217 protein-coding genes, 1 tRNA gene, 2 pseudogenes and 1 riboswitch (2 of these 221 running past the window's edge) are annotated in these 225535 nt (G+C 68.8%); of the genes and pseudogenes, 122 read left to right on the forward strand and 98 right to left on the reverse strand.

Annotated elements, in window-relative coordinates; all coding sequences use genetic code 11:
* Positions 1 to 147 carry the final stretch of a sialidase family protein gene (locus tag ACSMFO_RS07845; RefSeq protein ID WP_038520713.1) on the forward strand. Its footprint begins 906 nt before the window's first position, so only the last 147 of its 1053 coding nucleotides appear in the window; its start codon lies off the left edge, out of view; its stop codon occupies positions 145 to 147.
* On the forward strand, positions 148 to 420 hold the full coding sequence (locus ACSMFO_RS07850) for a MoaD/ThiS family protein (protein WP_038520710.1): 273 nt from the start codon (positions 148 to 150) through the stop codon (positions 418 to 420).
* Positions 421 to 883: 463 nt separating this feature from the next.
* Here the strand turns inward: ACSMFO_RS07850 and otsB are convergent, their stop codons facing one another.
* The 3 genes from otsB to ACSMFO_RS07865 all read right to left on the reverse strand — a co-directional run bounded on the left by otsB (position 884) and on the right by ACSMFO_RS07865 (position 6555).
* The gene (gene otsB, locus ACSMFO_RS07855) at positions 884 to 3412 is read right to left on the reverse strand and encodes a trehalose-phosphatase (protein WP_436457717.1); all 2529 of its coding nucleotides are present in this window, start codon (positions 3410 to 3412) and stop codon (positions 884 to 886) included.
* Positions 3413 to 3447: 35 nt separating this feature from the next.
* A complete protein-coding gene (locus ACSMFO_RS07860) occupies positions 3448 to 4899 on the reverse strand; it encodes an alpha,alpha-trehalose-phosphate synthase (UDP-forming) (protein WP_038520705.1) in 1452 nt (483 codons plus the stop codon).
* Between the two features lie 81 nt (positions 4900 to 4980).
* Positions 4981 to 6555 (reverse strand): threonine/serine ThrE exporter family protein, encoded by a 1575-nt coding sequence (locus ACSMFO_RS07865; protein WP_436457720.1) that lies wholly within the window; start codon positions 6553 to 6555, stop codon positions 4981 to 4983.
* A gap of 149 nt (positions 6556 to 6704) precedes the next feature.
* Between ACSMFO_RS07865 and ACSMFO_RS07870 the strand changes: the two genes are divergently transcribed.
* Both ACSMFO_RS07870 and ACSMFO_RS07875 read left to right on the forward strand, forming a co-directional pair.
* Positions 6705 to 8273: an alkaline phosphatase D family protein gene (locus ACSMFO_RS07870; protein WP_436457721.1), complete on the forward strand. Its 1569-nt coding sequence runs from the start codon at positions 6705 to 6707 to the stop codon at positions 8271 to 8273.
* A 44-nt stretch (positions 8274 to 8317) separates the two neighbouring features.
* Positions 8318 to 8390: transfer RNA gene (locus ACSMFO_RS07875), tRNA-Thr, on the forward strand.
* Between the two features lie 167 nt (positions 8391 to 8557).
* Here the strand turns inward: ACSMFO_RS07875 and ACSMFO_RS07880 are convergent.
* The gene (locus tag ACSMFO_RS07880; protein WP_436457723.1) at positions 8558 to 8935 is read right to left on the reverse strand and encodes a hypothetical protein; all 378 of its coding nucleotides are present in this window, start codon (positions 8933 to 8935) and stop codon (positions 8558 to 8560) included.
* Between the two features lie 165 nt (positions 8936 to 9100).
* Complete coding sequence (locus ACSMFO_RS07885; protein WP_436457724.1) at positions 9101 to 10198, reverse strand: hypothetical protein; 1098 nt, start codon at positions 10196 to 10198, stop codon at positions 9101 to 9103.
* 1007 nt (positions 10199 to 11205) lie between these two features.
* Between ACSMFO_RS07885 and ACSMFO_RS07890 the strand changes: the two genes are divergently transcribed.
* The 5 genes from ACSMFO_RS07890 to ACSMFO_RS07910 all read left to right on the forward strand — a co-directional run bounded on the left by ACSMFO_RS07890 (position 11206) and on the right by ACSMFO_RS07910 (position 16135).
* Positions 11206 to 11355, forward strand: coding sequence for a hypothetical protein (locus tag ACSMFO_RS07890; protein WP_436457726.1), 150 nt, complete (start codon positions 11206 to 11208; stop codon positions 11353 to 11355).
* Positions 11352 to 12176 (forward strand): hypothetical protein, encoded by an 825-nt coding sequence (locus tag ACSMFO_RS07895; protein WP_436457728.1) that lies wholly within the window; start codon positions 11352 to 11354, stop codon positions 12174 to 12176. The genes ACSMFO_RS07890 and ACSMFO_RS07895 overlap by 4 nt, the downstream gene beginning before the upstream one ends.
* 102 nt (positions 12177 to 12278) lie before the next feature.
* On the forward strand, positions 12279 to 13070 hold the full coding sequence (locus ACSMFO_RS07900) for an ArsR/SmtB family transcription factor (protein WP_436457730.1): 792 nt from the start codon (positions 12279 to 12281) through the stop codon (positions 13068 to 13070).
* A gap of 32 nt (positions 13071 to 13102) precedes the next feature.
* Complete coding sequence (locus ACSMFO_RS07905) at positions 13103 to 13882, forward strand: DUF3800 domain-containing protein (protein ID WP_436457732.1); 780 nt, start codon at positions 13103 to 13105, stop codon at positions 13880 to 13882.
* Positions 13883 to 13987: 105 nt separating this feature from the next.
* Positions 13988 to 16135 (forward strand): terpene synthase family protein, encoded by a 2148-nt coding sequence (locus ACSMFO_RS07910; protein WP_436457734.1) that lies wholly within the window; start codon positions 13988 to 13990, stop codon positions 16133 to 16135.
* Between the two features lie 122 nt (positions 16136 to 16257).
* Here the strand turns inward: ACSMFO_RS07910 and ACSMFO_RS07915 are convergent, their stop codons facing one another.
* Positions 16258 to 17445, reverse strand: a complete 1188-nt coding sequence (locus ACSMFO_RS07915; RefSeq protein WP_436457736.1) for a beta-1,3-glucanase family protein — start codon at positions 17443 to 17445, stop codon at positions 16258 to 16260.
* A gap of 304 nt (positions 17446 to 17749) precedes the next feature.
* Here ACSMFO_RS07915 and ACSMFO_RS07920 point away from each other — a divergent pair, with 304 nt between their 5' ends.
* The 5 genes from ACSMFO_RS07920 to ACSMFO_RS07940 all read left to right on the forward strand — a co-directional run bounded on the left by ACSMFO_RS07920 (position 17750) and on the right by ACSMFO_RS07940 (position 21027).
* A complete protein-coding gene (locus ACSMFO_RS07920) occupies positions 17750 to 18370 on the forward strand; it encodes a sigma-70 family RNA polymerase sigma factor (RefSeq protein WP_038520681.1) in 621 nt (206 codons plus the stop codon).
* Between the two features lie 382 nt (positions 18371 to 18752).
* Positions 18753 to 19163 carry a hypothetical protein gene (locus ACSMFO_RS07925; RefSeq protein ID WP_436457738.1) on the forward strand — a complete coding sequence of 137 codons (411 nt, stop codon included), beginning with the start codon at positions 18753 to 18755 and terminating at the stop codon, positions 19161 to 19163.
* A 16-nt stretch (positions 19164 to 19179) separates the two neighbouring features.
* Positions 19180 to 19374 carry an ANTAR domain-containing protein gene (locus ACSMFO_RS07930; protein WP_436457739.1) on the forward strand — a complete coding sequence of 65 codons (195 nt, stop codon included), beginning with the start codon at positions 19180 to 19182 and terminating at the stop codon, positions 19372 to 19374.
* Positions 19375 to 19403: 29 nt separating this feature from the next.
* Positions 19404 to 20063 carry a GAF and ANTAR domain-containing protein gene (locus ACSMFO_RS07935; protein ID WP_436457741.1) on the forward strand — a complete coding sequence of 220 codons (660 nt, stop codon included), beginning with the start codon at positions 19404 to 19406 and terminating at the stop codon, positions 20061 to 20063.
* 52 nt (positions 20064 to 20115) lie between these two features.
* Positions 20116 to 21027, forward strand: a complete 912-nt coding sequence (locus ACSMFO_RS07940; RefSeq protein WP_436457743.1) for a LysR substrate-binding domain-containing protein — start codon at positions 20116 to 20118, stop codon at positions 21025 to 21027.
* Here ACSMFO_RS07940 and ACSMFO_RS07945 read toward each other — a convergent pair.
* A complete protein-coding gene (locus ACSMFO_RS07945) occupies positions 21009 to 21998 on the reverse strand; it encodes a small ribosomal subunit Rsm22 family protein (RefSeq protein ID WP_436457745.1) in 990 nt (329 codons plus the stop codon). The genes ACSMFO_RS07940 and ACSMFO_RS07945 overlap by 19 nt on opposite strands.
* A gap of 204 nt (positions 21999 to 22202) precedes the next feature.
* On the opposite strand from ACSMFO_RS07945, the gene ACSMFO_RS07950 reads away from it, so the two are divergent.
* Positions 22203 to 22619: a YciI family protein gene (locus tag ACSMFO_RS07950; protein ID WP_038520666.1), complete on the forward strand. Its 417-nt coding sequence runs from the start codon at positions 22203 to 22205 to the stop codon at positions 22617 to 22619.
* Between the two features lie 193 nt (positions 22620 to 22812).
* Complete coding sequence (locus ACSMFO_RS07955) at positions 22813 to 24087, forward strand: RNA polymerase sigma factor (protein WP_436457748.1); 1275 nt, start codon at positions 22813 to 22815, stop codon at positions 24085 to 24087.
* 45 nt (positions 24088 to 24132) lie between these two features.
* Here the strand turns inward: ACSMFO_RS07955 and ACSMFO_RS07960 are convergent, their stop codons facing one another.
* From ACSMFO_RS07960 to ACSMFO_RS07985, 6 genes are all read right to left on the reverse strand, one after another.
* Positions 24133 to 24573, reverse strand: coding sequence for a sigma factor-like helix-turn-helix DNA-binding protein (locus ACSMFO_RS07960; protein ID WP_436457750.1), 441 nt, complete (start codon positions 24571 to 24573; stop codon positions 24133 to 24135).
* 76 nt (positions 24574 to 24649) lie between these two features.
* A complete protein-coding gene (locus tag ACSMFO_RS07965) occupies positions 24650 to 25522 on the reverse strand; it encodes a nuclease (RefSeq protein ID WP_436457751.1) in 873 nt (290 codons plus the stop codon).
* Positions 25523 to 25629: 107 nt separating this feature from the next.
* On the reverse strand, positions 25630 to 27318 hold the full coding sequence (locus ACSMFO_RS07970) for an L-lactate permease (protein ID WP_436457753.1): 1689 nt from the start codon (positions 27316 to 27318) through the stop codon (positions 25630 to 25632).
* 1 nt (position 27319) lies between these two features.
* Entirely contained in the window at positions 27320 to 28102 is a 783-nt protein-coding gene (locus ACSMFO_RS07975; protein ID WP_037335451.1) for an IclR family transcriptional regulator, read from the reverse strand.
* Between the two features lie 280 nt (positions 28103 to 28382).
* Positions 28383 to 28790, reverse strand: a complete 408-nt coding sequence (locus ACSMFO_RS07980) for a CoA-binding protein (RefSeq protein ID WP_037335452.1) — start codon at positions 28788 to 28790, stop codon at positions 28383 to 28385.
* A gap of 34 nt (positions 28791 to 28824) precedes the next feature.
* The gene (locus ACSMFO_RS07985) at positions 28825 to 29397 is read right to left on the reverse strand and encodes a hypothetical protein (RefSeq protein ID WP_073845429.1); all 573 of its coding nucleotides are present in this window, start codon (positions 29395 to 29397) and stop codon (positions 28825 to 28827) included.
* Positions 29398 to 29597: 200 nt separating this feature from the next.
* On the opposite strand from ACSMFO_RS07985, the gene ACSMFO_RS07990 reads away from it, so the two are divergent.
* A complete protein-coding gene (locus ACSMFO_RS07990) occupies positions 29598 to 30395 on the forward strand; it encodes a 2-keto-4-pentenoate hydratase (protein ID WP_037335454.1) in 798 nt (265 codons plus the stop codon).
* The gene (locus tag ACSMFO_RS07995; RefSeq protein WP_436457755.1) at positions 30392 to 31153 is read left to right on the forward strand and encodes a 2-keto-4-pentenoate hydratase; all 762 of its coding nucleotides are present in this window, start codon (positions 30392 to 30394) and stop codon (positions 31151 to 31153) included. Before ACSMFO_RS07990 ends, ACSMFO_RS07995 begins: the two co-directional genes overlap by 4 nt.
* On the opposite strand, the gene ACSMFO_RS08000 is transcribed toward ACSMFO_RS07995, so the two are convergent.
* Positions 31134 to 32018, reverse strand: coding sequence for an alpha/beta fold hydrolase (locus ACSMFO_RS08000; RefSeq protein ID WP_073845425.1), 885 nt, complete (start codon positions 32016 to 32018; stop codon positions 31134 to 31136). The two genes, ACSMFO_RS07995 and ACSMFO_RS08000, sit on opposite strands and share 20 nt — an antisense overlap.
* 13 nt (positions 32019 to 32031) lie before the next feature.
* The gene (locus ACSMFO_RS08005) at positions 32032 to 33933 is read right to left on the reverse strand and encodes an ABC transporter ATP-binding protein (protein WP_436457758.1); all 1902 of its coding nucleotides are present in this window, start codon (positions 33931 to 33933) and stop codon (positions 32032 to 32034) included.
* Positions 33934 to 34685: 752 nt separating this feature from the next.
* On the opposite strand from ACSMFO_RS08005, the gene ACSMFO_RS08010 reads away from it, so the two are divergent.
* Positions 34686 to 35117: a hypothetical protein gene (locus ACSMFO_RS08010; RefSeq protein ID WP_436457760.1), complete on the forward strand. Its 432-nt coding sequence runs from the start codon at positions 34686 to 34688 to the stop codon at positions 35115 to 35117.
* On the opposite strand, the gene ACSMFO_RS08015 is transcribed toward ACSMFO_RS08010, so the two are convergent.
* Entirely contained in the window at positions 35080 to 35556 is a 477-nt protein-coding gene (locus tag ACSMFO_RS08015) for a cupin domain-containing protein (RefSeq protein ID WP_073845423.1), read from the reverse strand. The genes ACSMFO_RS08010 and ACSMFO_RS08015 overlap by 38 nt on opposite strands.
* Positions 35557 to 35616: 60 nt before the next feature.
* Here ACSMFO_RS08015 and ACSMFO_RS08020 point away from each other — a divergent pair, with 60 nt between their 5' ends.
* From ACSMFO_RS08020 to ACSMFO_RS08035, 4 genes are read left to right on the forward strand one after another with little or no spacing between them, the layout of a single operon-like run.
* Positions 35617 to 36159: a TetR/AcrR family transcriptional regulator gene (locus tag ACSMFO_RS08020; RefSeq protein ID WP_436457762.1), complete on the forward strand. Its 543-nt coding sequence runs from the start codon at positions 35617 to 35619 to the stop codon at positions 36157 to 36159.
* A 38-nt stretch (positions 36160 to 36197) separates the two neighbouring features.
* The gene (gene boxC, locus ACSMFO_RS08025) at positions 36198 to 37790 is read left to right on the forward strand and encodes a 2,3-epoxybenzoyl-CoA dihydrolase (RefSeq protein ID WP_436457764.1); all 1593 of its coding nucleotides are present in this window, start codon (positions 36198 to 36200) and stop codon (positions 37788 to 37790) included.
* Positions 37791 to 37797: 7 nt separating this feature from the next.
* Positions 37798 to 39219 (forward strand): benzoyl-CoA 2,3-epoxidase subunit BoxB, encoded by a 1422-nt coding sequence (boxB, locus tag ACSMFO_RS08030; protein WP_073845418.1) that lies wholly within the window; start codon positions 37798 to 37800, stop codon positions 39217 to 39219.
* A 17-nt stretch (positions 39220 to 39236) separates the two neighbouring features.
* Positions 39237 to 40844, forward strand: coding sequence for a benzoate-CoA ligase family protein (locus tag ACSMFO_RS08035; RefSeq protein WP_436457767.1), 1608 nt, complete (start codon positions 39237 to 39239; stop codon positions 40842 to 40844).
* A 170-nt stretch (positions 40845 to 41014) separates the two neighbouring features.
* On the opposite strand, the gene ACSMFO_RS08040 is transcribed toward ACSMFO_RS08035, so the two are convergent.
* Positions 41015 to 41467, reverse strand: coding sequence for a MarR family winged helix-turn-helix transcriptional regulator (locus ACSMFO_RS08040; RefSeq protein WP_073845412.1), 453 nt, complete (start codon positions 41465 to 41467; stop codon positions 41015 to 41017).
* Positions 41468 to 41564: 97 nt separating this feature from the next.
* On the opposite strand from ACSMFO_RS08040, the gene ACSMFO_RS08045 reads away from it, so the two are divergent.
* From ACSMFO_RS08045 to ACSMFO_RS08060, 4 genes are read left to right on the forward strand one after another with little or no spacing between them, the layout of a single operon-like run.
* On the forward strand, positions 41565 to 42524 hold the full coding sequence (locus ACSMFO_RS08045; RefSeq protein WP_038507761.1) for a ring-cleaving dioxygenase: 960 nt from the start codon (positions 41565 to 41567) through the stop codon (positions 42522 to 42524).
* Positions 42521 to 43126 carry an alpha/beta hydrolase gene (locus ACSMFO_RS08050; RefSeq protein ID WP_436457770.1) on the forward strand — a complete coding sequence of 202 codons (606 nt, stop codon included), beginning with the start codon at positions 42521 to 42523 and terminating at the stop codon, positions 43124 to 43126. The genes ACSMFO_RS08045 and ACSMFO_RS08050 overlap by 4 nt, the downstream gene beginning before the upstream one ends.
* A gap of 36 nt (positions 43127 to 43162) precedes the next feature.
* On the forward strand, positions 43163 to 44311 hold the full coding sequence (locus ACSMFO_RS08055; protein WP_436457772.1) for a dipeptidase: 1149 nt from the start codon (positions 43163 to 43165) through the stop codon (positions 44309 to 44311).
* A gap of 38 nt (positions 44312 to 44349) precedes the next feature.
* A complete protein-coding gene (locus ACSMFO_RS08060) occupies positions 44350 to 44706 on the forward strand; it encodes a LapA family protein (protein WP_038507764.1) in 357 nt (118 codons plus the stop codon).
* On the opposite strand, the gene ACSMFO_RS08065 is transcribed toward ACSMFO_RS08060, so the two are convergent.
* A complete protein-coding gene (locus ACSMFO_RS08065) occupies positions 44694 to 45623 on the reverse strand; it encodes an AraC family transcriptional regulator (protein WP_436457775.1) in 930 nt (309 codons plus the stop codon). The two genes, ACSMFO_RS08060 and ACSMFO_RS08065, sit on opposite strands and share 13 nt — an antisense overlap.
* A gap of 82 nt (positions 45624 to 45705) precedes the next feature.
* Between ACSMFO_RS08065 and ACSMFO_RS08070 the strand changes: the two genes are divergently transcribed.
* Entirely contained in the window at positions 45706 to 46104 is a 399-nt protein-coding gene (locus tag ACSMFO_RS08070; protein WP_436457777.1) for a pyridoxamine 5'-phosphate oxidase family protein, read from the forward strand.
* Here the strand turns inward: ACSMFO_RS08070 and ACSMFO_RS08075 are convergent.
* Entirely contained in the window at positions 46067 to 46936 is an 870-nt protein-coding gene (locus ACSMFO_RS08075) for a maleylpyruvate isomerase family mycothiol-dependent enzyme (protein WP_436458330.1), read from the reverse strand. The two genes, ACSMFO_RS08070 and ACSMFO_RS08075, sit on opposite strands and share 38 nt — an antisense overlap.
* An 80-nt stretch (positions 46937 to 47016) precedes the next feature.
* On the opposite strand from ACSMFO_RS08075, the gene ACSMFO_RS08080 reads away from it, so the two are divergent.
* The 8 genes from ACSMFO_RS08080 to ACSMFO_RS08115 all read left to right on the forward strand — a co-directional run bounded on the left by ACSMFO_RS08080 (position 47017) and on the right by ACSMFO_RS08115 (position 58848).
* Positions 47017 to 47799 (forward strand): Abi-alpha family protein, encoded by a 783-nt coding sequence (locus ACSMFO_RS08080; protein WP_038507768.1) that lies wholly within the window; start codon positions 47017 to 47019, stop codon positions 47797 to 47799.
* Between the two features lie 7 nt (positions 47800 to 47806).
* The gene (locus ACSMFO_RS08085; RefSeq protein ID WP_038507769.1) at positions 47807 to 49051 is read left to right on the forward strand and encodes a DUF445 domain-containing protein; all 1245 of its coding nucleotides are present in this window, start codon (positions 47807 to 47809) and stop codon (positions 49049 to 49051) included.
* A gap of 112 nt (positions 49052 to 49163) precedes the next feature.
* Entirely contained in the window at positions 49164 to 52136 is a 2973-nt protein-coding gene (locus tag ACSMFO_RS08090) for a patatin-like protein (protein ID WP_436457779.1), read from the forward strand.
* Positions 52137 to 52359: 223 nt separating this feature from the next.
* Positions 52360 to 52851 (forward strand): diaminobutyrate acetyltransferase, encoded by a 492-nt coding sequence (gene ectA / locus ACSMFO_RS08095; RefSeq protein ID WP_436457781.1) that lies wholly within the window; start codon positions 52360 to 52362, stop codon positions 52849 to 52851.
* 38 nt (positions 52852 to 52889) lie between these two features.
* Complete coding sequence (gene ectB / locus ACSMFO_RS08100) at positions 52890 to 54140, forward strand: diaminobutyrate--2-oxoglutarate transaminase (protein WP_436457783.1); 1251 nt, start codon at positions 52890 to 52892, stop codon at positions 54138 to 54140.
* Positions 54141 to 54184: 44 nt separating this feature from the next.
* Positions 54185 to 54574, forward strand: a complete 390-nt coding sequence (locus tag ACSMFO_RS08105; RefSeq protein ID WP_007033454.1) for an ectoine synthase — start codon at positions 54185 to 54187, stop codon at positions 54572 to 54574.
* A 24-nt stretch (positions 54575 to 54598) separates the two neighbouring features.
* A complete protein-coding gene (gene thpD, locus ACSMFO_RS08110) occupies positions 54599 to 55498 on the forward strand; it encodes an ectoine hydroxylase (RefSeq protein ID WP_037335490.1) in 900 nt (299 codons plus the stop codon).
* A 560-nt stretch (positions 55499 to 56058) separates the two neighbouring features.
* On the forward strand, positions 56059 to 58848 hold the full coding sequence (locus ACSMFO_RS08115; protein ID WP_436457784.1) for a BTAD domain-containing putative transcriptional regulator: 2790 nt from the start codon (positions 56059 to 56061) through the stop codon (positions 58846 to 58848).
* Positions 58849 to 59127: 279 nt separating this feature from the next.
* On the opposite strand, the gene ACSMFO_RS08120 is transcribed toward ACSMFO_RS08115, so the two are convergent.
* From ACSMFO_RS08120 to ACSMFO_RS08145, 6 genes are all read right to left on the reverse strand, one after another.
* On the reverse strand, positions 59128 to 59778 hold the full coding sequence (locus ACSMFO_RS08120; RefSeq protein WP_436457785.1) for a DUF4190 domain-containing protein: 651 nt from the start codon (positions 59776 to 59778) through the stop codon (positions 59128 to 59130).
* Between the two features lie 161 nt (positions 59779 to 59939).
* Entirely contained in the window at positions 59940 to 60824 is an 885-nt protein-coding gene (locus ACSMFO_RS08125) for a hypothetical protein (RefSeq protein ID WP_038507777.1), read from the reverse strand.
* Positions 60821 to 61297: a DUF6932 family protein gene (locus ACSMFO_RS08130; protein WP_038507778.1), complete on the reverse strand. Its 477-nt coding sequence runs from the start codon at positions 61295 to 61297 to the stop codon at positions 60821 to 60823. Before ACSMFO_RS08130 ends, ACSMFO_RS08125 begins: the two co-directional genes overlap by 4 nt.
* 91 nt (positions 61298 to 61388) lie before the next feature.
* Positions 61389 to 61829 carry a hypothetical protein gene (locus tag ACSMFO_RS08135; protein ID WP_436457787.1) on the reverse strand — a complete coding sequence of 147 codons (441 nt, stop codon included), beginning with the start codon at positions 61827 to 61829 and terminating at the stop codon, positions 61389 to 61391.
* Between the two features lie 7 nt (positions 61830 to 61836).
* Positions 61837 to 62556 carry a cell envelope biogenesis protein OmpA gene (locus ACSMFO_RS08140; protein WP_436457788.1) on the reverse strand — a complete coding sequence of 240 codons (720 nt, stop codon included), beginning with the start codon at positions 62554 to 62556 and terminating at the stop codon, positions 61837 to 61839.
* 138 nt (positions 62557 to 62694) lie between these two features.
* Positions 62695 to 63534 (reverse strand): SGNH/GDSL hydrolase family protein, encoded by an 840-nt coding sequence (locus tag ACSMFO_RS08145; RefSeq protein ID WP_038507781.1) that lies wholly within the window; start codon positions 63532 to 63534, stop codon positions 62695 to 62697.
* A 273-nt stretch (positions 63535 to 63807) separates the two neighbouring features.
* Here ACSMFO_RS08145 and ACSMFO_RS08150 point away from each other — a divergent pair, with 273 nt between their 5' ends.
* Positions 63808 to 64491: a DUF3159 domain-containing protein gene (locus tag ACSMFO_RS08150; RefSeq protein ID WP_038507782.1), complete on the forward strand. Its 684-nt coding sequence runs from the start codon at positions 63808 to 63810 to the stop codon at positions 64489 to 64491.
* Between the two features lie 108 nt (positions 64492 to 64599).
* On the opposite strand, the gene ACSMFO_RS08155 is transcribed toward ACSMFO_RS08150, so the two are convergent.
* Together ACSMFO_RS08155 and ACSMFO_RS08160 are read right to left on the reverse strand one after the other, a co-directional pair.
* Positions 64600 to 65550: an N-acetylglucosamine kinase gene (locus ACSMFO_RS08155; RefSeq protein WP_436457790.1), complete on the reverse strand. Its 951-nt coding sequence runs from the start codon at positions 65548 to 65550 to the stop codon at positions 64600 to 64602.
* Positions 65547 to 66590 (reverse strand): SIS domain-containing protein, encoded by a 1044-nt coding sequence (locus tag ACSMFO_RS08160; RefSeq protein ID WP_037336305.1) that lies wholly within the window; start codon positions 66588 to 66590, stop codon positions 65547 to 65549. The genes ACSMFO_RS08155 and ACSMFO_RS08160 overlap by 4 nt, the downstream gene beginning before the upstream one ends.
* Before the next feature lie 140 nt (positions 66591 to 66730).
* On the opposite strand from ACSMFO_RS08160, the gene ACSMFO_RS08165 reads away from it, so the two are divergent.
* On the forward strand, positions 66731 to 67486 hold the full coding sequence (locus tag ACSMFO_RS08165) for a GntR family transcriptional regulator (protein ID WP_005160527.1): 756 nt from the start codon (positions 66731 to 66733) through the stop codon (positions 67484 to 67486).
* Between the two features lie 234 nt (positions 67487 to 67720).
* Positions 67721 to 69226: an MFS transporter gene (locus ACSMFO_RS08170; protein WP_436457792.1), complete on the forward strand. Its 1506-nt coding sequence runs from the start codon at positions 67721 to 67723 to the stop codon at positions 69224 to 69226.
* Between the two features lie 89 nt (positions 69227 to 69315).
* On the opposite strand, the gene ACSMFO_RS08175 is transcribed toward ACSMFO_RS08170, so the two are convergent.
* Positions 69316 to 70254 (reverse strand): threonine ammonia-lyase, encoded by a 939-nt coding sequence (locus tag ACSMFO_RS08175; protein ID WP_436457794.1) that lies wholly within the window; start codon positions 70252 to 70254, stop codon positions 69316 to 69318.
* A 149-nt stretch (positions 70255 to 70403) separates the two neighbouring features.
* Here ACSMFO_RS08175 and ACSMFO_RS08180 point away from each other — a divergent pair, with 149 nt between their 5' ends.
* Positions 70404 to 71117: a hypothetical protein gene (locus ACSMFO_RS08180; protein ID WP_436457796.1), complete on the forward strand. Its 714-nt coding sequence runs from the start codon at positions 70404 to 70406 to the stop codon at positions 71115 to 71117.
* A 77-nt stretch (positions 71118 to 71194) separates the two neighbouring features.
* Here ACSMFO_RS08180 and thiE read toward each other — a convergent pair whose 3' ends face one another.
* Positions 71195 to 71860, reverse strand: coding sequence for a thiamine phosphate synthase (thiE, locus tag ACSMFO_RS08185; protein WP_436457797.1), 666 nt, complete (start codon positions 71858 to 71860; stop codon positions 71195 to 71197).
* A gap of 30 nt (positions 71861 to 71890) precedes the next feature.
* A riboswitch (TPP riboswitch) is annotated at positions 71891 to 71998 on the forward strand.
* Between thiE and thiO the strand changes: the two genes are divergently transcribed.
* From thiO to ACSMFO_RS08205, 4 genes are all read left to right on the forward strand, one after another.
* Positions 71994 to 73067, forward strand: coding sequence for a glycine oxidase ThiO (thiO, locus tag ACSMFO_RS08190; protein WP_436457799.1), 1074 nt, complete (start codon positions 71994 to 71996; stop codon positions 73065 to 73067). Its footprint overlaps the riboswitch before it by 5 nt.
* On the forward strand, positions 73067 to 73267 hold the full coding sequence (thiS, locus tag ACSMFO_RS08195; protein WP_016337629.1) for a sulfur carrier protein ThiS: 201 nt from the start codon (positions 73067 to 73069) through the stop codon (positions 73265 to 73267). The genes thiO and thiS overlap by 1 nt, the downstream gene beginning before the upstream one ends.
* Position 73268: 1 nt before the next feature.
* Positions 73269 to 74027, forward strand: coding sequence for a thiazole synthase (locus ACSMFO_RS08200; protein WP_016337628.1), 759 nt, complete (start codon positions 73269 to 73271; stop codon positions 74025 to 74027).
* Between the two features lie 109 nt (positions 74028 to 74136).
* Complete coding sequence (locus tag ACSMFO_RS08205; RefSeq protein WP_037335529.1) at positions 74137 to 74571, forward strand: MarR family winged helix-turn-helix transcriptional regulator; 435 nt, start codon at positions 74137 to 74139, stop codon at positions 74569 to 74571.
* On the opposite strand, the gene ACSMFO_RS08210 is transcribed toward ACSMFO_RS08205, so the two are convergent.
* Together ACSMFO_RS08210 and thiD (ACSMFO_RS08215) are read right to left on the reverse strand one after the other, a co-directional pair.
* Positions 74549 to 75346 (reverse strand): ion transporter, encoded by a 798-nt coding sequence (locus tag ACSMFO_RS08210; protein WP_038507795.1) that lies wholly within the window; start codon positions 75344 to 75346, stop codon positions 74549 to 74551. The two genes, ACSMFO_RS08205 and ACSMFO_RS08210, sit on opposite strands and share 23 nt — an antisense overlap.
* Before the next feature lie 26 nt (positions 75347 to 75372).
* Positions 75373 to 76203: a bifunctional hydroxymethylpyrimidine kinase/phosphomethylpyrimidine kinase gene (gene thiD / locus ACSMFO_RS08215; RefSeq protein WP_360131102.1), complete on the reverse strand. Its 831-nt coding sequence runs from the start codon at positions 76201 to 76203 to the stop codon at positions 75373 to 75375.
* Positions 76204 to 76352: 149 nt separating this feature from the next.
* Here thiD (ACSMFO_RS08215) and ACSMFO_RS08220 point away from each other — a divergent pair, with 149 nt between their 5' ends.
* Complete coding sequence (locus ACSMFO_RS08220; protein ID WP_436457802.1) at positions 76353 to 77870, forward strand: alkaline phosphatase family protein; 1518 nt, start codon at positions 76353 to 76355, stop codon at positions 77868 to 77870.
* Positions 77871 to 77933: 63 nt separating this feature from the next.
* Here ACSMFO_RS08220 and thiD (ACSMFO_RS08225) read toward each other — a convergent pair whose 3' ends face one another.
* Together thiD (ACSMFO_RS08225) and thiC are read right to left on the reverse strand one after the other, a co-directional pair.
* Positions 77934 to 78755, reverse strand: coding sequence for a bifunctional hydroxymethylpyrimidine kinase/phosphomethylpyrimidine kinase (gene thiD / locus ACSMFO_RS08225; protein ID WP_436457803.1), 822 nt, complete (start codon positions 78753 to 78755; stop codon positions 77934 to 77936).
* Positions 78752 to 80395 (reverse strand): phosphomethylpyrimidine synthase ThiC, encoded by a 1644-nt coding sequence (thiC, locus tag ACSMFO_RS08230; RefSeq protein ID WP_436457805.1) that lies wholly within the window; start codon positions 80393 to 80395, stop codon positions 78752 to 78754. The genes thiD (ACSMFO_RS08225) and thiC overlap by 4 nt, the downstream gene beginning before the upstream one ends.
* 286 nt (positions 80396 to 80681) lie before the next feature.
* On the opposite strand from thiC, the gene ACSMFO_RS08235 reads away from it, so the two are divergent.
* Positions 80682 to 82850, forward strand: coding sequence for a glycoside hydrolase family 15 protein (locus tag ACSMFO_RS08235; RefSeq protein WP_436457807.1), 2169 nt, complete (start codon positions 80682 to 80684; stop codon positions 82848 to 82850).
* Positions 82851 to 82930: 80 nt separating this feature from the next.
* Here ACSMFO_RS08235 and ACSMFO_RS08240 read toward each other — a convergent pair whose 3' ends face one another.
* Positions 82931 to 83497 carry a peptide deformylase gene (locus tag ACSMFO_RS08240; protein WP_037335552.1) on the reverse strand — a complete coding sequence of 189 codons (567 nt, stop codon included), beginning with the start codon at positions 83495 to 83497 and terminating at the stop codon, positions 82931 to 82933.
* Between the two features lie 158 nt (positions 83498 to 83655).
* Here ACSMFO_RS08240 and ACSMFO_RS08245 point away from each other — a divergent pair, with 158 nt between their 5' ends.
* Together ACSMFO_RS08245 and ACSMFO_RS08250 are read left to right on the forward strand one after the other, a co-directional pair.
* Entirely contained in the window at positions 83656 to 83967 is a 312-nt protein-coding gene (locus ACSMFO_RS08245) for a DUF3263 domain-containing protein (RefSeq protein WP_005160574.1), read from the forward strand.
* Positions 83964 to 84596: a LytR C-terminal domain-containing protein gene (locus ACSMFO_RS08250; protein WP_084098007.1), complete on the forward strand. Its 633-nt coding sequence runs from the start codon at positions 83964 to 83966 to the stop codon at positions 84594 to 84596. The genes ACSMFO_RS08245 and ACSMFO_RS08250 overlap by 4 nt, the downstream gene beginning before the upstream one ends.
* Before the next feature lie 54 nt (positions 84597 to 84650).
* Here ACSMFO_RS08250 and ACSMFO_RS08255 read toward each other — a convergent pair whose 3' ends face one another.
* The 4 genes from ACSMFO_RS08255 to ACSMFO_RS08270 form a co-directional block, all read right to left on the reverse strand.
* Entirely contained in the window at positions 84651 to 86930 is a 2280-nt protein-coding gene (locus tag ACSMFO_RS08255; protein ID WP_436457809.1) for an AAA family ATPase, read from the reverse strand.
* A gap of 262 nt (positions 86931 to 87192) precedes the next feature.
* Positions 87193 to 88164 carry a CDP-diacylglycerol--serine O-phosphatidyltransferase gene (gene pssA / locus ACSMFO_RS08260; protein ID WP_038507805.1) on the reverse strand — a complete coding sequence of 324 codons (972 nt, stop codon included), beginning with the start codon at positions 88162 to 88164 and terminating at the stop codon, positions 87193 to 87195.
* Positions 88165 to 88167: 3 nt separating this feature from the next.
* Positions 88168 to 88896, reverse strand: a complete 729-nt coding sequence (locus ACSMFO_RS08265) for a phosphatidylserine decarboxylase (RefSeq protein ID WP_038507807.1) — start codon at positions 88894 to 88896, stop codon at positions 88168 to 88170.
* A 477-nt stretch (positions 88897 to 89373) separates the two neighbouring features.
* Complete coding sequence (locus ACSMFO_RS08270) at positions 89374 to 89655, reverse strand: GlsB/YeaQ/YmgE family stress response membrane protein (protein WP_436457812.1); 282 nt, start codon at positions 89653 to 89655, stop codon at positions 89374 to 89376.
* Positions 89656 to 89736: 81 nt separating this feature from the next.
* On the opposite strand from ACSMFO_RS08270, the gene ACSMFO_RS08275 reads away from it, so the two are divergent.
* Positions 89737 to 90300: an ArsR/SmtB family transcription factor gene (locus ACSMFO_RS08275; RefSeq protein WP_037335572.1), complete on the forward strand. Its 564-nt coding sequence runs from the start codon at positions 89737 to 89739 to the stop codon at positions 90298 to 90300.
* On the forward strand, positions 90297 to 91541 hold the full coding sequence (locus tag ACSMFO_RS08280; protein ID WP_436457813.1) for an MFS transporter: 1245 nt from the start codon (positions 90297 to 90299) through the stop codon (positions 91539 to 91541). Before ACSMFO_RS08275 ends, ACSMFO_RS08280 begins: the two co-directional genes overlap by 4 nt.
* 15 nt (positions 91542 to 91556) lie before the next feature.
* On the opposite strand, the gene moeA is transcribed toward ACSMFO_RS08280, so the two are convergent.
* Entirely contained in the window at positions 91557 to 92750 is a 1194-nt protein-coding gene (moeA, locus tag ACSMFO_RS08285; protein ID WP_436457815.1) for a molybdopterin molybdotransferase MoeA, read from the reverse strand.
* Between the two features lie 74 nt (positions 92751 to 92824).
* Between moeA and ACSMFO_RS08290 the strand changes: the two genes are divergently transcribed.
* The 5 genes from ACSMFO_RS08290 (at position 92825) to groL (ending at position 97935) form a co-directional block, all read left to right on the forward strand.
* Entirely contained in the window at positions 92825 to 93502 is a 678-nt protein-coding gene (locus ACSMFO_RS08290) for a TIGR00266 family protein (RefSeq protein ID WP_038507816.1), read from the forward strand.
* A 4-nt stretch (positions 93503 to 93506) separates the two neighbouring features.
* Entirely contained in the window at positions 93507 to 94130 is a 624-nt protein-coding gene (locus ACSMFO_RS08295; RefSeq protein WP_436457816.1) for an AIM24 family protein, read from the forward strand.
* A 114-nt stretch (positions 94131 to 94244) separates the two neighbouring features.
* The gene (locus ACSMFO_RS08300; protein ID WP_005164266.1) at positions 94245 to 94451 is read left to right on the forward strand and encodes a cold-shock protein; all 207 of its coding nucleotides are present in this window, start codon (positions 94245 to 94247) and stop codon (positions 94449 to 94451) included.
* Positions 94452 to 94507: 56 nt separating this feature from the next.
* Positions 94508 to 95968, forward strand: coding sequence for a serine/threonine-protein kinase (locus tag ACSMFO_RS08305; protein ID WP_436457818.1), 1461 nt, complete (start codon positions 94508 to 94510; stop codon positions 95966 to 95968).
* A 338-nt stretch (positions 95969 to 96306) separates the two neighbouring features.
* Positions 96307 to 97935, forward strand: coding sequence for a chaperonin GroEL (gene groL, locus ACSMFO_RS08310; RefSeq protein WP_037335595.1), 1629 nt, complete (start codon positions 96307 to 96309; stop codon positions 97933 to 97935).
* 769 nt (positions 97936 to 98704) lie between these two features.
* Here groL and ACSMFO_RS08315 read toward each other — a convergent pair.
* Both ACSMFO_RS08315 and ACSMFO_RS08320 read right to left on the reverse strand, forming a co-directional pair.
* A complete protein-coding gene (locus ACSMFO_RS08315; RefSeq protein ID WP_436457820.1) occupies positions 98705 to 100399 on the reverse strand; it encodes a hypothetical protein in 1695 nt (564 codons plus the stop codon).
* A 205-nt stretch (positions 100400 to 100604) separates the two neighbouring features.
* Complete coding sequence (locus tag ACSMFO_RS08320) at positions 100605 to 100829, reverse strand: PspC domain-containing protein (protein ID WP_007033414.1); 225 nt, start codon at positions 100827 to 100829, stop codon at positions 100605 to 100607.
* Positions 100830 to 100958: 129 nt separating this feature from the next.
* On the opposite strand from ACSMFO_RS08320, the gene ACSMFO_RS08325 reads away from it, so the two are divergent.
* The 6 genes from ACSMFO_RS08325 (at position 100959) to ACSMFO_RS08350 (ending at position 104018) form a co-directional block, all read left to right on the forward strand.
* A complete protein-coding gene (locus ACSMFO_RS08325) occupies positions 100959 to 101087 on the forward strand; it encodes a hypothetical protein (RefSeq protein ID WP_436458353.1) in 129 nt (42 codons plus the stop codon).
* The gene (locus tag ACSMFO_RS08330; protein WP_436458332.1) at positions 101087 to 101332 is read left to right on the forward strand and encodes a hypothetical protein; all 246 of its coding nucleotides are present in this window, start codon (positions 101087 to 101089) and stop codon (positions 101330 to 101332) included. Before ACSMFO_RS08325 ends, ACSMFO_RS08330 begins: the two co-directional genes overlap by 1 nt.
* On the forward strand, positions 101230 to 101439 hold the full coding sequence (locus tag ACSMFO_RS08335) for a hypothetical protein (protein ID WP_436458355.1): 210 nt from the start codon (positions 101230 to 101232) through the stop codon (positions 101437 to 101439). The genes ACSMFO_RS08330 and ACSMFO_RS08335 overlap by 103 nt, the downstream gene beginning before the upstream one ends.
* Positions 101439 to 102233 carry a transporter substrate-binding domain-containing protein gene (locus ACSMFO_RS08340; protein ID WP_436457822.1) on the forward strand — a complete coding sequence of 265 codons (795 nt, stop codon included), beginning with the start codon at positions 101439 to 101441 and terminating at the stop codon, positions 102231 to 102233. The genes ACSMFO_RS08335 and ACSMFO_RS08340 overlap by 1 nt, the downstream gene beginning before the upstream one ends.
* A gap of 80 nt (positions 102234 to 102313) precedes the next feature.
* Entirely contained in the window at positions 102314 to 102952 is a 639-nt protein-coding gene (locus ACSMFO_RS08345; RefSeq protein ID WP_436457823.1) for a hypothetical protein, read from the forward strand.
* A 157-nt stretch (positions 102953 to 103109) separates the two neighbouring features.
* The gene (locus tag ACSMFO_RS08350; protein WP_436457825.1) at positions 103110 to 104018 is read left to right on the forward strand and encodes a M23 family metallopeptidase; all 909 of its coding nucleotides are present in this window, start codon (positions 103110 to 103112) and stop codon (positions 104016 to 104018) included.
* A gap of 59 nt (positions 104019 to 104077) precedes the next feature.
* On the opposite strand, the gene ACSMFO_RS08355 is transcribed toward ACSMFO_RS08350, so the two are convergent.
* Positions 104078 to 105022 (reverse strand): o-succinylbenzoate synthase, encoded by a 945-nt coding sequence (locus ACSMFO_RS08355; RefSeq protein ID WP_436457827.1) that lies wholly within the window; start codon positions 105020 to 105022, stop codon positions 104078 to 104080.
* Between the two features lie 66 nt (positions 105023 to 105088).
* Between ACSMFO_RS08355 and ACSMFO_RS08360 the strand changes: the two genes are divergently transcribed.
* Positions 105089 to 107902 (forward strand): BTAD domain-containing putative transcriptional regulator, encoded by a 2814-nt coding sequence (locus ACSMFO_RS08360; RefSeq protein WP_436457829.1) that lies wholly within the window; start codon positions 105089 to 105091, stop codon positions 107900 to 107902.
* Positions 107903 to 108017: 115 nt separating this feature from the next.
* Here ACSMFO_RS08360 and ACSMFO_RS08365 read toward each other — a convergent pair whose 3' ends face one another.
* The 3 genes from ACSMFO_RS08365 to ACSMFO_RS08375 all read right to left on the reverse strand — a co-directional run bounded on the left by ACSMFO_RS08365 (position 108018) and on the right by ACSMFO_RS08375 (position 111529).
* Entirely contained in the window at positions 108018 to 108833 is an 816-nt protein-coding gene (locus ACSMFO_RS08365; protein WP_436457830.1) for a DUF72 domain-containing protein, read from the reverse strand.
* Positions 108834 to 108885: 52 nt separating this feature from the next.
* The gene (locus ACSMFO_RS08370) at positions 108886 to 109641 is read right to left on the reverse strand and encodes a DUF4253 domain-containing protein (RefSeq protein WP_436457832.1); all 756 of its coding nucleotides are present in this window, start codon (positions 109639 to 109641) and stop codon (positions 108886 to 108888) included.
* Positions 109642 to 109882: 241 nt separating this feature from the next.
* Entirely contained in the window at positions 109883 to 111529 is a 1647-nt protein-coding gene (locus ACSMFO_RS08375; RefSeq protein WP_037335606.1) for a DNA repair helicase XPB, read from the reverse strand.
* Between the two features lie 85 nt (positions 111530 to 111614).
* Here ACSMFO_RS08375 and ACSMFO_RS08380 point away from each other — a divergent pair, with 85 nt between their 5' ends.
* Positions 111615 to 112250 carry an LppU/SCO3897 family protein gene (locus ACSMFO_RS08380; protein WP_436457834.1) on the forward strand — a complete coding sequence of 212 codons (636 nt, stop codon included), beginning with the start codon at positions 111615 to 111617 and terminating at the stop codon, positions 112248 to 112250.
* On the opposite strand, the gene ACSMFO_RS08385 is transcribed toward ACSMFO_RS08380, so the two are convergent.
* Positions 112247 to 113206, reverse strand: coding sequence for an ABC transporter substrate-binding protein (locus ACSMFO_RS08385; protein WP_148311435.1), 960 nt, complete (start codon positions 113204 to 113206; stop codon positions 112247 to 112249). The two genes, ACSMFO_RS08380 and ACSMFO_RS08385, sit on opposite strands and share 4 nt — an antisense overlap.
* Positions 113207 to 113397: 191 nt before the next feature.
* Between ACSMFO_RS08385 and ACSMFO_RS08390 the strand changes: the two genes are divergently transcribed.
* The 3 genes from ACSMFO_RS08390 (at position 113398) to mdlC (ending at position 118514) form a co-directional block, all read left to right on the forward strand.
* Positions 113398 to 116088 (forward strand): nitrate- and nitrite sensing domain-containing protein, encoded by a 2691-nt coding sequence (locus ACSMFO_RS08390; protein WP_436457836.1) that lies wholly within the window; start codon positions 113398 to 113400, stop codon positions 116086 to 116088.
* A gap of 16 nt (positions 116089 to 116104) precedes the next feature.
* A complete protein-coding gene (locus ACSMFO_RS08395) occupies positions 116105 to 116782 on the forward strand; it encodes a copper homeostasis protein CutC (protein WP_378414997.1) in 678 nt (225 codons plus the stop codon).
* A gap of 148 nt (positions 116783 to 116930) precedes the next feature.
* A complete protein-coding gene (mdlC, locus tag ACSMFO_RS08400; protein WP_360123678.1) occupies positions 116931 to 118514 on the forward strand; it encodes a benzoylformate decarboxylase in 1584 nt (527 codons plus the stop codon).
* Between the two features lie 223 nt (positions 118515 to 118737).
* Here the strand turns inward: mdlC and ACSMFO_RS08405 are convergent, their stop codons facing one another.
* The 5 genes from ACSMFO_RS08405 to ACSMFO_RS08425 all read right to left on the reverse strand — a co-directional run bounded on the left by ACSMFO_RS08405 (position 118738) and on the right by ACSMFO_RS08425 (position 123611).
* Positions 118738 to 119604, reverse strand: coding sequence for an ABC transporter ATP-binding protein (locus ACSMFO_RS08405; RefSeq protein WP_436457838.1), 867 nt, complete (start codon positions 119602 to 119604; stop codon positions 118738 to 118740).
* A 189-nt stretch (positions 119605 to 119793) separates the two neighbouring features.
* A complete protein-coding gene (locus ACSMFO_RS08410) occupies positions 119794 to 120627 on the reverse strand; it encodes an ABC transporter permease (protein WP_436457839.1) in 834 nt (277 codons plus the stop codon).
* Entirely contained in the window at positions 120624 to 121394 is a 771-nt protein-coding gene (locus ACSMFO_RS08415) for an ABC transporter permease (protein ID WP_038507842.1), read from the reverse strand. The genes ACSMFO_RS08410 and ACSMFO_RS08415 overlap by 4 nt, the downstream gene beginning before the upstream one ends.
* Positions 121395 to 121402: 8 nt before the next feature.
* Positions 121403 to 122407 carry an ABC transporter substrate-binding protein gene (locus ACSMFO_RS08420; RefSeq protein ID WP_436457841.1) on the reverse strand — a complete coding sequence of 335 codons (1005 nt, stop codon included), beginning with the start codon at positions 122405 to 122407 and terminating at the stop codon, positions 121403 to 121405.
* 247 nt (positions 122408 to 122654) lie between these two features.
* The gene (locus ACSMFO_RS08425; protein WP_038507846.1) at positions 122655 to 123611 is read right to left on the reverse strand and encodes an ABC transporter substrate-binding protein; all 957 of its coding nucleotides are present in this window, start codon (positions 123609 to 123611) and stop codon (positions 122655 to 122657) included.
* A gap of 722 nt (positions 123612 to 124333) precedes the next feature.
* Here ACSMFO_RS08425 and ACSMFO_RS08430 point away from each other — a divergent pair.
* The 8 genes from ACSMFO_RS08430 to ACSMFO_RS08465 all read left to right on the forward strand — a co-directional run bounded on the left by ACSMFO_RS08430 (position 124334) and on the right by ACSMFO_RS08465 (position 132328).
* Entirely contained in the window at positions 124334 to 127441 is a 3108-nt protein-coding gene (locus ACSMFO_RS08430; RefSeq protein WP_436458334.1) for a sensor histidine kinase, read from the forward strand.
* Between the two features lie 20 nt (positions 127442 to 127461).
* Entirely contained in the window at positions 127462 to 127920 is a 459-nt protein-coding gene (locus ACSMFO_RS08435) for a roadblock/LC7 domain-containing protein (protein ID WP_085939650.1), read from the forward strand.
* 25 nt (positions 127921 to 127945) lie between these two features.
* On the forward strand, positions 127946 to 128728 hold the full coding sequence (locus ACSMFO_RS08440; RefSeq protein WP_038507849.1) for a DUF742 domain-containing protein: 783 nt from the start codon (positions 127946 to 127948) through the stop codon (positions 128726 to 128728).
* A complete protein-coding gene (locus tag ACSMFO_RS08445) occupies positions 128709 to 129317 on the forward strand; it encodes a GTP-binding protein (RefSeq protein ID WP_007033392.1) in 609 nt (202 codons plus the stop codon). Before ACSMFO_RS08440 ends, ACSMFO_RS08445 begins: the two co-directional genes overlap by 20 nt.
* A 407-nt stretch (positions 129318 to 129724) precedes the next feature.
* A complete protein-coding gene (locus tag ACSMFO_RS08450; RefSeq protein ID WP_038507851.1) occupies positions 129725 to 130144 on the forward strand; it encodes a roadblock/LC7 domain-containing protein in 420 nt (139 codons plus the stop codon).
* Between the two features lie 3 nt (positions 130145 to 130147).
* A complete protein-coding gene (locus ACSMFO_RS08455; protein ID WP_436457843.1) occupies positions 130148 to 130756 on the forward strand; it encodes a DUF742 domain-containing protein in 609 nt (202 codons plus the stop codon).
* Between the two features lie 167 nt (positions 130757 to 130923).
* Complete coding sequence (locus ACSMFO_RS08460) at positions 130924 to 131238, forward strand: hypothetical protein (protein WP_436457845.1); 315 nt, start codon at positions 130924 to 130926, stop codon at positions 131236 to 131238.
* A gap of 496 nt (positions 131239 to 131734) precedes the next feature.
* Positions 131735 to 132328, forward strand: a complete 594-nt coding sequence (locus ACSMFO_RS08465; protein WP_436457846.1) for a hypothetical protein — start codon at positions 131735 to 131737, stop codon at positions 132326 to 132328.
* Between the two features lie 180 nt (positions 132329 to 132508).
* Here the strand turns inward: ACSMFO_RS08465 and ACSMFO_RS08470 are convergent, their stop codons facing one another.
* On the reverse strand, positions 132509 to 134752 hold the full coding sequence (locus ACSMFO_RS08470; RefSeq protein WP_436457848.1) for a helicase-associated domain-containing protein: 2244 nt from the start codon (positions 134750 to 134752) through the stop codon (positions 132509 to 132511).
* A gap of 93 nt (positions 134753 to 134845) precedes the next feature.
* Between ACSMFO_RS08470 and ACSMFO_RS08475 the strand changes: the two genes are divergently transcribed.
* The 5 genes and pseudogenes from ACSMFO_RS08475 (at position 134846) to ACSMFO_RS08495 (ending at position 139798) form a co-directional block, all read left to right on the forward strand.
* Positions 134846 to 135028: a hypothetical protein gene (locus ACSMFO_RS08475; RefSeq protein WP_037335631.1), complete on the forward strand. Its 183-nt coding sequence runs from the start codon at positions 134846 to 134848 to the stop codon at positions 135026 to 135028.
* 100 nt (positions 135029 to 135128) lie between these two features.
* Positions 135129 to 136529, forward strand: a complete 1401-nt coding sequence (locus tag ACSMFO_RS08480) for an NAD-dependent malic enzyme (protein ID WP_436457849.1) — start codon at positions 135129 to 135131, stop codon at positions 136527 to 136529.
* A gap of 148 nt (positions 136530 to 136677) precedes the next feature.
* On the forward strand, positions 136678 to 138225 hold the full coding sequence (locus ACSMFO_RS08485) for an alpha/beta hydrolase (RefSeq protein WP_436457851.1): 1548 nt from the start codon (positions 136678 to 136680) through the stop codon (positions 138223 to 138225).
* Between the two features lie 189 nt (positions 138226 to 138414).
* A complete protein-coding gene (gene moaC / locus ACSMFO_RS08490; RefSeq protein ID WP_016337573.1) occupies positions 138415 to 138885 on the forward strand; it encodes a cyclic pyranopterin monophosphate synthase MoaC in 471 nt (156 codons plus the stop codon).
* Positions 138882 to 139798 (forward strand): annotated as a pseudogene (locus ACSMFO_RS08495) (molybdenum cofactor biosynthesis protein MoaE). The gene moaC and the pseudogene ACSMFO_RS08495 overlap by 4 nt, the downstream one beginning before the upstream one ends.
* 365 nt (positions 139799 to 140163) lie before the next feature.
* Here ACSMFO_RS08495 and ACSMFO_RS08500 read toward each other — a convergent pair.
* The 4 genes from ACSMFO_RS08500 to moaA all read right to left on the reverse strand — a co-directional run bounded on the left by ACSMFO_RS08500 (position 140164) and on the right by moaA (position 143535).
* Entirely contained in the window at positions 140164 to 140796 is a 633-nt protein-coding gene (locus ACSMFO_RS08500) for a transglycosylase family protein (protein WP_436457853.1), read from the reverse strand.
* Between the two features lie 455 nt (positions 140797 to 141251).
* Positions 141252 to 142103, reverse strand: coding sequence for a phosphatidylinositol-specific phospholipase C/glycerophosphodiester phosphodiesterase family protein (locus ACSMFO_RS08505; RefSeq protein ID WP_436457854.1), 852 nt, complete (start codon positions 142101 to 142103; stop codon positions 141252 to 141254).
* A 111-nt stretch (positions 142104 to 142214) separates the two neighbouring features.
* The gene (locus ACSMFO_RS08510) at positions 142215 to 142469 is read right to left on the reverse strand and encodes a MoaD/ThiS family protein (protein WP_436457856.1); all 255 of its coding nucleotides are present in this window, start codon (positions 142467 to 142469) and stop codon (positions 142215 to 142217) included.
* A 1-nt stretch (position 142470) separates the two neighbouring features.
* On the reverse strand, positions 142471 to 143535 hold the full coding sequence (gene moaA / locus ACSMFO_RS08515) for a GTP 3',8-cyclase MoaA (RefSeq protein ID WP_051972317.1): 1065 nt from the start codon (positions 143533 to 143535) through the stop codon (positions 142471 to 142473).
* Positions 143536 to 143613: 78 nt separating this feature from the next.
* Between moaA and ACSMFO_RS08520 the strand changes: the two genes are divergently transcribed.
* The 7 genes from ACSMFO_RS08520 to ACSMFO_RS08550 all read left to right on the forward strand — a co-directional run bounded on the left by ACSMFO_RS08520 (position 143614) and on the right by ACSMFO_RS08550 (position 148849).
* Positions 143614 to 144087, forward strand: a complete 474-nt coding sequence (locus ACSMFO_RS08520) for a MarR family winged helix-turn-helix transcriptional regulator (RefSeq protein ID WP_038507866.1) — start codon at positions 143614 to 143616, stop codon at positions 144085 to 144087.
* Positions 144088 to 144120: 33 nt separating this feature from the next.
* Positions 144121 to 144525, forward strand: a complete 405-nt coding sequence (locus ACSMFO_RS08525) for a TOBE domain-containing protein (RefSeq protein WP_005156143.1) — start codon at positions 144121 to 144123, stop codon at positions 144523 to 144525.
* The gene (gene modA / locus ACSMFO_RS08530) at positions 144522 to 145283 is read left to right on the forward strand and encodes a molybdate ABC transporter substrate-binding protein (RefSeq protein ID WP_436457858.1); all 762 of its coding nucleotides are present in this window, start codon (positions 144522 to 144524) and stop codon (positions 145281 to 145283) included. Before ACSMFO_RS08525 ends, modA begins: the two co-directional genes overlap by 4 nt.
* 70 nt (positions 145284 to 145353) lie before the next feature.
* Entirely contained in the window at positions 145354 to 146130 is a 777-nt protein-coding gene (locus ACSMFO_RS08535; protein ID WP_436457859.1) for an ABC transporter permease, read from the forward strand.
* Positions 146127 to 147191: a sulfate/molybdate ABC transporter ATP-binding protein gene (locus ACSMFO_RS08540; RefSeq protein WP_436457861.1), complete on the forward strand. Its 1065-nt coding sequence runs from the start codon at positions 146127 to 146129 to the stop codon at positions 147189 to 147191. Before ACSMFO_RS08535 ends, ACSMFO_RS08540 begins: the two co-directional genes overlap by 4 nt.
* A gap of 10 nt (positions 147192 to 147201) precedes the next feature.
* Positions 147202 to 147996 carry an HAD-IIA family hydrolase gene (locus ACSMFO_RS08545; RefSeq protein ID WP_034308369.1) on the forward strand — a complete coding sequence of 265 codons (795 nt, stop codon included), beginning with the start codon at positions 147202 to 147204 and terminating at the stop codon, positions 147994 to 147996.
* Positions 147997 to 148033: 37 nt separating this feature from the next.
* Positions 148034 to 148849, forward strand: a complete 816-nt coding sequence (locus ACSMFO_RS08550) for a metallophosphoesterase (RefSeq protein WP_240599452.1) — start codon at positions 148034 to 148036, stop codon at positions 148847 to 148849.
* A 227-nt stretch (positions 148850 to 149076) separates the two neighbouring features.
* Here the strand turns inward: ACSMFO_RS08550 and ACSMFO_RS08555 are convergent, their stop codons facing one another.
* Positions 149077 to 149451, reverse strand: a complete 375-nt coding sequence (locus ACSMFO_RS08555; RefSeq protein ID WP_016337560.1) for a YccF domain-containing protein — start codon at positions 149449 to 149451, stop codon at positions 149077 to 149079.
* Positions 149451 to 150212 (reverse strand): PhzF family phenazine biosynthesis protein, encoded by a 762-nt coding sequence (locus ACSMFO_RS08560; protein ID WP_436458336.1) that lies wholly within the window; start codon positions 150210 to 150212, stop codon positions 149451 to 149453. The genes ACSMFO_RS08555 and ACSMFO_RS08560 overlap by 1 nt, the downstream gene beginning before the upstream one ends.
* 133 nt (positions 150213 to 150345) lie before the next feature.
* Here ACSMFO_RS08560 and ACSMFO_RS08565 point away from each other — a divergent pair, with 133 nt between their 5' ends.
* Positions 150346 to 152004, forward strand: coding sequence for an AMP-binding protein (locus ACSMFO_RS08565; RefSeq protein WP_436457863.1), 1659 nt, complete (start codon positions 150346 to 150348; stop codon positions 152002 to 152004).
* Positions 152005 to 152082: 78 nt separating this feature from the next.
* Positions 152083 to 153228, forward strand: coding sequence for a hypothetical protein (locus tag ACSMFO_RS08570; protein WP_436457864.1), 1146 nt, complete (start codon positions 152083 to 152085; stop codon positions 153226 to 153228).
* Between the two features lie 86 nt (positions 153229 to 153314).
* Here the strand turns inward: ACSMFO_RS08570 and ACSMFO_RS08575 are convergent, their stop codons facing one another.
* Positions 153315 to 154286 carry a R2-like ligand-binding oxidase gene (locus ACSMFO_RS08575; protein ID WP_436457866.1) on the reverse strand — a complete coding sequence of 324 codons (972 nt, stop codon included), beginning with the start codon at positions 154284 to 154286 and terminating at the stop codon, positions 153315 to 153317.
* On the reverse strand, positions 154283 to 154894 hold the full coding sequence (locus tag ACSMFO_RS08580) for a TetR/AcrR family transcriptional regulator (RefSeq protein ID WP_174491991.1): 612 nt from the start codon (positions 154892 to 154894) through the stop codon (positions 154283 to 154285). Before ACSMFO_RS08580 ends, ACSMFO_RS08575 begins: the two co-directional genes overlap by 4 nt.
* A gap of 94 nt (positions 154895 to 154988) precedes the next feature.
* On the opposite strand from ACSMFO_RS08580, the gene ACSMFO_RS08585 reads away from it, so the two are divergent.
* Positions 154989 to 155606, forward strand: coding sequence for an HAD family hydrolase (locus ACSMFO_RS08585; RefSeq protein ID WP_436457868.1), 618 nt, complete (start codon positions 154989 to 154991; stop codon positions 155604 to 155606).
* Here ACSMFO_RS08585 and ACSMFO_RS08590 read toward each other — a convergent pair.
* The gene (locus ACSMFO_RS08590) at positions 155578 to 155823 is read right to left on the reverse strand and encodes a hypothetical protein (RefSeq protein ID WP_436457869.1); all 246 of its coding nucleotides are present in this window, start codon (positions 155821 to 155823) and stop codon (positions 155578 to 155580) included. The genes ACSMFO_RS08585 and ACSMFO_RS08590 overlap by 29 nt on opposite strands.
* 132 nt (positions 155824 to 155955) lie before the next feature.
* Between ACSMFO_RS08590 and ACSMFO_RS08595 the strand changes: the two genes are divergently transcribed.
* The gene (locus ACSMFO_RS08595; protein WP_016337551.1) at positions 155956 to 156342 is read left to right on the forward strand and encodes a cold-shock protein; all 387 of its coding nucleotides are present in this window, start codon (positions 155956 to 155958) and stop codon (positions 156340 to 156342) included.
* Between the two features lie 221 nt (positions 156343 to 156563).
* Here the strand turns inward: ACSMFO_RS08595 and ACSMFO_RS08600 are convergent, their stop codons facing one another.
* From ACSMFO_RS08600 to ACSMFO_RS08610, 3 genes are all read right to left on the reverse strand, one after another.
* On the reverse strand, positions 156564 to 157028 hold the full coding sequence (locus ACSMFO_RS08600; RefSeq protein ID WP_083649846.1) for a DUF2771 family protein: 465 nt from the start codon (positions 157026 to 157028) through the stop codon (positions 156564 to 156566).
* Positions 157029 to 157056: 28 nt separating this feature from the next.
* Positions 157057 to 159003, reverse strand: a complete 1947-nt coding sequence (locus tag ACSMFO_RS08605) for an MFS transporter (RefSeq protein WP_436457872.1) — start codon at positions 159001 to 159003, stop codon at positions 157057 to 157059.
* Positions 159004 to 159106: 103 nt separating this feature from the next.
* Positions 159107 to 159874, reverse strand: coding sequence for a glutaminyl-peptide cyclotransferase (locus tag ACSMFO_RS08610; protein ID WP_436457874.1), 768 nt, complete (start codon positions 159872 to 159874; stop codon positions 159107 to 159109).
* Between the two features lie 49 nt (positions 159875 to 159923).
* On the opposite strand from ACSMFO_RS08610, the gene ACSMFO_RS08615 reads away from it, so the two are divergent.
* Together ACSMFO_RS08615 and ACSMFO_RS08620 are read left to right on the forward strand one after the other, a co-directional pair.
* Complete coding sequence (locus ACSMFO_RS08615) at positions 159924 to 160874, forward strand: DUF3027 domain-containing protein (RefSeq protein WP_436457876.1); 951 nt, start codon at positions 159924 to 159926, stop codon at positions 160872 to 160874.
* Positions 160864 to 163671, forward strand: a complete 2808-nt coding sequence (locus ACSMFO_RS08620; RefSeq protein WP_436457877.1) for a sacsin N-terminal ATP-binding-like domain-containing protein — start codon at positions 160864 to 160866, stop codon at positions 163669 to 163671. The genes ACSMFO_RS08615 and ACSMFO_RS08620 overlap by 11 nt, the downstream gene beginning before the upstream one ends.
* Before the next feature lie 27 nt (positions 163672 to 163698).
* Here the strand turns inward: ACSMFO_RS08620 and ACSMFO_RS08625 are convergent, their stop codons facing one another.
* Positions 163699 to 163926: a DUF2530 domain-containing protein gene (locus tag ACSMFO_RS08625; RefSeq protein ID WP_037335676.1), complete on the reverse strand. Its 228-nt coding sequence runs from the start codon at positions 163924 to 163926 to the stop codon at positions 163699 to 163701.
* Between the two features lie 80 nt (positions 163927 to 164006).
* Between ACSMFO_RS08625 and ACSMFO_RS08630 the strand changes: the two genes are divergently transcribed.
* The 4 genes from ACSMFO_RS08630 to ACSMFO_RS08645 all read left to right on the forward strand — a co-directional run bounded on the left by ACSMFO_RS08630 (position 164007) and on the right by ACSMFO_RS08645 (position 167743).
* Positions 164007 to 165464: an NCS2 family permease gene (locus ACSMFO_RS08630; RefSeq protein ID WP_436457879.1), complete on the forward strand. Its 1458-nt coding sequence runs from the start codon at positions 164007 to 164009 to the stop codon at positions 165462 to 165464.
* A gap of 67 nt (positions 165465 to 165531) precedes the next feature.
* A complete protein-coding gene (locus ACSMFO_RS08635; RefSeq protein ID WP_016337543.1) occupies positions 165532 to 165963 on the forward strand; it encodes a MarR family winged helix-turn-helix transcriptional regulator in 432 nt (143 codons plus the stop codon).
* Positions 165964 to 166070: 107 nt separating this feature from the next.
* Positions 166071 to 167330 carry an MFS transporter gene (locus ACSMFO_RS08640; protein WP_436457881.1) on the forward strand — a complete coding sequence of 420 codons (1260 nt, stop codon included), beginning with the start codon at positions 166071 to 166073 and terminating at the stop codon, positions 167328 to 167330.
* Positions 167327 to 167743 (forward strand): hypothetical protein, encoded by a 417-nt coding sequence (locus tag ACSMFO_RS08645; protein ID WP_436457882.1) that lies wholly within the window; start codon positions 167327 to 167329, stop codon positions 167741 to 167743. The genes ACSMFO_RS08640 and ACSMFO_RS08645 overlap by 4 nt, the downstream gene beginning before the upstream one ends.
* Here ACSMFO_RS08645 and ACSMFO_RS08650 read toward each other — a convergent pair.
* Entirely contained in the window at positions 167740 to 168753 is a 1014-nt protein-coding gene (locus ACSMFO_RS08650) for a hypothetical protein (RefSeq protein ID WP_436457884.1), read from the reverse strand. The genes ACSMFO_RS08645 and ACSMFO_RS08650 overlap by 4 nt on opposite strands.
* A gap of 182 nt (positions 168754 to 168935) precedes the next feature.
* Between ACSMFO_RS08650 and ACSMFO_RS08655 the strand changes: the two genes are divergently transcribed.
* A complete protein-coding gene (locus tag ACSMFO_RS08655) occupies positions 168936 to 169454 on the forward strand; it encodes a hypothetical protein (protein WP_037335690.1) in 519 nt (172 codons plus the stop codon).
* Positions 169455 to 169667: 213 nt separating this feature from the next.
* Here ACSMFO_RS08655 and ACSMFO_RS08660 read toward each other — a convergent pair whose 3' ends face one another.
* The 7 genes and pseudogenes from ACSMFO_RS08660 to ACSMFO_RS08690 form a co-directional block, all read right to left on the reverse strand.
* Entirely contained in the window at positions 169668 to 170507 is an 840-nt protein-coding gene (locus tag ACSMFO_RS08660) for an SDR family NAD(P)-dependent oxidoreductase (protein WP_436457886.1), read from the reverse strand.
* Between the two features lie 218 nt (positions 170508 to 170725).
* Positions 170726 to 171466, reverse strand: a pseudogene (locus ACSMFO_RS08665) (arylamine N-acetyltransferase family protein); the annotation flags it as partial.
* A 90-nt stretch (positions 171467 to 171556) separates the two neighbouring features.
* Positions 171557 to 172180 carry a superoxide dismutase gene (locus ACSMFO_RS08670; protein ID WP_016337537.1) on the reverse strand — a complete coding sequence of 208 codons (624 nt, stop codon included), beginning with the start codon at positions 172178 to 172180 and terminating at the stop codon, positions 171557 to 171559.
* A 198-nt stretch (positions 172181 to 172378) separates the two neighbouring features.
* On the reverse strand, positions 172379 to 174250 hold the full coding sequence (locus ACSMFO_RS08675) for a serine hydrolase domain-containing protein (protein ID WP_436457888.1): 1872 nt from the start codon (positions 174248 to 174250) through the stop codon (positions 172379 to 172381).
* A 96-nt stretch (positions 174251 to 174346) separates the two neighbouring features.
* On the reverse strand, positions 174347 to 175015 hold the full coding sequence (locus ACSMFO_RS08680) for a heme oxygenase (biliverdin-producing) (protein ID WP_436457890.1): 669 nt from the start codon (positions 175013 to 175015) through the stop codon (positions 174347 to 174349).
* Positions 175016 to 175093: 78 nt separating this feature from the next.
* Positions 175094 to 175681, reverse strand: coding sequence for a TetR/AcrR family transcriptional regulator (locus ACSMFO_RS08685; RefSeq protein WP_436457892.1), 588 nt, complete (start codon positions 175679 to 175681; stop codon positions 175094 to 175096).
* Positions 175682 to 175882: 201 nt separating this feature from the next.
* Positions 175883 to 177382 (reverse strand): glutamate-cysteine ligase family protein, encoded by a 1500-nt coding sequence (locus tag ACSMFO_RS08690; RefSeq protein ID WP_436457894.1) that lies wholly within the window; start codon positions 177380 to 177382, stop codon positions 175883 to 175885.
* A gap of 216 nt (positions 177383 to 177598) precedes the next feature.
* Between ACSMFO_RS08690 and ACSMFO_RS08695 the strand changes: the two genes are divergently transcribed.
* Genes ACSMFO_RS08695 through ACSMFO_RS08705 form a run of 3 tightly spaced genes read left to right on the forward strand, consistent with a single transcriptional unit; the run spans position 177599 to position 179424 of the window.
* The gene (locus tag ACSMFO_RS08695) at positions 177599 to 178414 is read left to right on the forward strand and encodes a TrmH family RNA methyltransferase (protein WP_436457896.1); all 816 of its coding nucleotides are present in this window, start codon (positions 177599 to 177601) and stop codon (positions 178412 to 178414) included.
* Positions 178415 to 178441: 27 nt separating this feature from the next.
* Positions 178442 to 179044, forward strand: a complete 603-nt coding sequence (locus ACSMFO_RS08700; protein WP_038507907.1) for a DUF2537 domain-containing protein — start codon at positions 178442 to 178444, stop codon at positions 179042 to 179044.
* A gap of 14 nt (positions 179045 to 179058) precedes the next feature.
* Entirely contained in the window at positions 179059 to 179424 is a 366-nt protein-coding gene (locus tag ACSMFO_RS08705; protein WP_038507909.1) for an MmcQ/YjbR family DNA-binding protein, read from the forward strand.
* Positions 179425 to 179460: 36 nt separating this feature from the next.
* On the opposite strand, the gene sepH is transcribed toward ACSMFO_RS08705, so the two are convergent.
* The 4 genes from sepH to ACSMFO_RS08725 all read right to left on the reverse strand — a co-directional run bounded on the left by sepH (position 179461) and on the right by ACSMFO_RS08725 (position 184422).
* Positions 179461 to 180306 (reverse strand): septation protein SepH, encoded by an 846-nt coding sequence (gene sepH, locus ACSMFO_RS08710; RefSeq protein ID WP_038507911.1) that lies wholly within the window; start codon positions 180304 to 180306, stop codon positions 179461 to 179463.
* Between the two features lie 190 nt (positions 180307 to 180496).
* Positions 180497 to 181663 carry an ATP-binding protein gene (locus ACSMFO_RS08715; protein WP_436457899.1) on the reverse strand — a complete coding sequence of 389 codons (1167 nt, stop codon included), beginning with the start codon at positions 181661 to 181663 and terminating at the stop codon, positions 180497 to 180499.
* Positions 181660 to 182319: a response regulator transcription factor gene (locus ACSMFO_RS08720; protein ID WP_037348058.1), complete on the reverse strand. Its 660-nt coding sequence runs from the start codon at positions 182317 to 182319 to the stop codon at positions 181660 to 181662. The genes ACSMFO_RS08715 and ACSMFO_RS08720 overlap by 4 nt, the downstream gene beginning before the upstream one ends.
* Positions 182320 to 182619: 300 nt before the next feature.
* Positions 182620 to 184422, reverse strand: coding sequence for an alpha-L-fucosidase (locus ACSMFO_RS08725; RefSeq protein WP_436457901.1), 1803 nt, complete (start codon positions 184420 to 184422; stop codon positions 182620 to 182622).
* Positions 184423 to 184652: 230 nt separating this feature from the next.
* Here ACSMFO_RS08725 and ACSMFO_RS08730 point away from each other — a divergent pair, with 230 nt between their 5' ends.
* The 5 genes from ACSMFO_RS08730 to ACSMFO_RS08750 all read left to right on the forward strand — a co-directional run bounded on the left by ACSMFO_RS08730 (position 184653) and on the right by ACSMFO_RS08750 (position 189469).
* Positions 184653 to 185198 carry a hypothetical protein gene (locus tag ACSMFO_RS08730; protein WP_038507917.1) on the forward strand — a complete coding sequence of 182 codons (546 nt, stop codon included), beginning with the start codon at positions 184653 to 184655 and terminating at the stop codon, positions 185196 to 185198.
* Entirely contained in the window at positions 185195 to 186295 is a 1101-nt protein-coding gene (locus ACSMFO_RS08735) for a peptidoglycan-binding protein (protein ID WP_436457903.1), read from the forward strand. Before ACSMFO_RS08730 ends, ACSMFO_RS08735 begins: the two co-directional genes overlap by 4 nt.
* Positions 186292 to 186978 carry an ABC transporter ATP-binding protein gene (locus ACSMFO_RS08740; RefSeq protein ID WP_007033339.1) on the forward strand — a complete coding sequence of 229 codons (687 nt, stop codon included), beginning with the start codon at positions 186292 to 186294 and terminating at the stop codon, positions 186976 to 186978. Before ACSMFO_RS08735 ends, ACSMFO_RS08740 begins: the two co-directional genes overlap by 4 nt.
* Positions 186975 to 188189: an ABC transporter permease gene (locus ACSMFO_RS08745; RefSeq protein ID WP_436457905.1), complete on the forward strand. Its 1215-nt coding sequence runs from the start codon at positions 186975 to 186977 to the stop codon at positions 188187 to 188189. The genes ACSMFO_RS08740 and ACSMFO_RS08745 overlap by 4 nt, the downstream gene beginning before the upstream one ends.
* A gap of 80 nt (positions 188190 to 188269) precedes the next feature.
* Positions 188270 to 189469: a glycosyltransferase 87 family protein gene (locus ACSMFO_RS08750; protein WP_436457907.1), complete on the forward strand. Its 1200-nt coding sequence runs from the start codon at positions 188270 to 188272 to the stop codon at positions 189467 to 189469.
* Between the two features lie 5 nt (positions 189470 to 189474).
* On the opposite strand, the gene serC is transcribed toward ACSMFO_RS08750, so the two are convergent.
* On the reverse strand, positions 189475 to 190602 hold the full coding sequence (gene serC / locus ACSMFO_RS08755) for a phosphoserine transaminase (RefSeq protein ID WP_436457909.1): 1128 nt from the start codon (positions 190600 to 190602) through the stop codon (positions 189475 to 189477).
* A gap of 116 nt (positions 190603 to 190718) precedes the next feature.
* On the opposite strand from serC, the gene ACSMFO_RS08760 reads away from it, so the two are divergent.
* Positions 190719 to 191036 (forward strand): hypothetical protein, encoded by a 318-nt coding sequence (locus ACSMFO_RS08760; protein WP_037348049.1) that lies wholly within the window; start codon positions 190719 to 190721, stop codon positions 191034 to 191036.
* A 242-nt stretch (positions 191037 to 191278) separates the two neighbouring features.
* Here ACSMFO_RS08760 and ACSMFO_RS08765 read toward each other — a convergent pair whose 3' ends face one another.
* From ACSMFO_RS08765 to ACSMFO_RS08800, 8 genes are read right to left on the reverse strand one after another with little or no spacing between them, the layout of a single operon-like run.
* Positions 191279 to 192625 carry a serine hydrolase domain-containing protein gene (locus ACSMFO_RS08765; RefSeq protein ID WP_436457910.1) on the reverse strand — a complete coding sequence of 449 codons (1347 nt, stop codon included), beginning with the start codon at positions 192623 to 192625 and terminating at the stop codon, positions 191279 to 191281.
* A 14-nt stretch (positions 192626 to 192639) separates the two neighbouring features.
* Positions 192640 to 193260 (reverse strand): response regulator, encoded by a 621-nt coding sequence (locus ACSMFO_RS08770; protein WP_436457911.1) that lies wholly within the window; start codon positions 193258 to 193260, stop codon positions 192640 to 192642.
* On the reverse strand, positions 193257 to 194417 hold the full coding sequence (locus tag ACSMFO_RS08775; protein ID WP_436457912.1) for a sensor histidine kinase: 1161 nt from the start codon (positions 194415 to 194417) through the stop codon (positions 193257 to 193259). Before ACSMFO_RS08775 ends, ACSMFO_RS08770 begins: the two co-directional genes overlap by 4 nt.
* On the reverse strand, positions 194414 to 195226 hold the full coding sequence (locus ACSMFO_RS08780; RefSeq protein ID WP_378429276.1) for an ABC transporter permease: 813 nt from the start codon (positions 195224 to 195226) through the stop codon (positions 194414 to 194416). Before ACSMFO_RS08780 ends, ACSMFO_RS08775 begins: the two co-directional genes overlap by 4 nt.
* Positions 195223 to 196050: an ABC transporter ATP-binding protein gene (locus ACSMFO_RS08785; RefSeq protein ID WP_436458339.1), complete on the reverse strand. Its 828-nt coding sequence runs from the start codon at positions 196048 to 196050 to the stop codon at positions 195223 to 195225. The genes ACSMFO_RS08780 and ACSMFO_RS08785 overlap by 4 nt, the downstream gene beginning before the upstream one ends.
* A 26-nt stretch (positions 196051 to 196076) precedes the next feature.
* Positions 196077 to 197258, reverse strand: coding sequence for a nucleotidyl transferase AbiEii/AbiGii toxin family protein (locus tag ACSMFO_RS08790; RefSeq protein ID WP_436457914.1), 1182 nt, complete (start codon positions 197256 to 197258; stop codon positions 196077 to 196079).
* On the reverse strand, positions 197149 to 197841 hold the full coding sequence (locus tag ACSMFO_RS08795) for a type IV toxin-antitoxin system AbiEi family antitoxin domain-containing protein (RefSeq protein WP_436457915.1): 693 nt from the start codon (positions 197839 to 197841) through the stop codon (positions 197149 to 197151). Before ACSMFO_RS08795 ends, ACSMFO_RS08790 begins: the two co-directional genes overlap by 110 nt.
* A 48-nt stretch (positions 197842 to 197889) precedes the next feature.
* A complete protein-coding gene (locus tag ACSMFO_RS08800; protein ID WP_436457917.1) occupies positions 197890 to 198486 on the reverse strand; it encodes a TetR/AcrR family transcriptional regulator in 597 nt (198 codons plus the stop codon).
* 172 nt (positions 198487 to 198658) lie between these two features.
* Between ACSMFO_RS08800 and ACSMFO_RS08805 the strand changes: the two genes are divergently transcribed.
* Genes ACSMFO_RS08805 through ACSMFO_RS08815 form a run of 3 tightly spaced genes read left to right on the forward strand, consistent with a single transcriptional unit; the run spans position 198659 to position 202494 of the window.
* Positions 198659 to 200158, forward strand: coding sequence for an MFS transporter (locus ACSMFO_RS08805; RefSeq protein ID WP_436457919.1), 1500 nt, complete (start codon positions 198659 to 198661; stop codon positions 200156 to 200158).
* A gap of 36 nt (positions 200159 to 200194) precedes the next feature.
* On the forward strand, positions 200195 to 201886 hold the full coding sequence (locus ACSMFO_RS08810) for an SDR family oxidoreductase (protein WP_436458340.1): 1692 nt from the start codon (positions 200195 to 200197) through the stop codon (positions 201884 to 201886).
* 17 nt (positions 201887 to 201903) lie between these two features.
* A complete protein-coding gene (locus ACSMFO_RS08815) occupies positions 201904 to 202494 on the forward strand; it encodes a TetR/AcrR family transcriptional regulator (protein WP_350577642.1) in 591 nt (196 codons plus the stop codon).
* Between the two features lie 51 nt (positions 202495 to 202545).
* Here the strand turns inward: ACSMFO_RS08815 and ACSMFO_RS08820 are convergent, their stop codons facing one another.
* The gene (locus ACSMFO_RS08820) at positions 202546 to 203697 is read right to left on the reverse strand and encodes a citrate synthase 2 (RefSeq protein ID WP_037348027.1); all 1152 of its coding nucleotides are present in this window, start codon (positions 203695 to 203697) and stop codon (positions 202546 to 202548) included.
* Between the two features lie 291 nt (positions 203698 to 203988).
* Here ACSMFO_RS08820 and ACSMFO_RS08825 point away from each other — a divergent pair, with 291 nt between their 5' ends.
* The 6 genes from ACSMFO_RS08825 to ACSMFO_RS08850 are packed head-to-tail and all read left to right on the forward strand — an operon-like array spanning position 203989 to position 208390.
* Complete coding sequence (locus ACSMFO_RS08825) at positions 203989 to 204291, forward strand: urease subunit gamma (protein ID WP_436457921.1); 303 nt, start codon at positions 203989 to 203991, stop codon at positions 204289 to 204291.
* A gap of 12 nt (positions 204292 to 204303) precedes the next feature.
* The gene (locus tag ACSMFO_RS08830) at positions 204304 to 204597 is read left to right on the forward strand and encodes an urease subunit beta (RefSeq protein ID WP_038507943.1); all 294 of its coding nucleotides are present in this window, start codon (positions 204304 to 204306) and stop codon (positions 204595 to 204597) included.
* Positions 204597 to 206318, forward strand: a complete 1722-nt coding sequence (locus ACSMFO_RS08835) for an urease subunit alpha (protein WP_436457923.1) — start codon at positions 204597 to 204599, stop codon at positions 206316 to 206318. The genes ACSMFO_RS08830 and ACSMFO_RS08835 overlap by 1 nt, the downstream gene beginning before the upstream one ends.
* Positions 206318 to 206992: an urease accessory protein UreF gene (locus ACSMFO_RS08840; protein ID WP_436457925.1), complete on the forward strand. Its 675-nt coding sequence runs from the start codon at positions 206318 to 206320 to the stop codon at positions 206990 to 206992. Before ACSMFO_RS08835 ends, ACSMFO_RS08840 begins: the two co-directional genes overlap by 1 nt.
* Complete coding sequence (gene ureG / locus ACSMFO_RS08845) at positions 206982 to 207689, forward strand: urease accessory protein UreG (protein ID WP_037348019.1); 708 nt, start codon at positions 206982 to 206984, stop codon at positions 207687 to 207689. The genes ACSMFO_RS08840 and ureG overlap by 11 nt, the downstream gene beginning before the upstream one ends.
* Positions 207686 to 208390, forward strand: coding sequence for an urease accessory protein UreD (locus ACSMFO_RS08850; protein ID WP_436457927.1), 705 nt, complete (start codon positions 207686 to 207688; stop codon positions 208388 to 208390). Before ureG ends, ACSMFO_RS08850 begins: the two co-directional genes overlap by 4 nt.
* A gap of 57 nt (positions 208391 to 208447) precedes the next feature.
* Here ACSMFO_RS08850 and ACSMFO_RS08855 read toward each other — a convergent pair whose 3' ends face one another.
* Positions 208448 to 209551 (reverse strand): lipase family protein, encoded by a 1104-nt coding sequence (locus tag ACSMFO_RS08855; protein ID WP_436458342.1) that lies wholly within the window; start codon positions 209549 to 209551, stop codon positions 208448 to 208450.
* 79 nt (positions 209552 to 209630) lie between these two features.
* On the opposite strand from ACSMFO_RS08855, the gene ACSMFO_RS08860 reads away from it, so the two are divergent.
* A complete protein-coding gene (locus ACSMFO_RS08860) occupies positions 209631 to 210251 on the forward strand; it encodes a TetR/AcrR family transcriptional regulator (protein WP_436457929.1) in 621 nt (206 codons plus the stop codon).
* A 72-nt stretch (positions 210252 to 210323) separates the two neighbouring features.
* Here ACSMFO_RS08860 and ACSMFO_RS08865 read toward each other — a convergent pair whose 3' ends face one another.
* Genes ACSMFO_RS08865 through ACSMFO_RS08895 form a run of 7 tightly spaced genes read right to left on the reverse strand, consistent with a single transcriptional unit; the run spans position 210324 to position 217075 of the window.
* The gene (locus ACSMFO_RS08865; protein WP_436457931.1) at positions 210324 to 210917 is read right to left on the reverse strand and encodes a GTP-binding protein; all 594 of its coding nucleotides are present in this window, start codon (positions 210915 to 210917) and stop codon (positions 210324 to 210326) included.
* On the reverse strand, positions 210895 to 211275 hold the full coding sequence (locus ACSMFO_RS08870; protein WP_034308529.1) for a DUF742 domain-containing protein: 381 nt from the start codon (positions 211273 to 211275) through the stop codon (positions 210895 to 210897). The genes ACSMFO_RS08865 and ACSMFO_RS08870 overlap by 23 nt, the downstream gene beginning before the upstream one ends.
* Before the next feature lie 20 nt (positions 211276 to 211295).
* Complete coding sequence (locus tag ACSMFO_RS08875) at positions 211296 to 211721, reverse strand: roadblock/LC7 domain-containing protein (protein WP_005156032.1); 426 nt, start codon at positions 211719 to 211721, stop codon at positions 211296 to 211298.
* The gene (locus ACSMFO_RS08880) at positions 211718 to 214333 is read right to left on the reverse strand and encodes a nitrate- and nitrite sensing domain-containing protein (protein WP_436457934.1); all 2616 of its coding nucleotides are present in this window, start codon (positions 214331 to 214333) and stop codon (positions 211718 to 211720) included. The genes ACSMFO_RS08875 and ACSMFO_RS08880 overlap by 4 nt, the downstream gene beginning before the upstream one ends.
* Positions 214334 to 214335: 2 nt before the next feature.
* Positions 214336 to 215124, reverse strand: a complete 789-nt coding sequence (locus tag ACSMFO_RS08885; protein WP_378410847.1) for an ABC transporter ATP-binding protein — start codon at positions 215122 to 215124, stop codon at positions 214336 to 214338.
* On the reverse strand, positions 215121 to 216074 hold the full coding sequence (locus ACSMFO_RS08890; protein ID WP_436457936.1) for an ABC transporter permease: 954 nt from the start codon (positions 216072 to 216074) through the stop codon (positions 215121 to 215123). The genes ACSMFO_RS08885 and ACSMFO_RS08890 overlap by 4 nt, the downstream gene beginning before the upstream one ends.
* Positions 216071 to 217075 (reverse strand): ABC transporter substrate-binding protein, encoded by a 1005-nt coding sequence (locus tag ACSMFO_RS08895; protein ID WP_350577587.1) that lies wholly within the window; start codon positions 217073 to 217075, stop codon positions 216071 to 216073. The genes ACSMFO_RS08890 and ACSMFO_RS08895 overlap by 4 nt, the downstream gene beginning before the upstream one ends.
* Positions 217076 to 217464: 389 nt before the next feature.
* Between ACSMFO_RS08895 and ACSMFO_RS08900 the strand changes: the two genes are divergently transcribed.
* The 5 genes from ACSMFO_RS08900 to ACSMFO_RS08920 all read left to right on the forward strand — a co-directional run bounded on the left by ACSMFO_RS08900 (position 217465) and on the right by ACSMFO_RS08920 (position 222709).
* The gene (locus tag ACSMFO_RS08900) at positions 217465 to 217836 is read left to right on the forward strand and encodes a hypothetical protein (RefSeq protein WP_436457938.1); all 372 of its coding nucleotides are present in this window, start codon (positions 217465 to 217467) and stop codon (positions 217834 to 217836) included.
* A gap of 471 nt (positions 217837 to 218307) precedes the next feature.
* Positions 218308 to 218994, forward strand: a complete 687-nt coding sequence (gene pdxH / locus ACSMFO_RS08905) for a pyridoxamine 5'-phosphate oxidase (RefSeq protein WP_037348006.1) — start codon at positions 218308 to 218310, stop codon at positions 218992 to 218994.
* A gap of 341 nt (positions 218995 to 219335) precedes the next feature.
* Complete coding sequence (locus ACSMFO_RS08910; RefSeq protein WP_360133287.1) at positions 219336 to 220619, forward strand: MFS transporter; 1284 nt, start codon at positions 219336 to 219338, stop codon at positions 220617 to 220619.
* Positions 220620 to 220643: 24 nt separating this feature from the next.
* A complete protein-coding gene (locus tag ACSMFO_RS08915) occupies positions 220644 to 221228 on the forward strand; it encodes a DUF3558 family protein (protein ID WP_378410843.1) in 585 nt (194 codons plus the stop codon).
* Positions 221229 to 221323: 95 nt separating this feature from the next.
* Positions 221324 to 222709, forward strand: coding sequence for an APC family permease (locus ACSMFO_RS08920; RefSeq protein ID WP_436457940.1), 1386 nt, complete (start codon positions 221324 to 221326; stop codon positions 222707 to 222709).
* On the opposite strand, the gene ACSMFO_RS08925 is transcribed toward ACSMFO_RS08920, so the two are convergent.
* From ACSMFO_RS08925 to ACSMFO_RS08935, 3 genes are read right to left on the reverse strand one after another with little or no spacing between them, the layout of a single operon-like run.
* Positions 222706 to 223533: an MBL fold metallo-hydrolase gene (locus tag ACSMFO_RS08925; protein WP_038507963.1), complete on the reverse strand. Its 828-nt coding sequence runs from the start codon at positions 223531 to 223533 to the stop codon at positions 222706 to 222708. The genes ACSMFO_RS08920 and ACSMFO_RS08925 overlap by 4 nt on opposite strands.
* Complete coding sequence (locus tag ACSMFO_RS08930; RefSeq protein ID WP_436457942.1) at positions 223530 to 224360, reverse strand: MBL fold metallo-hydrolase; 831 nt, start codon at positions 224358 to 224360, stop codon at positions 223530 to 223532. The genes ACSMFO_RS08925 and ACSMFO_RS08930 overlap by 4 nt, the downstream gene beginning before the upstream one ends.
* A complete protein-coding gene (locus tag ACSMFO_RS08935; RefSeq protein ID WP_436457943.1) occupies positions 224360 to 224923 on the reverse strand; it encodes a TetR/AcrR family transcriptional regulator in 564 nt (187 codons plus the stop codon). The genes ACSMFO_RS08930 and ACSMFO_RS08935 overlap by 1 nt, the downstream gene beginning before the upstream one ends.
* A 123-nt stretch (positions 224924 to 225046) precedes the next feature.
* Between ACSMFO_RS08935 and ACSMFO_RS08940 the strand changes: the two genes are divergently transcribed.
* Positions 225047 to 225535, forward strand: partial view of a helix-turn-helix domain-containing protein gene (locus ACSMFO_RS08940; RefSeq protein ID WP_436457945.1) — the 5' portion only. 228 nt of this gene lie beyond the right edge of the window; the window shows 489 of its 717 coding nt (coding positions 1-489); it begins with the start codon at positions 225047 to 225049; its stop codon lies beyond the right edge, outside the window.

The following is a 225535-nucleotide window of genomic DNA, read 5'->3' on the forward strand; positions in this document are numbered from 1 at the left end:
GACGGCATGTGCGTCGACGCGCGGGACGGCATCTACTTCGGCACGCGATCCGGTGAAGTGTGGGCCGGCCCCGACGGGGGCGACACCTGGCACCAGGTGGCCGCGCATCTGCCGGACGTGCTGTGCGTCCGGGCCCAGGTGGTCTAGATGGTCCGGGTCCTGCTGCCCGCGATGCTGCGGTCGCTCGCGGGCGGAGAGGCGACGCTCGACGTCGACGCCCCGACGCTCGACGCGGTCCTGGACTCGCTCGGCGCCGGTTTTCCCGCTCTGGAACGGCGTTTGCGCGACGAGACGGGTGCGCTGCGGCGCTATGTGAACTTCTATGTGGACGGTGAGGAATGCCGACGGCTTGATGGGGCGAAGACCTCACTCGCCGAGGTGAAGGAAGTCCAGATCATTCCGTCGGTTGCCGGGGGCTGAAGGGAGCTTTCCCCGCATCGCCTGAGTTCCGCAGGTGTCGCGAAAGTGGCTTTCGTGACACACGCCCCGACGATGGGGCTCGCCCAGGCCTTCATCACACCCGAGCCGACCACTTCAGCCGACGTTGCGAAAGCCACTTTCGCAACCTTCAACGTTGCGAAAGTGGCTTTCGCAACACGCCACCTTTGTCCTACCCCTCAAGAGAACCGCGCAAAATCGTGCATTCCGGCATCAATCGGACGCTCAGTCGCCGGGTGATGTCGTTTGTGGACACTTGAGTCTTTGGCCTATCCCTCGGGAAAGCCGAATCGCCACTCAAGACCGAAGGAGCGACAAGGTCCGGTTCGAATCGCCAGGAGTCACGCTGACCCTTGAGAACAGAGACCGCGCCACCGAACGTCAGGAAAGGGTCGTTCAGGACGAAAAACGTCCTGAACGACCCTTTCCTGACACGTGAAGCGATCTACTGGGAAAGCAGGTTCGCGCAGCGGATCAGCCCGATGTGCGAGTACGCCTGCGGGTGGTTGCCCAGCGAGCGCTCCGCGATCGGGTCGAACTGCTCGGGCAGCAGGCCGGTCGGGCCCGCCGCGTCGACGATCTGCGTGAACAGTTCCTCGGCCTCGGTGCGGCGCCCGGTGAGCAGGTACGCCTCGATGAGCCAGGCCGCGCAGATGTGGAAACCGCCCTCGCCGCCGGGAAGACCGTCGTCGCGGCGGTACCGGTACACGGTGGACCCACTGCGCAGTTCCGCCTCGATCGCGGTCACCGTGGACTGGAACCGCGGGTCGGCCGGATCGATCAGCCCGGTCAGCCCGACGAACAGCGAAGCGGCGTCGAGGTCCGTTCCGTCGTAGGCGGTGGTAAAGGCCTGGACCTCTTCGTTCCAGCCCTTCTCCAGCACGTCCGCGGCGATCTCGTCGCGCAGCGAAGGCCACGCGCCCGGCACCGCGCGGCCGTAGACCTCGCCCAGTTTGACCGCCCGGTCGATGGTCACCCAGCACATCACCCGCGAGTACACCCGGTGGCGCGGCACGTGCCGTTCCTCCCAGATGCCGTGGTCCGGCTCGTTCCAGCGCCGCGTGACGGCCTCGGCCATCGCGCGCACCATCTGCCAGTCCTCGTCGCGCAGTTCACCGCGTGCCTCCGCCAGCGTCTGCACGAGTTCGACGACCGGGCCGAACACGTCCAGCTGCACCTGGTGGTTCGCCAGGTTGCCGACGCGGACCGGCCGAGAACCGGCGTATCCGGGCAGCGATTCGATGACCGCTTCGGCGCCGATCACGCTGCCCGCCAAGGTGTACAGCGGGTGCAGCCGTTCCGGACCGGCCAAAGTGGACAGAACGCCGTGCAGCCACCGGAGGTAGCCTTCGGCCTCTTCGGTCGAGCCGAGGTGGACCAGTTCGCGCACGGTCATGGCCGCGTCGCGGATCCAGCAGTAGCGGTAGTCCCAGTTGCGGACGCCGCCGATCTCCTCCGGCAGGGAGGACGTCGCCGCCGCGAGCACGCCACCGGTGTCGGTGTTCACCAGCCCGCGCAGGGTGAGCGCCGAGCGGCCGACGAGGTCGGTCTGGACGCTGGGCAGCTTGAGCGTCCGCGCCCAGGTGCTCCAGTAGTCGCCCGCGCGCGTCCGTCGCTCCACTTCGGACAGTTCGTGCTCGCTGAGATCCGAAGTGCCGCAACGGAGTTCGAGCACCACCGGGTTTTCCGGGGAGGGAGTGACGAGCGCCGTCGCGGTGTCGTTCATACCGTCGGAGGTGATCTCCCACTCGACGCCGGGCGAGCGCAGCGCGAACGGTTCCGAGGTGCCCTGCACCAGGATCCCGTCGCTCTGGGCGAGCAGCGTCACCGGGACGCCGCCGAATTCGGGCCGCGGCGCGAACACGATCTCCGCCGCCGTCTCACCCGAGATCACCCGGACGAGATCCGTGCGGTGCGCGGGGCTCTCCGGTTCGAGGTAGTCGGTGACGAGCAGGCGCGACCAGCGGGTCTCGACGGTCATCGTGTTCGGCAGGTAACGCTGCCCGAGCGGCAGGCCGTTGCGGTGCGGCTTGATCGAGAAGTGGCCCGCGCCGGCACCGCCGAGCAGGTCCGCGAAGATCGCGGGCGCGTCGGGGCCGGGGTGGCACAGCCAGGTCAGCCTGGCGTCCGGCGTGACCAGCGCGACCGAACGTTCGTTGGCCAGCAGGGAAAGCCGCTCGATCGGCGGGGCCTGCTCGCCGTAGAGCCAGTTGCGCCGCTCTTCGAGCAGGAACGCGAGCGCCATCGCGACGTCGACCGTGTCCGGAACCCGGTACTGGGCAAGGCTTTCGCCGTCGCCGACCTTCACGCCGAGGTCCGGGCCGGAGATCCGGGCGAACGCCTTCTCGTCGGTGACGTCGTCGCCGAGGAAGACCGCCGCCGTCGCGCCGACCTGGTGGCGCAGGGTGTCCAGCGCACGGCCCTTGTCCGTCTGGACGACCGCGAGCTCGACGACCTCCTTGCCGTCGGTCGTGGAGACGCCCTCCCATTTCGAAGGTCCATTGTGGACATCGCGGAGGACTCGCCGTCCGGCCTCGTGCTCGGCGCGGCGAACGTGCACCGCGATGCTCGCGGGCTTGACCTCGAGCGAGACGCCCGGCACGTCGAGCACCAGGTTCTCCAGCTCGGCCTCGAGCCGTCTGTGGAGTTCGCGGGCCTTGTCGTCGAGCGCGTGGATGAAGCCGATGTCGAACTCGGATCCGTGGCTGCCGACCAGGTTCACCTCGGCCGGAAGGCGGGAAAGAGTGGCGAGATCACGCAACGCGCGGCCGGAGATGACCGCGGTGGTCGTCTCGTGCAGGCCGGCCAGCGACCTGAGCGCACCTACCGATTCGGGCAGGGGACGGGCTTCGTCCGGGTTGGCCGTGATCGGAGCCAGCGTGCCGTCGTAGTCGCAGGCGACCAGCAGCCGCGGGGTGCGCGCGACCTGAACGATCGCACGCCGCAGCTCGGCGGGCAGTGCCTCGGCGGTCAACGATTTCTCCTCGGGAACTATGCGGGGTAGGGGGATCAGTCGGCCGGTTCGGCACCGAGCGCTTGGAGGAACGAGCGCGCCCAGCGGTCGACGTCATGCGTGAGGACCTGTCGACGCATGGCGCGCATACGGCGGCGTCCCTCTGCGGGGTCGAGCGTAATGGCAGTCTCCAAGGCGTTCTTCACCCCGTCCAGATCATGCGGGTTGACCAGGAGCGCACTGGTCAGCTCGGCCGCGGCGCCGGCGAACTCCGAAAGCACGAGCGAACCGCCCAGGTCGTGGCGGCAGGCGACGTACTCCTTGCAGACGAGGTTCATCCCGTCACGCAGGGGAGTGACCACCATGACGTCGGCCGCGGAGAAGAAGGCGGCCAGCTCCGTCCGGTTCACGGACTGATGCAGATAATGCACGACCGGGTGACCCACGCGCGCGAATTCGCCGTTGATCCGCCCGACCATCTGCTCGATGTCGCCGCGCATCCGCTGGTAGTGCTCGACGCGCTCGCGGCTCGGCGTGGCCAGCTGGACGAACGTCACGTCCTCCGGACGGACGCGGCCTTCGTGCAGCAACTCGTGCAGCGCCTGCAGCCGCAGGTCGATGCCCTTGGTGTAGTCGAGCCGGTCGACGCCGAGCAGGACCTTCTTCGGGTTGCCCAGGTCACGGCGCAGCTGGGCGGCGCGTTCGGCGACGCCCTTGGTCTTGGCGAGTTTGTCGAGGCCGATGGCGTCGATGGAGATCGGGAACGCGCCGACCCGCACCGTGCGGTCGCCGACCTGCATCAGGCCGGGGCGGGTGCGGATGCCGACCGCGCCGCGGCTGGATTCGAGACCGGCCAGCTGCCGCGCCAGCCAGAGGAAGTTCTGCGCGCCACCCGGCCGGTGGAATCCGACGAGGTCGGCCCCGACCAGGCCACGGACGATCTCCGTCCGCCACGGCATCTGCATGAACAACTCGACCGGGGGGAACGGGATGTGCAGGAAGAACCCGATCCGGAGATCGGGACGCAGTTCGCGGAGCATCGCCGGGACCAGCTGCAGCTGGTAGTCCTGGATCCACACGGTCGCGCCCTCGGCGGCGACCTTGGCGCTCGCCTCGGCGAAGCGCCGGTTCACCCGGACGTAGGACTCCCACCAGCTCCGGTCGAACACGGGCCGCGCCACCACGTCGTGGTACAGCGGCCAGAGCGTCGCGTTGGAGAAGCCCTCGTAGTAGTCACGGACGTCGTCCGACGTCAGGGAGACCGGGTGCAGCACCAGGCCGTCGTCGTCGAACTCCTCGACGTCGACGTCGGGCACACCCGGCCACCCGACCCAGGCTCCCTTGCGCGACCGCAGGAACGGCTCGAGCGCCGACACCAGTCCGCCGGGGCTCGCCGTCCAGCGCCTGCTCCCGTCGGCGGTCCGTTCGAGGTCCACCGGTAGCCGGTTCGCCACCACCACGAAATCCGCGGAGGCCGTTCTGCTCGTCTCGGCAATCACATCGTCCACCAGCCGCTCCCTCGAATCGCGGGTCGCTGCCCTAAGCGGAAACCCTATCGCGCGAGGAGGCCACGGCCCGTCGCCGAGCGATCACTCCAAGCGTCGTTCGGCGGGTTCCAGCGGACCCGCCATCCGCGGCCCGGCGAATTTGCGTTCCAGCCTGCCGAGCCCCGTGCGCACCGGCTGCGCCAGGTATTCGCCGAGTACCACACCCGCTGCCAGGGCAAGCCCGATCGCGACCGCGGTCATCAGCGTCGAGATGTTCCCGCCGGGCTCGACGCCCAATTGGTATAGACCACGATAGGTGGAGAGACCGGGGAGGAGGGGCGTGATGCCGGACACAGCCACCACGAGCGGCGTCACCTTGAGGCGCCTGGCGAGCACGCCGCCGCAGAAACCGACCAGCGTCGCGGCGACCGCGGAGGAGCTGACGGCCTGGAAGTCGGTCAGCATCAACGCGCCGTACACGGCGCCGCCGATCGCCCCGGCCGCTCCCGCGACGATCATCGCGCGCAGGGTCGAATACGAGGCGAGCGCGAAGCAGGCCGACGCGCCGACGCTGCCGATGATGATGATCGGCAGCTGTTGCGGCGTCGAGGAAACGACCTCGGGCAGCGGCGTCAGCGGCAGGCCGAGCAGTACCGCGATCTTCAGCGCGAGCACCACGCCCGCGATCAGCCCGGCGCTCATCAGCGCGGTCTCGGTCGTGCGCCCGGCCGCCGTGACGTAGTAGCCGGTGATGGCGTCCTGCACGGCGGAAACCGTGGAGAGCCCGGACAGCAGCACGGTGACGGCCGCCGCGACGACCAGCGTGGGTTTGTCCGTGGTGAGCAGGTTGCTGCTGACTATCGCCATCGCGGACAACGTCGCGACCAGGCCGCCGATCACCTGCTGGAAGAAGAACGGCAGCGCGAAGCGGTTCAAGAACCGGCCGAGCCGGTCGATGACCGCGCTGATCACCAGCGCGACCAGCGCGACGTCGATGCTGCCGCCGAGGATCAGGGTGATGAACGCGGCCAGCCCGCCCCAAGCGGCCGTGGCCACCCAACGGGGGTACGGGTGCGGCGCGGTCGTGATCCGCTGCAGTTCCTGCTGGGCCTCCTCGGCGCCGATGTTGCCGCGGACGATCCGGCGGACCAGGGTCTCGGTCTGGGTCAGCCGCGTGTAGTCGAGGCTGCGCGAACGGACCACGCGCAGCGCCGTGACCGGGGCCATGTCGGTGCCGCGGTGACAGGTCACCGTGATCGACGTGAAGATCACGTCGACCTCGCAGTGCGGGAGGCCGAGCGCGGAGGTCAGCGCGATGATCGTCGCGGTGACGTCGGAGGCGCCGGCGCCGCTCGACATCTGGACCTCGCCGATGCGCAGAACGAGATCCAGGACGAAGTTGACCGTCGTGTCGTCCGGCGGCTGCGGGCCCATCGCCTCTTCGACGTCGACGGCGGGCTGCTCGGCCGTCGGCGCTTCGAGGATCTGCCAGGCGCGGCGGCGCAGCAGATTCGGCCGGTGCGAGCGAGTCTGGGGGATCGATCGCTCTCCGTCACGCTGGCGCGGCGCTTCCAGCAGCCATTCGCCACGTTCGGGTGTTTCGTCCTGGTTCTTTTCGGCACTGTGCCCGCTCTGTTCGCCGCGCTGGGCTCCCTTGGTGTGCTCGTTGATCTTCATGATCGATCCACCTCCTCACTCTGGTTCGAGGGACTTTCCCGAGGAGCATCGGGGCCGGTGCCTCGACCGTTGCAGGAAACCCGAAGTGGCGTCCGCCACGTCGGAGGAAGATCATCGCGACCTCGCCGGTTTACGGCACACTGCATGCCATGGCGTCCTCTGTGAGCAGGCGTTCCGTTCTTCGCGCGGCCGGTGTGACAGCTGCCGGAACCGCGGCGACATTCACCCTTTCGGGTGCATCTAGCGGGGCGGAAGCCCCGGTTTTCGCGCACGGGGTCGCCTCGGGTGACCCCATGCCCGATTCGGTCCTTCTCTGGACCCGGGTCACGCCTTCGCCCGAGGCCGCTCCGGGATCCGGAAAAGGGGCGGCGGTGGACGTCCGGTGGGAGGTGGCCGAGGACGCCGGATTCACCCGCGTCGTCGCTCGCGGTCACCTTCGGACCGGCCCGGAACGCGACCACACGGTGAAGGTGACGGCCGGCGGGCTGTGCGCGTCGACCGGGTACTGGTACCGGTTCACGTCTCAGGGGAAGGTCTCGCGGACCGGCCGGACCCGCACGGCGCCTCCGCGCGACGAGGACGTCGAGAGCCTGCGCTTCGGCGTGGTCTCGTGTGCGAACTGGGCTGTCGGTCACTTCGCCCCCTACGGCTATCTGGCCGGCCGCGACGATCTGGACGCCTTCATTCACCTGGGTGACTACCTCTACGAAGGGAATCCCAACCCTGCGGGTGATCTCCGGCTTTCGGTACCGCCCAACGAGTTGATCACCCTGGCGGACTACCGGCAACGTCACGCGATGTACAAGACCGACGAGCACCTGCGGCGGCTCCACGCCCGGCATCCGATGATCGCGACCTGGGACGACCACGAGGCCGCCGACAACGCCTGGTCGGGTGGATCGCCGTCACACGACCCGGCGACCGAGGGCGACTGGGCGGACCGGATGCGGGCCGCGCACCGGGCGTACTTCGAATGGATGCCGGTGCGGCATCGCGGCGACCGGCTGTACCGGCGGCTGAAGTTCGGGACGCTGGCCGACCTGACCATGCTGGACCTGCGGACGTACCGGACGCGGCAACCCGGCCCGGTCTCGGCGGAGGACACCATCCTCGGCGTCGATCAGCGGCAGTGGTTCCTGGACGGCCTCGCGCGCGGGACCGCGTCCTGGAACCTGATCGGGAACTCGGTGATGGTCACGCCCATCGAGATTCCCGCGCTGCCCACGCGCGAACGGCTCGCGCTCGACGACCTGCTCGACGGCCAGCCGACCACGGTCAACACCGACCAATGGGACGGCTACACCGCCGACCGCCGCCGCGTCCTCGACACCATCGCCGCGCAAGGCCGGGGCAACACGGTGTTCCTGACCGGCGACGTCCACTCGTCGTGGGCGAACGACGTGCCGCGAGACGGAGCGAGCGTCGCCGTCGAGTTCGTCTGCCCGTCGGTCACCTCGGACAACATCGACGAGCAGCTCGGCGTCCCGCCGCGGACCGGCTCGCTGAAGGTCGAAGCCGCGATCCGCGCGCTGAACCCGCACGTGCGCTTCGTGGAACTCGACTCGCACGGTCCGGGCGTCCTCGAAGTGACCCCGGACGCCGTCCGGATGAACTGGTACTACGTCGCCGACCGCCGGGACCCGGCGACCGCCGTGACGTTCGCGCACGCCTTCCGGACGGTGGCCGGGGACCCGCGGGTGCGCCCTGCGGAGCGCTGAACGGGCGCCGATATACTGGCCCTGCCCAGGCTGTCCTGGGCGAGGCCGCAATAGCTCAGCTGGTAGAGCATCTGTCTTGTAAACAGAAGGTCAGGGGTTCGAGCCCCCTTTGCGGCTCCCTTCCACCACCGTCCTCAGGTCGCCGCTTCGCCGGGGTCGGCGACGGCATTCGGTGTCGCGTGATTTGAGTCGGCGGGGCCGGTGGTGGGGTGAAGGCTCCCTTCGCTGCGTCTAATGCGGTGAAGGGCGCCTTCGGCCCCAAGGTGAGCGCGGCGAAGGGCGAATCAGGCCTTCAAGGCGGCAGTCGCGGCCGCTTCGCGCGCCGGGCGGATCCGGGTCAGCTGCACGAGGCTGAAGCCGAACAGCAGGGCTCCGAGCGGGACGTGAACCGCCGTCACGTGCGCGATCCCGAGGAACACCTGCACCAGCGTGAGACCGAGGAACACGGCCGCGGGCAGGATCGGTTTGGCGGAGCCGCCGCCCGGGCGCCACACGAGGATCGCGATGAGCACGTGCAGCGTCGCGACGACGAACAGCGTGTAGGCCGTGGCGCTGTGCAGGGTGTGGCCACTCGGCACGGTCAGCAGGAGCCCGGCGGAGATCGGGGTGAGGAAGACGGCCAGGGTCTGCCCGGCGATCGCGACGCGCAACGGGGTCGGCATGTGAACTCCTTCGAGTGGACGTGTCACCACGTGGACGAGGGAGCCGCCGGAAACGTGACAGGGCGTTCGCGGGCCCCACGGCCGCGGTCGGCCAGTGCCGATCCGATGGCGCAGCGGATCGAGCGGCTGGGCGCCAGGCTTAGGACGGCTGCCCGCCTTCGAACGTCAGCTCCCTCGATGGTGTCGGTCACGCCGGCCAGCGGCGGGGAAGGTCGCGGGCGTCTGGTCGTTGTAAAGCAAGTCTGACGTTCGCCGGCGCGCGGGTGATCCGCCGAGTTCGCGATGGTGGTCGCGAATCTTGACACTCGAACCACGATGGCGCGGAGTGGACTCACGAATTTGCTCGGCGACAAGACGGTTCAGTACCTCGTGAGACGCATGCGGATGCAGCATCCGGAGCATGGTCATGTGCAACTCTTCGAGAGCCGAGTTGCGAGCCATGAGATCGAGAAAGTCTTCACGAAGCCTTTCATGTTCACCGGCGCGGCGTCGTTGATGGGCCGTAGCGCTTTGATGGGCGGCGATCTCCTCTTCGAGTTGCTCGACCTGTTCTTCGAGGCGGCGGCAGGCACGGGTTTTCATGTCCAGCAACACTTTGAGGACGTGGACCTCCTGGAGAAGAACATCGCTCTGCCGGTATGCCGCTTCGGTGCCCTTTGGTACGGGTGGCAGGGGTTCTTCATCGTCGCGGTTGCGCAAAAGTGTTCTCGGAGACGATATTTCGTCAGGGGAGAACGCCGAGATGAAACGTCGGATGGTCGCCACGGTGACCGAGGACTGCTTGGCCCAGAGAGGGCGGCGGATGGCGCCTTCATATTCGGCGGAGGGAGTATCCTTAAGGGTCGCGTCGCAGTACAAACCTGCCGCGAACGCCACGAAGTCGGGCAATTTTTCGGGGACGACCCAAACCCGCAGGGTGTCGGTGATGCGCTCCCACGAGGGGATACGTACCGCGGATTTACCGAGCCATTTGCTGATCAGGCTGCGCAGGTCTGTGATCGTCTTGCCATAGGCCCAATGGCCGTCCTGATCGGCGTATGTGGCGACCAGCCGTTCATAGGTTCCGGTCAGGCTGCCGAAGTCGTCGCTGAGGACGACGATCAAGAACAAGATGAGGCGACGCTGTTCCGGTGTCAACTGATCGGCATGTGTGAAATCGTCAGTGGAGTCGAGGCCGCTCAAGACAGTTCTGCCGCGTCGGCTTGGCCGAGTGGGCACGATCGTGCTCATGGTGACGGGCACTACCGTCATCCCGGTCGTCATTCGATCCCCTCTCGATGCGCAACTTTTCGCGCACCTCGCCAGGCCACGGGCCGGCACTTGCTTCCCTGGTGACTGCCTTGAGCCACAGCGGCTCAGACTTGCGCGGAGAAGAACCCCCGTAACTCTCCGGATCACTTCCCGATGCGGGCACGTGATCGTCCGCCAAGGCTACTTATGTCAGTGCAAACACCCAAAAAAGTTCCCCCATTCGTGTCTTCTTCAACTGTTACGCATGGCTTCAGCGCACTCTGTGCGCATTGAAGCGCTCAGATGCGAAAATAGTCGAAGTATTTTGCGCGGGCCCGCTCGTCCCAGCGGCGTAGTCGCGACTTCTGGGGACAGGCCGACCGAAGATCGAATTCGTCGTCACGATGTCGCGGTGGCGAGGCAAGGTGCCGGGCCTCGGGTGGCGTTTGCGCGAACGGGGTACCCGAGGCCCGGCTTCTCGGATACTCACCCGCGTCACAGGCCTGAACCGAGAAGGTGGCAGCGCTGCGGCGACTGGTGCTTGCCGACATCGCGCCGTGGGTTATCTAAACGCCGATCGCCTCGAATGGCCAGGCGTGAGCAAGTGATGCTCGGCGACCGTGGTGCGGATAACGGAGCCGCCCAGCGTGTTGAGCTGCGCATTGTTTTCGGAGGGCCTTGACGGCGACTAAACGGCGAGTAGTCCAGCTCACATCCGGTGGTGGTGTTGAATACTTGCCGCGCTGGGGGCACAAAAAGTTCCGGACAGACACGGACGCTCGACACGTCGCATTGGCTTGTGGACCCAGGCGGGCCTCGGCTTGAATCGTGTGTCAGCGAGTCGGGCCTCCGTCGGCGTCTGGCTTGGGGTGCGCGCCCCTGATGTCGACGAACCCGGATCGCGGAGCATCTTGAATTCTCACCCGCGTCTTAGGTGAATCGATATGGAAGGTTTTCTCATGCAGTTCCCCCTGTCTCCACAGCCACGTCGTTGCTGCCGGACCGGCAGTCGCAGTGGTGCGGTCCTGGCCATGGCGACCATGGGATTCACGGTTGTTCTCCTTCGGCAGGGGCTGGACGCCGCGACCGCCGCCGCGCTCGCTGTCGGCGTTCTCGTCGGCGCCCTGCGGGCCGCTCGGGCGACCATCATGTCGCCACCACGGGCCGAGGGCGTCGTCAATCCCTCGTGAGCGGCGACCTCGACCCGGCCGCGGTCGCGCTGCGAAATCTCCATCGGGAGATGCGCACTCTGCCGGTCAACGACTACATGTCGCGAATCCAGGCTTCGCTCCCCGGTATGCCGAGCGGGGTCCTTGCTTCTGCTTGGAACCCGGACGCCGAGGAATTGCTCGATGTCACGGTCTATATCGGGATCGTTCGTGCCTGCTCCGGCTCGGATGAGCAGATTCTGCGTTTCGCGCGTCTCCATCGAATCGCCAAGGATGCTCGCGATGGGCTCGCCTCGTCGTCGGACCCCGGTGAGGCGAATACGATATTTCACCTGCGTGAAACCGACCATGCGCCGGAGGTGTATCCCGACCGCAACTATTTACTTGAGCGAATCGATTCGCAGGCCGCTTTCGTCGACTACCTGGACAGCTTGATCCGTCGCAGTGGCCTGTCCTATCGCAAGATCGCTGAGGATACAAAGCGACGCGACTGGAAGAATGCGATCTCGAAAAGCTCATTGCACGAGGTCATCCGTCGTCGGCGCTTCATTGTCAATGAAAAACAGATCCGGAACCTGATCACGGTGGTGTTGAGTACTTTCGTTTCTCGTGCTGCCCTTGATGAACGCGTGGAGGAAACCATGGATACCTGGCGGCGCTTGCTGCGCGACGAGATGCCACTGATCCCTATCTCGGCCCCCGGTGCTCCCATCACACTGGAGGAGGTTTTGAAGGTGCTCAGGCGCGAGGAGCTCAACGCCATAAACCGTGGAGACATCTCTTTTCGTGGTCTGGCCGATGCTCAGCGGGCCCTGCGTCGTCACTTCAAGTCTTGGGTGTGATGGAGGTGGTGATGGTTCCCCTGTGACCATTGCTTGACATGCAGCCATGTGGCTGCCTAATCTGCAAAGGCAGCCGCGAGGCTGCATATCAGGGAGAGCGGCATGGACGAGGTCTTCAAGGCGCTGGCCGACGCGAGCAGGCGGCGGTTGCTCGACGACCTGAACGCCCGCAACGGGCAGACCCTGCGCGAGCTGTGCGCGGGGCTGGACATGGCGCGGCAGTCGGTCAGCAAGCATCTGGCCGTGCTGGAAGCGGCGAATCTGGTGACCACGGTGTGGCGTGGCCGCGAGAAGTTGCACTACGTGAACGCGGAGCCGATCAACGCGATCGCCGAGCGCTGGATCGACCGGTACCACCAGGGCCGGGTCGACGCGCTCGCCGACCTCAAGAAGGCATTGGAGCGGGAACCCATGAGCACCGACGAATTCGTGTACACCAGCTACATCAGGACGACGCCGGAGCGGCTTTGGCAGGCGCTCACCGATCCGGTCTTCACGAAGCAGTACTGGGGTTGCGAGTTCACCTCGGACTGGAAGGCCGGGTCGACGATGGCCTGGGAGCAGCTCGGCGTGAAGCTGGAGGATCCCGAGCAGGTCGTCCTCGAGTCCGACCCGTATCGGCGGCTGTCCTACACCTGGCACACCTTCACTCCGGAGTTCGCCAAGTCGGTCGGGCTCGACGACGACGTGTCGGCGAAGCTCCAGGCCGAGTCGCGGTCGAAGGTGACGTTCGACCTCGAACCCGTCGGCGACACGGTGAAGCTGACCGTGGTGCACGACGGTTTCGACCAGGGCAGCACCGCGCTGGAGATGGTCAAGGGCGGCTGGCCGTCGATCCTGTCGAGCCTCAAATCGCTGCTGGAGACCGGCGAGCCGCTGCCCGAACCCGCGTAACCCGGTCGACCCGGCCCTCGCGATCGGGCACGATGCGCAGCGTGCCCCTGGAGATCGCCTGCGACGAGTCCGGGTCCGAGGGCGAGAAACTGATCGGCGGCCGGACCGGCGTGTTCGCGCACGCGGGGGTCCGGCTGAGTCTCGAAGAAGCCGCGGCTTGCCTGGTCGAGCTGCGGCGAAGGATCCGCTCGCCGGCGGTCGAGTACAAGGCGAACCACCTCCTCCGCACGAAGCACCGGCGGGTGCTCGAATGGTTCCTCGGTCCGCGCGGTCCGGTCCACGGGCGTGCGCACGTGTACCTCGTGGACAAGAAACGGCTGCTGGCGAACGAACTCCGGGCGCTCGCCGGGCCCGGAATCCGGCCGGACGACGAACTCCTCGCCGCGTTCAACGACGTGCTGCGGACCAGGAACCGCCGGGATCCGGCGGCGGGGTCGTTCTTCGCGATGGCCGGGGACACCGCGGAATTGAGGGCGAAGGTCGGCCGGGCCCGTGACGCCAAGAGCCTCGATCCGCTGGTGCCCGCGATCCTCCGCGCCATCGAGTACTGGAGCGCGGGAGGGGAGCCGGTCTTCCTCGTCCACGACGAACAACCGTCGCTCAAAGGGGACCGGCTCGCCAGGATCGAGTCGAGTCCGGGATTGGCCGGCGTGAAGTTCGTGGATTCCCGGACCGATCCGCGGGTGCAGGTCGCCGATTTCCTCGTCGGCGTCGCCCGCCGGATCGCGGAGGACGCATTGAACGGGAACGGCGACGAGATATTGACCGGATTGCTCACGCCGTATGTCGATCCGGAGTCCCTCTGGGACTGATTCACTCCATGGCGCACCGAATCGCTCGGCTGGACGGTTGCCCGGCGCGGCGGCGGGCTGGAAACGTCGGAACGGATCCGACCCCGGCCCGGGAGGCAGTCGCAGATGCAGGCTTTCACCTTGCCCGAGTTCTACCTGCCGCATCCGGCCAGGATGAATCCGCACCTCGAAGCGGCGCGGGCGCACAGTATGGCCTGGGCCAGGGAAATGGGGATGCTCGATTCCTCGTCGCCGTCCGGTGACGTCGTCTGGACCGAGCAGGCGCTGGCGAAAATGGATTACGCGCTGCTCTGCGCGCACACCCATCCGGACTGTGACGGGCCGTCCCTCGATCTGGTCACGGACTGGTACGTGTGGGTGTTCTTCTTCGACGACGATTTCCTCGCGCAATTCAAGTACACCCGGGACACCGAGGGCGCCAAGGCCTATTTGGACCGTTTGGAACTGTTCATGACCGGGCCGGGGGAAACGTCACCGGAACCGGGGAATCCCGCCGAAGCCGGGCTTGAGAACCTTTGGGCGCGGACCATTCCTTCGATGTCCGAGGCCTGGCGACGGCGGTTCGTCACCAGTACGCACAATCTGATGGTCGAATCGCTCTGGGAACTGGACAACATCGACCGCGGCCGCATCGCGAACCCCATCGAATACGTCCAGATGCGGCGTCGTGTCGGCGGGGCGCCGTGGTCGGCGAACCTCATCGAGTTCGCCGTCGGTGCCGAGGTGCCGGACGGGATCGCGGCGACCAGGCCGATGGAGGTACTGCGCGACACGTTCGCCGACGCCGTCCACCTTCGCAACGATCTCTTTTCCTACCAACGCGAAGTGCGCGAAGAGGGCGAGAACTCCAACGCCGTCCTCGTCTTCGAGAAGTTCCTCGACTGCCCGACGCAGGAAGCCGCCGAACTCACCAACGACCTGCTGACCTCGCGATTGCAGCAGTTCGAGAACACCGCGCTCGTCGAGGTGCCCGCGTTGCTCGCCGAGCGCGACGTCTCGTTGCCGGAGCAGATCGGGGTCGGCCTGTACGTCAAAGGCCTGCAGGACTGGCAGTCCGGCGGTCACGAATGGCACACCCGGTCGAGCCGGTACATGAACGAGGGCGCGGACTCCGGTACCGACAGCCTGGGCCTCGGCCGGCGGATACGCCAGCAGGCGCCGCCGCCGTTCGCGAAGACCGGGCACCTGCCGTTGCCGGAATTCCGCATGCCGTACCCCGTGCGCACCAGCCCCCATCTCGCCGCCGCCCGTGAATACGCGCCCGGCTGGGCGCGGGAGATGGGGATGCTCGACGGCGGGGTCTGGGACGAGCGCCGGTTCCGCGGGATCGACCTCGCGTATTGCGCCGCGATGATCGATCCGGACGCGGACCTCGCGGGGCTGAGGCTGTCGACCGACTGGCTCACCTGGGGCACGTTCGGCGACGACTACTTCCCGCTGGTCTTCGGGGCGAAACGGGACGCGGTCGCGGCGAAACTGTGCAGTGACCGGCTTTCCCTGTTCATGCCGCTCGAAGGTGAGCCGGTGCCGAAGCCGTCGAACCCGGTCGAGGTGGGTCTCGCGGATCTGTGGGGCCGCACCGCGGGACCGCTGTCGCCGCGCACGCGCGCGGGGTTCCGGCAGGCGGTCGAGAGCATGACCGCGAGCTGGGTCTGGGAGGTCGGGAACCAGGCGCAGAACCGTGTCCCCGACCCGGTCGACTACGTGGAGATGCGGCGGCGGACGTTCGGCTCCGACCTGACCAAGAGCCTCGCGCTCCTCGAATTCGGCGACGTCGTGCCCGCCGAGCTCTTCAACAACCGCGTGCTGTTCGAACTCGACACGGCGGCGCAGGACTTCGCGGCCTTCACCAACGACCTGTTCTCGTACCAGAAGGAGATCGAGTACGAGGGCGAGACGCACAACCTCGTGTACGTCGTCGAGCGGTTCCTGGACGTCGACCGGAACGAGGCCCGCGACATCGCCGCCCGGCTGACGAACGCGCGGATGACGCAGTTCGAGCAGCTCGCCGACGAGGACCTGCCGCGGATGTGCGACGACCTCGGCCTCGGCGACGACGTCCGCGCGGCGGTCACCGGGTACGCGGACCATCTGAGGGGCTGGATGGCGGGAATCCTGGAATGGCACCGGAAATGCGTGCGGTACACGCCGGAGGAGCTGGCGCGCGTCCACGCTCCCGAGCCGCCGGTGTTCTCGCTCGTGCCGAGCGGGATCGGCATGTCGGCGTGGCGGATCGGGAGCGGGGCGCGCTGATCGCCCTGTGAGCGGGTCGGGTTGTGCACCTGAAGTACATGAAGGCCCCCTTCCTTGCGCCAGGCGCAAGGAAGGGGGCCTTCATGTACTGGGGGCAATACGCCCCGCCTGAGGCCGAACCGTCAGAAAGCGGTCAGCGTGATCCGCGCGGTCCGCGGGTCCCCGTCGTGCACCAGCGACTCGAAGTGCCCGACGTCGTCGAAGGCGAAGCCGTACGCCTTCCCGTCGACCATCTGCTCGTGCACGATCCGCGAGTAGTGGTCGGTCACGGACTGCTGGTAGAACTGGCCCGCGTCGTACGTCGGCTGAGTGTGCAGCGAGCCGAGCGTCGAGCGGTGCAGCGCCGCGCACAGGGTCCGCGCGATCGGGCCGACGACCTGGTCGTTCGGCGCGTGCAGCCGTCCGTCGCAGTTGAAGACGTCGCGGGTGCTCGGCTTGCTGAACGACGCCACTTCGGCGCCCGAGGTGTCGGTGAAACGCAGGACGTCGTCCCCGCCGGTCCGGCCGGTGAACTTCTTGCCGGGTTCGGCCTCGAACGGGACGACGGTGAGCGGTGTCGACTTGTAGGTGTTCCAGGCGCTGGTGACGTAGCCGTCGAGGTAGTTGCCGCTGAACTTGCCGGTGTCGAGCCCCTTGCCCGGAGCGAGGACCCGCAGCCGGTTGTACACCAGGTTCGAGAACCCGGACTGGCCCTGGACGGCGTTGAAGACGTTCTCGCGGCCACCGGGCTTCAAACGGCCGGCCTCCTTGTTCGCGCCCGCCCCGTTGGTCAGCCCGACGGCGTGCGGCACGCTGAACATGTCGACCTGCGAGCTGTTGATGAACAGCCCGCCGTTGTCGTAGGTGAATTCGCTCCAGTCGAACAGGATGTCGCGGTTCGGGTCGCCGTCGGCCCACGGCGCGGGCTGTACCAGGCCGTCCGGGGTGAGGAAGAACTTGATCTTCTGACCGAACGACATGTAGACCCGGCCCGAGAGCATGCGCGGGATCCGCAGCGTGGTCGAGCCGCCGTTGCCGGGGCCCGCGATCGAGACGTCCGGCGCGGGGCTCGGCGGGTTCGCGCCCGGCGGCCACGCGGTGAAGGCGCCGGCGGCGTTGACGTAGCCGAGTTTCCCGGTGTTGAGGTTCGTGCCGAGCACGTAGAGGTGGACCGCGTCGGAGCGGTTCGAATTGTTCGTCACGGTCAGCGGCAGCGGATCGGGGCCGGCGGCGGCCGCGGTGGACGCCGAAAGCGCCGAAACACCGGTGACCAGGGGGAGGGCGACCGCCAACGCGGTCAAAACGCGCCGGACTTTCTTGCGGATGCGCACAGTTCACTCCTCGGCGGAATCCCGCCGCGGAGCGTGGACGCGCCGCGGCGGTGCTTGCGGATGTCGGCCGGGGGCGCGTTCCCGGCCTGGGCGTGACCTTGGCGAGGGGTCTCAGCACGGGAAGTTACGTCGCGGGACGCCGACATGTCCAGACCACTGGTGGGAATCTGTCCGGTTTTGCGCCGGGACGGACAATTTGTCGCCGACCTTCGTCGATTGAGGTGGGCGGATTCCTGGACTACCGTTGGCCGGGTTCCGTCCTGGACCCCGGCGGCCGGGTTTTCTCATCCGTGGGGAGCGGGACATGAGCGACGAATTTCCGATGCCGAGAACCGGCGGCGGTGAGACGTGGATTTCCGCCGCGGGCTGGGACGGCCTCGTGAAGGCCGCGGTGGACGGCGAGCCGCGCGGCATGGACGACCTCATGTCCGCTGTCGCGGCGTGGGCGCGGCAGTACACCGAGACCCGCCTCGGCGGCCACGAGCTGACCTATCTCGAACCGGCCGACGTGGCGCAGGAGATCTGCCTCGCGGTCCTGGTCGCCGTCCCCGGGTACGGCGTGCGCGGCGGTTCCTTCCTGTTCCTCCTGCGCGCCATCGCGGCGAACAAGGTCGCCGACGTCTTCCGGAAGGTCGCGCGGAGCAAGCAGGTCCTGACCGACGAACTCCCCGAAAGGCCGGCGGGATTCGCGGACGAACCGGAGCAGCGTGCGCTGCGGACCGAACTCGGGGTCCGGCTCGGCAGGCTGATGCGGACCCTGCCCGTCTCCCACCGCGAAGTGCTGGGGATGCGGGTGATCGGCGAACTCACGTCGAACGAGACCGCGGCGGCCCTCGGCACGACGTCGTCACGGGTAAGGGTGACCAAACATCGCGCGATCAGCAGGCTGCGGGCCTGTGTTCAGCGCCAAGAGGTTTTGAGCTGAATACGGATCAACAGCCGGATCAACGGATTCTCCCGTTTGGCGCGGGTTTCGAGAATGCGAACGCACATGGCCCCTCCAGAGCTTGCCGGCGAGCACCGTTGCCGAGGGCCAGGACAAGCGGTCTCGGTCTCCACCCTAGGCGTGGTCCGGGGAGCCGGAACCGGCTGAACGGACCATTGGCCGCATCCGGCCTGGCCGTTCGGCTCTTCGGGCTACTGCTTTGGTGCCGAGAAGGCGTCGAAAGCGCGGCAAAGAGACGAAACCGTGCGAGGATGACCGTGGCGCGCGAGCGCTCTGTTCGCTCCGGCCCCGGCGGTCTCGTCCGAATCCGGACACGCCCGGGAGACATGTCATGACGTTCCCACGGCATGATCGCGCCGCCTTGGTCTGGTCGAAGATGCGTTTTCTCGCTTCGGAAGCCGATTCGACGGTGACAGTGGAGCACGCCTGCGTCGTCTGCGGGGAAGTGCTCGAAGCGGCCGGTGCCGGGCTCACGCTCGCCACCGGAACGGGTTTGCCGGAGCCGGTCTTCGCCACCGATGCGCGCAGCCGTGAATTGGAAGAGCTGCAGTTCGGTTCGGAGGCGACACTCCGATGGCCGATGTTCGCGCCCGAGGCGATCGACAGCGGCGTGAAATCGATCATCGCGGTGCCGATTCAGGTCGGTGCGATCACTTTGGGTGCGGTCGGCTGTTATCGCGAATTCGCCGGACTCCCCTTCGAAGGAGGGCCTGGCGAAGGCTCTCGTCTGCGCGGAGGCGGTCATCACCCTCGCCTTGGCCGATACCGGTGAGCCGGTTCTCGGTGAATTGATCGATCGTGAATTCACCGAACACCGCGCCCGGGTGCATCAGGCCGCGGGCGTGGTGTCGGCCCAGCTCGAGATCGGGCTTCCGGACGCGCTCGCCCGCCTGCGCGCGTACGCCTACCTCAACGACCGGAAGCTCGACGAGGTCGCCGAGGACGTGGTGCGGCGCCGGGTCACGTTCCGGCCCGAGTCATGACGGATGTGCGATAAGGAGATACCGGAAAGATGACCGACCTGGCGGCCGACCTGAGGGAAACCTTCGTGCAGCTGGCGGACACCCTGGTGGTGCTCGGCGTCCGCACGGCGGGGCTGGTGCTCGCCGACCCGCACGGCACGCTCACCATGGTGGCCGCGTCCGAAGAACAGACCCGGTTGCTCGAACTGTTCCAGCTGCGGAACTCCGAAGGGCCCTGCCTGGATTGCCAGCGGGACGCCGAGCCGATGCTCTGCCCGGATCTGGCGCGTGTGCACGGAAGATGGCCGAAGTTCGCGCGGGAGGCGGAAAACGCCGGATTCCGTTCCGCGTACGCGTTGCCGATGCGGTTGCGGGAAGAGGTGATCGGCGCGCTGAGCCTGTTCGGCACCCGTCCCGCCTTGCTCGACGACGAGGGAGTGCGGCTGGGGCAGGCACTCGCGGACGTCGCCACGATCGGCATCCTGCATCACCGGTTGCTGGAGCGGCAGGAGATCATCACGACGCAGCTGCGGACGGCGTTGAACAGCCGGGTGATCATCGAACAGGCGAAAGGCGTTCTGGCCGAACGACTCCGCGTTTCGGTCGGCGATGCGTTCGGCGTATTGCGCGCCTACGCGCGGAGCAACAACCGCAAGATCCTCGCCGTGGCGACCGGGATCGTCGACCGCACGGTGGAAATCCGGCGCTGAGCGATACCGGTTCGGCGCTTGTCCGCCCCAGGCCGATTCCTAGACTGGATGGGTGTTCTCCCTGGAGCAGCTGGTGAGTTTCGTCGCGGTGGCCGAGGAACTGCACTACGGCCGGGCGGCGGAGCGGCTCTCGATGACACAGCCGCCGTTGAGCAGGCGGATCCAGCTGCTGGAGCGTGAACTCGGGGCCGAGCTTTTCGACCGGACGCACCGCACCGTCCGGCTGACCCCCGCCGGACGGGTTTTCCTCGCCGAGGCAAGAAAGATCCTGCGTTCGTCGCATGAGGCGACGTTGTACGTCCGCCGCGTGAAGAAGGGTGAGGTCGGCGTCGTGACGCTCGGTTTGACCGCCACGGCGGCGTATTCGTATCTCGAACGCGTCATCGCCGCGGCGAACGCCGAGGTGCCCGGCGTCGATCTCGTGCTCCGGGAGATGGTGACGGCGGCGCAGGTGGAGGAGTTGCTGGCGGGAGGGATCGACCTCGGCATGATCCGGCCACCGGTCGCGGGCGCCGACATCGTGACCCTGCCGCTGTGGCGGGAACCGCTGCTGGCCGCGCTGCCGTCGGCGCATCCGTTGGCGCGGCGCAAGAAGAATCCCGACGTCCGCGATTTCGACGCCGAACCGTTCATCATGTATTCGCCGTCGGAAGGCCGGTACTTCCACGATCTGCTCGTCGCGGTGTTCCGCGCCGCCCGGGTGTCGCCGGAGTACACGCAATACCCCTGTCAGGTGCATACGGTGCTCGCGCTGGTGAAGGCGGAACTCGGCGTCGCGCTGGTCCCGGCCGCGGCGAGCACGCTGCGCTTCGAAGGCGTCGTGCTCCGTCCGGTGGACGGGGTCGAGGGCCGTCCGGTGGAACTCGACCTGATGTGGCGGCGCGGCAACGACAATCCGGCACTCGGCGCGCTGCTCACCGCCATCGGCAATCCGGCGCGACGCCGTCAGTCCACTGTGGAGTGATCGGGCCAGGCGTCGCCCCATTCCGCGTCGCGGGCCGCGCGGTAGGCCGGGCCGTGCCGTTTGGTGACGATCTTCTCGGTGAGCCCGGACTCGGCGCACAGGGACAGGCTGACCATGCCCTTGCGTTTGGCCGGATGCCGCAGGACGCGGGCGTCGGCGCGTTCCGGCGCCGTTCGGGAGGCGACGACGTAGGAGAACTTCTCGTCCTCGAAGCCGAGCGTCCCGGACTTGAGCTGACGGTGCAGGCCCGTGCGCGGGAGGCGCGCGGAGAAATGGCACCAGTCCTTGCCGCGCGGGATCGGGCACGCGCCCTCGTGCGGACAGGGCGCGACCAGGGAGAGCCCGAGTTCGACGAGCTGATCCCGCGCCGCGACGATCCGCTCGTAACCCGCGGGGGTGCCGGGGTCGATCAGCACCAGCATCGAGGCCTTCGCCGAGAGCCAGCGGACGGTGTCGGCCCGGCGTGCTTCGGGCAGCTCGCCGAGGACATAGGAGAGGGTCACCAGATCGGCCTCGGGCGCGGGCGCCGCCGGGTCGATCAGGCCGCGCCGCCAGGTCGCGCCCCGGACGGCCTTGTCCCCGGCGTTCTCCGCGAGCCGACGCCCCAGCGCGATCGCGCCGGGGACCTGCTCGACGACGGTGCTCTCCTCCAGCGTCGGCCACACGTCGGCCGCCGCCCAGATCGCGGCGCCGGTTCCGCCGCCGATGTCGATCTGCGTGCGCGGAGCGAACCCAGGGGCGCGAAGAGCGGCTTCGGCGAGGACGGCGTGTACGGCCGCGTACGTGGCAGGCATCCGGTAGCCCGCGTACGCCGCGATGTCCGCTTCGGACGAGAGGATGGGCGCGCTCGCGGGGGCGTTCTCGCGGTAGCGCGTGCTGAGCCGCTCGACGGACTGCGTCAGCCTGTTCTGCGGGTACTTGCCCAGCTCTTCGTCGAGGGCGGAGCGGAGGGTTTCGGGGAGTGCGGACACGATCGAAGATTAGATCGAGTCGCGCGAAGCGCGTCCTGCGAGGGTGGGTGGTGGGGATGAGGTGGCAGCATGAGGCCTTGACCTGCGGTTTTCCGGCTGCTCGAATATCCGCGGAAAAAAGTTCGGGGACCGTGTCGAATCCCGGGGTGCCCGATCGACGCGTAGATGTGGCAGGGACGAGCCCCGCCGGGAACGGAGACTTCGATGCGGTTCATGGTGATTGTCAAGAGCGACGAGAAGACCGACGTGGCCGGCGCCCAGCCGAGCGCCGAGGAACTGCAGGAGATGGGGAAGTTCAACGAGGAACTGGTGAAGGCCGGTGTCATGCTCGCGGGTGAAGGCCTGCTCCCCAGCTCCGAGGGTTTCCGCCTCCAGTACTCCGGCACCACCGAGGCGCGCGTCGTCGACGGGCCGTTCGCCGAGAGCAAGGAACTCATCGCGGGTTTCTGGATCCTGCAGGTCAAGGACCGGGCCGAGGTCATCGAATGGATGAAGCGCGCGCCGTTCCGCGAGGGCGAGATCGAGATCCGCCGGATCGCCGAGCTGGACGACTTCGACAACGCGACCCCCGAGATCGTCGAGCACGAGAAGAAGCTGCGGGAGCAGGCCGAGGCGAAGTAGGCCGCCTCCGGCGAGTCTTGTTCGCGGTCTTCGCGCCCAGGTGGCCCCTGACGGCACGGGCGGATGCGCCCGAGTACGACCCGGTACGAGGGCGATCCGGCCGCACCGTCAGGAACCGCCTGGATCACGAAGCCCATCGAACAAGCCTCGTCGGACGCGGCCAGGGTTGCGGTCGTCGCGCCGACGATGTTGATTGGTCGGCGTGACGGCAACGACAGACTCCCGTTCGGCGATCGACGCGGTGTGGCGGATCGAATCGGCCCGCCTCATCGCCGGCCTCGCGCGGATGACGCGCGACGTCGGCCTCGCGGAGGAGCTGGCGCAGGACGCGCTGGTCGCCGCGCTCGAACAGTGGCCTGAGTCGGGCGTCCCGAGGAATCCGGGCGCCTGGCTCATGACCACGGCCAAACGCCGGGCCGTCGACACCTTCCGGCGCAACGAGCGGTACGAGAAGAAGCTCGGCGAGATCGGCCGCGAGCAGGAGTACGAGGAGGAGCCCGACTTCACCGCGGGCCTCGACGACCATATCGAGGACGATCTGCTGCGGCTGGTGTTCACCGCCTGCCACCCGGTGCTTTCGACCGAAGCCAGGGTGGCGCTGACGCTGAAGATGATCGGCGGGCTGCAGACGCACGAGATCGCGCGGGCGTTCCTGGCCAAGGAGACCGCCATCGCGCAGCGGATCGTGCGGGCGAAGAAGACGCTCGGCGACGCCAAGGTGCCGTTCGAGGTGCCCGAAGGGTCGGACAGGGTCGCGCGCCTCTCCTCGGTGCTCGAAGTCATCTACCTGATCTTCAACGAGGGCTATTCGGCGACGGCGGGCGAGGACTGGATGCGGCCCGCGCTGTGCGAGGAGGCACTGCGGCTCGGGCGGATCCTCGCCGGGCTGATGCCGAAGGAACCCGAGGTGCACGGGCTCGTCGCGCTGATGGAGATCCAGGCTTCGCGATCCGCCGCCCGCGTCGGGCCGAACGGCGAACCCGTGTTGCTGATGGATCAGGACCGCACGAAATGGAACCGGATCCTGATCGGCCGCGGCCTCTCCGCGCTGGAGCTCTCCGAGTCGCTCACGGGCGGCGCTTTCGGCGTCTACGCGGCGCAGGCCGCCATCGCCGCCTGCCACGCGCGGGCGCGGACGGGCGAGGAGACCGACTGGGCGCGGATCGCGGCCCTGTACGAAGGGCTCGGGAAGCTGAACCCGTCGCCGGTGATCGAACTGAACCGCGCGGTGGCGCTGTCGATGGCCGTCGGGCCGGAGGCGGGGCTGGAGATCGTCGACAAGCTGACGTCGGAGCCCGCGCTCAAGGCTTACCACCTGCTGCCGAGCGTGCGCGGCGACTTCCTGTCGAAACTCGGCCGCCTCGACGAGGCCCGCGCCGAGTTCGAGCGCGCGGCCGAGATGACCGGGAACGACCGGGAGCGCACCCTGCTCCTGAACCGCGCGGCCGAATGCACCCCTCGCGATTAGTCCTCTGAATGCGATGGTTCGACCGCGTTCAGAGGACGAAACGCGTCAGGCGGGGGCGGGGCGAAGCGCGGTCAACGCCCGGTGCTGCCCCAACCGGACCGCCTGGACGGAGCAGCCGAGCGCGAGCGCGGTGTCGTCGGCGGAAAGCCCGACGAGCGACCGCAGCACCATGATCTCGCGCTGCTGCCCCGGCAGCCCCGAAAGCGGGTTCGGCAGTTCGGCGGCGGTCCGGTGGAAGTCGTCGACCAGACCGTGCGTGACGTCGTAGGCGAACGCGAGCAGGGCGCGCGCACCGGCCGTCCCGGCGACGATCTCGCGGCAGCTGTCCTTGGCGACCGCGTCGGCGATGTCGTAGGTGCCCGAACGACGACCGATCCGCGCCCGGCAATAACGCACGACCAGGACGCGGACGGCGTCGACGTGTTTCGAAGTCGGCTCCATCCGCCCGTCGGCCTCCTCCGGCCGTCGCGAACCGTGTCCTTCCATCGGCTCCCTCTCCCACCTTTCAGATGAGCACGGCCGCGGGGGAGGGAGGTACGGTCTTTTTGCCCACACGAGCGGGTCAGGCCTCGATGAAGACGATCCGCTCGGGCTCGATCGTGAGGCTCACGGTCTGCCGTTTCACGCTCACCAAGGTCTCGAATTCCGTCGCGTGCCCGTCCGGGACGGTGAACAGGCGATCGTTGCGGGAATCGAGGAAGTCGGAGAAGCCGGTCAGCGAGACCCCGCCGCTTTCGTCGAGCGCGAGGTAGTCGACGAGCCGGCGGAACAGTTTCGGCAGGATCACCAGTTCGTCGGCCAGTTGCCGCCGCGACGCGAGCTTGAACCCGGAGTTCGTGACGTCCTGCGGCCACAGCCCGAGCCCGTTCTGACGGGCTTTGACCGCGGCTTCGGCCAAGGCGTCACGGAGATCGGGATAAAGCAGTGAATAGAACGTCGGATAGACGAGACCGTCCGCGACCTGCCGGTAGTTCGCGGAGTTCTTCAGCGTTTTGACGTCGAGGTGGACCTTGGAAAGGTCCGCCGACCGTCCCGGCCGCTGCCCGGGAAAGGCGAACGCCACGGCTCGTCCGTATTTGTCGGCGAATCGCGTCAGTATGTGACCGGCTACCTTGATCGGCGTCGACGATGTGACCCTTCCCCGTTCGTCGCGTTCGACGGTTTTGAAGCCGAGGCACTTCAGCAGGTTCGCCGCGGCGGTGTCGGCGAATTCCGCGGGCTGGTGCCACATCCCGCCGGTTCCCCTGGCCTGGTAATGCGTTTCGAGCGCGTCGATCGCGTCGAGCCGCAACTGCATCCCGCCCCGCGAATTGAGCCGGACCTTCAGGCCCGCCTTCTTGGTCGCCTGCGGGTCTTCGGGATAGAACCGCACCGAATCGCCGTCCGGTGAGGCTCCGACAAGCTGGAACGTACCTTTGATCAGCGTCATGGGCATGAGGACAACGGTAGTTCGCATTCCGGTGAACGGATCCGGTGTTCATCCATCCAGCCCAATGGCCGGTTAAGATCGGATGACCAATGTGGACATTCTCGAATTCACGTTCACGACGGGATCATGAACCGCAGCACCGTCGCCTGGAGCAACGAGATCACCCCGACCACGGCGGTCAGCACCACGGACCACAGGAACGTCTGCCGCAGCAGCGCGCCTTCTTTCCCGGACTGACCGATCGCGGTGGCGCCGATGGACAGGTTCTGCGGCGAGATCATCTTGCCCATCACACCGCCGGAGGTGTTGGTGGCGCCGGCGAGGATCGGGTCGACGTGCAGTTGCTGCGCCGAAATCACCTGCATCGGCCCGAAGAGACTGTTCGTCGACGCGTCCGAGCCGGTGAGGAAGACGCCCAGCCAGCCGATATAGGCGGAGAACAACGGGAACAGCACCCCGGTGGTCGCGAGCGCGAGACCGAGGGTCTGCGTCGCGCCCGAGTAGTTCATGACGAACGCGATCGCGAGGATCATGAAGATCGTCGCCAGCGCCCACCGCATCTGGTGCAGCGTCCGGCGGTAGGTCGCCAGCAGCAGCCGCGGTTTCGCGCCCATCGCGAACCCCGCCACGATCGCCGCGATCAGGGCCACCGTTCCGGGCGAATAAAGGAAGTCGACGGTCAGCGTCGCCGCGTACGGCGTGTCCTTGGGCGTGATCGGCGCGTGCTGGACGACCTCCTTGTGCAGCCCCGGCCACGCGAACACCCAGTCGGCCTTGTGCAGCAGCTTCGTCAGGTCGAGCCATTCGGGCAGGTTCTTGAAGATCGTGCCGATCCGGGAAAGGAAGATCGCCGCGATCAGGACGATGTACGGCGCCCACGCGTACAGCGCGCCGCGTCCGGCCTTCGCCGCGCCGAGGCTCGCTCCGGTCTTCACCGGTTCTTCGCCGTCGAAACGCCAAATCGCCGACGGCTGCCAGAACCGCGTCAGTATCCACAGCGACGCCATCGCGGCGAGCGCGGCGACGACGTCGACGAGGCTCGGGCTGATGAAGTTCGAGGTGACGAACTGCATGACGGCGAACGACAGCCCGGCCGTCAGCACGGCGGGCCAGACCTCGATCATCCGCTTCCAGCTCGCGAGGACCACGATCAGGAAACCGGGGACGATCAACGCCAGCAACGGGAGCTGGCGCCCGACCATCGACGAGAACAGTTCCGTCGCCTGCTCCTGTTTCATGCCGAGGATCGGAGCGGTCAGCCTGCCCAGCACGATCAGCGGATTGCCGAGACCGCCGAACGCGACCGGCGCGGTGTTCGCCAGCAACGCCAGCACGACCGCCTTCACCGGCGGGAAACCGAGCGCGGCCATCATCGCCGCGGTGATCGCGATCGGCGAGCCGCCGCCCGCGATCCCTTCCAGCAGCGCGCCGAAACCGAACGCGATCAGCAGCGCCTGGAGACGGCGGTCCTCACTGAACCCGGCGAGGACCGCCTTGATGTCGTCGAACCGTCCGGTCGCGACGGTGACGTTGTGGAAGTACACGGCGTGGAACGCGATCCAGGCGACCGACCACACCCCGAAGGCCAGCCCCATGGCGGCGGAATCGAGGGCGAGCCCGGCGGGCATGCGATACAGCAGCACCGCGACCAGCAGCGCGGTGATCAGCGCGAGCCCGGCCGAGAGCTGCGCCGAGCGGCGCAGGACTCCCAGCGTCACCAGCAGCACGATGATCGGCAGCGCCGCCAGCGCGGCGGAAAGCCACAGCCCGCCCGCCGGCTGGTAGTCCTGGAGCCAGCCCACCTCAGGCCCTTTGCGCCCGGACGTAACCCAGGCGGAGCGACAGCGCGGCGGCGGTCCCGGCCACCGTCGCGCCGAGTTCGTCGGTGCGACGGAGCACGCGGCCGGCGGGGCCCGCGACGCTGATCGCGGCGATCGGCCGTCCGGTGTGGTCGCGGACGGCGGCGGCCACACAACCGACGTCCGGTTCGTTCTCGACGTCGTCCACGGCCCAGCCGCGACGGCTCGTCCTGGCGAGATCGTCGAGCAGCCGGACGGGATCGTTGATCGTCTTGAGCGTGAGACTGTCGAGTTTCATCCGGCGGATGCGCTCGACGCGGTCCTGTTCGGGCAACGCCGCCAGCCACGCCTTGCCCAGCGACGTCGCGTGCTGCGGACGGCGGGTGCCGAGACGGCAGGCCAGCGTGACGGCGTTGGCGCTGCGTTCGGTGGCGACGTAGACCATCGTGTCGTTGTCCGGGACGGCGAGATACGTGGTCTCACCGCTCCGCTCGGCGAGCGACGCGAGGTAGCGCGGCGCGCAGCGGTGGAGATCGGTCGCCGCCATCGCGCGGGCGCCGAGTTCGACCAGCCGGGTACCGAGCCGTACACGGCCGGTGGCGCGATCGGCTTCGAGGTATTCGAGATTCTTGAGGGTGCCGACGATGCGGTAGGCGGCGCTCCGGGAGAGACCCAGTTGCCTGGCGATCGCGTTGGTGGAAATCTCCTGGTTCTGGCCGACGTGCTCGAGAACCGCGAGACCGCGCTCGAGTGTGCCACTGGAATCCAGCCCGCGTGGTGTGCCCACTTCGCCCTCCGTAGGACCGGGGTGCCACTGACCGGCACCTGTTTCCGCTAAGCGGATTCGGACGTTAACAGTTCACCGGACCCTTGGGAAGGTTTCTTAACAAACTGGCGACCGGACAAGTTTTCCCAGCTCGCGGGCTTTCCGTCAAGATCACCGGTTTGGACCAATCCCTTCGGTGGGTCCGATTCGGCGTATGACTTCAGAGGTCATTCTTCTGTTCACGGATATGAAAGAACCCCCGCCGGAAAATCGCGGCGAGGGTTCGGGGCGGAGTCCGTTTCTAACGCACCGAGAGGTTTCCGATCGCTCGGACGACCGCCGTGCAGCGATCTTCGACGTAGTCCAAACCGCCTTCTTCGGCGATCCGGCGGGACTCGGCGGAGACGATGCCCTGCTGCAGCCAAAGCGCCTTCGCGCCGATCGCGACGGCCTGTTCGGCGATCGGCGGGGTGTCGGCGGACGGGCGGAAGACGTCGACCAGGTCGACGGGCTCCGGGATGTCGGTGAGCGAGCGGTAGACCTTCTCGCCCAGCAGTTCGTCAGCCGACGGGTGGACGGGGATGATCCGGAACCCGTGTGCCTGCAGTACGGCGGCGACCCCGTGCGAGGACTTGGCCGGATCGCGGCTCAGCCCCACGACGGCGATCGTCTTCGATCCGGCGAGGATCTCGGTGGCGCGATCGGTCATACCCCGTACAACCGCCACCGGCCCCAAGGAATTCCTAGAGCTTCCAGAGCCGCAGCCCGCGTACCCGGTACACCGGCCAGACGACGTGCCACACGCGGCGCCGCAGGAAGACCGCGGAACAGGTGAGGACACTGCGCGCGGACGTCGTCGCGACGTCGTGGCGGTCCGGCCAGATCTCGCCGTGCCGTCCGGCGGCGATCCGGAAGACGTTGACCAGGCCGCGGCCCTGCATGTCGAACTTCGCGCCGGTGTCGCCGGAATCCGGGGTCAATGACGCGATCTCCGGGCCGAACGCGGCCGCGGGCGCCGGCCCCGCGTCGGCGGGGAGATCACCGACGGTCGCCGAGACGGCCTTGCCGTAGAGGCGCCGGGTGTAGCGCTGGAGCAGCAGCCGCTCCCACAACGGCAGGACCCGGCGGTGCTTGAGCAGTGCCGAACACTCCGCGTGCCCGATGGCGAAGATGTCGGTCAGCTCGTCGTAGGCGTTGTGCGCGGTGGGCTCGTTGAGGTGCACCCGCACCTCGTAGCGGATACGCGCGGTGAGCTCGTCGAGCTCCTCGCGGCGGTCGATCCTGGTCTTCGCCCGGGAGAGCGTCCAATCGGACATGGGAGCAGGCTAGGTGATGATCGGGGTCGTGCGAGACCCTTTCGGCCTAATCCATGTGCCCGGAGGCGGGGTCGACAGAGCAGGTGAGGACACGCGCGCGCCTTCAAGAACACGGCCTAATCTGTGCGTACCGGCCAGTGGAACGGCCGTCTTGTGCGGGCAGGGGTGACGGGGCAGAGTCCGACTGTCGGAAGGAGCCCATGGACGCCAGCACGCTGCAGGAGGCCGCGGCCGCGCTGCTCAGCGCGTACGAGACCGGTAAGCCGATCGCGCCCCTCATCGAGACCTATCCCGCCGCGACGCTGGAGGACGCGTACCGCGTCCAGCAGCGGCTCGTCCGCCATTGGGCCGAGCGCGGCGACGGCGTGCGCGGGCACAAGGTCGGCCTCGCCTCCGCCGCCATGCAGCGGCAGATGGGCGTCGACCAGCCCGATTACGGCCATCTGACCGCTTCGATGTTCCACCTCGAACACCAGCCGATCCCGATCGGCGGCTTCCTGCAGCCGAAGATCGAACCGGAGATCGCGTTCGTGCTCGGTTCGCGGCTGCGCGGCCCCGGCGTCACGGTGGCGGACGCGCTGCGGGCGGTGGACTTCGTCGTCCCGGCGCTGGAGATCGTCGATTCCCGGATCCGGGACTGGAAGATCAGCATCGTCGACACCATCGCGGACAACGCGTCTTCGGGCGGTGTCGTCCTCGGCAGCAGGCCGACCGCGATCGGCGACATCGACCTGCGGCTGGTGGGCTGTGTCCTGCACCAGAACGGTGAGATCGCGGCGACCGGCGCCGGTGGCGCGGTGCTCGGTTCGCCGGTGAACGCGCTGGTGTGGCTCGCGAACACGGTCGGCCCGCTCGGTGTCGCGCTCGAACCGGGGCATGTCGTGCTGCCGGGTTCGATGACGCGGGCGATCCCGGTGAATCCGGGTGACACCGTCGTCGCGACGATGGCGGGGCTCGGCAGTGTCACCGCGAAGTTCTCCGGGGAGGAACGGCCGTGAGCCTTGAAGTGCGGGAGGCGGCGGAAGCGCTGCTGTCCGGGGAAGAACGCGAGCCGCTGACCGACGCGTGGCCGGAGCTGGACGTCGACACCGCGTACGCGATCCAAGACGAGGCGCTCCGGCTCAGGCTGGAGCGCGGCGAGACGCTTATCGGCGTCAAGCTCGGCCTTACTTCACGGGCGAAGCAGCAACGCATGGGCATCGACTCGCCGTTGCTCGCGTGGCTGACCGACGCGATGGTGCTCCCCGCCGGGGTTCCCGTGCCGTCATTGCTCCATCCGCGTGCTGAGCCGGAGCTGGTTTTCGTTCTGGGGCAACGTCTTTCCGGCCCTGGCGTGACCGCGGCGACCGCGATGGCGGCGGTGGACCGGGTCTACGGCGGCGTCGAGGTCATCGACAGCCGCTACCGCGACTATCGCTTCGAACTGCCGGACGTCGTGGCGGACAACGGTTCTTCCGCGTACGTCACGCTCGGCCCGGTGGGCGCACAGCCCGCGTCGCTGGATCTCTCGCTGGAGGCGGCCCTGCTGGAAGTCGACGGCGCGATCGTCGACACCGCCACCGGGGCGGCGGTGCTGGGGCATCCGGCGGAAGCGCTGGCGCTGGCGGCCAACATCCTCGGTGCGCGCGGGCGCGCGCTGGAGCCGGGCTGGCTCGTGTTCACCGGCGGGATGACCGACGCGGTCGACGTGCGCCCGGGTTCACGGGTGGCGGCGCATTTCTCGAACCTGGGCTCGATCACGCTCGCCGGGTCTTGACGTCGGCGCGGTCGGCCGTCCGGACCAGACCGCGCGTCAGCCGGGGCCAGATCGCGCGCGGCAGGTCGTGCCCCATGCCCGGGACGATGTCCACTTCGGACTCCCGCAGCGCGCGGGCCGTCGCCCGGCCGCCGGAAACGTGCACGAGCGGATCCTTCGAACCGTGCACGACGAGCGCGGGCACGTCGACCTTCCGCAACGCGCGGAAGCGATCCCGGCTCGAAACGATCGCCGCCAGCTGCCGCGCCGTCCCGCCGGGGTTCACGCCCCGATCGAACGACCGCTCCGCGCGCTCACGCATCCGGGCCTCGTCGAAGGGATAACCGGGCGAGCCGATCACGCGGAACGTGCGCACGAGCGAGTCGACGTACTCCTCGCGGCCGCGCGGGGGCGCCGAAAGCAGCATCGCCATCGCCTTGGCGCTCGGGCGCCCGACGAACCGGTTGCCGGTGGTCGACATGATCGACGTCAGCGACCGCACTCGCGACGGATACTCGATGGCCAGCGTCTGCGCGACCATCCCGCCCATCGACGCGCCCACGACGTGCGCGCTCGCGACGCCGAGCTCGGTCAGCAGCCCGGCGGCGTCGCCCGCCATGTCCGCCAAGGAGTACGGCGCCGTGCGCAGGGCATAGGCGAGCGGCAGGTTCACCCGGCCGGTCATCCGGCTGGACCGGCCGGCGTCCCGGTTGTCGTAGCGGATGACGAAGAACCCCTCGGCCGCGAGGTTCTCGCAGAGTTCGTCGTCCCACCAGATCATCTGGGAGGCCAGGCCCATGATCATCAGCAGCGGCCTGCCGTCCGGCGAGCCGAACGTCTCGTGGCACAGCTGGATGCCGTTCACTTCGGCGATCTTCTCCGGCATCACGACAGTGTGCCTACTCGCCGCGGTACGCGCGAGCCTGGATTTCGTAAAGTTCGTGGTAGAGCCCTCCTTCCTCGATGAGTTCGGCGTGCGTGCCCTGCTCGATCAGCCGCCCCTTCTCCAGCACCAGGATCCGGTCCGCGGAGCGGATGTTGGCCAGCCGGTGGGTCACCAGGATCGTCGTGCGCCTGCCCGCCCCCGAAACACTCGCGTGCCGCAGGCCGGCGAAGACCCGGGCCTCGGCCTTCGCGTCGAGCGCTGCCGTCGGCTCGTCGGCGACCAGGACGGCGGCGTCCCGGTAGATCCCGCGGGCGATGCCCATGCGCTGCCATTGCCCGCCCGAGAGGTCCTGCCCGTCGTCGAACTTCTTGGACAGCACCGTCTTCTCCTTGGCGGGTAAGGATTCGATCACCTCGTCTGCGCCGGAAGAGGTGATCGCGTCCTGCCAGGCGACGCGCCCCGGGTCCTCGCGGCCGAGCCTGCCGACGGTCACGTTGTGCTCCGCGGTCATCGGCCATTCGGCGGGATCCTGGGCGATCACCGCGATGTTCGCGTGGACCGACTCGTGATCGGCGCCCGCGAGATCGACGTCGTCCCAGTACACCGTTCCTTCCGAGGGCGGATAGAGCCCGGTGAGCAGTTTGCCCAGCGTGGTCTTGCCCGACCCGTTCTCCCCGACGAGGGCGATCACCTCGCCGCGCCGGATGGTCAGCGAAACCTCACGCAGGGCCGGGGTTTCCTGGCCGGGATAGGTGAATCCGACGTTCTCGAGCCGGATCTCCGCCGGATCCGGCGGAGCGGCGACCCCGCCCTTCACCGGGCCACGTTTCGCGGATTCCACGAGCAGGCGGTGGAAGAACGCGATGTAGAAGGACTCCTCGTACAAGGAGTTCACCGCGTGCATCGTGATGGACAGCGAATTCGACGCCGTCCGCATGGCGAGCGCGGCCGTCCCGGCGAGGGCGAGCTCCATCTGCCCGCTGTAGAGCAGGAGACCGAGCACCAGATACGCGATCGCGGTGCCCACCCCGGCCGCCGCACGACCGGTCAGCCGGACCAGGTTGCTGCGGTGCGCGAGCCGGACCTCTTCGCGCATCAGGCTTTCCGTGATCCGCCGGTACTCCTGGAGCAACGGCTCCTGGAGGGTGAGGGCATGTCGTTCGAGGGCGAACTGACGCCACGTGGCCACCTCTTCGACGATCCCTTTCCGGATGTTGCGGCCGACGGTGTCGAGATAATGCCGGTAGTTCAGGCGCGCGACCTTCGCCGCCGCCCAGCCGTCGGCCACCGCGGCGAGCAGCAGCACCGGCGCGAGCCACGGGTTGAGCAGACCCGCCGCCACCAGCGCGGCGACCAGCGAGATCAGCGCCGACGTCAGATCCGCGAGCCAGCGCAGGCTCATCTCGATCGACCGGACCCCGTACCGCGCGCCCTGCCTGGCCAGCTCCCGGAAATCGGCGTCCTCGAAGGCCAGCAGCCGCACCCGGACCATCGCGGCGGTGACCTCGTCGCCCGCCGACGTCACGACCCGCGGCCGGAGCGCGCCCTCGACCGCGGCCACCGCCGTGTCGAGCAGCGCGCGCAAGGCATACGTGCCGACGACGACCACCAGTGCGGGCAGCGACTGCAGCACGCGTTCCGGCGTCGGCCCGCTCTCCAGCAGCGCGATGAACACGTTCGCCGTCGCCAGCAGGCCGAACGCCGTGACACAGCCGGAAAGCAGATGGACGACGCCGGCGAGCAGGGTCAGCCGCGGCGATGTTCGCCAGGCCAGCCGCAGCACGATGGCCACTGCGGACGGGAGCGTGCGGATGGCCTTGACCATCCCCGCTTCGGCCACGGTCTCGTCGACCGTGGCCCACTCGGGCATCTTGAGGTTCTCGACCCCGATCAGGGGCACGGTCGTTTCGGGCACTCCTCCTTCTCTACGCGCACCCACCGACAATTCCGAGAGCCGAAGAGGTGCTGGGCGTCGGTACCTTGCTCGCTTGAAGTACGTGAAGGCCCCCTTCACTGCGCTAGACGCAATGAAGGGGGCCTTCATGTACTTGGGAAGGTGCGTCGGCAGCCCTTGTGACTGCTGGTGCATGTGGCGCGAACGTGGCGATCGCTCGGTCCGTGAAGGCCTCCTTGAGGGACCCAGAGTCCCTCAAGGAGGCCTTCACGGACCGGTATTCGTTGATCTACGTCTGACCTGTGCGTGAGCGGGATTCGCTCCGTTCCGGACCGGGTCGAGCGTTGTTGATGAAGGATTTGGGACGTTCAGTGTCCCGAATCCTTCATCAACGAATCCGTGTGTGGAGGAGTCAGGACGTTTCGACGTCCCGAACCCCTCAGGCTCGCCCACGCCCGTGGGTAGGCAAAACGAGTCTCTCAAGGGGGGCCTTCACGGACCTGCCTACTACCAGCCTTCTCCGAGTCGCGGCTCCATGCGGCGCCGAGACAACGCAAGTCTCACTCAGTGCGCCCAATGTGGCATCGGAGACGCTCAGTGTCCCCAATGCCACATTGGGCGCACTCGCCCGCCGCCCTTCACAGCCAGTCAGCATCGCTACGCGGAGTACGGGGTGTGTGGAAATAGGGACACTCAACGTCCCTATTTCCACACACCCTCGCCTTGGGCTACTCTCTCGCTAGAGCGATCTATCAAATCGCAAGGGGGCGAACATGGAAGCTCTTCGAACCAGCGGACTCACCGCGCTACGCCTGATCCTGGCCTTCACCCTGCTGACCACCACGTTGCACTACGCGCACAACGTGATCAGGGCGGCCGACTATCCGCAGATCGAGGGGATCCCGGTGGCGGTCGCCGCCACCTTGGTCGCCGTCGCGTACGTCGTCTTCACCGCGTTCGGTCTCGCCGGCTACCGCGATTACCTGCGCGGACGCTACTGGCGGGCGCTCGCGTTCCTGATGGTCTTCTCGCTGTCGGGCCTCGCGAGCCTCGGGCATTTCCTGGTCGCCGTGCCGCAGATCCCGGCCTTCTGGTTCGCCACGATCTACACCGACACCGCCTCGGCGCTCGTGTTGTGGGTCTTCGTGACCTGGGCGGCGACGAAGCTCAACCGCGTTCCCGCGGCGGTCGGCTCCCATACGTGATGCGATGGGGTGCGGCGATCCGGTTGATCTTCGCCGGGTCGATCGCGCCTTGGGTGAAGACCGCCGGTCCCGCCTCGAACAGGTCTTCCAGGTAGTGCTCCCAGCCGCCGGGGGACGAGATCTGCAGAACCCGCGGCGGCTCGGAGACGCGGCGCAAGGCATGTGGGACGCCGCGCGGTAGCAGCACGAAAGTGCCCTTCGTCGCGATGTGGGTCTCGTCGTCGAAATCGATCCCGAGCTCGCCTTCGAGGACGTAGATGCACTCGTCGGCTTCGTGGTGCACGTGCCGCGGGATGTCCATCGCGAGGGTGACCTCGAGCAGCGAAAACCTCGTCTCGGTGTCTTCGGTCATCGCCTTGACGCTGAACGAGGGCGGCAGCGGTACGCGGCCGGGGCGTGCTTCGCCGGGTTTGAGCAGGAGAAAACGGTCCTTCGGCATGCTACGCTGCCCTTCAAGTGGAAACGGACTCCGTTTCCACTTAAACGCGAGGGAGGCGGGTTGTCAACCAAGCCGCGAGCGGACGCGGAACGCAACCGGGCGAAGGTGGTCGACGCCGCGCGCGCGTTGTTCGCCGAACGCGGGGACGACGTGCAGATGCCGGAGATCGCCCGCGTGGCCGGGGTCGGCGTGGGGACCGTGTACCGGCATTTCCCGGATCGCCAGGCGCTGGTCGAGGCGGCGGCGGAGCATCGGTTCGCGGAGATCGAGCAGTACGCCAGGGCGCACTGTTTCGGTGAAGATTCCGGTCTGGAGCGCTATTTCCGGTACGTCGGCGAGGTGCTGGCGGGCGATCGCGGCCTCACCGCCGCCATCGATTCGGCCCGCGGGCGGCCCGGGAGCGAGCCGCGCGGTTCGGCCCGTGAGCGCCTCGAAACCGTGGTCGCCGAGATCATCGCTCGCGATCAGGCCGCCGGCCGTCTTCGGTCGGACTGCACGGTCGCCGACGTGTATCTCCTGGTCGGCGCGCTTTCCTCGGTCATCCGCAAGGGTGCCGACTGGGTTCGTTTCCTCGACCTGCTCCGTGACCAACTTTCTACATAACATTGACGCTGATCAGTGCAATGTAGACAATCGGAGGGGTGACGCGGACCACATCGGTGACGTTCGAACGTCATCCCAGCGGCTACCGGCACTGGAAACTGACCACCGACGGCGACGTCGCGTGGCTCGAACTCGACGTCGACCCCGACGGCGGCCTCGTCCCGGGTTACGAGCTCAAGCTCAACTCGTACGACCTCGGCGTGGACATCGAGTTGTACGACGCCACGCAGCGGCTGCGGTTCGAACATCCTGAAGTCCGCGTGGTCATCGTGACCAGCGCGAAGGACAACGTCTTCTGCGCCGGCGCGAACATCCGCATGCTGGCGTCGTCGTCGCACGAGTGGAAGGTGAACTTCTGCAAATTCACCAATGAGACCCGCAACGCGATGGAGGACGCCGCCGCGCATTCGGGCCAGCTCTACGTCGCGGCGGTCAACGGCACCTGCGCCGGCGGCGGCTACGAGATCGCGCTCGCCTGCGAAAAGATCCTGCTGGTCGACGACAACTCCTCGACCGTCGCGCTGCCGGAGGTGCCGCTTCTCGGCGTCCTGCCCGGCACCGGCGGGCTCACCCGGGTGGTCGACAAACGCGGCGTACGGCGGGACCTCGCCGACGTCTTCGCCACGCGCCCCGACGGAGTGAAAGGGCGGACCGCCGTCGACTGGCGGCTCGTCGACGAACTCGTGCCGCGGCAGGGGTTCCGCGAAGCCGTGCTGGCCAGGGCGAAGGAGTTCGCGCGGACGAGCGAGCGGCTCGACGGCGAAGGTGTCGAGCTGAAGCCGCTCAAGCATCGTTATGTCGACATCGCCCGCACCGCGACCGAAGCGACGATCACCGTCAAAGGTCCGGAGGACGACGACGGCTGGTTGCTGGACGTCACGCGCGAGCTGGACGACGCGATCCTCCGGCTGCGCACCAACGAACCCGAACTCGGCACGTGGGTGCTCCGCACGGAAGGCGATCCGGCGAAGGTCCTCGAACACGAACGCGCCGTGTTCGACGCGAAAGACTGTCTGAGCAACGAAATCGTCCACTACTTCAAGCGGACGCTGAAGCGGCTGGACGTCACCAGCCGTAGCCTGATCGCCCTCGTCGAGCCGGGTAGTTGTTACGCCGGGCTCCTGCTGGAACTCGCGCTCGCCGCCGACCGGCAGTACATCTTGGACGGTCCGCCGATCGACGACGAAGACAGTGAAGAACGAGCGGCGATCACGTTGTCCGAGGCCAACTTCGGCCGCTTCCCGATGGGCAACGGCTTGACCCGCCTCGAATCCCGCTTCTTCGGGGACCCGGACCACGTCACCGGGCTCGCGGAGGTGCGCGGCAAGGCGCTGAGCCCGGCGGAAGTGAACGAACTCGGCCTGGTCACCGACGCCCCGGACGACCTCGACTGGGAGGACGAGATCCGGATCGCGCTGGAAGGGCGGGCTTCGCTCAGTCCTGACGCGTTGACCGGGATGGAGGCCAATCACCGGTTCGTGGGTCCCGAAACACTGGAAAGCAAGATCTTCGGCAGGCTCGCCGCCTGGCAGAACTGGATCTTCACTCGTCCGAACGCATCCGGTCCCGAGGGTGCGTTGCGTCGCTACGGTACTGGTCAGAAGGCCGTCTTCGACAGGAAGCGGGTTTGAACAGCGCATGCCCACCAAGATCGATTACGACGCCAAGATCCCCAACAACATCGACCTCTCCGGTGATCGCCGCCTTCAGCGGGCACTGGAAGGTTGGCAGCCGAAGTTCCTGGACTGGTGGGGCGAAATGGGCCCCACACTGCGGACGCAGGGGGTCTACCTGCGCACCGCGGTGAGTGTCGGACGGGACGGCTGGGCGCATTTCGACCACGTCAACGTGCCCGACTACCGGTGGGGGATCTTCCTCGCGGAGCCCGACCCCGACCGCGTCATCGGTTTCGGCGAGCACAAGGGCGAGCCCGCCTGGCAGCAGGTTCCCGGTGAATACCGCGCCGACCTGCAGCGGCTCATCGTCATCCAGGGCGACACCGAACCCGCTTCGGTCGAACAGCAGAAACTGCTGGGCCTCACCGCGCCGAGCCTCTACGACCTGCGGAATCTTTTCCAGGTCAATGTCGAAGAGGGTCGCCATCTGTGGGCGATGGTGTACCTGCTGCACGCCTACTTCGGTCGCGAAGGCCGGGACGAGGCGGAAGGATTGCTGCTCCGGAATTCCGGAAGTCCGGACGCCCCTCGGATCCTCGGCGCCTTCAATGAGGAGACCGCGGATTGGCTCGCGTTCTACATGTTCACCTATTTCACCGATCGTGATGGCAAATATCAGCTCGGCACCCTCAAGGAAAGCGGGTTCGACCCGCTTTCCCGCACTTGTGAATTCATGCTCAAGGAAGAGGCGCACCACATGTTCGTCGGCACCACGGGGGTCGACCGGGTGGTCACCCGCAGTGCCGAACTGATCCGCGAGCACGACACCTTCGACATCGCCGGGCACGGCGGGATCCCGCTGGACGTCATCCAGCGTTACCTCAACTTCCACTACACCGTCTCGCTCGACCTGTTCGGCGGGGAGACGTCGACCAACGCGGCGAACTACTACACCGCCGGGCTGAAAGGCCGCTGGCAGGAGCCCCGCCGCAAGGACGACCACAAGCTCACCGACGCCGCCGGATCGCTGTCCCGGCCGAAAGCCGACGGCACCTGGGAGACCGAGGAACACGCGGCCATCCTGCTGCTGAACCTCGACCTGCGGGAGGAGTACCGCGCCGACTGCCAGACCGGGGTCAACCGCTGGAACAAGATCCTGGACGAGGCGGGCGTCGACTTCCGATTCGTCCTCCCGCACCCTGGATTCAATCGCGAAGTCGGCATAAACTCCGGCCACCATGTGACGCCCGACGGCACCGTTGTCGACGAGCGGACATGGCTGGCCGGCAAACGCAAGTGGCTGCCCACTCCCGAAGACCTGACTTTCGTCCGATCGCTGATGCACCCGGTGTACGAGCGAGGAAAGATCGCGAGCTGGGTGGCGCCGCCACGCCAGGGCATCAATGGGAAACCGTTCGACTACGAATACGTTTACCTGAGCTGAGCGATTGAGGTGCGCCCGTGACCGCTGCTGCTACCGGGTTCAACGCGGCGAGCTACCTGCTCGACCGGCATCTGGCGGAAGGGCGGGGCGCGAAGGACGCGGTCGTTTCCCCGAGGCGAAGTCTCACGTACGCGGGGCTGGCGGCCGAGACCCGCCGGGTCGCGGCGGGGCTGAAGGCGATCGGCGTCCGCCCGGAGGAGCGGGTCCTGTTCTGCATGGCCGACGACGTCGAACTGCTCACCGGCATCCTCGGCGCGATGCTGGCCGGAGCGGTCGCGGTACCGGTGTCCACCATGGTCACCGGGCTGGACCTCGGCAAGATGCTCGCCGATTCGCGGGCCAGGGTCCTGTGCGTCTCCGGTGAGTTCGCGTCGCAGGCGACGGTCGCGCTGGGGCTGGCGCCGGAGGTCACCGACGTCGTGCTGGACAGGGCGAAGGCGGCCGATCTGCCGTCCGGGATCCGCACGCACCAGTGGGGCGATCTGTCCACAGTGGACGATGTTGGCTTCGAACCGGCGCCGACCTGGGAGGACTCGCCCGCGCTCTGGTTGTACACCTCGGGGACGACGGGCAAGCCGAAGGGCGCGATGCACCGGCACGCGGGTATCCGCGCGGTCTGCGAGACGTACGCGCGCGGCGTGCTTGACATCGGGCCGAACGACCGGTTCCTCTCCGTCCCGAAGCTGTTCTTCGCCTACGGCTTGGGGAATTCGGCGTTCTTCCCGCTCGCGGCCGGCGGGACGGCACTGCTCGAACCGGCGAGGCCGACCCCGGGACTGATCGCGGCCAGGGCCCGCGCGGAGCGGCCGACGTTGTTCTTCGCCGTCCCGACGTTCTACGCGGCACTGCTCGCCAGCGACATCCCCGACGACACGTTCGTCTCGGTACGCCAAGCGGTTTCGGCGGGCGAACCGCTGCCCGCCGTGCTGTACGAACGGTTTCGCGACCGGTTCGGTGTCGAGATCCTCGACGGGATCGGCTCGACCGAGGCGTTGCACATCTTCCTGTCCAACCGGCCGCGTCAGGTCCGTCCCGGCAGTACCGGGACGCCGGTGCCGGGTTACGAGATCGCGCTGCGCGACGAAAACGGCGATCCGGTGCCGGATGGGCAACCCGGCGAACTGTTCGTCGCCGGGCCGTCGATCGCGACCGGGTATTGGGCCCGCTACGAGACGACGAAGCAGGTCTTCCAGGGCGAATGGCTGCGGACGGGCGACAGTTTCGTGCGCAACGCCGATGGCAGCTACACCTGTCTGGGGCGCTTCAACGACATGCTGAAACCGGGCGGGATCTGGGTTTCGCCCACCGAGGTCGAGGACCGGCTGCGGCAACATCCGGCGGTCGCCGAGGTCGCGGTGGTGGCCGCCTTCGACGCCGACGGCATCGAGAAACCGGTCGCGTGCGTGGTCGGCGTGCCGGGGCACCGGCTCGATCCGGACGAGCTGATCGAGTTCTGCCGGGCCGGGCTTGCGTCGTTCAAACGGCCGCGGGGCATCGTCGAGCTGGGCGAACTGCCGAAGACGGCGACCGGGAAGATCCGGCGCAACGTCATCCGGGAACTGGTGCGGGACATGTACGAGGTCCGGTCCTATCAGCCCGACCCCACCTCACCCCTGCCCGGCTGACGTCCCTCCAATCACGCGAGTTCGCCGTCTGATCACGCGAGTTCGCTCTCTGGTCACGCGAGTTCGCCGATGCGGCACGCCGGGCCGATGTGATTGGACGGACGACACGCGTGATTGAGCGGCGAAGTCACGTGATTGAAGCCGGATCTCGCGTGATTGGAGGCGGAACTTCAGCCGCCGTTGACGGTGCGCAGCGTCCGCATGGCTTCGGCGAGCGCGTGCGCGTCGTCACCGAGCGGAGTCAGGACGATGCGCCGCAGGATCTCCGCGCACGCCTCCCGCGCCTTCTCCGCGACGTCGAGACCGTGCTCGGTGAGCGCCGCGAACGTGACCCGGCGGTCGTCCGGGCTGGGCACCCGGCAGATGAGGTCCGCGGCGACCAGCCGGTCCGCGACCTTGGTGAACCCGCCGCTGGACAACGCCGCCTCGACGGCCAGCCGCGTCATCGGCATCCGGTGCTCGGGTGAGCGCACGAGCCGCAGCAGGATGTCGAACGACGCCGGCGCCAGGCCGAACCGTTCGGCGATCTCGCCCATCAGCTTGTTCTGCGTGGCCAGGTAGCCCTCGATCACCAGGCCCCACCACGTGACCACTTCGTCGTCTTGCGGTTCCTCGGTTGTCACGCGGGGGAGAGTACACCAAGAACTCTTCCGGGAATATATCTTGCGCGCGAGAGGTTATCGGGCTAGCTTGATTTCACCGGCTCCAGAGGAGGGCACCATGTCGATCAAGACTTCGGGCCTGCACCACGTCACCGCCATCGGTGGCGACCCCCAGCGCAACGCGGACTTCTACACCCGGGCCCTCGGCCTGCGGCTGGTGAAGACCACCGTGAACTTCGACGACCCCGGCACCTACCACCTCTACTACGGCGACGGGTCCGGCAAACCCGGCTCGCTGATGACGTTCTTCCCGTGGAAGGACGCGCCGAAGGGCCGTCACGGCACCGGCCAGGCGACCACGACGTCGTTCTCCGTGCCCGAGGCCTCACTCGGCTGGTGGAAGCAGCACCTCGCCGCGAGCGGCACCGAGACGAGCCAGATCCGGAACTCCGACGGCGAGGAGACGCTCACCTTCGCCGATCCGGACGGCCTGAAGCTCGCGCTCGTCGCGCATCCGCAGGGCGATCCGCGTGACCCGTGGGACACGAAGCTCGTCCCCGCCGAACACGCGATCCGCGGCCTGCACTCCGTCACGCTGTCGGTGTCCAAAGAGGACGCGACCGCCGGGATGCTGACCGACGGCCTCGGCCTGTCCTTCGAGCACCAGGAGAGCAACCGCCTCCGGTTCTCCGCCGGTGAGGGCGGCCCCGGCGCGCTCGTCGACGTCCTCGTGACACCCGACGCCCCGCGCGGGCTGGTCGCGGCGGGCACCGTGCACCACGTCGCCTGGCGCGCGCCGGACGAAGAGACCCAGGCCGCCTGGCGCGACGAGCTCATCGACGACGGCGTGAACGTGACGTCCATTTTGGACCGTCAGTACTTCCGCTCGATCTACTTCCGCGAGCCGGGCGGCACCCTGCTCGAGGTCGCGACCGACGAACCCGGTTTCGCGATCGACGAGCCGCTGCTCGAACTCGGCCGCGCGCTGAAACTCCCGCCGTGGCTGGAGCCCAAGCGCGAGGACATCGAGGCCATGCTGCCGAAGCTGGACCTCCCGAGCGAGAACAACCCGCGATGAGCACCTTGGAGCACAAGTACGTCGAGGGCGCGGCCGACGAGCCGGTGCTGCTGCTCCTGCACGGCACCGGCGGCGGGCCGGACGACCTCGTACCGCTCGCCCGGCAGCTGAGCCCGGCGTCGGCGCTGCTCGCACCGGCCGGGCCGGTGTCGGAACACGGTGCGGCGCGCTGGTTCCGGCGGCTGGCCGAGGGCGTCTTCGACCACGAGGACGTCGTCTTCCGCGCGAACCAGCTGGCCGATTTCGTGCTCGCCTCGCGCGAGGAATACGGCCTCGGCGACCGGCGGCTCGTCGCCATCGGGTTCTCCAACGGCGCCAACATCGCCGCCGCGGTGACCCTGCTCCGCCCGGACGCCGTCCGGGAGTCCGCGTTGTTCGCGGCGATGTCACCGCTCCCGGAGCCGCCACGCGAAGACCTGTCCGGCACCCGGGTCTTCCTGTCGAACGGCGAGCACGATCCGATGGCGCCGCTGGGTTCGGCCGAGACACTCGCCCGTGACCTGCGCGAACGCGGCGCGGACGTCGTCGCCCACCGGCATCCCGGCGGGCACCAGGTCACCGGCAACGGTTTGGTAGCGGCCGCCGGGTGGCTCAACCCGTAGCGGGGAGAGCAAAGCACGCGAACGTAAAATCGTCCGATGACTAACGGGGACCTCGTCCGCGCCCAGGCCCTGCTCGACAGGGTCCTCCTCGCGGACGGGCACAACGATCTGCCATGGGAGCTGCGGGTCACGACCGGGCCGGATCCGGTCGAGGCCGTGGCGGGCACGGATCTCACGGTCCGCCAGCCGCATCTCCACACCGACTTCCCGAAGCTCGCCGAGGGCAGGCTCGGGATGCAGTTCTGGTCCGTCTACGTGCCTTGCCAGTTCGAGGGGCACAGCGCGGTGACGGCGGTCCTCGAACAGATCGAGATCGTGCACCAGATGGCCGAGCGATACCCCGATCGCCTGGCCCTCGTGGACACCGCCGACCAGGCCGAAGCCGCGTTCCGCGACGGCAAGATCGCGTCGCTGCTGGGTGCCGAGGGCGGCCACAGCATCGCCGAATCCCTTGGTGTGCTGAGGATCCTGCGCCGTCTCGGCGTCCGCTACATGACGCTGACGCACAACTACAACACCACCTGGGCCGACTCCGGCACCGACGAACCCGAGCACGGCGGGCTCACCGAATTCGGCCGTGACGTCGTCCGCGAGATGAACGAGATCGGCATGCTCGTCGACCTCTCGCACGTCGCGCCGAGCACCATGCGCGCCGCGCTGGAGGTCAGCTCCGCCCCGGTGATCTTCAGTCACTCCTCCTGCACCGCGGTCAACGACCACCCCCGCAACATCCCCGACGACGTGCTGGAAACGCTGGCGGCCAAGGACGGCGTCGCGATGGTGACGTTCGTGCCGGGCTTCATCTCGCCGAAGGTCGCCGAGTGGGACGATCAGTTGCGCCTGGACATGGAAGCCGCGGGCAAGGACTACCGCAACATCGACCAGCGCACGAAGTTCACCGCGGAGCGAGGCGGCCCGGAGAAGCCGAAGGCGGGCATCGACGACGTCGTCGCGCACATCGAGCACGCGCGCGAAGTGGCCGGAGTCGACCACATCGGACTCGGCGGCGACTACGACGGAGTCGCGACGCTGCCCGAAGGCCTCGAGGACGTTTCCAAGTACCCGGTGCTGTTCGCCGCGCTGCTGGAACGCGGCTGGAGCGAAGACGACTGCGCGAAGCTGGCCGGGAAGAACACCTTGCGCGTGCTGCGCGCGGCGGACGAGGTCACCCGTTCGGACGCTTGAGAGCGCGATCTAGCCCGCTTCGGCGGACACTGTCCTGCATGACGCAGCCGGAGGAAGGCACCGCCGAGGTTCCCGTCAGGCCGCCCGAGACCGCGGGCGGCGCACGCCACAGCGGAAAGTTCGAGGCCGGCCCGAAACTCAAACGGACGCGGGTGAGCGGCACCTGGATCGCCGTCATCGTGGCGCTGATCGTGCTGGTGTTCCTGCTCGTGTTCATCCTGCAGAACCAGGACACGGCCACCGTCCACTTCCTCGGCATGTCCGGCAGCATGCCGCTGGCGGTCGCGATGCTGTTCTCGGTGATCGCCGGCGGCGCGCTGGTCGCGCTCGTCGGCGGCGCCCGGATCCTGCAGTTGCGCAAGCAGGCCAAGAAGTCCCGGCATCAGCTGCGCTGAGCGACGCCGCTCCGGAACTCGCTGGGGTTCAAGCCCCGCACGCGTTTGAACGCCGCGCTGAACCCGAAGGCGTCGGAGTAGCCGACGGTGCGCGCGATGTCCGAGATGGTCGCGGACGCCTTGCCGGTCAGCAGATCCGCCGCGAGCGTCATGCGCCAGCGGGTGAGATAGGTCAACGGCGGTTCGCCGACCAGGTCGGCGAACCGCTTGGCCAGCGTCGACCGTGAGACCCCGGCGCGTGCGGCCAGCGAGCCGACGGTCCACGGTGCCGCCGGCTCCGCGTGCAGCAGGCGCAGCGCGTCGCCCACCACCGGATCCCGCTGCGCCGCCCACCACGCCGGCGGCTCACCGCCCGGCCGGTCGAACCACTCGCGCAGGGAACAGACCAGCATCCAGTCCAGCAGCCGGTCGAGGACGATCTGCTGACCCGGCGCGTCGACGGCGACTTCCGCGGCGAGGTGTTCCAGGACCGGGTCGCCCGCGCCCCCGGCGTCCACCCGCAGCACGACGGGCAGCGCGTCCAGCAGCGGGCGGCCGATCTCGCCGCGCACCGGGTACGCGCCGACGATCAAGGTCGTCTCGCCGCCGGGGTCGTCGACCCAGCCGAGCCGGTGCCGGGTCCCGCCCTGTTCGGGCGTCGCGCAATGCTTGCCGCACGCGAGCGGCTCGGCCGAAGTGCCGACTTCGTCGACGAAAGTGAACGTCGCGGGCCCGCGCACGATGACCGACTCGCCCGCGCGAAGCGGCTCGGGCGGGCCCTCCTCCGGCACGATCCAGCCCGCCCCGGTGAGCACGGCGCACAGGGTCAGCGGCGCGCCGTCCACGAAGTGCAGTGCCCAGGGCGGGGACAGCGTCGTGCTGCCGAACAACGAACCGTGGGACCGCACGCCGCGGATCAGGTCACTGAACACGTCCACACGGCCGAGGTTAGACGAATGGACAGGTGATCCGGTTTTTCACCTATGGGCACGTCCGAGCCCGCCGGATTGAATCGAGCTCATGCTGACCTCCGACGATCTCGAATTCCTCCGCCGCCCCCTGCACGGATTCCTGACCGTGGCCGGCGGCCCGGTCCGGCCGGTGTGGTTCGAGGCCACCGCCGACGGCGCCATCGAGCTGTTCACGCCCCGTGAGTCGCCCAAGGTGCGACGGCTGGCCGACGATCCCCGCGCGTCGATCATCGTGGCCGCGCCGGTCGGCGAGCGCGAGCGCTGGATCTCCGTCTCCGGCCCCGCCACGGTGGAACCCGACGGGGCGCACGACCTGGCCGCCCGGCTCGCCGAGCGCTATTGGGATCTCGAAGACCCGGCCCACGCGGGCGAGCTCGCCGGGATCCAGACCCTCGATCTCGTGCGGCTCGTCATCCGGCCGGAGAAGGTCGGCCGCTACTCGATGTGATGATCGACGTCATCCCGAGCACGGCGGCGCAAACGTTTTCGTCGCCCTCGGCGGTGACGTGGGCGCGGTCCGCCGGGTTCCGGGTGCACAGCCGCCAGAACGTGTCCGCGTCCGTCGTCACCGAGGCCAGCGGCGCCCGTGACGTCGGCGCGACGCGGTCGAGTTCCCAGCCGTCCGCCGCCCGCCGTGCCGTCCACTTCCCGCCGCCCTGGCCGGTGACGGTGTAGGCGACCTGCCTGCCGACACGGGCGTCGATGTCACGCAGGGTGTGCGGCAGCGCCCGCATGAAGGTGTCGACCACCGGCCCGCGGAAGTCCGGATCGTCGAGCAACCGCGCGCCGACGGCCTCGCGGATCTGCTGCTGGTGCACCCAGAACTCGGTGTACTCGCGGGCGACGTCGAGCCATCCCGGCGCGGGCTCGTCCCCGGCCCAGCTCACCGGGTCGCCGAGGGCGTCGAGGTCGGCGCGGCCGAACATCTCGGCGATCTGCGAGGTGCTGTCCACCAGCATCGCGAACAGCACTTCGGGGGACAGCCGCCGGCACGCGACCACCCATTCGTCGTTGATCCGGTCGATGAAGTCCTCGAATCGCTCACCCTCACGGGGCGCCGTCGTCCGGTAGTCGTCACGGTCGCGGGACAGCCTGCCGAGTTTGTCGCCCAGGATGTGGGCCGCGAGGTCATGCACTGTCCAGCCCGTGCACACCGTCGGCGCGGCCCACCGCTCCGCGGCCAGTCCGGTCAGCACGTCCAGCAATGCCTGCTCCTCCCGCGCGAACAACGGGAGGACGTCGATCGGCGGACCCCAGCGCGTGAAGCTCATGGTGACCATCCAAACACCCAGGTCCATCACAATTTCGGCCATTCGGCCTACTCGCAGGTAGCATCAGCGCGAACGTGAGGGGAGTGCCCGTGAGCAACGACCGACCCGCCGGTGAAGACCTGGCCGCTTTCGCCAAACGCGCGGGACAGCTGGCGGGCTGGGCCGCCCGCACGGGTTTCGAGTTCACCCGCAAGCTCCCCGGTGTCGAAATCGCGGAACAGGTCATCAAACAGGGCGAGCGGCAGCTGCTTTCGGAGCTGCGCCGCCGTCTCGACGAGGTCGACGACCCGTACCACGCCGCGCTCACCGCCGCGTCCGCGATGAACCGGCCCGACACCAACGGCTCCCGGCCGGTCGAGGCCACCATCACCCTCGTGCACACCCGCGCCCAGCTCGAACCGCTCCGCGCGGCGATGGCCGAACTGCTCAACCACTCGATCGGCTTCGGCCGCGAGCGGGCGCGCGAATACCTCTACGCGATCATCCTGCGGCAGCTCACGCCGGACGAGGCACGCATCCTTTCCGCGCTCTCCGACGGCTCGCCGTTCCCCGCCGTCGACGTCGCCGAGCGCACGAGTCTCGGCGCCGCCGGGCGGTTCGTGCTGCGCAACGCCTCCACCGTCGGCAAGGCGGCCGGGGTGTCGCTGCCGGACCAGGTGCCCGGCTACCTCACCAGGCTGATCGGGCTCGGCCTGGTCGAGCTGGACGAAGAGGTGCCCGCGCTGGAGACGCAGTACGAGATCCTGCTGACCGACGAGACCGTCCGCGAGGCGGAGAAATCGGTGAAGCGGGCCAAGTTCGTCAAACGCACGGTCCACATTTCCCGGCTCGGCGCCCAGTTCTGGCAGGCCTGCGACCCGAGCGCCGGTTGACCCCGGCATGGGTGCGTTCCTCGACGGGATCCTCGCCGACTTCGGCAGGCACTGGCCGCTCTACGTCTCCATCCCGATCGTCGCCGCCCTGATCGGCTACACCACCAAACTCGTCGCGATCCGGATGATGTTCCAGCCGGTCGAGTTCATCGGGATCAAACCCTTCCTCGGCTGGCAGGGCATCGTGCCCAAACGCGCCGCGCGGATGGCGAGCATCGCCTGCGACACGATGACCGAGCAGCTGATCAAACCGGCGGAGGTCGTCGCCCGGCTCGATCCGCAGAGAATCGCCAAGGAGATCGAAAAACCGCTCCAGGCGGCCGTCGAGGACATCGTGCGCGACGTCGCCGCCCACTACCAGCCGGGGCTGTGGGAATCGCTGCCGGTGGGGATGCAGCGGCTGGTGATCCAGCGCGTCCAGGCCGAGACGCCGCGGATGGTCGCGGCCGTGCTGGAGCTCATCAAGTCCGATGTGGACAGTGTGTTCGACCTCAAGGGCATGGTGGTCACCGCACTGGTCAAGGACAAACGGCTGCTGAACCGGATCTTCCAGGAAGCGGGCGACAAGGAGTTCAAGTTCATCGCCCGCTCCGGCATCTTCTTCGGCGGGCTCATCGGCGTCATCCAGATGATCGCGTGGGTGCTGTTCAAGTTCCCGCTGATCATGCCGTTGTTCGGGCTCTTCACCGGCTGGTTCACCGACTGGCTGGCGCTGCGGATGATCTTCTACCCGATCGAGGAACGGCGGTACTTCGGCGTGCGCTGGCAGGGGCTGTTCCTGAAGCGGCGCGGCGAGGTCGCGGAGGCGTACGGCGCGCTGATCGCGAAGGAGATCATCACCCCGCACAACGTGATCGAGGCGGTGCTGCGCGGCCCGTTGTCGGACCGGGTGCTCGGGCTCATCCAACGGCAGCTCGACGCGCAGCTCGGGCGGCGCGTCGGCGTCGGGAAACCGCTGGTGGTGTTCGCCGTCGGCAGCAGGCGGTATCAGGACATGAAGCTGAACATCGCCGAGAAGATCATGGACAAGCTTCCCGAGACCATGCGGTACATCGAGGATTACGCGACCGACGCGATGGACATCCGGAACGTGCTGGTGACGAAGATGAAGGAGCTTTCGCCGCGCGAATTCGAAGGCCTGCTGCGGCCGGCGTTCCAGCAGGACGAATGGATCCTGATCGCGACCGGCGCCGTCCTGGGCTTCGCCGTCGGTGAGGCCCAAGTCCTCCTCCTGGAGCACTTCGCCGCCTGACACCGCCGCATTCAGAGGACGAAATGCGCGGATGGCTGCCCCATCGGCGGTACACCGGGTCCGCCGTCCGGTCTAGAGTGCCCCCTGCAGCAAAGCCTTGGGGAGGGCGCACATGGCCGACGCGGGGAGCCCGTGGCCGCAGGAGATCCGGCTGGCGATGACCATGGTGGGCGGGGCGAGTCTCGCGGTCTGGATGGGCGGGGTCGCCACCGAGACCTCGCATCTGTTGCAGGCGTCGAGAGCGCCGGAATCGAAAAGCCCGTACCGGGCCCTGCTCGACCTGCTCAACGCCACCGTCTCGCTCGACGTGCTCACCGGCACGAGCGCGGGCGGCATCAACGCGGCGTGCCTCGGGCTGGCCGAGGCGTTCCGGTCGAGCCCGCAGGTGCTGCGTGACACGTGGATCAGCACGGGATCGCTCGACAACCTGATCCGCGATCCCGGCGAGAAGGAACCACGTTCGCTGCTCGACGGCGACAAGGTGCTGCTCGGGGATCTCAAGGACGCGTTGCACCGGATCACCGACAAGGCGACGGTGAAACCCGACTGTCCCGACATCACCGTGCTGCTCACCGGCACGATGATCGACGGGGAGACGACCCGGTTCGACGACGCGCTCGGAAATCTGGTGCGGGACACCGAACATCGCCTGCTGTTCCGCTTCGACGCTCCTTTGTGGACGGACGACGTGGTCGGGCCGCTCGCCCTCGCGGCCCGGTCCACCGCGTCGTTCCCCGGCGCTTTCGAGCTGTCCCGGATGCCGATCGGCGAGAAGACCGGGCCACTGCATCCGGACATGACGAAATACACCGACGTCACGCGGTCGCACTGGCTCACCGACGGCGGGGTGCTGCTCAACAAGCCGCTGCGCCCGGCGATGCGGGAGATCTTCGAACGGCAGTCGCATTCGGACGTCCGGCGGCTGCTGCTGTACGTGGTGCCGACGGCCGAACGCGAGGCCGAGCGGGTCGCGGTCGATCCCGAACGCCCGCCGCTGCTGGGCAGTGCGATGAGCAAGGTCGTCGGCACCGTGCTGAGCCAGACGATCAGCGCCGAACTGGAAGACCTGACCAGGCACAACGACGCTGTCGTCCGCACCAGGGGGACCAGGGTCTCCCTGGCCGCGATGGGGGTTCGCGGCGGCCCGGACACGCTGGTCGACCAGCGGCTGATGAACGACTACCGCGACCGGCGGGTGCAGGAGGACGCCACCGCGCTGGTCCGCGAGGCGACCCGCAGGCTCTCACTGTCCGATGTGGAGGATCAAGGCCGTCAGTGGGCGTCCGGTACGGCGGCGCAGCTGCGCGCGGCCGCGGCGGCCGGATTGCGGGACGGCCTGCCCACCGAGCCGCCGAAGGACACCTGCGATCTCACGGATCTGGTCGCCTTCCGCACCACCGCGCTCGACGACTCCGTCGCGACCGGTCTCCAGCTGGTGAACGCCGGCTTCCGGCTCGATCCGTCGCCGGAGCAGGCGGTGCAGCTCAACCGTTGCCGGGTGCTGCTGCACGAAGCGCGTCACAAGGCCGCGCGGGGGAAACGGCTCGCGGGCTGGGTCACCGAACAGGGCCCGCCGTCGGCCGACGTCACGCTGGCCGCCTGGATCGAAGGCCTCGCCAAGGAATGGGCCAGGCTCGGCCGGTCGGACACGCTGAAGGAGGCGTGGCCGCTCGTCGTCGCCGCGCTCCGGCAGGCGACACCGATCCTTTTGCCGCTGGCACAGGCGAAACCCGATACCGAAGCCGCCGACGCGGTCAGCACGCTGCTCGCCTGGACGGGGCTCACCTCGGACGACACGAGTGCTGGAGATCCCATCGTCACCTCGCGGCTGGTGCGCCTGCACATCGCGACGCGGGGACTGCTCGCGCAGCCGCCGTCGGTCGACCAGCGGGTCGATCTCGTCCAGGTGAGCGCGGATTCGCGGACGCTGATGGACATGAAGCGCCGCCGATCCTGGGACAAGCTCACCGGGATGCAGGCCGACTACTTCGGCGCGTTCTACAAGGCGTCCTGGCGCGCGAACGACTGGATGTGGGGCCGCGTCGACGGCGCGGGCTGGCTGGTGCAATGCCTGCTCGACCCGAAACGCCTGCGGCTACTGCGCGACGTCGTCGGGCGCGAGGCGTTCCGGACCCAGGTACGGGACACCTTCAAGGCGATCGGCTGGCGACAGCCGGGCACGGAAGACGGGCTGTCGCAAGAGGAAGCGGACGCCCTGCGCGCGCAATTGTCCGGGGAGCTGGCTTTCCTCGGTCTCGACGGCGAACTCGCCGATGTCGAAGGGGAAGCCGTCCTGCCGATCAGCATGCCGGTGACGGCGATGGTGCTCGCCAGGGTGCGGCAGCTGGAGATCGCGCGCGAGGAACTGCCGTGCGTCGGCCTCCACTGCGGACACGACGCGAAAACGGCCAAGGGCAACGGAAAACCGTCGGAACGGTTCCGCCGGATGATCGAGAACGAGCCGGAAACCGATGAGCAGACCCAGCGCGCGTTCCAGGCGTGCCAGGTCTCCGGCGAACGGTTCGAGCACGAACGCGGGACGATGCTCCTGACGAAGACGTTGGTCAAGGCGGGCGCGGCGGGGCTCAACGCGGCCGCGGGGGCGACGCGGGTGCCGAAATCGGTCCAGCCCGCCGCGACCTTCGCCAAGGCCGCCGGACGCGGCGCGTGGTGGATCACGCGGGGCGCGGCCACCCTGCCGTCGCCGTGGAACGTGCTCGCCGCGCTGATCACGGTGCTGGCGGGCTTCGTCCTCGGTGGACAGGGCGGTCCGGTCCTGCAGTGGGTCGGCGTGCCGGTCGCCGCGGGTGCCGTCGTGTTCCTGGTGGTCAGCCTGATGACGTTGCGCAAGACGTGGCGGATGGTGCTCACGGTGCTCGGCGTGCTGGTGGTGGCGGCCCTGCTGTTCGCCGCGTTCCTGCCACCGGTGCGCGACCCGCTCTTCGGCTGGCTCGGCGACGTCGTCGCGGGGTGGCGGCGCGGCGAGGCACCGGTGTGGTGGCTGGTCGTCTGCCTGCTGCTCGTCCTGCCCGCCATCTGGACGCCGATCGGTTCGCTCGCGGGTCGCAAGCGACGTCGTGAATAGCGGAATCGGAACCCGAATCGCGTCCTGACCGTGCGACGAAGTGGTAACGGTTGGTATCGTCACGTGCAGTGAGACCGCACCGAAGCGGCCCTACCCACACGTGCTGCGCTTCAAACGTTACAGTTACCTTTATCACGTGTGTTTCGAGGTTGTTGCAGGTAGCCGCGTTGCCGCTGCCGCGCTGATCTGACCGCGCCCGAATCCTCCGGTACGTTTCTTGGACATGTCCGGAAAGCACTTGATCGAAACTCCGACCAAGGCAGACGGTGCCGCGCTCTGGAGAATCGCTCGCGATTCGAAGAAGCTCGATCTCAACACGCCTTACGCCTATTTGCTGTGGTGCCACGATTTCGCCGACACCTCGGTCGTCGCGAAAGTCGACGGCGTCCCGGTCGGCTTCGTGATCGGATACCGCAAGCAGGACACCGGCTTCGTGTGGCAGGTCGCGGTCGACGCGTCCCAGCGAGGAAAAGGCCTGGCCGGAGCCCTGCTCGACGAGCTGTTCGGCCGTCTGACCGCGCAGGGCGTGCGGTACCTCGAAACCACGATCACGCCGGACAACGAGGCTTCGATCCGGTTGTTCGCCTCGTTCGCCAAGCGGTGGGACACCACCGTTGAACGCCAGGATCTGTTCTCCGCGACGGATTTCCCGGCCGAGGAAGGAACGCATGAGCAGGAGGACCTGTACCGAATCGGTCCGCTCAGCAGTCAATAGAACGTAAATCCGGGGATCTCAGGGAGAAAGAAAACGTGATGAGCATTTTCGAGGAACTCGAATCCGAAGTACGCAGTTACAGCCGTGGCTGGCCCGTGGTGTTCGACCGGGCCCAGGGGAGCTACCTGTACGACGAAGACGGCAAGGCCTATCTCGACTTCTTCGCGGGCGCCGGCGCGCTCAACTACGGGCACAACAACCCGGCGCTGAAGCGGGCGCTGATCGATTACATCGCCCGTGACGGCGTGACGCACGCACTCGACATGTTCACCGTGGCGAAGCGGGACTTCCTCCAGACGCTCCAGGAGAAGATCCTGCGGCCGCGCGATCTCGACTACAAGGTCGTGTTCCCCGGCCCCGGTGGCGCGAACGCCGTCGAGGCCGCGCTGAAGCTCGCCCGCAAGGTGACCGGCAAGGAATCGGTCATCAACTTCACCAACGCCTTCCACGGGATGACGCTGGGCGCCCTCTCGGTGACCGGCAACTCGATGAAGCGCGGCGGCGCGGGTGTCCCGCTGGTGCACGCCACCCCGATGCCGTACGACAACTACTTCGACGGCTCCATCCCGGACTTCCTCTACTTCGAGAAGCTGCTCGAAGACTCCGGCAGCGGCCTGAACGAGCCCGCCGCCGTGATCGTCGAAGGCGTGCAGGGCGAGGGCGGCATCAACGCCGCGCGCGTCGAGTGGCTCAAGGCTCTGGACGACCTGTGCAAGAAGCACGGCATCCTGCTGATCCTCGACGACGTCCAGATGGGCTGCGGCCGCACCGGCCCGTTCTTCAGCTTCGAGGACGCGGGTATCAAACCCGACATCGTCTGCCTCTCGAAGTCCATCGGCGGCTACGGCATCCCGATGGCGCTGACGCTGATCCGCCCGGACCTCGACGTCTGGGAGCCGGGTGAGCACAACGGCACCTTCCGCGGCATCAGCCCGGCGTTCGTCACCGCGACCGAGGCGCTGCGCGTCTACTGGAGCGACGACGAACTGGAGAAGTCGACGAAGGCCAAGGGCGAGCGCATCGCCGCCGCCTTCCAGGGCATCGTCGAGGCGTACCCGGACGCGAACCTGTTCGCGAAGGGCCGCGGCCTCGCCCGGGGCATCGAGTTCGCCAACGGCGACCTCGCGGGCAAGGTCTGCGCCGCCGCGTTCGAGCGCGGGCTGCTGATGGAGACCTCCGGGCCGGACGGAGAGGTCATGAAGGTCCTCCCGCCGCTCACCCTGACGGACGACGAGCTCACGAAGGGCCTGTCGATCATCGACGAGGCCGTCGCCGCCGTCCTCGACTGACCCGAACCGACCGCCCTCAACCAGGAACGAGAAGGAGTTTTCCGTTGCTTGTCAGAACACTCGACGAGGTCACCGACACCGACGCCGACATCAAGACCCCGAACTGGCGCAGCAAGCGCATCGTGCTGGCCAAGGAGGGCGTCGGTTTCTCGGTGCACGAGACCACGTTGTACGCCGGGACGGTCAATGACTTCTGGTACGCCAACCACATCGAAGCGGTGTTCATCACCTCCGGTGAAGGCGAGCTCGAAAACACCGCGACCGGCGAGGTCTTCCAGCTGAAGCCGGGCACGTTGTACCTGCTCAACGACCACGACAAGCACCAGGTCCGGCCCAAGACCGAGATCAAGTGCGTCTGCGTGTTCAACCCGCCCATCACCGGCCGTGAGGTCCACGACGAAAACGGCGTGTACCCGCTCGTCACCGAACCCTAGAAATCGCTCGAGGAGGCGACTGCATTGACGCTGACCGACACCCGAGTCGACGACAGTTACCCGACCCGCATCACGGGTAAGCCCGAACACCTGCCCAGGACGCACCCCACCGTCTGGGGCACCGAGGCCGACGGTCCCTTGGACGCGGCCACGCTCGCCAACCACGAAACGCGTGGTTACACCGTCGTCGACCAGTTGTTGTCGCCTGGCGAAGTCCAGACGTACTGGCAGGAACTCGTCAGGATGTCGTCGGGGGACCACCGCGACGACGAGCGCGTCATCACCGAGGCCAAGACCGGTGAGGTCCGCTCCATCTTCGACGTCCACGAGACCAGCGAGCTGATCGCGGAACTCGTCCGCGACCCGCGCGTGCTCGACCGGGCCCGGCAGATCCTCGGCTCCGAGGTGTACATCCACCAGAGCCGCGTGAACTACATGCCCGGCTTCAAGGGCACCGGCTTCTACTGGCACTCGGACTTCGAGACCTGGCACGCCGAGGACGGCATGCCGGTGCCGCGCGCGGTCAGCTGCTCCATCGCGCTCACCGACAACTACCCGTTCAACGGCGGGCTGATGGTGATGCCGGGTTCGCAGCGGACCTTCGTGCAGTGCGCCGGGGAGACCCCGGAGGACAACTACAAGAGTTCGCTGAAAGAGCAGCGGGTCGGCGTCCCGAGCGAGGAAGACATCACGTCGCTCGCCGCCGAATACGGAATCGACCAGTTCACCGGACAGGCCGGTTCCGCGCTCTGGTTCGATTCGAACGTGATGCACGGTTCCTCGAACAACATCACGCCGTACCCGAGGTCGAACATCTTCGTCGTGTTCAACAGCGTCGAGAACGCGCTGCAGAAGCCGTACGCCGCGATCGAACCGCGCCCGGCCTTCATCGCCGGCCGCGACTCGACACCGCTGACGCGTTGACCCGTTTGACGAAACCGCAGGTCGCGAAGGCCATGACGGGGCGCTTGTAGCCGTCGGTGTGCGCCCTGTTACGTTGTCGCCACGTGAGGGGGCCAGTGGGCTCGCTCACGTAGGTGTTGTCGACGACCGAACGGGTTCTTCGCTCGGGGTGAGCCCACCCGGACGGACGTGGACGCCGATGTCCGATGTGGGTCGCGCCCCCAGGCGGCCCAAGTCGGACATCCCCCGGCTCCGTGCCATCAGATCGGGACTGATGGCACGGAGCCTTTTTCGTCTCGTTGAGCGGCACGCCTTGCCAAGTACATGAAGGCCCCCTTCCTTGCGCCTAGGTACAGGAAGGGGGCCTTCATGTACTTCAGGGCGCCTCTCTCGGGGGTCCATAGTGGACAGAAGCCTTCGTGGGGCATTTGTCCGTATCGAGCGTCCGTGAAGGCCTCCTTCCCTACCCTCAAAGCAGGGAAGGAGGCCTTCACGACCTGCCGCGTTCTGGTTGGCGGGCTCTTCGCGCGGTAGGTTGGCTACTCCGGTAAGGGGAGAGATCGGAGGGAGGGGGGCTTGTCATGGCCGAAAGCGGTTCCCCTGCCCGCTTCCAGCTCCTCGGTCCCGTGCGCCTCCTCGACGGCGATCGGCCCGTCCCCGTCGGCGGCCCCGGCGTCCGCGGGCTGCTCGCGCTGCTGGCGCTGAAGGTCAACAAGGTCGTCGCGCTCGACGAGATCATCGACGCGCTCTGGGGCCACGATCCGCCGGCCACCGCCCGCACGATCGTCCACGGCAACGTTTCGCATCTGCGCCGCGTGCTCCGGGGCATCCAGGGCGATCACCCGGACGGTGCCCAGATCCGCACCACGCCGCCCGGCTACCAGCTCACGGTCGAGCCGGACCGGATCGACGTCCACCGCGCCCGGTCCCTGCTGGAGCGGGCTTCGACGGAAGAGCCGGAGAAGGCGTCCGAACTGCTCGCGGAGGCCCTCTCACTCTGGCAGGGGCCCGCGCTGGCCGGCGTGCCGAGTTCGGTTCGCGCTCCCGAGCTGGAGGATCTGCGGCTCGCCGTCCACGGCGCCAGGGTCGACGCGGATCTCGAACTCGGCAGGCACGCGGAACTGATCGTCGAGCTCAGCCCGCTGGTCCGGGCCGCGCCGCTCGCCGAGCGCACCGCCGGTCAGCTGATGCGCGCGCTCTACCACGCCGGACGCCGCGGCGACGCGCTCGAGCTCTACCGCACGGTGTCCCGGGCGACCCTGCGCACCCTCGGGGTCGAGCCCGGCGCGGACCTGCGCTGGCTACACGAACGCGTCCTCAACGACGACCTGCCGGTCAAGGTCGTCGCCGAGCCGAAGCCCGAGGCGGGGCCCGTCCAGCAGCTGCCGCCCGCGGTGCCGAATCTCGCCGGACGCGAGGCGGATCTGGCCTGGCTCGACGAACTCGCCGAGCGGGCCGAAGCCGGCGAGACCGCGGTCGGCGTGGTCACCGGCACCGCCGGGATCGGCAAGAGCAGCCTGGTGGTGTGGTGGGCGCATCGCGCGGCCCGCCGCTTCCCCGACGGCATTCTTTTCGCCGCGCTGCGCGGGTTCGATCCGCATCATCCGCCGTTGGAGCCCGCGGAGCTGCTCACCCAGTTCCTGCTCGGGCTCGGCGTCCCGGCCGAAGGCGTTCCGGAACAGGTCCACGAACGCGTCGCCCTCTACCGGTCGATGATCGCCGGCCGCCGGATGCTGGTCATCCTCGACAACGCCCGCTCCGCCGACCAGGTCCGGCCGTTGCTGCCGCCCGGTTCGCGGTCGATGACGCTGGTGACCAGCCGCTCCCGCCTCGACGGGCTCGCCGTGTCCAACGCCGCCAAACTGCGGGTGCTCGGCACGCTCGCGCCCGGTGACGCCGTCCGGTTGATCGAGGAGCTCGCCGGGCCCGCCGGTTACGACCTCAATCACGCGCTCGCCCGGCTGTGCGGTTATCTCCCGCTGGCGCTGCGGATCGCGGGAGCCCGGCTCGCCGCCAGCGCGCAGTGGTCCGCGCAGGATCTGGTCGACGAACTCGGCAACGAGCGGACCAGGCTGGCCGCGCTCGACGTCGAAGGGCCGGACGACGGGGTCCGCGCGGCGTTCGACGTCTCGTTCCGCGGTCTGCCCGCCGAAGTCGCGAACACGTTCCTGCGGCTCGGCGTCGTCCAATGCGTTTCGGCCGGTTCGCATCTGACGGCCGCGATCGGCGGGATCACCGTCGCCGAGGCACGGCGGCATCTGCGGGTGCTCGCCGCGCACAACCTGCTCGCCGAAACCGGCCGCGATTCCTTCGTGCCGCACGATCTCGTCCGGCTGTTCCTGCGCGAACTGGCGGAGAACGAACTCGACGAGACCGACCGGGAGGACGTCCTGTCGCGGTCGGTGCGGTTCTATCAGGCCGTCGCCGACCGGGCCCGCCGCAAGATGCTGCGGATCGTCGACCCCCTCGATTTCACCGCTGTGCTGACCGACGCGCAGACGCCGCCGATCGGCTCCTTCGACGAGGCGCAGGACTGGTTCACCGCGGAATGGGAGAACCTGCTCGAAGTCCTCGAAGCCGCCCGCGCCGCCGGACGGCACGACGACGTCTGGCGGCTGGCCAGGGTCGCGCACACCTATCGCGCCGTGTACCCGTTGCTGGACGAATGGACGCGGCTGGTCGGGATCGGGCTGGAGGCCGCCGAACGGTCCGGCGACGTCCTCGGCCAGTGCTGGATGCTGATCTCCCGGTGCGCCATCGCGCTCACCTTCGAGCTGCCGCAGGGCTGCCTCGCCGACGCCGAACGCGCGCTGGAACTCGCGAGCGCGATCGGCGACGACCGCCTGATGGTCTCGGCGAACATCCACCTCGGCTCCGCGCTGACGCTGCTCGGCCGGTACGACGAGGCCATCGGGACGTTGCGGCGGGCGGTCGAGAAGACCGAGCGGACCGGCGACCTCGAACTGCGCGGGCAGGCGCTCAACAACTGCGCCGAGGCAGAAAAGCGGGCCGGGCGGTTCATCGAGGCGATCGGGCACCAGATCGCGTCGCTGGAGATCGACCGGACCCTCGGCGACGACAGCTACGTCGTCGTCTCGCTGAACAATCTGGCCGAACTGAGCATGCGGATCGGCGAACTCGCCGCGGCCGAACGGTACGTCTGGGAGGCCGTGGACCTGACGATCAGCAGGCGGTTCGTCCTGCAGGAGGGCGTACTGCGGCTGACCTTGGGCAGGGTGCTGCGGGCCGGGTCGGATGTGGACGGTGCCCGCGAGCAGTTCGCGATCGCGCTGAAGATCCTCGCGGACGCCAATCCGAAGCTCGCGGGATTGGTCCGTGCGGAACTCACGGACCTCGGCGAAAGTCCGTGAGTGATCCTTAGCGGATTCTTAGTGGCCTCGCCGCACACGCGCGTAGGGTCCGATTCAGCGTCGATCGAGCCCTAGGGGAGGGGCACGCGGTAGGAATCGGCGCTCGGGCGGGCCCTTCGCGGGCCCGTCTGAAGAGCCGCCAGGAGCGGCTCGTGGCGGTCCGGCCGGTGGAGGTGGGGGCGATACCGGCCGGCCGCCAGGCGGCACCACCGCGTTTCGTCCTCTGAATGCGGTACTTGCACACGCAAGGACCGCATTCAGAGGACGAAACGTGTGGGGTCAGCCGGTACCGGCGGTGCACAGGGCGATGGTCTGCCCCTTGTTCTCCGCCACCTTCTGGCCGTTGACCAGGATGGTGCAGGCGATCTGGTTGCTGACCGACGAGTTCCGGGTGTCCGCGGTGACGGTGAGCAGGTAGTCGCCCGAGTTGAAGGACGCCGTGCCGCGCCATTCGTCGGTGCTGGCCGGGGTCGTCTCGGTCCGCTGGTCGTTGAGCGAGCCGAACCGGATGGTCGCGCCGCCCGAGGCGCTGACGACGAACTCGACGGTGTTCTTGTCCCCGGCGACGGCCGGGACGTGCAAGCCGGACTCGCCGGTGGCGAAGAAACTGGTGTAGACCAGTAACCCGCCGGCGGCCAGCAGGCCGGCGACGGAAAGCGCGAGCCCCGCGATCCCCATTCCCTTCTTGTCCGCTTCGCCCTTCTTGATTTTGGTCAAACCGATCACGGAAAGAATCATTCCGATCACGGCGAGCGGCCAAGCGGCGATCCCGGCGATCGGGACGAAGGCGACCCCGAGTGCTGCCAAGCCGACCAGGAAACCTGCGATGACCAGGCCGTTCTTGGGTTTGCGGTGCCGTGTTCCGTGCGCGGCGAACCCGGGGCCGTAGCGGGTGGCAGGCGGGTGCGGGAGAGGTGGATCGGTCGGCATACGTGCCCTTTCGGAGGCTTCCGTCCGAAGACGTTAACCCATCGTTCGGGGCAATGGCCGAAATTGTTACCTGCCGGAAAAAGTCATCATTCAACGATGATCAAGCGGTCATCGACATTTTCTGACGAGAATTGTGGCATCGCCGAATGTCGGAAACCCGATCACTGATCGAACAGACTGACTTCCGGGGTGATCTCCAGCAGTTCGTGCACCGGGCGGCCGCGGCGGCCGTCGATGGTCGTGGTGCGCACGACGCGCAACCGCGCGGTCACCGGCCGGTCCAGGTTCTCCTTGATCTCGTCGAGCAGATCCGGCGCCACCGCGCCCTGGATCGTGCCGCCCGATTCGCGTTCGAGATAGAAGATCCGGCGCCGGGTGCGGACCCCGTCCAGCCTGCCGCTGACCGTCTCGTAGCCGACGGCCTCGCGTGACTCGCGCAGGCTCCCGGACAGGATCCTCGCCTGCTCGGTGGTCATGCTGCGGGTCAGTTCCTCGCCGGACGTCGGGGTCAACGCCATCCCGACCCCGGCGTGTTTGCTGACCGCGTTGACGATGTCGCTGACCGCGTTGCGGACGGTGTCACGCTGCAGCAGCACCGCGTCCAGCGCGCCGTCGTCGGAGCCGTTGGCGGGCAGGAAGTCGCACAGTTCCTTGACCGCGCGTTCGGACAGCGACTCGATCCCGTCGTGGATCAGCGCGTCGTCGAGCGCCGGTTCGGGGAAGCCGAAGAAGATCGCGTTACCCGCCTGGCCGCGCTGGATCAGCGGGGCCTTTTCCCGGTCCGCGGGCTGGACGAAGGTCACCTCACCCGACGGATTGCGGATGATGTGCCCGATCTTCGCCGTCGCGTCCTGCAACGCGCGGCTGATGTCGGAAAAGGTGTACGCGTCCAGATGCGATTCGCCGATCACGGACACGCGGAGCAGCGGCGAGCGCGACGTCCGCTCGAACTTCGCGTACGCGGCCATCGCCGACGCGCGGGCGAGGTCGTCGAGCCAGGTGCCGCCGGGGATCTCGTCGGCGATACGCCGGAATTCGTTCCTCACCAGATCACTTCCGGAATTCCCCTGCCACCCGATGCCCACACTTCTTCCCAGATCTCCTCGTCGCCGGGGCGGCAGAGGAAACCGTCGAGCATGCCGCCGACGGGCTGGACCTGGTCGAGATACATCGCGGGCTGGCCGACGATGACCCCGCGCAACGTCAGCAGCCCGTACAGCGCCGAGCGGCCCGCGTCGTCGAGCCGTTTGAGCGCGCCCCATTCGTCCGGGAACAGCACCACGTCGAGCCCGCGCGGCGGATGCGGGGTCCTGGCGGTCAGCTCGCCGCCGATCCACGCGCGGCCGGTCGGCATGATCCGCCGGGCGACGCCCAGGTAGCTGTTCAGCGCGCTGAACAGGATTTCACGGTCGTTCTGGTGTGGCGCGTCGAAGACCAGCCGCTCGTAGACATCGGCCAGATCGGCGGGATGGCGGCCAGGAGGCAGCAGGTTGTGCGGCGTCCAATAGGGGAGCGCCAATCGGAGCCTCCTTCGTGTGCCGGAGCTCCCGATCGAAGAAACGTACCCGGCGTCCCGCTCACAGTGCGTAGCCGAATTTACCAGGCGAGTGTCAGCCGCCCTGCCCCGGCCGGTGCTCGGGCGCCTGCCTGGCGGGCGGCCAGTCCTCGTCGCTCGGCCAGACCGGTTCGGGTTCGTGCCCGCCCTCGCCGTTGCGGGCGGCGGGTTCCGGCTGCTCCGGGTGGTAGGCCCGCACCGGTTCCGGGATCAGCTGACCCTCGCGGTGGCCTTCCGCCTCCTGGTCGTACGGCTCGTCGTCGTCCTGGATCCGCGCGGGCGGGAGGAACTGCGTCCGTTCGGTGGAAAGCAGTTCGGGCACGGGTTCGGGGTCCGGTTCGCGTTCGGCCGGGAACCCGTGCACCGGCTCGTGGGCCACCGGTTCCGTGGCAGGCCGGTCACGTCGTTCGCCGCGCATCAGCAGCCAGGTGACACCGCAGCCGAGGGCGAACGAGATGAGCAGCCAGAGCCAGATCTGCCCGAAGAGCCAGAGCATCAGGCCATCACCTCTGTTCCGCCGTGATGTCGACGCGGCGGCCCTCGCCGCTCGCGCCGTCGGAGTTCTTGCGCTGGGGGGAGTACGCCTGGTCGCGTTTGACCCCGTTGCGCTCCAGCAGCCGCTCCACCGTGAGCGCCCGGTTCAGCGCGAGCTTCCGGTCCGAACCGGTCGCGACCGACCCGGTGATCCGGAACTTCAGGTCGCGGGGCGCGTCCGTGAGCAGCTTCGCGATCTCCAGCGCGCCGCGTTCGCCGTCCGGGGTGAGGTCGGTGGTGTCCGGTTCGAAGGTGATCGGCGTGGCCGCGAGCAGGCGGTCGATCTCGGCCTGGAACCCGGCCTTGTCCATCGGCTTGGTCGAAGTCGGCGTGGGACTGGGCGAGGGGCTCGGCGGAGCGGGCGGGGCCGGCGGCTCGCCGCTGGTCGTCACCGGGCCCGCGGGCGGCGCGGTGTCGCCGGAGATCTCGACCGTCCGGACCCCGTCGATCCGCTGGATGGCGTCGATGGCCTGCGCGGCCTTGTCCGGCGGGAATCCGGCGAGGCTCGCGTCGCGGCCGGAGAAGCTCACTTGACCGCCGGAGACGCCGACGTCGGCGAGCGCGGCCTTCGCGCGCGCGGCCAGCTCGGCCTCGATGTCGTCCGAGGCCGACCAGACGGTGATCGCCGTCAAGGCGAGCGTGACCAGCAGCGCTGTAGGCAGCAAGCGGCTCCAGCGTGTACCGGGCATGAAGGGACTGTAAGCCGCGCTCGGCGTGGGTGCATCGGACGAACAGGACATGACCCGTTCGGGTGATGTGAACCGAAGGGGCCCTTCACCGCATCAGATCATGCGGTGAAGGGCCCCTTCGAGGCGTCGGAACGCGGTTCAGCTCGCGTGGTGGTGGATCTCCCGCAGATCCTTGGCGGGCAGGGTGACGGTCGCCGACTCGATCTGCTCCAGCGGGAGCAGCGGCGCGAGCGCGGGGCGCTTCGGGGACAGGCCGTCGCCCATGGACTCGCCCTTGAGCTGACGCCGGATCCACGGCAGCAGATGCGCCTTCGTCCATTCGAGGTCCGAACGGCGCGACGTGATCCACGTACTCGGCTGCTCGGACGCCGGCCACGGCTCGCGCCAGTCGTCGGCGACCGGGACGCCGAGGACCTCGGCCGCGCGCAGCGCGATCCGCCGGTGGGCCTCGGGGGTGAAATGCAGCCGGTCGTCGCTCCAGGCGCGGCGGTCGTGCAGCGGGGCCATCGCCCACATGTCGACCATCTTGGCGCCGTGCCGGTCGGCGATCGCCCACAGATGCGCGTTGTAGATGCCGACCTTCCCCCGCAGGACGTGCATCACGGACAGGTACTTGGTGTCCGGCCCGTTGAAGATGAGCACCGGGATCCCGGCCTCGCGCAGCTTGGCGACCCCCGCCTCCAGCCGCGCGGCGACGGCGTCCACGTCCGCGCCGGGCACGATGATGTCGTTGCCGCCCGCGCACAGGGTGACCAGGTCGGGCTTCACTTCGAGGGCGATCGGGAGCTGCTCTTCGAGGATCTCGTCGAGCATCTTCCCGCGGAGGGCGAGGTTCGCGTACTGGAAATCGCGCCTGCCTTCGGCGAGGATCTCCGCCAGCCTGTCCGCCCAGCCCCTGAAGGTGCCGTCGGGCAGGTCGTCGTTGAGCCCTTCGGTGAAGCTGTCACCTATCGCCACATAGCTGTCGAATCCGTACACGTTGGGTCCCCTTCCGTCCGTGTGCCCCCGGTTGGTACTTGTACACCACAACTAACAGCTGAGAGCGCCCCTGCAATCCCGCCTGACCGAAACCCGTGGTTCAGCCCGTTGACACAGTCTCTTATTTTGTCGGACGTCCATGCATCTCTTTTAGTGGGATGTACACTCCTGGGCTGCGAAGATTCCCCTCAAGCGGGCGTAAACCGGACACGGTATGTGGCGAACGTCTCCCCGCCCGGGTGTTCGGGCTCATAGATCCGGCAGGCTGTAAGGGTGACCTCACGACCCCCGCGCGAGTCGCTCGCCCAGATCCTCGGCGGGCGGCGTGGCGCCATCGACGCGAGCATCCCGCCCGCGGCCTTCGTCCTGGGCTGGCTGATCGCCGGTCAGTCGATCGCCTGGGGCTCCGGTGTGGCGATCGGGGTGGCGGTGCTGCTCGGCGGGTACCGGGTCGCGCGGGGCGACAAGGCCCGCGCGGTCGTGGTGAGCCTCGCCGCGGTGATCGCCGCCGCGCTGATCGCGCTGCACACCGGCCGCGCCGAAGATTTCTTCCTCATCCAGCTGCTGTCCAATGTGGCCAGCGCGCTGCTGTGGGCGGCCAGCATCGTGGTCCGGTGGCCGCTGCTGGGCGTCGTGGTCGGGCTCGTCATCGGGCAGAAGACCCGCTGGCGCCGCGATCCCGCGCTGCTGCGCGCGTATTCACGGGCGAGCTGGGTGTGGGTCTTCCTCCAGTACACCCTGCGGGTCGCCGTGTACGGCTCGCTGTGGTGGAGCGGGCAGGTGGTCGCGCTCGGTATCGCGCGGACGGTGCTGTCCTGGCCGCTGGTCGCGGTGACGGTCGCCGTGAGCGGCTGGGTGCTGTACCGCACGCTGCCGCCGGATCATCCCGGTCTGCGGGTGGTGGAGGAGAACGAGGATCCCTCGGATTCCGAGCCCGGTGGGCTGCCCAGGACATAAGGCGGCCCCCGGCGAGGGGGGAGGGTCCGGGGGCCGGGTCCTACGGTACCCGGAGTTCGGCCCCGGAGTCGATGGTTTGGTCTTTTCGGGCTTGTTTCGGGTGTTTTTTCACCGATGCGCCGGCCGCGGCGCCCCTTCCCCATAGGCGTCGACGGCGGCGAGCCACGCGGCCCCGAGGACGCCATCGGTGCTGGTCAGGACTTCGAGACCGGCGAGTTCGGCGCGGACCTTCGTCCCGACCGGGCCCTCCGGCGACAGCACTCCGCCCACCAGGACGATCGGCGTCCTCTCCCCGGGATCCCGCGCGGTCATGACGTTCGTCACCAGCAGGGCGGCCGCGCGGGTGGTGATCTCGTCCGCCGCCGGGTCGCCTTCGCGGTAGGCCTCGCTGACGAACGGGGCGAACCTGGCGAGCCGGATCGGCGCTTCGGCGTTGGCGCTCGTGACGAGCGTGCGCCAGAGCGGGGTCCGGTCGCTCCCCGCGTCCACTGCGGACGGTCCGAGCGCTTCGGTGAGCACGGCACGCGCGAGCGGACCGGGTTCGCCGCCGCGGCCGAGAACATCCAAAGTGGAGCGAACGGCTTCACGGCCGAGCCAGTACGCCGAACCTTCGTCACCGAGCAACCAGCCGTAGCCGCCGACGGTGGAGACCATGCGCCTGCCACGGATCCGGCCGGCGATCGACCCGGTTCCCGCGACGAGAACCGAACCGTCGGGCGAAGAGGTCGCCGACGCGTAGGCGACCTCCGGGTCGGGAACCGTCCGCACCGGACCGATCCCCGCGTCCTTCCAAGCGGCTTCGAAGATCTCCGCGATCGACGGATCGCTCAGTTTGCTGACGCCCGCCATGCCGACGACGCACGCCGCCGTCGCGGCCGGGTCGAGCTCGCCCAGCGCGCCGGTGATCGCGCTCGCGATCCGCGACGCGGCCGTGTGCGGTGGATGGGAGTTGGGGTTCGCCCCGTCCGCGCGCCCGGTGCCGAGGACGGCGCCGGAGGCGTCGACGGCGATCGCTCGCGTCGACGTGCCTCCGGCGTCCACACCTACGACGTGACTCACCGGGTCTTGGTCACCTTGAGCAGCCCGCGGGGGCTGTCCGGGTCACCGCCGCGCGCCAGCGAGAGGCCGAGCGCGATCCGCTGGATGGGCAGGATCTCCAGGATCGGGGCGACCTCTTCGGCGGACGGCGCGACGCCGATCCGCAGCGCCGCGGGGACGTCCGCCGAAGCCGAACCGACCGCGAGCACGTCCGCGCCGCGTTTGCCGACGGCCTCGAGGACCTCCTGCATCGCGCCCACACCGTGGCCCTGGCTCGTCACGGCCAGTACGGCGGTCTCGCCGTCGACCGCGGCGACCGGACCGTGCAACAGGTCCGCGCCGCTGTACGCGCGGGCGGCGAGGTAGCTGGTTTCCGCCAGCTTCAAGGAACCTTCCAGCGCCGAGGCGTAGGAGTAGCCGCGACCGGTGGTGAGCACCCGGTCGACGAAGCGGTAGCGGTCCACCGCGCGCTGCACGCCTTCGACGGAACCGTCGAGGGTCTGCTGTGCGAGCTCGCCCAGCTTCTCCGCGTCCTCGCCCTTGCCGCCGCGGACCGCGTCGATCAGAAGGTAAAGCGACAGCAAGGTGGCCGAGTACGTCTTGGTGGCGGCCACGGCCTTTTCCAGCCCCGCGCCGATGTCGACGCCGAGTTCGGCGGCGGCGCGCAGCGGCGATTCCGGGGTGTTGGTGACCGAGACGGTCAGCGCTCCCTGGCGACGCGCGGTTTCGGTGACCTCGATGAGATCCGGAGAACCACCGCTTTGGCTTACTGTGATGAAGAGAACGTCCCGCAGATCGGGACGGGCGCCGTACAAAGTCGCGGTGGAGGGCGAAACGAGACCGCAGGGGAGACCGAGGAGTACTTCGATCAGGTACTTCGCATACAGGGCGGCGTGGTCGCTGGAGCCCCGGGCGGCGAGCAGTGCGAACCTGGGCGGGCGCTTGGAGATGGCTTCGGCCACCTCGGCGATTTCGGCCTGTCGCTCCACGATTCCTGCCAGAATGGCGGGTTGCTGGGAGATCTCCGCGGCCATGTGCTCGCCGGGGCGCTGTTCGGTCATCTCGTTCCCTTCCACCGGGACGTACTTCGTCCCCCGAGTAGGTCTAGACCAATGCTAGCCCGAATGGACGTTTGTGGAGAAGGGTACGTTTCCTAGCGGGGACGGTGCGCGTTCGAGTGGGAAGGCTTAGGGAGTCGGTCATGTTGGAGACAACCACCGCGAGTGAGGCGGGCGCTACGGCAGGGATGCGCGGACAGCGCGAACCCAAGTACTGGGCGCTGAAACAGCATCTGCTCGATCTGCTCGACGCGTTGCCCCCGGGCTCGCCGATTCCGACGGAACGGGCACTGGCGGGGGAATTCACCGTTTCGCGCACCACGGTCCGGCAGGCGCTCGCCGACCTCACCGCCGAGGGCAGGCTCCACCGCGTGCAGGGCAAGGGCACCTTCGCCGCCGAACCGAAACTCGCGCAGCGCCTGCAGTTGTCGTCCTACACCGAGGACATGCGCAAGCAGGGTCTCAAGCCTTCCTCCAAGCTCCTGGAGATCGACGAACTGCCCGTCGAAGCCGATCTGGCGAAACTGCTCGGAATCCGGGTGGGCGCGAAGATTCTTCGCCTTCGCCGTCTCCGGCTCGCCGATTCGCAGCCGATGGCGCTGGAGACCACGCATCTCCCACTCGGCCGGTTCCGCGGTTTGCGCAAACACGTTTCCGCAGGTGGCTCCCTGTACGCCGTGTTGAGGGAGCACTACGGCGTCGAGCTCGAAAGGGCCGAGGAAACCATCGAGACCGCTCTCGCCGGACCGCACGAGGCGGAGATGCTCGGCGCCGACGTCGGAATGCCGATGTTGCTCCTTTCGAGGCATTCCTTCGCCACCGACGGAAAACCGGTCGAGTTCGCCAGGGCGATCTACCGGGGTGACCGTTACAAATTCGTCACCACGCTGCTTCCTTGAGCGCGCTGCGCGCTCTTTGAGCGCGCGCTGACGGAAACGTTTCGCAGGGCGCGGGCGCCCTACAAAACGTTTCCGTGGCCTTCGGCCGAAAGAGGGCGCGCGCTGTGCGGACTCCTCGTCGCGCTGGCGCGCTTCGAGGAGTCGATCTCCCGGTTCCGTTGTTTGGTTCTTATTTGCCTGACGTGTCAGGCGATTTGGGTAGCCCGGTGGCGGGTTGCGTGATTCAGTCATCCCATGACTGACACGGCGGCGGGAATCCGATGGGGGACGCCGGTGGCGCGCGGCGTACTCGCCACGACCATCGTCGGCTCGGGCATGGCGATGCTCGACGGGACGATCATCAACGTCGCGCTCCCGCGGATCGGCGAAGAACTCGAAGCGTCCGTCGCGGGCCTTCAATGGATCCTTGACGGCTACCTGCTCGCGCTCGCCGCGCTGATCCTCGTCGCCGGATCACTCGGGGACCGCTACGGCCGCCGGCGCATGTTCCTCGTCGGCGTCGTCTGGTTCGGCGTCGCCTCCGGGCTGTGCGCCGCCGCGACGACGACCGAGATGCTCGTCGCGACCCGGATCCTCCAAGGGATCGGGGGAGCTTTGCTCACGCCCGGCTCCCTCGCGATCCTCCAAGCGTCCTTCGCTCATGACGACCGGGCCCGCGCGATCGGCGCCTGGTCCGGGCTCGGCGGGATCGCGGCGGCGATCGGCCCGCTGCTCGGCGGCGTCCTCGTGCAGGTGTGGTCGTGGCGGCTGGCGTTCCTGATCAACCTGCCGCTGGCCGCCGTCTGCGTCCTGCTCGCCCGGCGCTACGTGCCCGAGTCCCGCGACGAGGAGGCGACCGGGCATCCTGATTTCCTCGCCGCCGCCGTCGGCGCGATCGGTCTCGCCGGTCTCACCGGCGCGCTCGTGGAGGCGCCCGGACGCGGTATCGGTGACGTCGTCGTCCTGGTGGCGATCGTGCTCGGCGTCGCGGGGCTGGGGTCGTTCCTGGTGATCCAGCATCGCTCCGCCGATCCGCTGGTGCCGCCGAAACTGTTCCGCGACCGGACGTTCAGCCTCGCCAACGCGCTGACCTTCGTCGTCTACGCGGCGCTCGGCGGCGTGATGATGCTGATGGTCATGCAGCTTCAGGTGTCGCTGGGCTATTCGCCGACCGCGGCCGGGCTCGCCGGGCTGCCGATCACCGTCATCATGCTGCTGTTCTCCGGCCGGTCGGGCGCGCTCGCGCAGAAGATCGGGCCGCGTACGCAACTGGTCGTCGGCCCGATCCTGGTCGGCGTGGGCATGCTCCTGCTGATGCGTGTCGGGCCGGGCTCTTCGTACCTGGGATCGGTGCTGCCCGCCGTCGTCGTGTTCGGCGCCGGGCTGGCGACGGTCGTCGCACCGGTGACCGCGACGGTGCTGGCCGCCGCGCCGGACCGGTACGCCGGCGTCGCCTCCGGGGTCAACAACGCCATCGCCCGGTCCGGCGGCCTGCTCGCGATCGCCGTCCTGCCCGCCGTCGCCGGACTTTCCGGCGCCGCGTACACCGATCCGGTCGCGCTGACCGCGGGCTGGCGGACGGCGTTGCTGGTGTGCGCGGCGCTGGCGATCGGGGGCGGCCTGATCGCGCTCGGGATCCACAACGGCGTCCTCGACACCCCTTCGGCCGAGGACGTCGACGAGTCACCGCATCCGGGCGAATGCCTCCATTGCGGGGTCGACTCGCCGCCGACGCACGTCCGCCCCGGCGGTCACGCGTGATCAGACACGGAACTCGCGTGATTGGGGCCGGAACTCGCGAGTTCCGGCCCCAATCACGCGAAATCCGGCTTCAATCACGCGAGTTCCGGCTAAGCCAGTAGGTCGGCCAAGGTCGCGGGGTCCAGGTTGCCGCCCGAAACGACCGAAACGACCTTGCCCGGCGGCAGCGCTTCGCGGTGGGAGAGGAACGCGGCGGTCGCGGTGGCCCCGCTCGGCTCGGCGACCAGTCGCGCGCGGTGCGCCAGCGTCCGGACGGCGTCCCGGATCTCCTCCTCCGAAACGGTGATGACGTCGTCGAGCACCGACTGGAGGTGCGCGAAGGTCAGATCCGACGGCTGGGCGCGCAGACCGTCGGCGCTGGTCCGCGCCCGCAGGTCCATCGGCCACTCGATACGCCTGCCCGCGCGCAGGCCCTCGGCGGTGTCGGCCGCCAGCTCCGGCTCGACGCCGATGACCTTCGCCTCCGGCAGCAGCGCCTTGATCGCCGTGCCGACGCCCGAGGCCAGCCCGCCGCCGCTGAGCGGGACGAGGACGACGCCTGCGTCCGGCAGGTCTTCGGCGATCTCCAGGCCGACGGTGCCCTGTCCGGCGATGACGTCACGGTGGTCGAACGGCGGGATCATGGTGAGTCCCCGTTCCTCGGCGACGGCGAGCGCGGAGGACTCCTGCGCGTCGATCGGGACCTCGATGACTTCGGCGCCGAGCGCCTTGGTGGCTTCGACCTTGGCGCGCGGGGCGACGTCCGGAATGAGGATCACCGCGGGGATCCCGAATCGCTTCGCCGAGTACGCGACCGCTTGCGCGTGGTTGCCACTGGAAAACGCGACGACGCCGCGAGCGCGCTGATCTTCGGTCAACGCGGCGATCGCATTGTACGCGCCGCGCACCTTGAAAGCGCCGATCGGCTGAAGGCTTTCCGGTTTGAGCCACAACGGCGCCCACCCTTGTGCCAGCAGCGGTGTGCGCACCGCGACGCCTTTGACACGGCTCGCCGCGTCGCGGATTTCCTCGATCGATACCAGATCCATACGCCCGATTATGTCAAGGAGTTGTGAACCGCGGACAGTCCTTTTTGGACAGATGGCGTGGCGCTGCTCACGTGCGGACAACGAGGGGAGCATCCCGTGCGCCTTATTCGTTAGGACCGGTGAGGACCGACTAGCAGCAGAACGGGATCATGACCAAGGAGAGCACGGAGAAAACCGAGAAGACGGAAAAGCAGGGGCGGATCGTCCAGGTGCTGGCGGCCGCGATGGCCGCGATCACCGCGGCGCTGCTGGGTTCCACGCTCGGCGTGGCCGGAACGGTGGCGGGCGCCGGGCTGGCGAGTGTGATCACGACACTCGGCGGCGAGCTGTACCTGCGTTCGCTTCAGCGGACGAAGGACGCGGCGCTGAAGGCGCGAGTGGTGCTGACCGTGCCGGGACGGCGCCGGGTGCTCGACCCGGGCGAAGAAGAGACCGTCCGGTTGAAACCGTCCGAGGACGAAGAGGAACCCACAGGCCGGAAGTTCAAGCCACGCTGGGCGGTGATCGCCGGGGTCAGCGTGGTGGCGTTCGCGGTGGCGCTCGTCGCGATCACCGGCTTCGAGGGCGCGACCGGGAAGACCTTCGGCGGCGGGACCGGGACGACCATAGGGAAGATCATCGGCGGCGGACAGGCACGGGAGCCGCAGGACAAGCACGACACCCCGCCCGCGACGTCCCCTTCGGAAACGAAGGACGACCGGCCCGAGACGACGCCGACGAACACTCCGCCCCCTTCGACCACACCCACCACTACGCAGGCGCCCCCGACGACGCCGACAGCGCCGTCCAGCACGCCTTCGACCTCCCAGGCGCCGCCGACGACGCCGTCGGCCCCTCCCGCCTCGAACACCCCCGTGCCCTGACCCCCTCCCGCGTTTCGTCCTCTGAATGCGGTAGTTCGTATCGCCGACTACCGCATCCAGAGGACGAAATGCATAGGTCAGGGGAGGGCGGAGCGAAGCGTGCGAGCGGCCGCTTCGGGGTCTTCGGCCTCGGTGATCGCCCGGACGACGACGATCCGCGAGGCACCCGCGGCCAGCACCTCGGGCAGCCGCTCGGTGTCGATCCCGCCGATCGCGAACCACGGCCGCGTCTTCCCGGACGCGGCCGTCGAGCGCACCAGGTCGAGTCCCGGCGCGGACCGGCCCGGTTTCGTCGGAGTCGGCCAGCACGGGCCGGTGCAGAAGTAGTCGACGCCGGGCTCCCCGGCGGCGGCCGCGGCCTGTTCGGCCGAATGGGTGGACCGGCCGATCACCACGTCGTCCCCCAGCACGCGGCGCGCCAGCGACACCGGGATGTCGTGCTGACCCAGGTGCAGCACGTGCGCGCCGACGGCGAGCGCGACGTCCGCCCGGTCGTTCACCGCCAGCAGTTTGTCGTGCTTCTCGCACGCCTCGGCCAGCACTTCGAGGGCGGCGATCTCGTGTTTCGCCTCGATCGGGGCACCGCCGGTCTTGTCCCGCAGCTGGATGATGTCGACCCCGCCGGCCAGCGCCGCGTCGGCGAATTCGGCGAGATCGCCGCGGCCGCGGCGGGCGTCGGTGCAGAGGTACAGGCGGGCGTCCGCGAGCCGGGCGCGGATCGGCGAACCAGACAGGGTGGGCATGGCGGCGACGGTACTCGCGCGCTACGGTGTGGTGGTCCGCACGGGAGCCCGAGGACGGGCTGAGAGGGAGCCGAGACCGCTCCGACCGTGGAACCTGATCCGGGTCATGCCGGCGCAGGGAGCGTGATCGCAGATGAAGGAACTTTCGGTTGTCGGCGGCGGGGTCATCGGCCTCTCGGTCGCTTGGCGCGCGTCCGCGCGCGGTCGTCGCGTCACCGTGTACGACCCGGATCCGGGACGAGGCGCGTCGTGGCTCGCGGGCGGCATGCTCGCGCCGGTCACCGAGGCCTGGCCCGGCGAGGAGGACGTGCTCACCCTCGGTGAGGCGTCGCTGCGCCGCTGGCCGGATTTCGCCCGTGACCTGGCCGAAGAGGGTGTCGATCCGGGCCTGTCCCCGCACGGCACGCTCGTCGTCGCGCTGGACAGCGCCGACGCGGGCAACCTCGAAATGCTCGCCGCGTACCTCACCGAACTCGGCCGCGAGGTCGGGCAGCTGACCGGGCGCGAAGCCCGCCGTGCCGAGCCCGGTCTCGCCGGAACAGTCCGAAGTGGACTTCTGGTACCCGGGGATCTGGCCGTGGACAACAGAAAGCTGCTGCACGCGCTCAAACACGCGTGCGATGTGCACGGTGTGGAGTTCCGCCACGAGACGGTCACCGAGCTCGAAGACCTCGAAGGCGACGTCGTCCTCGCGGCGGGCGCTTGGACCGGACGCCTGCACCCCGCGCTCGACGGCGCCGTCCGCCCGCTGAAGGGGGAGATCCTGCGCCTGCGGCCGCGACGGGGCTGCCTGCCGCCGCCGAAGCGGACCGTCCGCGCGATGGTCGAGGGCCGCCCGATCTACCTCGTCCCCCGAGAAGACGGTCAGCTCGTGCTCGGCGCGACCCAGTACGAGGCCGGTTTCGACGAGACCGTCACCGTCCGAGGCGTACGTGAGCTGCTCGAAGGCGCGGAGCGCGTCTTCCCGGGCCTGACCGAATACGAACTCGTCGAGACGGCCGCCGGGCTTCGCGCGGCGAGCGTCGACACGATGCCTTTCATCGGTGAGCTGGGCGAAGGCGTCTTCGCCGCGACAGGTCACCATCGCAACGGTCTCCTGATGGCCCCGGTCACCGCGGACGCCGCGGTCGCCTGGCTGGACGGAAGGCCGTTGCCGGACGAGGTCGCGGCGGCCACGCCGTCGCGGCGAAGCGAGGAGCGGGTGTGATGGAGATCCAGGTCAACGGCCAGTGGCGCGAATTCCCCGACGGGACCACCGTCGAGGGTGTGCTGGAGGCGCTGGGCACGGCGACGCGGGGGGTCGCGGTCGCGGTGGACGGTGTGGTCGTCCGGCGTGGCGACTGGCCGGAATCGGTGGTGCGCAAGGGCGCCAGCGTCGACATCCTCACCGCTGTGCAAGGAGGCTGACATGAACGGTGACGAACTCGTCATCGGCGAGCACAAACTCTCGTCGCGGCTGATCATCGGCACCGGCGGCGCGGGCAACCTCGCCGTGCTGGAACGCGCGCTGGTGGCGTCCGGGACGGAACTGACCACCGTCGCCATGCGCAAGGCCGACGCCGAAGGCGGCTCCGGTGTCCTCGAACTGCTTCGGCGGCTCGGCATCCGCCTGCTGCCCAACACCGCAGGCTGCCGTACGGCCGCCGAAGCGGTCCTCACCGCGCAGCTCGCCCGCGAAGCGCTCGAAACCGACCTCATCAAGCTGGAGGTCCACGCCGACGACCGCACGCTGCTGCCCGACCCGTTCGAGACCCTCGAAGCGGCCGAACAGCTCGCCGCGGACGGTTTCACCGTGCTCGCGTACACGAACGACGACCCGGTGCTGGCACTGCGGCTGGAGGAGGCGGGCTGTGCGGCGGTGATGCCGCTCGGCGCGCCCATCGGCACCGGTCTCGGCATCCGGAACCCGCACAACATCGAGCTGATCGTGTCGCGCGCCGGGGTCCCGGTGATCCTCGACGCCGGGATCGGCACGGCTTCCGACGCGACGCTGGCGATGGAGCTCGGCTGCGACGCCGTCCTGCTCTCCACCGCCGTGACCAGGGCCGCGGATCCGGAACGGATGGCATCGGCGATGCGGGCCGCCGTCACCGCCGGGCGGCTGGCCGCCGGCGCGGGGCGGATCCCGCAGCGGTTCTGGGCGCACGCCTCGAGCCCTCCACGGTAACCCTTTTGTACGGTTCACGGCCTTCACGGCGAGTACGCCCCCGGAGCCCGTATGGTTGACGGCACTTTCCGGAGGCATACCCGCCGCCGTGTACCCAGAGGAGCCAGTGGTGACCACGTCAACGGTCCAGGACGTTTCGGGCAGGTTGTTCCTGGCCGTGGGCAGGCTGTCCCGGTCACTGCGGCAGGCGGGCGTGCCCGGACCAGGCCACGGTGCGATCTCCGCGCTCGCGACGCTCGTGCATCACGGACAGCTCCGTCTGGGGGATCTCGCGGCGAAGGAAGGCGTCGCCGCGGCCACCATGTCGAGGATCGTCGCTTCGCTGGTCGAAGCGGGCTACGTCAGCCGTGAATCGGACCCGATCGACAGGCGCGCCTGGCTCGCGGAGGCCACCGAAGAGGGCGAGAGGCTGGTTTCCGGCGTCCGGTCGACGCGGGTGAACGAACTCGGCAAACGCCTCGAACGGCTGACTCCGGAGCACCAGGCGGCGCTCGCGGCGGCTCTCCCGGCGCTCGAAGCGCTTATTGCCGACGAAGAGCGCTGACTTCGGCGCGAAGAGCGCGAAGCTCGTCGAGGATCTCCTTGTTCGCCTGAGCCTGGGTTTCGGCCTGCTTCGCCTCTTCCTCGCGGATGTCCTGGCGAAGCTCGTCCTCCATCCCGCTGACCACCACGGCGATGAAGAGGTTCAGCACCGCGAAGCTGGACACGAGGATGTAGACCACGAAGAACACCCAGGCCATGGGTGCTTCCTTCATGATCTCCTTCGCGATGTCCGGCCACGCCTCGCCCGTCATCACCTGGAACAGCGTGAACAGCGAAGTGCCGAGGTCGCCGAAGTTCTCCGGTGAGATCGCGCCGAACAGTTTCGTCGCCATCACGCCCGCGACGAAGATGATCAGCGCGAGGAGCGCGGCGATCGAAGCCATGCCGGGGATCGACGCGAGCAGGCCGGTGACGACCTTCCGCATCGACGGCACGACCGAGATCAGCCGCAGCACCCGCAGGACCCGCAACGCCCGCAGCACCGCGAACGGGCCGGTCGTGGGGATCACCGCGATGCCGACGACGAGCAGGTCGAAGATGTTCCACGGGTCGCGGAAGAACTTCGCGCGGTAGGCGTAGAGCTTCGCGCCGAGTTCGAGGACGAAGATCCCGAGTGCGACGTAGTCGACCGTGTGCAGCAGCGTCCCGTACTCGGCGACCATTCTGGTCGAGGTCTCCAGGCCGAGGGTGACGGCGTTGAAGACGATCACCGCGATGATGAAGTTCTGGAAGCGGCGGTCTTCGACGACCCTGGCCACCGTTTCGCGTCCCGTCACGGCGCAGATGGTAACCGTCCGTGTGCTCAGTGCTCCGGCGCAAGCCGCCAAAACGCCGAAACCGGACCGACCTTCGCCCCCATCGGGTAGGCGTTTTCGACCGCGTGTGAGACGAACCACTTGCCGTAGCGGGCGGCCTCGACGACGGACATCCCCTTCGCGAGACCGGCCGTCAGCGCCGACGCCATCGTGTCCCCGGCGCCGTGCGTGTGCTGCGTCGCGTACCGCTCACCCGGCAGCTCGACGAACGTGGAGCCGTCGAAGAGCACGTCGACGCATTCCGGGTCCGCGACGAGGTGGCCGCTCTTCACGAGCACGTACTTCGGCCCGAGCCGGTGCAGCACGACGGCCGCCTGGTGCATCTGCTCGCGGGTGGTCACGGTCATCCCGGTCAGCAGGCGGACCTCGTCGAGGTTCGGCGTGAGGACGGTCGCGCGCGGCAGGAGCTCGTCGCGCAGCGCCACCAGCCCGGCCTCGTCGAACAGCGGATGCCCGTGCATCGACGCCGCGACCGGGTCGACCACGAACGGCACCTTGCTGTCGCGGCCGATCTCGGCCTTGTCGCAGGCCGCGGCGACGGCGTGGATGATCCCGGCCGAGGCGAGCATGCCGGTCTTGGCCGCGTTGACGCCCATGTCGGCCGCGACCGCCTCGATCTGCCCGGCGACGATGGACGCCGGGATGTCGGTGCGGTCGTGCACGCCGAGGGTGTTCTGGACGGTCACGGCGGTGACCGCGACCAGACCGTGCACCCCGCATGTGAGGAACGTGCGCAGGTCGGCCTGCAGGCCGGCGGCGCCGCCGGAGTCGGACCCCGCGATGGTCAGCGCCGACGGCGGGCTCGGGTTCTCGCTCATGGGTCCATTTTCCATGCGCGATCTCAGACGGTCGGAACGAGCTTCCGTCGGCTGACGTCCTCCGCGAAGGCACGCGGACTTCATCGGGAAGTCGGTTCGGCGCACTAACTTGACGAACAATTGGTTCGAACAAGTTACCGGAGGCTTTCGTGCGCAGAACGCTTTCCCTCCTCGCGGTCTTGGTGGCCGTCGCCGGGCTGACGTCCGGTGTCGCCGTCGCCGCGGCCAAAACGCCCAAGGTGCTGGTCATCGGCCTGGACGGCGCCCGGTTCGACAAGCTGATGGCCGCCGACACCCCGAACGTCCACGCGCTGGCGAACCGCGGGTACGTGTCGCGCAGTTCGTTGTACGGCAGCGGGATGGCGCCGACGGTCAGCGGCCCCGGCTGGTCCACGATCCTCACCGGCGTCTGGCCGGACAAGCACAAGGTGAATGACAATTCCTTCGCCGGCAACGATCTCGCCTCGCATCCGAGCTGGCTCGCGCGCGCCGAAACCGCGAACCCCGCGCTCGACACCTACGCGGCGGTCGACTGGACTCCGATCGGTGACCGGATCCTGCGCACCGGCCAGGACCGCAAGTTCGTCCTGAACGGCGACAGCGCTGGCTACGAGAAGACCGATGAGCAGGTCGCCGTCGACGCGGAGAAGCATCTCAAGCAGGACAAGGCCGACGCATCGTTCGTCTACTTCGGACAGACGGACATCGCCGGCCACGAGCACGGCGCGGACTCCTCGCAGTACGAAGCCAGTCTGCGTACCGACGACGCGTTGATCGGCCGTCTGCTCGCCGCCGTCGACGCCCGCGCGAACCGCGCCGACGAGGACTGGCTGATCATGATCTCCGCCGACCACGGCCACACGGCTTCCGGCGGACACGGCGGCGACAGCCCCGAGGAGCGGATGACCTTCGTGATCGCCGCGGGCGGTGCGGTTCCGGCCGGAACCCCCGCCGTGGCACCGAAGATCGTCGACATCGCACCGACGGTGCTGCGGCATCTGGGCATCGCGGCTCCGGCAGGCTACGACGGCTACCCGCTCGGCGCCGCGGCTTCGGACGTCTTCGACACCGCCGTTCTGAAGGCCCGGCAGGACGAAACCGGTGTCCCGGCCGGAGTGCTCGGCTGGACGCACGACGCACCCGGCGGCTGGAGCGTGCGCAACGCGTCCGGCATGCCCGCCGGTGTGACGGAATGGCAGGGCTGGGCCTTCACGACCGACGACTTCTGGGCCCGCACCGCCCCCGGGCAGCAGCGTGAGGCGAACGCGCGGGCACGTGGCGTGTTCGCGGTCGCTGACCCGGACGAGTGGGACGACAAGGGCTCGCCCTCCTCGCGCGGCACCTTCGACTCTTCCCTGGTGTCGCCTTCGCTCGACGTCTCCGGAAAGTCCACTGTGGACGTCGCGTTCGTCTCGCACTACCGGCAGGAGGGAACGCAGCGGGGCGCGCTGACGGCGTCGTTCGACGGTGGTCCTGAGCAGAACGTGCTGGCCTACGGGCCGGAGTCCGGGACGGCGAACAAGGGCGGTGACGTGCTTTCGGTGCCGACGTCGGTTTCGGTGCGGGTGCCCGCGGGGGCGCGTTCGGTGAAGTTGACCTGGCGGCTCTACGCGGCGGGGAACGACTGGTACTGGGCTGTGGACGCTCCGCGCCTCACCACTCGCTAACGCGTGCAATGAAAGGACCTTTCCTTGCAAAATTTGCAAGGAAAGGTCCTTTCATTGCACGCGTCAGGGGCTGGAGAGCCGCCAGAAGGGTGAAACGGGGCCGACTCCGGCCCCCAGCGGATACGACTCCACGACGCACCGTTCGATGAACCGTTTCCCCTCGGCGACGGCGGTCGGGACGTCGGCCCCTTTCGCCAGCGAGGACGTGATCGCCGAAGCCATCGTGTCCCCGCCGCCGTGGGTGTTCCGGGTGTCGAAACGCGGACCGCTCAGCTCGACCCAGGATGCGCCGTCGGACAACAGGTCCACGCAGTCCTGGGCGGCGTCGAGATGCCCGCCCTTCACCAGCACCCACTCGGAACCGAATTCCAGCAACGCTTCCGCCGCCTCCCGCTGGGTCGCGGGCCCGGTGACGTCGACGCCGGTCAGCAGCCGCACCTCGTCCAGGTTCGGCGTGATCAGCGTGGCGCGCGGGAAGAGTTCGGTGCGGATCGCCTCCAGCGCCTCCTCGCGCAGCAACGCGTGCCCGGTCATCGAAGCGGCGACGGGGTCCACGACGAACGGCGTACCCGTCGAGCGTCCGATGTGGACCTCGTCGAGCGTCTTCGCGACGGCGTTGATGATCTCGGCCGTCGCGAGCATCCCGGTCTTCGCCGCGTCGACGCCCATGTCCGTGGCGACGGCCTTGATCTGGCCGGTGACGACGTCGACCGGGATCTCGCTGAACGCCTGCACCCCCAGCGAGTTCTGCACGGTGACCGCGGTCAGCGCGACCATCCCGTGCACGCCGTTGGCGAAGAAGGTGCGCAGATCGGCCTGGATGCCCGCACCGCCACCGGAATCCGATCCGGCGATGGTGAGGGCCGTCCTGGGCGTGGCTGTCACGGATTGACCACCGGCAGGTACACCTTGTTGCCCTGCTCGGCGAATTCGGTCGACTTCTCCGACATGCCCGCCTCGATGGCTTCCACAGTGGACAGTCCGTGTTCCTCGGCGTACTTGCGGACGTCCTGCGTGATGCGCATCGAGCAGAACTTCGGCCCGCACATCGAGCAGAAGTGCGCCGTCTTCGCCGGTTCCGCGGGCAGTGTCTCGTCGTGGTACGAGCGCGCCGTGTCCGGGTCCAGCGACAGGTTGAACTGGTCGTTCCAGCGGAATTCGAAGCGGGCCTTGGACAGCTCGTCGTCCCACTCCTGCGCGTACTGGTGGCCCTTGGCGAGGTCGGCGGCGTGCGCGGCGATCTTGTAGGTGATGACGCCGGTCTTCACGTCGTCGCGGTTCGGCAGGCCGAGGTGCTCCTTCGGCGTGACGTAGCAGAGCATCGCCGTGCCGTACCAGCCGATCTGCGCCGCGCCGATGGCCGAGGTGATGTGGTCGTACGCCGGCGCGATGTCGGTCGCGAGCGGGCCGAGGGTGTAGAACGGCGCCTCGCCGGTCAGCTTCTCCTCGAGCTCGACGTTCTCCTTGATCTTGTGCATCGGCACGTGGCCGGGGCCCTCGATCATCACCTGGACGTCGTGTTCGCGGGCGATGTGCGTGAGCTCGCCCAGCGTCTCGAGTTCGGCGAACTGCGCGCGGTCGTTCGCGTCGGCGATCGAGCCCGGCCGCAGGCCGTCACCGAGGGAGAAGGTGACGTCGTACTCGCGCAGGATGTCGCAGAGCTCGGCGAAATTGGTGTACAGGAACGATTCCTTGTGGTGCGCGAGGCACCACGCCGCCATGATCGAGCCGCCGCGCGAGACGATGCCGGTGACCCGGCGCGCGGTCAGCGGGATGTAGCGCAGCAGCACACCCGCGTGCACGGTGACGTAGTCGACGCCCTGTTCGCACTGCTCGATGATCGTGTCGCGGTAGACCTCCCACGACAGCTTTTCGGGCTCTCCGTTGACCTTTTCCAGTGCCTGGTAGATCGGCACGGTGCCGACCGGGACGGGCGAGTTGCGGATGATCCACTCGCGCGTCTCGTGGATCCGCTTGCCGGTGGAGAGGTCCATGATCGTGTCGGCGCCCCAGCGGGTGGCCCACACCATCTTGTCGACCTCCTCCTCCACGGAGGACCAGACGGCCGAGTTGCCCATGTTGGCGTTGATCTTCACCAGGAAGTTCTTGCCGATGATCATCGGCTCGGTCTCCGGGTGCTTGCGGTTGGCGGGGATCACCGCGCGGCCGCGCGCGACCTCGTCCCGCACGAATTCCGGCGAGCAGCGCTCGCGTGCCGCGATGTACTCCATCTCGCGGGTGATGACGCCCTGTTTGGCCCAGCCGAGCTGGGTGTTGTGCTCACGACCGTCGGCCCATCCGGCGCGCAGCCGATGGAGTCCACTGTGGACATCGATCTGCGCGTCGTCGTCGGTGTACGGGCCCGAGGTGTCGTAAACGTCGAAATGCTCGCCGTTCGAAAGATCGATCCGCCTCGCGGGGACCCGGAGACCGGATTCCGTCTGGTGATAGACCTTCCGGGAACCGGTGATCGGACCGGTGGTCACGGTCGGCTTGATGCCCTGGGCATTCTCAAGCGTCGTCAACGACGTTCACTCCCTACGCCGGCATTACCCGGTCAGGTTCATGCGGTCGGCGGCACCGGGTCCTCTAGAAAGACACCAGCCGCCCTCTCAGCCCGCCATGGCGCGAGCTCCCGCGGTTGTTTGGTTGTGCCCCGACCATGCCACGCCGGGGCCGCATCAATCAACCCGCCCTCGGGTGACGACTTGTCGACAGCGTTGACGGTTCACCGGTTCGGGTCCTGTGCGCGCCGGGGATTCACGACAGAATCCCGGAGGTTCTGCACCGTTACAGAAGTCTGGGGTGGATATGCGGAAACTCGTGCTCCCGGCACTGGCAGGCGTGGTGATCGCGGGGCTGGTCCCGGCGGTCGCCGAGGCCCAGGGAGGTGAGGCGCCAGGAGCGCCCGGCGCCCATCCGAGCTGGCTCCCGGCCGACAAGACCGGCTTCGGCACCGCCCGCGAACGGGCGAGCAACGTCTGGTTCACCCTGCAGGGCGGCCGGATGTCCGAGGTCTACTACCCGGATCTGTCGACACCCGGCGTGCGGTCGCTGGATCTCGTCGTGACCGACGGGACGAGCTTCGCGACCGTCGATTCGTCGGCCAAGGCCCAGCAGGTGCGCCGCACCGGCGGCCTCACCTACGAACAGACCATCACCGACGACCAGCGCCGCTGGAAACTCCGCAAGACCTACGTCACCGACCCGGCGCGCTCGAGTGTGCTGATCGACGTCGACTTCGTTTCGCTGACCGGCCGCCCGTACCAGGTGTACGCGGTCGCGGATCCCGATCTCACCAATGAAGGATCCGACGACTCCGCGCGCTCACAGGGTGCGAGCGTGGTCTCGTCGGATGCGAAGACGGCGGCCGCACTGGCGGCGGAACCGGCGTTCTCGCGGACTTCCGTGGGCTACGCGGGCTCCTCCGACGGCCTCACGCAGCTGACGAAAACCTTCAGCCTCAAGGATTACGCGACCGCGGCCAAGGGCAACGTGCTGATCACCGGGCAGACCTCCGTCGACGGTGTCCGCTCGCGTGACTTCACGCTTTCGCTGGGTATGGGCGCGAAGGACTCCGACGCGCTCGCCAGCGCGAAAGCCTCTCTGCGGCGCGGATTCGCCGACGCCGCCCGCGCGTACGACCGCGGGTGGAAGCAGTACCTCCGTCAGGTGAAGGACGCGCCGTCCTCCTTGAAGACCAAGCGGGAGCGCGATCTCTATCAGGCGTCCGTGCTCATGCTCGCGGCGAGCGAGGACAAGATCCACCAGGGGGCGCTCATCGCGTCGCCGAGCATGCCGTGGCGGTTCGGGAATAACGACCCGGAATGGTCGCCGTCGGGCACGTATCACCTGGTCTGGCCGCGTGACCTCTACCAGATCGCGACCGGGCTGCTCGCCGCCGGCGATCGCGACGCCGCGAACCGGTCGGTCGACTACATGTTCGGCACGCAGCAGCTGCCGGACGGGCATCTGCCGCAGAACAGCCACGTCGACGGCACGCCGTACTGGACGTCCATCCAGCTCGACGAGACCGCGTTGCCGATCGTGCTCGCGCAGCAACTCGGCCGTACCGACGCGAAGACCTGGCGCGGTGTGCGCAAGGCGGCGGAATTCCTGTTGTCCTACAAGGCGGACAACGGGCACGCGTCGCCGTACAGCCAGCAGGAACGCTGGGAGGAGCAGGACGGTTACTCGCCTTCGACGATCGCCGCGGTGATCGCCGGGCTGGTCTGCGCGGCCGACCTCGCCAAGGCCAACGATGCCGACGCCGACGCGGCGCGCTACCTCGCGACCGCCGACGCCTTCAAGGCGAAACTCGCCCAGTGGACGGTGACCACGAACGGCCCGCTGTCGAAGGACCCGTACTTCGTCCGGCTGACCAAGGACGGCGACGCGAACAACGGCACGAAGTACAACCTGGGCAATTCCAGCGTGACCATGGACCAGCGTGCGGTGACCGACGCCGGATTCCTCGAACTGGTGAGGCTGGGCATCTACCGCGCCGACGATCCGGTGATCACGAACAGCATCAAGGTCACCGACGCCGACATCGCGTTCACCACCCCGACGGGGCAGTTCTGGCACCGTTACACGAAGGACGGATACGGCGAGAAGGCCGACGGGTCGCCGTGGGACTACACGTTCCCGGCCGAAAGCCGGACCACCTTCGGGCGACTGTGGCCGCTGCTCGCGGGTGAACGTGGCGAGTACGACCTCGCCGCCGGTGACCGGGTTACGGCCGCGAAGCGGCTTCGCGACCTCGGGCGCGTCAGCAGCTCCGGGGACACGATGCCGGAGCAGGTCTGGGACGAGAACGCGCCTTCGGGGCGGCCGGGCTTCCCGGCGGGCACGCCGACCGCGTCCGCGACGCCGCTGGCCTGGACGCACGCCCAGTACCTCCGGCTCGCGTGGTCGGTGCAGGCCGGGAAGGTGATCGAGCAGCCGCGGGTCGTGCGGTGCCACTTCCTGGGGTGCTGACCCTCGCGTAAATGTCATGAAAGGGTCGTTCAGGACATCTTTCGTCCTGAACGACCCTTTCATGACATGCGCTGAGAGGGTCAGTCGTCGGAGGGCTGGGCCTCGGGCAGCCACGAGTTGCCCGGAACGCCCCATTTGTTCGACTTCAGCATCTTCTTCGCCGCGCGGGCGTGGCGTCCGACCAGCCGGTCGAGGTAGATGAAGCCGTCCAGGTGGTCGGTCTCGTGCTGCAGGCAGCGCGCGAGATAGCCGGTGCCTTCGACCTCGATCGGATTGCCCTCGACGTCGAAGCCGGTGACCTTCGCCCACGAAGCGCGCCCTGTCGGGTACGACTCGCCGGGCGCCGACAGACAGCCTTCCCAGTCGTCGTCCGGATCGGGCATCGTCTCCGGGATCTCCGACGTCTCGAGCTTCGGGTTCACCACGACGCCCTTGTGGCGCGTGCCCTCGTCGTCGGGGCAGTCGTAGACGAACACGCGCAGGTCGAGGCCGATCTGGTTGGCCGCGAGGCCCACCCCTTCGGCGGCGTACATGGTCTCGAACATGTCGTCGACGAGGGTGCGCAGCTTGTCGTCGAACTCGGTGATCTCCCGAGTCGGGTTGTGCAGCACGGGCTCGCCGGCGATCACGATGGGATGGACGGTCACGCGCGCAGTTTAGTCGGACCCTTCTGGTACACCCTTACCCGTGACGCGCCGACGCCGATACCGAGGCGGGGCGCCGCATCCGTGGTCTAATGGCGCCGCGGAATGACAAGCCTGTGGTTTCACGCCCGCCGAGCACTGACCTGATTGCGAGGAGTCGGATGGACGCCGCGGAGTCGATGGCTGAGCCCGACCAGCCGTCCCCGTCGGAGACCGTGAACGGCCTCAGCGAGCGCGAGCTCGACATGCTCGCGTTCGAACGTCAGTGGTGGAAGTACGCCGGCGCGAAGGAACAGGCCATCCGCGAACGCTTCTCGATGTCGTCGACGCGCTACTACCAGCTGCTGAACCGGCTGCTCGAGAAGACCGAAGCCATGCAGGCCGACCCGATGCTGGTGAAGCGCCTGCGCAAGACGCGAGCGGCCCGGCAGCGCAATCGCGCGGCCCGGCGACTGGGGATCGATCTCTCATGAGTCTGTTTTCGGGCCTGTCCCGGCCGATGAAGGCCGCCGGACTGGCCTTGGTCGGTGTCGCCGTGATCGCCGCCGTCATCGGCGGGATCACCCTGACCAGCGGCGGCGGTGACTCGGACACCGCGACACCGCCCGGCACCACGCCCACGTCTTCGGACGGCGCGACGCAGCCTTCGTCACCGGCGCCGGGCTCGCCTTCGGCCAGCACGCCGCCCGCGTCGTCGTCGGCGCCGCCGTCGAGCGCGCCCGCGAGCTCCGCGCCGCCGGCGAGCCAGCCGGGGCAGACCGGTCAGCCGGGCCAGCCCGGTGGCGACCAGCAGGCGTCGCACAAGTGGGTGACGGTGCGCGTCTACAACAACAGCACGATCCAGGGCCTCGCCGAGCAGGCCGCGAAGGATTTCCGCGCCTCGGGCTGGAACGTCTCCGAGGTCAAGGGCTACCCGGGCAGGCTCCCCGAGACGGTGGCCTACTTCCGCCCGGGCACCGACGAGGAAGCGGCCGCGAAGGCGCTGGCGCTGGAGTTCGGTTTCCGCGCCGAGCCGAGGTTCAAGGAGATCGAGAACATCGGCCCGGGCGTGATCGTCATCCTCACCAAGGACTACAAGACCAACGACAAGGACGGCTCCTAGCCGATCCGTGAAAGGGCCCTCTTCCTCGCGAGGAAGAGGGCCCTTTCACGTACTTCAGACCTGGGTCTGCGCGTACGCTTCCAGCGCCGCGAGCTGGGCCGGGTCGAGCGACGGACGCACGGCCTTGGCCGCCTTCGTCAGATGTTCGGCGGTGACCTCCTTGGCCTCCAGCGATTCCCGCATCGCGGTCAGCGCGGCCTCCCGGATCAGCGCCGCGCAGTCCGCCGCCGAGTAACCGTCCAAAGTGGCCGCATACGCCGCGAGGTCCACATCGGACGCGAGCGGCGTGTTCTTGGCGCTGGCGGCCAGGATGGCCTCACGGGCGTGCGCGTCCGGCGGCGGGACGTAGACGCGGCGCTCAAGCCGTCCCGGCCGCAGCAGGGCCGGGTCGACCAGCTCGGGGCGGTTCGTCGCACCGAGGACGACGACCTCGCGCATCGGCTCGACACCGTCCAATTCGGTCAGCAGGGCCGCGACGACGCGGTCCGACACGCCGGAGTCCGAGGACTGGCCGCGGCGCGGGGCGAGCGCGTCGATCTCGTCGAGGAAGATCAGCGAGGGCGCTGCCTCGGCGGCGCGACGGAAGAGCTCCCGCACCGCGCGTTCGGACTCGCCGACCCATTTGTCCATCAGCTCGGCGCCCTTGACCGCGAAGACGTTCAGCGCGCCGGTGCCCGCGAGGGCGCGGACCAGGAACGTCTTGCCGCCACCGGGCGGCCCGTACAGGAGGACGCCGCGCGGCGGATCGACGCCGAGGCGAGCGAACGAGTCCGGGTAGCGCAGCGGCCACAGCACCGCCTCGGTGAGCGACTGCTTGACGTCGGTCATGTTGCCGACGTCGTCCAGCGTCAGACCGCCGGTCGCCAGATTGTCCGAAGTGGACATCGAGATGGGGCGGACCGTGGTGAGCGCGTCGAGCAGGTCCTGCTGGGAGATCCGCGGCTCGTCGGCCTCACGCTGCCGCAGCGCGGCGCGGAGGGCGGCGTCACGGCGGAGCGCGATGAGGTCCGCGGCCACGAAGCCGGGGGTGCGCTCGGCGATCGGGCCGACGTCGACGCCGGACTCCAGCGGGGCCTCGCGGAGAAGCACGCGCAGCAGTTCCGTGCGGGTCTTCGCGTCGGGGAGCGGCAGGCCGAGTTCGCGGTCGAGCAGGTCGGCGGCGCGCAGCCTCGGATCGGTGGACTCGGCGCGGCCGGTGGTGGCGACCACGGCGAAACCCTTGTGGCGCAAGGCTTTGCGCAGGTCGTCGAGGACGACCGTCGCGAGCGGCGGCGGCTGGGACGCGGGCAGCAGCGCGTCGATGTCGGTGATCAGCAGGACGGCGGGGTCTTCGTCACGGGTGGCCTGCTCGATCGCCTCACGCAGGCGCGCGGCGGCGACGTTCGGTTCGAGGACGGCGATGTTCGGCGCCGCGAGCGACACCACCCGCACCTTCTCGGCCTGTGCCACGGCGCGGACGAGCGTCGCCTTCCCGACGCCTTCCGGCCCGGACAGCAGGACCCCGAGGTGCGCCGACGTCCCGAGTTTCGCCAGCAGCTCCGGGCGGTGGAAGGCCAGGTCGAACCATTCGGCGAGTTTGCGGGCGGCCGTTTCGGAACCGGCGAGGTCCGACAGGGGAGGCACGGTTTCCTCGGTGACCTCGTCGATCCGCTCGTCTTCGACGATCTCCGCGTCGATGAAATCCTCGTGCGGCGTGGCGGGCGTGCTGCGTACCAGCGTCGTCCCGGCGCGGGCAGGCGCGGCGGCGGGGGCGGCCTCGCCGGTGCGGGCGCCGTCACGCCAGCTGACCACAGTGGACGGTCCGACGGCGACCGGCCCCGATGGCTCGGTGGCGGTGACGGTGAGCAGCTCGTTCGTCCACGTCATGCCGATGGCGCGGGAAAGCTGACCACGGACCGCGGACACGTCGGAGCCCGGTGCGGGCGCGAGATCCTGGGGGAGCAGGGAAACGGCGTCGCCGACGGTCAGCACCTTGCCGATCAGGGCGAGCCGCAGGGTGTGCGGGGAGAGCGACACGCTCGCGATCCGAGAGCCCGCCACGGTGACCGTTTTCGCGGCCGACACCTCCGCGGGAGCGACGACCACCTCCGAACCTTCGGTCACGCCGAGGTTCGACATCGTGACGTCGTCGAGGAGGATCACGCCCGGGATCCCCTCGGCGTCCGACGGGGCGGCCAGCGCGGAGCTGACCCGGGCGCCGGTGACGCGGACGGCGTCCCAGGCCATCAGGCCGAGCGCGTCGAGGACTTCGGGGTGCAGCCGGACGACGCCGCGGCGGGAGTCCAGTGCGGACGGGGTGTGCCGGACGGTCAGCGTGATCTGGGGTGCGCTCACCCCGCCACCCTATCTACGCCGCCGCGCGGCGAGCCGCCGAAGTACATGATGGCCCCCTTCCTTGCGCTAGGCGCAAGGAAGGGGGCCATCATGTACTTCAAGACCGCCTGTCCTCAGGTTGTCCACAGTCCCACCCGCTTGTGGACAACTCCCGCCCTCGACCCTCGTTTCCCCCGGTCCCGTCGGACACCCCCGGTACGCTGGGCGCGGGGCCGTCCCCCAGGGACGGGCGGGGGCTGGGAGTGGGGTCAAGCCGGGTAAGTCAGCGTTTCCGCAGGCCGATCCGGCGCCATGAGCGGCGCCGCGGGCCCCGGCCGTTGTCCCGGTCCTTGTCGGTCGGGATGGTGCGCGGAGCGCGCGCGACGTGCTGTTCGCCGCGCTGCAGCCGGACCCGCTGAGCGGCGCCGGCCACCACGCGCCGCAGCGGCGGCCGCAGGCCGAGACGGCGGCGGCTCGAAGAACGCCGGATCGCGCGCCGTTCCCGCGGCGGCGCCATCCACGCCTCCGGATGCTTCGCCAGCCACCGGTGCCGGTACACCGAGTACGGGATGTGCGCCAGGTACAGCACCAGTGCGATCGCCAGCGCCACCAACGGGAACTGGATGATCGCGGCGGCCAGCAGGCCCACCCCGACCAGCAGCGGCGCGATCGCCTTGGGCGGCGCCTTCACCGTCTTCAGCGACAGCGTCGGGATCCGGCTGATCAGCAGCGCGGCGACGGCGATCGTCCACACCCACACCACGTACTGATGCGACCACCAGCCCTGCCCGAACTGCAGCTCCAGGATCAGCGGCAACATCGCCAGCAGACCACCGGCGGGCGCGGGTACACCGACGAAGAACTCGCCCGCGTACGGCGGCTGCTCGGTGTCCTCGATCAGCGTGTTGAACCGCGCCAGCCGCAGGATCATGCAGACCGCGAAGATCAGCGACGCCACCCAGCCGATCCGCTCGCCCTCCGCGTGCCAGACGTACAGCACCAGCGCGGGCGCGACACCGAACGAGATGCCGTCGGACAGCGAGTCGAGCTCTTGGCCCATCTTCGACGTCGCGTCCAGCAGCCGCGCGATGCGGCCGTCGAGACTGTCGAGCACCGCGGCGATCCCGATCGACGCGATCGCCATCGGATAGTTGCCGATCAGCGCGAACTGCACCGACGACAGACCGGCGCACAGGGCGAGCACCGTGATGGCGTTCGGCAGCAGCCGCACGCCGGGAGTGGTCACGCGGACCATGGATCAGCCTTCCGGGTGCGGCGCCGTGGGCAGCTCGGCGATCGGCGTCTCGCCGCCGATCGTGCGCTGGCCCTTCGAGACGAGAACCTTGCTGCCCGGCGGCAGATACAGGTCGACTCGCGAGCCGAAGCGGATGATGCCGTACGTCGCGCCGACGCCGACCTTGTCACCCTCGCGGATCTCACAGAGGATGCGCCGGGCCACCAGCCCGGCGATCTGCACCACGACGAGCTCGTGGCCGTCTTCGGTGCGCATGAGCACGGAGTTGCGCTCATTGTCGTCGCTCGCCTTGTCCAGGTCCGCCGACAGGAACTTCCCGGGCCGGTACGCGACCCGCTCGATCACCCCCGAGGCCGGGATCCGCTGGACGTGCACGTCGAACACCGACAGGAACACGCTCACCCGCATCCGCGGCTCGGCGGGCAGCCCCAGCTCGGGCGGCGGCACCGCCTCTTCGATCAGCGAGACCAGACCGTCCGCCGACGCGACCGCGAGGCCGGACTGAGCGGGCGGGACCCGCTTGGGCTCACGGAAGAACGCGGCCGTGGCGGCCGTCGCGAGCGCGCCGACGACACCGAGGCGCTTGGAGAACCGCCGCAGCACCAGCGTCGCGGCGAGACCGCCGAACACGAACGGCCTGCCGGCCGGGTGCATCGGCGGAACGGTCTCGCGGGCCAGCTTCACGGCGTGCGCGAGGGGATTACCAGTGGCTTCCGGCCGGTTGCCGCTCATTGGTCGGGTTCACCGCAGTTCGTGTCGGGGGGTCGGGACAGGAAGAGCCACCACGCTACCGCCCTGTCCGGAGACGGGCCGTGGCCTCCCCCGGAAGGGTTTCCCCGCGCCGGGTGGGAGGGGCCACATCCCGGTAACGGAAGGTCGAAATACGCGATAACTCTAGGTAATTGACGCCGATAGCAGACCTTGAGGACCCTCGAATGCCCGCCAGCCCGGACCCCGCAGGCGAGCGACTCGCCGAGCTGTTCCGCGCCTGGAAGAAGGACATTTCGGCGGCGCCGATGCCTCCGCTCGTCGACCCCGTCCGCGCCGTCTCCGTCATCGCCGAGGCACGCGCGTCCGGATGCATATGCCCCCCGACGGCACATGCACCCGGACGCGGCCACTGGAACTGAGCGAACATCCCACTCTAGTTCCCCGCGCTCCGATGATCACCGGTCGCGAGAAAACCGTTACCAACGGTCACTCCGTTGATCACCGCCGATACGAGTCGCTCCGCCCGGAGCCGCGCACCAGCCGCAGCAGGGCGAGCAGCACGATCGAACCGAGGATCGCGACGCCGAAGCTGGGGAAGTCGAACTCGAAGGTCCGTTCGGTGCCGGTGGCGAGCCGGTAGATGAAACCGCCCAGCGCCGCGCCGAGCACGCCGACCAGGATGCTGAACAGGCAGCCGCCGCGCCGGTCCGGGCCGCCCACCACGGCATTGGCCAGCCAACCGGCGATGGCGCCGAACACGATCCACGAGAAGAAACCCATGCCATCGAGGTTACCGACCCGGATGGAGTAGTGCACAAGGAGACTTGTGCAAGGGATCTTGTGCAACTACTGTTGTGCGTTATGGCCGATCGCGAAGTCCACGAAGTCCACGATTCGAAGGTGCTCGCCGCGATGTCGCATCCGCTGCGGCGCCGCCTGCTCGACGTCCTCCGCCTCGACGGCCCGTGCACGGCTTCCGTGCTCGCCGAGCGGACCGGGCAGGCCGTCGGGAACGTCAGTCACCACCTGAAGGTGCTGGCCGCGAGCGATCTCGTCGAGGAAGCACCGGAACTCGCCCGCGACCGTCGCGAGCGCTGGTGGCGCCGCGTGAGCTACGCGGTTTCCTGGTCGCCTTCGGACTTCCCCGACGACCCGGTCGCGGCCGCCGCCGAATCCCTCGCCCTCGAACGCCAGGTGTCCATGGCGCGCCAATGGTTCGCCGAACGCGACAGCTATCCGGAGGAATGGCATCGCGCCGCCTTCGCCACCGACAGCTGGGCGAAGATGTCGGTCGCCGAGCTGGCCGAGCTCGAACAGAAGGTCCACGAGCTGATCAAGTCCTACAGCGGCCGCGAGATCCCGGACGACGGCCAGGAACGCCGCCCCGTCTTCATCTCCACCCGCGTCGTCCCGGCCCGCCCGTGACCACCCGCGAACGCGGCGGCTTGCTGCGCTCCAGGGATTTCCGGCTGCTGTGGACCGGCGAGACGACCAGCGTGCTCGGCAGTTCCATCGCCGTCGTCGCGCTGCCGCTCGTCGCGGTGGTCACCCTGCAGGCGAGCACGTTCGCGGTCGGGCTGCTGACCGCGGCCGCCTGGCTGCCGTGGCTGCTGATCGGCCTGCCCGCCGGCGCCTGGGTCGACAGACGGCCGAAACGCCCGGTCATGCTGGTGTGCAACGGCATTTCCATGCTGGTCTTCCTCAGTGTCCCGGTCGCGGCGTGGTCCGGCCTGCTCACGATGACCCAGCTGATCGTCGTCGCCTTGGCGGGCGGCGTCGCGAAGGTGTTCTTCAACGTCGCGTATCGCGCGTACCTGCCTTCGCTGGTCGACAAGGAACAACTGCAGGAGGCCAACCAAAAGCTGCAAGGCAGCGAATCCGCCGCGCAGATCGGCGGACCGGGGCTCGCCGGGCTCTTGGCGCACTGGTTCGGCGCCGTCGCCGGGGTGTTCGCCGACGCCGTCAGCTTCGGGCTTTCCGTGCTGTGCCTGCGATCCATCCGGCACCGGGAGCCGGAGCGCCCGGCGAAGACGCGTTCACGGCTGCGTGACGAGATCCGCGACGGCCTCGTTTTCGTCGTCCGCGACCCGTATTTGCGTGTCCTGGCGGTCTTCGGCGCGATCTCGAACGTCGCGCTCATGGGCTACCAGTCGATCGAGGTCGTTTTCCTCGTTCGCGACCTCGGCGTGGGAGCGGGCGCCACCGGCCTCGTGCTCGCGCTCGCCGGCGCGGGCGGCGTCTTCGGCGCCGCGCTGTCGGGCAAACTCGCCGCGCGGATCGGCACCGCCCGTGCCTTCGTGCTCTGCGAGGCCTTCGGCGCGCTGATGATGCTGCTCGGCCCGCTCGCCAACGGCGGCTGGGGGCTCGCCTTTTTCGTCGCCGCCGGGTTCTCGCTCAGCGCAGGCGTCGTCGGTTCGAACGTCCTCAACGCCACCTTCAGGCAGCGCTACGTCCCGGCCGGGATGTTCGGCCGGGTCACCGCGAGTTCGTCCGTGCTCAGCTTCGGCGCGGTCGCGCTCGGCGGCCTGCTCGGCGGGATCCTCGGCGAGACGGCCGGCGTGCGGCAGACGCTGGGCCTGATGGCCGGACTCGAGGTGCTCGCCGTCTTCGCGCTGCTGTTCACGCCGATCGGCCGGTGCCGCGACTTCCCGACGGATCGCCTTTAGCCTGCGAAACGCAGGTCAGAGCAGGAGGACGTCCACCTCGTCGCCCTGCTCGGCCGAGTCCACGTCCTCCGGCAGCACGATCAGGCAGTTCGCCTGCGTGAACGACGCCAGCAGATGCGATCCCGGTCCGCCGCGCGGACCGACGATCCCGGTGACCTCACCTTCGGAATGCGTGTAGAAGCCCCGCCGGAACTGGCGCCGTCCGGCGGGGGAGGTCATCGCCTCGGTGAGCCGGGCCCGCACCTTCTGCCGGTCGATCCCGGCGTGCCCCATCGCCGCGAGCAACGCCGGCCGCAGGAACGCTTCGAACGACACGAGCACGCTCACCGGATTGCCCGGCAGCGTCACCACCGGCACGCCGTTCCAGCGTCCGCAGCCCTGCGGCCCGCCAGGCTGCATCGCGACCTTCCGGAACTCCACGCCCTGTCCGGTCAGCGCGTCCTTCACCACTTCGTACGCCCCCGCGCTCACCCCGCCCGAGGTCACCAGCAGATCGACCTCCGCCAGCCTCGGCTCGATCACCGAGCGGAACTCGTCCACGTCGTCGACCACACTGCGCACGACCTCGGCCTCGCAGCCGAGCGCGCGGATCGCGGACGCCAGCATGATGCTGTTCGACTCGTAGATCTGCCCGTGCCGCAACGGTTCCGGTGCGTCGACGAGCTCGGTCCCGGTGGACACCACGAGCACCTTCAGCGGCCGGTACACGGGAACCTCGGCGAGCCCGACGGCCGCCGCGAGACCCAGTTGCGCCGGACCCAGCACCGTCCCCGCGGAAAGCGCCACCGTGCCCTCGACGACATCCTCGCCCCGACGCCGGATGTGCGCGCCCAGGACAGCTGTCCTGAGAATCCGGACGTCTGTCACGCCGCCGTCCGTGTGCTCCACCATCACCACCGCGTCGGCACCGGGCGGCATCGGGGCGCCGGTCATGATCCGGTGCGCGGTGCCCGGCTCCAGTTTCGTGCTGTCGACCCGTCCCGCGGGGATGTCTTCGGCGACCGGCAGCGTCACGGGCACCTCCGCGATGTCCTCGGCGCGGACGGCGTAACCGTCCATCGCGGAATTGTCGAACGGCGGCAGCGAAACCCCCGCGCGGACGTCCTCGGCGAGCACGAGCCCGGCGGCGGAGGCGAGCGGAAGGCGGATGACGGGGGCGTTTCCGAGCAGGCCGGTGACGGTCTCACGGTGGGCGTCGACGGAGATCACCGGACCATCCTCCCGCCTCGGGCCCCGCATGCAAGACTCTGCGCGTCACAACGACCATCCGGGGAGAAGAAGACATGCAGGTTCAGATCCGTCACCAGCCATCGTTCGCGGTGGCGAGGCTCGTCCTCGCCCCGGGTGAGCCGGCGCAGGTCGAGTCGGGCGCGATGATGGCGACGAGTTACGGCGTGCAGGTCCAGTCCCAGGCGCAGGGCGGCATCATGAAGGGCCTCGGCCGCGCCTTCCTCTCCGGCGAGTCCTTCTTCATCTCCACCTACACCGCACCGCAGAACGGCGGCTGGGTCGACGTCGCCGCGAACCTGCCGGGCGACATGCAGATCATCAACCTCGACGGCCGCACCGGCTGGTGCGTCACGCGCGGTTCGTGGCTCGCGTCCTCCCACGGCGTGCAGACCGAGACCAAATGGGGCGGGCTCAAGAACCTCGTCGGCGGCGAGGGCGGCTTCCTGACGCACGCGACGGGACAGGGCCCGCTCGTCGTGGCCTGCTACGGCGCGCTGGAGACGGTCACCCTGCAGCAGGGCGAGGTGATCACCATCGACACCGGGCACGTCGTCGCGTTCGCGGACACCGTGCAGTACCAGATCCGCAAGGTCGCCACCGGTGTCATCCAGTCGATGAAGAGCGGTGAAGGCCTCGTCTTCGACTTCGCCGGTCCGGGCCAGCTGCTCACCCAGACCCGCAACCCGTCGGCGCTGTCCGCCTGGGTGATCGCCCAGGTCCCCTCCCGCTGACCGCATGCGGGTCCAGACGAGGCACACCCCGAACTTCGGGGTCGCACGCGTGCTGCTGTCCCCCGGCGAGGCCGTCCAGGCCGCCGGGGACACCATGCTGGCCAGCAGTTTCGGCATCACCGAAACCGTCCCGTCCCGCGGTGGTTCGCGGGCGGGCAAAGCGGCCCCGTCGGTGTTCAACGCACCGGAGGGCGGCGGCTGGATCGACTTCGCGCCGCTGGCCGCCGGCGACGTCTACCCGCTGGAGTTCACCGGCGGCGGGGGCTGGTGCGTGAGCCGGGACGCGATCCTCGCCCGGCCGTCGACCGTCCGGCACGACCCCGGCTGGGCGCCGCTGCAGAAGCTCTTCGGCGCCGATTCCGGTTTCCTGGAGCACTACAGCGGAAGCGGCCCGCTCGTGCTGGCCGCGCAGGGACCGGTCGACGCCTTCGAACTCACCGCGGGCGAACTCGTCACCGTGCGGCCGGACTTCCTGCTGGCCTATCCGGACACCGTGCAGTGTCGTCTCCGCGCGGTCGACCAGTCCGGCCCGCAGTCGGTGCGCACCGGCGAAGGGCTCGCGCTGGACTTCGCGGGACCAGGACGCGTCCTCGTGCAAGCGCGCAATAGGCGGCTTTCCCACGGATGACCTTGGGACGAATTGAGCATTGCCGACGCCGGTAATTCGGGTAGCGTGAACTGCACTCGAAACCGCCGGCCGGGGCAGAGAAGGCCGACGGATCCTGTGCTGAGGGAGTGCGCCGTGGCAGTCGGCACCGTCAAGTGGTTCAACTCGGAAAAGGGCTACGGATTCATCGAATCCACCGAAGGGCCCGACGTCTTCGTCCACTACTCGGCCATTCAGGCCGACGGATTCCGGACGCTCGACGAGGGTGACCGCGTGGAATTCGAAGTCCAGTCCGGCCGTGACGGGCGGAGTCAGGCCGCGGACGTACGCAAGGTCTCTTAAAGAGACTTCGGGCGACCCCCGGCGGCGCCCGGAACTGGCGCGTTAGGCTTCGCTGCGTGACAGGCGATGAGTCGGGGGACCTGACGGGTCGTCGGCTGGGCAACTACCGCATCGACGGTGTGCTCGGCAAGGGCGGCATGAGCGTGACCTACAAGGCCACGGACGTGCGGCTCGGACGCAAGGTGGCACTGAAGGTCATCGGTGATCACCTCGGGGCCGACGCCGAATTCCGCGAACGCTTCGTCGACGAGGCGCGGAACACGTCCGCGATCGACCATGCCAACGTCGTGCCCTTGTACGACTTCGGCGAGCTCGAAGGCATGCTCTACATCGCCATGCGGATGGTCGACGGCGGCGACCTCGCCGGGCTGATCTCCGGCGGCCCGATCGCGCCCGCCCGCGCGCTGAACATGCTCGACCAGGTCGCCGACGCGCTCGACACCCTGCACAACCGGGGTCTCGTGCACCTCGACGTCAAACCGGCGAACGTCCTGGTCACCAGCAAGGAGACCTCGCGTGAGCACGTCTACGTCGCCGACTTCGGCCTGACCCGCCGCGGCGCCACCGGGCACCGGACCCGCGGCGGCGACTTCCTCGGCTCGCCGACGTACGCGGCGCCCGAGCACCTGCGCGGCGAGCCGCTCGACGGCCGCACCGACCAGTACGCGCTCACCTGTGTCCTCTACGCCTGCCTGACCGGCAGCCCGCCCTTCAAGGGCGACGTGCAGACGGTCATCAAGGGGCATCTGAACGGCGAGCCCCCGGCCATCTCGCGGATCGTCGGCCTGCCTGCCGGGATCGACGAGGTCGTCCGGAAGGGAATGGCGAAGAATCCCGCCGATCGCTACCCCAACTGTGTTGAGATGATCGCGGCCGCCAGGCGCGCGCTCGGTCCGCTCGCGACTTCGAACGAGCCGCCCGGGCAGGCGGCGGCCGCGACCGTCCAGCAGGCGGTACCGCAGCAGGCGCCACGGCAGAACACGCCGCCACAGGGAGAGGGGGGCCCCGTGCACCCGTACGGAGGACAGCAGCCCGGCTACGGCCAGCAGGGACCGGGACCGCAGGGTCCCCCGCCGCAAGGCCCGCCCCAGCAGGGCCCGCCGCCCGGTTACGGCCCGCCGCCGCAGGGTGGCTTCCAGCAGCAGGGCGGTTTCCAGCAGGGCCCGCCCCCCGGTTACGGCCCGCCGCCGCAGCAGCAGGGCGGTTTCCAGCAACAGGGTGGCTTCCAGCAGGGCCCGCCGCCCGGTTACGGCCCGCCGCCGCAGCAGCAGGGCGGTTTCCAGCAGCAGCCCAAGAAGGGCGGCGGCGCGAAGTGGATCTGGATCGTCGTCGGCGCCCTCGTGGTCGCGGGCGCGATCGTCGCCGCGATCTTCATCTTCAGTGATTCGAGCGGCGGGAACGGCCCGCAGACCACCGCGCCGAACATCCCGGTCGGCCCCGGCGGCTCCCAAACGCAGGGTCCCGGCTCGTCGTTGAAGCCGCCGCCGTCGTCGATCCCCATCAAGCCGAGCAACTGACGAGCTGAGCCGAAGGACGCTTTCACCGCATGAGATGTGGCGAAAGCGTCCTTCGCCGCGTCTTATGCGGGCATGGTCCGCCTTCGGCGACGCCACCGCGCTGACCTGCGGTTCTTGCACTCTCCCCAGGAGAGTGCTAAACACGACATTGGCACTCGACGCCGTCGAGTGCCAGGCGGAGCGGTCACCGACCGTTCGCCTGAAGGTCGGGACGGTGAGGCCGCACCCTTGATCGGGTGGGTCGTCCGTCGCGGGCACCGAGCCTGGCCGAGGAAGAGTCCTGCCGCCGCGCTGTAGTAGGCGTGCGGCGGCGCCCAATACCGGAGGACCACACCGCAATGGCCAAACTGATCGCGTTCGACGAGGACGCCCGCCGCGGTCTTGAGCGCGGCTTGAACACCCTCGCCGAAGCCGTCAAGGTGACCCTCGGCCCGCGGGGCCGGAACGTCGTGCTCGAAAAGAAGTGGGGCGCGCCGACGATCACCAACGACGGTGTCTCCATCGCCAAGGAGATCGAGCTCGAGGACCCGTGGGAGAAGATCGGGGCCGAGCTCGTCAAGGAAGTTGCCAAGAAGACCGACGACGTCGCGGGTGACGGCACCACCACCGCCACCGTGCTCGCCCAGGCTCTCGTCCGCGAGGGTCTGCGCAACGTCGCCGCCGGGGCCGACCCCATCAGCCTGAAGCGCGGCATCGAGGCGGCCGTCGAGGCCATCACCGAGCAGCTGCACAAGGCCGCCGTCCAGATCGAGACCAAGGAGCAGATCGCCGCCACCGCGTCGATCTCCGCCGCGGACCGCACCATCGGCGAGCTCATCGCCGAGGCGCTGGACAAGGTCGGCAAGGAAGGCGTCGTCACCGTCGAGGAGAGCAACACCTTCGGGCTCGAGCTCGAGCTCACCGAGGGTATGCGCTTCGACAAGGGCTACATCTCCGGTTACTTCGTGACCGACCCGGAGCGTCAGGAAGCCGAGCTCGAGGACCCGTACGTCCTGCTCTTCGGCTCCAAGATCTCCACCGTCAAGGACGTTCTGCCGCTGCTGGAGAAGGTCATCCAGTCCGGCAAGCCGCTGCTGATCATCGCCGAGGACGTCGAGGGCGAGGCCCTGGCCACCCTCATCGTCAACAAGATGCGCGGCACCTTCAAGTCCGTCGCCGTCAAGGCGCCGGGCTTCGGTGACCGCCGCAAGGCGATCCTGCAGGACATCGCGATCCTGACCGGTGGCCAGGTCATCTCCGAGGACGTCGGCCTCAAGCTGGAGAACGCGGACCTTTCCCTGCTGGGCAAGGCGCGCAAGGCCGTCATCACCAAGGACGAGACCACCATCGTCGAGGGTGCGGGCGACGCCGACCAGATCCAGGGTCGCGTCAACCAGATCCGCGCCGAGATCGACAACTCGGACTCGGACTACGACCGCGAGAAGCTCCAGGAGCGTCTGGCGAAGCTGGCCGGCGGCGTGGCCGTCATCAAGGCCGGTGCCGCCACCGAGGTCGAGCTGAAGGAGCGCAAGCACCGCATCGAGGACGCGGTGCGCAACGCCAAGGCCGCCGTCGAAGAGGGCATCGTCGCCGGTGGTGGCGTCGCTCTCATCCAGGCCGCCGAGGCCGCCTTCGCCGGTCTGAAGCTCGAGGGCGACGAGGCCACTGGTGCCAACATCGTCAAGGTCGCCGTCGAGGCGCCGCTCAAGCAGATCGCGATCAACGCCGGCCTCGAGGGCGGCGTCGTGGCGGAGAAGGTCAAGTCCCTCCCGCAGGGCCACGGCCTCAACGCCGCCACGGGCGAGTACGAAGACCTGCTCGCGGCCGGCGTGCCGGACCCGACGAAGGTCACCCGCTCCGCGCTGCAGAACGCCGCTTCCATCGCGGCGCTGTTCCTGACCACCGAAGCCGTCGTGGCGGACAAGCCGGAGAAGGCCTCGGCCGCTCCCGCCGACCCGTCCGGTGGCATGGGCGGCATGGACTTCTGAGTTCGAGCCTGTAGCACCACCGGAAAGCCCGGACGCGCCTCGCGCGTCCGGGCTTTTCCTTTGCCGTGGGTGGCGATTCGTAGGTCGAACGTGGCGTGATCGAACCCTGTCGCGCAGGCCGTCTTCACCGACTTCGCGATGAGCCTGCCACCCTGGACGGCGGGGTTGCGGACCGACGTGCGAGCTCACCCCGGTGCGGAGTGTCCACAAGGGACACCTCGCGCCGATTGGGTCATGATGTCCGGTCCCGGTGGAGGTCGTGAGTGGTAAAGAGGGTATTGAGGGGTAAGGCAAACGTGGCGCGTTGCAGGCCAAGGGCTCACTTGCCGGATCTGACGCACCCCGCAACCGTCCACAAAGGACGTCAATCCAGCCATTCGCGTCCGATTTGGGCGCTTTGCGCGGGCGTCGTGAGTGAAAATGATCGCTCTAACCCTCTTTGCCGCTCACGACCCTCGCGATAAACGGACATCACGACACCAAGCGGGCATGCGATCGGCGCGTGTTGTCCCTTGTGGACACTGTGTGCCGGGTGAGCCCCCACGTCAGTCCGGAACCCCTGTCGTCCAGGGCGGCCATTCCGTCGCGAAGACAGCCCCCTGTGTGACAGGGTTCGATCACGCAATGTTTGCCTTTCCCCTCAATAACCCGAAAAGCCACTCACAAGGCTTGAAGGACCAAGGCCTGGCTCGCGCTGTGATCTGGGTCGATTTGCTGGCGTGGCACCGAACTCACGCGAGTTACGCCTTCACGGACTTCGGACCGGTAGCTACCGCTGCCCGTCCACCGCGTACTTGCCGCCTTGCTTCCGGCGGTCCGTCTCGTACGGATCGGTGGAGTTCGGCTCCGAAGTCTTCCTCGGCTCGAGGCCCGTCCGGTCCGTGCCGCCGGCCTCCTTGCCCGCGCTTTCCCTTTCGACCGTTTCGGGATTGGGGTCGATCTTCCCCCGGTCCTTGTTGGCGCTTTCCCAGTCGGCGAACATCTTCTTGAGGTCGTCCGAGAGCTCGCCATCGATTCGCGCGTAGGCCTCGGCTGCCTTCCTGAGCTGCTCGCCGGCCAGAAGGAACCGGGCGCAGCTCGTCCTCATGAACTGTTCGACGGCGTCGCGGATCTCCAAAGTCGTGTCGTCGCCCGTGCACGTCTGCTCGTCACGGCCCGCGAGATGCCGGTCGGCGCCGTCGGCCTCGGCCAGAATCCGCAGCTGTACCGAATAGGCGTCGGCCGCTTCGAAGCAGGTCTGCGCCACACGCAGCAGGAAGTGGACCTCGACCCTGACCCCTTTGTACTTCGCGCGGTCGGTCTGGTTCGGCAGCGTGTTCGCGGTGAGGTCGTAGAGCTCCAGCTCGTAGCTGTGCACCCCCGCGATCGCCTTCTGCAGGGCCAGGACGTTCGCGCCGAAGTCGGCTTCGAGGCCGGACAAGGCGTTGTGCTCGTCCTGGATCGAGGTGGTGAGCTTCTGCAGGATGTCCTGGAGGGACATGGCGTCCTGCTCGACGGTGAGTCCCTTGATGATCCCGCCGGCGAAAACGGCCAGGTCGAGGACGGCGCCGACCGGGCCGAGGACCTTCCCGCCCGCCTCGTCGACGGTCTTCACGACCTTGCTGAGTTTCGCCCCCGCGGACAGCAGATTGGTCGCGATCCCGTGGAGTGTTTTCGCCCCGTCGACCTTCTCCAGGATCGAGTCCGCGGTGAAGACCTTGAGGGTGACCTTTTCGTCCAGCTTCTTGGTGGCCCAGTTGAGCCGTTTGACGATGTTGAGCCGGGTCGCCTGGATCGTCGCGGCGCGGGTGGAATATAGCGTGGACAGGCTGGCGAGGATGAGCGACTGGTGCGCCATGGTCGGCGCGATCGAGGCGAAGAATCCTTCACGGAAGGCCTTGGCGGCGAGCCCGGTCCACTCGATGAACCATTCCTCGTTCGCGCTGGTCGAACCGGCCAGCCATTCGACGTTCCGGACGACCGCGCCCTGACCGAGAAGCTCGGCCACCCGCCCGTTCTTGTCCTCGAAGCCGAGATTGCCGGCGACGTTCAGGAACGTGTTGTGGGCGGCCTCCAGCTTCGCGAGGTCGGGCCCTTCCAGCTGCGGGACGAACTTGGCGACCTCCTGCCGCCGGTTCCAGGCCAGCCGCTCGATCTGCGCCAGGTTCCGTTCGACATGGCACTCGACGTACTTCTGGGTCTGCGGGTTCCAGCCGTCGCAGTGGACGTCCTTGTAGTGCCCGTGCAGGCCGTCCATGACCCAGGTGAGGTAGCCGCACAAGTCTTCGCCGTGCGACAGATGGCCGTACGATTCGGCTTGCCACTGCCAGGCCCAGGGCTCCGTCGAGCACGGGACGGCCGGCGAGAGCTTCGCCATGGCGTCGACGGCGTCTTCCATCCAGCGCTTGGTGAGCGCCTGGCAGAAGTCGTCCAGCGCGCCTTCGAGCATCCGCTTGTACTCGCTGAGGCTCAGATACCCGGCCATGGAGACCCCCGCTTCCCACTCCCTGTGACAAAGTCAGGGGAAGTGTAACGGGGTAGCCGTGATCCCGCGGCCGAAAACCGGAAAAGGGCCCGGACATCCCCATGTCCGGGCCCTTCTTCATCCCCCTGCCCCAGGCGGATCGCGTTCAGCGGGCTGAACGCGATCCGGCGGACGCCGCGCCCCCTGCGCACGGCGTCCGCCCCGATCAGGATTCGCCCGGCTGTTCCGGGGTCAGGAGCCACGCGGCGGCGTAGAGCGGGATCGCGAATCCGGCGGTGAAGAAGACGCCCGCCACGAGGGCGATGCGCAGGATCGCGGCGTCGACGCCGAGGTAGGCGGCCCAGCCGCCGGCGACGCCCGCGAGCATCTTGTCGGTGCGGCTGCGGTAGAGCTTCTTGGTGGCCTGGGGGGTGTACACGCTGTTCGTCATGGCCCCATGTTCGCTCCGGAACGACCCCCGGCACATCGGGGAACGGCCCCGACCCGACCCTGGAATCCGACCCTGAGGGGCCGGAAAACCGGATGCCCGGCGTCCCTGCCCGCGGGTATGACTTGTCCGGTGGAACACGACAGCCCCGAATTCGCCGCCATCGCCGAGCAGGGCACGATCCTGCGCTGCCAGGTCGGGTCCGGGCTGCACGCACGCAACCCGAAGGCGCCCGATCCGGCCCCGGTGACCTCGACCTGATCGTCTACTCGCTGCGCAAGTGGATGCGGCTCGTGCTCAACGGGAACCCGACCGTCCTCCTGCCGTTGTTCGTACCCGAGTCCGAGATCATGGTGATCGACGAACTCGGCGCCAGAAGTACGGCTTCGACACGAAGTTCGCCATGCACATGGTGCGGCTCGGCGTGCAGGGCGTGGAGCTGCTGGAGACCGGCCGGATCACGCTGCCGGTCCCCGAACCGTGGCTCGGCCGGCTCCGGGATCTGAGGCAGGGCGAGAAAACCCGCGAGGAAGCGCTGGAAGCGGCCGAGTCGCTGGAGCACCGTCTCGACGAGCTGGTGCGCGCTTACCTCAGGGCGTGGAAGATGCCTTGATGACGATCAAGGCGAAAGCGCTCACGTTCGGGGTCGCGGTGCTGACCGTGCTGGGAATCGGCACGGCCGGTGCCGCGCCCGAAGGTCATGGCGCGCAAAGCAGACTGGACGTCGTTCAAGCCCGCGGCGAGATCCGCGTGTGTTCGACGGGGGACTATCGCCCGTTCACCTATCGGGACGCCGGCGGCGCGTGGAGCGGGATCGACATCGACCTCGCGGGCGACCTCGCCCGGCGGCTCGGCGTCCGGCTCCAGCTGGTCCAGACCACTTGGAAGGCGATCGCCGACGACGTCGGGCGGAAATGCGATCTGGCGATGGGCGGGGTTTCGGTGACCTTGGACCGCGCGAAGAAGGGTTTCTACACCGTTCCCTATCTTCGCGACGGCAAGACGCCGATCACCTTGTGCGAGAACGAAAAGCGGTTCCAGACCCTGGAGCAGATCGACCAGCCGGGTGTGCGGGCGATCGTGAATCCGGGCGGTACCAACGAACAGTTCGCCGACGCCAACCTCAAGCGCGCGACCATCGTGCGGCATCCGGACAACAACACGATCTTCGCCGAGATCCTGGCCGGCCGGGCCGACCTGATGATCACCGATGCCACCGAGACCCGTTGGCAGGCGAAGCGGAATCCGCGTTTGTGCGCGGTGCATCCCGACGAGCCGTTCACCTTCTCGGAGAAGGCGTACCTTCTGCCGCGCGACGTCGTGTTCAAGGAGTGGACCGACCAGTGGCTGCATCTCGCGCTGAACGACGGCACTTACGCGCGTATCGCGAAGCCCTGGCTTGGCTGAAATCGGTTTGAACCACTTTCGTTATCCGGCCGTATCCCTGGATGTGGGTGAGGAGGAAACCAGACCGGAGGAAGACACCGATGATGAACAGCGCCGGGAAACACCGCAAACGCGCGACGATCGGCATCGCGTCCGTGCTCGGGGTGGCCGCCATCGCCGCGGCGATGTTCGCGATCAGCACTCCGGACGGACAGGCCGCGGAAAGCTGCCAGGGGCTCGACACCGCTCTCCGCAACAACCTCACCTTCATCGCGGGCCAGAAGGCGCAGCCGGACGCCTTGTCCGAGGCGCGGATCGCGAACAGGCAGGCCGTCGTCGACCTCATCCAGCAGCGCCGCGAAGCCGCCGGGTGCACCGAAGAAGTACAGGCCGACAGCGGGAAGCAGGCCGCGGACGACGCCATGGCGGTCGAGGACGAGGCGGCTCCGAAGGAAGAGGCGGCGCCGCAGGAGGAAGCGGCCGCCGGTGACGGCGAGGTCGTCTGCCCGGGCTCCACGGTGACGCTGTCCGGCGAGGGCGGCGCCCCCGCGGCGTCCAGCGGCGAGTTCCCGGCGGGCACCAAGCTGAAGGTGACGAACCTGGACAACGACAAGTCCACGACCGTCGAGGTCACCGGCGTTTCCGGCAGTTGCGCGCTGCTGAACAACGCGGCCTTCGAGCAGGTCCGCGAACCGGGCAAGTTCCTGATCCGCCGCGCCACCATCGAGCGCGTCGGCTGAGACACCCGCACCGGGACGGGGAAGACGCGGACGGATCCGGTGCGGAGGCGGCACGAGTCCTCCTGGTCCCCTCGGCCAGGAGGGCTCGTGGTCGTTTGTATCTCGCTTGTACGCCCTTTCGGGACGCTTCTCGCGAAACGCCGAGAAAGGACATCCGATGAGATTCAGACGAGTGCTCACGGCGGCCGCCACCGCCTTGCTGGGCATGGCCGGGCTGGCGATCACCGCGACGTCGGCCGAAGCCGCCGTCGGGCCGCGTCCCAACTTCCAGCTTCCGTTCCCCTGCAACCAGGTGTGGAACGGCGACAACGACAACAGCAGCGCGCACCGGGCCTACGAGATCGACTTCAACCGGGGCAGTTCCGCGGGGGCGGATCTGGGCGACACGGTGGTCGCGGCGGCGGCGGGCAAGGTCGTCATCTCGGCGCACCAGGGGTCGCAGAACGGCTTCGGCAACCTCGTGAAGATCGACCACGGTGGGGGATGGTCGACCTACTACGCGCATCTGAAGGTCCGTTCGGTCGCGCTCAACGCGCAGGTCGCGCAGGGGCAGAAGATCGGCGAGGTCGGCAACACCTCCAAGCCGGGCAACAACATCAGCCCGCACCTGCACTACGAAGTCCGCACCAACGACTCGTCGTGGCCGAGCAACATCAAGCCCGCGTACTTCAACGGCGTGAAATTCGGCTACCCCAACGCCAACGTGACCTCCAAGAACACCTGCAGCGGCAACGGGAACGCCAACCCGTACGACGCCGTCGAGGTGTGCGGCGACGGCTACAAGGTGATCGACTCGCAGGCGGTCGGCAGCGCCGCGACGGCGTACCTGCTGTACAACGCCACGAACAAGAACAACTGCGTCACCACCATCAAGTCCACCTCGGTCGGCACGGGCAGCGCTGTCTCGGCCTTCCTCGAAGTGCAGGGTTCGGCCAGGAAGACCGACTCCGGCAGCTTCGAGTACTACGCGGGTCCGGTGAGCGCGGCCGCCGGCGCGAAATGTGTCCGGTGGGGCGGCTCGGCGGGATCAGCCAGCTACGAATCGCCTTTCGAGCACTGCACCTGATCGTCTCGCGAACGCTATGAACGGTCCGTTCCTTGCAAATTTCGCAAGGAACGGACCGTTCATAGCATCCGGAGGTGAGCGCGAACGCGGGTGAGGCGGGCTTCCCAGGCCTCCCGGACGTCCGGGGCGGCGGCGTGGGCGGCGAACAGATCGGGAACGGGAGCCTGAAGCGGCACCGGCAGTCGACCGTCCACAGGGGACAGTGATTCGCCGCAGACATCTCCGGTCAGCAACGACATCGTGCCCAGTCCGCACGCGAAGTCCAAAGTGGGCAGTGCGCCCGCGAGCGCCAGCCCGGCGGCGAGCCCGACGCTCGTCTCGACGGCGGAAGACACCACGCACGGCAGGCCGCAGGCTTCGGCGACCTCCAGCGCGCGCCGCACCCCGCCCAGCGGCGCGACCTTCAGAACGGCGACGTCGGCCGCCCCCGCGACGGCCACCTTCAGCGGATCCTCGGCCCGGCGGATCGATTCGTCCGCGGCGATCCGCACTCCGACCCGGCGCCGGACGGCGGCCAGTTCGTCGATCGACGGGCAGGGCTGCTCGGCGTACTCGAGCCCGCCGGCCGCGCGGTCCAGTTCACCGATGGCCTTGACCGCGGTGTCCACGTCCCAGGCCATGTTCGCGTCGACGCGGACGGCGCCCCGCGGGCCCAGTGCGGCCCGCACCGCCTCCACCCGGGCGCAGTCCTCGGCGAGGCTCACGCGCGGGTCGGCGACCTTCACCTTCGCCGTGCGACAGCCCGAAGCGGAAACAAGTTCGTACGCCTGCTCCGGGGACACCACCGGCACGGTCGCGTTCACCTCGACGCTGTCCCGCACGGGCGACGGCCAGCCGCGTTCGCTCGCCTCCAGGGCGGACGCGAGCCACGGCGCGCTCTCGGCGTCGGAGTAGTCGGAGAACGGGCAGAACTCGCCCCAGCCCGCCTCGCCGCGGACCAGCAGTCCTTCGCGGACCGTGATGCCTCGGAACCGCGTGCGCAGGGGGATAGCGTAGACGTCCATCGGCACCGATCATGCCACCGCGGGAATCGCGTGCCGATTCCGTCGGTTCCGGACAGAATGAGCGACGTGGCACTCGACTTTCGCGTGCTGGGGCCCACCGAGGTCACGGCGGACGGGCTGCCGGTGCCCTTGGGCGGCAGCAGGCCGCTCATCGTGCTGGCAGGCCTGTTGCTGCGCGCGAACACGGTGGTTCCGGTCGGGGAGCTGGGCCGCTGGCTGTGGCCGGACGACCAGCGGCGGTCCAAGGGGGCGCTGCAGACCTACGTCCTGCGGGTCCGCCGCGCGCTCGGCGACGAGGTCACCATCCGCACCGAACGGGGTGGTTACCTGCTCGAACTCGACGAAGACCTGCTCGACCTCGCCCGTTTCCGCGCCCACGCCGCGGCCGGCGCGGAGGCCGCGCGGGACGGCGACCTGCGCGGAGCCGCGGGCCGGTTCGCCGCGGCCTTGTCCGAATGGCGAGGGCCGGCGCTGCAGAACGTCCACTCCGAAGCGCTGCTTCGCGACGAAGCCGACCAGCTGGGCGAAGAGCGGTTACGAGTGTGCGAGCAGTGGGCCGACGCGCTCATCGCGCTCGGCGAGCACAACGTCGTCGTGCCCGAGCTGACCAGGCTCTGCCGCGAGAACCCGCTGCGGGAGCGGCTGCACGAACAGCTGATGCTCGCGCTCTACCGCTCCGGTAGGCAGGCCGAGGCGCTGAACGTCTACCGCCGGATCGGCGCGGTGCTGGCCGAAGAGCTCGGCCTGGACCCAGGCGCGTCGCTGCAGCGGGCGCACCAGGCGATCCTGACCGGCGAGGAGTCCGTCGAGACCACATTGGACTCCGAACTGACGCGGTACCGGCTCGGCGCCGAACCGCTGATCCCTCGCCAGCTCCCCGCCGATCTGCGTGTGTTCTCCGGGCGCCAACGCGACCTCAAGGCGTTGCACGGGCTCGTCCCGGAGGCGCTGGACACCGAGCGGTCGACGTCCATCGCCTCGATCGAGGGAATGGGCGGCATCGGCAAGACGACGCTCGCCGTCCACTTCGCGCACGAGGTCGGAGACCGCTTCCCCGGCGGACAGGTGTACCTCAACCTGCGCGGTTACGGTCCCGGCGAGCCGGTCGAAGCCGCCGCCGCGCTCGAAACCATGCTCGTCTCCGTCGGCGTCCCCGCCGACCGGATCCCCGCCGACGTCGACGGGCGCGCGGCCACCTGGCGCACGTACAGCGCGGGCCGCCGGATGCTGATCCTGCTCGACAACGCGGGGAGCACCGAGCAGATCCGGCCGCTGCTGCCCGGCCCCGGCTGCCTGGTGCTGGTGACCAGCCGATGGCAGCTCCAAGCGCTCGTCGCGACCCACGGCGCGCGGCGCGTCGCGCTGGAAGAGCTGCCGGACGAGGACGCGATCGCCCTCCTCGCGTCGACGATCGGGCTTGACCGGGTCGCCGAGGATCCCGAGGCCACCGAACGGTTCATCCGGTACTGCGGCGGCCTGCCGCTGGCCATCCGGATCCTCGCGGTGCGGGCGGCGCAGTTCCCGGACCTCGCGCTGGGCGAGTTCGTCCGGCTGCTGGAAGCCGAACAGGACAGGCTGGGCTCGTTCGACCTCGCCGACGGCGACGAGACGAACATCCGGGCCGTCTTCTCGTACTCGTACCGGGCGCTCGACCAGCGGGCCGCGCGGATGCTGCGGCTGCTCGGCCTGCCGACCGGCGGCGACTTCAGCGTGCCCGCGGCCGCGGCGGTGGCCGGCGTCGACATCGCGGAAGCACACGAGGATCTGGCGAAACTCGCGTCCGCGCATCTGATCGCGCGGTCCAAACCGGGCCGGTACCAGTTCCACGACCTGATCCGCGCGTACGCGGCCGAACTTTCGGCGGAGCTCGACGGGCCCGAGGCGCGGACGGCCGTGCTGGACAGGCTGCTCCACGCGTCGCTCGCCTCCGCGCTGAACGCGTCGAGGCTTCTGCGCTCCGAACGGCACTACCGGCTCGTCCAGCCGGAGCGGTTCGACGGCGCCGGCCTGAAGTTCGGGCACTACGAACAGGCACTCGACTGGTTCGACGAGGAGGCGGGGAACCTCATCGCCGCGGTGAACATCGCGTACCGGGAGCGGCGATACCGGGAATGCTGGCAGCTGGCGTGGCTGCTGCAGTCGTACTTCATCGTGCGGGCCCGGCTGGACGACTGGCGTTCTGTGTTCGGCGTCGCGCTTCGTGCCGCCCGCGACCTCGGGGACCGTTCCGGCGAGGCCGCCATCCTCAGCGGGCTCGGCGTGGCCTGCGGGGTCGCCCGCCAATACGAGGACAGCATCGCCTACCTGGAGCAGGTCGTCGAACTGCAGCGGCAGGTCGGGGACCGGCAGGGCGAGGCGCGGGCCCTCTACAACCTCACGCTGGCCAGCCAGGATCCCGACACGGGGTGGGACTACGGCACGCGCGCGTTGCGGCTCATCCGCGAGAGCAACGTCGGCGCCGGCATGGAGGCCAGCGCGCTGCAGGCCCTCGGCGACATCTGCGCCCAGGCCGGCCGCTTCGAGCAGGCGCTCGACTTCGCCGACCAGGCCTTGGCGCTGGAGGCGCACGCGCTGCCCGACGAAGCCCGCTTCACCTTGCACACCAAGGGAACCGCGCTGGTCGGGCTCGGCCGCGGCGACGAGGGCATCGGCTGCATGCGGCGCGCCGTCGAGATGTTCTTCGCCCACGGCGAGCTCTACGAGGCGGCCGACGTGCTGGCCCAGCTCGGCGGAATCCATCTGCGGCTCGGTGATCCCTCGTCGGCGCGTGAATGCTGGCTGCGTTCGGTGCGAGTGCTGACCGAGCTCGCGCATCCCGACGCCGAGGACGTCCGCACCAAGCTGGCCTCGCTCGTGGGCGAGACCGTCAAGGCTGAGTGAGGCACGGGCGCCCGGCGTGCCGACCCCCAGAACCAGCACGCGAGTACGCCCGTGACCTCACGAGCCAGTGAACAGGACACCGCTCACTGCGCGCTGACTGTGCAGCTTGCGAGGGTCAAGCCAGGAGTTCCGCGAGGGCGATCGCGTTCTTCGGCGCCTCGACCTTGACGTCGTTGTCGAAGTAGACGTACGTGTCGCGGCCCCAGCCCTTGATCTTCCGGGCCCACTTCTTGAGGGCCTTGTCGCTGTAACCGCTGACGTACAACTCCTCGTCGCCGTGCAGGCGGACGTACGCGAAGTCTTCGCTCGTCATCTCGTCGATGTACGGGAACTTGCCCGCGGTGTCGGCGACCACGAGCGCGATGCCGTGTTTCCGGAACAGGTCCAGGCTTTCGGGCTCGGCGAAGCTCGGATGCCGTACCTCGACGGCGTGCCGGAGCTTCCGGCGAGGGCTCGGATCGGTGTGCGCTTCGGCCTTCAGCTTGTCGTCGTGGTGTTTCGCGAGCTTGGCGGCGGCATGGCTGGTGCGCGGCAGCAGCTTGAAGAACGCTTCGACGCGCTCGGCGTCGAACGCCAGCCGCGGCGGCAGCTGCCAGAGGATCGGCCCCAGTTTCCGGCCGAGCGCCAGCACTCCGGACGCGAAGAAGTTCGCAAGCGGCGTCTCGACGTCGCGCAGTTGCTTCAGATGCGTGATGAAGCGGCCGCCCTTGACGGCGAAGACGAAGTCGTCCGGGGTCTGCTCGGCCCACGCGCGGTACCGCTCGGGACGCTGCAGCGAGTAGAACGAGCCGTTTATCTCGGCCGAGTTCATCCGGGACGACAGGTATTCCAGCTCGCGCCGCTGCACCAGGCCGCGGGGGTAGAAGTCCCCGCGCCACGGTGGATAGCGCCAGCCCGAAGTGCCGATCCTCAGCTCCGCGACGTCGATCACCGCCTTCCCGTGCCGCCCTGATTCCCCCTCTCTCCTCGGGATAAACGACCACTCACGCCCACGAGAACCGCCACCGGCGGGTCTGCACCAGGGTGGACGCGAACTCGCGCAGATTGCCCGGCTGGCCGGCGAACGCCGGCAGGCAGAACGAGCGGTGCTCGGCGGCGACCGTGAGCGCGCGGCCCTGGGTCCGCGGCGGCGCGGCCACCGAGAGCTCCATCGAATCGAAGCCCAGCACCGTGAGCGTCGCGCCGAAGCGGTCTTCCCAGCTGCGCAGGACGGCGGACAGCTCGTGGACCTGGTCGGTCGCCTTGATCATGCCCGTCCAGCCGAGGATCGCCGGGATGTCGGCGGGCCGCTCGGTCTGCACCAATGCCAGCCGGTGCTGCCCGCGCGCGGCCAGGATCGACCCGGTGTTACCCGCCTCGGCCAGCGGATCCGCCCGGCGTGACGGACGGCGGGCGAGGCCGGGGAACTTCGCGCCGAACGGGCGCAGGCAGGCTCCGTCGCAGCACGACGTGTCCCACCAGCGGGCCAGCACTTCGGCCGGATCCACCGAGTCGATCCGGTGGTCGGCGGGGGCGAGCCTGCCGCGGTCGTCGATCCAGTCCTCGCCGTTGGCCGCGAAACGCTGGTCGTGCGGGATCAGCACCGGCCACAGCCCGGACCGGTCGAACTCGGCGACGCAGCCGGTGTAGCGCTCCGGCCTGGCCAACGGCAGGTCGGAAACCCAGATCCGGCCGTGCCACCGGCCGGGCGGCAGGGTCTGGACTGGTGGTGTACCCGGTCGGAACGGTGCGATGGTCATCGGCTTCCCCTCGAACTGGTGTTCGGTCAACTCTACCGAACACTAGTTCGAAGCACCGACAGTTTTCGATACCCCGTTTGCGGGATCCCGGGGTGGTCACCTCAGGCGTCGCTGGAGTCACACGTGTCCCAGCGGGTGTCCACCTTTGCCCAGGTACATGAAGGCCCCCTTCCTTGCGCCTAGGTAAAGGAAGGGGGCCTTCATGTACTTCAGGCGACCACCGCGAGCCGAAGCGAAGCCCCTACATCGGGCGCAGCAGGTCGTCCGCGTCCACGATCCGGTACGCGTACCCCTGTTCCGCCAGGAACCGCTGCCGGTGCGCCGCGTACTCCGTGTCGACGGTGTCCCGCGAGACGACCGAGTAGAAATGCGCCTGCCGTCCGTCGCCCTTGGGCCGCAACAGCCGCCCGAGCCGCTGCGCCTCCTCCTGCCGCGAGCCGAACGTCCCGGAGATCTGGATCGCGACCGACGCCTCCGGCAGGTCGATCGAGAAGTTCGCGACCTTCGAAACGACGAGTGTCCTGATCTCGCCGCGCCGGAACGCGTCGAAGAGTTCCTCGCGTTCCTTGTTCCGGGTCGCGCCCTGGATCACCGGCGCGTCGAGTTCGTCGCCGATCATCTCCAGCTGGTCGAGGTAGGCCCCGATGACCAGCGTCGGCTCGCCGGGATGCCGGTCGACCAGCGATTTGATCACCTTGGTCTTGGTGTCCGCGGTCGCCGCCAGTTTGTACCGCTCCTCGGCCTCGGCCGTCGCGTACGCGAGCCTCTCGGCGTCCGTCAGCGTCACGCGGACCTCGGTGCACTCGGCCGGCGCGATCCAGCCCTGCGCCTCGATGTCGCGCCACGGGACGTCGTACCGCTTCGGGCCGATCAGGGAGAACACGTCGCCTTCGCGGCCGTCTTCGCGCACGAGGGTCGCGGTGAGCCCGAGCCGCCGCCGCGACTGCAGGTCCGCGGTCATCCGGAAGACGGGTGCGGGCAGCAGGTGGACCTCGTCGTAGACCACCAGGCCCCAGTCCCTCGAATCGAACAGGTCCAGATGCTTGTACTCGCCCTTGGTCTTGCGCGTGACCACCTGGTACGTCGCGATGGTGACCGGCCGGATCTCCTTCTTCTCCCCGGAGTATTCGCCGATCTCCTCTTCGGTGAGCGAGGTCCGCGCGACCAGCTCCCGCTTCCACTGCCGGCCGGCGACGGTGTTCGTCACCAGGATCAGCGTGGTCGCCTTCGCGTGCGCCATGGCCGCGGCGCCGACCAGGGTCTTGCCCGCGCCGCACGGCAGCACGACGACGCCCGATCCGCCCGCCCAGAACGCCTCGGCGGCCTTGCGCTGGTAGTCGCGCAGCTCCCAGTCGTCCTCGGCCAGGTCGATCGGGTGTGCTTCGCCGTCGACGTAACCGGCGAGGTCTTCCGCGGGCCAGCCGACCTTCAGCAGCGCCTGCTTGAGCCGTCCGCGTTCGGACGGGTGCACGACGACGGTGTCGTCGTCGATACGCGCGCCCAGCATCGGGCTGATCTTCTTGTGCCGGAGGATCTCCTCCAGCACCGCGCGGTCGATGGTCGACATGACCAGGCCGTGCGCCGGGTGGTTGGCGATCTGCAGCCGCCCGAAGCGGCCCATCGTGTCCACGATGTCGATGAGCAGCGGCTGCGGCACGGGGAACCGCGAGTACGTGGTCAGCGCGTCGACGACCTGTTCGGCGTCGTGACCCGCCGCGCGGGCGTTCCACAACGCGAGCGGCGTGATCCGGTAGGTGTGGACGTGCTCGGGCGCGCGTTCCAGTTCGGCGAACGGCGCGATGGCGATCCGCGCGTCGTCGGCCTGGCTGTTGTCGACCTCGAGGAGCACGGTCTTGTCGGATTGGACGATCAGCGGGCCATCGGTCACATCCTCCTTTATACGTTCCGGCCACACCGGCTCCCGTCGCGGCACCGCTGGTGGAAGGATGGACACAAGGTGACTGGAGGGGACCTTGACGACTACACCGACCGGCGGGACGCCCGAGTACGATCCGTTCCACGCGCCCGCGCCCCTGCCGCCGATGCCGGAGGCGGCACCGCCGACGCCGTTCCCGAAACCGGCCCCGCTGAGCGTGCCGGCCAGGGTGTCGATCGTGCTGGGTGTGGTCCTCGCGCTGGGCCTGGGGAGCCTGGCAGCCTGGGGCATTTCGCGGTCGAGCAGTTTCGCCACGGTCGAGGCGGGCAAATGCCTGTACCTGACCGACGAGTCGGGCGGCAATCAGAGCTACACGACGGCCAGTTGCAGCTCGAACCGCGCGACCTTCCGCATCGACGAGGTGAGGACGGGTTCGTCCGACTGCCGCGACGCGGACTACATCCAGTTCGAGCTGTACGGGACCTCGTCCAGCCGGACGGCCAAGAAGACGCTCTGTCTCGCGCTGAACGTCGAGACCGGGGATTGCCTGCGCGACGTCGTGCACGAGACGCGGATCGCGAAGGTCCGCTGCACCGACATCAGCGCGGAGGCGCGGGCGGTCGTCACGCGGGGATCGTCGGAGACCGCCTGTTCGTCGGAAGACACCGCCCTGCACTACACCGGGCCGCCCGAGCGCACCGTGTGCCTCAGGCCGACCGGGGAAAACATTTAAGGGCGCGCCACCATCGACTGCACGTCGAGCCGGGCGCCGAGACTGCCCGAGTTGTGCATCAGATCGGCGACGCGCTGCAGCCGGATGCCGTTGAGGGAGACCGGGTACGTCCCGAGCGAGATCAGCGAAGCCGTCGTCCGGTCGATGTCGGAGAACGAGGGCAGCGCGTCGCGGACGACGGCGGGGTCGGCCGCCCGCACCTGCGCCTCGCCGAGCACCTTCCGGAACACCGCGAGCGTGCGGGCGTTGGCTTGGGCGAAAGCTCCCATCGAAACGTAGGACGACATCGGGAAGTCCAGGGTCGCGCCGCGGGCGCCGTCGGCGAGGATGCTCGCCCCGAGCTCCTTCTCGGCCCTGGTGATGTACGGCTCGACCATCCACGCGGCGTCGACCTCGCCCGCCTGCAACGCCTGCGGCATCCGGTCGAACGGGTTCTGCTTGAACTGGATCCGGTTCACGTCGACGCCCGCGGTCCCCAGCACCGACCTGGCCGCCAGCACGCCGACGTCGTCGAGCATGTTCACCGCGATCTTCGGTGACTTCTTGAGCGTCGGTTCGGTGTAGTCGGAGCCGGGGAGGGTGACGAGCGCCATGGTGTTGCGGCCGGCGGTGTAGGCCTCGCCCTGCAACTGCAACGCCGTCCCCGCCGCGGCGGCGCGGAAGATCGACACGTCGCTGGCGAACGCGAGGTCGACCTCGCCGGCGGAGAGTTTGCCGATCGCCTGGTCGCCGGGAACCTCGACGAGGGTCACGGAAAGGCCGGCCGCGGTGAACTTCCCGTCGGCGACGGCGACCCGCAACGGTGCCGTGTCGATGGGGCTTCCGACGCCGATGCGCAGTTCCGTCCGTTCGAGTGGCGCGTCGGTGCTTGCGTCACCACCTGAAAACACTCCGCAACCGGCGGTCGCCAGCAGAGCCGCTACCAGCGGAATCGCCAAGACACGCATCTTCGTCACCGCTCACCTACCGAGAGAATGTGCTCCTCCTTCTGGATCGTATGGTCCGTGCCCCATACGATCGCCTGCGGGAGACGCCGGATGGCGCGGCTTTCGATCGTTCTCGAACCTTGTTACTCTACAGTAGGTTCGGGCTCTCGTCCCCGATGTCAGCCATGGGAAAGGGTCCCGTGGTGGGAAAAGGAAACCAGGTGGCCCGTCGCGACAAGCGTCCCCGTGGGGGCGACGCGGCGGAACGGCATCCTCGTGTCGGCGGCCGCTGGCGGCTGCGGAACTGGCACCTGCGTACCAAACTCTTCGTGGTACTCCTGATTCCCGCGCTCGCGGTGGTCGCCCTCGTCGGGCTCCGGGTCAACTCGGATCTGCGGGACGCGCGGCAGCTGGCCGAATTCGCCACCCGCGGCCGGGTCGACAGCACCGTCGCCGAAGCGGTGCATCAGCTTCAGCGCGAACGCGACCTCACCGTCCGGTTCGTCGCGGGTGATCGCAAGGGCGATCTTTCCGAATTGACCGAACAGCGCAAACGGGCCGACGAAGCCATCGGCACGTTCGATCGCACGCTCGGCGAGAGCAAGAGCAGGCTCGGAGACAAGGCCGCGACGAGCCTGCAGCAGACCAGCGACCGCCTGCGCGTGCTGACCGGCCTCCGCTTTTCCGCGGAACACTCTGCTTTTCCCGCCGACGCGGTGCTGCGGTCCTACAGCGAGCTCATCTCCGGCCTGCTCGACATCAGCGACGCCACCGCGGCCGACGTCTCCGACCCGGATCTGGGGAAGCTCCGTCTCGCGGGCAACGCGCTCGCGCGGGTCAAGGATCAGATGTCGGTCAAACGCGCGATCATGGCGGCCGCGCTCGCGCAGGGCGGCCTCAACCGGGACCGGACCCGCGCACTGCTCGGCGCGGAGGCTGAACTCGCCGCCGCCCGCAGCGACTACCGCACCTTCGCGACGCCCGAACAACAGCGCATGTACGACGACACGGTCATCGGCCTGATCGTCGACATCGGCAACGACATGGTGGAATCGGCGCTCATCCGCGCCGAGAACGATCAGGGACTCGGCGGGCTGGACCCGAACCAGTGGGACACCTCGGCCACGTACACGGTCAATCTGGCCCATCAGGTGCAGCAGGCGCTGCTCGTCCAGCTCCAGGAACGCACCGACGCCCTCGCGGCGCGCGCGAGGACGTCCGCGATCTGGGACGGCGGCATCGTGCTCGCCGTGCTGATCGTCGCCGGTGTGCTGTCGGTGATCATCGCGCGTTCGCTGCTGCGGCCGTTGCGGATCCTGCGCCGCAGCGCGCTCCAGGTCGCCGAGCATCAGCTACCGGCGGCCGTCGAAGGTCTGCTGAGCGATCCCGAACCGCAGCCGGAGAACCTGCGGCGGCGGCTGGCCGTCGCGCCCGTCCCGGTGTTCAGCCGCGAGGAACTCGGCCAGGTGGCGCGGGCGTTCGACGCGGTGCACGGCGAGGCCGTCCGGCTCGCGGGCGAACAGGCCATGCTGCGGGAGAACATCAACGCGATGTTCGTGAACCTGTCGCAGCGGAGCCAGGATCTCGTCGAGCGGCAGCTGTCCGTTTTGGACCGTATGGAGGCCGACGAACAGGATCCCGACACCCTCGCCGGCCTTTTCGAGCTCGACCACCTCGCCACCCGGATGCGCCGCAACAGCGAGAACCTGCTGGTGCTCTCCGGAACCGACGTCGTCCGTGAAGACGGCGGCGCCGTGGTCGCCGACGAGATCATCGGCGCCGCGCTGTCGGAGGTCGAGCACTACCAGCGGATCGAACTCGGCGCGGCGCCGCGGATCGCGGTGCGTGGCGAGGCCGTCAACGACCTCGTGCACGTGGTCTCCGAGCTGCTGGAGAACGCGACCCGCTATTCCGACCAGAGCACGATGGTGCAGGTCGAGGGGCACGAGACCGACCGCGGCGAATGGCAGATCGAGATCACCGACCACGGTGCGGGCATGCCGCAGGCGGAGATCGACCGGACCAACACGCGGCTGGCGAACCCGCCCGACGTCGACGTCGAGGTGTCCCGGCGGATGGGCCTGTTCGTGGTCGCGACGCTGGCCGTCCGGCACCATATCGACGTCCGCCTGCGGTCCGCCGACGGCGGCGGGATCACCGCGGTGGTCGTCGTGCCCGCCGAGCTCATCGTCGAAGCGCCCCGGCCGGCTCCGCTGCCGGAGCCCCCGCCCGTCACCGTCGTCGTGCCGGAGCCGGAACCCGAACCACCGCTGGAAGTCCCGCCGCTGCCCGAACCCCAGGAGAGCGCCGAGGAATCGCGGTTCGCGCCCGTGCTGGACCCCGGGCCGCTGCGGCGCGCGCCGGTCGTCGAGCGCGAGACCCCGCCGGAATGGCCGTCCTCCGACGACGACGCCGTCAACCATCTCGAACTGGACTCGCCGACCGAGCGGATGCCCAAGTACCAAAGCGTGCTTTCGCAGTGGTTCGACCACGGAGGCCCGCGCGAAGGGCCTTCGCCCGCCGAACCCGGCCCGCCCTCCTTGCCGTCATTCGAACCGGTGAAGAACGCCGTGCCCGAGGAGCCGGCGCAGGATCCGGACGAGCCGACCGAGCCGACGCTGAAGCCGCTGGAGCCGAAGGCTCTGGTGCCGAAGGAGAAGGCGCCGGAACCCGAGCCAGCTTGGCCGACGCCCGCCGAGCTGGAGCAGGAGGACGGGGCGGAGGAGACCTGGCCGGTGCTGCCCGCCGTCGTCCCCGAGGCGCGGTCGCAGGACGACAGGCCGGAGAAACCGCTGGGGGAGAGGCCGATACTCTCACTTTCCCCCGAAGCGGTCCGCGAACGGATGACCAGCCTGCAAGGCGGTTTCCGGCGCGGTCGCCACGCCAGGGGTGACGACAACCCCTCGGTATAAGCGAATTGGATGGTCCATGAGCCCGAAAACCGGCCTGCTGGAAGTGATCGCGCTGACCGCGGTGGACGCGGAGCGCGCACAGGAGGGCGGGGCCGATCGCCTCGAACTGGTCAGCGACATGGCCAGCGACGGTCTCACGCCGTCGGTCGAGACGCTGCGCGACGTACTCGCCGCCACCGATCTCCCGGTGCGGGTCATGCTGCGCGACAACATGTCCTTCGCCGCCGGTGACCTCGACGGGCTGCGCGCGGACGCCGGGCGCCTGATCGACGCGGGCGCGCGGGAGTTCGTCTTCGGTTTCCTGGACCTGGAAAGCGAAATCGACGTGGAGGCCTGCGAGACGCTGGTCAAGGAGCTCGACGGGCTGCCGTGGACCTTCCACCGCGCCATCGACCGCGCGCGGGACCCGTTGCGCGCCTACGACCGGCTGACCGCGCTCGGCTGCGACACGGTGCTCGCGGCCGGGCATCCGCACGGTGTGGCGCACGGGCTTTCGGTCCTGCAGCGGCTCGCCCGGCGTGAGGACGGGCCGCGGCTGCTCGTCGGCGGCGGCCTTCGGGCTCAGCAGGTGCACCTGCTGAGGGCGGGCGGGGTCGGCGCGTTCCACGTCGGCAGCGCGGTCCGGCCGGGCGGGTGGGAGTCCGATGTGGACGTCGCCGCCGTGCGCGAATGGGCGGCACTGGTCAAGGAGTAGGCCGGACCTTCCTTGCGCGTGCAACTACCGCATTCAGAGGACGAAATGCGGGGTTGCCGGACGTGCGCATGGGGTCAGGTCCAGACCACACACGGTGATACGAGGTTGCATCTTCAACTATCGGGTGCCGACCAGATAGCGTGTGGCCATGGCTACCCGCACCGTACGTGACGCGACCAGGGAACTGCTGCGCGATCTGGGCCTGACCACCGTTTTCGGCAATCCCGGGACGACCGAGATCGCCTTCCTCACGGAGTGGCCCGACGACTTCACCTACGTGCTCGCGCTCCACGAGGCGTCCGTCGTCGCGATGGCCGACGGGTACGCCCGCGCGAGCAGGCGGGCGGCGCTGGTGAACCTGCACTCCGCGGGCGGGGTCGGGCACGCGCTCGGGCATATCTTCACCGCGTACCGCAACAACGCCCCGCTGATCATCCTCGCCGGCCAGCAGACCAGGTCGTTGCTGCCGGACGATCCGTTTCTCGGCGCCGTCGAGGCGGCGAACTTCCCCAAGCCGTACGTGAAGTGGAGCTGCGAGCCCGCCAGGGCGGAGGACGTCCCGGCGGCGCTGGCGCGGGCGTATCACATCGCGACGCAGGCGCCCATGGGTCCGGTGTTCGTCTCGGTGCCCGTGGACGACTGGGACGTCGAGACCACGAAGCCGATCGTGTCCCGGCCGCAGATCCGCGGTTTCGCGCCCGATCCGTCCGCTTTGGACGAACTGGTGTCGGCTTTGGACGCAGCCGAGCGCCCGGCGATCGTGGTCGGCCCCGGTATCGATGGTGAAGGCGCCGTGCCGGACGTCGTCGAGCTGGCCGAGAAGGTCGGCGCCGGGGTCTGGGCGCCGCCGATGGGGGCGCGCTGCTCCTTCCCCGAGGACCACCCGCAGTTCTTCGGATTCCTTCAGCCGGAAAGGAAAATGCTCGCGAGCGCGCTGGCGGACCATGATCTCGTGGTCGTCATCGGCGCCCCGGCGTTCACCTACCACGTGTACCGCGGCGAGTCGGAAACCGCGCTGCCGCCGCTGTTCCTGGTCAGCGACGACGAGCAGATCCTCGCCAGGGCCGCGGAAGGCACCGGGATCCGCGCGACGCCGAAGCTCACCATCCGCGCGTTGCTGGACCGCGCCGCGCCGCGGGAAGCGCCGAAATCCCGCACCCGGCTGGAAAAGCCCGCCGCGGTCACGCCGATCACGCCCGGCTTCGCCTACTCGGTGATCTCGGAAGTCCTGCCGGACGACGCGATCGTCGTCGAGGAGACGCCGAGCCACCGCAACGAACTGCACGACCACCTGCCGATCAAGTCCACCGACACCGGCTTCCTCACCGTCGCCAGCGGCACCCTCGGCTACGGTCTCCCGGCCGCCGTCGGCGCCGCCCTGGCCCGCCCGGACCGCAAGGTCGTCGCGATCCTCGGCGACGGGTCGAGCATGTACTGCGTCCAGGCACTGTGGACGGCGGCGCAGCACAACCTGCCGGTGACGTTCGTGATCTTCGACAACTCGCAGTACGCCGCCGTGCGCATCCTCGGCGAGGCCGCGGGCGGCGAGAAGGTGCCGGGTGTCGACCTCGGCGGCATCGATTTCCCCGCGCTGGCGAAGAGCCTGGGGCTGCGGACGTCGGTCGTCGAGAAGGCCGAAGACCTCAAGCCGACGCTGGAAGCCGCGCTGCCGGATGAGCGGCCGCATCTGGTGCACGTCCGCATCGACGCGAACCCGCGCACGCTGTACTGAGCCGGCTGAAGGGCGCTGTCCCCGCATCACATGCGGGGACAGCGCCCTTCATCGCGTCGCGTGGTTGTGATCCCCTGCGGAGCGTTGCGAAAGCCACTTTCGCAACCTTCAACGTTGCGAAAGTGGCTTTCGCAACGCCTGCTCGGCCCTCAGCAGCACCCCGAGAAGTACGTGAAGGCCCCCTTCCTTGCGCTGGACGCAAGGAAGGGGGCCTTCACGTACTTCAGCTCTTGGCGCGCACTTCGGCCTCGGCGTCGGCGGCCGCTTCCTGCTGCGCCAGCTCGTACTCGGCCGCGTCCGAAGCGGCGGCGGCCGCTTCCGGGGCGCCACCGTGCAGCAGCCGCGCGACCTCACCGCGCAGCGTCACGAACTCGGCGGACTCGCGCGTGGTGATCTGGTCCCGCTCCGCGGGCAGCCCGACGGGGAGGTCCGCGACGATCTTCGCGGGCGACTTCGACAGCACCAGCACGCGGTCCGACAGGTAGACGCTCTCGTCGATGTCGTGCGTGACGACGAGGACCGTGCTGCCGTTCTCGCGCTGCACGCGCCGCGTCAGGTCCTCGAGTTCGAACCGCGTCTGCGCGTCGACCGACGCGAACGGCTCGTCCATCAGCAGCAGGGCGGGACGGCTGGCCAGCGCCCGCGCGATCGACACACGCTGCTGCATACCGCCCGAGAGCTGCCACGGGAACTTCGAGCCGACCCCGGACAGGCCGACCGACTCCAGCGCCTCCTGCGCCCGCGTCCGGCGTTCGGAACGGCTCAAATTGCGCCACCGCAAGGGGAACTCGACGTTCTTCGCGACCGAGAGCCACGGGAACAGCGAGCGGCTGTAGTCCTGGAACACCACTGCCAGGTCCTCCGGCACGCCGGAGACGTCGTCGCCGTGCAGGCTGACGCGGCCGGACGTCGGCTTGATCAGCCCGGCGATGCAGCGCAGGAGCGTGGACTTGCCGCAGCCCGACGGGCCGACGATGCTCGCGAGCTGTCCCGCTTCCACGGTGAACGACAGATCGTTGACCGCGACGTGCGCCTTTTCTCCCGCGCCGTACCGGTGGTTCAGCCCGGAGACTTCGAGCATGGTTGACATCTTGCTGACCCTTCGTGTCCTTGAGGCGAAGCCGCGACCGCGATCGACGTCGGCAGGGCGCTCGTTCGTGACGCTTGTCGAGTTGCGCGGTCCGGCGCCCCGCCACCGCGATAGCGGGGCCGGCGGCCGGGGCGGCTTCGAACCTGTGGCTGATTTCCTCTGCATCCCTCTGCTCCGCCGTCCAACCGACTAGATACGGCCGTTGCGGGTGGGCTGCCAGCGAAGCACTCTCTGCTCCACCGCGAGGAAGGCCGCGTTGAACCCGAAGCCGAGCAGTCCGAGCAGGACCAGCCACGACCACATGAGCGGGAAGTCGAACGCCTGCTGGGCGTCCATCAGGGACCGGCCGATGCCGTTGTAGGAGCCGACCAGTTCCGAGATCACCATCAGCAGCAGGGAGATGGACAGGCTCAGCCGCAGGCCGGCGAAGATCTTCGGCCCGGCTGCGGGGAGCACGATCGAGCGCACCCAGTACGACCGCGGGGTCCGGAACGACTTCGCGGTGTCGATCTTCACCTGGTCCACCGACCGGACGCCGTCCACGGTGTTGAGCAGTACCGGCCAGATCGCGCCGAAGATGATCGACCCGGTCTGCATCCCCGGCCCGAGTCCGAAAAGGACGATGAACACCGGGATCAGCGCGGGCGGCGGGACCGAGCGGAAGAACGCGAAAAGTGGCCCGACGTAGTCCATTCCCGTCTTGGACCGTCCCAAGAGGACACCCAGCGCCACACCGAACGCGCCGGCCAGCAGCCAGCCGCCGAGCGTCCGGCCGAGGCTGGGGAGCACGTTGTCGAACACCGTGTCGGTCAGGAACAGCTGCGAGGCCGGGCCGGTGAACCACAGTTTCGCCGAAGCGCTCAGGATCTCGCTCGGCGGCGGGAAGAACGGGCTTTCCGCGAGCCGGGTCGCCAGCTCCCAGATCCCGATCAGGGCGAAGAAGAGCAGCCAGTTGCGGACGAGGATGCCGATACCCCGGCCCACGCGCCTGCCGACGCGGCTGGTCAGCGTGAGGGTCGTCACGAGACCGCCTCCCGGTCGACCGTGCTCCAGCGGAACGCCCGCCTGCCGATCATCTCGAGCCCGCCGTTGATGAGGAAGCCGAGCGCGCCGACCACCACGGTGCCGGCGAGCACGAGGTCGAACCTGGTGGAGCCGGTGCTGGCCTGCATGATGAAGTTGCCGATGCCGAGTTTGGCCCCGGCGAGGAACTCGGTACTGACCACCGCGATCAGCGCGATGTTGGCGGACAGCCGCACCCCGGTGAACACGAACGGCGCGGTATGCGGCAGCGCCACCGACGTCAGCGTCCGGAACTTGCTCGTACCGCAGGCCTTCGCGGTCTCCAGCAGCACGGGGTCGATCTCGCCGAGCGCGTAGATCGTGTTGAACATGATGGGCCACAACGACGCGTACACGGCCAGCGTGATCTTCGCCTCGGGCCCGCCGCCGATCAGCAGGAGCACCAGCGGGATCAGCGCGACGGCGGGGATCGGCCGCAGGAACTCGATGACCACCGCGGTCGCCGTGCGCAGGCCGGGGATGCTGCCGAGCAGCAGGCCGGCGGGCACCGCGATGGCGACCGCGATCAGCAGGGCGATCGCCCACGCGAGGAACGTGGCGATCAGGTCCCGGACGAACTGGGTCTCACCGAACTGTTCGACGATCGTCACGAGGACGACGGACGGCGGGGGGAGGAACTCTTTACGGACCAGGCCGGCCTGGACGATCACTTCCCAGACGAGGAAGAAACCGGCCAGACCGGCAAGGGCACGGAGAAGTCGTGGCACCTTTACCTTTATCCAGCTTGAGGGGCGAGCATCGGAGCGGCGTCGAGCTTGGCCCCGATCACTCCGGTCTGCAGCAGCAGATCCGGTACCCGCTGCAGGCGACGGGCGTCCAGAGTGGACCCGAACGTCGGCAGCGTGAGCAGTGAAGCGGTTTCCGCGTCGACCCTGGCGTACTTGACGATGAGGGGTTCGATCTTGGAGCGGTCGGCCGCGTCGCGCACGGCCTTGCCCAGTGCGCGCTGGAACGCGGCCAGCGTCTTGGGGTTCTTGTCCACGAAGGACCCGAGCGCGCCGAAGCCCGCCAGGGGGAAGTCCTGCGTGGCACCGGTCGAGATGTCGACGACCGGGGTCGCGCCGACGACCTTGGAGGCCTGGGTCAGGAACGGCTCGGGCAGGTAGCCCGCGTCGACCTGGCCCGACGAGAGCGCCGCGGCGATGTTCGGCAGCGCCATCGGCACCCACTGGACCTTGCTGGTGTCGACGCCGTGGTCCTTCATCACCGAGACGGTGAGCAGGTGGGAGGCGGTGTTCTTGTCGGTGATCGCGATCTTCTTGCCCGCGAGGTCGTTGATCGTCTTGACCGACGAGGTCGGCACGGTGACGACCGCGTTGCTCTTGGGGCTGGCCGAGACCGAGTCGGCGACGAGCCGGATGTCGGCCGCGCCCTTGCTCTTCGCGACGAAGAACGGCATGTAGGTGGAGAAGGCGATGTCGACCTCGCCACCGATCATCTTGGTCATCGCCTGCTGGCCGCTGGGCGCGTCGACCGCTTCGACCTCGAGACCTTCGGCCTTGAAGTAGCCGCCCTCCTGCGCCAGCCGCAGCGGCGCGAGGTCGACGACGGGCAGCAGGGCCACCTTGATCTTCGCCTTCTCAAGGCCGCCTTCCCCACCCGACGCCTTGGACGTGTCCTCGCCGCCGAGTGCGCCACAGGCGCCCAAGGTGGCCAGCATGAGCGCGCTCAGGGCGACGCCGACGGCACCCCGTCCTCTACGTACACCGCTCCTGCTCATGGCGTTTCGAAACAAAGCCAGCTCCTCGGAAACAATGAATCACCGTTGGGTTTTTTCATCCGTGTCGTGGCTTCAATCCGCCAGGCACGCGGTCACCTTAGAGATTTGCCCACCTGCTCACAATGGGTGTCGTGAGCGGGTGATCATTTTAGGCCATTCGCCCGATCACCTGATCACCCGCTTGGACATCATTACTTTCAGTGATCAATTTCCGAGAAATGTGACTATTAGATGTAATGCCGCATCGTCAGCTGGTGGCCTGCGCCGCGATCATCGGGCCGACGTCGATCTTGGTCGGGATCGCGCCCATCTGCAGCAGCAGATCCGGGACCCGCTGGATGCGACGGGGGTCCAGGGTGGACTGGAACGTCAGCAGCGTGGTCAGCGCGGCGGTGTCCTGGTCGATCCTGGCGTACTTGACCAGCAGTGGCTCGATCTTGGAGCGGTCCGCCGCGTCCCGGGTGGCCTTCTGCATGGCGCGCTGGAAGGCGGCCACGGTCTTCGGGTTCTCCGACACGAACTTGCCGAGCGAGCCGTAGCCCGCGGTGGGGAAGTCCTGGGTGGCGCCGGTGGCGGTGTCCACGACCGGGACGGTGCCCGCCTGCTTCGCGGTCTGGGTGATGAACGGCTCGGTCAGGAAGCCGGCGTCGATGTCGCCGTTCTTGAGCGCGGCGCCGACGTTCGGCAGCTGGATCGGCACCCACTGGACCTTGCTGGCGTCGACGCCGTGGTCCTTCATGACCGATTTGGAGAGGGTGTCCGAGACGGTGTTCGGCGCGGTGATGCCGATCTTCTTGCCCGCCAGGTCGCTGACGCTCTTCACCGACGACGTCGGCAGCGTGACCAGCATCGTGCTCTTCGGGCCGGCGGAGGAGGCGTCCGCGACCAGCTTGATGTCGGCGGTGTTCTTGCTCATCGCGATGAAGAACGGCGTGTAGCTCGCGTACGCGATGTCGACCTCGCCGCCGATCAGCTTGGTCAGCGAGATCTGGCCGGTGCCCGCCTCGATGGCCTCGACGTCGAGGCCCTCGTTCTTGAAGTAGCCGCCGTCCTGGGCGAGGCGCAGCGGGGCCAGGTCGATGGTCGACATCACGGCGACCTTGATCTTCGACTTCTCGAGGTTCCCCGAGCCGCCGGAGGAGGACGAATCGTCACCGCCGAGCAGGCCGCAGCCGCTGACCGATACCGAGACGACGGCCGCCATCGCGAATGCGAGGGCTCCACGTCGACCCCGGCTGATGCCCAAGGCCTTCTTCGAGCTTGCAGAGCCAAGCAAAGTGGTGCTCCTGATCGAGGGGGAGGACACGTGATGACGTGGCCTGATGTGGAATTCGGAAGTGACTCTTTGTCGAGTCACGGGCCCACTGTAGAGAACACACACTGTGCTCACAATGGGTGGTCATCCCATGATCCCAAGTGGTAACGATCACCCGAACAGGTTGTTTGTCAGAAGTGAACACAACTGGGCGTGTTCGCGGCGGGGACTTGTTGACAACTGAGCGCCGACGGGTCAAGAGCCGTCCGGGGCCTTCTCGTGTGTCTTGACCGAAGGGTTACATCTGGGCCGCCCGTTCGCTACCCTCATGCACCGGTAGTGAGGTGTGGACCACTGATGTAGTGAAAGAGAGTGCCTTGGATGGCCGAACGCTCTGGACCTTTCCCGAGGTGCAAGGCACTCTGTGTCGAACACGTCCCTGATGTCGAACACGGCCGTGCTTCACTGGTGTGCGCTCGCGCACTTGCGGGTTAGGCCGAATAGACCAATGACGTCAGGCGGGATTTCGGCCAAGTGCACTTGAGAGACTGCGTCAAAGACGACTTCCTCATTCGTCAGAGTGAGCACTCGCGTCCAACGTCTCCCTGCCGGGTGGCAGGAGCGTGCGGGTAGTGGTCTCCGACAACCGACCCAGGCAGCAGCAGAACGGCATGTCCAAAATGGGCTTTCCCGGCCCGAATGAAGATGATGGTGGTGCGGCGGTGCCGAACGAAGACACCGCGGGGGTGGGAGGGACCCCTGCGCGGGAAACCGGAGACGGTCCTGGTGGGAAGGCCGGGTCGTTCCTGGGCCTGCGTAACTGGCGTCTGCGATCGAAGCTCGCGGCCGTCCTGATCATTCCGACGCTGACCGCGCTCGCGCTCGGCACGCTCCGCGTGATCGACGACAGCGGTGAGGCGGCCCGGTTCCAGGACACGGCCGACCAGGTCGCGTTCGCCGACAAGATCACCCTCGTGGTGCACGAGCTGCAGAGCGAACGCGCGCTCGCCGTCGCCCGGATCGCCTCGCAGGACCCGTCGCGTCAGAACGGCCTCGACGCGCAGATCGCCAAGGTCGACCGCGCCGTCGACGACCTGCGGGCCTCGGCGAACCAGATCAACCCGGACGACCAGGACACGAGGGACCGCTACTCGCGCGGTCTGCAGCGGCTCGACGCCCTGCGCCCGCTGCGCGGCGCGATGAACACCTCGCTGCTGGGCGACACCCCGGTCCTCATCGCCTACTCCGGCATCCTCGACTCGCTGGTCCAGCTCGGCCGCGAAGTGACCACCGCGGTGGCGAACCGCGACGTGCTCCGGCTCGGCGTCACCGTGCAGGCCATCAGTGAGAGCAAGGAGTTCATCGCCCGCGGTGACGCGGCGCTGCTGATCGCCTCCTTCCGCTCCGGATTCCCCGGCGACCTGTTCGACCAGGCCCGTTCGGCGGTCGCGAGCGGTGACGCCTCCACGGCGGCCTTCATCGCCAACGCCAGCCCCGAACAGCGGCAGCTCTACTCGGACACCTTCTCCGGCCCCGAGGTCGACGACCGGCGCCGGATCACCACCATGGCGTTCTCGCTGCACCAGCAGAACGAGCCGCCGGCGATCGACAACGTCGCGCTCGGCAACGACAGCCGCGTCGCGCTGGACAAGCTGCGCGCGGTCGAGACCAACCTGCTCGGCCAGCTGCGGGCACAGGCCGACGGTCTGGCCACCGACGCGATCAACTCGGCCTGGATCGGCGGCGCGATCGTGCTGCTGGCCCTGCTCGCGGCGCTGTTCCTGATGCTCGTCATCGCCCGCCTGATGCTGCGCCCGCTGCGGGTGCTGCGGAAGACGGCGCTCGACGTGGCCTACACACGACTGCCGGAAACCGTGCAAGCGATCCTCGACGACCCGGACCCGGTCAACGCCTCGAAGCGGTCGGTCGAGCCGGTGCCCGTCACTTCGCGTGACGAGATCGGTGAAGTTGCGCGGTCGTTCGACGTCGTCCACGAACAGGCCGTCAAGATGGCCGCCGAGCAGGCCCTCCTGCGCGAGAACGTCAACGGCATCTTCGTGAACCTGTCCCGCCGGTCGCAGCGGCTGGTGGAACGCCAGCTGGGCGTGATCGACCGGCTCGAGGCCGACGAGCAGGACCCGGACCACTTGGCCAGCCTGTTCGAGCTCGACCACCTCGCCACGCGGCTGCGCCGCAACGGTGAAAGCCTCCTGGTGCTCTCGGGCGCCGGTCTCGCGAAGTCGGTGCCCAAGCCGGTGCCCGCCGCCGACGTCATCGGCGCCGCGGTCTCGGAGATCGAGCAGTACGCCCGGATCGAGATCGGGATCGTCCCCGAGGTCGCCGTCCAGGGCCTGACGATCCACGACCTCGTGCACGTGCTCGCGGAACTGCTGGACAACGCCACCTACTTCTCCGAGCCGGAGACGAAGGTGACCGTCCGCGCGGTGATCACCCGCAAGAAGGCGCTCGCCATCCAGGTCACCGACCACGGTGTCGGCATGACCGAGGAGCGGCTCGCCGAGGTCAACCAGCGGCTGGCCGACCCGCCGGACCTGGACGTCTCGGTGACCCGGCGGATGGGCCTGTACGTGGTCGCGCGCCTGGCGCGCCGCCACGGCATCGAGGTCCGGCTCCGGGAGAACGAGGACATCGAGGGCGGCGTGATCGCGCGGGTCGTCGTGCCCGCCGAGCTGCTCACGCAGATGCGGCCCGGCGCGCGCAACACCCCGCCGCCGTCGAACCGCTCGGAAACGTCGATGCCTTCGATGCCGTCGATCTCCGAGACGTCGCTGCCGAACATCCCGATGTCCGACCGCGGCCTGGAGATGACCCCGCCGCCGCCGTCGAAGCCGCCGGCCGCTCCGCAACCGGTCGCGTCGCAGGGCGGGCTCGTCCCGCTCGACCAGCCGATCAGCCTCGACGACCTGGTCGCGGGCAAGAACGCGGCGGGGCCGTTCCTCAGCCCCGCGTCCCCCGCCGAAGAGGCCCCGGCGTGGCCGACGGCCGAAGACATCTCGCCGACGAACGGCGACGGCGCCTCCAGCGGCACCGAGACCCAGTTCGCGTCGCTGGTGCTGCCGAAGCGGGAGCCGAAGTACACACCGGTCGAGCCGCCGAGCAAGCCGGAAGAGCCTTCGGACGCGGGCAAGTCGGCGCTCGAGGACGACGTGCCCACGCGGCGGCTGCCGATCTACCAGTCGGTGCTCTCGCGCTGGTTCAGCGAAGGTGACGAGGCCGGGGGCGACACCCCGACCACCTACACCGAGCCGGTCGGATCCGAGCTGCCCGTGCGGACCCCGAACGGTGCCGCCGAAACGGCGGAACCCGTCGGCAGGGACACTGAGGAGCCATCCGAGGAGGCATTGCCCACTCGGACCCCGCGGAGTGTTCCGCCGGAGACGGTGCTCCAGGACAATGGCTGGCGCAGCGCGTCGGACGACGGCTGGCAGGCGGCGCAGGTCCTGTACGAAGACCGGAACGACGAGATCACCCCGGCGGGCCTGCCCAAACGGGTGCCGAACCAGTACCTCGTCCCCGGCTCGATCGGCGGGAATGAGCCGAAGAAGGAAGACTCGTTCGCCGACAAGACCTCCGGAATGCCGGGCACGGGCGCGATCGCCCGCTCGGCGACGGCGGCGCGGAGTCGGATGGCAAGCTTCCAGCAGGGCTACAAGTCGGGACGGCACGCGTTGAAGGAACGCCCGATCGACGCGCTGGATGACAACGGCGTTCCGGTGACCGGCAGGGATACCCCTGCCGATGACAGCAGTGAGGAGTGACAGTGACACGGGCGGGTGCGATGCAGCCGGGTGGTCCGGCGCAGCCTGGCGGCCAGGCGCAGGGTAAAGGACACACGAGCAGCTTTGCCTGGCTGATCACGGATTTCGTGCACCGGGTCCCGGGCGCGGCGCATGCCGTGGTGGTGTCGGCGGACGGTTTGCTGCTGGCGTCCTCGAAGGGACTTCCCAAGGACAGGGCCGATCAGCTGGCGGCGGTCGCGTCGGGGCTCACGAGCCTCGCGCGCGGTGCGGCGAAGGTGTTCGAGGGCGGCACGGTCGCGCAGACGGTGGTCGAGATGGCCAACGGCTTCCTCTTCCTGATGTCGGTGTCCGACGGTTCCTGCCTGGCGGTCCTCGGATCGCCGGAGAGCGACATCGGCTTGGTCGTCTACGAGATGACCCTGCTGGTGGAACGGGTGGGGCAACAGCTGACACCGGAGATGCGCGCGCAGCTGCAGGGCGCGTCGGTCCGCCGCTGAGCGACCGGGAACCGAGGAGAATGCCGTGGACGACGGGCGCTTGAGGGGCGATGGCCGGCTCGGTGACGACTTCTCCGGCGGGTGGTCGGAACGAGACGACGGCCGGGAGGACTGGACGTCCTTCCGGGACCGGGTCGACCGCGAATGGCGATCGCGAAGGGCACAGGGGTCGGACAACGACCCCGTGTCCCCGGACGAAGCCTCCCGCTGGCTGACCGATTCGAACGCGGGACAGGGCCCCGCCGACTTCAGCGTCTCGGACTACCGGGAACGCCTGCTCGGCGGGCCGGGGGCGGAGCTGTTCGGTGGTGGCAGCGGTCCGCTCTACGACTCGGGCGAGTTCGCCAAGTTCTCCTTCGACAAGGAGGAGGAGCGCCGGGCGGCGGCCGCCGCCGACCCGCTCGCCGCGGCCCTGCCGCAGCAGGCGCAGAACGAGTTCGTCGACGAGCAGTACACCACCGACGTCGAATCCTCCGGCCTGGTCCGGCCGTATTTCCGCACGCGGGGCCGGACCAAGCCGACGTACGACCTTGCCATCGAGGCGTTGATCTCGACCAGCGAACAGGGACGTGTGCTCGATCGGGTACGCGTCCCCGAACACCGGTCGATCTGCGACCTTTGCCTGGACACCCGGTCCGTCGCCGAAGTCGCGGCGCTGTTGCGCCTGCCGCTCGGCGTGGTCCGGGTGCTGATCGGAGACGTGGCCGGCCTCGGTCTGGTCCTGGTGCACACCGCCAGCCAGAACGTGGGTGACCGGCCGAGTATCGAGTTCATGGAGAGGGTGCTCAGTGGGCTTCGGAGAATTTGACTCCGACGCGAATGCGCCGCAGGTGACCGGACCGACTTCGTCGGCCAAGATCGTGGTCGCTGGCGGATTCGGCTCGGGGAAGACCACGCTGGTCGGAGCGGTTTCGGAGATCGATCCGCTGACCACCGAGGCCATGATGACCGAGGCCAGTACCGGCGTCGACGACAATTCGGCCACCCCGAACAAGTCGACGACGACCGTGGCCATGGACTTCGGCCGGATTTCGCTGGACTCGGATCTGGTGCTGTACGTGTTCGGTACGCCGGGCCAGCACCGGTTCTGGTTCATGTGGGACGACCTCGCGGTCGGCGCCATCGGTGCCGTCGTGCTGGTCGACACGCGGCGGCTCGCCGACGCGTTCCCGTCGATCGACTTCTTCGAGAACCGGAAGCTGCCGTACGTCGTGGCGATCAACTGCTTCGACCGGCTGCTGCACCACCAGATCGAGGACGTCCGGCACGCGCTGACGATCTCACCGTCCGTGCCGATCATGGCCTGTGACGCCCGGGAACGTGAGTCCGCCAAGCAGGTGTTGATCTCGGTCGTGCAGCACGCCATCGCACACGATTCGGCGTTGCGCGCGGGCTAAAAGGGACGAAAGCCCGGAGCGGATGCGGCCGTTGGAGTGAACTCGGCAGGCTTCACCCGCTTCGGGGAGTGGTGTCACCGGTCGGATCGAACGCGGGGCGACCCCTTTCACGCGATCCGGCACCGACGACCCCCGATCGAGTGGTCGCAACGCCGGTGACCTGCGCGGACGCCGGTTCACACCTGGTCGCGCCAGGCCACCACAGGGTGACCCACGAATGCGTGGTTCACGATGTGTCGACGCGGTGAGCGGCTGGACGTTTACGTTCGGTTAACGCCGTCGGCCGGGTGGCGGGCTCGACACGATCGACGGGACGAATACGCTGGGTGGAGGCGTCTTTCGGCTGGTCATCGGGAGACGCCCGGACCACGCCGCCCAGGTGGTCTTGACGCAGCGAGGAGGGACTTGTGACGGCATCCGGGCAGCAAAGCTCGTTCGGCTGGCTCATCACGGATTTCGCGCGCCGGGTTCCCGGTGCGGCGCACGCCGTGCTGGTCTCCGCGGACGGGCTTCTCCTCGCGCCGTCGGAGGGACTGCCGCAGGAACGGGCCGAACAGCTCTCCGCGGTCGCCTCCGGGCTGATCAGCCTCACCGCCGGCGCGGCCCGCTGCTTCGACGCGGGCGGGGTCAACCAGACCGTCGTCGAGATGGAACGCGGCTACCTCTTCCTCATGTCGGTCGCCGACGGCTCGTCACTCGCCGTGCTGGCCGCACCGACCTGCGACATCGGCACCGTGGCCTACGAGATGACGCTGCTCGTCGAGCGGGTCGGCCAGCAGATCACCCCTGAGCTGCGGGCGCAGCTGCAGGGCGGCGTACGTGGGTGACCGATGAAGATCAGCGGATTCACCGAACCGGACCCCTCCGGCTGGGACTCCCTTTATCAGGGCACCGAACGCGAGGCCTTCGATTCGCCTAGCCGGTTCGAGCTGAGCTCGATCAGCACGGTGATGCCGCGGCGTCCGGCCGCGCCGCCTCCCGAACCGGCGCCTCCTGCGTCTCTCGCACCTCCCGCGCCGATGCCTTCGCCGATCCGGCAGTCGCCTCCGCGGCCCGCGCCCGCCGACGTCGCGCCCGCTTCGATCTACCTGCCGCCGGCTTCGGGTTCCCGGGTCCGGCCCTACACCCGCACCGGTGGGCGCACCCGCACCGCGCACGACCTGGCGCTGGAGGCGCTGGTGTCGACCAGCGAGGACGGCCGCCGGTACCGCGGCGTGCGGACCCCCGAACACCGGCAGATCTGCGACCTCTGCCTGGACACCCGCTCGATCGCGGAGATCGCCGCGCATCTGCGGCTGCCGCTGGGCGTGGTGAAGGTGCTCGTGGGCGATATGGCGGACGCCGGTCTGGTGCTGATCCACCAGACGGAGCTGATCCTCGGTGATTCCTCTTCGCGCGCCTTCATGGAACGCGTGCTTCAAGGCCTTCGCGCCCTCTGACCCCCCGCATTTCGTCCTCTAAATGCGCGCCGGTGCAAGTCGCCCTCAAGGTGACTACTTTGCGGTGATGTATCAGCGCGTTCGGTAGCAAACTGTGTCGCGTCTCGATTAGATCCGTCGGCCTGACGCCGAGCGGTGCCTTGCTACCAGATCGAAGGGGGTTACCGATGGCTGTGACGGTTCACGCGCATTGGGTGTTCATCGCCGACGGCGATGGTGATCTCTTCGATTACTGCGACAAGGTGATGCGAGCGCTGCTCGAGCAGGAACGCTGCCTCGAAGGAATCGCGGTCTCCGCGGATGGCGGACGAGCGGTCATGGAGATCGAGGCCGATGTTTCCGGCGATGATCGCTCGCACGCGATCGCGAAGGCTCATGCCGCCGTCCGGTCCGCCCTGCATTCGGTCGGGATCGGGACGCCGGATTGGCCGACACACGGCGAGGCCATGTCGATGGTGCTGAAGGATCTACGCACCGAGTAACTCGCGTAGCTGCGCATTTAGCGGTCTATTGAGGGGTAAGTCAAAGGTGGCGTGATGGAGTCGGCGGTGCGAGCGGGCTCGCCACCGAGGCCTAGCATCCCCCTCGGACTGTCCAAAAAGGTCACTTTACGAGATCAAACCGTCCGATTTGGGCACTTTGCGCAGTATTGTCCGGGGGTCGTGAGTGGCAATGGTCGTTCTAACCCTCTTTGTCACTCACGACCCTCCCGGGAACCGGACATCATGACATAAATCGGGTACTCAATCCGCGCAGGGTGTCCGTTGTGGACGCATCGCGCCGGAGTCATTCCCGCCAGTCATTCCGGAATCCCGCGCGGCAGGGTCCGATCACGCCATGTTCGACTTACCCTCAATAAATGCGGAGAGTGGTCAGCCCTCCGCCGGGGCGGCCGACGTGATCCGGTGCAGTGGGTAAATGCGAGCACGCAAGGCGACGCGGAGACCATGAGTACATGTCGTGACCTAAAATCACGCTATGTCATCAGGTGGTCGGCCGCTGATCCTCGCGTTCGGTGACGAATCCTTCAAGGAATCCGACGTTGACGGCTTCTACGTACTGGTGGCCGCCGTCTTCGACCCAGCGGTACACGACGAAGCCCGGATCGTCATGGCGGAGCTCCGGGGTAGGCGGCGAATCCCCAAACTCCACTGGAACGAGATGGATCCTGCGGAACAAGCGGCCGCCGTCAAGACCCTCGCCGACCTCGACGGATTCCACCTTGTCGCGGTCGGCTCCCCGGTACCCCGGCGGCGGCAGGAACGGGCCCGGACCGGTTGCCTTCGGCGTCTGACTCTCGAGCTTTCCGCGTTCGACGTCGAAATGCTCGTCCTCGAGTCACGGACAGCCACTTTGAACGCTCGGGATGTCGAGACGGTCAGAGGCGCCAGATTCGGTTTGCCAAAGGGCACCCGGTTCCGGGTCGTCCATGAGAAAGGCAAGGACGAACCCTTGCTCTGGGCCGCGGATATCGTCGCCGGCGCGATCAGGGCCACGAAGGACGGGCAACCCGGCTATCGGCGGCTGATCGAAGATCTCGTGTACGAGATCGACGTGGAGACCAGGTGCTAGGCGGACATGCGTAAGGCCAGGGTCCCGGTCTGCCCCGGGTGCACCTGGCCTTGCGACTCGCCTGACGTCCGCGACGTCACGCTCCGAACACAGTGTAGATCAGTCATGGCTGTAAAGCACGTTGCGGATGCGAGCGCGGGGCACCCGTACCGCATTCAGAGGACTAAATGCGGGGCGTGGTCAGTCCTCCACCAAGGCGGCCGACGTGATCCGGTGCAGCGGGTAGCGCTCGTTGTCGGTCCCTTCGAGGACCCCGCCGCCGACCCGCAGCGGCCGCACCACCCGCTGGCTCGCCGTCCCGCGTGAGTCGACGAACCCGATCCACACCTCGCGGCGTTCCATGGTCGCCTGGGACAGCAACGCCAGCGTCGCGGACGTGTCCCCGGCGCCGCCTCCCTGCGGCGCGCGCACAGTCTCGCCCCGTCGGCGCGCCGAAGCGGCGTCGCCGGCCCGGACGTGACCGACGATCTTGCCGACCTGCTCGTCGGTCAGCCCGGCAGGCTCTCCGGGCGCGCGACGCGCGGCACGCGCCTTCGCGGGCAGGCGGCGTCCGGACGGCCTGATGTCCATGACGCGTCCGTCGGGGCCTTCGGCGGCCGGAGCGAACCCGGCGGCGCGGAGCGCGTCGAGGACTTCGGCGAGCGGGTACGCGCTGATGAGCACTGTCGGCGCGATCATCCGCAAGCCGTACTCCGTCGCGACGGGGCTGCCCATGACCTCCGCGAGCAGCGACGCGTCGTCGCAGCGCAGGAACGACTCGGCGGCCCCGCCGCGCAGCCGTCCGTGCCGCCGGGCGACGTCGTCGATGAGGTAGCTCAGCGATTGGGGCACCGGCGTCGCCGACTTCGACGTGAACAGCTGATGCAGTTCGCCCGCGGTCCGCCCGGTGTCGAGCGCGCGCCGCACGGACGTCTCGGTGATCCGGTAGACGGTCGCGTGCCCGGCCGATTCGATGTCGGCGACGGCGGTCATCTCCGCCGCGAGTTCCGCTTCCAACGGCCCCGGCGCGACCACGGTCAGGTCGGCCTGGACGAGCACGTGGTCCACCGGACGAGGCAGCGCGTCGAGCATCGCCTCGATCGCCCCGGGGCGATCCTCGGCCAGCAACGCCCGGGTCGCCGTGGTGAGCCCGCCGAGGCCGATCAGGCCGATTGCGGCCCCCTCGGCCATCGTCCAGCGCACGGTCTCGTCCCGCAGCCGCCCGCCCCGCCGCGGCGCGCGCCAGGCGAGCGCGGCGACCAGCTCGTCGGTGCTCTTCACACCGGCGCCTTCGGGCAGTGCCGCCAGCGCGAGGAGGATCCGGCGCCGCGAAGTGGGCGCCAGCGGACGGCGCAGGTCTTCCGAAAGCGGCGCGATCGGCTTGTCCTTCGCGTCCCGCCCGCCGGCGAGACCGGGCAGCCGGGGCAGTTCGAGCCAGGCCTGCGCGACCGTCATCCAGCGCTGCGCGGTCGGCGACGCGAGCCACGAATCCGTGAGCGTCGTCGGCACCCATTCCGGCGTGGTCGCTTCGCTGTCGGCCACCAGACCGGCGCCCACCGCGATCTCCGCGAGCAGGGTCACCCGCGCCTCGTCGACGTCGAGATCCTTCGCGAGCTTCTTCAGTTCGCGGACCCCGAGCCCGCCGGACTTCAGCACCGGTGGTGGCGACTCCGACCAGGCGCGAAGCATGTTTTCGGTCTGGCGCAAGAACTCCATCGCCTCGCCGGCCGCCGTTGTGTCCACAGTGGACTGCTGGTGCGGATGGACGGGGAGCTCCGGCTCGCGCAGCGACGCCGGCTCGAACACCACCCCGCCGCGCAGCGCGATCCCGATCTCACGCGGCAGCTCGACGGTCTGGTCGTCCCGGCGCAGCAGCAGTCCCCTGGCGAGCAGCCGCTGGACGGGGTTCTGCGCCCGTTCCAGCGGGACGTCCGCCGACGCGTCGCGGGTGCGGCCGATCGGCGGCCCGGCGGCCAGCGTCGTCAGCAGGGCGCGTTCGTCCTCGCCGACCTCCGCGAGCGCGGCCTCGATATCCGTTCCGGCGAGTGAGGGAGACGAGACCCCGAGCCCGGCGGGGAAGGGGCCGAGCGCGTCGCGGGCCGACGGCGGGACGCGCAGCGCGTCGTCGTCACCCCAGACCAAGGCCCGCTTGCGCAGCAGCGTCAGCGCCTCGCCGATCTCCGTGCCCGCGAGCCGCGCGACCTCGGCCGCGGCGACCGGATCGGTGTCCGCTCCGGCCAGCAGCAGGGCGTCGAGTACAGCGAGGGTGAAGGTGTCGAGGTCTTCGCAGGCACGCGCGACGGAGCCCGGCGTGCCTGCCCGGGTGGCGAGCACGATGGTGTCGGACGGGGGTGGCGTGGACAGGTCGCGACGCGTGCGCAGCAGCGCGGCGAGGGCGTCGTCGGACTCCTGGCGCAGCCAGTCCGCCAGGGATGGCGCGGGCATAGACGACCAGGATACCGGGCGGGTGGTGGCCCGGCAGCCGCGTTCGGGCAGACTGTCCCCTGAGAACGGCTTGACCATGCTCTGGAGGACGTTGTGGCGAAGGGCGATAACAAGAAGCGCGCGGGCATCGACCCCACGTGGCCCGGTGAAGACGGAGAGCACCCCGTCACCGAGCTCGCGTCCGATCGGCAGGGCGCCTTGTCCCCGTTCGGCGACGTGACCTTCCCCCTCGACGCGGTGCCGTACGTGCACCCCGAGACCGAGATCAACCGGTAAGAAGCTACTGGCGGGTTACCCCTGCGAGGGTTCGTGGCGGTCGTCACGGGAGTAGGTTTTCGATCGACCTATTCGAGCTTTCCTCAGCGGGGGTAGTGCCATGCCGGTTCCCGGTCCCGGATATTCGATCACCGTCCGGGTGGAGGCCCCCGCGTCGTCCACCGCGGCGGGTGATCTGACGACCGCCGTCGGCCGGGTCGGCGGCGTGTTGACCGCGTTCGACGTCGTCGAGTCGCACCCCGAATCGATCGTCGTCGACATCAGCGCCAACGCCCTGTCGGAGAACCACGCGCAGGACATCACGCAGACCCTGGACTCGTTGCCGGGCGTCCGCGTGCGCAAGGTCTCCGACCGGACGTTCCTGATCCACCTCGGCGGCAAGATCGAGGTCAGCCCCAAGGTCGCGCTCCGCAACCGTGACGACCTCTCCCGCGCGTACACGCCGGGTGTCGCCCGCGTCTGCCAGGCGATCGCCGCGAACCCCGAGGACGCGCGCCGCCTGACCATCAAGCGCAACACCGTCGCCGTGCTCACCGACGGCTCCGCGGTGCTGGGGCTCGGCAACATCGGCCCGGCCGCCGCGCTGCCGGTGATGGAGGGCAAGGCGGCGCTGTTCAAGAAGTTCGCCGACGTCGACGCGTGGCCGGTCTGCCTGGACACCCAGGACACCGAAGAGATCATCATGATCGCGAAGGCGCTCGCGCCGGTGTACGCGGGCATCAACCTCGAGGACATCGCCGCGCCGCGCTGCTTCGAGATCGAGAAGCGCCTGCGTGAGCAGCTCGACATCCCGGTCTTCCACGACGACCAGCACGGCACCGCGATCGTCGTGGTCGCCGCGCTGCGCAACGCCCTTCGTGTGGTCGGCAAGAACATTGAAGACTGCAAGATCGTCGTCAGCGGCGTCGGCGCGGCGGGTTCGGCGATCATCCGCCTGCTGCTGCGCAAGAACCCGGGCGACATCGTGGCCGCCGACATCGACGGCATCGTGCACTCCGCGCGCGGCAACCTCGACGACAACCTGACCTGGATCGCCGGGCACACGAACAAGGAGCAGCAGGCGGGCACGCTGCACGAGGCGCTCGTCGGCGCCGACGTGTTCATCGGGGTCTCCGCGCCGAACCTGTTCGGGGCCGAGCAGGTCGCGACCATGAAATCCGACGCCGTCGTGTTCGCACTGGCCAACCCGGACCCGGAGATCGACCCCCTGGAGGCGCAGAAGCACGCCGCCGTGGTCGCCACCGGCCGCAGCGACTTCCCGAACCAGATCAACAACGTGCTCGCGTTCCCCGGCGTCTTCCGCGGGCTGCTCGACGCGCAGGCGCACCACATCGACGACTCGATGCTCCTCGCGGCCGCCGACGCCATCGCGGACGTCGTGGACAACGGCAAGCTGAACGCTTCGTTCATCGTGCCGAGCGTGTTCGACAACGCCGTCGCCCCCGCGGTCGCCGAAGCCGTGAAGAAGGCGGCGAAGGCTGCGAAGTCTGCTCAGTCCTAGGACGTGGTAGCAAAGGTCCCTTGCTCCATTCGGCGGCGCCGTCATCACTGAGACCGACATCGAGGCCGACTTCAGGGTGACGACTCCGCCGATGGCCCGCTCATAGGCTCGACTCCGACCAGGAAGTCGATCATGACGGGGGTTGGGGATGACTCGCTCTGTCCTGAGCAGGATCGGGACACTCACGGCCGCGGCGGTCACCATGGCGGTACTCGTACCGGCCACGGCGTCCGCCGCGGTTTCGTCTGTCAGCTGGGGGCCGTGTCCGGAGGACGCGGCCGCGCCCGGCGTGCAATGCGCCACCTTGAAGGTCCCGCTCGATTACCGGAACCCGGGCGGGAAGACGATCGACGTCGCCATTTCGAAGCTCGCCAGCGCCAAGCCGGCGAAGCGGCGCGGCATCATGCTCACCAACCCGGGTGGACCCGGCGGTCCCGGGCTGACGATGCCCGCGGGGTTGCGGTCGGCGGGCATGCCGTCGAGCGTGCTCGACGCGTACGACATCATCGGCTTCGATCCGCGCGGGATCGGCCGCAGCACGCCGGTCACCTGCGACCTCAAGCCCGAGCAGCAGGTCAGCAACGTCCCGCCGTACGCGCGCGACGCCGCGGCGGTGGCGGAGCGCGCGAAGTACGTCGAGGGCGTCGCGAAGCAGTGCGGTGACTCGAAGACGGCCGCGAACCTGCCGTACATCACCACGGCCAACACCGCCCGCGACATGGACCGCATCCGGGAGGCCTTGGGCGAGGAGAAGCTCTCGTACTACGGCGTCTCGTACGGCACGTACCTGGGCGCCGTGTATTCGACGCTGTTCCCGCGGCAGACCGATCGCGTCGTGCTCGACAGTGCGACCGGTCCGGGCGGGCTCGACACGACCGGGTCCCGCCGGCTGGCGGAGGGGTTCCAGGACCGCTTCCCGGACTTCGCGAAGTGGGCGGCGGCGCGGCACGCGAGTTACGGGCTCGGCCGCACTCCGCAGCAGGTGACGGCGAAGTTCTACGAACTCGTCGCCAAGCTCGACGGCGGCGCGGTCCCGGGGGTGGACGGCGCGGCCTTCCGGGCAGGCACGTTCGGTTCGCTGTATTCGACCAGCTCCTTCCCGGTGCTGGCCCAGCAGTGGCAGGCGCTCGACACCGAAGGCGTCGTGAAGCAGACCGCTCAGGCTCAGCAGCTCGACGTGGCGCAGCTGCTGTCCGCGCAGCTGCACGTGGTGTGCAACGACGTGAACTGGCCGGAGAAGGTCGCGGCCTACCAGCGCAACGTCGAGAAGGACCGGGTGCGGTACCCGATGTTCGGCGCCGCCGCGGCGAACATCTGGGCGTGCGCCTACTGGCCGTCCGAGCCGATCGAGCCGCAGGTGCGGATCGGCGACCGCGGTCCGTCGAACATCCTGGTCGTGCAGAACCTGCGTGACCCGGCGACCCCGCTGAGCGGGGCCAAGGAGATGCGGCGCGCGCTGGGCGACCGGGCGCGGATGGTGTCGGTCGACGACGGTGGGCACGGGGTCTGGCTGAGCTCGGAGAACGCCTGCGGCAACAACGCCGTCAACCGGTTCCTCGTGGACGGCAAGCGTCCCGCGCACGACACGGCCTGCGCCGCGGACCGGGGCGGGCTCTTCGCCTCGATGACGCCGGAGCAGCGGCAGGAACGGGAGAAGGCCCTCGGCGAGGTTCGCTCGAAGCAGCGGATGTTCTGAACCTTCTGAGGTGAACCCGCGATCGCGATCGGCGTCGGCAGGCGCCGGCCGGTAATCCACCTCACGGTGAGCCGGTAGGGCGCCTGCCACCGCGATAGCGAGGCCTTCGGCCGGGCGGGTTCACGCGTGGGCGCCTCGCCGGACAGACCTCGGCTCCGCCGGCAGGTACTGAGGACTAGCCTGCTGGGCGTGAGTGAACTCAGCCACGTCGACCATACGGGTGCCGCCCGTATGGTCGACGTTTCCGGCAAGACGCCCACCGCCCGCACCGCGCTGGCGGGCGGCACCGTGCACACCACGGCCGAGGTGCTCGGCCTGCTGGCGACGGACGGGCTCCCCAAGGGCGACGCGCTCGCGACCGCGCGGATCGCGGGCATCATGGGCGCGAAGAAGGTGCCCGAGCTGATCCCGCTCTGCCACCAGATCGCGTTGTCCGGGGTGAAGGTCGAGTTCGTCCTCGACGAGACCGCCGTGCACATCACCGCGACCGCGAAGACGAACGACCGGACCGGCGTCGAGATGGAGGCGCTGACCGCCGTCGCCGTCGCCGGGCTGACGCTGCACGACATGATCAAGGCCGTCGATCCGGCGGCGACCCTCGACGACGTCCGCCTGATCCGCAAGGACGGCGGCAAGACCGGGACCTGGGAGCGGCCGTGAACCGGGTCGCGAGGGTGATCGTGGCGTCGAATCGTGCCGCGAAGGGCGTCTACGAGGACACGACCGGCCCGGTCATCACGGACTGGCTCGCTTCGCGGGGCTGGGAAGTGCCCGAGCCCGTCGTCGTCCAGGACGGCGAACCGGTCGGCGAAGCCCTGCGGGACGCCGTCGCGGCCGGGGTCCAGGTGATCGTGACGACCGGTGGCACCGGCATCTCGCCGACGGACCGCACCCCGGACGTCACCCGCGCCGTCCTCGACTACGAACTCCCCGGCGTCGCGGACGCGATCCGCGCCGCCGGACTGCCCAAGGTGCCCACCGCCGTGCTCTCGCGCGGCGTCGCGGGCGTCGCGGGCCGGACCCTCGTGGTGAACCTGCCCGGTTCACGCGGCGGGGTGAAGGACGGCCTGGGCGTACTGGACGGGATCCTCGACCACGCCGTCGACCAGCTGGCGGGCGGCGACCACCCACGGGAGGCACAGCAGTGAGCGTTCGGGTCGCACGGATCGCGGTGGTCGACGAGCCGCTTTCGGTCGAAGAACACGCCCGGCTGGTGGACGACGCGGCCGCGGGCGCCGTCGTCACCTTCGGCGGGGTCGTCCGGGACCACGACGGCGGACGGTCGGTGGAGAGGCTCGCCTACGAAGGGCACCCCAGCGCCGCCGACGTGCTCGCGGAGGTCGTCACGGACCTCTCGGGAAAATGGGAAGGCGTGCGGGCGGTCGCCGTCAGCCACCGGCTGGGCGCGCTGGCCATCGGGGACGTCGCGCTGGCGTGCGCCGTGGCGGCCGAGCACCGGGGCCAGGCCTTCGCCGCCTGCTCGGAGCTGGTCGACGAGGTCAAGGCGCGGCTGCCGGTGTGGAAGCACCAGCACTTCAGCGACGGCAGCGACGAATGGGTCAACTCGCCGTAGGACCTTGGGCACCTGGAGTACTTGGCACCCCCACTCACGTGATCGAAGGCGGAGCACGCGAGTGCGGCCTCCAGTCACGCGAGTCACGTCCCTGATCACGCGAGTCACGCCTTCGCTCACGCCGCGCCCTGTGTTCCCAGTCCGTGAAGCCAAGTACATGAAGGACCCCTTCCTTGCGCCAGGCGCAAGGAAGGGGTCCTTCATGTACTTGGCAATGGGGCGAGCCTTCACGGACCGAACCCGACACCCACCCCGGACACGACAAAGCCCCACCGCCGGGGGAATGGCGCGGTGGGGCCTTGTCAGTCGTGACGTGGCCGCGCGGGGAATCCCGCGGGCATCACGACTTACTCGTGCTCAAGAGCTCACTTGGTGGCGAGCTTCTGGCCGACGACGATGAAGTCGGCGTTCGACACGTAGTCCTTGTTCAGCTGCTGCAGCTTCTGGTAGCCGCCCTGGACGTTGAACTTGGAAGCGATCTTCGACAGCGTGTCGCCGGCCACGACGGTGTAGTCACCCGCCGGGTTCGAGTTGGCGACGTTCGCGGCCGGGGCCGGAGCCTGCTGCTTCTGGACCGGCGCGGTCGACTTCTTCGGGGTCACCTTCTTGGTGGCCTTCGGGGCGCTCGACTTGGCCTTGGCGGGGCTGGCGGAGCCGCCCTTCTTGCCACAGTGCGGCCACGCGCCGATGCCCTGGCCCTGGAGGACCCGCTCGGCGACGGCGATCTGCTGCTCACGCGACGCGTTGTGCGCGCTGCCGGTGCCGCCGTAGGCGCGCCAGGTGCTCTGCGAGAACTGCAGACCACCGTAGTAACCGTTACCGGTGTTGGTGCTCCAGTTGCCGCTGCTCTCGCACTGCGCGATGGCGTCCCAGTTGGTCGCCGACGCGGGGGTCGCGGCGATTGCGAGGGGAGCGCCGACCGCGACACCCGCAATGGCGACGCGGGCGATGTGACGGGTGGCGGCGGACATCTTGCGGTGCTTGCCTCGGTAAGACATGTGAATAGATCTCGCTCCCTGCGCCTACGAGCCGGTGCTGAGGGAAGACCCGCGGGTCCTGGCCGGCCGTTGCGGGCCGGCTGACTTCGCCTGACGCACGACGCGTCGGCTCGGTCCCCTCGTCCCTGTCCGGAAATGCTTTCGCTCGGGGTTGGGTCCGGGAATCCGTTGGACAGGGCTCGGCGCTACGGGTTCCCGGTGTTGCGTGGTCGGTCGGGGCCAACCGAAAAGCGACGGTACGTAACGAACGGCCGCTACGGAAATTATTCGAGCTGTGACCTACATCACAGTAACAGCACGCAACCCATAACGATTCGGCTGTTTATGCAGGTCAGCGGGCCGTTATCTGGCCGTTTCCTGACCGAGATAATTCACGGATCGTGAGGCTTGCATCACGTGGATTAAGGGATGACTGGCCCATTCGTGCGCCTTCGCGCGCGAATGGGCCGCGCACTTTAGCGAGACCTCAAGAAGTTCGCCAGCCCTGGCAGGTCATCCGTATTCAGGTGGTCGACCCCGGCGGCGACCAGCTCTTTCCACAACGCGTCACGGCCGGGCCCGGCGGCGTCCGGCGTGGCCCAGAAGCGCACGCGCTGACCCGCTGCGTGGGCCCGCTTGACCAGATCGTGCAGCTTCACCCGCTCCTCGGCGGGGAAGGGGCCTTCGCCGGTCCAGGTGAACAGCCCCGTCCAGGAGTCCGAGACCAGCGGGGTGACACGGGGGTCCGAGCCGATGCCGAGGTCGTTCTGGTCCTTGATCCGGCCGTCGTAGAAGGCGAGCCGGAACTTCTGCCCGAGCATGACGTCCTTGGGGCGCCCGCCGGAGATCACGGCGGTGACGGCCCGCTTCTTCACGTGTCCGAACGCGTACAGAGAGAAGAGGAAGGAGTAGCGCGGGTCGTACAGCCGCTTCTCGAGCGCCGCGTAGGTGCTGTTCGCGTCGCCCTTGACGTCGATCAGCAGCTGGAACTCCGCGCGTTGCCGATAGACGCCGACGCCGTGGTTGGCCAGCACGCGCTTGCGCAGCGGCTCCAGGTAGAGCGACTCCAGGGTGCGGTCCGGGCGGGTGTCCGCGAGGTCGTGGGCGACCAGCAGTTGCCCGTCCACCAGGTAGATGTCGGCCTCGACGCTGGTGAAGCCCTGATCGAGCGCGTCCTGCAGCGGACGGGTGTGCTCGTAGTCGTTGTGGCTGTGCGCCTGCGGCAGCGGCTTGACGCCGCGTTCGTGGGCGGAGGCCGGTGCGGTCGCGAGGCTCGTGGCGGCGACCGCGGCGAGCAGCGCGGCGAGGATACGGCGGGGAGTGATCACTGGCGCATCCTCGGCTGCTTCGGCGACCGGACGGTGAATTCGAGACGGCGAGCAAGGGACCTTTGCTACCACTTTCGAGGTTCGCGCAGGTCAGCGACGGTGAGCGATACGTCAGCCGCCGGCGAACGGGGGCAGGACGTCCAGTTCGGCCGCGTCGGTGAGCGGCCGCGTGAGATCCCGCACCGCGACGCCGTCCAGTAGATAGGAGACCGCGTCGAGCAGCTTCGGCAGCTTCTCCGGGTGGAGTTCGCGAAGGCGGGCGACGGCGTCGGCGACGCGGGCGCCGTCCGGGAGCGTCACCTTCTCCTCGTCGAGGCCGGCGGCCGCGCGGGCCGACGCGAAGTACCGCACCACGATGGTCACCATGTCAGCCGCCGATCGCGCTCATCGGCCGGATCGGCTGCGCGAACCCGGCCTCGTTGATCTCGTGTCCGGCGAGCTTGCCCCACATGGTCGCCCGCCAGGCGTCCGCCACCTCTTCTTCGCGCGCGCCCGCGCGCACGAGGGCACGCAGATCCGTCTCGTCGTTGCTGAACAGGCACGAGCGCACCGCGCCGTCCGCGGTCAGCCGGGTCCGCTCACAGGCGCCGCAGAACGGCCGGGTCACCGACGCGATGACGCCGACGTCGCCAGGGCCGCCGTCGACCAGCCAGCGCTCGGCGGGCGCCCCGCCTCGCGCGGCGGGGAACGGCGACAGCGAGAACTCCTCGCCGAGCATGCCGAGGATCTCCTCGGCGGTGATCATGTCGCCGCGGTTCCAGCCGTGCTGCGCGTCCAGCGGCATCTGCTCGATGAACCGCAGGTGGTACCCCTCGGCGAGGCAGAACTTCAGCAGCGGTACGGCCTGGTCCTCGTTCAGGCCGCGCATCAGCACCGCGTTGACCTTCACCGGGTCCAGCCCGGCTTCGCGCGCGGCGGCCATCCCGGCGAGCACGTGCGAAAGCCGGTCGCGACGCGTGATCGTCTCGAACAGTGCGCGGTCGACGGTGTCCAGCGAGACGTTGATGCGGTCCAGCCCGGCGTCGGCGAGCGACTTCGCGCGCTTCGCGAGCCCGATCCCGTTGGTGGTCATGGAAAGCCGCGGTCGCGGTTCGAGCGCCGCGACCCGTTCGACGATCTTCTCCAGCCCTTGACGCAGCAGCGGTTCGCCGCCGGTGAGCCGGATGTCGGTGATGCCGAGCCGTTCGACGGCGATCCGCAGCAGGAGCACGAGTTCGTCGTCGGTCAGCACGTCCGCGCTCGGCATCCATTCGAGCCCTTCGGCGGGCATGCAGTAGGTGCAGCGCAGATTGCACTTGTCGGTGAGCGACACCCGCAGGTCGGTCGCCACGCGGCCGAAGGTATCGATCAGAGCGGGATTGTCCGGCCTGGGCACGCTGGGGCGACCACGTGTACCGGGGACACGGGGAAACCCGAGATCGACTGCTGTCATTGACACCAGACTAACCCCGAAGCGGGCGAAAACCGACTGTCTAGAATTCGGAAGGTACCGAATCGGGAGGGTTTCCGGATGGCGAAATATCCGCTCTCGGCGGACGAATTGGCCCGGTTCGCCCATCTCGGCAGGGAAAGCAGCACGCTGACCGTTCTCCGGCACGCGCGCATCGCCGAGCGGATGGGCCTGTCCGCCACCGACCACAAGGTGCTCGAACTCGCCGGGCAGGCGCCGGGACCGTTGACAGCGGGCAGGATCGCGGAGCTGACCGGGCTGTCGACGGGCGCTGTGACCGGCGTCATGGACAGGCTCGAGAAGGCGGGTCTCGCCCGCCGCGTCCGCGACACCGCCGACCGCCGGAAGGTCCTGATAGAGGTCGTTCCCGGCGCCATGGAGCAGTACGCGCCGCTCTTCGAATCCGCGTACACGAACATGAAGTCGGTGCTCGAACAGTTCTCTCCCGACGAGCGGAAAGTGCTGGAGCGATTCCAGAGCGCGTTGCTCGATGGCCTCCGCGACGAACTCCCCGGCACTTCTTCGCGACCATAGCTTTTCCGTATCTGCGGAAGTAATCTGCCAGGCATGCCGCAATTCCGGTTGTCTGAGGCCGCTCGTCTGCTCGGCGTCAGCGACGACACCGTCCGCCGCTGGGTCCGCGCCGGCCAGCTCACCGCGTTCGACGACTCGGCGGGCCGCAAGGTCGTCGACGGCGCCGAGCTCGCCGCGTTCGCCAAGGCGCAGGCCGAACAGCCCGAGGATCCCTCGAACGTCGGTCGTTCCGCGCGCAACCGCTTCGTCGGCCTCGTCACCGAGGTCGTCACGGACAAGGTGATGGCGCAGGTCGAGCTGCAGTGCGGGCCGCATCGAGTGGTCTCCCTGATGAGCGCCGAAGCCGTCCGCGAACTCGGGCTGCGGCCGGGGGTGCTCGCGGTCGCCGTCGTCAAGGCGACCACCGTCGTGATCGAAACCCCGGAAGGAAGCCGATGAGGAGACTCGCCCCCGCCCTGCTCGCGCTGGCATTGGCCGCGACGGCCTGCGGTTCGGATCAGCCAGTGACCGTGACGATCGAGTCGAGGACGCTGACCGTGTTCGCGGCGGCGTCGCTGACCGAGTCGTTCGGGACGCTGGGCAAGCGGTTCGAAGAGCAGAACTCCGGGGTGACCGTGAAGTTCAGCTTCGAGGGCTCCTCGGCGCTGGTGCAGAAACTGACCCAGGGCGCCAAGGCGGACGTGTTCGCCTCCGCCGATCAGGCCAATATGGACAAGGCGGCCAAGGGTGAGGTGCTCGACGGACAGCCGTCGGTGTTCGCCACCAACCGGCTCGCCATCGCGGTCGGGAAGGGCAACCCCAAGGGCATCAAGGGCCTGGCCGACCTCGCGAAGGACGGGCTGACCGTGGTCGTCTGCGCTCCGCAAGTGCCGTGCGGGTCGGCGGCGAAGAAGGTCCAGCAGTCGTCCGGGGTGACGCTCAAGCCCGCCAGTGAGGAGCAGGACGTCAAGTCGGTGCTCGCGAAGGTGCAGTCGGGCGACGCCGACGCCGGGCTCGTTTACGTCACCGATGCGACGTCGGCGGCCGGGAGGGTGGACAAAGTGGACTTCCCCGAGGCCGCGGGCGCGATCAACAACTACCCCATCGCGGTGGTGAAGGACGCTCCGCAAGCCGACCTCGCCAGGCAGTTCAGGTCCTTCGTGCTCAGCGAGGAAGGCAAGAAGGAATTGGCGAAGGTCGGTTTTGGCACGCCGTGACCCCGCGTTTCGTCCTCTGGATGCGGTAGATGCACGCGCAACGACCGCATTCAGAGGACTAAATGCGGGGGTGCCGTGGGTGCTGTGGCCGCCGGCGATCTGCGCGCTGGCGCTGGTGGTGCTGCCGGTCGTCGGCCTGCTGGCGCGTTCGGACCTGACGCGCTTCCCGAGCCTCATCACCTCGACGTCCTCGCTGAACGCGCTCAAACTCTCGCTGCTCACCGCCGGACTGTCCACTGTGGCCTGTGTGCTGCTCGGCGTCCCGCTCGCCGTGGTGCTCGCGCGTTCGGGGGCGCGCGGTGTCCGCGTGCTGCGCGCGGTGGTGCTGCTTCCGCTGGTCCTGCCGCCGGTGGTCGGCGGCCTGGCGCTGCTGTACCTGCTGGGCCGCAAGGGTTTCCTCGGCGTCCTGGTGACCACGCTGACCGGCGAGCAGGTGCCGTTCACCACGGCCGCCGTGGTCATCGCGCAGACGTTCGTGGCGATGCCGTTCCTGGTCGTCAGTCTCGAAGGCGCCCTCCGCGGCGCCGGTGACCGGTACGAACGGGTCGCTTCGACGCTCGGCGCCAAGCCGTGGACGGTGTTCCGCCGGGTCACGCTGCCGCTGCTGCTGCCCGCGCTGGGGTCGGGCATCGTGCTCAGCTTCGCTCGGGCCCTGGGCGAGTTCGGCGCGACGATCACCTTCGCCGGAAGCCTCGAAGGGGTGACCAGGACCCTGCCGCTGGAGGTCTACACCCAGGCCGAGGTCGACGTCGACAGCGCCGTGGCGCTCGCCTTGCTGCTCATCCTGGTCGCCGTCGCGGTGATCGCGCTCGCCCGGCCGCGCGCGCTCGAAGGAGTCCGGTCGTGACCCTTTCGGCCGAGATCGCGCTCCGGCGTGGCGAGTTCACCTTGGACGTCGGCTTCGAAGTCCCCGACGGCGGTGTGCTCGCGCTGCTCGGCCCCAACGGGTCGGGCAAATCCAGTGTGCTCGGCTGCCTCGCCGGTCTGCTCCGGCCGGACCGGGCACGGATCACGCTCGGCGGGCGCGGCCTGGCGGGCCTGCCGCCGCACGCGCGCGGGATCGGCCTGCTCTCCCAGGACGCCCTGCTCTTCCCTCATCTGTCCGCTTTGGACAACGTCGCCTTCGCGCCGCGCTCGACCGGAGCCGGGCGCGCCGAGGCGAAGCGGCGCGCGCGGGAGTGGCTGACCGAAGTGGACGCGCTCGAACTGGCCGACCGACGGCCCGCCCAGCTCTCCGGCGGGCAGGCGCAGCGGGTCGCGATCGCGCGGGCGCTGGCCGCCGAACCAGGGCTTCTGCTGCTCGACGAGCCCTTCGCGGCACTGGACGTCGACGCGGCGCCCGCCATCCGGGGGCTGCTCCGCCGGGTATTGCGTTCCGGGCCGCCGACCGTCCTGGTCACCCACGACCCGCTCGACGCGTTGGCGCTGGCTGACCACGTCGCCGTCCTCGACGGCGGCCGGATCGTCGAACGCGGTGAGACCCGCAAGGTCCTTTCCGCACCGCGCACGGCGTTCACCGCGCGGATCGCCGGGCTGAACCTGGTGCCCGGCGTCGCCGTCGAAGGCGGTTTGCGCACGTCAGGCGGGCAGTTGGCCGGAATCCCGGCCGAGGACGTCGTCGAGGGCGAAGCAGCCGTCGCCGTCTTCGCGCCCAGCGCCGTCGCCGTGTACCTGCGCGACGGCGAGCACCGGGGCAGCCCGCGCAACACCGTCGAGGGAATCGTCGACGCGCTGGAACCACACGGACCGGTGATCCGCGTCCGGGCCCGCGGCGCGGGCTGGGCGGCGGGTCTCGCCGCCGATCTCACCCCGGCCGCGGTCGCCGAACTGGCGCTCGAACCCGGCACACCGGTCAATCTTTCGGTCAAGGCGGCGTCCGTGGCTGTTCACGCCGTCTCGGATCACTAAGCTCGGCGACATGAACGAGCGCCGTTGGACCTACCTCAGCGACATGGATGGCGTGCTGGTGCAGGAGGAGCATCTCGTGCCCGGCGCGGACGAGTTCCTCAAGGAGCTGCGCGCCAACGACATCGGCTTCCTGGTGCTGACCAACAACTCGATCTACACCCCGCGCGACCTGCGGGCGAGGCTCGAGCGGACCGGTCTCGACATCCCCGAGGAGGCCATCTGGACCTCGGCGCTGGCGACCGCGAAGTTCCTCGCGTCGCAGCGGCCGAACGGCTCGGCGTTCGTGATCGGCGAGGCCGGGCTGACCACGGCGCTGCACGAGGTCGGCTACGTGCTGACCGAACGCGACCCGGACTACGTCGTCCTCGGCGAGACGCGGACGTACAGCTTCAGCGCGATAACCCGCGCGATCAGGTTGATCGAAGGCGGCGCGAAGTTCATCGCCACCAACCCGGACGCCACCGGCCCGAGCATGGAGGGCTCGATGCCCGCCACCGGTTCGGTCGCGGCGCTGATCGAGAAGGCGACCGGCCGTTCGCCGTACTACGTCGGCAAGCCGAACCCGCTGATGATGCGGTCCGCGCTGCGGCGGCTCGGCGCGCATTCGGAGTCGACGCTGATGATCGGCGACCGGATGGACACCGACGTCCACTCGGGAATCGAGGCCGGATTGCAGACGATCCTGGTGCTCACCGGCATCTCCACGCGGGAGAGCGCGGAGCACTACCCGTACCGGCCGACCAAGATCATCGACTCGATCGCCGATCTGGTCGGGCGCACCGGCGACCCCTTCGGCGAAGGCTGAGCGACACGACGGCGGGCGGAGGGCTTATCGTCAGACGATGCACGACGATCAGCCCACGTCCCCGACCTATGTGGTCGGTGACGTGCACGGACACCGGGACGAGCTGGCCGAGGCGCTCCGGGAGAAGGGGCTGCTCGACTCCGACGACGACTGGGCCGGCGGCGAAGCGACCCTGTGGTTCCTCGGCGACTTCGTCGACCGGGGGCCCGACGGCGTCGGCGTCATCGACCTGGTGATGCGGCTGGAACGCCAGGCCGCCACGGCGGGCGGGCACTGCGGGACGCTGCTGGGCAACCACGAGATCCTGCTGCTCGGGATGTACCACTTCGGCGACACGGAGGTGCCGTCCGACTTCGGGCCGCGCAGCTTCGCCCGCAGCTGGGAGATCAACGGCGGGCTGCTCGAAGACCAGGACAGGCTCACCCCGCAGCACATCGAATGGCTGACCTCGCGCCCGATGCTGACGCTGGCCGCGGATCACCTGCTGATGCATTCGGACACGCTCGAGTACCTCGGCTGGGGCGAGGACATCGACGGGATCAACGCGCGTGGCCGCGAGATCCTCGAAGGCAGCGACATCGAAGCCTGGTGGGACGTGTGGCGGCGGATGACCACGCGGTACGCCTTCCGCGGCCCGGAGGGCGCCGACGTCGCGCAACAGCTCATGGACCGGCTCGGCGGCGAGCGGATCGTGCACGGGCACAGCGTCATCGCGGACCAGCTGGGGATCCACCCCGCGCAGATCGAGGGACCGTATCTCTACGCGGGCGGGAAGGCGCTGGGGATCGACGGCGGGTTGTTCGTCGGCGGTCCTTGCCTGATCATCCCGCTGCCGTGGGAGCCCGAGGACTGAGCCTGGCGGGTCCGGTTGGGCATCCGTAGTACATGAAGGCCCCCTTCCTTGCGCCAGGCGCAAGGAAGGGGGCCTTCATGTACTACAGGGACGAGCGAAGGGCGGCGGTAGCGTGGTCGGGGCACGTCTTCCGGCGGCTGCCGGGCCCCGCCACCGCCGACGTTGCGAAAGCCACTTTCGCAACCTTCAACGTTGCGAAAGTGGCTTTCGCAACCCCCGGTCAAGCCTCAGGGGAGCTCGACGATCTCCTTGCCCAGCGGCATCAGCGACACCGGGATCATCTTGAAGTTCGCCACGCCCAGCGGGATCCCGATGATCGTGATGCAGAGCGCCACCCCGGTCAGCACATGCCCGATGGCGAGCCAAAGGCCGGCGAAGATGAACCAGATGACGTTGCCGATCGTCGACGCGGCCCCGGAGTCGCGCCGGTCCACCACGGTGCGGCCGAACGGCCAGAGCGCGTACGCCGCGATCCGGAACGACGCCAGCCCGAACGGGATGGTGACGATCAGGATGCAGCAGATGATGCCGGCGACGATGTAGCCGAGTGCCATCCACAGGCCGCACAGCACGAGCCAGATGACGTTGAGGATCAGGCGCATCAGACGTGCAACTCCCCGCTGGCCACGGTGACCGCCTGCCCCGAAAGCAGGACACGGTCGCCTTCGAGACTCATCCGGACGATGCCGCCGCGGGCCGAGGCCTGCTCGCCGACGAGCTTGTCGCGGCCGAGCCGGGCGGCCCAGTACGGCGCGAGGACGCAGTGCGCGGAGCCGGTGACCGGGTCTTCGTCGATGCCGACGCCCGGCGCGAAGAACCGGGTGACGAAGTCGATCCCGTCCACGTCACCCGGTGCGGTGACCATGAGCCGTCCGTTCCAGTGCGCGCGCAGCGCGGCCAGGTCCGGCGCGAGCGCGCGCACCACGGAAGCGTCGTCCACCACCGCGAACAGGTTGTGCTTGCTGCGCCCGACGTACTCGAACTCCAGGCCCGGCAGGATCGACGACAGATCGTCGTCCGACTCGCGGGGCGGATCCGACGGGAAGTCCATCGACACCCAGCCGTCTTCGGCGCGGCAGCGCAACTCGCCGCTTCTCGTCGTGAAGGTCTGCTCGCCGCCGAGGACGTGCGTGGTCGCCAGAGTCGCATGCCCGCACAGGTCGACTTCGGTCTCCGGCGTGAACCAGCGAAGCGACTTCGGCCCTTCGCCACCGACCTCGACGAAGGCCGTCTCGGCGTGCTTCAGCTCGGCGGCGACGGACTGCATCCAGCCCGCGTCGCCCGGAGCGTCCAGAAGCACCACGCCGGCGGAGTTACCGGCGAAGGCTTCGGAGGTGAAGGCATCGACGATGTAGAGGCGCATGTCCTCGACGATATCGGCCGCCGCCGGAGCGGGCCTCCGGGTTTCCCCTGAGGTGGTCTCCACTTGCAGGTGGCCGCCGTCACGCCACGTTCCTAGACTCGACGCGTCGATGCCGCCGAACGCAGGAGTCTCCATGCCCGACGCCCCCGCAGTACCGAGCTACGCATCGGGAATCTCGGACACCCCGCTGCTGGGGGACACCATCGGCGACAACTTCGATCGCACCGTCGCCGCCTTCGGCGACCGGGACGCGCTCGTCGACCGCGCGGCCGGGAAACGCTGGACGTACACCGAACTCGCGGCCGAAGTGGACGCGCTCGCGCTGGGGCTGCTCGACCTCGGGATCGCCAAGGGCGACCGCGTCGGCATCTGGTCGCCGAACCGCTGGGAGTGGACCTGCGTCCAGTACGCCACCGCGAAGATCGGCGCGATCCTGGTCAACATCAACCCGGCGTACCGCTCGCACGAACTCGAATACGTGCTGAACCAGGCCGGCATCAAGCTCATCGTGGCCGCGAATTCGTTCAAGACCTCGGATTACGCGGGCATGATCGCCGAAGCGGGCCCGAAGTGCCCGGCGCTGGAACACGTCGTGCTGCTCGACAGCCCCGCGTGGCCGTCGATGCTGGAGATCGGCCGCAAGGCCGACCGCGAGCCGCTGGTGAAGCGGCAGGCCGAACTCTCCGCGGACGACCCGATCAACATCCAGTACACCTCCGGAACCACCGGATTCCCCAAGGGTGCCACCCTCAGCCACCACAACATCCTCAACAACGGCTACTTCGTCGGCGAACTCTGCAACTACACCGAAGCCGACAAGATCTGCATCCCCGTGCCCTTCTACCACTGCTTCGGCATGGTGATGGGCAATCTCGCGGCGACGAGTCACGGCGCCTGCATGGTCATCCCGGCGCCCGCGTTCGAGCCGAAGGCCACGCTCGAAGCCGTCGCGGCCGAGAAATGCACGTCCCTGTACGGGGTTCCGACGATGTTCATCGCCGAACTGGCCGACCCGGACTTCGCTTCCCACGACCTGTCCTCGCTGCGGACCGGGATCATGGCGGGCTCGCCGTGCCCGGTCGAGGTGATGAAGCAGGTCATCGACCGGCTGGGTATGGCGGAGGTGTCGATCTGCTACGGCATGACCGAGACGTCGCCGGTTTCGACGCAGACCCGCGCGGACGATTCGGTGGAGCGCCGGGTGTCGACGGTCGGCCGGGTCGGGCCGCATCTGGAGGTCAAGGTCGTCGATCCGGAGACCGGGCTGACCGTGCCGCGCGGCGAACCGGGCGAACTCTGCACCCGCGGCTACTCGGTGATGCTGGGTTACTGGGAACAGGCCGACAAGACGGCCGAGGCGATCGACGCGGCGCGGTGGATGCACACCGGCGACCTCGCGATCATGGACGCCGACGGGTACGTCAACATCACCGGCCGCATCAAGGACATGGTCATCCGCGGCGGCGAAAACCTGTACCCGCGCGAGATCGAGGAATTCCTCTACACGCATCCCGACATCCTCGACGCGCAGGTGATCGGTGTCCCGGACGAGAAGTACGGCGAGGAACTCATGGCCTGGGTCCGCATGCGCGAGGGCGCGGAGCCGCTGACGGCCGAAGCGGTGCGGGAGTTCTGCGAGGGCAAGCTGGCGCGCTACAAGATCCCGCGCTACGTCCATGTCGTCGAGGAGTTCCCGATGACGGTGACCGGCAAGGTGCGCAAGGTGGAGATGCGCGCGGAGTCGATCAGCATCCTCGGGCTGGAGAAGGCGGCGTCGACCAAGCACGCCTGACACTTCGAGGCAACCTGTCACACCGTTGTCGCGTGTTCCCTTCGTGGCGGACCCGAACCGCCGCGAAGGGGAGAAGTCATGACACTCAAGCGAAGCAGAAGAGTTCTCGCTCTGGCAGGCTCGCTCGCGGTGCTGCCGCTGATGCTGCCCGGTGTGGCGGTCGCCGCCACCGCGCCGATCGATCTGGGCACGCTGCCGGGGGATCAGTACAGCGAGGTCAACGTGGTCAACGACGACGGCGTCATGGTCGGTTCGTCGACACCGCTGGAAGCCCAGATCAAGTACCACGCGGCGAAATGGGACGCGCTGGGCCGGATTTCCGCGTTGCCCGGCCTCGGCGGCGAGCAGAGCAAGGCGACGGACGTCAACCGCGGTGGGGTCGCGGTCGGCTGGGCCCACAAGGACGCGAACTGGAACCAGGCCGCGGTCAAATGGGCGCCCGACGGCACGGTGACCGCGTTGCCTTACTTGCCCGGTGGGGATTACGCGACCGCGAACGCGATCACCGACGGCGGCGTGATCGTCGGCGCCGGGCGTGCGGCGGACGGGACGATGCACGCCGTCCGGTGGAACCCGGACGGCAAGGTGGTGGACCTCGGCGGCTTGCCGGGTGGCGCCTACGCGAACGCGGAATGGATCACCCCGGACGGCAGGACCGTCGCCGGAACGGCGTCCGACGCCGCGGGGAACAACCACGTCGTGCGCTGGAATCCCGACGGCGTCATCGCCGATCTTTCCCCGGGTAATCCGCGCAGCACTCCGGAGGACATGAACGACTTCGGGGTGATCGTCGGAAGCGCCGACGACGCGAACGGCAATCCGAAACCGGTGCGGTGGGAGCGTGACGGGCGGATGACCTGGCTCGACTGGCCGGAACGGGATCCGGGCTGGGCGAACGCGGTGAACAACGCCGGTGCCGCGGCCGGTGGCGGCTATCTGGTGTTCGGCACGGAAAGCCCGGTCAAGTGGAACCGCGCGGGAACCCGTACGACACTTTCGACCGCGCGTGGGCTGGCTTACGACATCGACCGGCTCGGCACGGTCGTGGGCCTGGAGAACAACATCGCGACGAAGTGGTCGGCGAACGGCACTCCGACGGTCCTCGGCGCGCTGCCGGGCGGCTCCTACAGCGTCGCCACCCACATCGCGGCGAACGGGACGGTCGTCGGCTTGTCCGACAACGAAAACGGCCGCACGCACGCCGTGTACTGGCCCGCCGGGTAGGGGCTGAAGGACGCTTTCACCGCATGTGATGCAGTGAAAGCGTCCTTCGCCGCGTGCGATGCGGGGAAAGCGTCCTTCAGCTCTCCCTAGGCCGCGGAGTTGGCCGCAGCCGCGGCGATCGCCTTCGCGTCTTCTTCGCCGAAGGTCTCTTCGAGGTTCTCCGGCGAATAGTCGAGATCGATCTGCTTCACCGGCATCCCGCGCGCGGACTCGATCGCGCCGAGACGCCGCTGCGCCCGGTCCGCCGCGTACTGGATGATCTCCTCGGGATCGTTGTCGAACGGGATCTCCTCGAACTGATCCTGCACCCACTGGATCATGCCCAGCGCGTGGGGGAGCAGTTCGCCCATCCGTTGCTGCACCGCGTCCCAGAGCGAATCGTCGGCGGCCACGTGACGGCGGCAGGTGAAGGTGCCCCACGCCATGTGGCGGCGTTCGTCGTCGCCGATGCGGCGCACCAGTTCCTGCATACCCGGCAGGATGTCGTGCTGTGTGCAGATCAGCTGCCACGAGTAGTACCCGGTCAGCGCGAGACTGCCCTCGATGACGTGGTTGTAGGTGACGCTCGCGCGGATCTGGTTGAGCGGACTGGGATCGTCTTCCAGCGCACGCAAGGACTGCGGCAGCTCTTCGTAGAAAAGCTTGCGGTAGTGGGGATTCTCCGCGACGTACGGATGCAGGTCCTCGGTCAGCCCGACGGAGTCCATCCAACGACGGAACACCTCGGTGTGCTTGGCCTCCTCGAAACAGAACTGCGTCAGGTACATCTCGTCGCCGAAGCGGCCGGTCGCGGACATCGCCCGCATGAACGGCTGGATGTCTTCGGTGACCGCCTCTTCGCCCGCGATGAACTGTGCCACCAGATAGGTCGTCGACCGCTGCTGTTCCGGGTTGAGGCTTTCCCAGCCTTCGCGTTCACGGGAGAAGTCGATGTCGGCCGGGTTCCAGAACTTCTTGTTCCCCTTGACGAACAGCCGCAGCGGGAACGAGTCCCAGTTCAGCCCGCCTTTGCGCAGTGAGGAAAAACCGGTCCGCAGTTCGGAGAGCGTGTCGGTCATGAGGTCCCCTTCGAATCGGTGGTCAGCGCCCGTATCGCGGGTGCCAGCACGGCGACGACCGCCGCCGCCGCCTCGTCGGCCGAATGCGTCGGCATGACGAGATGGGACAGGGAAAGCCGCACGACGGTCTCCGCCAGCAGCGTGGCGGATTCCGGGGAGAGCGACGGCTCGAACTCGCGGTACTGCCCGGCCGCGACCTCGGTGGCCGCGGTCAGGATCGGTTCGCCCTTGGTGGTGAGCAGGGGAAGGAGGTCCTCGCCCGCTTCGGTGCCCAGCGTGGTGGCGACGAGCCGGTTCTCGCGGGCGTGCTCGATCGTGTACACGACCGCCTCGCGGATCCCGTCGCGCAGGTCCAGTGCGTCTTGGACGCGCACGCGGATGCCTTCCAGGAACTCCGAAGTCGTCCGGAGGACCACGGCCTCGGCGAGCGTGCCCTTGTTGCCGAACTCGTTGTAGACGGTCTGCCTGCTCACGCCGGCGCGGGCGGCGACGTCCGCCATCCGCAGGGCCGTGTAGCCGTGTTCGGTGAGCAGCTCGGTGGCCGCGTCGAGCAGTGCCTCCCGCAGGGAGGCCTTGGTCCGATCGGAGAAGCTCGTGATCTCGCCCACACTTCCAGCTTGACACAGATCACGCGCATGTCAAAGAAGTTGACGGGTGCCCGTCCGGTGTAAATCGGTCGGTGGTGGCGGTTACCGTGATCGTGTGGGCATCACCGTGGGGTTCGACCTCGACATGACACTGATCGATCCGCGGCCGGGCATGGTCGCGGTGATGAACGCGCTCGGCGTGGAATCCGGCCTGCCGCTGGACGGCGAATACTTCGCGGCCAACCTCGGCCCGCCGCTCGACGCCAGCCTGCGGGGTTTCGGCGCGCCGGAGGAGCGCATCCCGGAGCTGGTGGCGCGGTTCCGCGCGATGTATCCGGAGACGGTCGTGCCGGTGACGGTCGCGATGCCCGGCGCGGCCGAAGCACTGCACGCGGTCCGCGAGTCGGGCGGACGCACCGTCGTCGTCACCGGCAAATACGCGCCCAACGCGAAACTCCACCTGGACGCGCTCGGGCTGGAGGTCGACGTCCTGGTCGGGGAACTGTGGTCGACGGAGAAGGCCGCCGCGCTCACCGAGCACGGCGCCCGCGTCTACGTCGGGGATCACGTCGGCGACATCCGCGGCGCGCTGGCGGCGGGCGCGGTCCCGATCGGGGTCACGACCGGCCCGTGCACCAAGGAAGAGCTGCTCGCGGAAGGAGCCGACGTGGTGTTCGACTCGCTGACCGAGTTCCCCGGCTGGCTCAGCTCTTTCGGCGAGCCTCGCGGATAAGGGCGATCAGGCCGAGGGCGAGCCCCAGCGGAGTGATCACGCCCGCCGCGGCGGAAAGCCACACCGGCAGGTTCTCGAGTCCGGCGGCGAACATGACGAAAACCGCTGTGACGGCGATCATGCCCAGCGCGAACAGGCCGATGCCGACGCGCATGAGGATCGGTTTGCCGGGCTTGTCGGGGACGGCCACAGCGGCCTCCTTTACTGCGGTCTCCATGAAGGAGAGGGTATCCGCCGGTATCCGCTTCTCCACAGGGCCTGTGGCGAGATACGCTTATGGGACGCGCGCCCTGGGTACGCCCCCGGGCGCGTTCGTTGTGAGCGGGACAGCAAAGGATTGGTGAGGGAAGTGCCGACCGGCAAGGTCAAGTGGTACGACGCGGAGAAGGGTTTCGGTTTCGTCACCCAGGATGGGGGCGCCGACGTCTACATCCGCAAAGCCGCGCTGCCGCAGGGCGTCGAAGGGCTCAAGGCCGGGCAGCGCCTCGAGTTCGGTGTCGCCGACGGCCGCCGCGGCCCGCAAGCGCTCTCCGTCCGGCTGCTGGACCCGCCGCCCTCGGTCGCCGAGGCGCGCCGCCGCCCCGCCGAGGAGCTGCACGGGCTCATCGAGGACATGATCAAGCTGCTCGAACTCAAGGTGCAGCCGGATCTGCGGCGCAACCGCTACCCGGACCGCAAGAACACCAAGCAGATCGCCGAGATCATGCGCGCGGTCGCGCGGGACCTCGATCCCTGATCGGCGCTCCCCACCCACGTGCCATGAAAGGTCCTTTCCTTGCAAATTTTGCAAGGAAAGGACCTTTCATGGCACTCGCGTACGTCGATGCCTCGGGATCCTCGCCCGGTCCGTGAAGGCCTCCTTGAGGGACCCAGAGTCCCTCAAGGAGGCCTTCACGGACTCGAGGAGCGCCGCAGCTCAGGGAGCCCGCGCGGTGGTAGCAAAGGTCCCTTGCTCCCTCAGGCGGCCGGCGGCTCGACCTGCAGCGACCAGATGGCCGTCGTGACCGCCTCGGCGTCCTCCGGCCGTCCGGTCCGGCTGAGCACCGAAGCCTGCGCGACCTCGACGACGAGGATCTGGTCGTCGGGCCGCGGCGTCGTCACGGTGTAGGCGAACCGGTCCAGCGACGTGATGATGTCCTGCTTGAGTTCCTGCGGCTCGCCCTGGCCGTTCACGTACTGCACCGTGACCTTCCACGGCGTTTCCGCGATCGCGCTCGGCACCGAGATCTGCACCGGCTTCCCCGGCCGGATCCGCAGCTTGCCCGCGGCGTCGGGCCTGGTGGTGCACTGGGCGCTCTTGATGTCGCACGACGCCAGCGGGCCGACGTTCACCGTCTTGCCGTCGGCGAAGAAGGTCACCTCTTCGGGGCCGGGGGCCGCGCAACCGGCCACCACGAAACCACCCGCCGCGAGCAGGGCCAAAATACGAAGTCGCCGCATACGGTGAAGATTACGAGCCCGGCCGCCACCGGGAGTCACCGGGCTGCGAGGGGACCGGCGTTTCGCTGGTCGGCTCCGGGCGCAGCGGCCGGTCGCCGCCGAGACCCGGGACCAGCGAGGTCCCGCGCCGGACCATGAACGTCTGCGTGAACCCGACGGCCAGCAGGATCGACAGCACCAGGAAGCCGATCCAGTACGTCGGCGGCAGCAGCAGGCCGACGGCGCCACCGAAGCACCAGGACATCTGCAGCACGGTCTCCGACCGCCCGAACGCCGAGGCGCGCGACTCTTCCGGCAGGTCTTCCTGGATGACGGCGTCGAGGCTGATCTTCGCCAGCGCGCTCGCGGTCGCGCCGACGAGCGCCACGATCGCCGCCGTCGCCAGTCCGGCCGCCACGGTGGCGATGATCGCGATGCCGAGGCAGGCGCCGACGCAGGCCAGGATCACCTGATCCGGTTTGCCGAAGTGCAGCCGTGAACCCAGCGCGTTGCCGAGGAAACCACCCACACCCGCCGCGGCACCGATGATGCCGAGCAGCAGCAGCTGGTCGAACGGGCTCTGCCCGCTGCCTTCGGCCTGCGCCTTCACCGCGAACGCGGAGAACATCATCAGGAATCCGGTCAGCACGCGGACGGTGCCGTTGCCCCACAACGAGACGACGATCTGCCGCCCCATCGGCTGCCGCTGCTTCTTGACCCGCCGCTCGGGATGCGCGGACAGCGACGCCGGCACCTCGCCCTCGGTCTTCTCGACCCAGGACGGGATGCGCATCGACTGCACCGCGGCCGCGACGCAGATCAGCATGGTGAACCACAGCGCGCCCTGCGAGCCCCAGATCGCGTTGACCCCGCTCGCGAGCGCGCCGAACGCACCGGCGGCGACCAGGCCGAACACGGTCAGCCGCGCGTTGGTCTTGGACAGCGTGATCTCGGGCGGCAGCACCCGTGGGGTCACCGCGGCCTTGAGCACGGTGAACGACTTCGACAGCACCATCATGCCCAGCGCCGCCGGGTACAGGAGCCAGTCGTCGAAGTGCAGCGCCATCACGATCGCCATCAGCGCCTGCCCCGCCGAGGACACGCACATCGCCAGCCGTCGGCCGCGCTGGATCTTGTCCAGCGCCGGGCCGATCACCGGCGCGACCAGCGCGAACGGCGCGATCGTGATGAGCAGGTAGAGCGCGACCTTGCCCTTGCTCTCCCCGCTGGTGGCGGCGAAGAACAAGGTGTTCGCCAGCGCGATCGCCATCGCGGCGTCGCTGGCGTAGTTCAGCATCACCGCGTACGTCAGCGAAGTGAGGCCCGACTTGTCGGCGCCGTCCGCCTTCGTCGCGCGCTGGAACGCGCCGACGGCCTGCCCGGTGAGCTGACGGCTGCGCATCGCCGCGACCCGGGTGACCGTGATCTTCTTCGGCATCTTCGGCAAGGCGCCCGCGCGAGGCGGGACCGCGGTCGTCGGATGCTCGTGCGGCTGCTCCTGGGCGACCCGCGGCTCACCCGCGTATCCGCCGGTGTCGTAGTGCTCGTACTCGCCGCTGCCCGGTGGATGCTCGTCATAGAACCCGCCCGGACGACGCCGGACGGGTTCGGTCTGACGCTGCGAAGGATCCGGATACGGCCGCGCGCCACGAGGAGGCGTCCTCGGCGGTGGCGGTGGCGGCGGCGGTGGCTGGTGGTGTCCCATCGGGATCGCGCTGGTGCGCGCTTCGTCGGCGGTGGGACCGGCCGGATGCGGCTGGTACTGGGGCTGGTGCGGCGGCTGCGGGCGGGCCGCACGCGGCGCGGGCGGGGGCACCGGCTGCTGATCGACCCTGGTCGGCGGCGGTGCGGACCAGCTGCGTGCCTGGGCGGCGCCGGGCTCCGGCGTCCACTTCCGCTTGCTCTTGCGGCCACGCTCCTTGCCCGACCGGCCGGAACGCGTGCCGTCGGGTCCAGAGTTCGAGCCGAAGATTCCCACGGTTCAATCCTGCCTTACGCGAGGTCCGCTTCGCGCGTTCACCACTGCTTTCTCCATCCATGCCCCCGCCGCCACCCTCAAAGGAGAAGCAAGCTTCGCTGTTTTATGCCTGAACCGGGACGAATTTCACGCGGAACATCTTGGGCCAGAGCTTGCCGGTGATCAGGAATTCGTCGGTCCCGGGCACCGCCGCGATGCCGTTGAGGACGTCCGCGGCGCCCCGCTCGGCCCCGTCCAGCAGGCCGGAGGCGTCGATCTCGCCGGTGACCCGCCCGGTCGCGGCGTCGATCCGCAGGATCCGGTCGGTCTGCCAGACGTTCGCGTACACGGAGTCGCCGACGCATTCCAGCTCGTTCAGCTGGTCACGGCCGACATCGACACCGCCCGTCGGCGCGAAGGACACAGGGTCGCGGAAGGTCAGCTTCGACGACCCGTCGCTCATCACCAGCCGCCCGTCGCGATGACAGAGTCCCCAGCCCTCGCCGGTGTACGTCACCCGCCTCAGCTCGGCCAGTGTCTTGGCGTCGCGTTCGATCGCGACGCCGTCCTGCCAGGTGATCTGCCAGGCCGTCGCCCCGAGCACGGTGATGCCCTCGCCGAACAGGCCGGGCAGTTCCTGCCGGACCGCCGGCGCCGCACCCGCGGGCCCGGCCCGCATCGACGACTTCCCGACCAGGCCGGTGCCCTCGTACAGCGTCTCGCCGGAGAACTCGAGGCCCTGGGTGAAGGCGCCCGGGTCGTGGGGCAACGTCGAGAGCACCCGCACCTTCAGTTTCTCGGGCGCGGGCGGCGCGGCGTCGCTCACCGGCGCGGCGGCGCAGCCACCGAGGACGGCGGCCAGCAGGAGCGAGGTGGTCATCAGCGTGCGCACGCGGACAGCCTGACACGGACCGCGATATCGCGTGCGGCAGAATAGGGGTATGACCCTGCTGTTGACCCTGGACGACGGCTCCATCCAGCGCAAACTCGCCGAGGCGGTCGATCTGGCCCGCGCGGCGGTGCTGGAGGACGCCGGTGCCGAACAGGTCGGCGCGCACGTCGGCGTGGACTCCGAGGACGCGGTCTCCGCGAGCCACCTGTTCGAGGCGACCGTGACGGGGTATCGCGGCTGGCGCTGGTCGGTGACGGTCGCGCTCGCCGGTGAGGACGAGCCGATCACGGTCAGCGAGGTCGTGCTGATCCCGGGTCCGGACGCACGCGTCGCCCCGGCGTGGGTGCCGTGGGAGCGCCGCGTGCAGGCGGGCGACCTCGGCGTCGGCGACATCTTCCCGGTGGAGAAGGACGACCCGCGGCTCGTCCCCGCGTACCTGGAGTCCGATGACCCCGCGGTCGAAGCGGTCGCCAAGGAGACCGGGCTCGGCCGGGTCCACGTGCTGTCCCGGCACGGCAGGCTCGACGCCGCCGCCCGCTGGCACGGCGGCGAGTTCGGCCCGCGGTCGGACATGGCTCGCAGCGCGCCGGACGTCTGCGGGAGTTGCGGGTTCTTCGTGTCGCTCGCCGGTTCGCTCAGCGCGGCCTTCGGTGCGTGCACCAACGACATCTCCCCGGCGGACGGCCACGTCGTCGACGTCGAGTACGGCTGCGGCGCGCACTCCGAGATCGAGGTCGAGGTGACCTCGTCGGTGCCGGTCGCGGAACTAGTCTACGACGACTCGCTGATGGACTTCGAGCCTGCTCCGGAGACGCCCGTCGAGGCTCCCGAACCCGAGCCCGCCGAAGCCACGGTCGTCGACGAGTCCGAGGCCCCGGTGGCCGAGGCGCCCGAGACCGCCGAGGTCCAGCCGGAGGTCGAACCCGAGGCGGTGGCCGCCGAGACCACGGAAACGGCCGACGAGGCGCAGGTCGAGGCTGAAAGCGCCAGTGAGCACTGACCCGTTCGGCACCGAGCGGCTCCGCGCCGCCGTCCTGCGGGCGTGGGCCGATTCGCCGACGCGGTTCACCGAGGACACGAACACCGAGAACGACCTGCGGGTCGGCGGCTATCGCGACCGGTTGTTCGTCGAGCTGGCGCAGAACGCCGCCGACGCCGCCCTCGCCGCCGGTGATCGCGGCACGCTCCGGGTGTCCGTTGTGGACGGTGAGCTGAGGTTCGCCAACACGGGCGCGCCCTTGGACGCCCGCGGGGTCGAATCCCTTGCCTCCCTTCGCGCTTCCGGCAAGGGGGAGGAGACCGTCGGCCGGTTCGGCGTCGGATTCGCCGCCGTGCTCACGGTTTCCGCCGAGCCGAGGATCGTTTCGGTGACCGGCGGCGTCGCGTTCTCGGCGGAACGCACGCGTGCGGAAGCCGATCGCACCGGAGACGTTCCCGTGCTGCGGCTGCCGTGGCCGGTCGCCGAAGACGAGCCTCCCGTGCCCGAGGGTTTCACCACCGAGGTCCGGCTTCCGCTGCGCGAAGGCGTCGATGTCCGGGCCCTGCTGGCGGATCTGAAGAACGACATCGGCGATCTTCTGCTCACCTTGCCCTGGCTGGAAAGCGTCGAGGTCGAAGGCGGTGTCTGGCGCCGCTCCGATCTCGGTGACGGTGTCGTCGAGATCGCGTCGCCGGACGGTTCCGAGCACTGGCAGGTGCATCGCGGCGAGGTCGTCTGGGCCGTCCCGCTCGACGGATCAGGTTCACCCCGGCCGCTCGGTGACGACGTCCTGCACGCGCCGACCCCCACCGACGACGAGCTTTCCCTGCCGGCCAGGCTGATCGCGACGCTCCCGATCGAGCCGTCCCGGCGCCGCGCGCTGCCGGGTCCGGAGCTGACCACCGCGTTGAAGAACGCCGCGCGGGAGTACGTCGAGCTCGTCTGTTCCTTGCCGGGCAAGGAACGTCTGGCGCTCGTGCCCGGCGCGGGCTTCCCGCGTTCCACTGTGGACGGAACGCTGCGCGAGGCCATCCTCGAGAATCTCACCGACTCGCCTTGGCTTCCCGCGCAGGAGGGTGACGATCTGCCGGGGCGTCAGGCGCGTGTCCTTTCGGTGGACGTGCCGGGATTGGCGCCGCTGCTGGCCGATCTCGTGCCCGGCTTGATTTCACTGTCCGGTGTGGACCTTCGCGCGGTCGGCGCGCGGTCGCTTTCGCCCGCCGAAGCCATCGAACTGCTGACCGGGGCCCAGCGCGAGCCCTCGTGGTGGCGTTCGCTCTACGACGTGCTGCTCCCGGCGCTCGAAGCACACGACCTCGCCAAGGACGATCTCGGCGCGTTGCCGGTACCGATGTCCGACGGCCGCACCTTGCCCGGTGTCCGCGACGCGCTGCTCGTCGGTGGCTCGGCGGAACTGCTCGAACTCCTGTCCGATGTGGACATAATCGGGCTGCGGCTGGTGCATCCGGCCGCCGCGCATCCGTTGCTGGAACGCTTGGGTGCCAAGCACGCCGAGGCGAGCGACCTGCTCGAAGCCGACGCGCTGAGCGCGGCCGTCGAACGCAGTGTCGAAGACGTCCGGTCCGGTTTGGACGGTATGGCGCTCGCGGGCGCGGTGCTCCGCCTGATCGCCGAGGTCGGCGACGAAGCCCCCGATTGGGCGGGTGCGCTGGCCCTGCCGAGCGAGGACGGCTGGCGTCGCGCGGACGAACTCGTCCTGCCGACGTCGCCGCTGGGCGACATCTTCGACCCCGAGGTCTTCGAAGAAGACGGCGCTTTGTCCGTGCTGGACGAGGAATTCGCCGAAGACTGGCCGGTGGCGACGCTCGTCGCGGTCGGCGTGCTCGATTCGTTCGCGATCATCACCGACGACGAACCCCTCGAACCCGAACACGGGCTGCCCGAGGAGCACGAGTGGTGGGATTCCCGGGAACGGCCGCCGTCGCGGGTGCTCGCCGTGCGCGATCTCGACCTCGTCGGTGACGACGCCTGGCCGGAGGCGCTGCGCCTGCTCGCGGCGCGTCCCGAAACCTGGCGGGCCCTCACCGAACCCGGCGGGCACACCGGCTGGTGGCTCGCGCGGTACGCGTTGCTGGACGGGCACGCCCCGCTCGACTGGCGGATGCCGGAAGCGTCCGCGCTGGCCGGGCTCTACGACGTCGTCCCGGATTCGGGACTGAGCAAGGAGATCCTGCTCGCCGCCGGTGTCCGGACGGAGCTGGGGGCGGACGCCGAAGACGTCGAGGATCTCCTGGATCGGCTCGGGGATCCCGAGCGCAAGGTGAGCCCCGGGCTCGCTTCCCGCGCGCACGCGGCCCTCGCCGAGTACACAGTGGACGTTCCCGCGCCGGACCGCGTCCGTGCCGCGGACGGCTCGGCCGTCGACGCTCACGACGCCGTGGTGCTCGACGTGCCGTGGTTCGCCGCCGTACTGGCGCCGGAGCGGATGGTCGTCTCGGCGAGCGGCGCCGCCGCGCTGGCGGAACTGCTGGACCTGCCGGTGGCGAGCGGACTCGACGCCAAGGTCACCGAAGACGGCGAGTACGTGCCGTGGACGGAGCTGTCCGCGCTCCGGCTGGCCGCCGATCAGCTGGGCGTCGAACTGCCCGAGGGCGGCGTGCTGCTGCACGAGGCACTGACGGTGACCTTCGAGGACACCGAGCACGAGGTCGCCTGGTGGTCCGACGGCAGGCTGCACGCCGCCGACACCCCGGAAGGCCTCGGCCGGGCCTTCGCCTGGGCCACGGACCGCTGGGCCGACCGTCACGTCCTGACAGCCCTGCTCGACGACCCCTCGCCCTCCGCGCTCCTGAACTGACCGCGTTTCGTCCTCTGAATGCGGGGGTTAGAGGCGCTGGGCGCTCTTCGAGCCCCGGCGGGCGGCGGCGCGCTGCCAGGCGATGATCGCGAGACCGATGAAGCCGAGCACGACGCCGGAGAACGCCGTCTGCACCCAGATGCCGTCGGTCACAAAGAACAGGACCACGGTCGCGACCGCCCAGAGCGAGGTACCTACGATCACGACCGGCGTCAGGTCGGTCAGCCGCTTCGGCAGCTCCGGCGTTGGCCGCAATGAACCGTTTACTTCCCCGGAATTGATCGATTCGCCCACGTGGGGAAGGGTACCCGGCAACGGGCGAAGGGTGGTACGCGATGGCGGAGCAGCGCACCCGGTCCACACTGGACCGGTTCTTCAAGATCAGCGAGCGCGGCTCGACACCGGGGCGGGAGATCCGCGGCGGGATCGTCACCTTCTTCACGATGGCCTACATCGTGGTGCTGAATCCCCTGATCCTCGGCAGTTTCTCCGCCGAAGACGCGGGCGCGCACAAGGACGTCCTCGGCAACATCCTCCCCGTGCCGCAGGTCGCCGCGGTGACCGCGCTGGTCGCCGGCGTGCTGACGATCATCATGGGCCTGGTCGCGAACTACCCGTTCGCCATCGCCACCGGCCTCGGTATCAACAGCCTGATCGCGGTCACCTTCGCCTCCCAGATGACCTGGCCGGAGGCGATGGGCCTGGTGGTGATCGAGGGCCTTGTCATCGTCCTGCTGGTGTTCGCCGGCATCCGGACGGCGGTGTTCAACGCCGTGCCACCGCCGCTGAAATCCGCGATCGCGGTCGGCATCGGCCTGTTCATCTGCCTGATCGGCCTGGTCGACGCCGGCTTCGTCCGCCGCGTCCCGGACGACGCGAAGACGACCGTGCCGGTCGGGCTGGGCATCAACGGCTCGATCGCCTCGTGGCCGACGCTGGTGTTCGTCGTCGGCCTGCTGGTCACCGGCATCCTGGTGGCGAAGCGGGTCAAGGGCGCGATCCTGATCGGTGTCCTCGCGTCGACCGTGCTGGCGATCGTCGTCGAGGCGATCACCAAGGTCGGCCCGTCCAAGGGCGTCAACCCGCAGGGCTGGAACCTCGGCTACCCGGCGCTGCCGGATCAGGTCCTCGGGCTGCCGGACCTCTCGCTGGTCGGCGATATCTCCTTCGGCGCCTGGACGCGACTGCCGATCATCACCGTCGTGCTGCTGGTGTTCACCCTGGTGCTGGCGGACTTCTTCGACACCATGGGCTCGATGACCGGCCTGGCGAAGGAAGGCGGGCTGCTCCCGGCGGACGGCAAGCTCCCGAACGTCGGCAAGGCCCTGTTCGTCGACGGCACCGCCGCGGTGGCGGGCGGCTTCGCGTCGTCGAGTTCGAACACCGTCTTCGTCGAATCCGCGTCCGGTATCGCCGAGGGCGCCAGGACCGGGCTCGCGAACGTCGTCACCGGCGTGCTGTTCATCGCGGCCATGTTCCTGACCCCGCTTTACCAGGTCGTCCCGGTCGAGGCCGCCGCTCCGGCGCTGGTCGTCGTCGGCGCGCTGATGATGAGCCAGGTCAAGGAGATCGACTTCTCCGACTTCACCGTCGCGCTGCCCGCGTTCCTGACCATCGTGGTCATGCCGTTCACCTACTCGATCGCCAACGGCATCGGCGCCGGCTTCGTCAGCTACGTCGTCATCCGCGCGGTCACCGGCAAGGCCAAGGGCGTGCACCCGCTGATGTGGGGTATCGCGGCGATGTTCGTGGCCTATTTCGCGGTCGGGCCCATCCAGGCCGCGTTCAACTGACCAGCGGTTATGTCATCCGTGGGCGATCTCACGGGCCGATGATCCGATCGTGAGGTATGCTAACTATATGTCCGGAGACACGCACGAGCGCTCACTGGCGAGCCGCCTGCGTCTCGCGGTGGTGCGGCTCAATCGACGGCTACGGGCCCAGCGTGCCGGTGACGGCATCTCGTTGACCCAGGTGTCCGCGTTGTCGACGCTGCACAAATGCGGTGCGCTGACCCCCGGTCAGCTCGCCGCGAAGGAAGGCGTCCAGCCGCCCTCGATGACGAGGGTGATCGCCGCGCTCGAGGAGATGGGTTACGTCGAGCGCAGGCCGCATCCGACGGACGGCCGCCAGGCCATCGTCGAACTGTCCGATCGCGGCCGGGCCTACGTGATCGAGCAGATCACCGCGCGGGAGATCTGGCTGGACAAGCAATTGGCGGAGTTGAGCGCCGAAGAACGTGAAGTGCTCTCTCGCGCCTCCGAGATCATCGACAGGATGGCGGGGAACTAACAGCGGTGACGACCACGGGTAACGAAACACAGTGTCCTTCCAAGACCACCGTTACCCGGGAACCCGCACCACCGCCACCACCCGCGCGCGAGAAGCCGCGCGGGAGCATGTTCTCCTCGCTGAAGGTCCGCAACTACCGGCTCTTCTTCACCGGCCAGGTCATCTCGAACATCGGCACCTGGATGCAGCGCATCGCTCAGGACTGGCTGGTGTTCACCCTCAGCGGCAACGACCCGATCGCGCTCGGCATCGCGGTCGCGCTGCAGTTCGCGCCGACACTGTTCCTCTCGCTGTGGGCGGGTGTGCTGGCCGACCGCGTCGACAAACGACGGCTGCTGATCGGTATCCAGATCGCCGTCCTGACGCAGGCGGTGATCCTCGGCGCCCTCGACCTGAGCGGGATCGCGGCGCTCTGGCACGTGTACCTCCTCTGTTTCACCCTCGGCGTGACGGCGTCGCTGGAAGTGCCCGCGCGGCAGTCGTTCGTCGCCGAGATGGTGGGCAGGGACAAGGTCACCAACGCCGTCGCGCTCAACTCGTCGATCTTCAACATGGCCCGGATCGTCGGCCCCGCCATCGCGGGTTTCGCGATCACCTGGGTCGGCACCGGCTGGCTGTTCATGGCGAACGCGGTGAGCACGGGCGCCGTCATCGCCGCGCTGGTGCTGATGAACCCGGACAAGCTCTTCCGCGGCCCGGCCATCCCGCGCGAGAAGGGGCAGCTCGTCGAGGGGCTGCGGTACGTCCGGCGGCGCAGTGACCTGATGACCGTGATGGTGCTGGTGTTCTTCGTGAGCACGTTCGGCATCACGTACTTCACGTCGCTGCCGATCGTCGCCGCGAACGTCTTCCACACCGACGCCGACGGCTACGGTCTGCTGTCGACGCTGGTCGCCGTCGGCACCTTCACCGGCGCGCTGATGTCGGCCCGTCGCAACACCCGCAGTGGTCCGCGCGTGCGGCTGCTGCTGATCTCGGCGTTCCTGCTCGGCGCGTTCGAGGTGATCACCGCGTTCATGCCGACGTACCTGACCTTCGGCCTCGCGCTCATCCCGCTCGGCTTCGCCACGATCACCTTCCTGAACACGGCGAACGCGCTCGTGCAGACCGCGGTCAGCCCGGAGATGCGCGGCCGGGTGATGGGCCTGTACGTGCTGGTGCTGATCGGCGGCAACCCCATCGGCGGCCCGATGACCGGCTGGATGGCCGACGCCTTCGGCGGCCGCTCGCCGTTCTACATCGGCGGCGCGATCTCGGCGGTCGCCGCGGTGGTGTGCGCCGTCGTGCTGATCCGCCGTGGCGGGGTGAGCCTGCCGGTGCGGCGGTTCGGGAACGGTCTGCGCGTGCTGAAACGGGAACGGGTGTGAACCGGCTCGGCGTCGAACCGTCGGGGACCGGGTTCCTCGACTGGACGATCGACGGCGTCGCGCTGCGCTCGATGGTTCCCGCTGAGCAGCGGACGCCGTTGTTCCTGGACGACGACAGGTGGCGCGAGTCCGCGGTCGAGACGCTTCGCCGTCTTCTGGGGCGCCTGCCGGGCGATTTCGACGACGGCCGGGTCGCGCTGCTGATGTGTCCGCAGTGTGGCGATCTCGGCTGTGGTGCCTACAGCGTCGAAGTCGTCTTCGGCGACGATGTGGTCGAGTGGCGGGCCTTCGGCTGGCAAACCGACTACGAGCCGTTCGACGACCCGGAGGAGTACCGGTTCACCGGCGCCCGCTTCGAGCGGACGGCATACGAGACGCTGCTCGGCGACCTCTTGTCGAACTACCGCGCCTAGCGGCCGAGCAGCGGCGGCACCATCTTCTCGGCGAGGGCCACGAGGTCGCCGGTGCCCTTGAACTTGAGCGTCTGCCCGGCCGGATCGCCGGTGAGCTGCACGACGACGCCTCGTCCGTCGACTTGGGCAGGCAGCCCGGCGACGGTCGTGGTCGGGGCGACGGCGGTGGACAGCTCGCTGTAGTCCGCGGTCACGCCGTTCAGCTCGCATCCGGCGAAGAACGTCGGCTTCGCCGTGTCGGCCGGGACGCCGAGCGCGCGGCCGAGTTCTCCGCACAGCAGCCACGAGATCACCGGCAGCGGCTTGTCCTTGATCGGACCGAGTTCCGTCTTCTCGAGCGGGATCTCGCCGTTCTCGCCGATTTTCGGCAACTTCGGCCCCGGCGGCATCGCGCCCGCGATCAGCGCTTCGGCGAGCGCTCTCGCCTTCTTCTCGGTTTCCGGGCTCTTCACGGTCCTGCCGCGGATCGAGACGTGCAGCACGGGCGAGGCGCCATTGTGCGGCGCGACTTCGACGAGCTCGACGCTCAGGCTGGTGCCGTCCTCGTTCGTGGCGATGACCGCTAGCTTGCCCGCGACCGTGGTCCTCGTGGGCAGCCCGCGGCTCGTGTCGTCCGGCAGCGCCGGTGCCATCTGCGCGCTTACGTCGAGCTGCGCGGTGACCGCGTGGCAGGACTGGCCGGCCTCGCGAAGCGTGCGGCCACCGAGGATCTCCTCCCAGCGCTGCTCCGGGATCGCCTGGCACAGCACCTGCGCGGCGGTTTCGTCCGTCAGCGCGGCCACCATCTCGCCCGTCGGCATCGTGACCGGGCGGAGCGCCTGTCCGGACCTGGACGGCCAGGTCGCGGGGAGCTCGGCTTCGGGCTCGTCGTCCTGGTTCAGCACGGTGATCGCGACGACGATGCCGACGCCGAACAGCAGCAGCACACTGACCAGCGCGCAGCCCGCCCAGATCCACATCGGACGGTCGGTCTTGCGCGCGATGGCGCGGTAGTCGTTCGGGGTGGCCACGGGGGTGAAGCTAGTCCGTCGGGCGCCCGCTGTCCGGTGAAACGCCCAAAGGCTCGTGAGTGGTAAGGACGGTTAGAACCGTCCTTACCACTCACGAGTCAGGTGCGTTCCCCTCTCGTGGGGGAGCCCGAAGCACCACCGGAGGGAACCGCCGCGAAGCGCGTCCGACGAGGCTTCAAGACATGGACAGCACAGCGTTTCGCAGCGTTCCAGGAGTGCCCGGATGGGCGAAGTGGTCGGCGCACACCGTCGCACTGGTGAACGTCCCGTCCGGCCTTTGGCGGCTGGGGCTCGCGGTCGGGATCCCGTTCGGGCTGGCTCAGTCCGAATTGGACAGCTTGAACACTCCCGGCTGGGGCTCGCTCTATCTCGTGTTCCTCGCCGTGTTCTCGGAAGCCGTCGCCTTCCTGGCGCTCGGTCTCATCCAGCCGTGGGGCGAGACCTGGCCGAGATGGCTTCCGTTCGTCGGCGGCAAACCCGTTTCCGCCCGCAAGGTGGTGGTCGTCTCCTCGCTCGGCGCTTTGGCCACGACGGTCTACGGAGGCTTCTTCGTGTACACGACCTTCATCGGTGAAATGGCGGGCGAGCCCTGGGCGTACTGGCTGGTCGTCGTCCTCTACGCGCCGTTGGTGCTTTGGGGACCGCTGCTCGCGGCGGTGACGTGGCATTACCACCGGCGCCGTGGCACCGCACTCACGTGATTGAAGCCGCAACTCACGTGATTGAAGCCGCAACTCACGTGATCAGCGCCGGAACACCCCGAGCGGCCTCCGATCACGCGAGTCACGTCCCTGATCACGCGAGTCACGCCTCCGCGCACGCCACGCCTGGGTGTCCCAGTCCGTGAAGGCCTCCTTGAGGGACCCAGAGTCCCTCAAGGAGGCCTTCACGGACTTTCGACCAGGCGCGGCCACTCACGACCACCTCGCTGACGGAGGCGGTTCCAGCGCCTCCCGCAGCTCGCCGTCCAAGGCCGCCGCGATGTCTTCGACGGTCCAGCCGTCCCGGTCCAGCACGGGGTCCTTGATCGCGGTTTGCCGCAGCACGCACAGGATGTCGCCGCGGAACCGGAGGATCTGCCCGGTGATCCCCGCCGAGAGGTCGCTGAGCAGGTACGTCACCAGCGGCGCCACCCGTTCCGGGGTGTGCTCAGGGGTCTGGACGACGCTCGGATCGTTCCGGGCCATCCGCGTCCAGGCCACCGGCGCGACGGCGTTGACCCGGATGCCGTGTTCGGCCAGGTCCACCGCCCACGAGGCGGTCATGGAGGCGACGGCGCCTTTCGACGCCGAGTACGCGGCCGCGCGCCGTTGGCCGATCATCGAGCCGGAGCCGACGTTCACGATCACGCCGCCGCCCTGGGCATGCAGTACCTTCGCCGCCGCGGTCCCGCAGAACAGCGGGCCGAGCACGTTGACCTCGACCACTTCACGCATCCGCGCGGGGTCGGCCGCCCATGGCTCGGCCCGGTAGTTGACGCCGGCGTTGTTGACCAGGCCGTCGAGGCGTCCGAATTCGGCGACGCACCGGTCGATCAGTCCGGCGGCCTGCTCCGCGTCGGCGACCGAACCCTCATGGGACACAGCCCGCCCGCCCAGTGCGCGGATCTCCCGCGCGACCTCGTTCGCGATCCCCGCTTCCACGTCGTTCACCACGACCGCCGCGCCCTGTGCGGCCGCATCGTGCGCGAAAGCCCTGCCCAGGCCCTGTCCGGAGCCGGTGATCACCACGGCCTTGCCGCTGAGAAGAGTCATGGGACAAGTCACTCATAAGGGTGAGATCGGCGTCTCTCGACCGAACCCCTTGCCGGGGAAGATGAGGTTAGGCTAACCTCATACACGTCCGCTTCGTGGTGGGAGCGGCAGTCAGTTCGGGAACGGACGAAGCCCCGCAACCGGGTCACCCCCGGAGGCGGGGCTTCGTTCATTCCGGAGGATTCATGGTCGATGACCGCGCCGCTCGGGTCAAGGCACCGGTCGAGTTCGATCCCGAACTCCTTCCGATACGCGTCCAGGATCTCCTGGTCACCCGAAAGCCTGGTCTCCGTGCGGACGCCGTGGGTGGTGACGATCAGCTTGTCACCCGCCAGCGTGACGCGGCCGTGCTTGGTCGGCAGCGAGCAGGTCGGCCCCTGCGTGAAATGCGAGTCCGGTGAGGTCGCCTGCCAGAACGCCGTCGGGACGAACTCGTCCAGCGCCCGCGGCCGCCGCTCGATCCGGTACTGGGGCTTGCCGTCCTGGAGGACGTCGATGTCGCCGTAAGGCGCGTCGAGCACCAGGAACTCGCCGTCCGGGTCGGCCTGCGCCTCGGTGGCGGACAGCCGCAGCGGGAACCGGCTGAACCGGCCGAAGCCGACGTCCGCCAGCCACGGCTCCTCCAGCTCGACACGGACGACGGCGTGGTCGAACGGCCGCCCGAGGGTCCCGTCCGGCCGGAAGACCTTCGCGGCCTGCAGAGTGACGTTGAAGCCCAGCTCGCCCAGCAAGGCGGCGAAGAGCCCGTTCAGCTCGTAACAGAAGCCACCACGGCGCCGCCGCACGATCTTGTCGAACAGTGTCTCGGCGTCCAGGACGATCGGTTCGCCGAGGTGGATGCTCAGATTCTCGAACGGCACCACCGCGAGATGGTGCTCCTGCAGCGTCCGCAACGCGGCGACGTCCGCGGCGGCGGGGCGGTCGAGCCCGAGTCGGTCGAGGTATGCGGCGACGTCCATGCGACCACCTTGACACCTCGACTTGGCTGGAGGTCAAGAAACGAAGAACGGGGCCCTCCCGGAAGGAGAGCCCCGTTTCGTGGCGAGAAGTCAGCCGAGCAGCAGGCCGTTGCCACCGGCGACGGCGTTGTCGAACCGTTTGGAGATCTCGGCCCAGTTGAAGATGTTCCAGAGCGCCTTGACGTAGTCCGGCTTCACGTTCTTGTAGTCCAGGTAGAACGCGTGCTCCCAGACGTCGACCAGCAGGATCGGCGTGGTCGGGAGGACCAGGTTGTTGTGGTGGTCGCGCAGCTGCTGGGTGATCAGCGTCTTGCCGATCGGGTCCCAGGAGAGCGCGGCCCAGCCGTTGCCCTGGATCGTGGTGGCGACCGCGGTGAACTGCGCCTTGAACTTGTCGAAGGAGCCGAACGCCTCGTCGATCGCGGAGGCCAGCTCGCCGGTCGGCTTGTCGCCGCCTTCCGGGGAGAGGATCTTCCACCACACGACGTGGTTGGCGTGCCCGGCGAGGTGGAACGCCAGCGTGGTCTGCAGGCCGACGATGTCACCGAAGTTGCCGGCCTCGCGGGCCTCGGCGATCTTGTCGAGCGTGTCGTTCGCGCCCTTGACGTAGGTCGCGTGGTGCTTGCTGTGGTGCAGCTCGTTGATCTCGCCCGAGATGTGCGGCGCCAGAGCGCTGTAGTCATAGTCGAGATCGGGGAGCACGTAGCGGGCCATCGGCCCTCCTTCTGTCTTCGACACAAGTTTCCAAGGACGAACTTAGTCGTCTTCACCCGTTTGCGGCGACCGGGGGCGCCGCGTTTCTCCCCAGGTGGAACGACCCGTTCGTAGCGGCTGTACCCGGTGGGGCCACCGCCTGAAACCCACCCTGCTAGCTCCAGTTAGCTGGAGGTCAAGGCGATGTGACGGCGGTCATCAAGCCAGGTAGGGCAGTCCCACCAGGTGATAGGAGGCGATGACGCCGAGGAAGGCGAGCAGGGCAACGGAAACCACCGTGTAGGTGATCCTGGCGGGCGTGGTCCACCAGCCGCGGGCCCAGGCGAGCACCGCGCAGACGACGGCCGCGCCGGTCAGGAGCAGGACGGCGTTCGGCAGGAGCAAGGTGACGCTCAGCAACGGCGAGTGCCCGGACGTCAGCGCGACGGCGGCGGCGCTCAGATCGCTCATGAGCAGGGCGAAACCGGTCGTGAACAGCAGGACGGCCAGCGCCGCGGACCAGGCGGCGACGGTCGCGAACCGGGCGCCCGGCGGGTTCCGCTCCCGGCCGCGCCGGACGAGCGCGCGGATCGGCCACCACACCAGCGCGCCCAGGAGGAGCAGCAGCGCGACACCGAGGATCAGCAGGTGGGTGGAGGGCGAGCCGAGCCAGGACACCCGTTCGTAGGAGGAGTTCGGGTCGTCGCCCGCGAAGAGCAGGACCTCCTCGCCGGACTCGCGGAACGCGATGCGCTCACCGGCGGCGTCGGTGAACAGCCCCGGTTCGGTCTGTGTCCAGCGCCGGGTCCCCTCTCCGAGGCCGGAAGTCGTCAGCGCGCCGTCGCCGTCCGCGGTCACCGTGACACCGCCCGCGAGCGCACGGACCTTGGTGAAGCTGTCGTAGTCCAGCCGGGTGTTGTTGTAGCTGCCCTCGAACCTCGAGACATCACCCGCGAGCTTCACGGGAGCGAGGACGGGCGTGGCGGGCTGTAGCCGGTCGACGAAGGCTTTCAGCACCTCGGCGGTCACCGCGGCGGCGTCGCCGGAGAACGCACCGCCGTTGAACGCCAGGTACACGCCGGTGTTCTTCTCCGGCACGAGTTCCAGCACGCTGAAGAAACCCGGTGAGTCACCGGTCTTCTCCACCAGGCGCAGGCCGTTCAGATACCGCTCGGAGAAACCGAAACCCATCGCGGGCAGGCGCGGATCGTTGCGGAACCGCGCTCCGTGCAGCTGGTCGAGCAGCGGGCGGCTGAACGCGCCGGGGACGAGGTTCGCGGACAGGTAGCGGCCCATGTCGGCGGGAGTCGCGACGTTCCCGTCGCCCGCGGGCGGTTCGGGGCCGAAGTTGGCGGGCGGCACGACCTGCGCGGACCCGTCCCAGCGGTAGCCGGTCGCCGGCGGGACATCAGGCGTGGGCTGGGCGACGCTGCTGTCCTTCATCCCCAACGGTTCGAAGATGTGTTGCCGCACATAGTCCGAATAGGACTGTCCTGACGCGAGCTCGACGAGATGCCCGGCCAGCGCGTAGCCGTAGTTCGAGTAGAGGGCGACCTCGCCGGGCGGGCGGATCCGGGTGGGCATCTCGGCCGCGAGGTGCTCCGCGAGCGTCGGCAGTTTCTCTTCCCGTGGCGTGAACATCCGGTACACGCGGTCTTCGAAGCCCGCGGTGTGGGTGAGCAGGGAGGACAGGGTGACCGGGCGGCCGGGGAAGGTTTCGGGGATCTTGAACGATTTCAGGTACGTGTTGACGTCGGCGTCCAGTGCGAGCTTGCCCTGTTCGACGAGCTGCATCGCGGCCGTCGCGGCGATCGACTTGCCGACGGAGTTGATCAGGAACCCGGTGCGCTCGGGGTCGACCTTGGTCTGGGTGTCCACTGAGGACGCCCCATAACCCGCCGAGAACACCGTCTTGCCGCCTTCGACGACCACTACGGCGGCGCCGGGGATGTGGTGCTCGGCAAGGCTTCGCGGAAGGATCTCGTCGAAGACTCCGGCCGCCGAAGCGGGGGTCGTCGCCGCTTGGGCGGCGGGAGCGGTCAGGACCGTCGCGACGGTCAGCAGGGCGGCGGTGGCCGCGATTCGGAACATACCTGGAAAGTTAGGGATTTCCCCGGGGTGAGGGGATCCGGCGGGCCGCCCATCGCGGGGTGGGGCCGGCCCTACCCCGCGACCGGACGCACGAGGTCAGGCGGCCCGGTACTCGTCCAGCTCGCTCGCCAGCTCGTCGAACACCGCGATGTTGCACTCGAAGGCCGCGATGGCCTCCTCGATCAGCCGCGCGCGTTCGTCCTCGCTCCACGGCGCCGCGTTCAGCTGTTCGCGGTAGTTGTCCCGGAACTTCGGAGCGCTGCCCAGCTGGTCGAAGTGGTAGAACAGCGACCCCGCCTCGTTGAGCTCGTACTTGCGCTCCAGCAGCCGCCGGATGACCTGACCGCCGGCGATGTCGCCGAGGTAGCGCGTGTAGTGGTGGGCGACGAATCCGCCGGACCAGTCCGACGCCTCGGCCACGCGCCGCGCGTAACGCTCCGTCGAGGGCAGCGGCCGGACGGTCTCGCGCCAGTCCGGGCCGACGAGGTGTTCGAGGTCGCGTTCGAGGCTGGGCAGCCGCCGCAGCTCCTCGAAGACGAACTTGCCCGCCACCGGGTCTTTCGCCAGCTTGTCGGCGGCCTGCTCGATCGCCTGGTAGATGAAGTAGTACTGGATCGCCAGCCGCGTGTACCCGTCGCGCGTGAGCTCGCCGCCGAGCAGCGCGTTCATGTACTCGGAGTGGTTGGCCCGCTCGTGGGCGGGCAGGGTGGAGGCGCGCAGGGCCGCGGAGAACGGCCCGGATTCGACGTCGGTGGTCACCGGCATGGACAGAGCCTCCAAGCATCGATCTGACATGCTGTCAGAAAGAGCGTAAGGCACAACTGCGGGTTAGGCTACCCTAATTTACGGGTTTTCCGACATCCCGACCGCTCTGAGCACGAAGCGCACGGCTCCCTCGATCGCGTCGTCCAGCCGTTCGGGTGGCACGTCGACCACCTGACGGCTGCCGAGCGCGGCGGTGATCATCGGGATCAGGACGTCCGGATCCTCGTCCGGTACGCCCTCCGCGAGGATCTCCCGCAGCTGGCCGGTGATCGGATCGGCATGCGCGCTGATCCGCCGGTACGCGGCGGGCGCCAGCGCCGACGCGAGCGCCGTCCCCGGCGGCAGGTGGTACTCGGCGAGCACCCGCAGCTGGAGCCGGACGAACGTCGAAAGCTTCCCGACCGGGGTGTCGGCGGTCGCGACGGCCGCCGTCAGCCGTTCGACGTACCGCGTCGCCTCGTCCTCGACGAAGGCCACCAGCAGGCTTTCCTTGTCGGGGAAGTGGTTGTACATCGCCGTCCGGCCGAGGCCCGCTTCGGCGGCGACACCGGCGAGCGTGATCGCGTCGAACCCGCGTTCGTACAGCTGGCCGCGCAGGACGTCGAACACCCTGCTGCGGACCTCGCGCCGGTGCTCCTCCAGCGAGCGGCCGATGATCTTGGGCACGAGCCACCTCCCTGGAAGGAAACTCTAAACCCGGTGTCTCAAAGCGCGCTTTCGGATTTCCGTAGCCGGGCCGCGGCGTCAGCTGGTCACTCACCCGGCCGTGACAGCGGCCCACCTCCGCAAATCCGAGGCCTCCGGCCGAAAAGAAACGCGCGCGCGTGTCCTCACGGCCCAGCCGAGCCTCGGTTTGAGAGGCACCCCCTAAGCCTCCAGTGGCCAGGTGTGCACCGGCGTCTCCGTGGCGGACAGCTCCAGATACCGGCCCAGCATCCGGTTCAGCGCGGTCTCCCGTTCGGCGCCGCGCTCCTCCGCGCGCAGGACGTACTCCCGCTGCCACGCCGCGCCGGTCCGCCTGGTGAGACACCGCTGCTCGATGATGCCCAGATAGCGCTCTCTTGCCTCGTCCGAAACGTCCGACCGGCGCAGTCCCTCGTGCGCCAGCGGCAGCAGGACCCGCAGAACCAGCTCGTCCGGCGGGATCCAGCCGATACCCGGCCAGTACAGCTGCGCGTCGAAACCCCGGCGCGCGCCCGCGTACATGTTCTCCTCGGCGGCCTGGAACGACATCTGTGTCCACACTGGACGGTCGGCCTCGGCGAGGGCCCGCTGCGCGCCGTAGAAGAAGGCGGCGTTCGCGACCATGTCGACGACGGTCGGGCCGGCGGGCAGCACGCGGTTCTCCACCCGCAGATGCGGAAGGCCGTCGACGACGTCGTACACCGGCCGGTTCCAGCGCCAGACGGTGCCGTTGTGCATCCGCAGCTCGGTGAGTTTCGGCGCCTGCCCGGAGTCGAGCGCCTCGATCGGATCCTCACGATCGGTCTCGGGCAGGAGGCCGGGGAAGTACCGGACGTTCTCCTCGAACAGGTCGAAGATCGACGTGATCCACCGCTCGCCGAACCACACCCTCGGCCGCACGCCCTGGTTCTTCAGTTCTTCGGGCCGGGTGTCCGTGGCCTGCAGGAACAGCGGGATCCGGGTCTCGTGCCAGAGCGCCTTGCCGAGCAGGAACGGCGAATTCGCGCCGACGGCGACCTGGACGCCTGCCAGCGCCTGCGCCGCGTTCCAATGCGCCGCGAACTCCTCCGGCGCGACCTGCAGATGCAGCTGGACGGAGGTGCACGCGGCCTCGGGGAGGATCGATTCGGAGTAGCTGCGCAGCCGCTCGGGCTGCCTGCCCGGCAGCGGCGCGCCCTCCATCGAGAGGACCGTGCGCTCGCCGCGAGCGGCGAAGATCCGGTCATTGAGCAACGAATAACGGGCGTTGTTGGTGAGCCACTTCTGGTCGAAGTGCTCGTGCCGCAGCGTCGGGAGGATGCCGATCATCGCCAGCGAGGCGCCGGATTCCTCGGCCTTGCGCGACGCGGCGCCCAGATACGCGTTGAGGTCCTCCTCCAGCTGCAGCGCGGATTCGCCGGCCAGCGGCCGCGGCGGCACGTTGAGCTCCAGGTTGTGCTGGCCGAGCTCGGTGGTGAACGACGGGTCGTTCAGCGCCTCGAGCACCGTCGTGTTCGTCATCGACGGGCGCATCTCCGCGTCGACGAGGTTCAGCTCGACTTCGAGCCCGATGTTCTTGCGCGGGAAGGAAAAACTCCCATCGGTGAGCATTCGGGCCAAGGTGTCGAGGCAACGCTGGACCTTCCGGCGGTAACGTCCGCGATCCTGGGGTTCACAGGGGTCCGCCGAAAGATTCTTACCCATGTTCGTCGAGCTCCTCATTGGCCACGCTCCGCGGGATCCAGGCGGGACTGCCAGGCGGCCCAACGGTTTCACGCATCGCTGTCGCCCGGCTAGCGGCCAAACTGGTGCTCTCTGTCACTAGGGGTTAACTGACAGCAAAATACCTCCGTTCGTACCACCTACCCGTCGACGTTCGGACGCAAACACCGCGCAGCGGGCGGATGACACACTCTCCGGGTGGCTGAACTGATCACCATCGACGACCGTGACGACCCGCGGCTCGACGATTTCCGCGACTTGTCCACAGCCGATCGGCGTCCCGATAGGCCGGGTGGGCGTGGCTTTGTGATCGCCGAGGGCACCGTCGTGGTCGAGCGGTTGCTGAAATCCCGCTATCCGGTCCGTTCCCTTCTCGGTGTGGAGCGGCGATTCCACGAATTGGGCGAAGCCCTGGACGCGGTCGACGTCCCCGGTTACGTGACTTCGGCCGAGACGATGGCCGACGTGGTCGGATTCCACCTGAACCGCGGGATCCTGGCCGTCGCCGACCGGCCGGTTCCGCCGCCGTCGGTCGAAGACGTCATCGACGGCGCACGGGTGCTCGCGATCCTGGAAGGCGTCGGTGACCACGAGAACCTCGGATCGTTGTTCCGCAACGCGGCCGCGCTCGGCGTCGACGGGATCCTGCTCGGCGCCGGCTGCTCGGACCCGCTGTACCGGCGCAGTGTCCGCGTCTCGATGGGGCACGTCCTGCGCGTCCCGTTCGCCACCTTCGGGTCTTGGCCCGGTGGCCTGGAATCGCTGCGGGACCGCGGTTTCCGCATCGCGGCCCTGACTCCTCGTGCGGATTCCGTTTCGCTGCGCCAGTTACGGGACCAGACACCGGGGAAGGTCGCGTTGATGCTGGGCGCGGAGGGCCCCGGCCTGACCGGCGAGGCCATCGCCGCCGCCGACGTCGCGGTGCGGATCCCGATGCCGGAAGGCGTCGATTCGCTGAATGTCGCCACGGCGGGCGCGATCGCGTTCTACGAGACGCGTCCACCGCTATCGTGAGCACCCGAGCGATCACGAGGAGAACCGATGGAATTGCGGATCCGTGAGGGACGCGCGGTGCTGGCCGGGCCGGGCGGCGAAAGCGCGCGCGAGGTGGACCCGCACTCACTCGCGATCGGTTCGGATCTCGCCCAGGCGTTGCACGAATGGGCCAGGGTCGCCTCCGCCGTCGGCTCCTCCGGCACCGAAGCCGCTTCCGTGGTCTCCCAGCGAGGCCGCCAGCTCGCCCAGCGGGTCGCCGCCACGATGGGCACGTCGGTGCGGTTCGTCGACCCCGTGTCCGGCGACGGCGTCATCATCGACCCGCCCGCCCCCGCACCCCGCAGCGAACTCGCGCGGCGCCTCTTCGGCACCCCGGACCCGGCCGGGGAGCCGACACCGTGGCTGACCGGGCTGACGGTCTCGGCGTTCGTCGCGGCCGTGGTCGTCGTGGCGATGCTGGCGCTGGCGAACACCCTCGCGCGTGAGACCAACGGCTGGCTCGCGCTGCTCGCGTCCGCCGTCGTGACCGCCGGGATCACGCCGTCGCTGTGGCTCGCGCGGCGGGTGCCGATCGTGCGGTGGGCGTCGTTCGGCGCGGCCGCGGGGATCGTGATCGCGTGGATCGGCGTGCTGATCGTCGTTTTCTAGGAATACTGAGATCCATGGCCGGAGATCCGCTCGATTCACTCAGACGGCTCTGTCTCGCGCTGCCGGAAACCTCCGAGCGGCTCAGTCACGGCGAGCCGACCTGGTTCGTGCGAGGCAAGAAGACGTTCGTCATGTACGCGGACCGTCATCACGACGACAAGGTCGCCTTCTGGTGCCCGGCGCCGCCCGGGGCGCAGGAGGAGCTGGTGGGCGCCGAGCCGGAGCGGTTCTTCCGGCCGCCGTATGTCGGCCATCGGGGATGGCTCGGGGTGCGGCTGGACACCGACGTCGACTGGGCCGAGATCGGACAGATCGTCACCGACGCGTACTGCCTCGTGGCGCCGAAATCCCTGATCGCGCAGGTCCCCGGACGCACGTAATGGCCCCTCCACCGGAAGGGGCCACTACGTGCGGATTCAACCTCGTTGCGATCGGACGCCCAGGAGGACGTCTTCCCAGGATGGAACGATGGGGTGGTTCTTCTTCCCCTTCGCCCGTGGAGCGGGTTCGGCCACTTCCTCCGGCTCGTCAGCCGGAAGTGGTGGCTCGGCATCTTCTTCGGGCTCGGCTATCGGCGCGTCGATCACCTTCGCGACCGGCTCGTCCGGGACCGAATCCAGGGTCGGCTGGACGACCGCGTCCCTGCCGGGCTCGAGTGCCCGCACCGTGCGCGGGGCACGGTAGGCGTTGGGGTTGAGCAGGACTTCGGCGTTCTCGTCGAGGGCCTGCACGGTGCCGCCGTGCGCGCCGGGTGCGAACGCCCAGTGCGCGCGGTTGTCCGAACGGCCGGCCTTCCAGCTCAGCACGACGACCCACTTGCCGTCGTCGCCTCGCCAGGAGTCCCAGGTCGCCTGGCTGTAGTCGTGACCGCGCTGCCCGAAGGAGTGCGCGACGACCTCGCCGAGGGTCTGGACGTCGGGGCCGTCCTCGCGGACCGGATGCGCCCGCTGGGCCAGCTCGGCGGTGCGGGATCGTTCGAGCAGGACGGGGTACGCGAACCGCTCGACGCGCTGCACGGTGACGCCGGCGCTGCTCGCGACCTGCTCCACGGACTCACCGGCCCGGATTCGTGCCTGGATCTCGCGTGGCCGCATTTGGCTCTCCAACTCGATTTCGATCTGGCCGAGGCGGGTGATGTCACCCCTCGCCGCCGCTCGCAGCCTCTCATCCGCGGGGAGCAGGAAGCGCGTGCGGCTCGCCGGGTCTTCGCACACGATGGACTTACCGTCCTCGTGCAGCCCGACCACCCGTAGCGCTCGCATTCTCGCCTCCCCGATTCTTCACCTTTGTGGGTGTCCACGTTAAAACGGCGCGTCGCCTTGACGTGTGAGGCGCGCCGATGTCATGTGTCCTGCTCACTATTTTGTTCATGACGGCAAGGGGAATTCTGCGGGAGCGACGGGCGGCTTGCCGCGTGACGCGCCGGACACGCACAGTCACGATCGGGGGAATCTACGGCAGCCGCACCCGGACGACCAGTCCGCCGCCGCGGCCGCCCGGTTCCGCGCCCGCGGTCCCACCGTGCGCCTTCGCGATGGACCGGACGATCGACAGGCCGAGCCCGGCGTTGCGGGAGTCGCCGGTGCGGTCGCCCGAAAGCCGGCGGAACGGCTCGAACAGGGCGGGTACGGCGTCCAGCGGCACCTGCGGGCCGGTGTTGCGCACCACCAGCGCCGGATCGCCGCCGATGTCGACGTGGATCCAGCCGCCCTGGCGGTTGTAGGTGATGGCGTTGTGCACGAGGTTCGTGACCAGCCGTTCCAGCAGCACGGGATCGCCGGACACCGTCCGCGGCCGCAGCCGCGACTCCACCGTGACCCCCGCCTCCTCGGCCATGGCCGACGCCGACCGGATCACCGTCGCCGCGACCTCGTCCAGCCGCACGGGGGCTCGCGCGGCCAGGCCGCGGTCGCTGCGGGCGAGCACGAGCAGGCCTTCGATCATCCGTTCGCTGCGTTCGTTGGTGTAGATCAGATGTTCGCCGAGTTTCCGGACCTCGGGGCTCGCGCCGGGGTCGGCCATCGCGACCTCGACCAGCGTCCGCTGCACCGCGAGCGGGGTCCGCAGTTCGTGGGAAGCGTTGGCGACGAAGCGTTTCTGGCTGTCGAACGACACGGCGAGCCGGTCGAGCATGCCGTCGAAGGTGTCCGCGAGTTCCTTGAGTTCGTCGTCGGGGCCGTCGAGGTCGATGCGCCGGTCGAGGTTTTCGACCTCGAGTTTCCGTGCCGTGGAAGTGATCGCGTGCAGCGGCCGCAGTACGCGGCTCGCCATCAGCCAGCCGAGCAGCACCGCGAGCGCGCCGGCGATCGCCAAAGCCACCAGCGATTGCCACAGCAGGGTCGAAAGGACGTCCGAGCGGTATTCGGTGATCGACGTCGCGACCAGTTGCGTGGCCTGGGCTCGTTCGGCGGGGAGGATGCTCGTCGTGTCCATCGGATACGCCCTGGCGACCTCGATCTGGGCGCCCGCGGTCGCTCCGTTCGCGAACGCCGCCGTATCCGGCAGGGTCGAGCTCACCAACAGGTAGTTGACGATGAGCAGGGCGAGCCCGACGATCAGGAACGCGCCGCCGTAGAGCGCCGTCAGCTTGGTGCGGACGGAGAGCCGGAGCGGTTTCACGACCCGAACCGGTAACCCGCGCCGGGCACGGTCTCGATCAGCGGCGGTTCGCCGAGCTTGCGCCGCAACGTCATCATCGCCACGCGGACGGCGTTCGTGAACGGGTCGGCGTGTTCGTCCCACGCCTTCTCCAGCAGTTCTTCCGCGCTGACCACGGTCCCCTCGGCGCGCATGAGCACCTCCAAGACGGCGAATTCCTTGGGGGACAAGGGAAGGAACCGGCCGTCGCGGGATGCCTGGTGCCGGGGCAGGTCGAGGACGACGCCGCCGCGTTCCAGCACCGGCGGCAACGCCGGCCGCGCGCGCCGCGAGAGCGCCTGCACCCTGGCGACGAGTTCGGCGAACGCGAACGGTTTCGTCAGGTAGTCGTCGGCGCCGAGGCCCAGCCCGGCGACCCGGTCGTTGACGTCGGCCGCGGCCGTCAGCATGAGGACCCGGGCCTCGCCGCCGGTCCCGATCACCGCGGCGCAGACTTCGTCGCCGTGCACGACGGGGAGGTCCCTGTCGAGCACGACGACGTCGTAGCCGTGCACCCCCACCCGGTCCAGGGCCTGCGCGCCGTCGTAGCAGACGTCGACGGCCATGGAGAACCGTCGCAGGCCCTCGGCGATCGTGTCCGCCAGGAGCCGCTCGTCTTCCACCACCAGCACTCTCACCTGGCCAGTCTGCCCCGGGAGGGGGTAAGCGGGGGATAAGCGTGTGGTCGCTTTCGCAACGTCACTTCGCGCCCCGGAGTGCGGGTGAAGGGGACTTTCCCCGCATTGGACGAGGGGAAAGTCCCCTTCGCGACGTCTGGCCTTTCGATCTTGCGGGGATCAGCCGACCGGGTGGCATGTAAGGCCGAACTCGCGTGATCGAAGACGTAACTCGTGTGATTGGAGGCCGAACTCGTGTGATTGGAGCCGGAACTCGCGTGATCCGGCTGGAAACACGCGAGTTCCGGGTACAGGCACGCGTCAGCCGGCCGGGTGCAACTGACGCGCCGGGATCACTTGCTGCGGAGTGTTCGGGCTCGACCACAGCAGCTTCATCGACGCCTCCCCGCCGCGTTCGGTGTGTTCGAGCCGGATCGCGTACGACCGCCCGGCGACCAGGTCGAGAGTCGCTTTGTCGACACTGGGCCCGTGGGGTGTGGTGTTGTCGATCAGGAGTTTCCCGTCGACCCACAGCCGCACGGTGTCGTCCGAGACCGTGGTGAACGTGTACTTCCCGGTGTCGCGCGCGGTGACCTGCCCGGTCCAGCGCGACGAGAAGGTCTCCGCCGGGATCTTCGCGTCCGGTGAGCCGGTGAACTTCCAGTTGTGGTTCACGCCCGGCTCGACCCGCCGCACCGTCGGCGTCCCGGTGAAGTCCGCGTTCGGCCAGTATTCGGCGGTCAACCCGGTCCCGCGTCCGACAGGCGCCTGCGGCAGCGGGTCGACACTCAGCTCGATGACGGTCGCGATGTCGTTCGTCCGGCTGCCCGCCGGCGTGAGTTTCACGCTTCCTGGCGACTGCTCGACCCGCACGCGCTGACGGCTGCCGAGCACCTGTGCGTCGCGGACGCGGAAAGGCGCCAACGCGTCGAGTGTCAGCGAACCGCCCGAAGCGGGCCAATCGAACACCGACGCGTACAGCTTGTCGCCGCGACGGCTGACGACACCCCAGCCCGGTTCTGCGACCAGGCCCGGCGCGCCCGCGCCGTAAACGGCCGAGGACTGGCCGTTCGTCCGCAGCCACTGGCCCATCTGCTTCAGCCTGTCGATGGATTCCCGCGGCACCCGGCCGTTGCGATCGGGGCCGACGTTGAGCAGGAAGTTCCCGCTACGGCCGGCGATCGAGAGCAGTTTCCTGGTCAGATCGGCCGAGGATTTCCAGTTGTGGTCCCAATCGGTGTAACCCCAGCTGCCGTTGAGGGTCATGCACGATTCCCACAGCTGCCCGTCGACCGGCTTGTCCGGGATCTCCTGTTCCGGCGTGCCCGTGTCGCCGTCGACCACCCGCCGTTTGCCGACGCGGTTGTTGACCACAATGGACGGATCGAGGCTGCGGACGTAGGCCTCCAGCTCCTCGCCGTCCCTTTCCGTCCAAGGGTTGTTGGGCCGGTCGGTGCTCCATTCGCCGTCGAACCACAGCACCGCCGGGTGGTAGTTGCCGACGAGTTCCTTGAGCTGGGCGTACATCCGCTCCTTGTACTTCGGGAACGTCGCGGGGTCCGGGAAGTCCGGGTCGTGCCAATCCCAGATCGAGTAGTAGAAGCCGAGTTTGACGTCGCGCGCGGCCGTCGCGCGTTTCAGTTCGGCGAGGATGTCGCGCTTCTTGTCGAACGCCGAGTGGTCGCGGAGGTTGAACTTGTTGACCTTCGTCGGCCACATCGCGTAGCCCTCGTGATGCTTCGACGTGATCACCACGTACTTCTGCCCGGCGTCCTTCGCCGACTGCGCGATGGCGTTCGCGTCGAAGCCGGCAGGGTTGAACTTCGCGGCGATCTGCTCGTATTCGGCGCGCGGGATCTGGCAGTTCCGTTGGATCCATTCGGCGTCCTGGCAAACGCTTCCATCGGGGCGGATGTACTTCCCCTGGAGCTGTGAGTACGCGCCGAAGTGGATGAACTGGCCGAAGCGGTCGTCGCGCCACCAGCGCGTCCGGTCGGCGGTGAACGGGTCGTCGTAGGCGTGGTCGGACGGGAGTGGCGCGGCTTCCGCGGCGGGCAGGACGCCCAGTGCGGTGGTCGCGATGACGAGGGCCGCCAGGGCCCGGAGTGGCTTGCGGCGATTCATGCACTCCTCCTCGCTGAGGTGTGGACGTCGGGGACTTTAGGAAGCCAGAGGTCGGATGTGAACCTCCGAAAGGTCCATCGGAGAGCTAGTTCACCCGGAAAGACGGCAGAAAGGTCGGATCTCTGTTCCGCTGATCGGGACGGTAAGCGCGACATAAGCAACATCGCTTACCGCCCCGGAATCGCCGTCTCCGTAGAAATCGGGGCGCCAAGACGACCGAAGGAGCAGCGATGCGGAAACGACCCATGGCGGTGCTGATCGCCGGAGCGGTCTTCGCGCTCGTGGCCGGTTGCGGTGGTGGCGGGGACGGCGGCGACAAGGTCGCCTCGATCTCGTCCCCTCCCGCCGCCGGCGCGGGCGACGGGAAGCAGGCGGACAACGTGTCCGACGAGGACAAGATGCGCAACTTCGCGAAGTGCATGCGGGAGCACGGCGTCGACATGCCGGATCCCAAGACCGACGGCGACGGGCAAGGCTCGATCTCCATCGAGGCCGGCGAGGTCGGGCGCGACGAGAACAAGATGAAGGCCGCGAGCGACGCGTGCCGGAAGCTGCTGCCCAACGGTGGCGAGATCAAGCCGCCCACGCCGGAAGAACTCGACAAGATGCGCAAGGAAGCCAAGTGCATGCGCGAGCACGGGATCGACTTCCCGGATCCCGATCCCAGCGGCAAGGGCGCCGCCATGACGATGGACATGGGCGACCCCAAGAAGTTCGAAGAAGCGGCGAAGGCCTGCGGTCTCGGCATGACCGTGAGGGCGGCCCCGGCGAAATGAGCGAACACGAAGGACCCGGCGGCGCACGGCGGTCGCGCCGGGCGCGCTGGTTCATCATCGCGGCGGTCCTCGTCGTCGTGGTCGGGACGATGTCCGTGGTCGTGCTGACCAGGGTCACCTCCGAGGCCCAGCAGGTCGGGCAGGCGCCGCCGCCGGTCGAGACCGCGAAGGTCGAGAAGACCGACCTGCAGGAGGAAGAGGAAGCGAACGGGAAACTGGGCTACGGCGAGGAAAGCTCCCTCGCCGGCCGGAAACAGGGCACGATCACGTCCCTGCCGGACGCGGGCGCGGTGCTCACCCGCGGCAAGGCCGTGTACGGCGTCGACGCCAAACCCGTCCCGCTGTTCTACGGCACGCTGCCGTTCTTCCGCGACCTCGCCGACGGGGCCGCGGACGGCCCGGACGTCAAGCAGCTGGAAGAGAACCTGAAGGCGCTCGGTTTCGGCGGTTTCGGCACGCCCGACAAGAAGTTCACCTCCGCGACCGCCGCCGCGATCAAGAAATGGCAGAAGTCGCTGGGCTTGGAGCAGACCGGCGCGTTCGGGCAGGGCGACGTCGTCCTTGCGCCGGCTGAGATCCGGGTTTCACAGGTCGCCGCGCAACTCGGCGGTCCCGGCGGCGGCGAACTGCTGAAGTACACCGGCACCGAGCGTCTCGTCGAGGTCAAACTCGACGCCGCCAAACAGGCCATCGCCAAGGCGGGGGACAAGGTCGGGGTCGACATCACCGGTGGCAAGACCACGACCGGCGTGATCACCGACGTCGGCAAGGTCGCGGAGAACGGCAAGGACGGCGCCGGGCAGGACGACGGCAAGCCGAAGATCAAGGTGAAGATCAAACTGGATGACCCGGCCGCGGCGGGATCGCTCGATTCGACACCGGTGTCCGTGCGGTTCACCAAGGAAGTCCACAGTGGAGTGTTGGCGGTCCCGGTCGGGGCCTTGCTCGCGCTCGCCGAGGGCGGATACGCCGTCGAGGTCGACGAAGGCGGCAAGCGGCGTCTCATCGCGGTGAAGACCGGTTTGTTCTCAGGCGGACGCGTCGAGGTCACCGGCACCGGCCTCTCCGCCGGGATGCGGGTGGTGACGACGTCATGACCCCGGTGCTGGCCGTGCGCAACGCCTCGCGCACTTATCCCGGCGGCGTGCGCGCCCTGCACGAGGTGACACTGTCCATTGAGGACAGGGAGATGGTCGCCATCCTGGGGCCGTCGGGTTCCGGCAAGTCGACGCTGCTGCAGCTGATGGGCACACTCGACCGGCCGACCAGCGGCGTCATCGAACTGCGCGGGCACGACGTGGCGAAACTGCCCGACCGCAAGCTTTCGGCGTTGCGGTCGCGGTGGATCGGGTTCGTGTTCCAGCAGTTCTTCCTCAGTGAGGGGGTGAGCGCGGTCGACAACGTCGCGACGGGACTGCTGTACGCGGGAGTGCCGCGGCGGAAACGGCGCGAGCGGGCGCTGGCCGCGCTCGACCGCGTCGGGCTCGCGCATCGGGCGGGGCATTTCCCGAACGAGCTCTCCGGCGGGGAACGGCAGCGGGTGGCGATCGCGCGGGCGGTCGTCAACTCGCCGTCGATCCTGCTGGCCGACGAGCCGACCGGGAACCTCGACACGGGCAACGGCGCGGCGATCCTCAACCTGCTGGCCACGTTGAGCTCGCAGGGGACGACGGTCGTGATCATCACGCACGACCGGGAGATCGCGGCGGGCATCCCGCGCCGGATCGAACTGCGGGACGGGCGGATCCGGCTCGACACCGGGACGGGGGTGCTGGTGTGAGCGCGCCCGTCCTCGGCAAGACGCCGGATCCGGCCCGGCTCGGCCCGCGTGACGTGCTGAACCTCGGCGCGCACGGGATGCGGACGCGGCCGATGCGGGCGGTGCTGTCCGCGCTCGGCATCGGGATCGGGATCGCCGCGATGGTGGCGGTGCTCGCGATCCCGGCGTCGGGCGCGAAGGCGTTGCAAGACCAGCTGGCCGCGTTGGGCACCAACCTGCTCACGGCAGGGCCGGGCAAGACGATGTTCGGCGGCGACGCGACCCTGCCGGACAGCGCGGTGCCGATGGCGAAACGGATCGCCCCGGTCACGGCGGCGTCCGCGACCGGGACCACCGGCGGCACCGTGCGGCGCACGGACAAGATCGACAAGGACGAGACGTCCGGCCTCGGCGTCTACGCGGCGACGCCGGATCTTCTCGACGTCATCGGCGGTGCCGTCCGCGACGGGCAGTTCCTCCGGGACGCCACTCGCGACTATCCGGTCGTCGTGCTGGGTTCGGTCGCGGCGGCACGGCTCGGGATCGACCACATCGACCCGGCGAAACCGCCGCAGGTGTACATCGACGGGAAGTGGTTCACCGTGGGCGGGATCCTCGGGCCGACGCCGCTGGCGCCCGAGATCGAGCGTTCGGTGCTGGTCGGCTGGGACGCGGCCAAGCGGCTCCTCGACTTCGAGGGCCACCCGACGACCGTGTACGTGCGGGCGAAGGATTCGCAGGTCGAGAACGTGCGGTCGGTGCTCGCGCAGACGATGAACCCGGAGGCGCCGAACGAGGTCGAGGTCCGTCGTCCGTCGGAGGCACTGGAGGCGCAGAAGCTGACGGAGAACACGTACAGCGCGTTGTTCCTCGGGCTCGGTGGGGTGGCGTTGCTGGTCGGCGGCGTCGGGGTGGCCAACACGATGGTGATCTCGGTGCTGGAACGGCGCCGGGAGATCGGCCTCCGCCGGGCGCTCGGCGCGACGAAACGGCAGGTGAGAGGCCAGTTCTTGGCCGAGTCGGTGCTGTTGTCCGGGCTCGGCGGGATCGCCGGGGTCCTGGTCGGGGTGCTGGTGACGTCCGGCTACGCGCTGAGCCAGGGCTGGCCGGCGGTACTCCCCGTCGGCGCCCTGCTCGGCGGTGTCGGGATCTCGGCACTGGTCGGTGCCGTCGCCGGTGCCTATCCGGCGATGCGCGCGGCACGCCTGCCCCCGACCCAGGCCCTCGCCTAGCTCGCGTTTCGTCCTCTGGATGCGGTGGTTCACCGCATCCAGAGGACTGAACGCGGGACGACGGTGGGTAATCTCGCCGGGTGCTGGTGGGATTGTCGGGGCGGAAACTCGCGGGGGCGTTGATCGCGCTCGAAGCCGTCGTGGTCGGCGTGCTGTTCACGCTCAAGGTGTTCGACGGCCAGGACCTCGAGGTCTACATCGGCGGCGCGCGGCTGCTCGTCGACTCCGGCGACCCGTACGGCGCGTGGGTGCAGACGCACGGCGGCTGGCTGCCTTTCACCTACACGCCGTTCGCGGCGGCGGTGTTCCTGCCCGGCACGCTCCTGTCGGCCGCGCTGGCCACACGACTGGTCGGGCTCGCGTCGATCATCGCGGGCGGGATCGTCGTCTACCTCTTCGTCGCGACGCTCAACGGTTCGCTCACCGATCGTTCCGCCGTCCGGGGCCGCGCCATCGCCGTCCTGGCGGCGATCGGGGCACAGGCCGTCGGCGGGATCATGGAGCCGGTCCGCTCGACGCTCGGCTTCGGCCAGGTGAACACCCTGCTGATGCTGCTCGTCGTCCTCGACGCCCTGCTGCCGGGCCGCGCCCGAACGAAGGGCCTGCTGATCGGCGTCGCCGCGGCGATCAAGCTGACGCCTGCCTTCTTCATCCTGTTCTTCTTGTTCCGCAAGGACTTTCGCTCCGCAGGCCGGGTGGTGGCCGGTTTCCTCGGCGCGGGCGCGCTGATGTTCCTGACCGCGCCCGGCGCGTCGGCGAGGTTCTGGACGGACATCCTGTTCGACACCAGCCGCATCGGCGATCGCGGTTACGTCGGCAACCAGTCGCTGCGCGGGATGCTCGCGCGGTTCGGTTTCGGCTCGGCGGAAGACGTCGTCTGGGTGCTGGCCTCGATCGCCGTGGTCGCGCTGACCGCGTTCGTGATCGTGCGCGTCGCGGAGCCGGTGTTCGCGCTGACCGCGTGTGCCGTCGGCGGGCTGCTGGTGTCGCCGGTTTCGTGGACGCACCACTGGATCTGGTGTGTGCCGATCCTCGTGCTGCTGGTCTGGGCGCGTTCGGTCGTTTCCTACGTGCTCGCCGCCGTGACGGTGGCGTTGTTCGTGATCGCGCCGATGTGGCTCGCGCCGCGGCCCGCCGGGAGCTTCGGCTGGTGGCTGGCGACGGAGTCCTACGTGCTGTACGGCCTGGTGCTGCTGGCCCTGGCCGCAGTCTTCCGCAAGTCCGTGAAGGCCTCCTTGAGGGACCCTGGGTCCCTCAAGGAGGCCTTCACGGACAGCTAGCTAGCTCAGCCCAGGCGCTCGACGACGTACTCGATGCTCTGGGTCAGCTTCGTGATGTCGTCCGGGTCGATGGCCGGGAACAGGCCGACGCGCAGCTGGTTGCGGCCCAGCTTCCGGTACGGCTCGGTGTCGACGATCCCGTTGGCGCGCAGCACCTTCGCCACCGCGGCGGCGTCCACCTCGTCGGCGAAGTCGATGGTGCCGACGACCTGCGAGCGCAGCGACGGGTCGCTGACGAACGGCGTCGTGTAGCTGGTCTTCTCGGCCCACTCGTACAGCCGGGTCGACGAGTCGCTGGTCCGCGAGGTCGTCCACTCCAGGCCACCGTTGGAGTTCATCCACTCGATCTGGTCGGCCAGCAGGAACAGCGTCGACACCGCCGGGGTGTTGTACGTCTGGTCCTTGCGGGAGTTGTCGAGCGCCGTGGTCAGCGACAGGAACTCGGGGATCCAGCGGTCGCTCGCGCCGATCTCGCCGATGCGCTCGACGGCGGCGGGCGAAGCCAGCGCGATCCAGAGGCCACCGTCGGAGGCGAAGGACTTCTGGGGCGCGAAGTAGTAGACGTCGAAGTCCTCGGCCTTGACCGGCAGACCGCCCGCGCCGGAGGTGGCGTCGATGGCGACGAGGGCGCCTTCGCTGCCTTCGGGGCGGCGGACCGGCACCGCGACACCGGTCGACGTCTCGTTGTGCGCCCAGCCGACCAGGTCGGCGCCGGCCTCGTAGGCGATCTCGGGCGCGCTGCCCGGGTCGGCCTTCACGACGATCGGGTCGGCGAGGAACGGGGCGCCCTTGGTCACCGTGGCGAACTTCGAGGAGAACTCGCCATAGGTGAAATGCTGCGCACGTTCCCGCACGAGCCCGAACGCGGCGGCGTCCCAGAATGCGGTCGTCCCGCCGTTGCCGAGGACCACTTCGTAGCCTTCGGGCAGGGAGAACAATTCGGACAGACCCGCACGCACGCGGCCGACGAGGGACTTCACCGGCTTCTGACGGTGCGAGGTGCCGAGGTAGGTGGCACCGGATTTCGCCAGGTTGGCGAGCTGCTCGTCACGGACCTTGGACGGTCCGCAGCCGAAGCGGCCATCGGCAGGCTTCAGGTCCGCGGGGAGGGTCAACTCAGGTGCGTCGGTCATGTGCCCAGTCTCTCAGGTCGGGATGACCCTGCTGAAAGTCGGTGTCGCGTGTCCGGTATGTGGGATCGGAGAACTCGCTCCCGCGGGTGCCCCTCGTCCGGGTAGCTTCTCGCCTCATGGCGACAGTGCACGAGCGATTCCCCCTGGCCCCCGAGGCGTTGTGGCAGGCCCTTCCGAACGGGGTCACGGCGGTCAAGGGGAAGAACCCTTTCTACGACGCGGCCGCGGGCTACGTCACCTTCTCCACCAGCATGGGCCTCTTCAGCTACGGGCAGACGGTCACCGTGAAGGTCGAGAGGACCTCCGAGGGCTCCGGGCTGGCGATCCAGACGAGCCTGAAGTTCGGCTTCGTCGACTGGGGTGAGGGCAAGCGCATCGCCCGCAAGTTCATCGCGGCCGTCGGCGCGGCGGTCGGGCACACCCCGGCGGTCTGATGTGGTCGTGAGTGGCGATTCGGGTTCTCTTTGAGTCGAGGGTCGAACGTGGCGTGTTCTCGGGCGGGCCGATGGTGGGATGAAGGCTCCCTTCGCCGCGCCTGATGCGGTGAAAGGAGCCTTCGTCCCTGGTCACGCACGGGAGCCGGCCGCGTGTCGTGTCGTCCATCCAGTCACGCGTGTCGTCCGCCGGATCACGCGTGTCGTCCGGTCGATCACGTGAAATCGGCGGTGCTGGACCGCTAGCGCCAGCCCTCGGGGTCGACGCCGCCCGGGATGGGCGCGGCCGGGTCGAACGGGGTGCGCGAGAAGATGAACGTCGCGAGGTCGAGGTGGTTCGGCTTGCCGGCCGAATCCCGTCCGACCCGCAGCGTCTCGCCCGCGTAGTAGGCGTCGAGACCGACCCAGGTGTCGTCACCCACCGGCGCGAACCGCGACGCGCGGCCCGGGCCGTCGGTCGGCGCGAGGGAGAACAGGCCGCCCGGGAGCAGCCGCAGGTGGTACGGCGTCGGCCCCCAGTGCCACAGCCCGGTCAGCTCCAGCAAACTCGGGTCCACAGTGGACGGTTGCCATTCGGCGGGCATGGACGGCTCGTGCTGTTCGGTCAGGTTCATCAGGTCGAGGCACAGCTGCGTGATGCCGACGCCCGCCGTCGAGTTCGTCAGCACCAGCGCGCCGATACCCGCGTTCGCGTCGACCAGCGAGCAGGCGAGGAAGCCCGGCATCGACCCGGTGTGCCCGGCCAGCCGCCTGCCCTCCGTGCGGACCAGCATGAGGCCGAGGCCGAATCCGGTGGTCCAGGCGTCGCCGTCGTCCACGGTGACCATTTCGCGCATCTCCGCGACGGTCTGCTCGCTCAGGACGCCGCCGGTGTGCCCGCCGAGGAACGCCGTCCAGCGGGCGAGGTCGGTGGCCGTCGACCACAGCTGGCCGGCGGGGGCCATCGCGCCCGCGTCCGGCGACGGCTCCGGCATGAGGAGATCGGCGAAGGGATGCACGGCGAACCCGTCCGCGTGCGCGCCTTCCGGATGCGGCGAGGTCCGGTTCATGCCGAGCGGGCCGAGGATCTCGGCGCGGACGACGTCGAGCCACGACTGCCCGCGGTGCCGCGCGACCAGCTCGCCGAGCACGCCGTAACCGACGTTGCTGTAGTGGAACCGGCTGCCCGGCCGCAGCCGTGTCGCGCCGTCCTTGAGGCTCTCGACGAGCGCGTCCCAGTCCGCGCCCACGGTGCGCTCCCACCAGGAGCCGGGCGATTCCGCGGTCAGGCCCGAGGTGTGCGACAGCAACTGGGCGATGGTGGCCGAGCCGAACGAGGTGCCGGGCAGGTGCTGCTCCAGCGGGTCGTTCAGGTCGAGCTTGCCTTCGTCGCGCAACCGCATGACGGCCGTCGCGACGAGTGTCTTGGTGATCGACCCGAGCCGGTACTGCGTGTCGGCGCCCGGTGTCTCGCCGTCGACGCGTCCGCGTCCTCCGGACCAGGCGATTTCCCCGTCGCGGACGACGGCGGCGACGATGGACGGGGTGCGGCACGAGGATTGCTCGTGCGCGAGGCGGCGAAGCAGCGCCATTTCGGTCGTGGCAAGCATGGGTCGCATTCTGCCTACCCGAGCAGCCCCAGTCGCATAGCGGTGGTCACAGCGGCCGTACGGTCCGAAACGTCCAGTTTCCCGAACACGCGCAGCAGATGGGTCTTGACCGTCGCCTCGCTGATGTGGAGCGTCCGGCCGATGTCGGCGTTCGTGCTGCCCAGCGCCACCAGCCGGAGTACCTCGATCTCGCGTGCCGACAAGGGCGACGCCGTCGGGTTGCGTACCCGGTTCACCAGCTTCCCGGCGACCGAAGGCGCCAAGACCGTCTCGCCGCGCGACGCGGCACGAATCGCACCGGCGAGCTCCGCGCGCGAAGCGTCTTTCAACAGGTAGCCGGAGGCGCCCGCTTCGACCGCGCGCAGGATGTCCGCGTCCGTCTCGTAGGTGGTGAGCACGACGACCCGCTGGCCCGGCCGGTCGGCGAGGATCTTCCGCGTCGCGCCGACGCCGTCGAGACCGGGCATCCGCAGGTCCATCAGGATCACGTCCGGCTGCTTGACCCGGCTCAGCGCGACGGCCTCGTCGCCGGAGCCCGCTTCCCCGATGACGCTCAGGTCCGGCTCGGCCTCCAGCATGCCGCGCAGGCCTTCCCGCACCACGGGGTGATCGTCGACCAGCATGATCGTGATCACGCGGGCACCTCCAGTTCTACTGTCGTCCCCGCACCGGGTTCGCTCTTCAGCGTCACGATGCCACCGACCTGATCGGTACGCGTGCGCATCCCCGCCAGGCCGAAGCCGCCGGTGGGCGCGTCGGGGTCGAATCCGATGCCGTCGTCCGTGACGCCGAGCCGGACACGTCCGTCCACAACGGACAGTCGAAGCGAGACGCGGGTGGCGCGGGAGTGCTTGCGGATGTTGCTCAGCGCCTCCTGCGCCGCCCGGAGAAGGACGACCTCCGTGGACATCGGGAGCGCGGGCAGCGGGCCGCCGGCCTCGATCGACGCCTCGATCCCGGTCTCCTCGGTCAGCCGTTCCCCCTGGCGGCGCAAGGCTTCCTCCAGCGAGGCGGCGGCGAGTGCCGACGGTCCCTGCGCCGCGACCATCGCCCGCGCCTCGGCCAGGTTCTCCCGCGCCGTCCGCGCCGCGAGCTCCAGATGACGGCGGGCCGCCTTGGGATCGGTGTCCATTTCGGACTCGATGGCCTGGGTGAGCGTGACGATGCTGGTGAAGCCCTGCGCGAGCGTGTCGTGGATCTCGCGGGCCATGCGTTCGCGTTCGGCGGCCGTCCCCGCCTCCCGCGAGAGGCGGGCGACTTCCGCCTGACTGGCCTGCAGCTGTTCGATCAACGCGGCCCTGCTCTTGCTCTGATCGATGATCTGGCTGGTGTAGCGGCCGGCGAGGATGCTGAAGACGATCAGGATCGCCGTCATCGGCAGCAGGATGCGCAGGGACGGCTGGTCGAAGCCGCCTCGCGCGATCGACGACGCCGGGCCCAGCAGCACCCCGATCGTGGTGAAGACCGACGCCGTCTTCGTCGACAGCGTCATGTAGAGCACCGGGCACACGAAGAACAGGATGAAACTCGACGTGGTGCTGGCGAAGTTGGCGCCCGCCAGGAAAAGCATCACCACGACGGTGTGCAGCCACGGTGTGTCTTCGTGGTCCGGGCCCTTGATGAGCCGGCGGCCCCGGACCAGGTACGCCACGGCGATACCGGTCAAGCACAGGATCGCGACCGTCTTGTCCGTGGTCGTCCCGTCGTCGAAGACCACCAGGGCGGTCGTCGCGGCGAAGGTGATCCCGAAGAGGACCTCCCACAGCCAGTAGAACCGCTCCCAGGCGTTCACTTGCCTTCGTTCGACCAGCGGAACGTCAGCTTCGCCAGCAGCAGCCCCGCGACGCACCACGCCGTCAGCACCAGTGCCACCATCGGAAGTTCCCATGTCCCCGCCATTTCCTGACTCGCGGCCTCGGCCGGCAGGAACACCGAGCGGAAGCCCTGGCAGATCCACTTCACCGGGAAGAACGAAGCGATGTCGACCATAACCTTCGGCAGGTTGGTGATCGGCGTGACGAACACCCCGGAGATGAACTGCAACGCGATGTAGATCAGATTGGCCACGGCGACCGCGCCGCTGACCGATTTGGTCACCGACCCGAGCGCGATGCCCAGCAGGGTGCAGCTGGTGACGCCGAGCAGGAAGACCCACAGGGCGGTCAGCAGTTTCACCGGATCGGTGGGCAGGCTCAGGTCGAACAGCAGGACACCGACGACCGACATCAGCACGACCTGGGCGACACTCGTCGCGCCGACCAGGACGATCTTGCCGATGAAGTAGGACGCCGCGGGCATCGGCGTACCGCGAAGCCGTTTCAGCGCACCGGCTTCACGGTCCGCCGCCAAGCCGATACCGACGCTGTTGAACGACGTCGAGACGATGCCGGAGCCGATCATGCCGGCGGCCAGCACCTGTCCGGTGGTGATCGCCATGCCGGGCATCGAGGAGTTCAGCATCGAGCCGAGCAGGACCATCAGCAGGGACGGGAAGGCGAAGGTGAAGATCACCTGCTCCCGCAGGCGGAAGAACTGCTTGATCTCCGCGGCGCCGCGGACGAGGCCGAGCGAGAAGGTGCCCGGGAGGGTCAGCGTGCTCATCGGGCTTCTCCGATCAGGTCGAGATAGGTCTCTTCGAGGGTGGGGCGGTGGACGGTCAGCTCCGACGGCTCGCGGCCGTCGGCGGAGAGCTCGCGGATCAGCTTGGCCGGGAAGTGGGTGCGTTCCAGGTGGGCGCCGTGCTCGTCGGCCCAGCGGACGGTGGCCTCCGCGGTGGCGCGGCCGCCGAGCGTCTGCGGCGTCCCCTCGGCGACGATGGCGCCGCGGGTGATGACCGCGACCCGGTCGGCCAGCGCCTCGGCCTCGTCCAGATAGTGCGTGGTGAGCAGGATCGTGGTGCCCTCGCGGGCGAGACTCCTGATCAGCTCCCAGAACTGGCGCCGGGCCGCCGGATCGAACCCGGTCGTGGGCTCGTCGAGGAAAACCAGCTCGGGCCGCCCGATGATCCCGAGCGCGACGTCCACCCGACGCCGTTGCCCGCCGGACAGGCTTTTGACGCGGGCGCCTGCCTTCTCGGTCAGGCCGACCTTCTCGATCACTTCGTCGATGTCACGAGGATTCGGGTAGTAGCGGGCGAAATGCCGGACGGTCTCGGCGACGGTGAGCTCGGCGGCGTCGTTGGCCGTCTGCAGCACGATCCCGAGCCTGGCCCGCCAGGCGCGGCCCGCCGTGCCGGGATCCTCGCCGAGGACGTCGACCTCGCCTTTGGTTCTTTCGCGATGGCCCTCCAGGATCTCGACCGTCGTCGTCTTGCCCGCGCCGTTGGGGCCGAGCAGCGCGAACACCTCGCCCTGCTCGATGTCGAGGCCGATCCCCCCGACGGCCGTGTGGCCCGGGTACTCCTTGCGCAGGCCACGCACTTTCACCGCTTTGTTCATACGTCGATCGTGCTTCAGCGGGCCGCTGTCCCGGGACGACCGCTGGACTGAACCCGGCTGTCAACCGATCGATGGACACCGGTGTCACCGCCAGGCTCGTTCTCCGGGGTTCCACCGCCCTGTCGGAGGAGTCGTGTGGAGAAGGGGAGTGATGAAAGCGTCCGCGAGGTCACGCACACTTCGAGTGTCCGGAATTCGGCGGGGAGGGCGCGGACGCCTTGGGCGGCTTTGCGATAGCCGCCCTTCCAGGAACGAGGATCGGGGGCCTCGAACCTGGAGGGTGGAACCACGACCATCCCGCGTCCGCGGCGGCGGGCGATCTCGTCGTGAAGGATCTCGTGGGTCTCCTTGCCAGGCATGGGCGACTTCAACGCGAACAGGGCGAGATCGACGAGATCCTTGTAGCGGGTGGACGGGTGGCTGCCGACCTGATGACGCTCGTACATCGCACAGATCTTTTCGGCGACGTGGTCTTCGATCGGGAACATCCTGGCTTCCGGCCAAGGAGCGCAGTCACTGGTGAACGGAGGCTCCAGCGGCTCGGTGGTGACGGGCCCGCGCGGCAGGTGCCCGGAGGTGACGACGTCGACACGGACCCGGTGATTGAGGGGCGCGTTTTCGAACATCGCCATGAACGACACCTTGCGGGTCGGGCGTTCGACATGCGTTTGACCGGAGGTGCCGAGGTGGGAGAACCAGATGTGATCGTCGAGACGCAGCCTGGCCGCCGTCTTGAGCGCGTCGACGGCGCCGTCGGTCGTGTTCTCCACGGAGAGCAGGTCGATGTCGGTGGAGTAGCGCGCGGAGGGCCAACGAACGAGCAGGGCTTGACCGCCCTTCAGCACCCAGTTCGCGGCTTCGTCGCCATGGAAGACACGCGCGATCAAACGTCGATGGAAATGCAACTGCAGTAGTTCGCCGGTGGAAGCGCCGGTCCGCTCCGCACCGTTCTTCGCTCTGCTCTTCTGGGAATCGAGATAACCGCGCGGTGTTCTCGGGCGCTGCGAGGGCATTCCTCCATCGTCGTGCGGCAGTGCGGACTCGATGGAGAAGGTGTCGCGGCCTGGATTTGCCGCTACGCAAGGGCTACGGCCGCAGCGGAGTCGGTTGCCGGGCGAGACGCGCGGCCGAATTGCCGATCTCGGCGAGTAAGTGATCGAGCAACGCTCCGCCGTCTTCGGGGCGGCGTACGCCATAACGCAAGGCATAGGGACCGATGCGCTCTGCCAAGACATCGATACGGACGAGGTCCGCCTCCACCGCTTCTTGGATGATCGTGGCGATATGGCTGCCGTCCGTGCGCTGGTCCAGCAGGTCGAGGATGGTGCGCAAGGCCGTGGTGACGGGTAGTCCGTCGATCGTCGTCACGTCGTCTTCGAGCAATTCCGCGGTCATGAGGCGCACGTTGGGATCTCGGCTCGTGCGACGGCGTGGCGTGGTCAGGACCACCCGGTCGTCGACGAGCTCGCCGAGCCCGTGCAATCGAGCGGCCGACCCGTGTGAGATCACTCCTCCGGCTGGTTCGAGAAGCGGACGCTTCCAGGCGGGTTCGGCGGCGTTGAGCATCAGCCAGGCCGCTTGCTCGTTCCTGGCTTCGGTCACGACGGCGATCGTCGCCGCGTAGACGCCGTGACGGACACGGTCGAAGTGGCCAGCTTTCTCCAAGCGATGCAGCGTGACGCCGTCAACGCCGGCACCCTTGGCCTGCCGCGATGTGACCAAGCCCCACTGAGCACTGGTGAACGCACTGAGCAGCAGTAGTGCGTCACTCGTCTTCATGCAGCGAAGTTTACCTCGCTTGACAGCGTTAGTTACGTCTGAATGTAACTAACGCTGCACTTGCGGAGTCAGGAGCGTGCGCACGGCGGCTTCGAGGGAAGGAAGGAGCGCGGCCGGATCGGCGGCGGTGAGCATCCGGGTCGCGAAGCCGTCCGACAGGGCGAGGACGGCATCGGCCAGGTCGCTCGCCGCGAGGTCGTCCCGGACGTGGCCCTCCGACTGCGCTTTCGAGATGTACTGCGTCGTGATCTCCGCGAGCTCGTCGTAACCGGTGCGGATGAACTCGGCCCAGGACGGCCGAACGGCGGCGCGGGCGGTGAAGGCGTTGATGACGATCACCTCCGCGCGGCGCTGCTCGTCGAGCGGCATCGCCTCGAAGAGCAGGCGCAGCAGCAGGTCCAGCAGGTCGCCGGACTGATCGAGGTTTTCCCAGCGTTGCTCCAGGAACTCGCTCGTCATGTCGAGGGCGAACCGGAACAGGTCTTCCTTGGTGGAGAAGTACTTCTGCACCGCGCCCGCGGACACCCCGGCCTCGACGGCGACCGAGCGCACGCTGACGGCCTCGACGCCTTCGCGCGCGACGATGCGCAGGAGGGCGCCGGCGATCTCCCGGCGGCGTTCGGCGCGGTCCACGATCTTCGGCACGGATGCATCCTCCCCTCTGTGCACCGGATGGGCCGGGTGGGTCGTGAGTGGCGTTTCGGGTTAGAACCCGAAACGCCACTCACGACCCACCCGGACCGGCTCCGCTCCGGCGCCCACCTTGCCCGGCCGCCTCTTTTTAGAATACAGTCGTATCCGAAAAGGGGGTACTGGGGTGGACGAGGTAGCACAGAAACGACGGGCGGAGGAGAACCGGCTCGCCGCCGCGCTGACCAAAGGACCGGCGGAGGTGCTCGATTTCCTCCTGCCGCTGTGGGTGGGGAGCCGGCTCGGCGCGTCGGCCGCCGAGGTCGGGGCGCTGACCGCGTTGGAGACGTTGGTGTCGTTCGTGGTCCGGCCGATCGCGGGCTCGCTCGCCGACCGGTTCGACCGGGGCCGGATCGCCGCGGTCGGTGCTGTCCTCTATGGACTGTCCTTTGTGGTCTACGCGGTGACACCGGGCATCGGGGTCGCCTACCTGGCCGCGGTTCTCGGCGGTGCGGGCGGTGCGTTGTTCTGGGTCGCGTTGCGGGCCCGGGTCGGGGAGGGGCTCGCGGCGGACGACGGCGCGTTCAGCAAGCTGTTCGCGGCCGAGGGTGGCGGCACGTGGATCGCCTTCGTGGTCGCGCTGACCGCGATCGCCTGGATCGACTACCGGGGCGTGTTCTGGCTCGGCGCCGCGGCCTGCGCGGTGGCCGCGGTGGTCCTGCTGAACGCGAAGTCCACGCAGGTGCGCGAGGAAGACGCGCCGCGGCTGCTTCAGCTGGGCAAGAGGATGCGTCCGATGCTCGCGCTCGTCGCGTTGACCGCGATGGCCGAGGCAGGCGTCGCCCTATTGCTCCTGATGCACCTGCAACGCGGGCATCAGCTCCAGCTCGGCGCGATCGCGGCGGTCTTCATTCCCGGCTTTATCGTCTACAGCCTGCTGCCCGACTACCTGCACGGCTTCGTCCGCAAGGTCGGCCGGACGCGGGTGCTCGCGCTGGCCATGATGGCGAGCGCGATCTTCGCCGCCGGACTGTCCTTCGCGCCGAGCCCGCCGGTGCTCGCGGTCATGTGGGTCCTGTCCGCGGCGGCGTTCGCGGCGGCCATCCCGGTCGAGCAGGCGGTGGTCGCCGAAGCGGCCGGGCTGAGCCTCGGCCGGGCGATGGGGATCTACGAGAGCGCGACGCTACTCGGAGCGACGATCGGAACTTTCGTGGCGGGGCAGCTCTACGGCTCGGATACCGGATGGCGTGTCGCTTGTTTCGGCGCGGCGGGGTTTCTGCTCGTCGGATCGTTCGTGGTTCGTGGCGCCGTACGGCGTGTCGGAGTTGCGGAGTTTCCCGTGGAACCACGAAAAACGGTGTCACAAAAGGAAAAGCGAGCACCCCGCACGATCGAGGACAGTCCACAAGCGGCCGAATCGGTGACGGAGGAGGCGAACAAGCGCGCGAATCCGCTCCGGAACTGGGCGATCCACGCCGGGGTCTACGTCGTCGCGCAGGCGGCTCTGGCGGTCGCCGGTTACAGCTGGCCTGTCGAAGCCTTGTTCGGCGAAGCGCACGAAGCCGGCTGGTACTGGAACTCCAGTGGTCACTGGCTGTTGAACCTCGGGCGTATCTGGACCTTCGTCCTCGTGATCGACACCGTATGGACCTTTGGTCGCGAACTCCTCAAGAAGCGGCCTTATTGACAAGTTGTCTAACATGACAGGATGTCTCACAAGTGGGTGACGGCCAGCGACGGTGTCCGCCTTTCGGTCCGGGTGACCGGCGTCGACGACGCGCCCACGGTGGTGCTCGTCCACGGCTACCCGGACAACGGCTCCATGTGGGACGGCATCGCCGCCCTGCTGGAACGCCGCTACCGGGTGGTCGTCTACGACGTTCGCGGTGCAGGCCGCTCGGACAAGCCTTCGGGACGCGCGTCCTACAAGCTGGACCAGCTGTCCGATGACCTCGCCGCGATCGTCGACGAGGTCCAGCCCGAGGGCAAGGTCCACCTGCTCGCGCACGACTGGGGCTCCATCCAGACCTGGCATTCGGTCACCGGCGACAGGCTGCGCGGACGGCTCGCGTCGTTCACGTCGATCTCCGGGCCGAGTCTCGACCACGCGGGAGCGTGGTTCCGTGCGCAGCTGCGTCCGAGCCCGAAACGCCTCAAGAACGCGCTCGTCCAGTGGGCGCATTCGACCTACATCCTCGGCTTCCAGATCCCCCTGATCCCGCAGGTGCTCTGGCGCACCGGCGCGATGGGCGCGCTGATCGGCCGGATGGACCCGGCGGCCGGAGCACCGTCCACTTCGGACGGCCTGTACGGCCTCAACCTGTATCGCGCCAACATGTTCACGCGCCTTTCCCGGCCGAGGCCGCGGCCGGCCGAGATCCCGGTGCAGGTGCTCGCGCCCACCGGTGACAAGTTCGTCACCACGCCACTGCAGACCGAGATCGAACGCTGGGCACCGGACCTCCGGATCCGCCGGATCGTCGGCACGCACTGGGTTGTCCGCGAGAAGCCGCGGGTGATCGCCGACGCGACCGCCGAATTGATCGACCACGTCGAAGGCGGCGAGGAGAGCCGCGCGCTCAAACAGGCCAGGACGAAAGGCTTCGCGCACAAGCTGGTGGTGATCACCGGCGCCGGCAGCGGGATCGGCCGCGCGACGGCGCTCGCGTTCGCGGACAAGGGCGCGGACATCGTCATCACCGACATCAACGGCTCCGCCGCCGCCGACACCGCGAAACTGCTGCGGGACAAGGGCGCGACCGTCGGCGAGTACACAGTGGACTCTTCCGACGCCGAAGCGGTCGAGAAGTTCGCCCAGCGGGTCAAGGAGGAGTTCGGCGTCCCGGACATCGTCGTCAACAACGCGGGGATCGGCCTGTCCGGCCCGTTCCTCGACACGACGGTCAAGGACTGGGAACGTCTCATCGACGTGAACCTGTGGGGCGTCATCCACGGCTGCCGCGTCTTCGCCGAGCAGATGCGCGAACGGGCCGAAGGCGGCCAGATCGTCAACGTCGCCTCGGCCGCCGCGTACCTGCCGTCGAAGATCCTTTCCGCGTACGCCACCACGAAATCCGCCGTGCTGACCTTGAGCGTCTGCCTGCGGGCGGAGCTGGCCGCCGAGAACATCGGCGTCACCGCGATCTGCCCCGGCATCGTGAACACCAACATCACCAGCACCCCCCGTTTCGTCGGTGTCGACGACATCGAGCAGAAGCGGCGCCAGAAGTCGAGCAGCAAGCTGTACGCGAAACGCGGCTTCGGCCCGGAGAAGGTCGCCCGCGACATCCTGCGGGCCGTCGAGAAGGACAAGGCCATCCAGCCTTCGACGCCGGAGGCCAAGGCCGCGCTCGTCCTCTCCCGGCTCACCCCCGGACTGCTGCGGGCCGCGGCCAAACTGGACGTCACCCCGTGACCGGACGCCCACGCCGGATGTCGCCGGAAGCGCGCCGCGAGGACCTGATCCGCGCCGCGCTGGACCTGTTCGGCTCACGCGCGCCCGAACTCGTCACGGTCGATGACATCATCGCCCGCGCCGAGGTCTCCCGGCCGCTGTTCTACCGGTACTTCTCGAGCCTGCGGGAACTGCAGGTCGAAGCGCTGAAAACAGTCACCGAAGGGCTCATCGACGGCCTGGCCGGGCTCGAGGAAGGCCCGCCCGAAACCCGGCTGCGTGCCGCCGTCCGCGGGCTGATCGACGTCGCCGACCACTACCGGGCGGGGTATGTCGCGCTGTTGCGCAGCGGTTCGGTGATCGCGACGTCGGAGACGGACGCGGCGATCGACGAGGTCCGCAACCGCGCCGTCGAGCTCATCCTCGGCGCGCTGGGAGTGTCGGAGCCCTCGCCTATGCTCCTGCTGACCCTGCGGTGCTGGACGGCGGTGGTGGAGGGCGCTCTGCTGAGCTGGCTGCAGGAGCGTTCCGTGCCGCGTGAGGCGCTCGACGGCTGGCTGGTCGATCAGCTGACCGCCATGCTCTCGGCGACCGCGGCGCACGATTCTTCGGTCCCGCAGATGCTATGAAAGGTCCTTTCCTTGCAAAATTTGCAAGGAAAGGACCTTTCATAGCGCGCGTCAGGACTGCTTCGCGACCAGGTCCCAGCCTTCGACGTCTTCCGGCTTCCGCGGCTCCGGCCCGACGTACTTGGCCGACGGGCGCACGAGGCGGCCGGTCTTCTTCTGCTCCAGGATGTGCGCGGCCCAGCCGGCGGTACGCGCCGAGCTGAACATCGCGGGCATCATGTGCGGCGGTACCTGGGCGAAGTCCAGGATCACGGCCGCCCAGAACTCGACGTTGGTCTCGATCGGGTGGTCCGGACGCCGCTCGCGCAGCTCCTTCAGCGCCACCTGCTCCAGCTCCGCGGCCGCCTCGTAGCGCGACGCGCCGAGCTCCTGGCAGGTCCGGCGCAGCACGCGCGCCCGCGGGTCCTCCGCGCGGTACACGCGGTGCCCGAAGCCCATCATTCGTTCCTTACGGTCCAGGATGCCCTTGACCAGGCCGACCGCGTCGCCGGTCTTCTCGACCTCCTCGATCATCGGCAGCACCCGCGCCGGCGCGCCGCCGTGCAGCGGGCCGGACATGGCGCCGATCGCGCCGGACAGCGCCGCGGCGACGTCGGCGCCGGTCGAGGCGATGACCCGGGCGGTGAAGGTCGAGGCATTGAGACCGTGCTCGGCGGCCGAGACCCAGTAGGCGTCGATGGCCTTGACGTGGGCCGGGTCCGGCTCGCCACGCCAGCGGACCATGAAGCGTTCGGTGATCGACTTCGCCTCGTCGACCCGGGTCTGGGGGACGGCGGGCTGCCCGATGCCGCGGGCGGACTGGGCGACGTACGAAAGCGCCATCACCGAGGCGCGGGCCAGCTGGTCGCGCGCCTCGTCGTCGGTGATGTCCAGCAGCGGCCGGTAGCCCCAGATGGGGGCGAGCATGGCCAGCGCGGCCTGGACGTCGACGCGGACGTCGCCGGTGTGCACCGGCAGCGGGAACGGCTCGGCGGGCGGTAGCCCATGGCCGAAGCGGCTGTCGACGAGAAGACCCCAGACGTCACCGAAGGTCACCTTGCCGGCGAGATCCTCGATGTCGACACCGCGATAACGCAGCGCGCCGCCGTCACGGTCGGGCTCGGCGATTTCGGTCTTGAAGGCGACCACGCCTTCGAGACCCGGTCGGAAACCGTCGTCGACCTGCTCGGACGGCTGATTGGTGCTGATCGTGGAGGTACTCACTGTGGTGAAACCTTTCGATGCGCATTCCCCGGCTTTGTGTTCATGCGTGGACGGGATACACGCAGCGAAGGCGCGCCTCATCGCACGGATGGACAAACTTTGCTCCACGTCGCGGCCTGGGGCAATCGAAAGATGTGGTGCTTTCGGTCACGATTACGAGAACGATTCAGTGAAAAGCTCGTTCGTACGCGAAGAGTTACGGCGACGTTCACTTTGCGTGTACCGGGCGCCGACGTAAATCCTGTGTTTCGAGAACCGGCGGCGGGCCGTTTCCGGTGATAGACCTTTCCCATGCACCTGAGCCCCCAGGAGCGGGACAAACTGCTCATCCACGTCGCGGCGGACGTAGCTCGCAAACGCCTGGAGCGCGGGGTCCTGCTGAACTACCCCGAGGCGGTCGCCCTGATCACCGATCACGTCCTCGAAGGCGCTCGCGACGGCTGGACGGTGAGCGAGCTCGTGGCGAGCGGCCGGTCGGTGCTGGGCCGGGCGCAGGTGCTGGACGGAGTGCCGGAGATGGTCGATTCCGTGCAGGTCGAAGCCACTTTCCCGGACGGCACGAAGCTCGTCACCGTGCACGACCCGATCGTCTAGAAAGGGCCGCGAGTGCGACCAGGAGAGATCATCACCGGCGACACGCCGGTCGAGCTGAACCCGGGCAGGCCGCGGGTCCGGCTGCTCGTGCGGAACCTCGGCGACCGGCCCGTCCAGGTCGGTTCGCACTACCATTTCGCGGCGGTCAACCCGGGGCTCGAATTCGATCGCGAAGCCGCCAGGGGACATCGGCTCGACGTGCCCGCAGGAACGTCCGTGCGTTTCGAGCCGGGGGTCGAACGTGAAGTCGATCTCGTCCCGCTGGCCGGGAACCGCGCGGTGCCCGGACTGCGGAAGGCGACCTGATGCCGTCGATCGATCGTGAGCGCTACGCCGAACTGTTCGGCCCGACCACCGGCGACCGGATCCGCCTCGCCGACACCGATCTGATCGTCGAGGTCACCGAAGACCGCAGCATGGGGCCGTCGGGCAGCGGTGACGAAGTGCTGTTCGGCGGCGGCAAGGTGATCCGCGAATCCATGGGCCAGGGGATGGCGACCCGGGCCGAAGGCGCGCCCGATCTGATCATCACCGGCGCGGTGATCCTGGACCACTGGGGGATCGTCAAGGCCGACGTCGGTGTCCGCGACGGCCGCATCGTCGGCATCGGCAAGGCGGGCAACCCGGACACGATGGACGGCGTCGACCCGGCTCTGGTCGTCGGACCGTCCACGGAGGTGCTGTCCGGCAACGGGAAGATCCTCACCGCGGGCGGCATCGACTGCCACGTCCACTTCATCTGCCCGCAACTGACCGACACCGCGCTGGCGTCCGGTCTCACCACGCTCGTCGGCGGCGGGACCGGGCCGGTCGAGGGCAGCAAGGCCACCACCGTCACGCCCGGCGCGTGGAACCTCGGCCGGATGCTGCGGGCGATGGACGGCCAGCCGGTCAACATCCTGTTGCTGGGCAAGGGGAACACCGTCCGGCACGAGGCGCTGCGCGAACAGCTCGCCGCCGGCGCGGGCGGGTTCAAACTACATGAGGACTGGGGAAGCACCCCGGCCGCGATCGACGCCTGCCTGACCGTGGCCGGCGAATCCGGTGTCCAGGTGGCGATCCACACCGACACGCTGAACGAAGCGGGCTTCCTGGAGTCCACTGTGGACGCCATCGGCGGCCGGTCGATCAACGCGTACCACACCGAAGGCGCGGGCGGCGGGCACGCGCCGGACATCATCCAGGTCGCCGGGCTGCCCAACATCCTGCCGTCGTCGACGAACCCGACGCGCCCGCACACCGCGAACACCCTCGACGAACACCTCGACATGCTCGTCGTCTGCCATCACCTGAACCCGTCGGTGCCCGAGGATCTGGCGTTCGCCGAAAGCCGGATCCGGCCGACGACCATCGCCGCCGAGGACGTCCTGCACGACCTCGGCGCGATCTCGATGATGAGCTCGGACTCGCAGGCGATGGGCCGCATCGGCGAGGTGATCATCCGGACGTGGCAGACCGCGCACGTCATGAAACGGCGGCGTGGCGCGCTTCCCGGCGACGGCGCGGCCGACAACCTGCGGGCTCGTCGCTATGTCGCCAAATACACGATCAACCCCGCGATCGCGCACGGCATGGAGCGCGAGGTCGGCTCGGTGGAGGTCGGGAAGCTCGCGGATCTCGTGCTGTGGGAGCCGAAGTTCTTCGGAGTGCGGCCGCATGTGGTGCTGAAGGGCGGATTCCCGGCATGGGCGGCGATGGGCGACGCGAACGCGTCCATCCCGACGCCGCAGCCGGTGCTCGCGCGGCCGATGTTCGGCGCGGCAGCGGCGATCGCCGCCGCGAGCAGCTTCCATTTCGTGGCCCCGGAAGCGCTGGAAAACGGGGTGGCGGAGCGGTTCGGCATCGCGCGGAAGCTCGTGCCGGTCGCGAACACCCGGTCCCGGGGCAAGGCCGACATGGTGCTCAACGACGCGACACCGGACATCCGGGTGGAGCCGGACAGTTTCGCCGTGCACGTCGACGGCGAGCTGATCGAGCCGCGGCCGGTGACCGAACTGCCCATGGCGCAACGGTACTTCTTGTTCTGATGAACACCGCAGCGGTCATCTTGGCCGATTCCAGGTTCCCCGGGGGTGGTCACGTCCATTCCGGCGGGCTCGAAGAAGCCGTCGCCCGGAAGCTGATCACGCACGAACGTGACCTTCCGGGGTTCCTCTCCGGGCGCTTGCGCACGGCCGGCTCGCTGGCCGCGGTGTTCGCCGCCGCGTCGGCGCACGCGGCGGCAAGGAACGTCCGAAGTGGACACTGGCGACGGCTCGATCTCGAACTCGACGCCAGAACGCCTTCGCTCGCGCAGCGGGAGGCCTCCCGCGCGCAGGGGCGGGGGACGGCACGGGCGGGTAAGGCGGCCTGGCCGTCGCCGGTGCTTTCCCAGCTGCTGAAGGAAACCCCGCGGCCGCATCATCCGGTGATCGTCGGAGCGCTGGCCGGGGTGCCCTTCGACGCCGCGATGGCGGTGGCCTACCTCGCGATCAGCGGTCCCGCGAGCGCGGCCGTACGGCTGCTCGGCCTCGATCCGTTCGCCGTCAACGCCGTCGTGGCCCGCCTCGCGGACGAGGTCCAGGAGGTTTCCCGGCGGGCCGCCGAGGTCGCGGGCGACGATCCGGCCGATCTCCCGGCGCCGGGGTCACCGGCGCTCGATCTGTTCGCCGAGGCACACGCCCGGCATCACCAGGAAGAGGTGCGTCTCTTTGCCAGCTGAGCATGGTCACGGTCACGGACATGTGCACCCGGTCAACTTCGACCCGACCGCCGCGGAACCCGACCACTACGAGCAGGCGCCGACCGCCGGGCGCGCGTACCGGATCGGGATCGGCGGGCCGGTGGGGAGCGGGAAGACCGCGCTCACCGCGGCGCTGTGCCGGGCGCTGGGCGACGAGGTGAACCTCGCCGTCGTCACCAACGACATCTACACCACCGAGGACGCCGACTTCCTGCGCAAGGCCGGCGTGCTCGACCCGGAGCGGATCGAGGCCGTGCAGACCGGCGCGTGCCCGCACACCGCCATCCGCGACGACATCACCGCGAACCTCGACGCGGTCGAACGGCTGGAGGAGCGGTTTCCTGGGCTGGATCTGGTGATCATCGAGAGCGGCGGGGACAACCTCACCGCGGTGTTCAGCCGGGGACTCGCCGACAGCCAGGTGTTCGTGGTCGACGTCGCCGGTGGCGACAAGGTGCCGCGCAAGGGCGGGCCGGGCGTGACGACGGCGGATCTGCTGGTGATCAACAAGATCGACATCGCGCATCTGGTCGGGGCGGACATGGACGTGATGACCTCGGACGCGCACCGGATGCGGGGCGAGCTGCCGGTGATCACCCAGTCCCTTGTGGACACTCCGAACGCGCCGGCGGTGGCGGACTGGGTCCGCTCGCTGCTCCCGGTCCGCGCGGGGTGAAGGCGCACGCGCGGCTGACCGCCTGCTTCGAGGGCGGCCGGACCGTACTGCGTGAGCTGCGCTCGATGGCGCCGCTCACGCTCCTTCCCAAGCGGGGCATCGGTGCGACGGCGGTGGTGCACCTGGTCAACTCGGCGACCTCGCCATTGGGCGGCGATGAGCTGAAGCTGACCATCCGGGTCGGTGCCGGTGCTTCGCTGCGGCTTTCCGGGGTGGCGGCGACGATCGCGCTCCCTGGGCTGCATGGGGAGGGGAGTTCGTCCCTTGTGGACATCGCCGTGGACGATGGTGGGTCTTTGGAGTATCTGCCGGAGCCGACCGTGGTGACCGCGCGCGCCCGGCACACCGCCGTGTTGCGGGCCGCTTTGGCGTCTGGCGCCTTCTTGCATACGCGGGAGGTGCTGGTTCTGGGACGGGCGGGTGAGCGGCCTGGCTCCCTGGTGACGACGCAGCATGTGACGCGGGGTGAAATGCCGTTACTGCGGCAGACGTTGGAGATCGGGGACTCCACTTTGGACGCCAGTCTCGCGCATCTGGCCGGGCGACGGGTGCTGGCAACCGATCTGGTCGTCGGTGGTCCCGTGGTGCCCGAGGCTTCCGGTGAGTGGTGGTCGCGTACGTCGCTCGCCGCCGGTGGGACGCTCACGACTTCCTTGGCGCCGGACGCCGTGACCGCGCTGCGGGTCTTCGAAAGTCCGTGAAGGCCTCCTTGAGGGACTCTGGGTCCCTCAAGGAGGCCTTCACGGACCGACTCCCCGTCAGAACTTCGTGCCCAGCCAGGTCATCGCGACCGGCCCGCCGGCCGAGACGCCGCCGATGTGTTCCAGCAGCGGGAATTCCTGCCAGGTGACGTCGGTGCCGAGGGCCTGGTAACGGTCGCGCAAGCCCTTGCCGACCGCCAGCGGGATCAGTTCGTCCAGCGACGCGTGGTACAGGAAGACCGGCGCGCCCGGTTTGGTCTTGCCCGCCAGGTTCTCGCCGAGCCGGGCCTGCCAGCGCGGGTCCGACGAAACGTTCGGAACGGTCGTGAAGTCGTTGAGCCGCGCGAAAGGCGCCGCCGCGCCGAGTTCCACGGTGCACGCTTCCTTGACCTTCGCGACGGCCTTCTCGCCCTTCGCGTTGAGCACGTCGGTGAACGGCAGTTCCGGATACGCGGTCGCGTAACCGACGGCGGCACCGAGCACCAGCCCGAACGCCGGACCGCCGTCGTTGAACTTCAGGACCGCGTTCAGATCCGCCGGGACACCGCCTTCCGCGACGCCGACCAGGTTGACGTCGGGTGCGTAGGACGGCTGCAGTTCACCGGCGAACGCCGCGGCCTGGCCTCCTTGCGAGTAACCGAAAACGCCGACCGGTCCGGTCTTGGACAGGCCCGCTTCGGGGACCCGGGAGGCGGCGCGGGCGGCGTCGAGGACGGCCCGGCCTTCGGACTGGCCGACGGCGTAGGTGTGCGTGCCCGGGGTGCCGAGGCCTTCGTAGTCGGTCACGACGACCGCCCAGCCGCGCGAAAGCGCTTGGCTCATCAGGAGGACTTCGTTCTCGGACCCGTTCGTCAGCCGGGTCGACGGCGCGCAGCGGTCGCCGAGGCCGTGGGTGCCGACGGCGTAGCTGACCAGCGGCCGCGCGCCCTTCGTCCATGGCGTGTGCGGGACCAGCAGGATGCCCGACACCGTGTTCGGCTGTCCCGTCGCCGACGTGGAGCGGTAGTGGAGTTTCCAGGCCTTCGCCGGGGCGGTGGCGACGACCGATTTGTAGTCGACCAGGTCCCCGGGCGCGCTCGGCGCGGCTTGCGCTGCGGGCGCGCCGATCAGGGTGGCTGCGAGGGCTGAGACCAGAACTGTCCGAAGCGCCGTTGCCTCCAGTTTGGTAATCGAGATTTTCGCAATGTAGGCGCTGTTGCTAGCATCTGGCAATCCCTGTTACCGAATCGGGGGAGGTCGAGTGGCCCGCACCTATGGCGGGGTCGCGCCCGAGCAACGGCGCGCCGAACGGCGTGAACGCCTGCTCCTGGCGGCCCTGGACCTGTTCACCTCGACGGGCTACCAGCAGGCGAAGATCACCGAGTTGTGCACCCGCGCGGGTGTCTCCACGCGGAACTTCTACGAGGAGTTCGAGAGCAAGGAGAAGGTGCTGCTCACCCTGCACGAGCGGATCAACGCGCTCGCGCTGGAGCATGTCACCGGCACCCTGGAACGGCTGGAGGACGCCGACGCGGTCACCCGGATCGGGACGCTGCTGGACGTCTTCGTCAGCACGGTCACTTCGGACCCCCGGATGCCGCGGCTGAACTACGTCGAGGCCGTCGGCGTCAGCGCCGCCTTGGAGGCACAGCACCAGGAATGGGTCGACCGGTGGGCCGCGTTCATCGAGGCCGAGGCCCGCCACGCCGCCGAGCACGGGGTGGCGCCCGACCGCGACTACCACTTGACGGCGATCGCGCTCGTCGGCGCGGCGACCGGCCTGCTGCGCGAGTGGCAGGCGCACACCCCGCCGTTGCCGGTCGCCGGCGTCGCCGCCGAACTCCGGGCCCTGATGCTCGCCGCGATCACCCGGCCCGCCTGACCACCCCCTGCGTTTCGTCCTCTGAATGCGGTCCTTGCACACGCAAGTACCGCATCCAGAGGACGAAACGCGTCAGGAGGCGGCGGAGGCGCGACGGAAGGTGTTGTGCAGCACGGCGAGCAGGGCGTCTCGCACGGAGAGGCGCTGCCGCGCGTCGAAGGTGATCAGCGGGACGTCCTCGCCCACCGCGAGCGCCCAGCGAACGTCTTCGAGGTCGTGTTTGAGCGAGCCGTCGAAGACGTTCACCCCGACCACGAACGGCAATCCGGCCTTCTCGAAGTAGTCGACGGCCGGATAGCAGTCGTCGAGCCGCCGGGTGTCGACGATGACGAGCGCGCCCAGCGCGCCCAGCACGAGGTCGTGCCACATGAACCCGAACCGGTCCTGCCCCGGCGTGCCGAAGAGGTACAGCTTCACCTCTTCGTCGATGGTGATGCAGCCGAAGTCCAGCGCCACCGTGGTGGTGGTCTTCGACGGCACGTCGCCGCCGGAGCCGTCTACGGCCGCGCCCGCCGAGGTCATGGCCGCCTCGGTGGTCAGCGGTTTGATCTCGGAGATCGCGCCGACGGTGGTCGTCTTGCCGACCCCGAACCCGCCGGCGATGACGATCTTGACCGGTGTCGGCGGTTTGGCCGACGCCGGTTCAGCGAATTGCTTCGAGTCCACGAATGACCCTTTCGATCATGCCGAGGTCCTGGGTGAAGGCTCCCGCCGGGCGACGGAGCACGACGTAGCCGAGTGCGGCGAGATCCGCCACGAGCACCCTGGCCACGCCGATGTGCAGGCCGAGCATCGCCGCCACTTCGGCGACGGATTTCGTTTCCCGGCAAAGGGAAACGATCTCCCGCCGTTCGAAGGTCAGCCTCGCGTGCGACGCCGCGCCGAGCCTGCTCGTGAGCACTTGAGCCTCGATTTCGAGCGTGCCGTCCACCGGCTGCGCGCGGCCGGCGGTGAGCAGATACGGGCGTAGCGGCGAGATGCCCTGTTCGGCGCCTCGCGGCTGGGGTACCTGATCGTCGCTCATTCCCTTGTCCCCTCGTCAGTTCAGCTGCCGACGCTCTTCTTGAGTTCCTCGATCAGCGCGGGGGTGAGCACCTCGGTGGCGCGGTTGGCGAACATCGCCATCTCGTAGGCGATGGTGCCGAGGCTGGCCTGCTTGGTGGCGAGCACGCCGAGCGAGCAACCGATGCTGATCGTGCAGACCAGCAGGTAGCCCTGCTCCAGCTCGATGATGATCTTGTCCGGCGAACCGAGCGGGTGGCTCTCGGAGACCCCGTGCGCGAGGCCGAGCATCGCCGAGCAGATCGCGGCCAGCCGGTCGGCGTTGGCGCGTTCCAGCTCGGACGACATCGCGATCAGCAGGCCATCGGCCGAGACGGCGATCGCGCCCATCGCGCTCGCCGTGTTCTGCGCGAAGCGCGTCACCAACCAGTTGAAGTTCCGGGCTTCGACGCTGACTCCGGTCGTCATCTCTTGCTCTTCTCTCTCTGTTCCATCTCCGGGTTGACGGCTTTCTCCAACCCGTCACTGAAGGCGTCGAACGCGGCACGCTCGGCCTCGGGGTCACGCATGCCCTTGGGCTTGGTGGTGTTCAGCGCCGCCCGCGCGGTCTGGTGCCGCGCGGCCGGACCTTTCGCCAGTCCCGGCGCCAGTTGCGCGCCGGGGACCCGCCGGGTGAGACCACCGCGGGAGGCGGCGGGCACCGGTGTCGGGGTCGGCATCGGCGCCGGGGCGGCGGCCGGTGGTGCGGTGGCCTTCGCGAGTCCGGCCTCGAACCCGTCGAAGGCCGCCTTTGCGGCTTCTGGATCATGCCTGGACTTCTGCCGCGCCGGCGCTTCGGGGGCACCGGGAAGCTGCGCGCCCTTGACCCGCCGCCGCAACCCGCCTCGGGTCTCGCCGGGGTCGGCGGCGGTGAGCGTCGGCGCGGGAGCCTGGTAGACGGGCTCAGGCACCGGCGTCGGCAGGGGCGGTGGTTCCAAGATCTCTCCGTCGGTCTTGCGGAACCACCGGAAGTCCTTGGGCTGCCTGCCGTCGCGCGGGATCATCCCGGCGATCGCCAGCGTCGGCGGTTCGCTCGGAGCCGCCTTCTGCCGCGGCTCGGGCAGCGACGGCGGTCCGGGCTCGTCACCCGGTTCCGCCGTCGGCCACACCGGCGGCGCCGGGACGGACTTCGGGGTGGGCGGCCGGTAGGTCAGCAGATTCGGCGGGACGGTGAGCCGCGCGGTGATACCCGCGCCCGGCTCGGTCTCGGTCAGCTCGACCTTGAGGCCGTGCCGCCGCGCGAGCCGTCCGACCACGAACAGCCCGAGCACACTGGTCGGCGCCAGTTCGAGCCGCTCGCGTTCGACCAGCCGCCGGTTCTCCTCGGCGAGCCGTTCCGCGGTCATGCCGATGCCCTGGTCCACGATCACGATCAGGCAGGAGCCGTCGGGCAGGATCTTCGTGCCGACGTCCACAAAGGACTCCGGCGGGGAGAACGACGTCGCGTTCTCCAGCAGCTCGGCGAAGATCAGCACCAGATCGGAGCCGAACGGCGACGACAGCAGGACATCGCCCATCGAGCCGAGCCGCACCCGCTGGTAGTCCTCGATCTCCGCGAGTGCCGAACGCAGCGCGGTCGAGAGTTCGATCGGGCCGGAAATCCTTGCCTCGTCCCGGTTTCCCGAGACGACGAGCAGGTTGTCCGCGTTCCGGCGGAGACGAGTGGAGAGGTGGTCGAGCCGGTAGAGGCTCGCCAGCAGGGCGACGTCCTGCTCGTTGCGCTCCAGCTCGTCGACCAGCGCCAGCTGCCTGCCCACCAGGTTCTGCGTGCGCTTCGCGACGTTGGCGAACATGAGGCCGACGTTGCGCCGCGTGACGGCCTGCCGTTCCACCAGCTCGGCCGCGGTGGCCTGCACCCGGTTGAACGCCTCGGCCAGCTTGCCGAGTTCGTCCTGCGAGGACACGTCGATGATGGCCAGCCGCGGCGCGAGCTCTTCGGCCTGCTCGGTGTCGGTGACGCGGACGAGTTCGGTGCTCGCGAGGTCCGCGACCGACGTCGCCGCCGTGGTCAGCTTCCGCAGCGGATCCGCGATCGACCGGCTGACCGCGATCGCGAGCCCGCCGACCAGCAGGAACAGCACACCGGCGCCGACACCGATCGTCCACGCCAGGTTCTGCGCCGCGTCCGCTCGCGCGGTCGCCGCGTCGGTGATGCCGGTGGTGACCGCGTCCTGGGTGAGCCGCCGCTGGTTCGACTGGGCGTCGACGGCGCCGAGGATGTCGGGCAGCAGGTTCTGCACGGCCTGCGGGCCCTTGGCGTCGGAGAGCCTGGCCTCCAGCGCGTCGACCCGGCGGCCCGTCTCACCCTGCTCGACCGCGACGACCTGCGTGGCCTGGGTGACGTCGGCCTGCTGCACGAACCGTTCGAGGAACAGCGACGACTGCTGCTTCGCGTCGGCCAGCACCGGCGCCCCCGATTCGGGGGTGACCAGCACGATGATCAACGCCATCCCGCGCAACGAGTTCTCCTCGTTCGCGCGCAGCAGCGCGTCGAGCGCCGTCAGCTGCTGGGTGCCCGCCGCGTCACTGGTCTGCTGCGGGACGAGACGGAGCGCGTTGATGACCGCGTCGATCACCGCGTGATACGTCCGCGCCACACTGTCGAGTGAGGCACCGCGCCGCAGCGCGTTCTCCCGGATCTCGTTCAGCGACCCGATGCGCACCAGCGCCGCCGCGAGTTCTTCCGGCGCGTCGGCGCTCAGCCCCGACCGCACCTGGTTCACGGTTTCCGCGACCACGCCCTGCTGCTTCAGCATCGCCGAACCGCCCGCCGACGTGGACGCGATGTAGTGCGCCGTCAGCAGCCGCTCGCGCTGCAGTTCCCAGGCGAGCGTGCCGAGCGCGCGGGCCTGCGACGCGACGTCGGCGGTGGTGCGGGCGGACCGGGCGTCGTCGACTTCCCCGGCGACGTAAGGCACCGACACCAGGACCACGGCGGTCAGCGGCAGCATCAGGAGCAGGTTGAGCTTGCCCCGGATGCCGAGTCTGCCGAGCAACCCGGACCGTGCCGTGCGTTCCGGCCGGGACTTCCCGTGCCTCATGGTCACCTTTCTCCCCGGCTCCGCCCGAGGTGTCCGCGGTGCTGTTCCCGGACGAGGTCTTCGATGGACGCGCGCAACGAGACGAACTCGGGCGCGCGTTTGACCGCGAGGTCGCGTTCAGCGGGCAGGTCGACCACGATGTCCGCGGCCACCCGGCCCGGATCCGAGGCCAGCACCACGACGCGCCCGCCGAGGAACACGGCCTCCTCGACGTCGTGGGTCACCATCAGCACGGTGGTGTGCGTGTCGGTCCAGATCCGGCGGATCAGGACCTGCATGTCCTCTTTGGTCTGGACGTCCAACGCGCCGAAGGGTTCGTCCAGCAGCAGCACGTCGGGCTCGCACACCAGCGCCCGCGCGATCGCGACCCGCTGCTTCTGCCCGCCGGAAAGCTGTTTGGGCAACGACTTCCGCAGGTGGCCGAGCCCGGTCTCGTCGAGATACCAGTCGATCCGGCGCGCCCGCTCGGCCTTGTCGATGCTCAGCAGTTCGAGTCCGAACGCGACATTGCTCTCCACCGTGCGCCACGGGTACAGCGCGCCGTGCTGGAACACCAGCCCGCGATCCGGGCCCGGCCCGGTCACGGCGTCGCCGTCGAGGGTGATCAGGCCCTCGGTCGGTTCGGTCAGCCCGGCGATCAGCGACAGCAGGGTCGACTTGCCGGATCCGCTCGCGCCGACGACGCAGACGAAATCGCCGCGCGCGACGTCGAGGTCGATCCCGTCGAGCGCGCGGGTGGTCTTGCCACGGACCGTGTAGTCCTTGGCGACCGCTTTCAGCTGAAGCGTCATGCCGCCCACTTCCCGACCCTGGCCCGCAGGAGCCGCAGCGCGATGTCGATGACCAGCCCGAGCAGGCCGATCACGATCAGCAGCGCGAAGATCCGGTCGGTCTGGGTGAACCGCTGTGCCCGCATGATCCGCAGGCCGAGCCCGGCGGTGGCGTTGATCAGTTCGGCGACCACCACGAAGTTCCACGCTGCCGCCGCGTTGACGCGGGTCGCGTCGATCATGCCCGGCAGCGCGTGCGGGACGATCACCTTGCGCAGCACTTCGCCGCGCCGCGCGCCGAGCGTGTAGGACACGTCGATCAGCGACCGCGGCACCCCGCGGACGGCGTCGGCGATCATCAGCGTGTTGAAGAAGACCGTGCCGAGGAACAGGACCGCGACCTTCGACGGTTCACCGAGGCCGAGCCAGATCATCAGCAGCGGGATGAACGCGCTCGCCGGCAGATAGCGCAGCATCGCGATGACCGGCTCGAACAGCGCCAGCCCCGCGTCGAACGTCCCCATCACGATGCCGAGCGGCACGGACACGAGGATCGCGAGCCCGAAGCCGAGCAGCACGCGCTGGGTGGTGGCCCAGAGATCGCTGAACAGCTCGCTCGACTCGATCATCTTCACCAGCGCGTCGAACACCGCGACCGGCGTCGGGAGGAACATCGGCTTGATCGTGCCCAGCGCGTTCAGCGTCACCCAGATGAGCAACGGGATCACGAACGAGGCCGCCGCCAGCGTCCACCGCCACCGGGCGGGGATCGGCGTCCGCAGCGAAAGCAGCGGGGAGGCGTTCGGCTTGAGGCCCGCCCGGCGGGGCAGCGGCGACCAGTCCGGTCGCGCGCCACGCCGCTCTTCCTGCGCCTCGGCGAGCCGCTGCTCGTCTTCGAGACGGCGCGCTTCGGCCTCGTCAGCGGCGTCCGTCCGCTGAGCGGCCCGCCCCGCCGCGTCGGTGGCGCTCACTTCACCGCCTTGACGTACTGGTCGTCGAACAGCCCGTCGAAGTTCGGGCGGCTCTGGGCGAGCCCGTTGGACACGATGAAGTCGGCGATCTTGCCCGCCTGGAAGTTCAGGTGGGCCGGGGTGACACCGGGGGTGAACGCGTCGAGGTTCTGCTGCTTGGTGAAGATCGTGGTGCCCGCGTCGTAGGACTTGTACTCGTCGATCGACACCGCGCCGCGTTTCGCCATGATCTTCACGGCCTCTTCGCGGTTCTGCTTGATCCAGCCGATCGTCTCGAACCAGGTGTTCACCAGCGCCTGGACCTCCTTCTTGCGCTCCTTCGACATCTGCTCGGAGACGACGAGGTGGTCCGGGATGGCGCCGGGGAACTCGGCCGACGTCGCGATCGCGCGGCTGCCGGGGCGCTCGAGCGCCTTCGAGGTGAAGGGGGCGAAGGCGGCGACGGCGTCGACCTGCTCGCCGACGAACGCGGCCGCGGCGGCGTCGGTCAGCAGCGGGACGATTTCGACGTCCTTCTCGGTCAGCTTGGCCTCCTGCAGCGCGAGCAGCAGCAGGTAGTGGTCGACGGTGCCCTGCTCGACGGCGATCTTCTTGCCCTTGAGGTCGGCGACGCCGGTGATGCCCTGGCGGGCGATGATCTTGTCGTTGCCGGTCGAGTTGTCGTTGACCAGCACCACCGACAGCTTCGCGCCACCGCTGACCGAGGCGAGGGTGTCGTTCAGGGTCTGGCTGTTGGCGTCGATCGCGCCCGAGGAGAGGGCGTTGATGCTCTCGGTGTAGCTGTCGAACCACTTCAGGTCGACGTTCACGCCGTTCTTCTCGAAGAGGCCCTTCTCCTGGGCGACCGCCCAGGGGAACCACCCCGGCCAGGCGCTGTAACCGATCGTGACCTTGGTGCCGGAGGCGGCCGTGCTGTCGGAACAAGCCGAAAGGGCGGTCACGCCCGCCAGCGAAAGGGCGCACAACAACGCCGTCATCAGACGGCGGGAACGGGAAATCACAACGCACTCCTGGGGAAGGGGAGTAACTCGGGCGTGGAAAGTTCCGGCTGTTCGAGCGCAGGACTGATCGACCGGTGTCGAACTCCCTCGGGGAAGCCCGGCCGGCAATGGCGGATGGCGCGGCCGCACACCCGGCCGTCCCATCCAAACCTCTGAACGTATTGGATAGAGGTGATCACCCCGTTGCTCTCGGCGGCGATCCTATCGAGTGGCGCAAGGTCTACCTAGTGTGATCGTCGGCTCTTGCACGATTCGCTGTCACATTCTGCTAAATCCGGCCGTTCGCCCCAATGGGCGGACTCTCGCCTGATGGACAACCCGGTCCCGGACGTCGTACGTCCATCGGGTGGCGGGTGAATCTTCGCCCGCCCTTCGGGAGGGAGCAGAGGATGAAAATTCGTTCGGCCGCGGCGTGCGTCGCGGGGGCGGCGCTCGTGTCCACTTTGCTCGGTGCGGGGCAGGCGAACGCGACCAGACCGTCCAGTCTGGTCATCAGCCCGAGCGCCGTCGCCGCAGGTGGGACGGTCACCGCGGACATCTACTGCCTGCGCCCGTCCGGTGCGGGCGAGCTCGCGACGTCCCTCGTCGCGGACGGTCTCGCCGCCCCGATCCCCTTGCGGGTGGTGGGCGACGGCGGCACCGGCGGCATCGGTGTCGCGTTGCGCGGCGACGGTCCGGTCGGGGCGGTGCCTGGGCGCTACACGGCGGCTTACGACTGCTGGGGCTGGATCGTCCGCGCGGAGTTCACTGTCACGAACTGACAGAAGCGAAGGCCGGTTTCGGGACGCGAATTGCCGTCCCGGAGCCGACCCTCGCTGACACATCCGGGGGAGATGTTCCGGGCGGTAATTTCTGTCAATCGACAGAATTGGCTCCGGTCGGCGCGGGCGCCGTCGTGAAAACCGGAAGAATTGTTCGCGGCGCGCCGAAATACCGGCGAAACAAAGTGGAAAGAATTCCTCGCCGATCCGCGCGGACCCGGTCTGTCCAGGGCATTTCCGCCGTTTGTGGAGGCGGACGCGATTTCGCGGGACCGACGTTCGACCTTGATCGATCAGGCTCGGCCGGGTAACGGGGAGGTGACGGCTTGCGGTCCGGCGGCTACACACAGATGATCCAGCAGGGGTGGCGGGTGTCACCGTTCAGTGGGTTTCGCCGCCGCGTCGGAGGCAATACCGTCGGCGGCAAAGCCGAAGTCACAGATGCCCCGACCGGGTACGGAGGTTTGGCGGATGATGCCGGAGATCAAGGAAGGCGCTGCCGGGAACGGCGACGCCGTCGTGCGCCTGCCCGGGATGCGGGTGGCCTACGAAGGGGCGGCCTTCGACGAGTCCGCGCTGGCGGAGACCTGGACCGACCAACTGCAGGACTGGCTGAACCAGGCCGTCTCCGCCGGGATCGCCGAACCGAACGCGATGGTGCTCGCCACGGCCGACCCGGAGGGCAGGCCGTCCTCCCGGACCGTCCTGTGCAAGGGCCTCGACGAGCGCGGCGTCGTGTTCTACACGAATTACACCTCCACCAAGAGCCACGACCTCACCGCGACGCGCTACGCGTCGGTCACCTTCCCCTGGTACCCCCTGCAGCGGCAGGTCCACGTGCGCGGCGAGGTGGAGAAGGTCAACGTCGCCGAGACCGCCGAGTACTGGGCGTCCCGCCCGCGGGGTTCGCAACTCGGGGCCTGGGCCTCGCCGCAGTCCCGCGTCGTCGACGGCCGCCGCGCCCTCGAGACCGCGCTGCACGGCATCGAGCGCCGCTTCGCCGACGTCGAGAACATCCCGTTCCCGCCGCACTGGGGCGGGTGGCGCATCCGGCCCGACGTCGTCGAGTTCTGGCAGGGCCGCGAGGACCGCATGCACGACAGGCTCCGCTACGTGCGGACCGACGACGGCTGGCAGATCGAGCGCGTCGCGCCGTAATTTTTGCCGGCGCGCTTCCGCAAACGCGCCGAAGGGGCGTCGTTCCGCTTCAACGTCACGTTGAGCGGAGAGGCGCCCCTTCATCGCGTTTCCGGGGGCCTTCGGCCCAAAAGAGGGCGCGCGGCGGTGAAGTCTCCCCGTCGCGCTGGCGCGCTTCCGGGAGACCGTTGGGTCGCCTAGGGCTCGGTGCGGTTACGGATGGGGGCTGAAGGGGACTTTTGCCGCGTCTCATGAGGTGAAAGCTCCCTTCATCGCGTCTGACGTGGGGAAAGGCCCCTTCGGCCACCGGGTGACATAAATCGCGCGCGGATGGTTAGTTAGCGCGGCTAAGCTGTCTGGTTGTGAGTGACGACGTGGGGGTTGAGCAGCGCAAAGGCGTCCGCAAGCTGTTCGGCTCGATCGTCGTCGACACCCGGCCGCTCAAGATCCCCGCGTTCCGCCGCCTCTGGCTCTCCACCGCGGTCACCGCGATCGGCAGCCAGCTCACCGCCGTCGCGGTCCCGAAACAGGTCTTCGACCTCACCGGATCGTCCGCGTACGTCGGCCTGACCGGCCTGGTCGCCCTGATCCCGCTGCTCGTCTTCGGGCTCTGGGGCGGCGCCATCGCGGACGCCGTCGACCGCCGCAAGCTGCTCCTCGTCACCAACGTCGGCGTCACGCTCACTTCGGTGGTCCTGTGGCTCCAGGCGTTCCTGAACATCGGCTCTGTCTGGCTCGTACTGGGCCTGCTCGCGGTCAACCAAGCGTTCTTCGCGGTCAACATGCCGACCCGCAGCGCCGTCGTCGCCCGCCTGGTCCCGGACAACCTGATCGCGCCCGCGACCGCGCTGAGCAGCACGATGGCCACCTTCGGCGCGGTCTTCGGCCCGCTGCTCGCCGGTTCGCTGATCCCGATCCTCGGCCTCTCGACGCTCTACCTGATCGACGTCCTCGCGCTGACCTTGACCCTCGTCGCGGTCTACCGGCTACCCCCGATCCCGCCGCTCGGCGAGATCGCGCGCCGGGCCGGGATCCGCGACATCATCGACGGCTTCAAGTACCTGGCCACGCAGAAGATCCTGCTGGCTTCGTTCCTCGTCGACATCATCGCGATGGTCGCGGGCATGCCGCGCGCGCTGATCCCGGAGATGGCGGAGCGCACGTTCGGCGATCCGCCCGGCGGCGGTCCGGCGCTGGGCTGGCTGTACGCGGCGCTGCCCGCGGGCGCGATGCTGATCGGCCTCTTCTCCGGCTGGCTGACCAGGATCCGCAACCAGGGCGCGGGCGTGATCGTCTCGGTCTGTGTCTGGGGCGCCGCGGTCGCCGGTTTCGGGCTCGCGAACTCGCTGTGGCTCGCGGTGTTCTTCATGGCGCTCGCCGGCGCGGCCGACATGGTCAGCGCGATCTACCGGATGTCGATCCTGCAGGTCGCCACCACCGACGAGATGCGCGGACGGCTGCAGGGCGTGTTCACCGTCGTCGTCGCGGGCGGTCCGCGGATCGCCGACCTCACCCACGGCTGGGCGGCCGCCGGTGTCGGCACGGCGGCCGCGGCCTCCGGCGGCGGGGTGCTGGTCATCGTGCTGGTCGTCGGCGCGGCGCTGCTGATCCCGTCCTTCTGGCGGTACCGGGCCCCGGTGGACTGAGCCGTCCGGGCTATCGTCGGGCCCATGCGTATTTCACGGGCGATCATCCTGTTCGCCGCTGTCATCGCGACCCTTTCCGCCTGCTCGTCCGGCGATGAAAAGACGGACAACGCGGCCAAGCCGTCGAGCCAGGCCCCCTCGCCCTCCGCCGCGCCGAGTTCCTCTTCCGCTCCCACCGGTGGCGCCGGTGCGAAGGAGCCGTGCGCGCTGCTGCCCGCCGAGGCCGTCGGCAAGGCCGTCTCCATCCAGGGCGTGACGTCGGCGCCGGGCCCGGTGCAGGACAACGCCGCCAACGGGGGCAAGGCCAAGAGCTGCGTCTACTCGGCCGCCGGCAAGCAGATCGGCGCGCTCGCCGTGACCCGGTTCGAAGGCAACAAGATCAAGCCCGCCGAGATGGTCGCGGCGCTGAAGAAGGCCAAGCAGAACGCGAAGGACGTCGCCGGTGTCGGCGAGGGCGCCATCTACTACACCGACGAGAACAAGACCGCGACGCTGGCGGCCGCCGAACTCGTGGACAACGTCCCGGTGCTGGTCAACTACACCGGTCCGGCGAAGATGACGCAGGACATGATGACCCCGTTGGTGAAGACCGCGGTCGACGCCAACTGAGCGATCTACCCAGAAGCGGCCTTCGTCAACCCGTGACGAAGAACTGACCAAATCGGACTGTCGGCCACAGACGTGATGCGGCACACTCTTGCCGCATGGCGGACACGACGACAACAGAACAGACCGGTCCGGCCGGTCAGCCGAGCCTCAAACGGGTCATGGGTTCCAAGCTCCTGCTGTTCTTCGTGGTGGGGGACATCATCGGGACGGGCGTCTACGCGCTCACCGGGCAGGTGGCGGGCCGGGTGGGCGGCGCGCTCTGGCTGCCGTTCCTGATCGCGTTCGTGGTCGCGTTCATGACCGCGTTCAGCTACCTGGAACTGGTCGGGAAGTACCCGCAGGCGGCGGGGGCCGCGCTCTACACGCACAAGGCGTTCAAGATCCGCTTCCTCACCTTCATGGTGGCGTTCGCGGTGATGTGCTCCGGGATCACGTCGGCCTCGTCGGCGGCGAAGGCCTTCGGGGACACGTATCTCAAGGAGTTCATCACCGCGCCGATGCCGCTGGTGGCGATCCTGTTCGTGATCGGCCTCGCGCTGATCAACTTCCGCGGGGTCTCCGAATCGGTGAAGACCAACGTGGTGCTGACCTGCATCGAGATCGGCGGTCTGCTGATCATCATCGGGGTCGGCGTGTGGGCGGTGCTGAACGGCAACGGGGATGCCTCGCGGCTGGTCGAGTTCGACACCGAGAACCAGACGATGCTGGTGGCGATCACCTCGGCGACGTCGCTGGCGTTCTTCGCGATGGTCGGTTTCGAGGACTCGGTGAACATGGCCGAGGAGTGCAAGGACCCGATCCGGATCTTCCCGAAGGCGATGCTGTGGGGCATGGTCATCGCCGCGACCATCTACATCATGGTCTCGGTGACCTCTTCGCTGCTGGTGCCCGCGGACGATCTGGCGGCGGCCAAGAGCAGCGCGCTGCTGAAGGTGCTCGACGTCGGGGCACCCGGCTTCCCGCGCGAGGTGTTCTCCGCGATCGGTCTGTTCGCGGTCATCAACTCGGCGCTGATCAACATGCTGATGGCCAGCCGCCTGCTCTACGGCATGGCGAACCAGCGGATCATCCCGAAGCAGCTGGGCACCGTGCACCCGTTCCGCCGCAGCCCGTGGGTGGCGATCGTGTTCACCAGCCTGATCGCGATCGCCCTGGTGTCCTTTGTGGACATCGGCGTGCTCGGCGGCACCACGGCGTTGCTGCTGCTGGCGGTGTTCGCCATCGTCAACGTCGCGGTGCTGGTGCTGCGCAAGGAAAAGGTTTCGCACAGGCATTTCCGCGCGCCGACGATCGTCCCGGTGCTGGCCGCGATCTTCTGCGTCTACCTGGTGACGCCGTTGTCCGGACGGCCCGCGCGCGACTACAAGGTCGCCGCGATCCTGCTCGGCGTCGGTATCGTGCTGTGGGGGATCAACTGGCTCGTCATGCGGGCCACGCACAGTGAAGAAGACCGGCGGCCCATCGAGCCGCCGGTCGGCTAGCCGCGGCTGAGCGCCTGGTACTCCACCGGGCTGTGGGCCGAGAACACGGTGACGTCGTCGGCGTGTTCTCGGCTCAGCTCGCGCAGCCGCTCGACGTTCTCCAACCGCGGTTTGCGCAGCGTCTGCACCATGTTCTGGAACGCGGTCATCCCCGGCGGGCAATGCGGTTTCACCGGATCCATCTGACCGTGGAAGAAGTACGCGTCACCCGCGTGCAGCAGCCAGCCGTCGCCGGTGTCGACCGCGACGCCGGTGTGGCCCTTGGTGTGTCCCGCGAGCGGCACCAGCAGGATCTCCGGCGGCAGGCCCTTCAGCTCGCGGACGGCCTGGAAGCCGAACCAGTCGTCGCCGGCCTCGTCGTACATGCTCCACAGTGGACGGTGAGCGAACTGGTTGGCGCGGAAGCGGAGCTTCTCGCTCTGGTTCGACGGCGCCGTCGCCGCGTCGTGCTCCGCGGTGCGGACGTGCACGACGGCGTTCGGGAAGTCCGCGAGCCCGCCCGCGTGGTCCACATCGAGATGGGTGCAGATGATGTGCCGGACGTCTTCGAGCTTGTGGCCGAGCGCCTCGACGTGGTGGGCCGCCGTCTCCGTCTCGACCGGCTTCGCGCCGACCATGATCGTGAACGGCGTGCCGAGCCAGGCGCCGGGATTCGCGACGCCCTTGCGGCCGAAGCCGGTGTCCACCAGCACGAGGCCGTCGCCGGTCTCGATGAGCAGGCAATGCGCCACCAGCTCCGAGCGGCGCAGGAGACCGGGCTGGCCGTCGAGCAGCTTGCCTCCCGGTGCGCGCATCGTGCCGCAGTTCAGGTGGTGCACCTTCATAGCCTGCTCCTCTGGCTGAGCCGTTCGAATGCGGTGGCGTCGTGCGCGGCGAAGACCGTCACTTCGGCACCGTTGTTACTGACAAGTTCGCGCAGCCGGCGCTGGTTGTCCAGTCGTGCCGTCTTCTCCGTCTGCATGTACGACTCGAAGAAGCCCAAAGCGGCGGGGATGTGCGGCTTTCGCTCCAGTTCGCCGCCGTGGAAGACGGCGTCGCCCGCGTTGAGAAGCCAACCGTCACCAGTGTCGATCGCGATCCCCGCGTGGCCGCGGGTGTGCCCGGCGAGGGGGATGAGCAGGACGTCCGGGACGCCTTCGAGCTCGCGGACCGCGTCGAAACCGAACCACGGCTCGCCGTCGGCGCGGTACGAGCGCCAGACCGGCCCGTGGTCGAACTGGACCTTGCGGTAGCGGCTCGCCTCCTTGCGGTCGATCGGCTTCTCCAGTGCCTGGAGCTCGCGGGCGTGGACGTGGACCCGTGCCTGGGGGAAGTCGACGAGCCCGCCCGCGTGGTCGAGGTCGAGGTGGGTGAGCACGATGTCGCGCACGTCGGCCGGGTCGAAGCCGAGCTTGCGGATCTGGGTGGTGGCGCTGAGGTCGTCGTCGCTGTCGGGGTGCACCAGCCGGACGAAACCGGCGCCGAGCCATTCGACCGGCCGGGTGACGGTGGGGGTCCCGACACCGGTCTCGATGAGCACGAGCCCGTTGTCGGTCTCCAGCAGAAGGCAGTGACAGATAAGTTCGGCGCGGCGGAAGAGCCCAGGCTTGCCGTCGATGAGTTTGCCGCCGATCGGCCGCATGGTTCCGCAGTTCAGGTGATGGACGCGCATCAGGAGAGCTCCCGTTCGAGTGTGACGCGGAGATGGGGGGCGATCGCGCGCAGTGGCGCGGTGTCGTGCAACGTCTTGGCCAGCAGCAAGCCGCCCTCGATGGCGGCGAGGACGACCGTCGCCAGCTGGTCCGCCTTGTCGGTGTCCAGCGCGTCGGCGATGACGGTGTGCCAGGACTTGTAGCCGTCCGCGCAGGCCTGGCGGATCGCCTCGCTGTCCCCCGACGCGTCGAGCGCGACCGTCGCCAGCGGGCAGCCGCGCTGGAAATCCGACTCCTCCAACGAGATCGCCAGCGCGTCGACCACGTTCTCGACACCGGTGACGATGTCGGGCGCGTTCGCGGCGATCGTGCGCAGCTGCTCGCAGAGCCGGTCGGCGGACTGGCGGATGGCCTCGGCGGCCAGCTGCTCCTTGCCGCCGGGGAAGTGGAAGTAGAGCGAGCCCTTGGGCGCGCCGACGGCGGCGACGAGCTGGTTGAGCCCGGTGGCGTGATAACCCTGCTGGTGGAAGAGGTCGGCGGCGGAGTCGAGCATGCGCTGCCGGGTGTCGGTGCGGCGGACCATGCGGCCGACTGTAGCCCAAACTATGACGACCGGTCTAGTAAATCTCGATTTACACAAACCCTCTTGTTTGCAAATGTTTGTGTAAACTTGCGGCGAACCGGTCGGCGAGCGAAGGGAGCGGACATGGTCGACTCGGCCCAGTTGCTCCCGGTCGCGCAGGCGGCCCGAGCTCTGGATATCTCGCGAGAGCGTGTCCGTGAACTCGTGCACGGCGGCAGGCTCGACGCGATCCGGATAGGCCGTGAACTACTGGTCGATGCCCGGTCGGTCGAACATCGGAAGAGCGTGGTGAAGCCCGCGGCCGGCCGGCCGCTCTCCGCTCGGATGGCGTGGGGTTTCCTGTGGTCGTTGAGCGGCTACCAGCCGTCGTGGATCTCCCCGTCGGAATGGGTCAGGCTCAAGCGCTACGCGCGGGAACGCGTGCCCGCCCAATGGCCACGCCTGCTCTCCGGTCGCGCGCGTGTGCACCGTGTGCGAATGCTGCCCGGCCCGCTCGCGCGGCTGCGGGAAGATCCGCACGCCGTCGTCAGTGGCCCTGTCGCCGCAGGGCGCCACGGCGCCGACCTGATGGCGGGCAGCGCCGATGAAGAGTTCTACGTGGAGGCCGCGCGG

This window comes from Amycolatopsis sp. w19 (genome assembly GCF_051373225.1).
Lineage (GTDB): Bacteria > Actinomycetota > Actinomycetes > Mycobacteriales > Pseudonocardiaceae > Amycolatopsis > Amycolatopsis japonica.

Coding starts and splice junctions, on each gene's coding strand:
- ACSMFO_RS07850 (WP_038520710.1), top strand. CDS start 148: ATGGTCCGGGTCCTGCTGCCCGCGATGCTGCGGTCGCTCGCGGGCGGA.
- ACSMFO_RS07865 (WP_436457720.1), bottom strand. CDS start 6,555: ATGAAGATCAACGAGCACACCAAGGGAGCCCAGCGCGGCGAACAGAGC.
- ACSMFO_RS07870 (WP_436457721.1), top strand. CDS start 6,705: ATGGCGTCCTCTGTGAGCAGGCGTTCCGTTCTTCGCGCGGCCGGTGTG.
- ACSMFO_RS07880 (WP_436457723.1), bottom strand. CDS start 8,935: ATGCCGACCCCGTTGCGCGTCGCGATCGCCGGGCAGACCCTGGCCGTC.
- ACSMFO_RS07885 (WP_436457724.1), bottom strand. CDS start 10,198: ATGACGACCGGGATGACGGTAGTGCCCGTCACCATGAGCACGATCGTG.
- ACSMFO_RS07890 (WP_436457726.1), top strand. CDS start 11,206: ATGGGATTCACGGTTGTTCTCCTTCGGCAGGGGCTGGACGCCGCGACC.
- ACSMFO_RS07900 (WP_436457730.1), top strand. CDS start 12,279: ATGGACGAGGTCTTCAAGGCGCTGGCCGACGCGAGCAGGCGGCGGTTG.
- ACSMFO_RS07905 (WP_436457732.1), top strand. CDS start 13,103: ATGCGCAGCGTGCCCCTGGAGATCGCCTGCGACGAGTCCGGGTCCGAG.
- ACSMFO_RS07910 (WP_436457734.1), top strand. CDS start 13,988: ATGCAGGCTTTCACCTTGCCCGAGTTCTACCTGCCGCATCCGGCCAGG.
- ACSMFO_RS07920 (WP_038520681.1), top strand. CDS start 17,750: ATGAGCGACGAATTTCCGATGCCGAGAACCGGCGGCGGTGAGACGTGG.
- ACSMFO_RS07935 (WP_436457741.1), top strand. CDS start 19,404: ATGACCGACCTGGCGGCCGACCTGAGGGAAACCTTCGTGCAGCTGGCG.
- ACSMFO_RS07950 (WP_038520666.1), top strand. CDS start 22,203: ATGCGGTTCATGGTGATTGTCAAGAGCGACGAGAAGACCGACGTGGCC.
- ACSMFO_RS07960 (WP_436457750.1), bottom strand. CDS start 24,573: ATGGAAGGACACGGTTCGCGACGGCCGGAGGAGGCCGACGGGCGGATG.
- ACSMFO_RS07965 (WP_436457751.1), bottom strand. CDS start 25,522: ATGCCCATGACGCTGATCAAAGGTACGTTCCAGCTTGTCGGAGCCTCA.
- ACSMFO_RS07980 (WP_037335452.1), bottom strand. CDS start 28,790: ATGACCGATCGCGCCACCGAGATCCTCGCCGGATCGAAGACGATCGCC.
- ACSMFO_RS07985 (WP_073845429.1), bottom strand. CDS start 29,397: ATGTCCGATTGGACGCTCTCCCGGGCGAAGACCAGGATCGACCGCCGC.
- ACSMFO_RS07990 (WP_037335454.1), top strand. CDS start 29,598: ATGGACGCCAGCACGCTGCAGGAGGCCGCGGCCGCGCTGCTCAGCGCG.
- ACSMFO_RS08000 (WP_073845425.1), bottom strand. CDS start 32,018: ATGCCGGAGAAGATCGCCGAAGTGAACGGCATCCAGCTGTGCCACGAG.
- ACSMFO_RS08010 (WP_436457760.1), top strand. CDS start 34,686: ATGGAAGCTCTTCGAACCAGCGGACTCACCGCGCTACGCCTGATCCTG.
- ACSMFO_RS08015 (WP_073845423.1), bottom strand. CDS start 35,556: ATGCCGAAGGACCGTTTTCTCCTGCTCAAACCCGGCGAAGCACGCCCC.
- boxB (WP_073845418.1), top strand. CDS start 37,798: ATGCCCACCAAGATCGATTACGACGCCAAGATCCCCAACAACATCGAC.
- ACSMFO_RS08045 (WP_038507761.1), top strand. CDS start 41,565: ATGTCGATCAAGACTTCGGGCCTGCACCACGTCACCGCCATCGGTGGC.
- ACSMFO_RS08050 (WP_436457770.1), top strand. CDS start 42,521: ATGAGCACCTTGGAGCACAAGTACGTCGAGGGCGCGGCCGACGAGCCG.
- ACSMFO_RS08055 (WP_436457772.1), top strand. CDS start 43,163: ATGACTAACGGGGACCTCGTCCGCGCCCAGGCCCTGCTCGACAGGGTC.
- ACSMFO_RS08060 (WP_038507764.1), top strand. CDS start 44,350: ATGACGCAGCCGGAGGAAGGCACCGCCGAGGTTCCCGTCAGGCCGCCC.
- ACSMFO_RS08070 (WP_436457777.1), top strand. CDS start 45,706: ATGCTGACCTCCGACGATCTCGAATTCCTCCGCCGCCCCCTGCACGGA.
- ACSMFO_RS08075 (WP_436458330.1), bottom strand. CDS start 46,936: ATGGTCACCATGAGCTTCACGCGCTGGGGTCCGCCGATCGACGTCCTC.
- ACSMFO_RS08085 (WP_038507769.1), top strand. CDS start 47,807: ATGGGTGCGTTCCTCGACGGGATCCTCGCCGACTTCGGCAGGCACTGG.
- ACSMFO_RS08090 (WP_436457779.1), top strand. CDS start 49,164: ATGGCCGACGCGGGGAGCCCGTGGCCGCAGGAGATCCGGCTGGCGATG.
- ectA (WP_436457781.1), top strand. CDS start 52,360: ATGTCCGGAAAGCACTTGATCGAAACTCCGACCAAGGCAGACGGTGCC.
- ectB (WP_436457783.1), top strand. CDS start 52,890: ATGAGCATTTTCGAGGAACTCGAATCCGAAGTACGCAGTTACAGCCGT.
- ACSMFO_RS08115 (WP_436457784.1), top strand. CDS start 56,059: ATGGCCGAAAGCGGTTCCCCTGCCCGCTTCCAGCTCCTCGGTCCCGTG.
- ACSMFO_RS08120 (WP_436457785.1), bottom strand. CDS start 59,778: ATGCCGACCGATCCACCTCTCCCGCACCCGCCTGCCACCCGCTACGGC.
- ACSMFO_RS08135 (WP_436457787.1), bottom strand. CDS start 61,829: ATGCTCTGGCTCTTCGGGCAGATCTGGCTCTGGCTGCTCATCTCGTTC.
- ACSMFO_RS08140 (WP_436457788.1), bottom strand. CDS start 62,556: ATGCCCGGTACACGCTGGAGCCGCTTGCTGCCTACAGCGCTGCTGGTC.
- ACSMFO_RS08160 (WP_037336305.1), bottom strand. CDS start 66,590: ATGACCGAACAGCGCCCCGGCGAGCACATGGCCGCGGAGATCTCCCAG.
- ACSMFO_RS08165 (WP_005160527.1), top strand. CDS start 66,731: ATGTTGGAGACAACCACCGCGAGTGAGGCGGGCGCTACGGCAGGGATG.
- ACSMFO_RS08170 (WP_436457792.1), top strand. CDS start 67,721: ATGACTGACACGGCGGCGGGAATCCGATGGGGGACGCCGGTGGCGCGC.
- ACSMFO_RS08175 (WP_436457794.1), bottom strand. CDS start 70,254: ATGGATCTGGTATCGATCGAGGAAATCCGCGACGCGGCGAGCCGTGTC.
- ACSMFO_RS08180 (WP_436457796.1), top strand. CDS start 70,404: ATGACCAAGGAGAGCACGGAGAAAACCGAGAAGACGGAAAAGCAGGGG.
- thiE (WP_436457797.1), bottom strand. CDS start 71,860: ATGCCCACCCTGTCTGGTTCGCCGATCCGCGCCCGGCTCGCGGACGCC.
- thiO (WP_436457799.1), top strand. CDS start 71,994: ATGAAGGAACTTTCGGTTGTCGGCGGCGGGGTCATCGGCCTCTCGGTC.
- thiS (WP_016337629.1), top strand. CDS start 73,067: ATGGAGATCCAGGTCAACGGCCAGTGGCGCGAATTCCCCGACGGGACC.
- ACSMFO_RS08200 (WP_016337628.1), top strand. CDS start 73,269: ATGAACGGTGACGAACTCGTCATCGGCGAGCACAAACTCTCGTCGCGG.
- thiD (WP_360131102.1), bottom strand. CDS start 76,203: ATGAGCGAGAACCCGAGCCCGCCGTCGGCGCTGACCATCGCGGGGTCC.
- ACSMFO_RS08235 (WP_436457807.1), top strand. CDS start 80,682: ATGCGGAAACTCGTGCTCCCGGCACTGGCAGGCGTGGTGATCGCGGGG.
- ACSMFO_RS08245 (WP_005160574.1), top strand. CDS start 83,656: ATGGACGCCGCGGAGTCGATGGCTGAGCCCGACCAGCCGTCCCCGTCG.
- ACSMFO_RS08250 (WP_084098007.1), top strand. CDS start 83,964: ATGAGTCTGTTTTCGGGCCTGTCCCGGCCGATGAAGGCCGCCGGACTG.
- pssA (WP_038507805.1), bottom strand. CDS start 88,164: ATGGTCCGCGTGACCACTCCCGGCGTGCGGCTGCTGCCGAACGCCATC.
- ACSMFO_RS08265 (WP_038507807.1), bottom strand. CDS start 88,896: ATGAGCGGCAACCGGCCGGAAGCCACTGGTAATCCCCTCGCGCACGCC.
- ACSMFO_RS08270 (WP_436457812.1), bottom strand. CDS start 89,655: ATGGGTTTCTTCTCGTGGATCGTGTTCGGCGCCATCGCCGGTTGGCTG.
- ACSMFO_RS08275 (WP_037335572.1), top strand. CDS start 89,737: ATGGCCGATCGCGAAGTCCACGAAGTCCACGATTCGAAGGTGCTCGCC.
- ACSMFO_RS08290 (WP_038507816.1), top strand. CDS start 92,825: ATGCAGGTTCAGATCCGTCACCAGCCATCGTTCGCGGTGGCGAGGCTC.
- ACSMFO_RS08295 (WP_436457816.1), top strand. CDS start 93,507: ATGCGGGTCCAGACGAGGCACACCCCGAACTTCGGGGTCGCACGCGTG.
- groL (WP_037335595.1), top strand. CDS start 96,307: ATGGCCAAACTGATCGCGTTCGACGAGGACGCCCGCCGCGGTCTTGAG.
- ACSMFO_RS08315 (WP_436457820.1), bottom strand. CDS start 100,399: ATGGCCGGGTATCTGAGCCTCAGCGAGTACAAGCGGATGCTCGAAGGC.
- ACSMFO_RS08320 (WP_007033414.1), bottom strand. CDS start 100,829: ATGACGAACAGCGTGTACACCCCCCAGGCCACCAAGAAGCTCTACCGC.
- ACSMFO_RS08335 (WP_436458355.1), top strand. CDS start 101,230: ATGCACATGGTGCGGCTCGGCGTGCAGGGCGTGGAGCTGCTGGAGACC.
- ACSMFO_RS08340 (WP_436457822.1), top strand. CDS start 101,439: ATGACGATCAAGGCGAAAGCGCTCACGTTCGGGGTCGCGGTGCTGACC.
- ACSMFO_RS08345 (WP_436457823.1), top strand. CDS start 102,314: ATGATGAACAGCGCCGGGAAACACCGCAAACGCGCGACGATCGGCATC.
- ACSMFO_RS08350 (WP_436457825.1), top strand. CDS start 103,110: ATGAGATTCAGACGAGTGCTCACGGCGGCCGCCACCGCCTTGCTGGGC.
- ACSMFO_RS08355 (WP_436457827.1), bottom strand. CDS start 105,022: ATGGACGTCTACGCTATCCCCCTGCGCACGCGGTTCCGAGGCATCACG.
- ACSMFO_RS08370 (WP_436457832.1), bottom strand. CDS start 109,641: ATGACCATCGCACCGTTCCGACCGGGTACACCACCAGTCCAGACCCTG.
- ACSMFO_RS08395 (WP_378414997.1), top strand. CDS start 116,105: ATGAGCCCGAAAACCGGCCTGCTGGAAGTGATCGCGCTGACCGCGGTG.
- mdlC (WP_360123678.1), top strand. CDS start 116,931: ATGGCTACCCGCACCGTACGTGACGCGACCAGGGAACTGCTGCGCGAT.
- ACSMFO_RS08405 (WP_436457838.1), bottom strand. CDS start 119,604: ATGTCAACCATGCTCGAAGTCTCCGGGCTGAACCACCGGTACGGCGCG.
- ACSMFO_RS08420 (WP_436457841.1), bottom strand. CDS start 122,407: ATGAGCAGGAGCGGTGTACGTAGAGGACGGGGTGCCGTCGGCGTCGCC.
- ACSMFO_RS08425 (WP_038507846.1), bottom strand. CDS start 123,611: ATGGCGGCCGTCGTCTCGGTATCGGTCAGCGGCTGCGGCCTGCTCGGC.
- ACSMFO_RS08430 (WP_436458334.1), top strand. CDS start 124,334: ATGTCCAAAATGGGCTTTCCCGGCCCGAATGAAGATGATGGTGGTGCG.
- ACSMFO_RS08435 (WP_085939650.1), top strand. CDS start 127,462: ATGCAGCCGGGTGGTCCGGCGCAGCCTGGCGGCCAGGCGCAGGGTAAA.
- ACSMFO_RS08455 (WP_436457843.1), top strand. CDS start 130,148: ATGAAGATCAGCGGATTCACCGAACCGGACCCCTCCGGCTGGGACTCC.
- ACSMFO_RS08460 (WP_436457845.1), top strand. CDS start 130,924: ATGGCTGTGACGGTTCACGCGCATTGGGTGTTCATCGCCGACGGCGAT.
- ACSMFO_RS08465 (WP_436457846.1), top strand. CDS start 131,735: ATGTCATCAGGTGGTCGGCCGCTGATCCTCGCGTTCGGTGACGAATCC.
- ACSMFO_RS08470 (WP_436457848.1), bottom strand. CDS start 134,752: ATGCCCGCGCCATCCCTGGCGGACTGGCTGCGCCAGGAGTCCGACGAC.
- ACSMFO_RS08480 (WP_436457849.1), top strand. CDS start 135,129: ATGCCGGTTCCCGGTCCCGGATATTCGATCACCGTCCGGGTGGAGGCC.
- ACSMFO_RS08485 (WP_436457851.1), top strand. CDS start 136,678: ATGACTCGCTCTGTCCTGAGCAGGATCGGGACACTCACGGCCGCGGCG.
- ACSMFO_RS08500 (WP_436457853.1), bottom strand. CDS start 140,796: ATGTCTTACCGAGGCAAGCACCGCAAGATGTCCGCCGCCACCCGTCAC.
- ACSMFO_RS08510 (WP_436457856.1), bottom strand. CDS start 142,469: ATGGTGACCATCGTGGTGCGGTACTTCGCGTCGGCCCGCGCGGCCGCC.
- moaA (WP_051972317.1), bottom strand. CDS start 143,535: ATGACAGCAGTCGATCTCGGGTTTCCCCGTGTCCCCGGTACACGTGGT.
- ACSMFO_RS08520 (WP_038507866.1), top strand. CDS start 143,614: ATGGCGAAATATCCGCTCTCGGCGGACGAATTGGCCCGGTTCGCCCAT.
- ACSMFO_RS08525 (WP_005156143.1), top strand. CDS start 144,121: ATGCCGCAATTCCGGTTGTCTGAGGCCGCTCGTCTGCTCGGCGTCAGC.
- modA (WP_436457858.1), top strand. CDS start 144,522: ATGAGGAGACTCGCCCCCGCCCTGCTCGCGCTGGCATTGGCCGCGACG.
- ACSMFO_RS08545 (WP_034308369.1), top strand. CDS start 147,202: ATGAACGAGCGCCGTTGGACCTACCTCAGCGACATGGATGGCGTGCTG.
- ACSMFO_RS08550 (WP_240599452.1), top strand. CDS start 148,034: ATGCACGACGATCAGCCCACGTCCCCGACCTATGTGGTCGGTGACGTG.
- ACSMFO_RS08555 (WP_016337560.1), bottom strand. CDS start 149,451: ATGCGCCTGATCCTCAACGTCATCTGGCTCGTGCTGTGCGGCCTGTGG.
- ACSMFO_RS08560 (WP_436458336.1), bottom strand. CDS start 150,212: ATGCGCCTCTACATCGTCGATGCCTTCACCTCCGAAGCCTTCGCCGGT.
- ACSMFO_RS08565 (WP_436457863.1), top strand. CDS start 150,346: ATGCCCGACGCCCCCGCAGTACCGAGCTACGCATCGGGAATCTCGGAC.
- ACSMFO_RS08570 (WP_436457864.1), top strand. CDS start 152,083: ATGACACTCAAGCGAAGCAGAAGAGTTCTCGCTCTGGCAGGCTCGCTC.
- ACSMFO_RS08575 (WP_436457866.1), bottom strand. CDS start 154,286: ATGACCGACACGCTCTCCGAACTGCGGACCGGTTTTTCCTCACTGCGC.
- ACSMFO_RS08590 (WP_436457869.1), bottom strand. CDS start 155,823: ATGGAGACCGCAGTAAAGGAGGCCGCTGTGGCCGTCCCCGACAAGCCC.
- ACSMFO_RS08615 (WP_436457876.1), top strand. CDS start 159,924: ATGACCCTGCTGTTGACCCTGGACGACGGCTCCATCCAGCGCAAACTC.
- ACSMFO_RS08630 (WP_436457879.1), top strand. CDS start 164,007: ATGGCGGAGCAGCGCACCCGGTCCACACTGGACCGGTTCTTCAAGATC.
- ACSMFO_RS08635 (WP_016337543.1), top strand. CDS start 165,532: ATGTCCGGAGACACGCACGAGCGCTCACTGGCGAGCCGCCTGCGTCTC.
- ACSMFO_RS08640 (WP_436457881.1), top strand. CDS start 166,071: ATGTTCTCCTCGCTGAAGGTCCGCAACTACCGGCTCTTCTTCACCGGC.
- ACSMFO_RS08655 (WP_037335690.1), top strand. CDS start 168,936: ATGGACAGCACAGCGTTTCGCAGCGTTCCAGGAGTGCCCGGATGGGCG.
- ACSMFO_RS08660 (WP_436457886.1), bottom strand. CDS start 170,507: ATGACTCTTCTCAGCGGCAAGGCCGTGGTGATCACCGGCTCCGGACAG.
- ACSMFO_RS08670 (WP_016337537.1), bottom strand. CDS start 172,180: ATGGCCCGCTACGTGCTCCCCGATCTCGACTATGACTACAGCGCTCTG.
- ACSMFO_RS08675 (WP_436457888.1), bottom strand. CDS start 174,250: ATGTTCCGAATCGCGGCCACCGCCGCCCTGCTGACCGTCGCGACGGTC.
- ACSMFO_RS08680 (WP_436457890.1), bottom strand. CDS start 175,015: ATGCCGGTGACCACCGACGTCGAATCCGGGCCGTTCTCCGCGGCCCTG.
- ACSMFO_RS08690 (WP_436457894.1), bottom strand. CDS start 177,382: ATGGGTAAGAATCTTTCGGCGGACCCCTGTGAACCCCAGGATCGCGGA.
- ACSMFO_RS08700 (WP_038507907.1), top strand. CDS start 178,442: ATGGAATTGCGGATCCGTGAGGGACGCGCGGTGCTGGCCGGGCCGGGC.
- ACSMFO_RS08705 (WP_038507909.1), top strand. CDS start 179,059: ATGGCCGGAGATCCGCTCGATTCACTCAGACGGCTCTGTCTCGCGCTG.
- sepH (WP_038507911.1), bottom strand. CDS start 180,306: ATGCGAGCGCTACGGGTGGTCGGGCTGCACGAGGACGGTAAGTCCATC.
- ACSMFO_RS08725 (WP_436457901.1), bottom strand. CDS start 184,422: ATGAATCGCCGCAAGCCACTCCGGGCCCTGGCGGCCCTCGTCATCGCG.
- ACSMFO_RS08730 (WP_038507917.1), top strand. CDS start 184,653: ATGCGGAAACGACCCATGGCGGTGCTGATCGCCGGAGCGGTCTTCGCG.
- ACSMFO_RS08735 (WP_436457903.1), top strand. CDS start 185,195: ATGAGCGAACACGAAGGACCCGGCGGCGCACGGCGGTCGCGCCGGGCG.
- ACSMFO_RS08740 (WP_007033339.1), top strand. CDS start 186,292: ATGACCCCGGTGCTGGCCGTGCGCAACGCCTCGCGCACTTATCCCGGC.
- serC (WP_436457909.1), bottom strand. CDS start 190,602: ATGACCGACGCACCTGAGTTGACCCTCCCCGCGGACCTGAAGCCTGCC.
- ACSMFO_RS08760 (WP_037348049.1), top strand. CDS start 190,719: ATGGCGACAGTGCACGAGCGATTCCCCCTGGCCCCCGAGGCGTTGTGG.
- ACSMFO_RS08765 (WP_436457910.1), bottom strand. CDS start 192,625: ATGCTTGCCACGACCGAAATGGCGCTGCTTCGCCGCCTCGCGCACGAG.
- ACSMFO_RS08780 (WP_378429276.1), bottom strand. CDS start 195,226: ATGAGCACGCTGACCCTCCCGGGCACCTTCTCGCTCGGCCTCGTCCGC.
- ACSMFO_RS08790 (WP_436457914.1), bottom strand. CDS start 197,258: ATGGCGTACGCCGCCCCGAAGACGGCGGAGCGTTGCTCGATCACTTAC.
- ACSMFO_RS08795 (WP_436457915.1), bottom strand. CDS start 197,841: ATGAAGACGAGTGACGCACTACTGCTGCTCAGTGCGTTCACCAGTGCT.
- ACSMFO_RS08815 (WP_350577642.1), top strand. CDS start 201,904: ATGTCGCCGGAAGCGCGCCGCGAGGACCTGATCCGCGCCGCGCTGGAC.
- ACSMFO_RS08825 (WP_436457921.1), top strand. CDS start 203,989: ATGCACCTGAGCCCCCAGGAGCGGGACAAACTGCTCATCCACGTCGCG.
- ACSMFO_RS08835 (WP_436457923.1), top strand. CDS start 204,597: ATGCCGTCGATCGATCGTGAGCGCTACGCCGAACTGTTCGGCCCGACC.
- ACSMFO_RS08840 (WP_436457925.1), top strand. CDS start 206,318: ATGAACACCGCAGCGGTCATCTTGGCCGATTCCAGGTTCCCCGGGGGT.
- ACSMFO_RS08870 (WP_034308529.1), bottom strand. CDS start 211,275: ATGAGCGACGATCAGGTACCCCAGCCGCGAGGCGCCGAACAGGGCATC.
- ACSMFO_RS08875 (WP_005156032.1), bottom strand. CDS start 211,721: ATGACGACCGGAGTCAGCGTCGAAGCCCGGAACTTCAACTGGTTGGTG.
- ACSMFO_RS08880 (WP_436457934.1), bottom strand. CDS start 214,333: ATGAGGCACGGGAAGTCCCGGCCGGAACGCACGGCACGGTCCGGGTTG.
- ACSMFO_RS08885 (WP_378410847.1), bottom strand. CDS start 215,124: ATGACGCTTCAGCTGAAAGCGGTCGCCAAGGACTACACGGTCCGTGGC.
- ACSMFO_RS08900 (WP_436457938.1), top strand. CDS start 217,465: ATGAAAATTCGTTCGGCCGCGGCGTGCGTCGCGGGGGCGGCGCTCGTG.
- pdxH (WP_037348006.1), top strand. CDS start 218,308: ATGATGCCGGAGATCAAGGAAGGCGCTGCCGGGAACGGCGACGCCGTC.
- ACSMFO_RS08915 (WP_378410843.1), top strand. CDS start 220,644: ATGCGTATTTCACGGGCGATCATCCTGTTCGCCGCTGTCATCGCGACC.
- ACSMFO_RS08920 (WP_436457940.1), top strand. CDS start 221,324: ATGGCGGACACGACGACAACAGAACAGACCGGTCCGGCCGGTCAGCCG.
- ACSMFO_RS08925 (WP_038507963.1), bottom strand. CDS start 223,533: ATGAAGGTGCACCACCTGAACTGCGGCACGATGCGCGCACCGGGAGGC.
- ACSMFO_RS08930 (WP_436457942.1), bottom strand. CDS start 224,360: ATGCGCGTCCATCACCTGAACTGCGGAACCATGCGGCCGATCGGCGGC.
- ACSMFO_RS08935 (WP_436457943.1), bottom strand. CDS start 224,923: ATGGTCCGCCGCACCGACACCCGGCAGCGCATGCTCGACTCCGCCGCC.